Genomic DNA, 223,407 nt, shown 5'->3' with positions numbered 1-223,407 from the left:
GCCGGTTCGTCTCGTGCTCGTCGCGCAGCGTCTTGGCCAGGGTGAAGGCCGAGCTGAGCGACAGCAGCGCGGCCATGGCGAGGTAGCCCTTCGTCCAGGGATCGATGTTGGCGAAGAACACGCCGATGCCGAGCATGCCGACGGCGATGGCGAAGCTGACGAACGTGAACGCCTTCCAGGCGGGCGTATGGGGCATCTGGGGAACCATGGGCGTCGTCCTTCCGTGCGTGGGGGGGAATGGGTGGCGTCACGCGGCCTTGGCGCGGATGCGCCCGAGGATCGCGGCGGGATCGGTGCGGATCCGTCCGTAGCCGGCCGCATCGAGGCGCTGCTCGATGCCGGACGGGGTGCCGTCCAGCGCGGCGAGGGCGGCGTCGACATCCGCCTCGGCGGCGTGGCGTCCGCGCAGGCGGACCAGGGTCGCCTCCGCGTCCTGCAGGGCGCCCGAGGCGTGAGCGATGCCGCGCCGGCCATTGGCGCCGGCCCGGCGGACGGCCTCGGTGGCCCGGGCCGCCTGAAGGCCGCGATCGAGATCCCGCAGGCGGCGCTCGCCATCCTCCACGAGGCGGCGCAAGCGCGAGACCTCTTCCGAGAATTCTCCGAGCGCCGCGCGCCGGTCCGCCACCTCGTCCTCCAAGGCGGCGATGCGGATAGCGGCTTCGGTGGCGAGATCCTCCCGCCGGTCGGCGAGCGCCTTGCCGGCTGATGCCTCAAGAACGGCGGCGCGCTCCGTCAGGGCCTCGACCGCCTTGGTCTCCCCGGCCTGGTGCGCCATCGCGATCGCCAGTTCGCGCCGCGCCACCGCCAAGGCTCCGGCCGCATCCCGGATCTGCTGGCGCAGGAGCGCGACGGCATTCGCGTCGTGCAGGGCTTGGGCTTGGTCGGCGACCGTGCCGCGCAACAGGTCGCTCAGGGTCTTCAACATGCGACTACCCTTTCGTGGGAACGGCTTGCCCGCCTCGCGAGCTAACTTGAACGCCGTTCACGAAATGACGTATACCCCCATTCGGATCGAACGCAAGGACTTTCGTGAACGACGTTCCAAAAAAGTTGGGCCGACCCTCGAAATCCGACCGGACGCGGGCCGAGGAACGGTTCGCCCTCGCGCGGATCGCGCTCGAACTGATCGAGCAGGGCGGCCTGGAGGCGCTCACCGCGCGCGCCGTCGCGGAGCGCGCCGGCATGTCGGTGGGCGCCGTCTACAAGGTGTTCGGGGACCTGGAGGCGCTTCGCCTCGAAGCCAACGCGATCACGATGCGCGACCTGAAGCGCGTGCTCGAAGCGTCCCTGTCCCGGAGCGCGGGCGAGCCCGCCACGGAGCGGCTGCTGACACTCGCCGACGCCTATGCCGGCTTCGCGCGGCTGCGCCGCAACGCCTGGACCGCCATGCTCGCGCCCAGGGTCTCGGACGCGCCCCCCGAGATGGCCGGCGAGATCGCGGCGTTGTTCGGATTGATCGGCGGGGTGCTCAAGGAGACGGGCCGGGTTCCCGACGCCGAGATCGACATCGCGGTGAAGGCGCTCTGGGCCAGCGTCCACGGAATGGTGCATCTCGGAGAGACGAACGGGCTCGGCCCGATCTCTCCCGAGGATGTGCCGCGCATGACGCGCCTGCTCGTCACCGCCGCCGTGCGCGGGCTCGTGGGCGAGGATCGCGGCACGACATCGTGACCGGCAAGACGGGAATCGTGTCACGGCCAGGCCGTCCCGTCGCCGCATTCGGGCGGATGGATGCGCCGCGAAGACGGGCGCGCGTCAAGCCGCACCGTTCACATGGGATTCCGCGATGCGCCTCCGCAACGCCATCGGCCTCTTGCTCGCCGCACTGCTCCTCGCTGCGGCCTGGCCCGCCATGCCGGCCTCGGCCGCCGAGAAGCGCATCGCGCTCGTCGTCGGCAACGCCGCGTATCAGGCCGGCCCGATCGCCACCGCCGCCAACGATGCCGGGCTCGTCGCCCAGACGCTGCAGGCGGCGGGCTTCGACGTGATCGGCGCGCGGGATCTCGACGAGGACGCCCTGCGCAAATCGCTGCGCGACTTCGTCGACAAGGCCGCCGCCGCCGGACCCGACACGGTGACGTTCGTCTACCTCGCCGGTTACGGCCTTCAGCTGGAAGGCGAGAATTACTTCGCCCCCATCGACCTGCGGGTGGCGAGCGCCGCCGACATCTCGCTGCGCGCGCTGCGGATCTCGGACTACACGAAGAGCCTCGCCGCCCTGCCGCTGAAGGCGCGCTTCCTCGTCCTCGACGGGGCGCGGCGCACGCCCTTCACCGTGCCGGACAAGCCCCTGGCCGGCGGTCTCGCCCTGACCGAGGCCGAGCCCGGCAGCCTGATCGCCACCAACGCCGCCCCGGGGACGGTCGGACCGGACGAGAAGGGACCCTACGGTGCCTACGCCCAGGCGCTCGTCGAGATGATCCGCGAGGGCGGGCTCACACCCGGCCCGCTGTTCGACCGGGTGCGCCTGCGCGTCGATGCCGCCACGAAGGGCGCCGAGGTGCCGTGGGATGCCGACCGCACGGCCTCCGCCTTCGTGTTCTTCGACCGGGCCGCCGACGCCCCCGCCCTCGGCCGCGAGCGGGCCGCCGCCCTTCGCGACCGGCCCCTGCGCGATCTCGGCGTCCAGGATGCCTATGCCGTCTGCCTGGAGCGCGACGACCTTCCCCATTACCAGCAATTCGTGGCCGATTACCCCGGCGAGGCCCTGGCGAGGCGGGTACGGGCGCTGATCGCCGCCCGCCGCGAGGCGGTGGTCTGGCGGCGCACCTGGATCGTCGGCACGCCGGACGCCTACTGGTCCTACCTCGACCGCTATCCGCGTGGGCCCCATGCCTGGGACGCGCGCCGCCGCCTCGCCTCCCTCGCCGCCGCGCTGGAGCCGCCGCCGCGCTTCGCGACCCTCGTCTACGACGTGCCGCCGCCTCCGCCCGAGGAGATCGTGTACGTCGACCGGCCGGTGCTGTTCCTCGACGATCCGGTCTTCGCCCTGCCCCCGCCGCCGCCGCCGGCCCTCGTGTTCCTCCCGCCGCCGCCGGCCTATCTCGTGGCGCTGGCGCCGCCGCCGCCGGTCTACGGTCTGTTCGTCCTGCCGGCGCCGCCGGTCGTGCCGGTTCCGGTCTACGTGTCCGCGCCGGCCTATGTGGCGCCGCCGCCGAACAACGTGCTGTTCCAGAACATCCACAACACGACGATCATCGAGCAGATCAACCGCCAGAACGCGGCGGCTCCGGCGGTGCCGGGCGCCGCGATCGGTGCCGGCGCGGTGGCCGGAGCCGCCCTCGGCGCGGCGGCGACCCGGGTGGCGCTGCCCACGGCCCTGCAACAGCGGGCGGCGGTGGCGCCCGCGCCGCTTCCCGGTTCCGCGCCGGCGACGCCCTCCGCTCTCTCCGCGCGGCCGGACCCGGGGCACGCCCTGCCCGGCGCGAACGGCCAGGCGCTTCCGGCGAACGCAGCCAGCGTCGCGCCGGCTCAGCCGAGACCACCGGTCGGCGCGGCGCAGCCTCCCGCTCCCCGCCCCGCCGCCGCGATTCCCGCCCCTCGGCCGGGCGGACCGTCGTTCGATCCACGCGGGGCGCAAAGCCGGCAACAGGCAGTCCGCCAGCCGCTGGCGCAGCAGGCCGTCCAGCGACGGCAGGCCATGCAGGCGCAAATCGCGCAGCAGCGGGCGATCCAGAGGCCGCAAGCCCCCGCCCGTCAGGTGCAGGCCGTTCAGCGACCGCAACAGTTTGCCCCGCACCCGCAGATGATGCGGCGCCCGCCTCCGGCCCCTCACCCGGCGGCGCGGCCCGCGCCCCCGGCTCCTGCCCCGATGGCGCGGGCGGCGCCCCCGCCGCCGCGCGGCAATGCGCATCCCCCCTGTCCGCCCGGCCATCCCTGCCGGTAAAAACGTCGCGGGACGGTTTCGCGGGCATGGGGCTGTTTCCGAAAAGCACTGAAAGCCGGCAGTAACCCCTGCCGGCCATGATGCCGTCGCGCAGGTTGCCGCGTGGATTGCGACGGATCGGGACGGATGAGCTTTACCCAGGCTTCGCGCGCGTTTTTCGCGAGATGCTTCGACTATTCGGGGCGCTCCTCCCGGTCCGAGTATTGGTATGCAGTTCTGTTCCTGCTGCTCGCCTCGGCCGCTTGCACAATCGTCGATGCCGCGATCGGCTGGCCGGTGTTCTCGGCGTTGTTCAACCTGGTAACGTTCCTGCCGAACATCAGCCTCGGGGTCCGCCGATTGCACGATACCGGGCATTCCGGCTGGTGGCTCCTGGCGCCCGTCGTCCCGGCCTTCACGGTGGCCTTCGTCGCGGTGCTGGCGGGGACGCAGGCGGCGGCCCTCGTCGGGGCCGTCGGTGGCCTCGTGGGCTTGGGCGTGATCGTGACGATGCTGGTGTGGTTCTGTCGCGCGGGCACCCCCGGCGACAACCGTTACGGACCGAACCCGCTCGGGCTTCAATTACCGGCGATCTAGGCCCCACGCGGATCCGTCGGATCACGCCATCTCGCCGTCACTGTGCGCGAAAGTCCACCCGTGCCACCAGTCCCGGACCGTCGGCGCGGGCCGCGAGGGTGACGGCCCCGCCGATCCGATCCGCCAGGGCCCGGACGATGGCGAGCCCGAGGCCGCTGCCGTCCGGGCCGTTCCGCGACGCGACGCGATAGAAGCGCTCGAACACCCTCTCGCGCTCTGCGTCGGGAATGCCGGGTCCCTCGTCCTCCACGAACGCGCAGGCCCCGGCGTGCGTCCGCGCGACCCGGAGCGTGGTCACCCCACCGGCCCGGTTGTAGCGGATCGCGTTGTCGACGAGGTTCGTGAGGATCTCCCCGACGATGAAAGGGTCGCCCAGGATCGGCAGCGCCCCGTCCGGACGATCGAGCACGATCTCGGTGCCGCGCGAGAGGGCGTTGGTCACCTGCTCCGTGACGACGCGGGTGGCGATCTCGCCGAGGTCGGCGCTCGCGGCCGAGGCCGGCTCGCGACCCTGTCCCTGGTCGGCACGGGCCAGGGCGATCAGCTGGGACAGGAGCCGTTCCAGCCGCCGCGCCGCGCCGTCGATCTCGTCGATCGCCGCCTCGCGGGCGGGGTCGCCGGCAGGGCTGCGGCGGAGAAGCTCCACGTGCATCCTGAGCACCGCGAGGGGCGTCCGCAATTGGTGGGACGCATCGGAGGTGAAGCTGCGCTCCCCTTCGATCGCCCGGTCCAGGCGGTGGAGCAGCGTGTTGAGGGCCTGAACCGGCGCCATCGCCTCGCGCGGCACGCGGGCGACGTCGAGCGGCTGAAGGCTGACGGCGCCCGGCGCGGCCCGGCGGCCGATCTCGTCGCTCAACCGGGTGAGCGGCCGCAGGCCGCTGTCGATGCTGTACCAGGACAGCGTGCCGATCAGGGCCAGGAGCCCGAGTTCGGCGAGGGCGAGCCCGGCCAGCAGGCGCCGCTCCAGGCTCTGACGGGCCTCGCGGGTCTCGGCCACCTGGACGAGGACCGGGCTCGGCTTCCCGTAGACGCGGCGCGCCTGGGCGGCGATCCTGACGCTCGCCCCGCGGACCACCCCGTCGCGGTGGGCCGTCACGCCCGGTACGAGGGCGCCGACATCCACGTTCGGGAGGTCGCGGTAGCCGGTCACCAGCTCTCCGAGATAGGTGACGCTGTAGTAGATCCTGTCCTGGGCTTGGCTTTCGAGCATCCCGAGGGCGACGCGGGGAAGATCGACCGAGACCTCGCCGTCCTCCACCGTCAGCCGCTCGGCGATGGCGAGGACGGATCCATCGAGGAGGCGGTCATGCGTCGTCTCCACGACGTCGCGGATGACGAGGGCGCCCGCGAAGCCGAGCAGCAGCGCGAGCGCCAGCACCGGCAGCAGCATGCGCACCAGGAGACGCCGCCGGAGCGAGGGCGGGCGGGCGCTCGTCACACCGGCATCAGCAGGTAGCCGAGACCCCGGATGGTGCGGATCTCGGGGCCGTCCGGCTGCAATTTCTTGCGAAGCCGGGCGACGTAGAGTTCGAGGGCGTTCGGCGCGACCGGCTCGTCGAAGCCGAAGATCTCCGCGCTCAGCCGCTCCTTCGGGACGGGCTTGCCGGCCCGCGTCATCAGAACCGTCAGGACGGCGAGTTCCCGGCGGCGCAGGGGCACGGGCACGCCGCCGAGGGTGACGATCCCCGTCGTCCGGTCGAGTTCCAGGGTGCCGCAGCGCAGGACGGGGTTCGGCACGGCCTGCCCCCGCCTGACGAGGGCGCGCACCCGCGCCTCGAACTCGGCGAGGTCGAACGGCTTCGGCAGGTAATCGTCCGCGCCGAGATCGAGGCCGCGCACGCGGTCCGTGACGGAGTCCCGCGCCGTCAGCACCATGACCGGAACGGTCGAGCCCGCCGCGCGGACGGCCTTGAGCACGTCGAAGCCCGGCAGGCCCGGCAGGCCGAGATCCAGCACGACGAGGCTGTAGGGCTCACTGAGGGCGAGTTGCACCGCATCCGCCCCGTCGGCCTCATGGTCGACGGCGTATCCGCCCTGCCGGAGGGCGGCGACCAAGCCACGGGCCAGGGCGGCATCGTCCTCGACGACCAGAACGCGCATGCGCCTCCCACGGTGGATCGGCTTGGCCGGAGCGGCGCCTCGGGTTTAGCATCCCCGGCCGGCCCCTGCCCATCGGAGGCGGGTCGATCTCGCGGACACAAGGGAGGAGTGTGTTGCGGTTGCGCCTCGCCGTCGGCCTGCTGCTGCTCGCCTTGCGCTCCGTCCCGGCGCTGGCCGAACCGTCCGTGGCGGCCGGGGATGCGGGGGGCGCCGGGGTGACGGGCGACTCCGTCGTGGTCGTCCACGCGACCACCGACGAGGCCGAGGTGTCCGGGCTGATAGCGGGCTTCCGCAAGGCGCATCCCGGCGTGGCGGTGTCCTACACCAAGATGGACTCCGCCCGCCTCTACGACAGCTTCGTCGAGGAGGCCGCCGCAGGCGCCAGCACGGTCGACATCGTGTGGAGCTCGGCCATGGACCGCCAGATCAAGCTGGTGAACGACGGCTATGCCGCCCGCTACGTCTCGGCCGAGACCGCCGCCCTGCCCTCCTGGGCGGTATGGCGCAACGAGGCCTTCGGCGTGACGGCGGAGCCGATCGCCATGGCCTACAACAGGACGCTCCTGCCGCCGGAGCGCGTGCCGGCCTCCCGCGCCGCGTTGATCCAGGCCCTCACCGAGCATCCGGACGAGTGGAAGGGCAAGGTCGCCGCCTACGACCCCGAGCGGAGCGGCGTCGGTTCCCTCGTCCTCGCGCAGGACGCCGAGGTCACGCCGCGCACCTGGGATCTCGTCTCCGCCCTCGGGCAGGCGGGCGTGAAGCTCTACACCCGCACCGAGACGATGCTGGACCGGATCTCGGACGGGGAAGCCCTCCTCGCCTACGGGGTGTTCGGCGCCTACGCCCTCGAGCGGGCGAAGCAGGATCCGGCGATCGGGATCGTGCTGCCGAGCGACTACACGCTCCTCGTCTCCCGCATCGCCTTCATCGCGAGGGACGCGCCCCATCCCGCCGCCGCCCGCCTGTTCCTCGATTACATGCTCTCCCGCGAGGGGCAGGCGCAGCTCGCCGCGCGGGCGCTCACGCCCGCCCGTCTCGATGCGCGCCGGGCCGATGATCCCGTCGCCTCCGCCCCGACCCTGCGGCCGGTCGCCGTCGGGCCGGAATTGCTGGCCAATCTCGACCAGATCCGCCGGGCGCGGATGCTGCGGCGCTGGCGGCGGGCGATGGAGGGGCGCTGAGCCGCGACAGCTTCGTGACAGGTCTCGCCCCGTATAGGGGTGACAAGCGCCGCAGAGTCGGTGCGATTCCATGGGAGGATCGGTACACGGCTGCGGCCCGCCACGGGCGGCCCCGCCGGAGCCGCACCGACGCTTCCCTCATGCGGCCACGACCGCTCCTGCGCCCGAGGGAGGCAACCATGACACAGGCCAACCCGTCGAGTTCCAAAGTCGCCACGGTCCTGCGCGTGACCAGCGGCAACTTCCTGGAGATGTTCGACTTCTTCCTGTTCGGCTTCTACGCCACCTACATTTCCAAGACGTTCTTCCCGGTCGGCAACGAGTTCGCCTCGTTGATGCTGACCTTCATGACCTTCGGCGCGGGCTTCCTGATGCGGCCCCTCGGGGCGATCTTCCTCGGCGCCTATGTCGACAGCATCGGCCGCCGCAAGGGGCTGATCGTGACGCTCGGCATCATGGCGACGGGCACGATCCTGATCGCCTTCGTGCCGGGCTACGGCACGATCGGGCTGATGGCGCCCTTCCTCGTCCTGATCGGCCGGCTGCTCCAGGGCTTCTCGGCGGGCGTCGAACTCGGCGGCGTGTCGGTCTACCTGTCCGAGATGGCGACCCCCGGCAACAAGGGCTTCTACGTGTCCTGGCAGTCCGGCAGCCAGCAGGTCGCGGTGATGTTCGCGGCGGTGATCGGCTTTATCCTCAACCACGCCCTCTCCCCCGCCGACATGAACGAATGGGGCTGGCGCATCCCGTTCTTCATCGGCTGCGCGATCGTGCCGTTCCTGTTCTACATCCGGCGCTCGCTGGAGGAGACGGAGGAGTTCCTGAAGCGCAAGCACCGGCCGTCCATGGGCGAGGTGTTCGGCTCGCTCGCCCGGAACTGGCAGATCGTGCTTCTCGGGATGCTCCTCGTGGGCATGACCACGATCTCGTTCTACACGATCACCGTCTACACGCCGACCTTCGGCAAGACCGTCCTCAAGCTGTCCGACACGGACAGCCTGCTCGTCACCTTCTGCACCGCCCTGTCCAACCTGTTCTGGCTGCCGGTGATGGGGGCGCTGTCCGACCGCGTCGGGCGCAAGCCGATCCTGCTCGTCTTCTCGACCCTGACCCTGCTGACGGCCTATCCGGTGCTGGCCTGGCTCGTGGCCAACGCGAGCTTCGGGCACATGCTGATCGCGCTCCTGTGGCTCTCCTTTCTGTACGGCAGCTACAACGGCGCGATGGTGGTGGCCCTGACGGAGGTGATCCCGGCGAGCGTCCGCACGGCCGGCTTCTCCCTCGCCTATTCGCTGGCAACGGCCCTGCTCGGAGGGTTCACGCCGCTCGTCTCCACGTGGCTGATCGAGGCGACGGGCAACCGCGCGGCCCCCGGCCTGTGGATGGCGTTCGGCGGGGCGTGCGGCCTGATCGCCACGCTCCTGATCTACCGCCGGGCCACCCGGCCGGTCGCCCTGGGCGCCCCCGCCTGACCGCACGGCCGGGGACGACCCTCCCCGGCCCCCATGCATCGACCGGAGCCGCCCGGTTCGGACGATCTACGAGGAGGAGATAGCGACGGCCTCGGGGCTTCGGGGCCGGACGGCGCCGAGCCTGCGGGTCCGAGACTTCGCCGTGTTGGACGCGGTTCGCGGGATCCGCGTGCCGGAGAGGGCAAAGTACAACAGGAGCATTGAGGAGTTGAAAGTGCCGATGCCGCCGGACTCGAACGCGGCATGGCTGATCCAGTCCAGGAGGATGGCGGCGCCGAACGCGGCGGACGGATCGCCGGTCTCCAGCGTCAGCGAGATTTTCCGAACGATCGCGACGATGAACAGGATGCAAAGACCGATCGCGATCGGAATGCCGAAGGCGACGGCGAATTCCAGTGCCGTGTTGTGGAAGTTGAAGCCCGACTTGCTCTTGATGCCGGCATAATTCCAAAGGATCTCCGCATCCGGATTGCCGATCACCCAGAAACCGTTGAATCCCGTGCCGAGCCACGGACGGGCCTCGATGGCGGCGCGGGCGCGCTCCCACAAGAATACGCGTCCGGTGAGATCGGCGGATTTATTGAAGAACTGCAGAATGGCGGCCCAGATATCGGCGCCGAAGATGATGCACAGGACGATGATCGGTATCGCGACGATCAGGATCTTGGCGCGATACTCCGGCGCCATTCTGGAGAGCCATTGCAGCCCGAAGAACGTAATGCCGTTGACGACGATGCCGACCAGCGCTCCCGAGGCACGCGCGGCCAGGATGGCGAACAGGCCGGTGACGAAGCACAGAATGCCGGCATAGACCGGCACCAGCCGTCGCGTGGCCAAGCCGTACTGGATGACGAACAACGCGGCCAGCGCGCCTCCCGATGCGATGGCCCCGATGTAGCTCTTACCGCCGTTGATGCCCACTTCGACGGACGCGCCCTGATTGAGCCAAGCGACCTTGTTCTGCGCGTAGACCGATATCAGCAGATACAGGAGGCTCGCCGCCATCTGGCCCATGATCGTTCCCGGCCTGTGCCAGTACGCCATATGCACGCCGATCACCGCGACGATGGCGAATTGGGTGCCGTAATAGAGCGTCACGGACGGATACTCTGACCATAAGAACGAGACGACGCATATGAACGCCGGGCAGAGTATCAGGGCTTCGCGATACAAGATCGTCAGTGTCGATGTCGGGTAGATGAGCAGCATGACGAATGCCGCTGCCAGGACCATGACGATACTGATCGTGGGCAGCAGGCTTGCGATATGGAGGATGAAGAAGATAAAGAACGAAAACAACATGCTGAACGTGCCGGGCCAACCCCAGCCGGCCGTATAGGGCGATGCGTCAACTCGGCTTCTCGCGGTCGTCATGCATCATGCTCTTGGTGGGTGAGCGGATACGGCTCGAAATTTCGTACTGATCGACCGGCGGAATCGCGCACGCTTGACTGCATCGAGCCGCGCCTTCTCCAGTTCGGCATAGTGTTGGCGGTGTCTATAGTACACGCCATTGTGAATCTCAAAAGCCTGCCGGCTCGCCGATCATGCAGGGCGAACCTTCACGCGTACGGCCAGAATGCGGCGCCATGGCGGTGCGGCCTCCGGCGGGCCCGGCCGCTGCGGGACAGCGACCACCGGGCGCCCCCCGCTTCGTTGAGATCGCAGCCCCGGCGGCCTATGCAGGGACCCATGGACCTTCGCGCTTCCACCGGCCAACCCGTGGCCCCCCTCGCCTGCCCGGCGCCGCATGCCGGCAAGGCGGCCCCGTTCCTGCCCATGAGCCTCGCGGAAATGGCGGCGCTCGGGTGGGATGCCTGCGACATCGTGCTGGTGACGGGCGACGCCTATGTCGACCATCCGAGTTTCGGCATGGCTATCATCGGCCGGCTGCTCGAATCGCAGGGGTTCAGGGTCGGCATCATCGCCCAGCCGGATTGGCAGTCGGCGGAGCCGTTCAAGGCGCTGGGCAAGCCGAGGCTGTTCTTCGGCGTCACCGGCGGCAACCTCGATTCGATGGTGAACCGCTACACGGCGGACCGCCGCCTGCGGCATGACGACGCCTACACGGCCGGCGGGGAAGGCGGAAAGCGGCCGGATCGCTGCACCATCGTCTACACGCAGCGCTGCCGCGAGGCCTACAAGGACGTGCCGATCATCCTCGGCGGCATCGAGGCCTCGCTGCGCCGCATCGCCCATTACGATTACTGGTCCGACAAGGTGCGCCGCTCGATCCTGGCCGACGCGAAGGCGGATCTGCTGATCTACGGCAATGCCGAGCGCGCCGTGGTCGAGGTGGCGAACCGCCTCGCGGCCGGCGAGACGCCGAAGGACCTCGACGCGATCCGGGGCGTCGCCCTGTTCCGCCGCGTGCCCGAGCACGTCACCGAACTTCCTGCCGACGACCTCGATTCGACCGACGAGGCCGCGACCCGCCGGCCGGGCGACACCGTGATCCGGCTCCCGGCCTACGAGCAGGTGAAGGACGACAAGGAGGCCTATGCCCGCGCCTCGCGGGTGCTGCACCGGGAGGCCAACCCCGGCAACGCCCGCCCGCTGGTCCAGCGCCACGGCGACCGCGACCTGTGGCTGAACCCGCCGCCGATCCCGCTCACCAGCGACGAGATGGATGCGGTCTACGACCTGCCCTACGCCCGCGCCCCGCATCCGTCCTACGGCGACGCGAAGATCCCCGCCTGGGACATGATCAAGTTCTCGGTGACGATCATGCGCGGCTGCTTCGGCGGCTGCACCTTCTGCTCGATCACCGAGCACGAGGGCCGCGTCATCCAGAACCGCTCGGAGGGCTCGATCCTGCGCGAGATCGAGCGGATCCGCGACAAGACGCCGGGTTTCACCGGCGTCATCTCGGATGTCGGCGGGCCGACCGCGAACATGTACCGGATGGCCTGCAAGGATCCAAAGATCGAGGCGGCGTGCCGCCTGCCCTCCTGCGTCTTCCCGGACATCTGCCCGAACCTCAACACCTCGCACGACGACCTGATCCGGCTCTACCGGAAGGTCCGCGAGGTGGAGGGCGTCAAGAAGGTGATGGTCGCCTCCGGCGTGCGCTACGACCTCGCGGTCAGGAGCCCGGAATACGTCAAGGAACTCGTGACCCACCATGTCGGCGGTCGCCTGAAGATCGCGCCCGAGCACACCGAGCGCGGCCCCCTCGACAAGATGATGAAGCCGGGGATCGGCACCTACGACCGCTTCAAGGCGATGTTCGACGCCGCCGCGAAGGAGGCCGGCAAGAAATACTACCTGATCCCGTATTTCATCGCGGCGCATCCGGGCACGACCGACGAGGACATGATGCACCTCGCGCTCTGGCTCAAGAAGAACGACTATCGCGCCGATCAGGTGCAGACCTTCCTGCCCTCGCCCATGGCGACCGCGACGGCCATGTACCACACCGAGATCAACCCGCTGCGGGGCGTGCGGCGCGGCGGCAGCGAGCCGGTCGAGGCGATCAAGGGGATGCGGCAGCGCCGGCTGCACAAGGCGTTCCTGCGCTACCACGACCCCGAGAACTGGCCCCTGCTGCGCGAGGCGTTGCGCGAGATGGGCCGCGCCGATCTCATCGGGCCGCGACCGGACCAGCTCGTGCCGTTCTCGCAGCCGCCGGGGACCGGCTCTGGGGCGGCGAACGGGCGGGGCCAGCCGCGCCCGGTCTATCGCCCGAAAGGCGGGCAGAGCTTCACCACGAAGGGCGTGCCCCTGAGGAAGTGACGCGCCCGGCGCGTCGCGACGACAGGGCGAATGCCCCAGAAACATCCCGGACACCCGACCGTGCCAGTATCCGCGTGAGACGACGGGGTGCCCTCACCTTCCCTCCCGGGCGGGTCGGCGGCGGATATCCTCTGCGGCGCAAGGAACACGTCGCCCGCGGCGTGTCTCGCTGGCACGTTGTCTGCGGCTGGATACAAAATTACTCTGGCTCCCAAAGCAGGCGGATCGACGGGCGGAAACCGGCCTATGCTGAGCGAAGACGTGCATGACCGCGACGCCTCTCGATCCGACGAGGCGGGCGCGCCGCGACGGGAGGGGAGCGGCCCCCTCGGTGCGACCGGTCCCGCGCCGAAACGCTCCCGCGCGGCGTGGCTGATCCTGCTGCTGCTCATCGGGGCGGGCGGCGGCGCCTATGGCTACACGCGCTGGACCCAGCCCCCGGCGAAGCCCAAGACGAGTGCCGCGCTGCCCGTGCCCGTCACCCTCGGCATGGTCGAGCAGGGGCCGTTCGCCCTGGTGTCGAACGGGCTCGGCACCGTTCAGGCCTTCAACACCGTTCAGGTGCGCACCCGCGTCGACGGCGAGATCCAGCAGGTCGCGTTCCGCGAGGGCCAGACCGTCCACAAGGGCGACCTCCTGGTGCAGGTCGACCCGCGCCCCTATCAGGCGGCGCTGGATCAGGCGAAGGCCAAGAAGGACCAGGACACGGCCAATCTCGGCAACGCCAAGGCCGACCAGACGCGCTATGCCGGCCTTGGCGCCTACGCCTCCCGCCAGCAACTGGAGACGCAGACCGCCCTCGTCGCCCAGCTCACCGCGCAGGTGGCCTCCGATCAGGCGGCCATCGACAACGCCACGACGCAGGTCGGCTACGCCTCGATCCGCGCGCCCATCGAGGGCGTCACGGGCTTCCGGCAGGTCGATATCGGCAACATCGTCACGGCGGCGGGGCAGACCCCGATCGTGACGATCACGCAGGTGGAGCCGATCTTCGTCGTCTTCACGGCGCCGGAGGACCAATTGCCCGCGATCACGGCCGCGCTGAAGGCCGGCGACGTGCCGGTGGAGGCATGGTCGTCCGACGGGCTCACCAAACTCGCGGACGGCAAGCTCGCCCTGTTCAACAACCAAGTCGACACCGCCACTGGCACGATCCGTCTGAAGGCGGTGTACGAGAACAAGACCCACACGCTGTGGCCGGGCCTCTCGGTCTCGACCAAGATGCGCGTCGGCACGGTGGCCCAGGCCATCACGGTTCCCGACGACGCGGTTCAGCACGGGCCGGACGGGCTGTTCGCCTTCATCGTGGACGACGCGAACCGGGCGCACCAGCGTCCGCTGAAGGCGGGGCGCTCGGATTCGGGCCGGACGCGGATCCTCAGCGGGGACATCCAGCCCGGCGAGCGGGTGATCGTCGCCGGCCAGTACAAGGTGCAGGAGGGCAGCCTCGTGGCCGATCCGCACGGGGCCGCGCACACCGCGCAGGTGGAGCAGGTGGGGACGGTCCGGTGACGAAGGGCGGCATCTCGGCGCCGTTCATCCGGTTCCCGGTCGCGACCACGCTGATCATGGTCGGGATCCTGTTCCTCGGGGTGGTGGCCTATCCGCTGCTCGGCGTCGCGCCGCTGCCGCAGGTGGATTTCCCGACGATCCAGGTGACGGCGCAGCTCCCCGGCGCGAGCCCGGAGACGATGGCCTCCTCGGTCGCGCAGCCGCTGGAGCGGCAGTTCTCGCAGATCCCCGGCGTCTCGCAGATGACCTCGACGAGTTCGCTCGGCATCTCGACGGTCACGGTGCAGTTCGACCTGAACCGCAACATCGACGGCGCAGCGAGCGACATCCAGGCGGCGATCAACGCCGCCAGCGGCCAGTTGCCGAAGAACCTGCCGACCCCGCCGACCTACCGCAAGGTCAATCCGGCGGACTCGCCGATCCTGCTATTGTCGGCCACCTCCGACACCATGCCGCTGATCGACGTGGACGACGCGGTGGACGTGCAACTCGCCCAGCGCATCAGCCAGATCTCGGGCGTCGCGCAGGTGTTCATCGGCGGCCAGCAGAAGCCCGCCGTGCGCATCCAGATCGATCCGGCCAAGCTCGTGGCCAAGGGCCTGTCCCTGGAGGACGTGCGCGCGCAGCTCACGCTCACCACCGTCAACAACCCGAAGGGCAGCATCGACGGCGGCAGCCACAGCTACACGATCTACGCCAACGACCAGCTCACCGCCGCGCAGAACTGGAACGACGTCATCGTCGCCTATCGCGACGGCGCCCCCTTGCGCGTGCGCGACATCGGCCAGGCGGTCGCCGGCCCGGAGGACACCAAGCAGGCGGGCTGGACCAACGGGAAGCGCGGCGTCTTCCTCGTGGTGTTCAAGCAGCCCGGCGCCAACGTCATCGACACGGTGGACAGCATCAAGGAGCAGCTGCCGCGCCTGACCGCCACCCTGCCGGCCGCCATCAAGATCGGCATCCTCAGCGACCGGACCCAGACGATCCGCGCCTCGGTGGAGGACGTGCAGTTCACCCTGATCCTGACGATCGCGCTGGTGGTCGGCGTGATCTTCGTCTTCCTGCGCAGCTTCTGGGCAACGGTGATCCCGAGCGTGACCGTGCCGCTGGCGCTGCTCGGCGCCTGCGCGCTGATGTGGATGGCGGGCTACACCCTCGACAACCTCTCCCTGATGGCCCTGACCATCTCGGTGGGTTTCGTGGTGGACGACGCCATCGTCGTCTTGGAGAATATCAGCCGCTACATCGAGGAGGGGATGCGGCCGATGGAGGCCGCGTTCAAGGGCGCGGGCGAGATCGGCTTCACCATCGTCTCGATCTCGGTCTCGCTGATCGCGGTGCTGATCCCCCTCCTTCTGATGGGCGGGATCATCGGGCGGCTGTTCCGCGAATTCGCCGTCGTGCTGTCGATGACCATCGCGGTCTCGGCCTTCGTGTCGCTGACGCTCACGCCGATGATGGCCTCGCGGCTCCTCAAGCCGCATTCGGCCGAGCGCCATGGCCGCCTCTACCGGATGAGCGAAGCCGCGTTCGATGGGCTGCTGGCGGCCTATGCCGACGCGCTGGATGTCGCCCTGCGCTTCCGCCGCGTGACGCTCCTCGTCTTCTTCGCCACGCTGGGGCTGACCGGCTACCTGTTCGTGGCGATCCCGAAGGGCTTCTTCCCGCAGCAGGACACCGGCTTCATGATCGGCGTCACCGAGGCGAACCAGGACATCTCGTTCTCAGGCATGAAGGCGCTGCAGGAGAAGGTCGGCGCCATCGTCCAGGCCGATCCGGCGGTGGCCGGGCTCGGCATGTCGCTCGGCGGCAACGGGCAGGCCCTGAACTCCGGGCGCATGTACATCGCCCTCAAGCCCCGCGACGAGCGCGATGCCAACGCGTTCCAGGTGATCTCCCGGCTGCGGCCGAAGCTGGAGCGGCTGGAGGGAATCCGCACCTTCATCCAGGCCACGCAGGACGTGCGAACCGGCGGCCGCACCTCGCGGACGCAGTTCGAGTACACGTTGCAGGACCCGGACCTCGCCGAACTGAACACCTGGGCGCCGCGCATCCTCGATAAGCTCAAGACCCTGCCCGAATTGCGCGACGTCGCCACCGACCAGCAGACGCGGGGCACGACGCTGACGCTGTCCATCGACCGCGACGCCGCCTCGCGCTACGGCATCACGCCCCAACTCATCGACGACACGCTCTACGACGCGTTCGGCCAACGCCAGATCGCGCAGTATTTCACCCAGCTGAACAGCTACCACGTGGTGATGGAAGTGCTGCCGGCGTTGCAGGGCAGCGTCGAGAGCCTGGACCGGATCTACATCAAGGCGCCGATCGGCGGCGGGCAGGTTCCGCTCGCGGCCTTCGCCCATTGGACGACCGATCCGGTGGCGCCGCTCGCGGTGAACCACCAGGGCCAGTTCCCGGCGGTGACGATCAGCTTCAACCTCGCGCCCGACGTGGCCCTGGGTCGGGCCACGGATGCCATCGGCCAGGCGATGCGGGATTTGCAGGTGCCGTCCACCGTGACGACCGGCTTCCAGGGCACCGCGCAGGCGTTCCAGCAATCGCTCGCGACGGTGCCGCTGCTGATCCTGGCGGCCCTGTTCGTGGTCTACCTGATCCTCGGCATCCTCTATGAGAGCTTCATCCACCCGATCACCATCCTGTCGACCCTGCCCTCGGCGGGCGTCGGCGCGCTGGCGGTGCTGATGGCGGCGGGGTTCGATTTCAGCCTGATCGCGCTGATCGGCATCATCCTCCTCATCGGCATCGTGAAAAAGAACGGCATCATGCTGGTCGACTTCGCCATCGTGGCCGAGCGCGAGGACGGGCTGACGCCGGAGGCCGCCATCCGGCAGGCGGCGCTTCTGCGCTTCCGCCCCATCCTGATGACCACGATGGCCGCCCTGCTCGGCGGCATCCCGCTGATGCTGGCGACAGGCACCGGTTCGGAGATCCGTCAGCCGTTGGGCTACGCCATGGTCGGCGGCCTCGCCGTGAGCCAGGTGCTGACGCTGTTCACGACGCCGGTGATCTACATCTACCTCGACCGGCTGGCGCACCGCCTGTCCTTCCGGGACAAGCCGGAGAGCGCGGACGGGGCGTCGGAGGCCGTGGACGGTCGCGGGTCAGGGTCGCTGCACCCGGCGGAATGATCGCCAGCGGGCGCGAAGCCCGGCTCCGCCGTTTCGACGCATTCACGTTCTGAAACGTTCTTGCTCCATGATGCACGAAGACAGTCGAGATCTTCGCCCGTGCCCCATGAGACGCTGAACGAGAAGATCAAGCGGCACCTCGCACGGCGGGTCGTGACCTCCCGCGTGCCCCTCACCCTCGACCGCGCGAGCGTGAGCTTCACCTTCGACGACATCGCCGACTCGGCGGCACGGGAGGGGGCGCGCCTCCTGGAGGAGCGGGGCGTGCGCGGGACGTTCTACGTCTGCGGCGGTCTCGCCGGCACCGGGTGGGATCTCTATCCCCTGGCGAGCCTCGAGACCGTGGCGGGCCTCGCCCGGCGCGGGCACGAGATCGGCTGCCACACCGCGACGCATCCGAACGGCGCGACGACCGGCACCTCTGCCTATCTGCGCGACGTCGAGGCGAATGCCGGCATCCTGGAGCCGGTGATCGGGCGGCGCCTCTCGACCTTCGCCTATCCCTACGGCGCGATCGGATTGCCGCATAAGCTGGCGCTCCAACGCAGGTTCCTCGCCTGCCGGGGCATCCATGGCGGCCCGATTACCCGCCGGTTCGACCGTGGCCGCCTGGAGGCGGTGGCCCTGGAGGACGCGACCATCGGCGAGGCCGGGATCGACGCGGTGCTGGACGACGCCGTGGCGCGGGGCGCGTGGCTCGTCTTCTACGCGCACGACGTGGCGAGCCGCCCGACCCGGTTCGGGGTGACGCCGGAGCGCCTTGCCTACGCGGTGGAGGGAGCGCTCGCGCGCGGCTGCCGCGTCGACACCGTCGCCGGCCTTCTCGGGCGGGCGACGGTCCTCCCGGCCGCATCCGAGCCGAGGACGGACCAGCCTGAAACGCGGCGCGAGCCCCCCCGTGAGTGATTGCATCATGAACCCCCAGCGGGCGGACGCCGACAGCTACACGCTCGTCCATGACGGTCGGGGCCGTGAGGCATCCGTCCAGCCGGCGGTCGTCGTCTGCGTCCTGACCCTGCGCCGGCCCGATCACCTCGCCCTCACCCTGCGCTCGCTGAAGGAACAGGATTTCGGCCGGCCCTTCGCCTGCGTCGTCGCCGACAACGACCCGCAGGGCCGCGCGGGCGCCGCCCTGGCGCAGACCCTGATCGGCGCGGGCGAGATCGCGGGCGTCGCCGTGGTCGTGTCCCAGCCGGGCCATTGCTCGGCCTGCAACGGCGCCTTCGCCGCGGCGCGGGCGCTCTATCCCGAGACGCCCCTGGTCGCGATGATCGACGACGACGAACTCGCCGAGCCGGATTGGCTGCGGCGGATCGTGGACGCGCAGGAACGCTCCGGCGCCGATCTCGTGGGCGGTCCGGTCCTGCCCCGGTTCGAGAGGCCGGATGCCGCCCGCTTCTCCGATCACCCGGTGTTCAAGCCCTATTACAGCGCGTCCGGCCCCGTGCCGTTCCTCTACGGCAGCGGCAACTTCGTGATGCGCGCGACCGTGCTCGACCGTCTGGCTCAGCCCTATTTCGATCCGGTCTTCGACTTCGTCGGAGGCGGGGATCTCGATTTCTTCAAGCGGGCGCGGGATGCCGGCTTCTCGGCCTGGTTCGAGCCTGCGGCGCGGGCGGTCGAGACCGTCCCGGCGAGCCGGACCACCCTGCGCTGGGTGATCGCGCGCAGCCTGCGCTACGGGGCGATCAACTACATGATCGAGCGCAAGAACGCGCGGCGGCCGGGCGAGCGGCTGCGCATCGCGCTGAAGAGCGGGGCGTTGCTCGGGGTCGGGCTGGTCCGAGCCCTGTCCCGTCTCGCGAGGACGCGCGACCTCCTCATCGCCGCCCATCCGATGCTGGAGGCGATCGGCCGGGTGACGGCCCAGGCCGGATTGAGGCCCGAGCAGTATCGCCAGAGGGGGGCGCGTCCGTCGTGAAGAGCAGCGCCGCCATGAGGGCGCCGAGCCTGGACGTCGATCTCGCGACGCGGGCCGGCCTGTTCATCACCACGCTGCTGGTGTTCTGGATCACCCTCGATCCTTTGAAGGATCTGTCGAGCGGCGCGGTTCTGAAGACGACCGAATCGTCGGACCTGCTGAACCAGATCCTGTACCTGACCCTGTTCGGCCTCTGCGCGTGGAAGCTCGCGGAGATGGGCTGGCGCCGCATCCTGCCGCTCGCCCATCCGGCCTACGGGGCGGTGATGGGGTGGTTCCTGGTGGACAGCGCCTTCGCGATCAATCCCGGCATCTCGGTGCGCCGGCTGATCCTGACGGCCATCGTCATGGCGATCGTCGGGACGCTCCTGCTCCTGCCGCGCGACCGCCGGCAATTCGAGTCCTGGCTCGGCGGCGTCGCCCTCACCGTCGTCCTCCTCTGCTACCTCGCGGTCCTGCTCGTGCCGCATCTCGCCGTGCACCAGAGCGATGCCGCCATGGAGGTCAACCTCGCCGGATCATGGCGCGGCCTCTACGACCACAAGTCCCGAACCGGGCCGATGATGGTCGTCTTCCTGTTCATCGGGATCTTCCTGACCACCCAGCGACGCGTCGTCCTCGGCCCCGGCCTCGCGGTCCTGTCGGCGATCTTCCTGGCCTTCACCGGCGCCAAGCAACCGCAGGCCCTCATCCCCTTCGTGCTGGTCTGGTCGTCTCTCGCGATCCGCGTTCGGTCCCAGCGGGTTCTCGCCCTCCTGTGCTTGGTGCCGCTCGGCCTGTACCTGATCTTCACCGTGGGATCGGCCATGCTCCCGTGGGTCGCCGCGATCAACGACCGCATCATGAGCGATCCCACCTTCACGAACCGCACCGGGATCTGGGATTTCGCGATCGACGAGTTCAAGAAGCGCCCGCTCTTCGGCTACGGCTTCCTCGGGTTCTGGAACACCGACTACGCCCGATACTCGACCGACGAGGCCAGCAACCCCTGGGCGGCGACCGCCTCCCACTCCCACGATTCCTACCTCGATCTCGCCCTCACCACCGGCCTGCCCGGCCTCCTGATCGCCTGCTGGGGGCTGATCGTCCTGCCGCTCCAGGATTTCATGCGCTCGCGGGCGATCCCGGAAAACCGCGCGCTGGCGTTGCTGTTCTTCCAGATCTGGCTGTTCGCCGTCTTCCTCGGCTCGATGGAGACGCTGTTCTTCCAGCGCGACGAGGCGTTCTGGGTCGCCTTCCTGATCGCGACCTTCGGACTGCGCTTCCTCGCGGCCCATCGCGTCAGGCCCTGAGGCGGGCCACCGCCCATGCCATGGATGATGGAACGCGCGGGGCGCGCGGCGAGGCGATGCCATCGGCATCGCGCTTCGAATGCAATATAGGGTTAACTTGTTAATACTCAGAACTTGCTTGGTTTGTAGTACCTAGTCTTCGCTACTTGCCTGGGGACACTATCGATAATTTTCGGTGCCAGGATTGACGTTATGTCGTAGGATGCGTTTCGTAAACGCGTCTTGCCGGCCTGCATCGACTTTGCGCGATGCCGAAACCGCGAGGGTCCATCTCGATCGGAAACGCCCCGCACACACACGCCATGTCGACATCGGCGACGAGTGACAGGTCGAGGAACGCCAGTGCCGAATGAGAACACCTGCACGGAGTGGAGTTGCGAGACCGGGACCGGCGGGTATGAGGCGTCCGCTCCCGCGATCCTGATCCTCGGCTCCCGCGGCATTCCGGCGGCGTATGGCGGCTTCGAGACCTTCGCCGAGCGCCTCGCCCTCTATCTCGTGGCGCGCGGATGGCGGGTCGGCGTCTATTGCCAGAACGACGTGGACGCGGTGCGTCGGCGCTTTCGGACCGAGCGCTGGAAGGGCATCGACCTGATCCAGATCGAGGTCGCCGGCGGCGGGCCGGCCGCGACCCTCAAGTTCGACGCCTATTCCGTCCTCGACGCCGGGCAGCGGGACGCGGTGAACCTTGTGCTGGGCTACAATAGCGCCGTCCTGCTGCCCTATCTGCGGTTGCGGGGGCGACAGGTCCTCACGAACATGGACGGGATCGAGTGGCGCCGGCCGAAATGGTCGGGCGCGGTCCGCGCGTGGTTCTGGATCAACGAATGGATCGCCGCGTGGTCGTCGCAACGCCTCATCGCGGACCATCCCAAGATCGCCGACCATCTGGCGACGCGGCGACCGCGCCGGTCCATCGCCACGATCCCCTATGGCGGCGATCCGATCACGCACCGCGATCCCGCGCCGCTGGCGAGGCTCGGGCTGACGACGGATCGCTACCTCGTGTCGATCGCCCGGATCGAGCCGGACAACAACATCCTCGCCATCGTGGAGGCGTTCTCGCGCAAGCGCCGCGACTGCCGCCTGGTCGTCGTCGGCGGGCTCGATGCGGAGAATGCCTATCACGCCGCGATCCGCGCGGTGGCGAGCGACGAAGTGATCTTCCCCGGCGCGATCTACGATGCGGACATCGTGGCGGCGCTGCGCGGACATGCCCGCGCCTATCTCCACGGCCACACGGTCGGGGGCACGAACCCCTCGCTCGTCGAGGCGCTCTGGGCCGGCAACGCGGTGCTCGCCCACGACAATCCGTTCAACCGGCTCACGGCCGGCGAGGCCCAGATGTATTTCTCGGACGTGGAGAGTTGCGAGCGGGGAATCGAGACGATCCTGCGCGACGATGTCCTGGTGGCGCGGGCCCGCGCCGCCGCCCTCACGCAGGCCTCCGAGCATTTCGTATGGGAGGAGATCCTGCGGGCCTACGAGGTCGAGTGTCTCGCGGCGTGGACGAAGGCCCGGCGGAACGACGGCACCCCCGCCCGAGCCGGAGACGCGGCCCCCGGGGCATGACCGCCGGATCGAGGACCCGTTCGGTGACGAGGATGACCGGCATCGGGGGCCGCCATGCCGGCTGACCGCCGTTCACGGCCGAGCCGTCTCGGCCTGCTCGCCGAACGCTACGCCCTGCCCGTGCTGGATCTCGCGCGCCTCAGGACCGCCGGCCAGCGCCTGGGGCTGCCGTCGATCAGCGCGACGACCTTGCGCGACTACGCCCACCTCTTCAGCGGCTCGCTGGGGCGGCTCTGTCTGTCGCTGCTGTATTTCCTGTGCCTGACGCACGGGTTGAGCATCGTCGATTTCGGGTTCTTCGCCGGCGCGGTGGCGGTCGGGACCGTCCTGGCGCGCCTCGCGGCCTTCGGCTACGGCTCCAACCTCTTTCAGGTCGGCGCGATCCGGCCCCGGCTGCTCGGGCACTACTACGCCAATTACCTGATCTGGCTGCTCGCCAGCATCCTGCCCTGCGCGATCCTGGCCTTCGCGATCTACCGGCTGTTCTTCGACCAGCCGGACCGGATCCTGCCCTACTTCCTCATCGTCGCCTCGGAGGTCCTGCCGTGGCGGATGATCGACACGGCCTCGACGGTGAGCAGCGGCCTCGGCCGGTTCGACCATGCCTCGCTGGCGTTCAACCTCGGCGCGGTCTGCAAGGCGGCGATGGCGATCGTCTTCCTGTTCCTGCCGGGCTCGACCCTGCTGGAATGGGCGATGCTCTACCTCGTGAGCAACACCCTGGCGCTCGGGCTGATCCTCGTCTTCCTCCTGCCGCGCAGGCGCTTGCGCTGGCGCCGGAGCGCGACGCTCCTGCGCGCCCGCAACGCCCTGGCGCTCAGCGGATCGGGGCTCGCCTACACGCTGCAGGCCGAGATCGACAAGGTGCTGGTGCTGACCTTCGGCGGCGGGGTCGCGGCGGGCCTGTATGCCATCTGCATCCGCGTGATCGACCTTACGGCGGTGCCGATCCGGGCGTTCAATGTCCTGATGATCCAGCGGGTCCTGGTCAATCGCAGCAGCATGGCGGGCGGGCGGGCCAAGATCGTCGTGGAGATCCTGATCGCCGCCGTCTCGACGGCGGCCTATGGCGGCATCGTCGTCGCGCTCTGGTTCGCGCCGAACCTGCTGGGCCACGAGGTCGCCCAGGCGGTCGGCCTGCTCGGATTGCTCTGGCTGGTGCCGGCCCTGCGCAATCTCATCGAGTATCAGGTGGAACTGCTCTACGCGAACGGGCGCATGACGACGACCTTCCACGTGGCCCTGGCGGTGACGGTCGTGAAGTCGGCCCTGATGATCGCGGTGTTCTGGCGGTTCGGCGGCGACGACGAGTGGATCACGCCGGTCAACCTCGTCTTCCTCGCCTCCTATCTCGTCTCGACGGTCATGACGTACCGGGCGCTGCGCCAGCCGCCCGCCATCGTCCCGGACAGCCCGTGAGGCCGGTGCCCATGCGGATCGCCTTCCTCACGACCCTGGTTCCCAACACGCTGCGCACCGGCAGCGAGATCGCCACGCGGGCGATCCTGTCGGTGCTGGAGGATCTGGGGCACGACGTCACGCTCTTCGCCTATGGCCGCGCGCCGTTCCGGGTGGAATCGCCGGTCGAGACCGTCCTGCTGGCGACGATCCCGGTGGAATCCGCGACGGCGCCGCGCGCCGAACAGGCGGCCTGGGCGTGGCGCTCCCTCCGCTCCGGCCTGCCGATCTCGTCGGAGAAGTACAATTACTGCCCACCGGATCGTCTCGCAGCGGAGATCGCCCGCACGAACCCCGACCTTCTGATCGCCGATCACGTCAACCTCTATCCGTTCGTGACCGGGCTGGCGCCGCGCATCCCCATCGGCGTCATCTTCCACGACGTGCAGGCCCTCTCCTACGCGATGGTGGCGGAGAAGGCCGCGCGGCCATGGTGGCGGGCCATCTACGCGCGGGAGGCGCGGCTGAACGCCCGCCTGGAGCGCCGCGCCGGGGCGGAGGCGCGGTTCGCCCTCTTCCTGTCGGAGGCCGATGCCGACGCGGCGCGCGCGCGCCTCGGCATCGCCGCGCCGGGGGTGCTGCCCCTGTTCTTCCCCACCCCGCCCGAGCCGCCTCCCCCGCTGGCGCCGGAACATGACATCGGCCTGATCGGCACCTGGAGCTGGCCCCCGGTCCGCCAGGGGATGGCGTGGTTCCTCGATGAGGTCGTGCCGCGCCTGCCGCCCGAACTCAGCATCGCGATCGCCGGATCGGGCTCCGAGACGCTTCCTCCCGGCCGCGTCCGGCGCCTCGGCCTCGTGCCGTCCGCCCGCGCCTTCCTGGCGAGCGTCCGCGTCTCCGCCGTGCCGACGACCGCCGGAACCGGCATCCAGATCAAGACCCTCGAACTCGCCGCGACGGGCACCCCCGCCGTCTCCACGCCGCTCGGCGTGCGCGGCCTCGACGCCCTGCCCGGAACCATCACGGTGGCGGAGGGGCCGCAGGCCTTCGCCGACGCCCTCGCGGAGGCCGTGCGCAACCCCAGGCCCCGCGCCGCCGATGCGGGTCAGGCCTGGAACGAGGCCCGCCGCGCCGAAGCCCGGCGGGTGATGGAGACGGCCCTGGCGAGGCTTCGCTGACGCGGAGGGAGGACCGGAATGGTGTTTCGGGCGCGGATCGATCGTCGGACGGCCCTCCGGGGGGCGGCCCTCGGGGCCGGGCTCGCGATGGAGCCGGCCCTCGCGGCGGCGGCCACGCGGCCGAAGCCCGCCTCCATGCCGCTCGGCACGCCGCTCGGGTGCGCCGTGCAGGCGGACCTCCTCGCGACCGACAGCGCCTACCGGCAGGCGATCATCCGCGACTGCGACATGGTCGTGACCGAGGATGCGCTGAAGTGGGATCGCCTGCGCCCGAGCCGGGGCAAGTTCGATTTCACCGAGGGCGATGCCATCGTGAGCTTCGCGCAGGCCGCAGGCCTCGCCGTTCGCGGGCACGCGCTGGTCTTCCATGGCCAAGTGCCGCCCTGGCTCGACACGATGCGCAGCCGCGCCGAGGCCGAGGCCGAGATGCGCAAGCACATCACGACCGTCGTTGGCCATTATCGCGGCAGGATCGCCTCCTGGGACGTGGTCAACGAGTTCACGGACGACAGCCCCGAGCGGGGAACGGGCTTGCGCGATACGATCTGGCGCCGCCTGATCGGCGACGGCTACATCGAGATGGCCCTGCGGTTGGCCGCCCAGGCCGACCCCTCGGCGCAACTCGTGCTCAGCGACTACTTCCTCGAATTCGCCGGGGAGCACTACGATTCCCGCCGCGAGGTGATGCTTCGCACCGCCCAGTCGATGGTGACGAAGGGCGTGCCCCTGCACGGGATCGGGATGCAGGGACATCTCTATTCGGATCGCGTCGTGGACAGGGAGGCGGTCGGCCGCTTCGTCGCGGAGGTCCGGGCGCTGGGGCTCGTCGTGCTCGTGACCGAACTCGACGTCATCGATCAGACCTTCCCGGCCGATCTGCGCCAGCGCGACGAACTCGTGGCCCAGCAGGCGTTTCAGCTCCTCGACGCCATCTCGGTGGCCGGGGGCGCCGACGCGGTGCTGACCTGGGGCCTTCGCGACCGCGACAGCTGGACCCGCTGGCACAAGCCGCGCCCGGACGGCCTGCCCACCCGCTCGCTGCCGCTCGACGATGACCTGAAGCCCAAGCCCCTGCATCACGTCATGCAGCACTTCCGCCGCCGCGTCGTGGCGAGTGCCGCCCCGGCCGGAAGCGGCAAGCGGATGCCGTGACGGCCTCGACGGAGCCAATGCGGGGGCCGAGAACCGGACTTCAATCAGCATCCGGTCGGGATGGATTGAGAAAATATACACTGAATTCGGTACTCAGCCTCATTGCTGTCGCAGATGCAAATAGTTTAGAGCGGTTTCCAAGAACGCTGGATCGAGTAACTTCTTCGTCTTTGCGAGCGGAGCGAAGCAATTCAGGGACGGAGGGGTCGACACCCGCTCCCACCGGGCGGGTCCGCCGCGATGCCCTGCGACACGCGCATCCCGGCGGCGGCTGTCCCCATGGCCCTCCCGTTGCGGGGTAGCGAAATCGCTGTTCCTCTAGGACAATCTCCGTCCGACGGAGGGACAGAATCGGGACTGACCGGGCCTGCGAAGGACAGCATGTCCCGAGACGAGACAGGATTGCGGCGCGAGGTCATCATGGACGCGAAGAGCAGCGACCCGATTTTCACCGATTGGACCGACCAGCACAGCGCGCTCTGGGGCCATCAACCCCTGCGCCTGCAGCATCGCCTTCACACGATGCCACTGTTCTCCCGCGAGTCGCTGGCACAGCTCATCGATACCTATCCCCGCGACCAGTACAGCCTGATCCACATGGGCGCGCGCGGCGACCGGCGCTTCTGGCGCGAGGGCGATACCGGCGGTCTTCCGGGCGAAGCGGTGATCGATGCAATCTCCAAGGGCCGGATGTGGCTGAACCTGCGCAACGTCCTGAAGGTGGACAAGCGCTTCGCCGACGTGGCGGACGCGGTCTTCGACGAGATGGCGCGGCGCCTGCCCGGCTTCTCGACCCGCCATCGCAGCGCCGGCATCCTGATTTCGTCTCCCGGCGCCCAGGTCTATTATCACGCCGACCTGCCCGGCCAGCATCTCTGGCAGTTGATCGGCCGCAAGCGGGTCTACGTCTACCCGAACTCGCCCCCCTTCCTGACCGAACGCCAGCTCGAGGACATCGCCCTCTTCGAGATCGAGGTCGATCTGCCCTACGAGCCCTGGTACGACGAGCATGCCCGTGTGCTCGAACTGGAGCCGGGACAGATGTTGAGCTGGCCGCTCAACGCGCCGCACCGCGTCGAGAACCTGGACTGCCTGAACGTCTCGATGACCGTCTCCTTCACCAACGAGGAGATCCATCGCCTTCAGAACCTCAACCTCGCCAACGGCCTGCTGCGTCACCGGCTCGGCATCGCGCCGAAGAGCCGCTCGATCTCCGGGCCGTCCTATTGGTCGAAGGCCGTGCTCCAGAAGGCGCTGCGCAACAGCAGCTGGGTCAAGCGTGAGCGCCACGCGCGGCGGGTGGTCGATTTCCGCCTGGACGGCGCCAATCCCGGACAGATCATCGACGCCCAGGCGGCGGCGTGACCGTTCTGGATCGTGAACTCGGCCGGTCTCCCGTGGGCGGTCTCGCCGACCGGCCCGCGAGACCGGTCCGGTACCGGGTCGAGATCACCCGGCATGTGTCCGAGTCGGCCTTCCGCGGCGGCTTCGCGCCGACGAGCTTCCAGACCGCCGCGTGGCTCGACAGCTGGTACGAGGCCCTGGCGGGCCGGGACGACCTGACCCCCCTCGTCGTGACGGTGCGCGACGGGCAGACAGGCGAACTCGCCCTCGTCCTGCCCCTGGTGCTTCGGCGCCTCGGGCGCCTGCGGGTGATCGAGTTCGCCGACCTGAATCTGACCGATTACAACGCCCCGATCCTCGGGCCGGGCGCACCGCGCGGGCGGGCCGAGGCGGTGAGGCTGTGGCGGGCGGTGCGCCGCGCCCTGCCCCGCGCCGACCTGATCCGGCTCGCCAAGATGGAGGCCGACGGAGGCTCGCGGCCGAACCCGATCACCCTGCTGCCCGGCGCCATGCCCTGCGCCCTCAACGGCAACGTGATCCGGATCGACGGCGACTACGACGCGTGGCGGCGGGCGAGCCTGGAAAAGACCGTGCGCAAGGAGCTGGAGCGCAGCTGGCGGGTCTACTCCAAGCATCCCGGCGCGGCCTTCGTGCGGGAGACGGATCCCGGGCAAGCGCAGGCGCTCCTGGCGGCGATCGACCGGCGCCAGGAGGCGCGGATGGCCACACTCGGGGCGGAGTATGTCCTCAACGAGCCCGATATCGCCGCGTTCTACCGGCGTCTGGTCGACCGGGCGCTTGCCGACGGCAGCGCCGTGCTGACCGCGCTCACGGCCGATGACGGGGCTGATACTGAGATGGTGGCCGGTCTCCTGGGGCTGCGCCAGGGCGACCGCTACATCATGATCCGCATCGGCCAGACGGGGGGGCGCTGGGCGAATTGCTCGCCGGGCCGCCTGATCATCGAGCGGACCATGGCCGCCCTGCACGCGGAGGGCGTCCGCACCTTCGATTTCAGCATCGGCAATTACGACTACAAGCGCCGCTTCGGCTGCGCGCCGCTGCCGCTCGTCGATGTCGTGCAGCCCCTCGGGTGGCGCGGTCTCGCGCCCGCCGCCCGCGCCCGCCTCGTCGGCCATCTGCGGACCCGCCCCGAGCTCGATCGCCGGATGCGCGCCTGGCTCGGCCGCTTCGACGCGTTCAAGCTGTGACCCGCCTCTCCCGCGCCACCGCCTGAGCCTTTTGCTGATCACGATCTTTTGCATTGCAAAGACGAATTGTCGCGTCATGCGCTTGACGCTGATCAGGCATGCGGTATCGTTGGTATACCACATACACGGTGCGACGATTCTTTCGCCGCATTGCGTGGCCTCTGGTTCAATCGTTTCCGATCAGAGCGAAGTTTTGTGCAAACGTTCAATGCTGCCTCACGGCGGCAGTATTGATCTGTGTCTATGCTTATAATGCCCAAAACGTAGCGCCGCACACACTTAGCTATTCCGTAAAAACATAAAAATTCAGAATCAACGCTGCGGACTGTTTTTCCAGTCGCTCAGCAGGGAGGATGTCTTATGCCAAAATCGATCGAGGCACACCCGCGTCGGGTCAGCGACGGATACCGCTGGATGCAGCTCATCCTCGGCGTCGTCTGCATGGTGATGATCGCCAACCTGCAATACGGCTGGACGTTCTTCGTCCCCGAGATCCAGAAGACCTTCGGCTTCGACCGCGCCGCGATCCAATGGGCCTTCACCCTGTTCGTGCTGTTCGAGACGTGGCTCGTGCCGGTCGAGGGCTGGTTCGTGGACAAGTACGGCCCCAAGGTCGTGGTCCTGTTCGGCGGCGCCCTGTGCGGTATCGGCTGGGTGATCAATGCCTACGCCGATACGCTCGGGATGTTCTATCTGGGCCAGATCGTCGCCGGCATCGGCGCCGGTGCGGTCTATGGAACCTGCGTCGGCAACGCGCTGAAATGGTTTCCCGACAAGCGCGGTCTGGCATCGGGCATCACCGCCGCGGGCTTCGGCGCCGGCTCCGCGCTCACCGTCGCGCCGATCCAATGGATGATCGCCGATAAGGGCTTCCAGGCCGCGTTCCTGTATTTCGGCGTGGGCCAGGGCCTGATCGTGGCCGCCCTCGCCTTCTTCCTGGCCTCCCCGCGCAGCGGGCAGATCCCGGAGGTGTCGAACAACACCGCCGTCATCCAAACACGCCGCAACTACACGCCGAGCGAAGTGGTGCGCCAGCCGATCTTCTGGCTCATGTACGCCATGTTCGTCATGGTCGGGGCCGGCGGCCTGATGATCACCGCCAATCTGAAGCCGATTGCGGCCGATATCCATGTCGACAAGGTGCCGGTGACGCTGTTCGGCGTGACGATGGTGGCGATCACCTTCGCCGCCACGATCGACCGGGTGCTCAACGGCCTGACCCGCCCGTTCTTCGGCTGGGTCTCGGACCGCATCGGGCGCGAGAACACGATGTTCATCGCCTTCGCGATGGAAGGCTTCGGCATCTACATGCTCTACCTGTGGGGCAGCGATCCGGTGTGGTTCGTGCTCCTGTCGGGCTTCGTGTTCTTCGCCTGGGGCGAGATCTACTCGCTGTTCCCATCGACCTGCACGGATACGTTCGGCTCGAAGTTCGCCGCGACGAATGCCGGCCTGCTCTACACGGCCAAGGGGACGGCGGCGCTGCTCGTGCCCTTCGCCAACTACCTGCAGCAGAGCTCCGGCAACTGGGACGGCGTGTTCCTGGCCGCAGCGGGGGCCAACATCCTGGCCTCGATCCTGGCGATCGGCGTGCTCAAGCCCTGGCGCAAGCGCGTCGTGGCCAATGCGCAGCTCCCCGCCGCGATCTCTCCCGTCACCCAGATCGCCACGGCCTGATCGGCCCGCTTCAGACCTCACCCCAAAGCGCGAGGGGGCCCGGATTGCCGTCCGGGCCCCCCATCGCCATTCTCGAACGTCGCGGGCATGAAGCGGTCAGTCGCGGCGCGCGATTTAGGTGTTTCATGCCCGAAGAATGCCGCGTCCGGTGGAGGACCGACCCATGCTGCCGTCCGTTCAGAGCACCGACCTGCTCGGGCTCGGCTGTCTGATCATCGCCCTCGCCGGGGCCGCCATCGCGGGCGCGAGCAAGGGGAAGCGCCTTGCCGAGGAAACGGGCGAGTATCTGGCCGGCGGAGCGGTGCTGGTCGCGATCCTCGGCTTCGTCTTCGTGCTCGCCGAATAAGAGGCCGCCCGACGCCCTGTCCGCTCTTATTTCTTCATCGAATCCTTGGCCATGCTGTCCTTGGCCATGCTGTCCTTGGCCATGTGATCCTTCGCCATCGCATCCTTCTTGCCCATGGACTCCTTCGCCATCGGATCTTTGCCCATGGATTCGGCAGCGATCACGGGGCTTGCCGCAACCGAGGCCGCGAGGAAGACGGCCGAGGCGACGCGGAACAGATTGATCATGTCGTTGCTCCTGCAGTGCAGTGCCAAAGCGGTGCACTGAGCCGAATTCGACATGGTCTCCTCCGGGTTACACCGCTCCGTCGACAATTTCGGCGCCGCTCGATTTCCGACCTATGAGGCCTGTTCTTGCACCCGTCTCCGCCGGCCGACCCCGTTCCACAGGACGGCGGTTCGGGAAAGCGGTCCAGGCGGGCAGCGGCGGGACCGGTGTTCGACGGCCTCTCAGCAATCTTCGAAACGCCGTGCGTCGCGCGCCGTGAGGCGCTATCTAAACGTCCTGCCCTGGCACGGGCCCTATCGTGAGGCCCTTCATTGGCACGCGTCCGATTTTATCTGTTCGCTTCCTATTGGATGTGCTGGACAGCCCTGTTTCTCGCGCCGCTGGCCGTCTTCGCCGTGGCCGGGGCGCCGACGCGCCCCATTCGCGCGGCGACCCGCCTCTGGGCGCGCGGCATTCTCTTCGGCCTACGGCGCTTCATCGGGTTGGACTATGTCGAGGAGGGGCGCGAGCATATCCCCTCGACGCCGTGCCTCATCGTGGCCAATCACCAATCCGCCTGGGAGACCCTCGCCTTCCTGGTGCTCGTCCCGGATGTGGCGATCATCGCCAAGCGCGAGTTGCTGGCGATTCCGGTGGTCGGCTGGTTCCTGCGCCGGTCGCCGATGATCGTCATCGATCGCGCCAACGGCACGCAAGCCCTGCGCACGATGATCGACGGATGCCAGGAGGCCGTTGCGGCGGGGCGGTCGGTGTTGATCTTCCCGGAGGGAACGCGCGGCGAGATGGCCGACCCGGTGCGTTTCAAGCGCGGCGTCGAGCTGCTCTACAGCCGCCTCGGCCTGACGGTGGTACCGGTGGCCGTGAATTCCGGCCTGTTCTGGCCAGGAGGAGCCACGGCCCGGCCGGGCACCGTCGTCGTGAGCTACCTCTCCGCCATCGCGCCCGGACTGTCGAACGCCGAGTTCCTGCGCGGCACGGAGAACGCCATCGACAGGGAACTCGATCGCTGGCGCACGGCCGCGCCTGCCGCCGCGACGGTCGATGTCTAGAGCGGTTGCGGTTTGATCCGGATCACCTGCTTCGCTCGCAAAGACGGGAGGCGCGGCAGGGGCCGGGTTTCCTCGATACCGCGCTAAGCCGGATCGCCATCCCCGCAGGCGGGATGCAGCTGCGTCGCGTGTCGGCCGGCGACACGCCAAACCGGCAGCGAGCCTTCGCGGACGAACATCGCGAAGGCCTCCGCGATGGATCGCTTCTGCCCCTGCCCCTGTCGCCCCACGACGCGCCCCACGATGCACGCACCCGCGCGGCGTCCTGCCTCGGGCGCATGGCGGTCGAGCGAGAACAGCACGCCCGACAGGTCCGGCCGCAGCGCGTCAGGCAGGGCGGGGATCTTGAGCCACAGGCAATTCCACTGCGCGCAGGCGGGCGGGCGCGTGGGGTAGATCCCACACGCCGTGCCGGTGTTGTGCCGGCAGGGAATGCCGGCCGGCTTGGCGAGCGCCGCGATCTCCAAGACCCGGCAGCAGACCGTGCAGTCGCCGCACGTCCGGCCCGCATCGTGACGGGACCGGACTGCGGGTGAATCCAGGATCAGGATTCCTCGTCCTCATCGACATCGACAAGGCCGGTGGGGGTCTCCTCGTCCTCGTCGTCGACCACGAAGCGTTCGTCGTCGGAGGCGGTGTCGTCGTTGTCGTCTTCGATGACCAGGGCGTCGTCGCCCTCCACATCGGTGTCTTGATCCTTGCTGCCTTCCTCGGCCTCATCGAGGGAGACGAGTTCCGGGCCGTCCTGCTCGTCTTCCTCATCCGCCGGCTCCTCGCGGCGTGCCGCGACGGGAGCGGAATACCGGCCGGGGGCGGTCGAAGCCTTGAGCGGGACGATCTCGCCGCTGTAGGGCGACACGACCGGGCTCCTGCCGAGGTCGTAGAATTTCCGGCCCGTGGTCGGGCAGATCTGCTTGGTACCGAGTTCGGGACGAGCCACTTCATTCTCCTTGCCGGCGATCCCTCTCGGGAGCCCGGCGGGTCGTGTCGGTTGGGCGTGACGCTGCCGGCGCCTTTCGGATCGGAGCACCGGACGGGGTTCGTCGGACCCGTTCAGCGCTCTCGCAGGCTGAGCGAGCGCGGGATCAGGCTGTCGACCCGGATCTGCATTCGCCTGCTGCGGATCGCCTCCAGGGTGCGGGCGGGGGCGCTCGTCAGGATCGCCTCCGCCTCCAGCTCCGTGAACCTGTCGATGAGCTGCCCCTGTTCGAGGGGACCCGGACGCGACGACCCTTGGGCCACGAGGGCGATCAGCTTGCGCATGATCCGGCAGGCCGGCGGGCGATCCCAGGTCATGGTCTGTCGCCCCCGTTCGAAACCGGCCTCATCTCAGCTGCGGCCGGGCGGCTTCAGTGCCCCGGACACGGTGCCCTTCGTCGAGGGGGCCGCCGCATTGCTTTTCGGCACCGACTTCTTCGGCTTCTTGGTCTCGCGGTTGCCGCGTTTCTTCTCGGTGGCCATGATGTCTCTCCCGCCGTCGATGACGTGTAGGGGCAATCGGGAGCCGCGCTCAGGGTCGGATGCCTCCGATCCGCTCAGCAACCGGATCGACGCCGCGATCGGGTGGTCGCCGGATGCGAATTGGTCCGGAAGAGGTCCGCCGAAGCATGACTCGGCATCGGATGACGGGCTCTGCGGCTGACTCAGTTCCCTCGCGTCGGCATCACTGCCATCGGCGCCGAATCGGCGAAGCCGGTCGTCCGTGAGGCGGCGCCGGCGTCGGATCGGGAATGGGATGAGGTCGGCCATGGCGCCTGGCTGTTCACAGGCGGGGGCACGAGAACCCTCAGCCGCCGGGGCCTGAGGAGATCCCATCCAGCGGTGCGCTCATCTTGCGCTCAAGGGCCGGGCAAAGATAGTCCCCGTGGCCCGAAGCGTTTTCCATCAACGTTGGATTTCGCAACCTCTCCGTCATTGCTTCGCTTCGCTCGCGATGACGGTCGGGCGGGGTGATCCAAGTCTCTCGGAAAGCGCTCCGGCCCCGGGAAAACCGCTCCCGAGGGAGCGGTTTCGTGGGAAGAGCCGTAAGGCTCAGGCAGACTTCAGATTCGCGGCAGCTTCCTTGCCGCTGCGACGGTCGGCTTCGACGTCGTAGGAAATCTTCTGCCCTTCGATGAGGTTGCGCATCCCAGAGCGCTCGACGGCGGAGATGTGCACGAACACGTCCTTGCCGCCGTCATCGGGCTGGATGAAGCCGAAGCCCTTGGTTTCGTTAAACCACTTGACGGTACCGGTCGCCATTGCATTCTCCGTTTTCTAGCCGACGCTATGTCGTGCGCTTGGATGCGTCTGTCTACCTAACACATTCGGGAAAATCGGGTACGAACGTGCCAGCCGGCCGGCATAGGCGTGCCGGGCCGTGCGGTCCAACACGCCCCGTGGATGGAAAGATCCGCTTGCGGCCCCTCATTCGCAGGGTGCGGATGCCGGCTGCCCTCCTTCGCGCGATCCGTATCCGGCCCGGGACGGAACGGCGGCTTCGGCGAAGATCCCTGGCTGATGCCACTGCCGGCCGACTGCGGGGAGCAGACGGGCCAAGCGTCGCAGAGGGTGTCGCTGCGCCCGCGAACCGGATATCAGCGCGCATGGCTAAGCGCAGCAAATCCACTCCGAAGCTCCAGGGCTTCGTTCTCTTCGATGTTGTGTACGAGGATGGCAGCCGGGCGTCGAACCGGCGCGTGCCCATCGAACTCCTCGTGGGCCTGGACGGCGATGCGCCCGCCCGCGAACTCATCGCGAGCCAGGACAACGAGGTCGCCCAGAAGTCGGGGCGACCGGCTCGCGAAATCGCGACCCTGACGCGGTCGCCGATCCCGAGCACGAAAGCCGTCGTATCCTAGCCGACTCTGGAAGGCTGCCGCGAGCGGGCTTCCATCGCATCCCGAGTGCCCCGCCCGCCCTGTCCCGGCCGATAATCGCCGTCAGGGGGGCTGCGGGGTGAAGTCTGTTCTCGTTCGCGCCGAGACATCGTGTAAGCTCGGGCTATGATCGAACCCAATCAAACCGCCTTCATCGTGAAGGTCGCGCTACCGGATGAAGCCGCGCCGGACAGCTGGATCACCCTGTTCTACGCGGTGATCGCGGACAGCGCCGAGCGTGGGGTCGAGATCGTCAGGGGGGCCGTCAAGGAAGGCGCCGAGGTGACGTTGACCGAGGTGCGCCTGTCTCAAGCGACCGCCCAGGCCATCGAATTGCTGCCGGGATACGCGCGCGCTCTGTAGGCGGAGCGGGCCTAGCGGGCTTCAGGGGATATCGGCGGACCGTTCGAAGACGGCGGCATGGAGGCGTGCCTGCCGTCTTCTCGCGTCGTGGCGGGTCGGGTCGACCTCAGTTCTTCACAGGCGCCTTGCTGTTCTTGAAACCCTTGACCCGCACTTCGGCCTTCCGCGGATCCGGCTTGTCCGCAAGCAGACGCTTCACCCGTTCGTTGAAGTCTTTCGTGGAAACGCCCTGAGCGCGTCCGGTCGTCATTTCGCGTGCCATTCGAGTGTGTCCGATATCCGGCCCAGGCACGAGATTGCGCAACGGGTCTACGATATATCGGTTCGCAATGAACAATTACAATCGCTAAAATGACGGGCGCGTGTCCCGTATCGAATCGGCGAGGAAAATTCTTCGAAGACATAGCTGGCCGACGAGCGCTCTTTTCGAGAGCGTCGGATTGGCCAAATTCTTCGTCTTTGCGAGCGAATCGAGCCGATCCAGGAACGCGCCGAGTCTGGAAATGACCGGCAGCTTTTGATTGCTAGGCTGCGCTCGCAAAATCGGTCGAGCAGGCAATCCGGGGCGAACACAACCGTTGATGCCGGCTATCCGCTCTAAAGATGAGGCGACGCGGACACCAATACCGCGCGAGGCAACATCCCGTCGAGGATCGCGGCAGGACTCGCCGAAGCGCTACTTCAGCCCACCCGGCGCCGTTCGTGGCGCCAGAGCGCCACCGCGACCCGGCGCGCTTCATAGCTTCTCCGCAGCGCGGTCCCCAGGTCGCCTTGCCCCTCAGGCGTAAAGCCGTGGACGAGGACGCCATCCGGGCCGTAGCTGCGGCGCATCTCAGCACGCCAGAGCCGATCCGCCGAAGCGAGCGCGGCTTCCGTCAGGTCGAGCCGGCCAGGATCCGGAGCGCTGGATGAGGGGGTTGTCATCTCTGTCAACGTCCCGATTCGCCATCGGGTCCCGATGGCGCCCTCATTTGCCCGCGCGACCAGCCGCCAGCGATCAATGAGGAGGTGTCCCGCGCATCATTCGATGCCGACGATCCGCCAGACACGGTGCGGTGCGGCTTCAGATCTGCATCGAGACCGCGTCGCGTGCGCCGATCAGGAGACCGGAACCAGTTCGCCTTCGCGAGCGGCCCGTTCGATGCCGGAGGATCTGATTCGGTAAGTCGGCTCGCCGGAGCGATCATCCGGCGTCAGCCGAACGATTTCGAAAAGACCATCGACGATGCTCTTGCTGCCGACGTAGCTGGTTCCGATTTGCCGGACGTTCTGACCGACCTTGAATTTATGGGACATCCGTCATCCTCCTTCATCGAGCGCATCACGCCACGCGGTTGAGCTGCCGGATGCGAGGGTCCGTGTCGCAAGACACAGAGAAAGCCACTCCCGGGGGGAGCGGCTTCGAAGATCGTCTGCAGGAGACGAACGTGGCTCAGGCGGCCTGGAGGCTGCCGGCCGACTGTTTGCCGCTGCGACGGTCGGTTTCCATCTCGTAGGAGACCTTCTGGCCTTCGACCAGGTTGGCCATGCCGGCGCGCTCGACAGCGGAGATGTGAACGAACACGTCCTTGCCGCCGTCATCGGGCTGGATGAAGCCGAAGCCCTTGGTGTCGTTAAACCACTTAACGGTTCCGATGCTCATAGTTAATCCATAATACTTAGAAAGGAAAAATGCGAGCGCACGGCAAGCGCGCGCCCGGAAGCTGATTTTCGAAAATGGGAGAGATGCAGAGCGCTCGCCCTGTTGAGGCGATACGGCCGAATATCTGGCCAAAAGTCGATAAACGATACCTATGGCATCCGAGAAATAAAAGCAAGCACAGACCGAAGACGAGTGAATTTTGCTCGTCCGCTTTGAAAAATTCTCAGCCCGTAAAAAGAGGGCGGACGTTCTTCGGGCGATGTCCGGGAGCCCGCGCCCCCCCGGGGGTGGCCTTTACATCTGTGCCGAGCGCCGCTCTCATGTCGCGCGGTGATCGGACGGCCAGCAAGGCCCCCGGCGCTGCAGCGACGGGGGGGACGATGCGGGATTTCGGTCCGTCCGAACGCCGTTGGGGCGATGGTCCCCCCGGCGAAACCCATCGTGCCGCCGAAGCCCGTCGGCTCCATGCGCGGAAGCGCGAAGCCGAGGCTGCGCGCGAACGCTGCAAGGCCCTGGGGCGCGTCGTCCAGACCGAGATCGTACCCAAGCTCGTCCTCCGCCATCGCGGTTCGTTGGCCGGCACGACGGATTTCGAATCCAAGCCGCTCGAGGAAGAGGTCGCCACCTTCACCGATCTCACCCTGGCCTCGGACGATGGGCCGGTGATCGAGGCCTTCGAGGCCCTGATGGCGGCGGGCCACTCGGCCGAACGCTTGTTTCTCCAACTCCTGGCTCCCTCCGCCGCTCTTCTGGGCCGCCTGTGGGATGAGGATCTCTGCGACTTCCTCGAGGTGACGACGGGAGTGGCCCGGCTTCAACGCCTCGTCGCTCGGTTTCGCGGCGAGGAAGAGACCGCCTCGCTCGATGACCGGCGACGCTTGCTGCTGATGGGCGCCCCGGGGGAGCAACACACGCTCGGCGTGCGAGTGGTCGAGCGGTTCCTCCGCAAGGCGGGTTGGTCCGTGTCGATCGGCCTGTCCTCCACACCCGATGAGATCGCCGCTCTGGTCGCGTCCGAATGGTTCGGCGTCGTGGGGTTGACGCTGAGCAGCGAAACGCGCGTCGATCAATTGACGGCGGCCATTTGCTCCGTGCGCGAAGCGTCGCGCAACCGCGCCATCGGCGTCATGGTCGGAGGTCCGATGTTCCTGCGCGATCCCGAACTCGTTCAGCGGGTGGGCGCGGATGCATCGGCGGTCGACGCGCCGACCGCAGTCCTCCTCGCGCAACGTCTGCTCGATCTGAGCCGCGACACCCCCAAGGCGTTCGGTTCGATGGAGTGTTTGGACGCCGGCGGGCGCAGCGCCGACCGCGCGACGACATGACGGGCGGCATGGAAGCACGCCGTTGTTTCACGACGACCTCATCACACAGATTTGCAAGGACACGACTATAATGAATACCGAGGAAGTCGAAGATCTACGCCGCGCGCGCGGCGCATTGGCCCGTCAGCGCAATCACATCGCCAAGCGCATGGGTGCGATCGAGTTGGCCCCGGTCTCCATGGCGGAGGATTTCACCAAGATCCTGTCGGCGATCGAAGTGTTGGACCGCGCGCTCACGGATGCCGGGCATCCGCACATGGATGGGAACGATTGACGGACCGCCTACCCGTGGAGCGGCCCGGCTCGGACAGATCGCGTCTGAGCCGGGCGCCGGGCGACGCGGAGCCGCCGCCCTGCGAGGGGTGAAGACCCTCCAGCAGGCTCGCCCGGCATCCTGAAAACGATCATCGCCCTCGCGGGACTTTTTCGGCAGTCTGCTGGCCCCTTGTCGATCACGCCACCAATCTGATGGGCGGACTACGCGTCGATGGTCTCATCGCGGAGCAGCGTGTCGCGACGGGTCGCGTGGTCGCCCTCGTGAAGGGACTCGACGATCCGCGTGCTGAGCCATTCGTCCACGGCACACGGGTGCTCCGGCAGCGAATAAAGTTCGCTCAGGCCCGAGGCGATACTCATCAGCACCGCATGATCCGGCTCAAGACTGTCTGTGGCTGGTATAATCTTGAAAGCCATTCGGTCCCTCGGGCGCGGTCGCCAAGGTCAAACTACCGAATTGCTGTTGGTTCCCGATCGGTCGATCCGGTCGTCAAGTGCTGCGCGGTGCGACGTAGCGCCGATGCGTCCCGCCTCGGCCCGAAAGACCGGTCAGGTCACTGCGGCGTTCGAACGAACAATGGGAGGAACGAGGAAACGGCGCGGGTCGCGCAACGCGGCACCGTCTGGCCGCCGGAGTCTTACGGCCAGACTCAACGAACTGATGAAAAGTAATAAGAACAGCGCGTTAGAGGCTGTGTGGTGCCCAGGGGCGGAATCGAACCACCGACACTGCGATTTTCAGTCGCATGCTCTACCAACTGAGCTACCTGGGCGTCGTCGCAAGCCGTTTCGGCTGCGGACGGCGGGGGTATAGGGGGTGCCGGGGCTCCTGTCCAGCCTTGCTTTTCGCTTCTCGTCGCCGGACAGACTCGCGGTGGGCAACAGCCCCGCATCCTCCACCTCGCCCTCCCCTTTCCCAGGCTTTGCGCTAAGTCGGCTCGACCCCGGCGGTGGGCGCCGGCCATTGCCGCCCCTGAGCCGGACGGCCCGGAGCGTCACGGAATGGACCTGACACAGGACGCATCGAAGTCCGCCGCCCCGGAGCGGCCCGGTCTCGACCGCAAGTCGGTCGGCGCGGTCGTCCTCGGCAATGCCCTCGAATTCTACGATTTCACCGTCTACGCCTTCTTCGCGAAGCCGATTGGCGAAGCGTTCTTCCCCGCCACCGACGCCAGCCACAGCCTGCTCGCCTCCCTCGCCCTGTTCGGGGTCGGCTACGTCATGCGGCCGATCGGCGGGGCGGTGATCGGAGCGCTGGCCGACCGCGCCGGGCGGAAGCCGGCCATGCTCGTCACCATCGCCCTCATGGCGGTCGGCATGCTCATCCTCGCGGTGTGCCCGGGCTATGCGCAGATCGGCGGCTGGGCGCAGGCCATCGTCATCGTCGGGCGGCTCATCCAGGGGTTGGCCCTCGGCGGCGAGGTCGGTCCCTCCACCGCCTATCTCCTGGAGGCCGCACCTCCCGGCCATCGCGGCTTCGTGGCCAGCTGGCAGATCGCGAGCCAGGGCTGCGCCGCGCTGCTCGCCGGAATCGTGTCCACGATCCTGGCCCTCACCATCGGCGATGCCGCCATGGCGCAATGGGGCTGGCGGCTGATGTTCCTCCTCGGCCTCTCGGTGGTGCCGGTCGGCCTCGTCATCCGCAGCCACCTCCCCGAGACAGCGGGCGAGGGAGAGGATCCGGCGGCAGCGGGATCCGCCCGGGCGGTAATTGGACGGCTCCTGCGCGACCACGGCCGCCTCCTCGGCCTGACCTTCCTGGTGATCGCCGCCTCCACCGTGTCGAACGCAGTCGGAACGAACATGCCGGTCTATGCGGGGGCGACCCTCGGCCTCAGCGAGACCGCCGCCACGGCCGTGCCCATCGCGCTCGGCCTCGCCTCCGTGGGCTTCCCCCTGCTCGGCGGCTGGCTGGCCGACCGGTACGGGCGGCGCCCGGTCATGATCTGGCCCCGGGCGGCGATCCTCGTCCTGGCCGTGCCGGCCTTCCTGTGGCTGCTGCAGGCGCCCGGCCCGGCCGCCGTCTACGCGGTGACCTTCCTGCTCTCGGCCCTGTCGTCGATCAACGCCGCCGCGATCATCGTCGGCATTCCCGAGGCCCTGCCCCGCTCGGTGCGCAGCACCGGGCTAGCCCTCGTCTACGCCCTGTCGGTCTCGATCTTCGGCGGCAGCACGAACTTCATCATCAACTGGCTCGTGACGACCACGGGCGATCGCCTCGCGCCGGCCTATTACCTCGCCGCCTTCAGCCTCGTCGGCACCATCGCCGCGCTCCTGCTGCCGGAGACGAAGGACCGCAGCCTCGACGACGAGACTGCCCCGGCCACCGGCACGGCCTCCCGCGCCGCCGCCGAGTGAGAGGGCGTCGGAGGCGGTGGCCGCGCTCCCGCGCGCGGCGCTGGCGGAGCCGGAGGCCGGCTGGCGCCATGCCGTCGCCCTGCGCCATGGCGGGCCGGGCCGTCCTCATGGCACTCGGGCCGGATCGCGCGGCGATCCCGTGCGATCGCGGGCTCTCCCTGCGCGGGGTCGAGGCCTCGGGCGGGCCCGCCCCTATCGCCGCCAGGCGCGCGGCGGAAGCCGGTTCCGCGCCGCCCCCTGGACCCGTGCCGCCCCGCCGCTACCTTCGGGCGGCGCTTCGGGCCGCCGAGGTCCGGGCGCCCTACCTGCACGGCGACGCCCTCTCCCTCCGGCCCCACGGGTGACAGTGGAATCCTCCCCTCCCGAGACAACGCGCCTCAGCCGGCGGATCGGCCTACTCGCGGCGCTGTTGCTCGCCGGCAATGTCGGCGCGTGGCTCTGGGCCTGGAGCGCCTTCGCCGACAGCCCGGCCCTGCTTTCGACGGCGTTGCTCGCCTACGTGTTCGGATTGCGCCACGCCGTCGATCCGGACCACATCGCTGCCATCGACAACGTGACGCGCAAGCTGATGCAGGCCGGGCAGCGCCCGGTCTCGGTGGGCCTGTGGTTCGCCCTCGGCCATTCCACCGTCGTGGTCGCGGCGGCCGCCGCCGTCGCCCTGGCGACGACGAGCCTGCTCACCGCCTCGGAGGAGTTCCGGCAACTTGGGACCCTGATCGGCACCGGCGTCTCGGCCGGTTTCCTGATCGTGATCGGTCTCGTGAACCTCGTCATCCTGGCGGGCGTCTGGCGCAGCTTCCGGCAGGTGCGGCGCACCGGGCGCTACGAGGAGGCCGATCTCGACGGGCTCCTCGCCGGACAGGGCTTCCTCGCCCGGCTGCTGCGCCCGCTGTTCCGCCTCGTCACCCGCTCCTGGCACATGTACCCGCTGGGCTTCCTGTTCGCCCTGGGCTTCGACACCGCGACCGAGGTGAGCCTGTTCGGTCTCTCAGCGGCCGAGGCGAGCCGGGGCGCCGACCCGTGGTCGATCCTCGTCTTCCCCGCCCTGTTCACGGCCGGCATGGCGCTGGTCGATGCGGCGGACGGGGTGCTGATGCTCGGCGCCTATAGCTGGGCCATCGTCCGACCGATGCGCAGGCTGTTCTACAACCTGACCATCACGGCGATCTCGGTCGTCGTGGCCCTGGTCGTCGGCACCCTGGAGGCCCTGAACCTCATCGCCGACAAGCTCGGCCTCGAGGGCCGGTTCTGGGGCTGGGTCGGCGCGGTGAACGAGCACTTCGGCGTGCTCGGCTTCGGGATCGTCGGCCTCTTCGCGGCGGCGTGGCTCCTGTCCTACCTCGTCTATCGCCTCGGCGGGTTCGACCGCGTCGCCGTCGCCCCGGCCGACCCGCGTTGAGGCCGCGTCCGACCCGTGACGTCGGGCCGGGCCTGCTGTGCCTTCCGACGCGCGCGAGTGCAGCGACGCACCACTTCGTTCCAGCGTCTCTGGCCTAGCCTCTTGTTCTAGCCGCCCCGGCCGGGGCGACGGCGCTTGGCGGCATCCGCCGATTGCGACTGCGACTGCGGCGAGGCCTCGGGCACGGTGGTGGGTTTCGGCGCAGGCGCCGGAGGGGGGGCGGACGGCGCGACCTGCTTGGGGACGACGATCGGTTGGGCGGGCGCGTCACCTGAGATGAGGGAGGGCAACTCACCCCGGAAGTAGAACGGGCCGACATGGGTCGTGCGCACCCACGGGGCCGCGTAGATCTTGCCTCCGATCTCCCGCCAGCGCTTGCAGAAGGTCAGGTCCTCCGAGAGCAGCCGGCCATCGGGCTCACGGTCGAAGGCGAAGAACTCGACCAGGGTCTCGACGTTCGGCACGAGGTGGCGATAGGCGTCGGGGAAGCGACACCGCGCGTTCGGATAGCCGTTGTCGATCCGCGTGAGCGCCGAGCGTGAGAGCATCATCAGGCCCGCGCCGCCGCCATGGATCTCGTTGAGCCCATCGCCGGTGAAGGTGCTTTGGTTGCCCAGGCCGTAGAAGTTCATCGAGTAATCGGCCATCCGCAGGGCGACGTCCTGCGGCGTGAAGTCGGGCCGCCGCCGGGCCGTCTCCACGACGGCGTGCCAATTGATGTGCTTGCTGGGATAGGGGCCGAGCACGACGTCCTTCTGCTCGAGGAACATGCGCAGGATGTCCGGTCCCTCGAAGCCGATATCGGCATCGATGAACAGCATATGCGACAGGTTGCTGTGATGCATGAACGCGGCGGCGGCCACGTTGCGGTGTTCGTGCAGCAGAGCCGTTCCACTCACGTAGAAATAATCGAACCCGATCCCGGCTTCCTTGCAGATCTTCTGCAGCGAGAGCAGCCCCGTGACATAGGGCATGTAGCAGGCGGCCCCATAGACCGGCGTGGCGACGTAGATGCCTGGAAGAATGGGGGCCGGCTCGACCATCGCTGCGAATGCTCCTTGAGTGCGACGGCTCCCAACGGAGCCTATGGCGCTCTATCGCAGAGTTCATTCCGCGCCAAGACGTATTCCGGGCGGTAAACAGAGATCGATGACTGTAAAACGATTGTATGCGTCTCGATATATAGACTAGGAGTTGTATTGGCCGGGGAGGTGGACCGTGGTTCCCGGCAGGAGCCACGGTCCCGCGCGCCTCTTAGTGATGGTGGCCCGTGGCGTGGTCCGCCTCGGAGCCGGCGGCGCCCGGCGCCTTTGCGGCCAGGGCCTCGACGCTGAAGCTCACCGGCACGGAGCCCGCCTTGGCGAAGGTCAGGGTGCCTTTCACGGTCTCGCCCTTCTTCAGCGGATCCTTCAGGCCGAGGAACATCAGGTGGTAGCCGCCGGGCTTGAGCGTCACCGTCTCGCCCGGCTTCACGACGAGGCCGCTTTCCACGGGGGCCATCTTCATCACGCCGCCCTCCATGGACATGGAGTGGATCTCGACGCTGCCGGCCTCCGCGAAGGTCCCGCCGGTGAGGGTGTCGGGCTCCGAGCCGGTATTCGTCACGGTGAGGTAGCCTCCCGCGACCTTGGCGCCGTTCGGCGTGGCCCGCGACCAGGGCTGGCCGATCTTGAGCGAGCCGGCGGTGAAATCCTCGGCGGCGGCGGCGCCCGCCATGAGCGGTGAAAGCATGAGCGGCGAAAGGCAGAGCAGCGCGATTCGGGCGGTGGCACGCATGGTTGGGTCCTCCGTATGGGGCAGCCGCCGGATGGGTACAGGGCCGCTCGCGGGCCGGTCAACGGCGACGCCGGACGACGTTCCGCCCGTGACGGGCCCTCCCGCGCCACTGGGGCGCCATGCAACGTGAGCGTGCGACGGTGCAGCCGATGGCGTCACGATGCGCCGCCCGACGCAGAGCTGTTCGCCGGTCGGGCGTGGCGACGCCCCTCGCTTTCGAAGCCCGGTGCCCGAATCACGATCCGTCGCAATGGCGCATCAGCGTTTTCAGGTTGCGATCTATCCGCGTCTAGTCAAACAGAAGTTGTGAAACTCGACCATCCAGTGGTTAGATGGAAATTTCCTTCCATTTCACCTCGGGATAAATTGGCTATCTGCAGTTTTGCGAAGAAATATTTCCTTGAACGGATAGTCAGTAACTCGCGTTACGCTTTGCATTCCGCAATTTGCGTTTTTCGGCCGATCATGCTCATTTTATATTTTCAAGTCTGATTAGTTCCGCCGTATTCTGCATATTAGTATCTCAATACGACGAGTTTTTACTTTACTTTCGGATATCGCAAGCCTGCAACAGTCCGATTTTGCGTGCGATGACCCGCTCAATGCCTCTTACATTTCCGAAACAATCGCCGTATTGCGCGGACAATTCGCAATGACGGCACGTGCGCCCCAGCGCAGGCGAGCCGTCCCAAGGGGCTTGGCGAAATGCTGAACGGACAGAGCGTCACGGATCGTGCTGGGGCGGCGCGCGATGGGACGCTGCGGCGCTACAGCGGCTGGCCTCTGGCGCTTCTGGCTTCCACGGCGTTGGTCGCGGTGCCGGCGGCGATGGCCCCCCTCGGTTTTCCGACCGCGGCTTTCGCCAAGGGCGGTGACGGAAGTATGGGCGATACCTCCCCTCCGAGCGTTGGAAGCCCCGGCGCAGGTGGCACCTACAGCATAACCGGCCCCGGCGGCGCCGGAGGCAACGCCACCGGCAACAACGCGAGCGGCGGCGGCGGCGGCGGTGCCGGCACGATCGGTGGCGCTGGCGGCACCGCCACCAAAGCCGGTGCCGGCGGCACCGGCGGGGTCCACGGTAGCGTGGTGACCTCCGATCCGACGGCCGCCGCCACAGGCAGCGACGGCGGCGAGGGCGGCGGCTACCAGACGAACTCCGTCTACTTGTATGGCGCCGGCGGCGGCGGCGAGGGCGGCTACGGCATCGTCACCAATGGCGCGGGAACGTACACGATCTCGGTAAACGCCACCGGCGGAAAGGGCGGCACCGGCGGCAAAACGGTGAACACGCAGGGCGGCGCCGGCGGTGACGGCGGTGTCGGCCTGCTTGTGGGCACGGCCGGCTCGACCGTGACAGTCAATTCCAACGCGATCATGCAGGGTGGCGCCGGGGGACAGGGCGGCGGGGTCGGGCCCAACGCCGGCGGCGCTCAAGGCAATCCCGGGAAGGGCGGCTACGGCATCGCGGGCGCGAGCTTGACGCTCACGCTCGGGACGGACGCCACCGTCATTGGCGGTCTCAATGGCACCGGCACCACGCGCTCCGACGCGATCCATTTCCTGGGCGGCGCGGTCGCCGACAACACGCTGATCCTGACGAGCATGCCGACGCTCACGGGCGCCATCGGCTTCGAATCGGGTTCTGGCTATACCCTGCGCTTAGCGGGCAGTGGCGGTACCTTCGACCTGTCGAACATGGCTGCCACGAAGACCTTCGCGACGGCAGGGGCTTTCGACATCGACACGACCGGAACCTGGATCCTCACCGGGACCGAGGGAACGACGGCGACGTACAGCACGGCGACCCTAAGCGGCGGCACCCTCCGGCTGGGCGACGCGAGCACCGCCGGTCAGATGAACGGCGGAATCACCATCGGGCACGATTCCACCCTGACCAACGGGGCGGCCGGCGGGCTGGTCCAATCCATCGATTTCGGCAGTGCCACGGGTGCTCAGGCGACCGGCACGCTTCTGGTGAACCAGATCGCGGGCGGGACGGCGCTGACTGTCAATAACACGTTGATGCTCGCGAGCACGCAGCCGAAGGCCGGGCATCTGACCTTCAACCTCGGCGCGCCATCCGCCACGGCCGTGATCTCGGCCGGAACACTGGATACCGATTCAAGCACGAAGACATCCATCGCCATCACCGATGCCGGTAGCCTGGACGAGGGGACTTATCTCCTCATCTCGGCCTCGACGATGGGTCAGAATATCTCATCCTCGACGCTCGACCTCGGCAGCACTCCGGCGGGCCTCACCTATTCTCTCAGCATCGGAACGCATGAGGTGACGCTCGCCGTCACGGACGAGGGCCAGTACTGGAACGGCACCACCACGACCGGCACGGGTCCGATCGCCGGCGGTACCGGAACCTGGAAGCCGCGAAGCTCGAACGATCTGGTCTGGTCGGATGCGACCGGCGCCCCTCACGTCCTCAGGGACGAGACGCAGACGGTGGACTTCGCCGGAACCGCCGGAACCGTCACGATCGACGCGTCGAGCGGTGCGGTGAAAGCCAAGGGCCTGCGGTTCCTCACCTCTGGCTACGAGATCACCGGCAATACCCTGACCCTGGACAACATCAAGAACAATACGCCGAAGATCAAGGTCGTCGGCGTCGGCTCCCAGGCGACCATTTCCTCGGTCATCGCCGGCGTTCAGGGCATGACCAAGCTCGGCGAGGGGACGTTGATCCTCACCGGCACCAACACTTACACCGGCAATACCACGATCTCGGAAGGAACGCTGCAGCTCGGCAACGGCGGGACGACCGGCTCCATCCTGGGCAACATCCAAGTCGACGGCACGCTGGTCTTGAACCGGTCGGACGACTTCACCTACTCCGCCGACACGTCCGGCTCGGGTAGTGTTGTGAAGAAGGGCCAGAACACCGTCACCATCACCTCGAGAGGCTTCCGCGGGCCGCAAGAATTATTGATCTCTGCCGGAACGATACTATTAGATAATGCAAAAATCGGAGATAGCAACTCCCCCTTGATCTACACCAGAATTACCATCAACAATGGGGCAATACTAAGCTTAGACCCCAATAGGACATCAAGTCAATCCGAAGTAACGGGCAATTTATCGATCAAAGGCGGCGGCATATTTAGAGTTTACTCTGGATACAACGGTGTAGCGTTCATGGACGGCGGCACGACGATGACGCCGACGTCCATCATCGAGACCCATCTGGCTGCGCCCAGTTCGACGGGAATGTTCGATCTACACAGCAGTAGTTCAGAGACGTTACAGGGAAAGGTCAATATTGTTGAAGAAGCCGGTTTTTCGACCGGCAGTTACGCTCTGTTTTCTGGAGACATGTACGGTCTCGAGACATCGGGTCTGACCGTCGGAAGAGCGCCGGCCCGCTATGCCTACTCGGTCTCGAAAGGCGGAGGTCCCGGCGGCTGGACCGTCTCCATCATCGTCGCGGCCAAGCAGTGGTGGAACGGCTCGACGACATCCTCAGGCGGGACTGCCGTCGTGGGCAACACCGGCACCTGGGATGCCGCAGCCGGGGCGACCAACTGGACGGACTATACCGGCGGTGCAGCGACGGCTTACGCCCAGAACGTCTACGCGACTTTCGCGGGCGCTGCGGGCACGGTGACGTTGAGTGGATCGACCGATCCGCAAGTCCCCGGGATGGAGTTTTTGACGAGCGGCTACACCATCACCGGAGGTGGGATCACGCTGGCCGGCGTCAATGGAGAATCGATCGCCCGCCTCTTCGTCGAGGACTCCGCCGTCACCGGCGGCGGTACTGCGACCATCGCCTCGGCGCTCAGCGGATCGATGGGGATCGAAAAGGCCGGTCTCGGCACGCTCATTCTCACCGGCGCCAACACCTATACCGGCAATACCGCCGTTTCTGGAGGCACCCTGCAGGTCGGCAACGGCGGGACCAGCGGCGCGATCGGCGGCGATGCCTCCGTCAGCGGCGATCTGGTCTTCGACCGCTCGGATTCGGTGACGTATGCCGGCATCATCTCCGGTAACGGGACCCTGGAGCAGAAGGGCACCGGCACCCTCATCCTGACGGGTGTGAGCACCTTCACCGGCACCACGACCGTCTCTGCCGGCACGTTGCAGATCAGCGGCGGCGGCTCCCTGGCCGGGGCTCTCAACGTCGCGAGCGGCGCCACCTTGACGGGCGATTCCACGGCGGCGACCACCGGTTCCATCGGAGATGCCGTCTCCGTCGCCAGCGGCGCGACCCTCAAGCTCGTGTCCGGCACATCGACCCTCGCCTTCGGCGGGAACCTGACCCTCGCGAGTGGCTCCACCACGGCCCTGACACTGTTGGCCCCCTCCACCACGGCGGCAGCCACCGTGGCGGGCAATCTGACCCTCGCCGGCACCCTCAATCTCACGGCGGGGACGGGCTTCGCCAGCGGCACCTACCGGCTGTTCGACTACACCGGCACCCTCTCCGGCAGCCTGGCCCTGGGCACCACTCCGGCCCACAGCCTCTACGCGATCAGCACCGCCACGAACAACCAAGTGAACCTCTCCGTCGCGATCGGCCAGTGGTGGAACGGCGGCGGCTCGCTCGGCGGCAGCGGCACATGGAGCCCATCGGCCGGCACGACCAACTGGAGCGATGCCGCCGGCGCCAACCCCGCCGCCTGGGGGCAGAGCTCGCTCGCCATCTTCGGCGGCACCGCCGGCACCGTCACGGTAGGCGGCACGACCACCCCGCAGCCGGTCGGAATGGAGTTCGTGACCACGGGCTACACCGTCACCGGCAACGGGATCGAGCTCGCGAGCTTCAACGGCAGCTCGACCACCGCGATCAAGGTCGAGGACAGCGCCGCCACCGGCGGCGGCACCGCCACCATCGCTTCCGTCATCTCCGGCACCCAGGGTCTGAACAAGACCGGCACAGGCACCCTCGTGCTGACCGGCACCGATACCTATTCCGGCGGGACCACCATCTCCGCCGGCACCCTGCAGATCGGATCCGGCGGCACCGCCGGCTCCGTGGCCGGCAACATCGTCGACAATGGCGCCCTGGTGTTCAACCGCTCCGACGCGGTGACGTATGCCGGCGTCATCTCCGGCACCGGGACCCTCGACAAGCAGGGCGCGGGCACGCTGACCCTCACGGGGGTCAACACCTTCACCGGCGGGACGACCGTCACTGCGGGCACCCTGCAGTTGAACAGCGGCGCCGGCCTCGCCGGGGATGTCGACGTCCTGACCGGGGCCACCCTGGCGGGGGATGCCGCCGGTGCCGGCACCGGCAGCGTGGGCGGCAACGTCGCCGTGCACAGTGGCGGCACCCTCGCCGCCGTGTCCGGCGCGAGCGCCGTCAGCATCACCATCGGCGGCAACCTCACCATCGCCTCGGGTGCGACCACGGCCATCACCCTGGAGACGCCCTCGAACGGGAAGGCGGCCTTCGGCGTCGCCGGCAACCTCGGCCTCGACGGGACCGTCAACCTCACGGCGGGCTCGGCCTTCAACAGCGGCACCTACCGGCTGTTCGACTACACCGGCACGCTGTCGGGGGCGGGCCTGACGCTGGGCACGACGCCGTCGCACAGCCTGTTCGCCATCGATACCACGACGAACCATCAGGTGAACCTCGCCGTGGCGGCGGGCCTGTGGTGGAACGGCAGCACGACCGCGTCGGGCGGCACGGCGGTGCAGGGCGGCGCGGGCACATGGGACGGCGGGGGGAGCACGACGAACTGGACGAACGCGGCGGGCTCCAGCGCCAACGGCTGGGGCCAGGGTTCGCTGGGCATCTTCGGCGGCACGGCCGGCACGGTAACGGTGGGTAACACGACAGTCCCGCAGGCGGCGGGGCTCGAGTTCGTGACCACCGGTTACACGCTCAGCGGCGGCGAAGTCGCCTTGTCGAGCTTCCACGGCAGCACGACCACGCGGATCCTGGTGGAGGATACCCAGACCACCGGCGGGGGCACGGCGACCATCGCCTCGGTCCTCTCGGGCGCCCAGATGCTCGAGAAGACCGGCGCCGGGACGCTCGTTCTGACCGGAACCAACACCTATAGCGGCGGCACCAAGGTCACGGCGGGCACGCTGCAGGTCGGCGACGGCGGAACCGCCGGCGTGGTGGTCGGCGATATCACCGACAACGCCGCCCTCGTGTTCAAGCGCTCGGACAGCGTGACCTATGCCGGGGTGATCTCGGGCACCGGCTCGCTGGAGCAGAAGGGCTCCGGCACCCTTATCCTGACCGGCGCCAACACCCATAGCGGCGGCACCACGGTGAGCGCCGGTACCCTGCAGGTCGGAGCGGGCGGCACCATCGGCTCGATCACCGGGGCGATCACCAACAGCGGCGCCGTGATCTTCAACCGCTCGGATGCCGTGACCTATGCCGGCGCCATATCCGGCACGGGAACGCTGGAGCAGAAGGGCTCCGGCACGCTGACGCTGACCGGCACCAACACCTATTCCGGCACCACCACGATCTCGGCGGGTACGCTCCAGATCGGCACCGGCGGAACCAGCGGGACGGTGGGGAGCGGCGCCATCACGAACAATGCCGCCCTGACCTTCGACCGCTCGGATTCAGTGACGTATGCCGGCGTCATCTCCGGTAGCGGGACCCTGGAGCAGAAGGGCACCGGAACGCTGATCCTGACAGGTGCCAGCACCTTCACCGGCACCACGACCGTCTCTGCCGGCACCTTGCAGGTCAGCGGCGGCGGCTCCCTGGCCGGGGCTCTCGACGTCGCGAGCGGCGCCACCCTGACGGGCGATTCCACGGCGGCGACCACTGGCTCCATCGGAGATGCCGTCTCCGTCGCCAGCGGCGCGACCCTCAAGCTCGTGTCCGGCACATCGACCCTCGCCTTCGGCGGGAACCTGACCCTGGCGAGTGGCTCCACCACAGCCCTGACGCTGTTGGCCCCCTCCACCACGGCGGCAGCCACCGTGGCGGGCAATCTGACCCTCGCCGGCACCCTGTCACTCACAACCGGAACAGGGTTCAAAAGCGGCACCTTCCGGGTGTTCGACTACACCGGCACCCTCTCCGGCAGCTTGGCCCTGGGCACCACTCCGGCCCACAGCCTCTACGCGATCAGCACCGCCACGAGCGGCGCAGTGAACCTCGTGGTGGCGGCCGGGCAATGGTGGAACGGGGGCGGCGGATCCGGCAGCGCCATCGGCGGCAGCGGCACATGGAGCCCATCGGCCGGCACGACCAACTGGAGCGATGCCGCCGGCGCCAACGCTTCCGCCTGGGGGCAGAACTCGCTCGCCATCTTCGGCGGCACCGCCGGCACCGTCACGGTGGGCGGCACGACCACCCCGCAGGTGGCCGGAATGGAGTTCGTGACCACGGGCTACACCGTCACCGGCAACGGGATCGAGCTGGCGAGCTTCAACGGCAGTTCGACCACCGCGATCAAGGTCGAGGACAGCGCCGCCACCGGCGGCGGCACCGCCACCATCGCTTCCGTCCTCTCCGGCACCCAGGGTCTGAACAAGACCGGCACCGGCACCCTCGTGCTGACCGGCACCGACACCTATTCCGGCGGGACCACCATCTCCGCCGGCACCCTGCAGATCGGATCCGGCGGCACCGCCGGCTCCGTGGCCGGCAACATCGTCGACAATGGCGCCCTGGTGTTCAACCGCTCCGACGCGGTGACGTATGCCGGCATCATCTCCGGCACCGGCACCCTCGACAAGCCGGGCGCGGGCACGCTGACCCTCACGGGGGTCAACACCTTCACCGGCGGGACGACCGTCACTGCGGGCACCCTGCGGTTGAACAGCGGCGCCGGCCTCGCCGGGGATGTCGACGTCCTGACCGGGGCCACCCTGGCGGGGGATGCCGCCGGTGCCGGCACCAGCAGCGTGGGCGGCAACGTCGCCGTGCACAGTGGCGGCACCCTCGCCGCCGTGTCCGGCGCGAGCGCCGTCAGCATCACCATCGGCGGCAACCTCACCATCGCCTCGGGGGCGACGACGGCCATCACCCTGGAGACGCCCTCGAACGGGAAGGCGGCCTTCGGCGTCGCCGGCAACCTCAGCCTCGACGGGACCGTCAACCTCACGGCGGGCTCGGCCTTCAACAGCGGCACCTACCGGCTGTTCGACTACACCGGCACGCTGTCGGGGGCGGGCCTGACGCTGGGCACGACGCCGACGCACAGCCTGTTCGCCATCGATACCACGACGAACCATCAGGTGAACCTCGCCGTGGCGGCGGGCCTGTGGTGGAACGGCAGCACGACCACGTCGGGCGGCACGGCGGTGCAGGGCGGCGCCGGCACATGGGACGGCGGGGGGAGCACGACGAACTGGACGAACGCGGCGGGCTCCAGCGCCAACGGCTGGGGCCAGGGTTCGCTGGGCATCTTCGGCGGCACGGCCGGCACGGTGACGGTGGGCACCACGACAGTCCCGCAGGCGGCGGGGCTCGAGTTCGTGACCACCGGCTACACGCTCAGCGGCGGCGAACTCGCCCTGTCGAGCTTCCACGGCAACACGACCACGCGGATCCTGGTGGAGGATACCCAGACCACCGGCGGGGGCACGGCGACCATCGCCTCGGTCCTCTCGGGCGCCCAGATGCTCGAGAAAATCGGCGTCGGGACGCTCGTTCTGACCGGAACCAACACCTATAGCGGCGGCACCAAGGTTACGGCGGGCACGCTGCAGGTCGGCGACGGCGGAACCGCCGGCGCGGTGGTCGGCGATATCACCGACAACGCCGCCCTGGTGTTCAAGCGCTCGGACAGCGTGACCTATGCCGGGGTGATCTCGGGCACCGGCTCGCTGGAGCAGAAGGGCTCCGGCACCCTCATCCTGACCGGGGCCAACACCCATAGCGGCGGCACCACGGTGAGCGCCGGCACCCTGCAGATCGGCAACGGGGGCACCATCGGCTCGATCACCGGGGCCATCGCCAACAACGGCACCCTGGCGTTCGACCGGTCCGACAGCGTGACCATGGGCGGGGCCATCACCGGCACCGGCGCCCTGGTCCAGCGCGGAGCGGGCACCCTCGCTCTCACCGGCAGCAACAGCGCCGGGGCGGGCACCACCGTGGCCGCGGGCACCCTCGCCCTGGCCGACGGCGTCCAGTTCTCCAGCGATGTGATCGTGCAGTCCGGGGCGACGCTCGCCGCGACGGGGACCACGTCCGGGGCCAGCATCACGGGTATCGTCACGGTGCAGGGCGGCGGCACCCTCAGCACGTCTCCGACCGCAGGCGGCGCCGGCCTCTCGACGACGAGCCTCGTGCTCGCGCACACCGCGCACCTCGCCGTGACCCTCGGGGCGAATGCCGGGACCGCTGCGGTCAGTACCGGGACCCTGAGCCTCGACGGCGTGCTCGACGTGACCAACGGCGGCAACCTGATGCAGGGTGTCTACCGGATCATCGACTACACCACGCTGGCCTCGGACAACGGGCTGCAACTGGGCACGACCCCGGCCAATTTCACCTATCAGGTGCAGCGTCAGACCGGGCAGGTGAACCTTGCGGTCGCCACCACCGGCACCGGTGGCGGCAACACGGGAGGCGGCACCGGTGGCGGCAACACAGGCGGCGGCAACACAGGCGGCGGCAACACAGGCGGCGGCACCGGTGGCGGCAACACGGGCGGTGGCACCGGGACCGGTGGCGGCAACACGGGCGGCGCGACCCTCTCATTCTGGAACGGCTCCCAGGCCAATCCGAACGGTCTTGTCCAGGGCGGATCCGGCACGTGGCGGAACGACCCGACGCTGACCAACTGGACCAACGCGGCCGCGAACCAAGCTCTGCCTTGGTCCGGAGCCTACGCGGTGTTCACTGCCAGCGCCGGCACCGTAACGGTGGATGCCACCAACGGACCCGTCTCGATCACCGGAGCGCAGTTCGCCACCGACGGCTACCTCGTGACCGGCGGCGGCATCACCCTGGCGGGGGCCTCCGGCCAGACCCAGATCCGCATCGGAGACGGCACGGCGGCGGGCGCTGACATGGTGGCGCGGGTCTACTCGGCCATCGGCGGCCTCGCCGGGCTGGAGAAGGTCGACCTCGGCACATTGATCCTCGGTTCCGGCAATACCTATGCGGGCGGTACGACCATCGCCGCCGGCGTGATCCAGATCGAAGCGGCCAGCGCACTGGGAACCGGGGCGCTAGCCCTGGAGGGCGCTGGCACCCTCCGGGCCAGCACGGGCTTCACCGACGGCCGGGCCATCTCGCTGACCGCGGTCAACGGCCAGGGCGGCGGCGGCATCGCCGTCGATGCCAACCAGACCCTGGTGCTGACCGGCGTCATCGCCGGCAGCGGGGCACTGACCAAGTCGGGCGCCGGGACTTTGTCGCTGAAGGGCGCCAACAGCTTCACCGGGGCGACGACGGTCGCGGCCGGTATCCTGGCGATCGGAGGCGGTGCGTCGCTCTCCGACTCGGCGCGCCTGAGCGTCCTGACCGGGGCGGCCCTGCACCTCACGGATGCCGACGAAACGGTTGGCTCTCTGGGCGGCGGCGGTGACATCGCGCTGAACGGCTACTGCCTCATCACCGGCGGGGACGGCACCAGCAGCACCTTCTCGGGCTCGATCGGCGGCTCTGGCTGCCTGACCAAGACCGGTCCCGGGACCATGAACCTCACCGGTCGCAACACCTACAGCGGTCCGACCACGGTGTCGGACGGTAAGATCCAGGTCAACGACTCAAGCGCCCTCGGCACCGGGCCTCTGGCGTTGCAAGGGGCAGGCACCCTGCGGGCAAGCGGCACCTTCACCGACGGACGGGCGATCACGCTGACGCCGATCAACGGCCAGGGTGGTGGAACCTTCGAGGTCGATGGCGCCCAGACCCTGACCCTGACGGGGCAGATTGCCGGCCTCGGCAACCTTGCCAAGACCGGGGCGGGTACCCTCGTGCTCGGCGGCAGCAACACCTATGCCGGTGACACGGCGGTGAAGGCGGGTACGCTCGCCCTCAATGGCAGTGTCGGTGGCGATATCGCGGTGCACGACAAGGCGACGCTGCTGGGCTCGGGGACGGTCGGCAAGACCGTCAACGTGCTCGATGGCGGCACTCTGGCCGGCGCCCAGGGCAACGGACTGACCATGGGCGGGCTCACCGTCGCGGGCAAGGGCACGCTCGCCGTCACCATCGCCGCGCCGGGCGACAACGGGGTGTTCCAGGTCAACGGCAACGTCGCCCTCGACGGGACATTGGCGGTCAAGTCGGCGGCGCCCCTGGACCTCGGCGTCTACCGGGTCGCGAACTTCACCGGCACCGTGACCGACAACGGCATGAAGGTGACCGGTTTGGCCTCCGACCAGACCGGCGAGGTGCAGTCTGCCCAGGCCCGGAAGATCAACCTGGTGGTGGGCAGTGCGGCCGTCCCGGTGTCGTTCTGGAACGGCAGTTCCACAACGCCCGGCCAGGCGCCGCTGGGCGGAACCGGCACCTGGAGGGCGGATGCCACCGCCAACTGGGCCAACAGCAACGACAACTTCAACGATCGCTGGCCGAGCGCCTTCGCGGTGTTCGAGGGGACCGCGGGCACGGCGACCGTGGACAATTCCATCGGGCAGGTCACAGCGCGGGGTATGCAGTTCGTCGACAACGGCTTCGTGGTCCAGGGAGGCCCGATTGTCCTGACCACCACCAACAACACCCCGGCGACGATCCGCGTCGGCGATGGCACGTCCTCCGGCGTGAACACGGTGGCCACCATCGCCGCGCCGCTGACTGGCAACGTCGGGATCAACAAGACCGACCTCGGCACCCTCGTCCTGACGGGCACCAACACCTACACCGGCGACACCGTCATCAAGGAGGGCACGCTGCAACTCGGTAACGGAGGCACCACCGGCTCGGTGGCCGGGGCCATCGTCGACAACGCCCGCCTCGTCGTCGCCCGCTCGGACACCACCACGTTCCGCGATGAGGTCTCGGGTCACGGACAGGTGGAGTTCCGCGGCGGCAAGGTGCTGTACGGCAGCAGCACGTTCACCGGGGCAGTCACCGCGAAGGGCGCCTTCGTCCGGCTCGACCCGGGCGCGGTGTCGGCTTCGGCCTTCACCCTGGAGAACGGATCGGTGCTGGGCGGCACCGCCACCATCGGCACACTGACCGCCAATGCCGGGGCGACGGTCGCTCCGGGCTACTCGCCGGGCACGATCGGGGTCACCGGCGCGGTGGGCTTCAACGGCGGCTCGACCTACGCGGTGGACGTGACGCCGGACGGGCGGCACGACCTCATCACCGCCACCGGCCCGGTGACGATCTCGTCCCGGGCGCAGGTGGAGGTCCACGCCACGCCGGGCCGCTACGCCCCGCACAGCACCTATGCCATCCTCACCACCACCGCGACGGTGACGGGGCAGTTCGCCGGCGTGACGAGCGACTACGCCTTCCTCAAGCCGACGCTGAGCTACGACGCGCAGAACGTCTATCTCGGCCTGTTCTACAACGGGCGGCGGTTCACCGACTTCGCCCGCACCCGCAACCAGTTCGCCCTGGCGGGCGCGGCGCAGGACCTCGGTCTCGGCAACCGGGTGTTCGACACCCTGCTGAACCTGCCCGAGGGCGAGGTGGCGCGGGCGTTCGACCGGCTGGACGGCGAGGGTCACGCCTCGCTGAACACGGTGATCCAGCAGCAATCGGCCTTCCTGCGGGATGCGGTGGGCTCACGGCTGCGCCAGTCGGGCTCGGGGAACGATGCCCTGGGCCAGGCGGCGCAGGCGGCGGGTCCGGCAACGCAGAGCGTGGACGGCGATCCCGGGCGGACGCTGTGGGCGCAGGCCTATGGCGGGTTCGGACGGCGGCAGGGCGACGGCAACGCCGGGGCGGTCGCGAGCTCGGCTGGCGGGATGCTGGCGGGCCTCGACGTGGCGCTGGGGGATGCGATCCAGGTGGGTGTTCTCGGCGGCCTCGACCGGTCGAGCGCCGACGTGACCTCGCGGGGCACCTCGGCGACCTTCGCCACCTACGATGTCGGCGTGTACGGCAGCGGCCAGTTCGGGGCGCTGGCGGTGCGCGGGGGCTTCGCCCAGAGCTGGCACGACGTGAGCGCCCGGCGCAGCGTGGTGATCCCGGGCTACACCGCCTCGGAGACGGCGCGCTACACGGTGGCGGGCTCGCAGGTCTTCGGCGAGGTGTCGACGGACGTGCGGGTGGGGGCGACGACGCTCCAGCCGTTCGCGGGCCTGTCGTATGTGAGCCTGGACGGACACCGGGTGACCGAGCGCGGCTCGGCGGACGCGGCGCTGTCGGGGACGGTGAGGGCCCAGGGCGTGGCCTACACGAGCGTGGGGGTGCGGGCGGCGACGCAGATCACCCTGGGCGACGTGGTGCTGACGCCGAGCGTGACGCTGGGCTGGCAGCACGCGTTCGGGGATCTGGCGCCGCGGGCGAGCCTCCGGTTTGCCGGTGGGAGCGTGTTCGGGGTGAGCGGCGTGCCGGTGGCGCAGGAGACGGCCCTGGTGGGGGCGGGCCTGTCCTACGACCTGTCCGAGGTGTCGGCGATCCGGGTGAACTACACCGGGCAGCTGGCTCCGAGGGCCACGCAGAGCGCCTTCACCGCGGAGTACTCGCACCGGTTCTGAGGACGTGAGGCCGGCGACGGAAGCTCGTCGCCGGTCTTTCCAGAGCGGTTCCCGGGGAACGCAGTCAGGCCGGGTCTCCCCTATTCGCAAGCGAAGCAGGGCAATGCAGGTATCCGTCCCATTTGGGCGGGGTCCGGTGTCCTGGCGTTCTTCTCTGCACTTGTGAGAGCGGTGATGCTGGCGGCGTGAAAACTGATCGACGAAGTCGAATCCCGGTCCGGATTCAGGGATACGCCAGCAGCTTCGGATTTGAAGTTCGCGTTGCATCTTGAATGGAAGACAATTCAAGATTGTATAGTTTCTCTGAATATCGGGATAAACCTGCGGCGGTATACCGATTTCGACGAAATTTCTGCAGCGGGGGGTTTCCATTACCCAGGCAATTGGGGAAATGCTCTTGTTATGCGGTCGGGCGAACCCTGTGAGGTGTCGATCCTTGGGTGCCGACCCACTGCAGGTCGCGAGCGGTCGCCAGTATTCCAAGGTGGAAGACGTTCGATATGATGGTTTGGACGATGAAGCGCGCAATGCGTGCGACGGCGCGGGGAATGGCTGTCGGGGTGAGCCTTTCAGCCGCGATCGGGGCTGGCCCGTCGCTGGCGGCTCCTGATGCGCCTGCGGCCGCGAAGGCCAATCAGGGCGCCGTTCCGAACCTCGGCGGGACCGGGGAGGCTGGCGATCCGCAGGTGACCACGGCCACCTATCAGGATTGGCTGGTGCGCTGCGTGACCCCGCCCAACGCGGCCAAGATCTGCGAAGCGACCCAGACGATCCAGGTGCAGGGGCAGAACGGTCAACCGGGAGGCCTGATCGCGATCATGGCCATCGGCCGCCTCGCGGCCGATGGCCCTCTCCGCGTGGCCGTCCAATTGCCGGCCGGGGTCTGGCTGCCCGCTGGTGCGAAGGTCCAGGCGGGAGAGAAAGCGAAGGCCGTTCCCCTCGAGTTCAAGCGGTGCGGCTCGGGCTGTTTCGCGGAGGTCGAGGCTGACAAGGATTTCGAGCTCGCCCTGCGGACCGCGACCGGAACCGGCACCCTGAGCTTCGAGGATGGCGCCCGCCGCACCGTGAACGTGCCTTTCTCCTTCCGGGGATTTTCGGCCGCCCTCGACGCAGCCATCAAGCCCCGCTGACGCCAGCGACGACGGGTTCGGCCCCCAGCCCGCTCGTTCCGTTCAGGGCCAGGACGCCCCCGATCCTGAGCCGAGAGGCGGGGGGCTGAAGACCGCGCGCCTCCTCCCGCTGCCGGATTGCGGCTTCTGGAAGCTCTCCATCCAGGTCCGGCGGGATGCTGGACTGACGTCCTTCACATCTGAGAACGAACCGATGGCCAACTCCGCAACCACCAATTCGCCCGCGTCTCAGGTGCCGCCGCTGTTCTACGGCAAGCCGGACGTGGTCCGATTCCCGGAGCATCGTACGCTCGGGGTTCGGCGCGAAGGGCATTTCGGCTTCGCGGCCGAAGCCGTTGCGATTCCCCTCACCGTGGCAGAATTCGCCGCGGCGGGGCGCGTCATGCCGATCGTCTTCGCCCAAGCCGAGGATGCTCTGCCCCTGGCCTTGAGCGGGCTGTCAGCGGGGCGCAACCTGCTCATCGACAAGGCGGGCGTGTGGCGTCCCGGCCTCTACATCCCGGCCTATCTGCGGCGCTATCCGTTCATCGCCGTGCAGGCGGGTGACGGGCCGGCGATGCTCGGCGTCGATACGACCAGTTCGCTGATCGTCCCGGAGGCCGATGGCGAGACGACGGACCGGCTGTTCGACGAGGCCGGCGCGCCGACGCCCCGGGCTCAGGCGGCGATGGCATTGAGCAAGGCCTATGCAGCCGAGTACGAAGCCACCCGCAGTTTCTCGGCCGCCTTGCTGGAACACCGCCTGCTGGTGCCCCGTTCGGCCGAACTGCGGCTGACGACATCCGCCGTCACGGCGACCGGTGAGATCCCCCCGGTGAGTTCCACGCTGACGGGCTTCCAGCTGGTCGATGAAGCGGCGTTCCGCGCCCTTCCGGCCGACGTGGTGGCCGAATTCCACGCTCGCGGTTGGTTGGGGGCGATCGTGCTCCACCTCGCCTCGCAACTCAGCTGGCAGACGCTCCTCGATGCGCAAGCCGAGGAACAGCCCCCGGCGGAGGCCACTGCCGCCTAAGACCAGGCGTCGCGCCGGTGCCGGTCCGGTGCGTGTGTCGTCGCTCCCTGGCGGCGGCGATGCGAACTTGGCGCGGCTTGCGCGGGGTCGAGCTCGTCGTCTCGGCCCCCATCGCCACCGCATTGGCCCAGGACGACGCGGAGGCGGCCCGCCAGCCATGGCGACGGGCGGCCGATCAAACTCCGGCCCGAGATGCCAAGGCTCGCGACCCTGATGGACACGGCCGAGCCCGCCGTGCTGGCCTGCCTGGGCGTCCCGGCCAAAGCCGGTGATCGTGGTGGCTCTCGGCGAGCGACACCACGCTAGTGGACACGACCCGCTCAAGCTCCTGCCGTGACCTATGAGAGCGGCTCGGACGGTCCGATAGCGTTCGGGTGAGCCGGCATCGCCCTACGAACCGACGCAAGGCCAAGCTTGTCTCTTGCGGAACACTTGCGGAACGCTTAACGTGTTCGCGATTTGTTTCCGTGCGACCGCCGCCACTTTGCGAGACCCGAACGATGCTCACGCGCAAGCAGCTGGACCTCCTGCGCTTCATCCAGCAGCGGATGCAGGAATGCGGCGTGCCGCCGTCCTTCGATGAGATGAAGGATGCCCTCGATCTGAAGTCGAAATCCGGCATTCACCGCCTCATCACCGCCCTGGAAGAGCGCGGCTTCCTGCGCCGCCTGCCGAACCGGGCGCGGGCCATCGAGGTGATTCGCCTGCCCGACGCTCTGGGGCGCGGGCCGGAGGCGGCCGAGGCGGCGGCGGCTGCGGCGCCCGAGCCCCGGCGCTTCACCCCGAGCGTCGTCGAGGGCGGGCTCGCCAAGCTGCCGCCGGCCGCGACGCCTCAGCCTCGGGCCTATGAGGAGTTCCGGGGCGTCGCGATCCCGGTCATGGGGCGCATCGCGGCGGGCACGCCCATCGCGGCGATCCAGAGCCAGAGCCACACCGTCACCATGTCGCCGGACTTCCTGGCCGGCGGCGAGCATTACGCTCTTGAGGTGCGCGGCGACTCGATGGTCGATGCCGGCATCCTCGATGGCGACCTCGTCGTCATCCGCAAGCAGGAAACCGCCAATACCGGCGACATCATCGTCGCCCTGATCGACGACGAGGAGGCGACCCTCAAGCGCCTGCGTCGGCGCGGCTCCTCCATCGCCCTCGAAGCGGCGAACCCGGCCTACGAGACCCGCGTCCTCGGCCCCGACCGGGTGCGGATCCAGGGTCGCCTCGTGAGCCTCGTCCGCCGCTACTGATCCGAAGGGGGCTCCGGCTCCCGGCCCGAACGCCATGGCGGCGCACGGCTCGCCGCGTGGGCATAGGTTGGAACCAGGGCGTCGCCGTCCAGCCTCACCGAGACGGCGCCCCCCTCCGCGAGGCGTCGCCGGTCGATGACCAGCGGCGCCGCGCAGTCCGGCGGTGCCCGCAGCGCGGTGACGATGAGGGCGGCGCGGGCGCAATCCTCCGGGAAGGCGCGCCTGTCCTTCACCAGGGCGACGGCCCGGCCATCCGGCAGGCGGGCGGTGCAGCCGAGACGGTCGCAGCGGCCCGGCGGGGGCGCGGCCAGGAGGTCGCCGGCCCGCCGGCCGTCGCCATCGGCCTTCAGCCATTGTTCCAGCACGAAGGCGGGCGGCTTGCCGAGCACCACGAGGCGCCCGTCGGCCCCGCGCAGGGCCGCGCCCGCGCCTTGGCGGTCGATGTAGAGATCCTGCCGGTGCGGCAGGGCCGCGAAGGCCAGGCCCGCCAGGGCCGGCAGCAGGGCGAGGCGGCGCAGGTTCGAGATGGGAAGCGTCGCGATGAGGAGCGCCGCCGCGAGCAGGAGCAGGGCTCCCGTGCCGAAGGCCGGCACCACGAGGACGGAGCGGCCGAACCCGGCGATCCATTCCGAGACGGCGAGCATCCCGGCCACCGCCTGCCCCATCACCCACCAGACCGGCCGGTCGAGGGCGAACGGATAGGTGAGCGTGCCGAGGACGGCGCAGGGCATCACCACCAGGGAAACGAGGGGCAGGGTCAGCGCGTTGCCGAGCACGCCGAAGGGCTGCACCGTCTGGAAATGGTAGGTCGCGAACGGGGCGGTCGCGACCTGGGCGACGAGGGTCGTGGCGAGGGTGCCGACGATGCCTCTGGCGACGAGGCCCAGGGTCCGCCCGAGGCGTCCCGCGCCGGGCGTGAGGAACAGCCGCCCATCGATGAGCCGGGCGCAGGCGACGAGGCCCGCCACTGCGCCGAAGGACATCTGGAAGCTGGGTCCGAGCAGGGCCTCGGGCTCCCGCGCGAGGCCGACGAGGGCGGCGAGGGCGAGATTGCGCATCGAGAGCGCCGGCCGGTCCACGAGGATCGCACCGAGCATGATCAGCGTCATCAGCAGGCTGCGCTCCGCGGCGATGTCCCAGCCGGAGAAGGCGCAATAGGCGGTGGCGCCCGCCATGGCCGCCCCCGCCGCGATCTTCTTGATCGGCCAGAACAGGGCGCAATGGGGCACGAGGGCGAGGACCGCCCGGATCAGCCAGAAGACGACCCCCGCCGCCAGCACCATGTGCAGGCCGGAGATCGAGACGACGTGGTAGATGCCGGCCGCGCGCAGGGCATCGTTGGCTTGCGGACCGATCAGCCCCCGCTTGCCGGTGACGAGCGCGGCGGCGACGGCGCCGGGCTGGCCGCCGAAGCTGCCGGCGATCCGGCGGGTCAGGGCGTTGCGGGCCTCGTCGAGGGCGGCGGCGAAGCGGAGCGAGGGAGGCAGGTCCGGCGTCGGCGCGACCGTGATCGGCCCGACCAGGGAGCCCACCGCGCCGATCCCCTGGAAGTAGGCGTCGCGGGCGAAATCGTAGCCCCCCGGCCGGGCCGCCTCCGGTGGGGGCAGGAGCCGCGCCGTGGCGCTCACGGTGTCGCCCGGCCTGAGCGGCGGCGCCTTGCGGAACGACACCCGCACCCGGCGCGGGCGCGCCTCGGGCGGCAGGGCGCCGAAGCTCTCGACGCGCACGATGAGCCGCGCGCCCTCCTCGCGCTCGTCCAAGCCCTCAATCACCCCGGTGAGCGGCGCGACCATGGTCCGCGTGAGGATCGGCGCGGCCACGCTCTCGACCCGCCATGCGGCAGCGGCGAAGCCGAGGCAGGCGAACCCGAGGGCGAGCGCCAGGGCCATCGCCCCGGGCCGCGCTCCGAGCCGGGCGGCGAGGAGGAGGCAGGCCGCCCCGGCCAGGAGAGGCGCGGGCAGAAAGGGCCGCCCATCGGCGGCGGCGAAGAAGACGAGGATGCCGATGCCGAACGCGACGGCGAGCCAGGGAAACAGCCGCCGCTGCCCGGCCTCGAGGGCGAGGGCGTGCAGGAAGCGCCCGCGCAGGGCGCCGAGCGCAAGGTCGGGGATGCGGAGGCGAGTGGTCGCCCCCGCCGCCATCCCCGCCCCGATCCGCTGCATCCATTCCGCCCGCGACTCGCGCCCACGATGCCGCAGGCGCCCGCCCGTTGCTTAGCGCGCGCGGTGGGCCGGGCGACAGTCTCGGGGTGGGATTGGGGTGATCTCACCCCCAGGCACTTGACCCGGCGGGCGGAGCAATGCCCTGTCGCCGTCAGCGGAACGCGCCGACGCGACGACGGGCAGGGATCGAACTTGCGTCGCCGCGCTTTCCACCGCAATCCGGTCCCGGCCGCCGCCGGCCGCCCCCGCCAGTCCGAAAACCAAAGATGTCGTCTCCCGTCGTCACGCGCTTCGCCCCCTCGCCCACCGGCTTCCTCCATATCGGCGGGGCGCGCACAGCCCTGTTCAACTGGCTCTATGCCCGCCACCACGGCGGGCGGATGCTGCTGCGCATCGAGGATACCGACCGGGAACGCTCCACCAAGGCGGCCATCGACGCGATCCTCGAAGGGCTGAGGTGGCTCGGCCTGGAGTGGGACGGCGACGTCGTGTTCCAGTTCGCCCGCGCCGAGCGCCATCGGCAGGTGGTGGACGGGCTGCTCGCCGCCGGCCGCGCCTATCGCTGCTACGCCTCGCAGGACGAGCTGACCCAGATGCGCGAGCAGGCCCGCGCCGAGGGCAAGCCGCTGCGCTACGATGGGCGCTGGCGCGACCGCGATCCCTCCGAGGCGCCGGAGGGCGTGAAGCCGGTGATCCGCCTGCGGGCTCCGCTGGAGGGCGAGACCGTGGTGGACGATGCGGTGCAGGGCCGCGTCACCTGGGCGAACCGCGACCTCGACGACCTCGTGCTCCTGCGCTCGGACGGAACGCCGACCTACATGCTCGCCGTGGTGGTGGACGACCACGACATGGGCGTCACGCAGATCATCCGCGGCGACGACCACCTCACCAACGCCGCCCGCCAGAGCCAGATCTTCTCGGCGCTGGGCTGGGAGGTGCCGAGGATGGCGCATATCCCGCTGATCCACGGGGCGGACGGGGCGAAGCTCTCGAAGCGCCACGGGGCGCTCGGCGTCGAGGCCTATCGCGACCTCGGCTACCTGCCCTCCGCCCTGCGCAACTATCTGGTCCGGCTCGGCTGGAGCCACGGCGACCAGGAAGTCTTCTCGACGCAGGAGATGATCCAGGCCTTCGATCTCGGCGCGGTCGGCCGCTCGGCCTCGCGGTTCGATTTCGTGAAGCTCGCGAATCTCAACGGCCTCTACATCCGCACCAGCACCGACGCCGACCTCGTGGCGGCGATCGAGGCGATCCTGCCCCAGGTCGGCCCGGAGCGCGGCATCCCCGTGCCCCTGCCCGACGACCTGCGGGACAAGCTCACCCTCGCCATGCCCGGCCTGAAGGAGCGCGCCAAGACGCTGATCGAACTCCTCGACAGCGCCTATTACCTCACCGCCGCCCGGCCGCTGGTGCCCGACGACAAGGCCAAGGCCCTGCTCTCGGACGAGGGCCGCGCCCGCATCGCGGCGGTGCTGCCGGCGCTGGAGGCCCTGCCCGATTGGAGCGCGGCGGCGACCGAGGGTGCGGTGCGCCAGCATGCCGAGGCGACCGGCTGCAAGCTCGGGCAGGTGGCGCAACCTCTGCGTGCGGCGCTCACCGGTCGCACCACATCCCCTCCCCTGTTCGACGTGATGGCCGTGCTGGGCCGGACCGAGTGCCTGGCCCGCCTGGGGGACCAGATTCCGCAGGGCTGAATCGGCCCGGTTTTCGCATTGCGGGCGGCAGGCTTTGTCACCCGGCCCGTTGCCGCTGCACTGCCGTTCGGCTAACCGAGGGTTCTGTGAGCAACCGCAACAAAAGCGGTGCGCTCTCGGGTCCGGGGGCGCCTCGGGGGAGCAGAACCGGTCTCGTCACGTCCCATCAGAAGGGTCCACGTCCCATGAGCGGCACCAGCACCATCACCGTGGACGGAAAGCAGATCGACTTGCCGGTGAAATCCGGCACGATCGGGCCGGATGTCGTCGATATCAGCAAGCTCTACGCGCAGACGGGGGCCTTCACCTTCGATCCGGGCTTCACCTCCACCGCCTCCTGCGAATCGAAGATCACCTACATCGACGGCGACGAGGGCGTGCTGCTCTATCGCGGCTACCCGATCGAGCAATTGGCCGAACAGGGCGATTTCCTCGAGACCTGCTACCTGATGCTGTTCGGCGCCCTGCCGACCGAGGCGCAGAAGGCCGATTTCGATTACCGCGTCACGCGCCACACGATGGTGCACGACCAGATGAACCGGTTCTTCACCGGCTTCCGCCGCGACGCACACCCGATGGCGGTGATGGTCGCCTCGGTCGGTGCCCTCTCGGCCTTCTACCACGACTCGACCGACATCACCGACGAAAACCAGCGGATGATCGCGTCGATCCGCATGATCGCCAAGATGCCGACCCTCGCGGCGATGGCCTACAAGTATTCGATCGGCCAGCCCTTCGTTTATCCCAAGAACGACCTCGATTACACCTCGAACTTCCTGCGTATGTGCTACGCCGTGCCGTGCGAGGAGTATCAGGTCAATCCGATCTTCGCCAAGGCGCTGGACAAGATCTTCATCCTGCACGCCGATCACGAGCAGAACGCCTCGACCTCGACGGTGCGTCTGGCGGGCTCCTCGGGCGCCAACCCCTTCGCCTGCATCGCGGCCGGCATCGCCTGCCTGTGGGGTCCCGCCCATGGCGGCGCCAACGAGGCGGCGCTGAAGATGCTGATGGAGATCGGCAAGCCGGAGAACGTCGGCAAGTACGTCGCCAAGGCCAAGGACAAGAACGATCCGTTCCGCCTGATGGGCTTCGGCCACCGCGTCTACAAGAATTACGACCCGCGCGCCCGCCTGATGCAGAAGGTGACGCACGAGGTCCTGAAGGAACTCGGCCACCAGGACGATCCGCTGCTCGAAGTCGCCATGCAGCTCGAGCAGATCGCCCTCAAGGACGAGTACTTCATCGAGAAGAAGCTCTACCCGAACATCGATTTCTACTCGGGCATCACCCTGAAGGCGATGGGCTTCCCGACCGACATGTTCACGGTGCTGTTCGCCGTGGCGCGCACGGTGGGCTGGATCGCCCAGTGGGCCGAGATGATCGAGGACCCGCAGCAGAAGATCGGCCGTCCGCGCCAGCTCTATGTCGGCCCGGACAAGCGCGACTACGTGCCGATCAACTCGCGCGGCTGAGGCCGGCGTGATCGTCTGACGGAAGGCGGCCTTCGGGCCGCCTTTCTCGTTTCGGAGGCCTCCCTCCCGTGATCGTCACCCTCCCCGTCCGGCAGCCCTACGATTGGGCGGGCCTGCGCGCCTTCCTCGCGGCGCGGGCGATTCCCGGCGTCGAGCGCGCCGACGTGGGCGGTCCCTATGCCCGCACGGTTCGCCTCGGCGGTCGGGCCGGCACCGTGACGGTGGCGCCCGGTGGGGACGGGCTCGTGGCGACCCTCACCGGCCTCGACCCGTCCGCCGGTTCGGACGTCGCGGCACGGCTGCGCCGCCTGTTCGATTGCGAGGCCGACCCCGCTGCCATCGGCGCCTGCCTCTCGCGCGATTCGCGTCTCGCGCCCCTCGTCGCCGCGCGGCCGGGGCTGCGCCTGCCGGGCGCCTGGGACCCGTTCGAAACCGGATGCCGGGCGATCCTCGGCCAGCAGGTGTCGGTGGCCGCCGCGCGACGCCTCGCCGGGCGCCTCGCGGAGGCGTTCGGGACGCCCGTGCCGGCCATCGGCACACTCAACCGGCTGTTCCCGGCCCCGGAGGATCTGGTGGAGGCGGATGTCGCCCTGGTCCTCAACATGCCCCGCGCCCGGGGCGCGGCGATCCGGGCGCTCGCGGCGGCCGTTCTGGCCGATCCCGCCCTGTTCGCCCCGGCCTCGAGCCTGGAGGACGCGGTGGCGCGCTTCACCGCCATCCGGGGCATCGGCCCCTGGACGGCGCAGTACATCGCCATGCGCGCGCTCAAGCTGCCGGATGCCCTGCCGGTGGGCGATGTCGGGCTGTTGCGGGCCCTCGACCGGGGCACCGGCCGCCCGAGCCCGGCCGAACTCGTCGCCCATGCCGAGGCCTGGCGACCCTACCGGGGCTATGCCGCGCAACACCTCTGGGCGGCCGACGAAGCACCCCGCCACGACTGAATTGGTGGGGCATCCTGCCTGTCCCGGCCGAATAATGTTTGGCCGTTCGAGAAACGGATTTTGAATGCGCGAAGGCTCTGCTCTGCGGAGCGGCGTCGTTCCTGTGAGAAGCCGGCTTTCTCAGACTTTCGGCCCACTTGGAGGCTCTTCGCAACGCAGCTATAGCCGGAAGCCGAAGAACCGCGGCACTGCATAAGACCGCGTGTGAGCGAGGAGATCGACATGGCGGCGAGCGCTGCGGTCCAGGAAGCGGGTCGCGAGGTCAAGGACCTGTACGAGATGGGGGAAATCCCCCCGCTCGGTCACGTGCCGGCCAAGATGTACGCCTGGGCGATCCGGCGCGAGCGCCACGGGCCGCCGGAGCAGTCGCACCAGCTCGAAGTCCTGCCGGTGTGGGACATCGGCGACGACGAAGTGCTGGTCTATGTCATGGCCGCCGGCGTCAACTACAACGGCGTCTGGGCCGGTCTCGGCGAGCCGATCTCGCCCTTCGACGTGCACAAGGGCGAGTACCACATCGCCGGCTCCGACGCCTCGGGCATCGTCTGGAAGGTCGGCGCCAAGGTGAAGCGCTGGAAGGTCGGCGACGAGGTCATCGTCCACTGCAACCAGGACGACGGTGACGACGAGGAGTGCAACGGCGGCGACCCGATGTTCTCGCCGACCCAGCGCATCTGGGGTTACGAGACGGGCGACGGCTCCTTCGCGCAGTTCTGCCGGGTGCAGTCGCGCCAGCTGATGCACCGGCCGAAGCACCTCACCTGGGAAGAGGCCGCCTGCTACACGCTGACCCTCGCCACCGCCTACCGGATGCTGTTCGGCCACGCCCCGCACACCGTGCGGCCGGGCCAGAACGTGCTGATCTGGGGCGCTTCCGGCGGCCTCGGCGTGTTCGGCGTGCAGCTCTGCGCGGCCTCCGGCGCCAACGCCATCGCCGTGATCTCGGACGAGTCGAAGCGCGACTACGTGATGAGCCTCGGCGCCAAGGGCGTCATCAACCGCAAGGACTTCGATTGCTGGGGCCAGCTCCCGAAGGTGAACTCCCCTGAATTCCATGCCTGGACCAAGGAAGCCCGCAAGTTCGGCAAGGCGATCTGGGACATCACCGGCAAGGGCAACGACGTCGACATCGTGTTCGAGCACCCCGGCGAGGCGACCTTCCCGGTCTCGGCGCTGGTGGTGAAGCGCGGCGGCATGGTGGTGTTCTGCGCCGGCACGACCGGCTTCAACATCACCTTCGACGCCCGCTACGTGTGGATGCGCCAGAAGCGCATCCAGGGCTCGCATTTCGCCCATCTCAAGCAGGCCTCGGCCGCGAACCAGTTCGTGCTGGACCGCCGGATCGACCCGTGCATGAGCGAGGTCTTCCCCTGGGACAAGATCCCCCAGGCGCACACCAAGATGTGGAAGAACCAGCACCCGCCGGGCAACATGGCCTGCCTTGTGAACTCCCCCCGCGCCGGCCTTCGGACCGTCGAGGACGTGATCGAGGCCGGTCCGCTCAAGCGGTAAGGCGTTCGCGGGGCGGTGCCGCCTTGGAGCGGTGCTGCCCTGCGCGTCCTGCCCTTGCCCGTCGCCGGGCGAGGCGCGACAACGGCGACGCTTGACAGGTCGTTCCCCGTGGGAGGGGACGCTGCGGCGGGAGCCCCAAGACGTGACCGGCGACGACGAATCCTACGTGTACGATGAAGCCACCGGCGAGTGGCTGCCCCCCGGCGCGGCCTCCGCACCTGCCGCTATCGTGGTCCGCGACGCGGCCGGCAATGCGCTTGCCGACGGTGATTCGGTGACGCTGATCAAGGACCTCAAGGTCAAGGGCACGAGCACGACCCTGAAGCAGGGCACGGTGATCCGCTCGATCCGCCTGACGGACGACCCCGACGAGATCGACTGTCGCCACGACACGATCAAGGGTTTGGTCCTGCGCACGGAGTTCGTGCGCAAGCGGTGAAGGGGATCGCTCGGCGAGCTTTTCCATACCGATCCTCCTTTCCCCTCTCCCCGCCTGCGGGGAGAGGCCCGCTGACACCTCGTCGTGTCGGCGGGAAGCGGAGGCGCAGCCGGAGCGGCGGTGAGGGGGATCACCGGAAGAGTCTCGTTCGGCACACCCCCTCACCCTCGGCTGCCGCCTCGCCGCGCCGACGACAGGGTCGTCGCGGCCCTCTCCCCGCAAGCGGGGCGAGGGGAATGCACATCGTCTCGGCCAAGCTCTCAGGATGAGGGCGTGGGCGGGACGGGTGCGGGTCTCTCAAAAACTCGGCGGCGTGCAGGCGCTCACCACCTCGCAAGGCTGCGGGCCGACGCAGCGGAAGCGGTGCGGGCGGCGGCTGTCGAAGCTGTAGGCGTCGCCGGGGCCGAGGATGCGGCGCTCCTCGCCGACCGTGACCTCCAATCGGCCGCTGAGCACGATCCCGCCCTCCTCCCCGTCATGGCTGAGGAGCACCCGGCCGGTATCCGCGCCGGGCTCGTAGCGCTCCTTCAGGATCTGCAGGCGGCGGCCGAACAGGTTGTCGCCTACCTGCCGGAAGGAGATGCCGCCCCGCGCCGAGCGGCGGCCGATCTCGGTCAGCTCCTCGGCGGCGAAGAACGCCTTGCGCTCCGGCTCCGGCTCGACGGCGAAGAACTCGGCCATGCCGATGGGGATGCCGTCGAGGATGCGCTTCAGCGCGCCGACGGAGGGATTCACCCGGTTCGCCTCGATCAGCGAGATCGCCGAGTTGGTCACGCCCGCGCGCTTGGCGAGCGTGCGCTGCGACAGGCCGTGGCGCACCCGCACGAAGCGCAGGCGCTCGCCGACATCGACGTCCATGGGCGGGCTCCGTTGCAGGTGTTGCGGATCCCGCAACAGTGCAGCCTCCGCACACGCTCCCGCAAGGGGTTGGCGCGCACCAGAAAAGGACTTGTTGCTACAGGCGATTGGGTATCCCCTGGCCGGGACAGAGCCGGAGCCCGTCCATGACCGACCATCGCTCGCGCAACACCCCCTCCCTCGATGCCTTCTGGATGCCGTTCACGGCGAACCGCCAGTTCAAGGCGGCGCCGCGCATGCTCGTCTCGGCCGAGGGGATGCACTACACGGCGGATGACGGGCGCACGGTCCTCGATGGCACCGCCGGCCTGTGGTGCGTGAATGCCGGCCACGGGCGACGGCAGATCGCGGCGGCGGTGGAGCGCCAGCTCTCGACCCTCGATTTCGCGCCGACCTTCCAGATGGGCCACCCCATCGCCTTCGCATTCGCCGAACGCCTCGCGGAGATCGCGCCGGGCGGCCTCGACCGGGTGTTCTTCACCAATTCCGGCTCAGAATCGGTCGACACCGCCCTCAAGATCGCGCTGGCCTACCAGCGCTCCATCGGCCAGGGCACCCGCACCCGGCTGATCGGGCGCGAGCGCGGCTATCACGGCGTCGGGTTCGGCGGCATCTCGGTGGGCGGCATCGTCTCGAACCGCCGGGTCTTCCCGCAGCTCCCCGGCGCGGACCACCTGCGCCACACGCACGATCCGGCCCGCAACGCCTTCTCGAAGGGCCAGCCGGAGCACGGCGCCGAACTCGCCGAGGATCTCGAGCGCCTCGTCGCCCTGCACGGCGCCGAGACCATCGCCGCCTGCATCGTGGAGCCGCTTTCGGGCTCGACCGGCGTCCTCGTGCCGCCGAAGGGCTACCTGGAGCGCCTGCGCGAGATCTGCACGAAGCACGGCATCCTGCTGATCTTCGATGAGGTCATCACCGGCTTCGGACGCCTCGGCGCTCCCTTCGCCACCGATTATTTCGGCGTGACGCCGGACCTCGTGGCCGCCGCCAAGGGCCTCACCAACGGCACCGTGCCGATGGGCGCGGTCTTCGCGAGCCGGCAGGTGCATGACGGGCTGATGCAGGGGCCGGACGGGATCGAACTGTTCCACGGCTACACCTATTCCGGGCATCCGGTCGCCTGCGCGGCGGGTATCGCGACGCTCGACATCTACCGGGAGGAAGGGCTTCTCACCCGCGCTGCCGACCTCAGCGGGGATTGGTCCTCCGCGATGCACGACCTGCGCGGGCGCAAGCACGTCATCGACATCCGCACGCTGGGCCTCGTCGCGGGCATCGAACTGGAATCGCGCCCCGACGCGCCGGGCAAGCGCGCCTATGAGGTATTCGTGGATTGCTTCCAGCGCGGGCTCCTCGTCCGCGTCACGGGGGACATCGTCGCCCTGTCGCCGCCGCTGATCGTCGAGCCGGGGCAGATCGGCGAGATGGCCGAGGTGCTGGGCGCGGCCATCGACCGGGTGGCCTGAACCCTCCCCCGCCTCACGGGTTGCAGCCGGACAGGTTGCCCCGTCGAAGGGGCGGAACGAGGCTGACCCATGACCGATACCGTCCTGATCGTCGGCGCGAGCGGCATCGTCGGCAGCGCGGCGGCGTCCCGCTTCGCCGCCGAGGGCTGGCGCGTCGCGGGGCTCGCCCGGCGCCCGGTGGCGCAGGAGGGCGTGGAGCCCGTCGCCGCCGATTTGCAGGACCGCGCCTCCCTGGAGGCCGCCCTGAAGGATCTCGCCCCGACCCATCTGGTGCTGGCGACATGGCAGCGCCGGGACACGGAAGCGGAGATGATCCGCGTGAACGGGGCGATGGTCGCGGGCGTGTTCGACGTGTTGCGTCCGCAGAAGAGCCTGCGCCACGCCGCCCTCGTCACCGGGCTGAAGCACTATCTCGGCCCGTTCGAGGCCTACGGGAAGGGCACCCTGCCGCAGACCCCGTTCCGCGAGGAGCAGGGGCGCCTGCCCATCGAGAACTTCTACTACGCGCAGGAGGACGCCCTGTTCGCGGCGGCCGAGCGCGACGGGTTTGCGTGGAGCGTCCACCGCCCGCACACGATCATCGGCAAGGCGGTCGGCAACGCCATGAACATGGGCACGACGCTCGCCTGCTACGCCACCCTGTGCCGCGAGAAGGGGGAGCCCTTCGTGTTCCCCGGCTCGGCGGCACAGTGGAACGGCCTGACCGACATGACCGATGCGCGCTTGCTCGCCCGGCACCTGCTCTGGGCCTCCACCGAGCCCAAGGCCGAGAACCTCGCCTTCAACGTCGTGAACGGCGACGTCTTCCGCTGGAGCTGGATGTGGGGCCGCCTCGCGGACTGGTTCGGGATCGAGGCCGCGCCCTTCGACGGCACGCATCGTCCGCTCGAGCCGCGCATGGCCGGCGACGGCCCCCTCTGGGCCGAGATCGCCAAGCGCCACAACCTCGCGGAGCCGGACCTGACCAAGCTCGCTTCCGCGTGGCACACGGATGCCGATCTCGGGCGGCCCGTCGAGGTCGTCACCGACATGAGCCGGAGCCGCCGCCTCGGCTTTACCGCCTACGAGCCGACCGACGACGCCTTCTTCGACCTGTTCGCGCAGCTGCGGGCCGACCGGCTCATCCCGTAGAGACCCACATCGTCATTGCGAGCGCAGCGAAGCAATCCACCCGGCACTGCCCTTTTCGGATAGGTCGCGCCTTGGATTGCTTCGGCTCCGCCTCGCAATGACGTCGCGTCAGGGCTTCCGCTCCACCCCGCACCATTCGGCCACGAACAGGGCCATGGCGGTGGTTGAGCGCTTCACCGAGGCGAGGCTGACGCGCTCGTCGAAGCCGTGGATGTTCTCCGCGTGGGGGCCGTAGCAGAGGGCCGGCACCTTCTCGTAGAGGGCGTGGACGCGGGTATCGAGATAGCTCGGCGACATGAAGCTGGTGAGCGCCTTGCTCGTCGCCCGCTGGTGGGCGCGGCCGAGCACGGCCTCGGCCTCCGAGCCTTCCTCCAGCACGTAGCCCTCGGCCATGAAGCCGTTGAACCGCACGAGGGGCGGGTTCAGCGCCAGGAACGCATCGCCCGAAGCGAAGCGGGCGACGGCCTCTTCGATCTCGGCGGCGGCATCGGCCGCCCGAGTGCCGGGATAGAGGGCGATGCGGCAATCGGCCCGCGCCCAGGCCGGCACCGAAGAAGCCCAGTCGCCCCCGGCGATGCGGCCGATGTTGAGGTTGATCGGGTGAGCCTCGGTCTCGAAATGGCGATGCCGGCCGCGCTCGTCGTTCCAGCGCGCCTCGACTTCGCGCAGCGCCCCCACCACCCGCCACAGGGCGTCGATGGCGTTGGCGCCCGCGCCCATCTCGCGGACATGGACGGGACGGCCACGCACCTCCACCGTGAACCAGATCACCCCCGTATTGGCCCGCACCAGGGCCTCGTCCTCCGGCTCGGGGATGAACACCGCGTCCGCGCGGTAGCCGCGCAGATGCGCCGCCAGCGCGCCGTTGCCGGTGGATTCCTCTTCCACCACCGATTGGATCGTCACGGCGGAGGCCGGCTGGAGGCCGAGCCGGCCGAGGGCGTCGAGGGCGAAGAGGTTGGCCGCATGGCCCGCCTTCATGTCGCCGGCGCCCCGGCCATAGAGCCAGTCGCCCTCGATCACCGGGTCGAAGGGCGGGTGGCGCCACAGGTCGAGGGGGCCGGTCGGCACCACGTCGACATGCGCCTGCAGGATCAACGAGCGGCCCGCCTGCCCCGCCGGCCGGTGATGGCAGACCACGATCGGTGCGTCCGAATGGCGCTCGTCGATCCGGCCGCCGCCGGGATGGGCGTCGAGTGCCGCCCGGTCCATGGCGAAGCGCTCGGCAGCATAGCCCCGCGCGCGGAAGGTCTCGAACACGTAATCCTGGCAGGCCTGCTCCTGCCCGCGCAGCGACGCGAACCGGACGAGGTTGCGCGTGTGCTCCACCTGGGCGTCGAACCCCTCCGCGACGGCGGCTTCGATCTCGGCGGCGAGCGTCGGGTCCAGCGGCATGGGCACTCCTTGCAAGTTGCGGAAGGGGAAGCCGGCCGGGCGATCCTGTCAACGGCGGATCGCGGCCTTCCCGTGTGTCGCAGCCCTATGCCCTTGCCGAATCGCGCCTTTGCTGCGTTGGCTGCGGCCCGCGCAGGCGGGGGCCGCGATCCCCGCCCGGACCGGAGGGCATCGCATGAGCGAGACGGCGGACACCTTCAAGAAGGCGCCGAGGCGCAAGCCGACCAAGGGCAAGAGCATCTCCGTGTCCCCGGAGATGCGCGAAGCCTATGCCGAGATACTCCGCCAGCGGGCGGAGAAGGAGGAGGTCTACGGCCGCCACCTGCCGCAGGACGAGCCCCGCCGCCGCTAGAACAGTCTCGGGGAAACTCGGCTCATGCCGTGTCTCCCGTCTTTGCGAGCGGCGCGAAGCAATCCAGGGATCCGCCACGTCCGAAAGCGGCCCGCCACCCTGGATTGCTTCGCTGCCGCTCGCAAAGACGGTTGAGCCGCTGATCCCGATCAAACCGGAACCGCACTAGAATCCGTAGAGCCGCTTCGGGTTGTCGACGAACAGCATCCGGCGGCGTTCCGCGTCGGGCACCCACTCTGCCATCAGGTCGAGGAGCGCCGGAAGCTTCGGCGGCCCGTCCCAGGCGGCGACATGCGGCCAATCCGAGCCCCAGAGGCAGCGCTCCGGCGCCGCGTCGTTGAGGGCGCGGGCCAGGGGGATCGTGTCCGCGTAGGGCGGTCCGGTGTCCGACACGCGGAAGGCGCCGGAGAGCTTCACGTAATTCCCATCCCGGACGAGGCCGAGGAGCGCCTGGAAGCCCGGATGGTCCACTCCGGCCGAGGCCGGCATGTGGCCCATATGGTCGAAGACCAGGGGCACCGGCAGGCGGGCCATCAGGCCGGCCATCTCGGGCAGGTGCCGCGCGTCGAGCAGGAATTGCAGGTGCCAGCCCATCTCACGGGCGAGCGCGCCGTAGCGCTCGAGCTGATCGAGGCCGACCCCGCCGCCGAACAGCACGTTGAGGCGCAGGCCCCTCACCCCCGCCTCCTTGAGGTCGGCGAGGTCGCGCTCCGGCAGGCCCAGCGGAATGACCGCGATGCCGCGCAGGCGCTGGCGGTTCGCCTTGAGGGTCTCGACCATCAGCCGGTTGTCCGTGCCGTGGACGCTCACCTGCACGAGGACGCCGTGCGCCATGCCCGTGGCATCGAGCATGGCGAGGTAGCGCGCCGCCGGCGCCTCGGGCGGGGTGTAGCTGCGCTCGGCCACGAACGGATAGGCCGGCGGCAGGCCGATCACGTGGGCGTGGGTGTCGACGGCGCCCGGCGGCACCGCGTAGCGCGTCGGGCCGCCGGGATGCGGATCGGGGGCCGGGCAGTCGCGGATGTCGCTCATGGTCAGGTGTCCGCGTGGAGGACGCGCCCGCGCGTCTCAGGCAGGGCGAAGGCGGCGAGGAAGAACATGCCGTAGGCGATGGCCGCGAACAGGGCGATGGCCGAGGCGAGCCCGACCCGCTCCGACAGGTAGCCGACGAGGGCCGGGAACAGGGCGCCGAGGCCGCGCCCGAAATTGTAGCAGAAGCCCTGCCCCGAGCCGCGCAGGCGCGTCGGGTAGAGTTCGGTGAGGAAGGCGCCCATGCCGGAGAAGTAGCCGGAGGCGAAGAAGCCGAGCGGGAAGCCGAGCAGCCAGAGCACGCCGTTCGAGAGCGGCAATTGCGTGTAGGCGACGATCACCGCGATGGCGCCGAGCGAGAAGATCAGGAAGAGCGGCCGCCGCCCGAGCTTGTCGGCGAGCCACGCGCCGACGAGGTAGCCCGTGAACGAGCCGACGATCAGCGCGGCGAGGTAGCCGGTGGAGGAGACGATGGAGAGGTGCCGCTCCGTCGTCAGGAAGCGCGGCACCCAGGTGGTGATGGCGTAGTAGCCGCCCTGGCAGCCCGCCGCCGCCAGCGAGGCGAGGATGGTGGTGCCGAGGATCGGGCCGGAGAAGATCTCCCACAGCTTCGGCCGGTCGCCGCTCGCGGCGGCGGCGGCGCGGGTGCGGACGGCGACCTCCGGCTCCTTCACGTGGCGGCGCAGGTAGAAGACCAGCAGCGCCGGCAGGGCGCCCACGGCGAACATCCAGCGCCACGCGCTCTCGGGCGGCAGCGCCGAGAACAGGATCGCCTGCGACAGCACGGCGAGGCCCCAGCCGATGGCCCAGCCCGACTGCACCGAGCCCACCGCCCGGCCCCGGAACTCGGCGCGGATCGTCTCGCCGATCAGCACCGCGCCGGCCGCCCATTCGCCACCGAAGCCGAGGCCGAGGAGGGCGCGGGCCACGAGTAGTTGCTCGAAGCTCTGCACGAAGGCGCAGACCAGGGAGAAGAACGAGAACCAGAGGATGGTGATCTGCAGGGTGAGCACCCGGCCGATCCGGTCGGCCATGAAGCCGGCGATCCAGCCGCCCAGCGCCGAGGCCAGCAGCGTCACCGTAGCGGCGAGCCCCGCCGTGCCGGGATCGACCTTCCACAGCGCGATGATCGTGCCGATCACCAGCGGGTAGATCATGAAGTCCATGCCGTCGAGGCACCAGCCGGCGGCGCAGGCCCAGAAGGTGTTCCGCTCGGGCTTCGTCATGGAGCGGTAGAAGGCCGTGAGACTCGCGTCCCGGATCTCGACCGCCTCGGCGCCCGGCGCCGTCCCCTGTCCGCCGACCGTATCCATGATTCACTCCCGCTTTGGCGGGAGTATCGGCCGGGTGCCGGAGACTGTCCAACGGCGTTTGCGGCAAGTCCAAAGAAAAGGGCCGCCCTCGCGGGCGGCCCCTTCGGTTCGTGCGTCTGCCGGACTTAGTAGCAGCGCTCGACCAGCACGCGGCGGTAGCCGTAAGGCGTCCACCGCACGCGCGGGACGGTGTAGCAGCCGCCGCCGTAGCCGTAGCCGTAATCGCCACCGTAATAGCCGACCGGGGCGTAGCCGCCGCCGTAGCCGTAGCCATAGCCCGGGTAGCCATACCCGCCGTAGCCGCCATAGAGGCCGCCCGCCGCGAGGCCCAGGCCGAAGCCCGCCAGGCCGAAGCCGATGCCGCGACCGTAGCCGCCGCGATAGCCGTAACCGCGATAGCCGCCGTAGCCGCCACGGAAGCCGCCGTAACCGCCGCGGAAGCCCGCGCCACGGAAGCCGCCGAAGCCGCCGCCATGGAACCCGCCGCCGAAGCCGCCGCCGTGGAACCCGCCACCGCCGAACCCGCGGGCGTCGGCGCTCACCGGCGCAAGCGCCAGGGCGCCGGCCGCCAGAAGCGCAGAACCGAGCACTGCACCCTTCATCTTACGTCTCCAAGAATTCAGAACCCCTTCGATGCTGAAACGTGCAGCCTGGCAAAACGGTTCGCGCGGCATGCGCGGCAGGCGGTCACGGTCCCGTGCACACCGGGCGACGGCCCTGCGCGAAAACCGCCGTTTTCGGACGGCAGAGGGACGGCGCGATCCACCTGATGATGCGTTCCATGCTCCTTCGTTCGGCTTTCCTCGCCCTCGTCGCCGGCCTTGCCCTGTCTCACCCGGTTCGCGCAGCCCCCGAGGCGGGCGAGCCCTGCCGGGCGATCCAGGCCCAGGGCGAGAGCTTCACGATCTGCACCGTCGATCTGCGCAAGCGCCGCCTGCGGGTGTTCTGGCGCCGGCCGGACGGGCAGGCCTATTCCTCTCTCCAGGCGCTGGCCGAGGCGCAGGGTCCGAAGCTCGCCTTCGCCATGAACGGCGGCATGTACGACAAGGATCAGGCGCCGGTCGGTCTCTATGTCGAGGATGGGCACGAGCTGCACGGCGTCTCGACGGCGGACGGGCCGGGCAATTTCCACCTGAAGCCCAACGGCGTGTTCTACGTGAAGGGCGAGAAGGCCGGCGTGCTCGACACGCCGCGCTATCTGCGCGCCCATCTGAAACCGGATTTCGCCACGCAATCCGGGCCGATGCTGGTGATCGAGGGGCAGATCCACCCGAAGATCACGGCGGACGGGCCGTCGCAGAAGATCCGCAACGGCGTCGGCACCCGCGATGGGGGCCATGTGGCGGTCTTCGCCATTTCCGAGCGTCCGGTGAGCTTCGGCGCCTTCGCCCGGCTGTTCCGCGACGACCTCGGCTGCCGCAACGCCCTGTTCCTCGACGGCTCGGTGTCGAGCCTCTACGCGCCGAACCTCGGGCGCTCCGATCTCGGGCGGCCACTGGGGCCGATGATCGGAGCGGTGGCGAAGTAAGACGCCGGATCGCGTGCGCCGCGCTTGTCATCCCGGGGCGCCGAAGGCGAGCCCGGGATCCAGACGCGCCCAGGGGCGCCGGGTCCGGCACGATCGGCGGCTCTGGATCCCGGGCTCCGCTGCGCGGCCCCGGGATGACGGGGGGGTGGGAGCTTGCCGCCGGCCCGGCGGCGCCGTCGCTCGATACGATGGGTCGGATCGTGTAGAGGCGGGCGGGTGCCCCTCGGGGGCCCCGGTGCCCGCGTGATGAAGACCAGCCTCGATCACCTCCCCCGCCTGCGGCAGCGGCAACTCGCGGACGTCGTGCGCGTCCTGCTGGAGGAGTTCGAGAAGAAGACCGAGCGGGGCACCCAAGCCTGGACCCGGGGCGGACGCATCCTCAAGATCGTTCTGTTCGGGTCCTTCGCCCGGGGCGACTTCGTGGATTCTCCTCAGACCAACTACCTGTCGGACTTCGACATCCTCGTCGTGGTCAACTATCCGCAACTGACGGACAAGGCCGAGTATTGGGAGGACGCCGACGACCGGCTGCTGCGCCGGCGCATGGTCGATGAGCGCTTTCCCGAGGTCGGCTTGATCCTCCACACCTACGCCGACGTAAACGACCAGATCGCCCGGGGGCGTCCGTTTTTCCTCAACATCGAGCGCGAGGGGATTGCCCTCTATGAGGCGAAGGGCTTTCCCCTGGCCTCGCCGGGTGAGATGCCGCCGGAGATCGTCCGCGAGGAGACGATCGGCAATTTCCAGGGCTGGCTGCCCTACGCTGAGGGCGGACTGGAAGTCGGCAAGGCCGCGATGAAGCTCGGCAATTGGAGGGATGCCGCGTTCATGGCGCATCAGACCGCCGAGCGTGCCTATACCTGCGTGCTGCTCACGCTGACGCTCTATGCCGCGCCCTCGCACAACATCCGCAACCTGCGCAAGAAGGCAGAGGCCCTGGTGCCGGAACTACGGGCCGTCTGGCCGCCGAACCACGGCCTCACCCGCCGTTGCTTCGAACTGATCTACCAAGCCTACATCAAGGCGCGCTACTCGAAGCACTACAAGATCACCTACGAGGAACTGACCTACGGCTTCGCCCGCTTGGATGAGCTTGTCGCCCTGGTGCGGACGGCCTGCGAGCGACACCTCACCGGGATGGGCATCGACCCCGCCACGCTGCCGCCGCCGGTCGAGCTGCCCTTCCCGTCCGCGCACGACCCGGAGTGAGCCGCGCGATGACGGCGGCGATCCAAGACGCCGCCGCCCCGCCGCGCTTGTCATCCCGGGGCGCCGAAGGCGAGCCCGGGATCCAGACGCGCCGGGGGCGCTGGGTCCGGCACGGTCGGCGGCTCTGGATCCCGGGCTCCGCTGCGCGGCCCCGGGATGACGGGGGGTGGGTGTTTACCGCTGGCCGAAGGCCGTGTCCTTGAACAGGTCCTTCAGGTGGTGCGGCTGCGAGCGCCAATATTGCTTCGGCGCGTGCACCCGCGCGCCGAGTTCGGCCGCCGCGTGCCAGGGCCAGCGCGGGTCGTAGAGCATGGCGCGGGCCAGCGAGATCGCGTCCGCCTTGCCCTCGGCCAGGATGTCCTCGGCCTGCTTCGGCTCGGTGATGAGGCCCACCGCGATGGTGGTGAGGCCGGTCTCGGCCTTGATCCGCTCGGCATAGGGCACCTGATAGCCCGGCCCGACCTTGATCGCCTGCTTGGGCGAGACGCCCCCGCTCGAGACGTGGATCGCGGGGGAGCCCGCCTTCTTCAGGGCCTGGGCCAGTTCCACCGTCTCGTCGAGGTCCCAACCGTCCTCGACCCAATCCGTCGCGGAGACCCTGAACCAGACCGGCGAACCGGCGGGCACGACCTGCCGCACCGCGTCGTAGATCTCCAGCGGGTAGCGCATCCGGTTGGCGAGGCTGCCGCCGTATTCGTCCGTGCGCTTGTTGGCGATGGGCGAGAGGAATTGGTGCAGCAGGTAGCCGTGGGCGCCGTGCAACTCCACGGCCTCGATCCCGAGGCGCACGGCGCGCTTGGCGGTGGCCACGAACTGCTCGCGCACCCGCTTCAGGTCGGCGGCGTCGAGGGCGTGCGGCGGCACCTCCCCCTCGCCATGCGCCACCGGGGACGGCGCCTCGGTCCGCCAGCCGTAGGGGTGATCCGGCGCGATCTGCTTGCCGCCGGACCAGGGGGTGTCGCTCGACGCCTTGCGGCCGGCATGGGCGATCTGGATGCAGACCGGGATCGGCGCGTATTCGCGCACCGCGCCGAGGACGCGGGCCAGCGCCCGCTCGCAGCCGTCGTTGTAGAGGCCGAGATCCCAGGCGGTGATGCGCGCCTCGGGGGAGATGGCGGTGGCTTCCAGCGTCAGCAGGCCGGCGCCCGACATGGCCAGGTGCCCGAGATGCATCATGTGCCAGTCGGTCGCCTCCCCGTCGCGGGCCGAGTACTGGCACATCGGCGCGATGAGGATCCGGTTCTCCAGGGTGAGGGAGTCGAGGGTCAGGGGCTCGAACAGGCGTACGGTCATGGGGTCCTCCGGCATGGGGTCAATCTGGGGCGGTGCTGCGGTGCGGCCAAGCGGCTCCATCGTCCCGAACCGGGAACCCGCCGATTGGAAGGCCTGTTTTGTGTGCGTCGCCGCGCTGCGGCGGCCCAAGCGAGCCGCCTGAGGGGGCGAGATCGCCCAGGATTCCGATCATGATGCTTCCGAGATTCACCGCCCCGTTCGTGTTCGCCGCCGGTTGCGTCGCCCTCGCGGGTGCCTCCCAGGCCCAGCCTGCCGCCTTCGGTGGGCCGAAGATGCTGATCCACGGCAATTATTGCGGGCCGGGCAACAACGCCCCCCTGCCCCCCATCGATGCCCTCGACGCGGCCTGCGCCCGTCACGATGCCTGCACCCCGCAGGGCGGGCTTCCCTCCCGCGCCTGCAACATGCGCCTCCAGCGCGAGGCCGAGATGATCTCCCGCGATCCGCGCATCCCCGAGAAGGAGCGCGCCATGGCCGGGATGATCGCCATGGGTGCCGGCGCCATCCCGACGAGCCCCGACAGCGGACCCACCGCGACCGGCTCGCTTACGAATCCGGCCGCCGGCATCGGCCTGCCGGGCGATGACGACGACGCGGAGTAAGCCCTAGCCGCCGATCCCGCGGGTCCTGAGACTGTCGCCGATCTCCTCGAGGACGCTCGCGTCGTCGATGGTGGCCGGCATGGTCCAGGGCTCGTCGTCGGCGATGCGCTTCATCGTGGCGCGCAGGATCTTGCCCGAGCGGGTCTTGGGCAGGCGCGGCACGGTGAGCGCCAGCTTGAACGCCGCCACCGGCCCGATCTCCTCCCGCACCTTGGCCACAAGTTCCCGCTCGATCTCGGCGGGGTCCCGGGTGACGCGGGCCTTCAGCACGACGAAGCCGCAGGGCACCTCGCCCTTCAGCGCGTCGCGGATGCCGATCACCGCGCATTCCGCCACGTCCGGGTGGGCGGAGAGCACCGCCTCCATCCCGCCCGTCGAAAGCCGGTGCCCGGCGACGTTGATGATGTCGTCGGTGCGGCCGAGCACGGTGATGTAGCCATCCTCATCGATGATCCCGGCATCCGACGTGTCGTAATAGCCGGGGAAGGTGGTGAGGTAGCTCTCGCGCATCCGCTCGTCCGAGCCCCACAGGGTCGGGAGGCAGCCGGGCGGCAGGGGCAGGCGGATCGCGATGGTGCCCATCGTGCCCGCCGGCACCTCCTTGCCGCCCTCGTCGAGGACGCGCACGTCGTAGCCCGGCATCGGCACGCAGGTGCTGCCGCGCTTCACCGGCAGGAGGCCGAGCCCCACCGGGTTGCCGGCGATGGGCCAGCCGGTTTCCGTCTGCCACCAATGGTCGATGACCGGCCGGTCGAGCACCCGCTCGGCCCAGGCGACGGAATCCGGGTCCGCCCGCTCGCCCGCCAGGAACAGGGAGCGGAAGGCCGACAGGTCGTGCCGGCCGACGAGTTCGCCCTGCGGGTCCTCCTTCTTGATGGCGCGCAAAGCCGTCGGCGCCGTGAACAGGCACACGACCTTGTGCTCTTCCAGCACCCGCCAGAACGCGCCGGCATCCGGCGTGCCCACCGGCTTGCCCTCGTAGAGCACCGTGGTGCAGCCGTGCAGGAGCGGCGCGTAGACGATGTAGCAATGGCCGACGACCCAGCCGATGTCCGAGGCGCAGAAATAGGTCTCGCCGGGGGCGACGCCGTAGAGGTTCGGCATCGACCACGCGAGCGCCACGAGGTAGCCGCCGGTGTCGCGCACCACGCCCTTCGGCTTGCCCGTCGTGCCCGAGGTGTAGAGGACGTAGAGCGGGTCCGTGGCCGCCATGCTCACGCAACCGGCATGCTTCCCCGCCGCCCGCGCGGCCTCCATCGTCTCGGCCCAGTCGTGGTCGCGGGCGGGGTCGAGGTCGGCCCGGCATTGCGGGCGCTGGAAGATCAAGCAGGCCGAGGGCTTGTGCGCGGAGGCCGCGATGGCCGCGTCGAGGAGCGGCTTGTAGGCGACGACCCGGTTCGGCTCGATGCCGCAGGAGGCGGCGAGCACCACCGTCGGCTGCGCGTCCTCGATGCGCTTGGCGAGCTCGTTGGCCGCGAAGCCGCCGAACACCACCGAATGCACCGCGCCGAGCCGGGCGCAGGCGAGCATCCCGACCATCGCCTCGGGCACCATCGGCATGTAGATCACCACCCGGTCGCCCTTGCCGACGCCGAGGTCGGCGAGCACGGCGGCGAGCGTCGCCACCTCGTCGCGCAATGCGCCGTAGGTGATCGTCCGCTTGGTGCCGGTGACGGGCGAATCGTGGATGATCGCGACTTGGTCGCGGCGCTCGGATTCCGCGTGCCGGTCGACGGCATTGTAGCAGGCGTTGAGCCGGCCATCCGGGAACCAGCGCCCGTAGGGGCCCTGGGCTCCGTCGAAGGCCCGTTCCGGCATCCGGTCCCAGGCGATGGCGCGGGCGGCGTCCAGCCAGAACGATTCGGGGTCGCGCGCGGCGGCGGCGTGGGTTTCGGCGTAGCGGCTCGCGGGCATGGCGTGTCCTCGGGGTCGTGCGACGGTCTTCCGCCGTCTCGCGCCGAGCTTACCAGATCGCCGGCCGCACCGTCATCGGTGGGCCGCCCGGACCTTCGGGCATCAAAAAGCCGCGCCGTCCTGTGGGGAGCGGCGCGGCCTGCCTTGGCCTATCTGAGGTGGGTCAGTGCAAGGTGCCGTTGGCTTGGAGCCTGTTCATCTCATCCTTGAGGTGAAGTTTTCGGCGCTTGAGTTCCGCTATCTGCTGGTCGCTTGCCGAGGGCCTGTGGATGGCCTCCTGAATCTCGCGCTCGAGGGCTTCGTGCTTGCGGGCGAGTTGGCTCAGATGCGTCTGCAGCGACATGAGGCGAATCTCCTGTCATTGTTCTGACACGGGCAGACTGACACAGGTTCGCGGGCCTGTCGAAGCGTTTTCGCTGGGCAACCTTTCGCAAGGGTTGCTCCGGCGCTTGCCCACCGCCGAGGCGTGACGCATGCTTCTGACCTTCGAAGGGGTTTCGGTTTTCCAGGGTGCGATGGCGGCTGAGTCGGGTGAGAACGGGCAGTCCGATCTCGAAGCGGAACTGGTCCGGCTGCGCGAGGAGCATCGCGACCTCGACGGCGCCATCGAGGCGCTGGAGCAGAACGTGGCGGGCGATCAGTTGCAGATCCAGCGGCTGAAGAAGCGCAAGCTGACCCTGCGGGACCGGATCTCCCATATCGAGGACGTGCTGACGCCGGACATCATCGCCTGAGAGCGGTGGGTCGGCAGCCGTCCCGCCTTGCGGACCGCCGCCTACGCGGTTAAGCGCCCTCTTTTGCTGGGACCACGCATGTCGGCGCCACCCGTCGCGATCATCATGGGCAGCCAGTCGGACTGGGCGACCATGTGCCATGCCGCGCAGACCCTGGATGCGCTGGCGATCCCCTACGATGCCCGCATCGTTTCCGCTCACCGCACGCCGGACCGGCTCGTCGCCTTCGCCAAGGGCGCGCGCGCGGCCGGGTTCAAGGTGGTGATCGCGGGGGCCGGCGGCGCGGCGCACCTGCCGGGTATGGCCGCTGCGATGACCAGCCTGCCGGTCTTCGGCGTCCCCGTCGAATCGAAGGCCCTCTCGGGGCAGGACAGCCTGCTCTCCATCGTGCAGATGCCGGCGGGTGTGCCGGTGGGCACCCTGGCCATCGGCCGGGCCGGGGCGGTGAACGCCGCGCTGCTCGCCGCCGCCGTGCTGGCGCTCTCGGACGAGGCGCTGGCGGACCGCCTCGACGCGTGGCGCGCGGCGCAGAGCGCATCCGTGGCCGAACGGCCGGAGACTCAAGGACAGTGACGCAGAACGCGATTGCCCCCGGCGCGGTGCTCGGGATCGTCGGCGGCGGCCAGCTCGGCCGCATGATCGCCCTCGCGGCGGCGAACCATGGGCTGAAGGTCCATGTCTACGCCCCCGATGCCGACAGCCCGGCCTTCGACGTGGCCGCCCGCACCACCTGCGCCGCCTATGACGACGAGGCGGCGCTCGCGGCCTTCGCGGCGTCGGTGGATGTCGTGACCTACGAGTTCGAAAACATCCCCCGCGCCACCGCCGAGGTGCTGGCCCGCCACGCTCCGCTCCACCCGAACGCCGAGGCCCTGGCGACGACGCAGGACCGGCTCTCGGAGAAGGAATTCATCAATCGCCTCGGCATCCCCACGGCGCCGTTCCGCCCGGTGGACACGCCGGACGACCTCGCCCGCGCCCTGGAGACGATCGGCCTGCCGGCGGTGCTGAAGACCCGCCGCTTCGGCTACGACGGCAAGGGCCAGCGCATCATCCGCGAGCCCGGCGAGGGCGACCGCAACGCGATCTTCGCCGAGTTCGGCGGCGCGCCGCTGATCCTCGAAGGCTTCGTGCCCTTCGAGCGCGAGGTCTCGGTGGTGGCCGCGCGCGGCGCCGACGGGAGCTTCGCCGCTTTCGACCTCTGCGAGAACGAGCACCGCAACCACATCCTGGCCTTCACGCGGGTGCCGGCCGAGGGCGTCTCCCCCGAGACGGCGCAGGAGGCCTACCGCATCGCCCGCGCCATCGCCGACGCCCTCGACTATGTCGGGGTGCTGGCGGTGGAGATGTTCCTGGTGCGCGAGGGCGGCGAGCGGCTCGTGGTCAACGAGATCGCGCCGCGCGTCCACAATTCCGGGCACTGGACCATCGAGGGCGCGCTGTCCTCGCAGTTCGAGCAGCATGTCCGCGCCGTCTGCGGCTGGCCGCTTGGCAGCGCGGCCCGCGTCGGCGGCCTGCCCTGCGAGATGGAGAACCTGATCGGCGATCAGGTCGAGGCGTGGCGGCAGATCCTCGCGGAGCCCGGCGCGCATCTGCACCTCTACGGCAAGGGCGAGGCCCGCCCCGGCCGCAAGATGGGGCACGTCACCCGCTTGAAGGCCGGCTGACGGTCCGCGCCGTGATTGCCCCCCTCCCCGTCATTGCGAGCGAAGCGAAGCAATCCAGGGAAGCGGGACGTCTCGGAATGTGGCGCCGCCCTGGGTTGCTTCGCTGCGCTCGCAATGACGGAGTGCGTGTGATGGCGGCCTATGACGGGCCTGGTTGCGTCCCCCGGGCCACACCGGCACACGCGCTTGGCCGCCCGGCGGGGTGATTGCGCGCCCCGGCGGCGGGGGGTCATACCTTCGCCACATCCCGCCGCTTCCAACCGTTCCAGGGTTCGCCCGGCCGTGCGACTCGGCCCGGCTTTAAGGGGGCATTCACCGCGCTGCGCGAGGTTGCACGCGGATTGCCGGAGCCGGGCGCCATGCGCCGGAGCGGACAGGATCAGGGGCGGGGCACCGTGCAGGGCATGGCGGCTCCCGGGAGAATGGGGCGATGACGCAAGGCAACGGGCTCGTGAAGGCCGCGCTGGTCGGCGCGGCTTTGGTCGCGGCCGGGGGGCTGGCGGGCTGCGAGACCGTGGGTTCGGCCGCGGGCGCGCGCCAGTACGCGGTGCTGGAAACGGATACGACGGGGGCGACGACGAGCAACATCGCCTCGCTCAGCGAGGTGGTGCAGCGGAACCCGAACGACGCCGCCGCCTACACGACCCGCGGCGCGGCCTATGCCCGCGCGGGCCAGTTCAGCGAGGCGATCGGCGACTTCACGAAGGCGATCCAGCTCGATCCGAATTCGGCCTCGGCCTACAACAACCGGGCGCTGGCCCTGCGCCAGACCGGCCGCAACGACGCCGCCCTGCAGGATTTCTCGAAGGCGATCAGCGCCGATCCGAATTACGGCCCGGCCTATATCGGCCGCGCCAACGTGGAGCGGGCGCAGGGCAACCTCGACGCCGCCCTCAACGATCTCAACGTCGCGATCCGCCTGAGCCCCGAATCGGCCGAGGCGTATCATGCGCGCGGTCTGGTGAAGCAGAAGCAGGGTCTCGACACCCAGGCCATCGCCGATTTCGACGCGGCCATCGACCGGAACCCCTTCGTCTCGGCGCCCTACGCCGCGCGCGGCCAGAGCCTGATCGCCACGAACCAGTATCCGAAGGCGATCGAGGACTACAACGCGGCGCTCAACGTGAACAACAAGGACGCCACGTCCTGGGCCTATCGCGGCCTGGCCTACGAGAAGTCCGGCCAGCGCAAGGAAGCGCTCGACAATTACCAGCGCGCCGCGACCATCGACCCGAACAACGGCGTCGCGAAGTCGGGCCTCGCCCGCGTGCAGGGCGGCCTGAGCTCGGTGTTCAACTGACGCCCCGGAGGGCGTGAGGGGGCAGCCCCCTCACGCCGCCAGCAGCCCGTCCTCCGCGTCGGTGATGGTCCGCATGTGGTGCGGGGTGTCGCCGAGCTGCGTCGCGATCATCGCGAGGCGCTTGAAGTGGCGGGCGCCGAGATATTCCATCGTCATGCCGATGCCGCCGTGCAGCTGCACCGCCTCCTGGCCGAGGGTACGGCAGGCGGTGTTGATGCGGATCTTCACCGCCGCCAGCGCCGCCGCGCGGGCCACCGGATCGTCCGACTCCACCATCATCGCGGCGTAAAGCGCCATGGAGCGGGCCTGCTCCAGCTCGATCAGCATGTCGACGGCCCGGTGCTGCAGCGCCTGGAAGGCGCCGATCGTCGTGCCGAACTGCGTGCGCGTCTTCAGGTACTCGACGGTGAGCCGGTGCAGGGTCTCCATCGAGCCCACCGCCTCGGCGGCCAGCGCCGCGATGCCGTGCTCGATCACCCGTTCGAGCAGGGGCAGGCCGCCCTCGGCATCGCCCAGCACCGCGTCGGCCGGCACGCTCACATTGGAGAACGAGACCTCCGCCGCTCGGCCACCATCCTGCGTCGGATAGGGCGCGATGCTCACGCCGGGGGCGTCGGCGGGCACGAGGAACAGGCCGATCCCCGCCCGGTCCCGGCGCTCGCCGGACACCCGCGCCGAGACCACGATCAGACCGGCCGAGTCGGCGTTCGGGACGATGGACTTCGCCCCGTTGAGCACGAAGCCGTCGCCGTCGCGCCGCGCGGTGGTCGCCACGTCGAACAGATCGTAGCGCGATTGCCGCTCGGTATGGGCCAGCGTCAGCCGGAGGGAGCCCTCGATCAGGCCGGGGGCGAGGCGGGCCAACTGGTCGGGGCTCCCCCCGAGGCGCAGGGCCGTGCCGCCGAGCACCAGGGTCGGGAACAGGGGCTCGACCACGAGGTGGCGGCCCACCGCCTCCATCACCAGCATCGTCTCGACGGGACCGCCGCCGAAGCCGCCGGCCTCCTCGGGGAACGGCAAGCCGGAGATGCCGAGTTCGGCGAACTTCTGCCAGTTCGCATCGGGGAAGCCGAGGGGCGCCTTGGCATGGGCCTGCCGGGCTTCGAGCGAGGGATAGAGGTCGGCGCAAAGCCGCTCGACGCTGTCGCGCAGGAGCGACTGATCCTCGTTCAGGTCGAAATCCATTCTGCTCTCCCTTCGGCGCCACCCGTCATTGCGAGCGGAGCGAAGCAATCCAGGGAAGCGTTTCGCTTCCCGAAGTCCCGCTGCCCTGGATTGCTTCGCTGTGCTCGCAATGACGGCGCGGGTGGGTAAGGCTCACAGCCCCAAGATGCCCTTGGCGATCACGTTGTGCTGGATCTCGTTCGACCCGCCGTAGATCGAGACCTTGCGGTTGTTGAAGTAGCTCGGCGCGGCGGCATCGACCCAGTCGAACCCGCCCGGCAGATCGTTGGCGCCCTGCCCCCGCGCCGGGGCGGCGAGCGCGAAGGGGCCGGCGAGTTCGAGGAGCAGTTCGGTCGCCGCCTGCTGCAATTGCGAGCCCCGGATCTTCAGGAGCGAGGAGGCCGGGTCCGGCTCGACGGAATCCGCCCTGCCCTGCTTGGCGGCCACCCGCATCTGCGTGATCTCGAGCGCCTTCAGCTCCACCTCGACGCCGGCGACGCGGGCGCGGAAATCGCGGTCGTCCCACATCGTACCCTCCCCCGCCGGCATCTCGCGGGCGAGGCGCTTGATGCGGGTGATGCGCTCCTTGGTGAGGCCGATCCGGGCGATGCCGGTGCGCTCGTTGGCGAGCAGGAACTTGGCGTAGTCCCAGCCCTTGTTCTCCTCGCCGACGAGGTTCTCCACGGGCACCCGCACCGCGTCGAAGAACACCTCGTTGACCTCGTGCCGGCCCTCCAGGGTGATGATCGGGCGCACGGTGATGCCGGGCGTCTTCATGTCGATGAGCAGGAAGGAGATGCCCCGCTGCTTCTTCGCCTCGAAATCGGTGCGGACGAGGCAGAAGATCCAGTCCGCGTGCTGGCCCAGCGTCGTCCAGGTCTTCTGGCCGTCCACGATGTAATGGTCGCCGTCGCGCACGGCCCTGGTCTTGAGGGAGGCGAGGTCGGACCCCGCGCCGGGCTCGGAAAAGCCCTGGCACCACCAATCGTCGAGGTTGGCGGCGCGGGGGAGGAAGCGCTCCTTCTGGTCCTGCCGGCCGAAGGTCGCGAGCACGGGGCCGAACATGTAGCAGTTGAACTGCTGCGGCAGGGGCACCGCCGCCTGGAACAGCTCTTCCGTGTAGATGTAGCGCTGGACCGTGGTCCAATCCCGGCCACCCCATTCCTTGGGCCAATGCGGCACCGCCCAGCCCTTGGCGTTGAGGATGCGCTGGCTGGTGACGATGTCCTCTTTCGAGAGGCCGCGCCCCTCGGAGACCTTGCGCCGGATCTCGGCGGGAATCTTCTCCCGGCAGAAGCTGCGAACCTCGTCGCGGAAGGCGACTTCCTCGGGGGTGAAGCGGAGATCCATGGATCAGCCTCCGATCTCGAACAGGCCGGCACAGCCCTGGCCGCCGGCGACGCACATGGTGACGATGGCGTAGCGCGCGCCCCGGCGGCGGCCTTCCAGCAGGGCGTGGCCGACGAGGCGGGCGCCGGACATGCCGAAGGGATGGCCGATGGCGATGGCGCCGCCGTTGACGTTGACCCGTTCCGGGTCGATCCTGAGCCGGTCGCGGCAATAGACGGATTGCGAGGCGAAGGCCTCGTTCAGTTCCCACAGGTCGATATCGGAGACCCTGAGTCCGTGCCGTTCGAGCAGGCGCGGCACCGCGAAGACCGGGCCGATGCCCATCTCCTCCGGCGAGCAGCCCGCCGAGGCGAAGCCCCGGAAGGTGCCGAGCGGGGTCAGGCCGCGCCGGGTGGCCTCCTCGGCGGACATCAGCACGGAGGCCGACGCCCCGTCCGAGAGCTGGCTCGCATTGCCGGCGGTGATGAAGGCGCCCTCCCCGCGCACGGGCTTCAGCTTGGCGAGGCCATCCAAGGTCGTGTCGGGGCGGTTGCCCTCGTCCTTGGCGAGCCGCGTCTCGACCTGCCGCGTCTCGCCGGTCGCCTTGTCGGTGACGGCCATCACCGCGCTCATCGGCACGATCTCGTCATCGAACAGACCGGCCTCCTGCGCCGCCGCCGTGCGGCGCTGGCTTTCCAGGGCGAAGGCGTCCTGCGCCTCCCGCGAGACGCCGTAGCGCGCGGCGACGATGTCGGCGGTCTCGATCATCGGCATGGCGATGGCGGGGAGATGCGCGTCGAGCCACGCGTTGCGGGTGAGTTCGCGCTGCACATGCGGCTGGACGAGACTGATCGATTCGACCCCGCCCGCCACGGCGACCGGCACGCCGTCGAGGACGATGCGCCGCGCGGCCGAGGCGACGGCCTCCAGCCCCGAGGCGCAGAAGCGCGAGACCGTGACCCCCGCCGAGGTGACGGGCACCCCCGCGATGAGCGAGGCGCGGCGGGCGACGTTGCCGCCGGTCGAGGCTTCCGGGTAGCCGCAGCCGAGCACGACTTCCTCCACCGCCTCCGGTTCGAGCCGGGCGCGGTCGAGGGCGGCGCGGATCGCGTGGGCGGCCAGGTCGGCGCCGTGGGTCTGGTTGAACGCGCCGCGCTGGGCCTTGCCGATCGGCGTGCGCGCGGTGGAGACGATGACGGCGTGGGTCATGCGATCCTCTCCGGGCGACGAGCCGCCCCTGTTGTTGCCACCCCCGCCGTCATTGCGAGCGGAGCGAAGCAATCCAGCGGCGCCACGTTCGGAAAGGTCCCGCTGCCCTGGGTTGCTTCACTGCGTTCGCAATGACGGAGTGGGTGATGGGAGGGGCGGTGGACGGGCGCCGTCATGCCTTGTCCCCGAACCGGCCGCCCTCGGCGGCGAGGCGCTTCAGGAGGGGGGCGGGCTCCAGGCTCTCATCGCCGGTCTCGGCGGCGAAGCGGGTGAGGTCGGCGGCGATCCGGTCGAGGCCGATCCCGTCGGCCCAGTGCATCGGGCCGCCGCGCCACGCGGGCCAATTGTAGCCGTTGATCCAGATCGTATCGATGTCGCCGGGCCGCGCCGCGATGCCCTCTTCGAGGATGCGGGCGCCCTCGTTGACCATCGGGTACATCAGCCGGGCGATGATCTCGTCGGCGGTGAAGGGGCGGCGGGTGATGCCGTGCTCGGCGGAGGTGCGCTCGATCAGTGCCTCCACCTCCGGGTCGCGGGTGCCGGCGCGGGCGCCCTCGGGATAGAGGTAGAAGCCGCGCCCGGTCTTCTGGCCGTAGCGACCGGTCTCGGCGAGGGAATCCGCGATCGGAGCCCGGCCGCCGAAATCCTTGCGCGAGCGCCAGCCGATATCGAGTCCGGCGAGGTCGCTCATGGCGTAGGGACCCATGCGGAAGCCGAACTCCGTCACGGCGGCGTCGATCTCGTGCGGAAGCGCGCCTTCGAGCAGCAGCCGTTCGCCGGCCTTGCTGCGCTTCTCCAGGATGCGGTTGCCGACGAAGCCGAAGCACACACCCACCGCCACCGGCAGCTTGTTCAGGCGCCGGCCGAGATCGAGGGCGGTGGCGAGCGCGTCCGGTGCGGTCTTCTCCGCGCGGACCACCTCCACGAGGCGCATGACGTTGGCCGGGCTGAAGAAGTGCATCCCGAGCACGTCCTGCGGCCGGCTCGTCACGGCGGCGATGGCGTTCACGTCGAGATAGGAGGTGTTGGTGGCCAGGATCGCGCCGGGCTTGGCGATGTGGTCGAGCTCGGAGAAGATGGCGCGCTTGACGCCCATCTCCTCGAACGCCGCCTCGATCACGATGTCGGCGTCTGCCGCATGGGCGAGGCCCACCGCCCCCGTGATGCGGCTGATGCGGGCATCGCGCTCCTCCTCCGAGATCGAGCCGCGCTTGGCCGAGCCGGCATAGAGGCCGCGCACCCGGTCGAGCCCCTGGCCCAGCGCGCCCTGCTCGGTCTCGATCACCGTGACGGGGATGCCGGCATTGGCGAAGCACATGGCGATGCCGCCGCCCATCGTGCCGGCGCCGATCACGGCGGCGCGGGCGATCTCCCGGCGGGGCGTGTCCTTCGGCAGGCCCGGCACCCTCGCCGCCTCGCGCTCGGCGAAGAAGGCATGGCGCAGGGCCTTCGAGCGGGGATCGTCCACGAGGGCGCGGAATTCCTCGCGCTCGGCGGCCAAAGCCGCGTCGAACGGCTTCTCGAAGGCGCCGCGCACGGCCCGCACGAGGGCGGCGACGTTGGTGGCGTTCGCGTCGCGCTTCAGCGCCTCCTCGGCCTTGGCTTCGAAGGTCTCGCGGGCCGCCTGCGTCAGGTGCGCGTCACGGTCTCTGGCGCGGGGCAACTGGCCGGCATCGGCCATCTCGCGGGCATGGGTCCGCGCGGCCTCCAGAAGGTCGCCGAGTTCCACCTCGTCCACGAAGCCCAGTTCGGCGGCCTTGCCGGCGCTCACCGGCTCGCCGGTCAGCATCATCGCGAAGGCGGGGGCCGGGCCGATCAGGCGCGGCAGGCGCTGCGTGCCGCCTGCGCCGGGGATGAGCCCGAGCTTGATCTCCGGCAGGCCGAGCTTCGCCCCCGGCGCGGCGAGGCGCGCGTGGCAGGCGAGCGCGAGTTCGAGCCCCCCACCCAGGGCCGCGCCGTTGATGGCGGCGACCACGGGCTTCGGGGCATCGTCCAGCCGGGCCAGGATGTCGGGCAGGATCGGCGGCTGCGGCGGCTTGCCGAACTCGGTGATGTCGGCCCCGCCGACGAACAGCTTGCCCTCGGCCGTGAGCACCACGGCCCGCACGGATTCGTCCGCGAAGGCCTCGGCCAGGGCGGCGTCGAGACGGGCGCGGAGTTCGGCGCCCAGCGCGTTGACCGGCGGATTCGAGAGGGTGAGCACGGCAATGCCGCCGTGGTCGTCACGCTTGATCAACGGGCCCTCCCTGTTCCGCTGTGCGGAATGTCGTTCTGCATTTGCGCCAGGGTGGCCGCTCCGGGACCGGCCTGTCAAGGCGCATGCGGTATTCGACGCAACACCGTCTCGGCTGGCGGAACGCGGCACCGACCCGGTTTGACAGGCTCGGCGGGGCTATGCGAACCCTTCCACCGCCGCGAGACGGGGTTCAACCCGTGGCGGTCCGTTGCGGTTGCGCGGCCTCGCGAAGGCCCGCCAGGGAGGAGACCCGCGTGGAGTGCCGGAAGCCCGTTTCGCGCCGTCCGATGCCGGGAGTCCGGCCGTGAGCGATGCGCTCGTCCCCTCCGCCGCTGAGGCGCGGCTCCCGCCGGTCCTGCGTGGGCGGCTCGCCCTGCCGGTCATCGCCTCGCCGATGTTCATCGTCTCGGGGCCGGACCTCGTGATCGCGCAATGCCTCGCGGGGGTGGTCGGCTCGTTCCCGGCGCTGAACGCGCGGCCCCAACCCGTCCTCGACGAGTGGCTGACGCGGATCACCACCACGCTCCGCGAGGCCCAGGAAGCCGACCCCTCGCGCAAGGTCGCGCCCTTCGCGGTGAACCAGATCGTCCACGCCTCGAACGACCGGCTGGCGCAGGATGTCGAGGCCTGCGTGCGCCACGAGGTGCCGATCATCATCACCAGCCTGCGGGCGCCGGATGCGGTGATCAAGCCGGTCCACGCCTATGGCGGGGTGGTGTTCCACGATGTGATCTCCGTCCGCCACGCCGAGAAGGCGCTGGAGGCCGGCGTCGACGGGCTGATCCTCGTCTGCGCCGGGGCCGGCGGGCATGCGGGCACGCTCTCGCCCTTCGCCCTGGTCTCGGAGGTGCGCCGCTTCTACGACGGGCCGATCATCCTGTCGGGGGCCATCGCCACGGGTTCCGCGATCCTCGCCGCGCAGGCGATGGGGGCCGACCTCGCCTATATGGGCACGCGCTTCATCGCCACGCAGGAGGCGAACGCCGCGCCCGGCTACCGGGAGATGATTGCCGGCTCCTCGGCCAACGACATTCTCTACACGCCGTATTTCACAGGCGTGCCGGGCAATTACCTGACACCGAGCATCGTCAAGTCCGGGCTCGACCCGAACGCCCTGCCCGAGCGCGACAAGACCGCGATGAACTTCGGCAGTGCCCAGGTGAAGGCGTGGCGGGATGTCTGGGGTGCCGGCCAGGGCGTCGGCAGCATCGATGACGCCCCCCCCACCGCCGACCTCGTCGCCCGCCTCACGCGGGAATACGCGCAGGCCCGGGCGCGGCTGACGGGCGCGCCGGCATGAGCGTCACCGTCGCGGATGTCGAGCCGGGGCTGCGTCTCGTCACCATGGACCGGCCGGAGCGGCGCAACGCCCTCGACCGGGCGGCCTATGCCGCGCTGACCGAGGCCTTCGCGGCGGCGCATGGCGACGCGTCGGTGCGCGCCGTGGTGCTCACGGGGGCCGGCGGCTGCTTCACCGCCGGCAACGACCTGCGCGATTTCCAGGACACGCAGACCACGGGCGAGAGCCCCGGCATGATCTTCCTCGCGGCGTTGCGCGATTGCGCGAAGCCCGTCGTCGCGGCGGTGGAGGGCCACGCGGTCGGCATCGGCGCGACGCTGCTGCTCCATTGCGACCTCGCCTATGCCGGCGACGGCGCCAAGTTCCGCCTGCCCTTCGCAGCCCTGGGCCTCAGCCCCGAGGGCGGATCGAGCTACCTGCTGCCGCGCATCGCCGGCGCGAAGCGGGCCGCCGAACTGCTGATGCTCGCGGAGCCCTTCGGCGCGCAAGCCGCGAAGGAGGCGGGCTTCGTCAACGCGGTGGTGCCGGCGGGGCAGGCCCTTCCTACGGCCCTCGACCGCGCGCGGGCGCTCGCCGCCCTCCCCGCGCAGGGGATCGCCGCGACGAAGCAGGCCTTGCGGCGCGGGCAGGAGGAGATCGTCCGCACGGCGTTGCGCGAGGAATCCGAGGTGTTCCACGCCCTGCGCAAGACCCCCGAGGCGCAGGCCATCTTCGCGGCCTTCCTGCGCCGATGAGCGAGGGGGCGGATATCATGCCGGAAGAGGCCGGAGAGGACCGCCACTTCGTGACGGCGCTGGCCCGGGGCCTCTCCGTGCTCGCCTGTTTCGGGCCGGGGCGGACGAGCCTCGCCAACCACGACATCGCCGAGGCCTGCGGCCTGCCGCGCTCCACCGTCTCGCGGCTGACCCACACCCTGACCCGCCTCAACTACCTGCAGCACCTGCCGGAATCCGGCCGCTACCGGCTGGGCACGGCGACCATCGCCCTGTCCTCGGCGGCGCTGGGCGGGCTCGACGTGCGTGCCATCGCCCGGCCGGCCCTGCGGGCGGTGGCCGAGGCGGCGAACGCCTCCGTGGGGCTCGGCGTCCGCGACGGGTTGAGCATGCGCTACGTCGATTGCCACCGCGGCCCGGCGGCCATCGCGCTGAACCTCGACACCGGCTCGCGGATTTCGCTCGCCCGCAGCGCCATGGGCCGGGCTTATGTCGCGATCTGCCCCGAGCGGGAGCGCGAGCGGATCTACGAGGACCTGAAATCCCTCGATCCGGTGGCGTGGCCGAAGCTGCGCGCCGGGCTCGACCGGGCGGTGCAGGAGCACCGGGAGATCGGCTGCTGCACCTCCTTCGGCGAGTGGCAGGAGACCGTCTCCGCCATCGCCGTGGGGTTCGACCCCGGCGGGGGCCTGCCGGCGATGTCGGTGAATTGCGGCGCCCCCTCGGTGATCACCGACGGGCGCTTCCTGATGGAGGTGGCCCGTCCGCTGCTGATCGAGGCCGTGCGCGGCCTCGACGGCGTGATGGGCGCTTGAGGATGACGCGATGCTGTTCGACCCCGACGACCTGCCGCTGACCGGCATCCGCGTCCTCGACCTGTCGCGGGTGCTCGCCGGGCCGTGGTGCGCGCAGGTGCTCGGCGATTTCGGCGCCGACGTGATCAAGGTGGAGCACCCGGAGCGGGGGGACGACACCCGCGACTGGGGCGTGCGCACGACGCCGGGTAACACCTCGTATTTCGACAGCGTGAACCGCAACAAGCGCTCCATCGGAGTCGATCTCGCCGCCCCGGAGGGCCTCGCCCTGGTGAAGGCGATGGCCCGCGACAGCGACGTGCTGGTGCAGAACTTCAAGACCGGCGGCGCCGACCGGCTCGGCCTCGGCTACGACGCGCTCAGCGCCGAGAATCCGGGCCTGATCTACTGCTCGGTGGCGGGCTACGCCTCGGACGGGTCCGAGGCGACGCGGCCGGGCTACGATCTCGTCGTGCAGGGCGAATCGGGGGTCATGGCGCTGAACGGCGATCAGGGCGGGCCGCCCCTCAAGTTCGGCGTGGCGGCGGTGGACCTGTTCACAGGCCAATACGCGGCGCAGGCGGTGATCGCGGCGCTCTACCAGCGGGAGCGCACCGGCAAGGGCCGCAAGATCGACCTCGCCCTGTTCGACAGCGGCGTCTCGCTGACCTCCTATTACGGGCTCGAATCCCTGGCTCAGGGCTTCGATTCGCCCCGCTACGGCAACGCCCATCCCTCCATCGTGCCCTACGGCGTGTTCGAGGCGGGCGACGGGCCGCTGGTCATCACGGTGGGCAACAACGGACAGTACCGGCGCTTCTGCGAGCAGGTGCTGAACCGGCCCGATCTCTGCGCCGACCCGCGCTTCGCGACCAATCTCGACCGCTCGAAGAACCGCGCCGCCTTCGTGCCGGTGCTGGATGCCGAGCTCGCCAAATGGACCCGGCGCGACCTCATCGCCCGGCTGCGGGAATGCGGCATCCCCTGCGGCGAGGTGACGGGCCTGCGCGAGGCGCTGCTCGGCGACCGGGCGAAGGAGGCCGGGCTGATCGTCTCCGGCGAGGCCGGCGGCAATGTCATCGCCCCGACCTACCGCCTCGACGGCCAGCGCCTGCCGGTCCGCCGTATGCCGCCCGATCTCGGCGGCTCCACCGCCGAGATCTTGGAGGAGCGCCTGGGCCTCGGAGCGGCCGAGTGCGAGGCGCTGAAGGCGAAGGGCGTGGTGCGGTAGGCTCGTCCACCGCCGTCATTGCGAGGAACGAAGCAATCCAGGGACGCGCCACGGTCGTCAGCGGCCCTCCCGCCCCTGGATTGCTTCACTGCGTTCGCAATGACGGAGGAAGCCGGAGGACCCTACTTCCGCGTCCCCCAGCGGGAGCCCATGGGGCTGCTGCCCGCGTCGGCGCCGATGGCCGGGCCGGCGGCGCGCTCGGGGCGGTGGGTCGAGGGCGCGGCCATCGGCTCCGGGGCCAGCAGGTCCGGCACGCCGGCCTGGGCCTCGCTGCCGCGCCCCTCCGCGAACTGGCCCGCCTTGCGGAAGGTCCAGAGGTAGCCCGGCACCACGGCCTCGGCGGCGGTCGGCACGATGCCGAACGCCTCGATGCTGCGGCCTTCCGCCTTCGCCGCGTCGGAGACGACATTGTCGGTCTGGAGCAGGATCACCTGATCGCGGGTGAGCTTCAGTTCGTCCGGCAGCATCCCGAGCGTCAGGGTGTTCACGATTTCCAGCGCCCGCGCCTGGATCTTGGCGATGGGCAGCGGCAGGTCGAGGACGAGGCGGCTGCGCTGGATGGTCTTCAGCATGTAGCGGACGAGATGGTCGAGGGTCGCGACCTCGGGCCCGCCGAGTTCGTAGACCTTGCCCCCGGCGACATGCCCGTCCACCGCCTTGGCGACGGCCTCGGCGACATCACCGACGAAGACCGGCTGGAAGCGGGTCTGCGCGCCGGCCAGCGGCAGCACCGGCAGGGCGCGGGCGAGGCCGGCGAAGCGGTTGAAGAAGCTGTCGCCCGGTCCGAAGATCAGCGACGGGCGCAGGATGATCGCGTCCGGGCAGGCGGCGAGCACCTTGGCCTCGCCCTCCGCCTTGGTGCGGGCATAGGCCGAGGGCGAGTTCGCATCGGCGCCGATGGCCGAGACCTGGATCATCCGCGCGCCGTTGGCGGCGGCGGCGCGGGCGATGGCACCCGCCCCGTCCGCCTGAAGCCGCGCGAAGCGCTGCGGCCCGCTCTCCTGCAGGATGCCGACGAGGTTGATGACCACGTCCGACCGCTCGACGGCGCGGGTGATCGAATCCGGGTAGCGCAGGTTCGCCTGCACGGCGACGATCTGGCCGACCTTGCCGAGGGGCTGGAGGAACAGGGCGAGGTCCGGCCGCCGTACCGCGACGCGGATCCGGTAGCCGCGCTTCGCGAGCGCCCGGACGACGTGGCGGCCGAGGAAGCCGGAACCGCCGAAGATCGTCACGAGCTGCGTGTCGGGGCGCCGCGCCGGCCCGGCGGGCGTCTCGTGCTGCGGGTCGAGATGCGTTTCCTGGCCGGTCATCACCGTCGTCTCGGGCTCCTTGCAGTGCGGAAGGAACACTGCCGGGGCCTCCTTAGCCCAACCTTGCGCCGCAGGGGAGAGGCGAGCGCCGCGCGCGGTGATGTGATGGACGCATCCGTCGCCCCCGCGGAACGACCGTGCCCCGCGGGCATTCCCCCGCTCTCAAGCCAATCGCGTAAGGGGATGTGATGATTCTCGGGATGCTCGCCTCGGCGCTCCTCGCCGTGTTCGGCCTTCTCGTGGCGCTGGGCCGCATCGGTCATCCGATCGACGACCAGGCGGTGTCGCCCTTCGGATGGAGCATCCTGACGGTCGGGGCCGCCCTGTTCGTCCTGTTCGCCTACCGGCGCTTCAGCGCCTCGCGCGGAAACCGCCCGGCCTGATTCGGATGGGCGCCTCAGGCCGCGCGGACGCGGGGGCGGACCTCGCCGGGCACTTCGTGGACGTCGGCCGACTGCGCGCCAACAACCACCGATTGGTACTCGCGGGCGATGAAGGCGCTCGGCATCGCGGCCTGCAGGTCGGCCTCCATCGCGTGCAGGGTCGTGTCGGAATGGGCCGGGTGCAGGTGGATGATCGCGACCGATTTCACCCCGGCGGCGCGGGCGAGTTCGACGCCCTTTTGCCACGTGGAATGACCCCAGCCCCGGCAGGTCGGATATTCGCAATCCGTGAACATGCCGTCGTAGACCATCAGGTCCGCGCCCGCGACGAACTCCGCCAGGGCCGGATCCGGCCACGGGTCGCGGTGCTCGATGTCGCTGATGATGCAGAGGCGCCGGCCGTTATGGTCGAACCGATAGCCCACCGACCCCTGCGGGTGGTTGAGCAGGATCGTGTCCACGCGGGTCCCGTCCTCGAAGACCAGCGGCTCGCCGGCCTTGAACCCGTGATGGCTGAACGTGCAGCACAGGTTGTCGAGTGTAATCGGGAACAGCGGCGGCGCGAACAGCCTGTCGAGGGCGTCGCTCGCCGACTGCCCGTCGAGGTTGCCGCACCACGTGCGGATGGTGCGGTCGCAGTCGAGCACCGCCGGCTTGAAGAAGGGCAGGCCCGCCGTGTGGTCGAGGTGCAGGTGGCTGAACAGCAGGTCCACCCGCTGCGGCAGGTCGGTCCGGTGATTCTGGCCGAGGTTGTACAGGCCCGAGCCGGCATCGATCACGAACAGGCGTTCGCCGCAGCGGACCTCCAGGCACGGAGTACTGCCGCCGAACTCGGCGTATTGCGGCCCGCTGACCGGGGTCGAGCCACGGACGCCCCAGAACCTGAGGACGAGGTCGTCGTTCGCTGTGCCCGGAAGGGGCACGGGATCCTGGGACATGGTGATCACTTCGGACGGACCTTCCCGACCGCAACAAGGATCGGATCTCCGTCGTCGTTCCAGAGAAATTGGGCGAAGTCCGGCAGAAGTCCGTTACAGGACTACCGTTTCGTCCCTGATGGACAATGAATTGGGGAACGCAACCGCGCCGCGATGTGCGGGCGCACACATGGGGCCGGCTCCGAGCCCGGCCTTCCCACAGGTCAGCCATGAATTTGGGGCCGAGCGCTAAAGCTTTGCCGGGACATCATTTCCGCCGCCCGGCCGCGCGTCAGAGCGGGGCCGCCGAGGCGACGAGGCCGGGCCGGTGGAGGCGCGGCTCGCCATCCTGGCCGAGGGTGTCGCGCAAAAGACGCGGCAGGCTGTCGGCGTAGCGGGCCTGGAACGGGTCGGCGAGGCGGGCAAGGGAATCGCGCCGGCTCGCATAGGCGGGCACGAAGGGCGTCTCGCCCGGACGGGGCGCGGCGGCGATCCATCCGGTCCAGACCGATTCCGGCACCGGAGCCGCCCGGCGGCGGGCCGGCGTCAGGATGACCTCCTGCGCGGCAAAGGCCAGGGCCTCCGGCCGGCTGATGTCGCCGACCGCCCCGCCGCGCGACACGTAGGCCGCCCAGAAGGCGTTCTGGCCGCCATCGGAATAGGTGGTGCGGACGGCAGGCGCCTCGGTGGCGAGGGCGGCGATCCGCGCCTCCTCCATGGCATGCCGGGTGACGTAGGCCGCCTCGCGCTTCGGATCCTTGGAGGGGGCGAAGGCGTAGCGCCCGCCCACCACCGAGACCTGCGGCTCCTCCCCCGTCGCCTCGAACCGGTCGGCGCCCTCCTTCAGGTTCTGCCAGAAGGCGAAGTTCGGGTCGGTCCGGTGGCGGGCCATGTTCTCGGCCGTCATCCGGAACGGGTAGGCCTGGAACTGGAAGGCCGCCTGCCCGCCGGCCAGGGCCTCGCGGGCGATGGCGTAGATCTCTTCCACCGTCCCGTTCGTCATGGCGAAGCAGCCCATCGACGAGCAGATGCCGTGCACCATGATCGCCGAGCCGCTGCTGCCATGGGCGCGGTCGTACTCGTTCGGGTACCCGACGTCGAAGGACAGGTGGTAATGCGAGTTCGGGTTCATCTGCCGCTTCGCGACCGAATAGAACCCCTCCGGCACCTGCCGGTCGCCGTTACGGTGCTTGGGGCCGAGCTGGCCCGACCAGCGGCAGATCGGGAAGGACTTGATGAAGACGTAGCCCTTGGCGGCCTTCTTCCAGACCTCGAGTTCCGATTCGCGCTTGTAGGCGCGGAACACGACCGGCGCCGAGGCGCTGGTGCCCTTCGACGCCATGATCGCCAGCGTGCCCGCCGGGATCGGAGCCGTCGCCTTGTCCTGCGCCGTCGCGGCCGAGCCGAGGGCGAGGAGGACGAGGCCGGCGGCGAGGCTTGTCCGGAGGGGCATGAACCGGGGGCGGGATCCAGGGGCGCGATGCGACCCGAGGGGTGCCGCATCATGCTTAACCGACTGTTAAGCCAGCGATCTTCGCCCGCCTTTGCGGCGCCGGTGAGGCCGCCTAGTGCAGTGACGCACTCACTCCGTTCATGCGTCTCTGCCCTAGCTCCTTGTTTTTGCATCAATTTTTCCAGACACGGCTGACGCCTTCGTCTGGATCGATGCACTAGGCGGGTTCGAGGACGGCATCCGCCTGTGGCACCACCGCGCTGTTCTCCACGGCGATCACCGCGTCGAACGGATCGAGCCCCTCCGGCACGGTGGGGCCGTGCAGGCAGACGATGAGGCCGCGCCCGGCGCGCAGGCGCCGCAGCCCGGCGAGGCGCGCGGCAAAATCGTCGGGCTGGCGGGCTTCGAGCACGGCCATGACGAGGATGTCCGGCTCGCGGGCGAGGCAGCGGACGAGTTCGATGGCGATGCGGTCCCGCGCGGTGAGCGCCCCGTCCGACAGGGCGCCGCCGCCGGTGGAATCGACCTCGCTGTCGAGCCCCCGGCGGTAGACGGCGGCTTCCAGCCCCTCGTCGGCGAGGAAGCGCCGGAGCAGCGCCCGCACACGCTTCTCGGCATTGGCCTCACCGAGGCTCACCCGGCCGAAGAGCAGGTTCTCCTCCAGGCTCGCCGCCGGGTTGATCCGCGCCGGATCGTGGAACTCGACCGCCCCGGAGAGGTGGGCCGGCAGCATCCGCGCGAAGGAGCGCCGGGCCTGGAGCAGCCTCTCCTCGAAGGCGGGGTCGATGAGTCCGAAGCGGTGGCGCGTCTCGCTGTAGCGCAGGGCGAGGCCGATCAGCCGCTTCCGGTCACGCTGGCCCGCCGGCCCCCGCCGCAGGCCCGTGGCGGAGGGCAGGCGCACCACCAGATCCTCGAAATAGCCCCGCTCGGCGGCCGGGAAGAGGGAGTAGGCGTCGAAGAGCGGGTGGTCGTTCGGCAGTTCCGAGAAGATCTCGACGGTCATCCGCGCCACCGTCAGGCCGATCTCGGTGAGCGGGCGCACGAGGTCTTCCGCCTCCAGCACGGCGCGCATGTAGGGGTTGCGGGCGAGCCGGGCCGGGGCGAAGGCGCCCCCGACCGGCGTGCCGAACAGGATGTTCTCGCCGACGCTGGCTTGGTGGTTGTAGCGCTCCGGGTCGAACGGCTCGATCAGCCGGCCCGCCCCCTCGGAGGCCAGCGCCGCCTGCATCCCCCGCCGCGCCGCCACGATGGCGGCGGCCAGGTCGGGATCGGTCTTCCCGTCGAGCCGGCCGTCGAGGCCCCGGCTGTAGACAATCCCGTCGAGGCCGGTGAGGCGGCAGAGGCCGATGAGCGCGATGTCGTCCGGGGCTTGGCCGGGTTTCGTGCCGTAGAGCAGGTTCTGGCGCAGGCTCCCCTCCACGAGGATCGCCTCGCCCCCCGCGAAGGCGATGCGCCGCGCCCGCTGCACGGGATCGAGGGACGACAGGTCGAGCCCGGCATAGGTCACGGAGCCGGCGGTGGGCTCGATCTGCCCGGCGAGCACCGCCGCGAGCACCCGCGCGCCGCTGCCGCGCCCCCCGGTGATCGCCACATGGCCCGGCATCGTCACCGCGACCGTGGAGCGAGCCAGCCGCTCGCCCGTGGCCGGATCGAAGGCGCCGACATCCTGCGCCGCGAGCGTCCCCGCCTCCGGCAGGCGCCGCGTCACCGGGGGCGCCGGGCGGGTGCCGGTGCGCCCATCGAGGGCGGTGATCGTGCGGGCGAGGTCCCGCAGGCGCGGCCGTACGGTCTGCCGCGTCAGCCAGAGCCGCACGCAGGCGCCGACGAGCCACGCGGCCACGCCGAAGGCGCCCGCCGCCGCCGCGAGGTCGGCGGGCTCCACCGGCGGCGAGGCGGCTTCGCCCTTCATACCGGTGCGCCACAGGGCCGTGCCGATGGCGAGCGCGGGCAGGATCGCCGCCAGGGCCACGGCGGGGCCGCGCGCATAGGCGAGGCGCGCCTCGGCGCGGGCGATCTTGGCGCGGTTGACCGCGACGCGGGAGGTGATCCGCGCCATCTCCAGGGCGCCCGCCCCGTGGTTGCGCACGGCGGGCAGGCGCCGCACGAGGTCGCCGAGACCGGCCTCCACCCGCGTGGCGGTGCGCACGCGCAGATCCTGCCGCTCGTGGCCCCGGCGCAGCATCAGCGCATCCGCGAGGGCCGCCGCCGCGAGGCCCACCGCCGCCGCCGGCACGAGGCGCGGCGCGGCGAGGGCGGCGAAGGCGAGCGCCAGGGCGACCGCCACGAGGGTCATGGCCGGCACGACGATGCCCGCCGCCAGCAGGCGCTCGGTGCGGCTCAAGACCTCACCGACCAGCCGGGCGACGCCCCGGAGATCGTCCCGGGCGGTGGTCGGCGAGGCGATGATCGCCCGGATCGCCCGGTCGCGGACGGCGTCGGCCGCGCGGTTCTGGGCGCGGAAGCACAGCACCGCGACCAGCCAGCCGATGGCGGCGAGCGCCAGGGCACAGCCGGCGATGCCGAGGAAGCCCGCGAGTTCCAGCTCCGCCGGCCGCATCGGCCAGCCCTTCGCCAGCACCCACTCGCCCTGCGGCAAAGCCACCGTGAGGCGCAGGAACGGCACGCTCTGCGCCTCGTCGCGGGGCATCACGCCGATGAGGTCGCGCATGCACAGGAGCGCCAGGGTGCAGAGCGGCGCCCCGAGGCCCACCGCCAGCGCCGTCGCCGCGGCATGGAGGCGCCGCGCGTTCCGCCAGGTGATGCGCAGGGGATCGGTATCCATGCCGTCCCTTATACAGCCGACGCGGCGCAGCACGATTGGCCGCAGCCGCAGGGCTGGCGCGCTATCCCGAGGGCGCTACCTTCGCGGCAGCGCACCGGAGGGCTGGCTTTTTGAACGGGAACGCCGACGACCGGCCAGAGGGCCCCGGAACGGCGCAGCTCTTCTCCCCCGGCGCCGACGCGATCTATCGCCTCGTCCTGATGACGCTGGTCGCCTGCCTCGTGGCCTTGCCGGTTCTGGGCGCGGGGATCGTGCGGTCGAACTACGTCACGGGGGTGGGCGTCGCCCCGAGCCAACCTGTGCCGTTCAGCCACAAGCACCATGCGGGCGAACTCGGGGTCGATTGCCGCTATTGCCATACGGGCGTCGAGAAGACGGCCAGCGCCGGGCTCCCGCCGACCCATACCTGCATGACCTGCCACTCACAGATCTGGACCGGCTCGGACATGCTGAAGCCCGTGCGTGACAGCTACACGCAGGACAAGCCCCTCGTCTGGCAGCGGCTGAACAAGCTGCCGGGCTACGTCTACTTCAACCACTCGGTCCACGTGACCAAGGGCGTCGGCTGCTCGACCTGCCACGGCGACGTGACCTCGATGCAGATGACCTACCGCGCCAACGCCTTCGAGATGCAGTTCTGCCTCGATTGTCACCGGGCGCCCGAGAAGTACCTGCGCACGCCGGACGAAGTCTGGAACATGAACTGGAAGCCCGCCGCCGACCAGGCGAGCCTCGGGCCGAAGCTCGCCGCGCAGTACCACGTGCGCGGCGGCGAGCGGCTCACCGAATGCGGAATCTGCCACCGATGACAGGCGTGCCCGACCTCACGGCCCTGCGCGCCCGGCTGGAGGGCGGCGACGGCCCGCGCTTCTGGCGCAGCCTCGACGCGGTGGCCGATTCGGAGGAGTTCCGCACCTATCTCGCGGCCGAGTTCCCGGCGGCGACGCGGCTGGCCATGCAGCCGGGGCGACGCGGCTTCCTCAAGCTCATGGCCGCGTCCTTCGCGCTGGGTGGTCTCGCCGCCTGCGGGGGACCGGACGGGCGCGACTACGAAGTGCCCTACGTGAAGGAGCCGGAGCGGATCGTGCCCGGCACGTCCCTCTCATACGCGTCGAGCGCCGTCTTCGACGGGTTCGGCAACGGCATCCTCGTCACCACCCGTAACGGGCGGCCCCTGAAGATCGAGGGCAACCCGGACCATCCCTGGAGCCGGGGCGGCACCGACGTGCTCGCCCAGGCCTCGATCCTCGGCCTCTACGACCCGTTCCGCAGTCAGGCGGTGCAGCATCTCGGACGCCCCGCCTCCTGGGCGTCCTTCGAGGCCGCGATGCTGGGGGAAACGGAGCGCTGGCGCGCCGCGCGCGGCAAGGGCGTCGCCCTGCTCACCGGCCCGGTCACCTCTCCGACGCTCGCGGCCGAACTCGACAAGCTCCGCGCGGCCTACCCGGAGATGCGCTGGTACGCCGGCTCGACCCGCGATGGGATCCACGAAGGCGCCCGCCGGGCCTTCGGCCGCCCGGTGGAGACCCTGCCCGATTTCGCCAAGGCGAAGACCATCGTCGCCCTCGACGGCGACTTCCTCGATCTCGGGCCGGGGCAGGTCGGCCTGTCACGGCGCTGGGCCGACGCCCGCCGGGCCGCCCTGGCGCAGGGGCGACTGCTGCCGCTCTTCTCCGCCGCGCCGACGCCCGGCCTCACCAGTTCCAAGGCGGACGATGCCCTGCCCGTCTCAGCCGGGCGCCTGGAGGAGATCGCGCGGGCGATGCTGGCCGCCGCCTCCGGCGGGGCCGTGCCCGAGGGCACCGACCCGGCCGCGCGCTGGGCCCGCCGGGCCTGGGATTCCCTGAACGCCGCGCGGGGCGCGGGCATCGTGACGGCGGGACTGACCGCGAGCCCCGACCTGCACGACCTCGTCCACCGCCTCAACGGGGCGCTCGGCAACGAGGGCGCGACTTTGCGCCATGTCTCGCCGGCCGTGGCCGACGGGGCGGGTTCGCTTGCCGACCTCGCCAAGGCGATGGACGGGGGCGAGGTGCAGGCCCTGATCGTGCTCGGCACGAACCCGGTCTACGACGCGCCGGGCGCCCTCGATTTCGCCGCGCGGATGGAGCGGGTGCCGCTCAAGATCCATGCCGGGCTGTATTTCGACGAGACCGGCGCCCATGCCGACTGGCACCTGCCGCTCGCCCATCCCCTCGAATCCTGGGGCGACGTGCGCTCCCTCGACGGGACGGTGGGGCTGATCCAGCCGACCGTCTCGCCCTTCTACAACGGCCACACGCCGCAGGAGATCGTCGCCTTCCTCGCCCGCGCGGATGCGGCGGCCGATCCCCTGGCCCTGCTCAAGGCGCGCTGGCGCGGGCAAGGCGAGGACGAGGCCGCCTTCGAGGCGCGCTTCGCCGAGGCCCTGCGTACCGGCTTCCTGCCCGACAGCGCCGCGCCCGCCGAGACGGTCACGCTCACCGGCGCCGCCGCGACGCCCGCCGCCCCGGCGGGCGGCCTCGAGGTGGTGTTCCGGCCGGACGGCACCCTCTACGACGGCACCCATGCCGACCTCGCGTGGCTTCAGGAATTGCCCAAGCCCCTGACCAAGGTGGTGTGGGAGAACGTCGTCGCGGTGAGCCCGGCGCTCGCCGCCCGCGAGAACCTCGCCGACGGCGACCTCGTGCGGATCGAGGCGGGCGGGCGCTCCGTCACCGGCCCGGCCTGGATCCTGCCCGGCCAGGCCGCCGATACCGTGACGCTCAGCCTCGGCTATGGCCGCGATGTGCCCGACCATCTCTCGCAGGGCCTCGGCTACGATGCCGGCACCCTGCGCTCCCCCGAGACGCCCTGGCGCCTGTCGGGCGCGCGCCTCGTGCGCACGGGCGAGCGGCGGATGCCCGCCACGACCCAGCATCTCGGCGCCCTGCCAGACGACGAGGAGGGCCGGCAGATCATCCGCACCCAGGTGCCCGGCGGCGCCCCGGCGGGCGATCCGAAGGACGCGAGCCCGCCCTCCTTCTACCCCCCGCCCGAGTCGCAGGATCGCTGGACCGCCGCGCAATGGGGCATGGCGATCGACCTCGACGCCTGCACCGGCTGCAACGCCTGCGTCACCGCCTGTCAGGCCGAGAACAACATCCCCGTGGTCGGCCGCGAGGAGGTGGCGCGCGGGCGCTGGCTCGGCTGGATCCGCATCGACCGCTACTACGAGGGCGACCCGGAGGCCCCGGCGACGCATTTCCAGCCCGTGAACTGCATGCATTGCGAGTCCGCGCCCTGCGAACTCGGCTGCCCGGTGGAGGCGACGCTCCACGACAGCGAGGGGCTGAACCTGCAGGTCTACAACCGCTGCGTCGGAACGCGGACCTGCCAGAGCTACTGCCCGTACAAGGTCCGGCGCTTTAACTACCTCGACTATTCCGGCGGGATGCCCCCGGTGACGCAGCAGCAGCGCAACCCGGAGGTGACGGTGCGGGCGCGCGGCGTGATGGAGAAGTGCACCTACTGCATCCAGCGCATCGCGGCGGCGCGGATCGACTCCGCCAAGGACGCCCACGCCCCGATCCCCGACGGGACGGTCGAGACCGCCTGCCAGGGCGCCTGCCCGACACGGGCGATCACCTTCGGCAACGTGGCCGACCCGGACAGCCAGGTCTCCGTCGCCAAGCGCGACCCGCGCAACTATTCGCTGCTGGGGCACCTCAACACCAAACCGCGCACCACCTACCTCGCCGGGCTCGTCCCCGGCGGGCGGGAGGGGAAGCGCACATGAGCACGCGTTGCTACCCTCGGCTGGCCGGCCCGGCTGCAACGCCGGCCATCTCTCAGTCTCGACCTCATCCTGAGGTGCCGCGCAGCGGCCTCGAAGGAGGGCTCCAGACACCGCTGCGATCCCTGGAGCCCTCCTTCGAGGCCTCCGCTGCGCTCCGGCACCTCAGGATGAGGGGTAGGGTGGGAGACGTGTCCATGATTGCCGCCCGGCCCCCGGCGGGCGGGAGGGCTGAGGCATGATCCGCGAGCCCGCCCCCGCGATCCGCCCCGGCGAGGACATGCGCTCCGTCGGCGAGGCGGTGACGGCGATCACCCTCGCCCATCCCGCCGGCCGGGCATGGTGGATCGCCTTCGCGGGCGCCGCCGCCCTGCTCGGGCTGTTCGCCTTCACCCTCTGCTACCTCGTCTACGAGGGCGTCGGGATCTGGGACAACAACAACGCCGTCGTCTGGGCGCTCGACATCGCGAGCTACGATTGGTGGATCGGCGTCGCCTGCGGCAGCCTGCTCGTCTCCGGCATCCTGCTGCTGCTCGGCGTCGAGTGGCGGGGGCCGGTGAGCCGCGTCGCGGAGACGGTGGGGCTGCTCGCCACCGCCGCCGCCGGGCTCTACCCGATCATCCATCTCGGGCGGCCCTGGTACTTCTACTGGAACCTGCCCTACCCGAACACCTTCGGCCTCTGGCCGCAATTCCGCTCGCCGCTCCTGTGGGACGCCATCGACATCGTGTCGTTCCTCGTGGTGGCCTTGAGCCTCTGGTACATCGGCCTCCTGCCCGACATCGCGTGCCTGCGCGATCGCGCCTACGCGGAGGCCGCGCGGCAGATCGAGGCCGTGGCCCCGACCCGGAAGACCGCCCTCCTGCGGGCGCGCGCCTACGGCATCCTCGCCTCGGGCTGGCGCGGTTCGGCCGCCCATTGGCAGATCCGGGGGCAGGCCTACCGAATCGTCGCCCTGCTCGGGGTGCTCCTCGTCGTCTCGGTGCAGACCGGCGCCTCGGTGATGCTGGCGGGCTCGGTGATGCCCGGCTGGCACGGCACGCTGATGCCGGTGAGCTTCCTGGTCCACGCCGTGCTCTCCGGCGTCGGCGTCACGGCGGCGCTCATGATGCTGGTGCGCGGGGTCTACGGACTGTCGAGCCTCATCACCGACCGCCACCTCGACGTGCTCGCGCGGCTGATGCTCTGCCTCGGCTGCGCCAGCGCCTATTGCTACGGCGCCGAGTTCTTCGACACGTTCCTGGCGGGCGATGGCGCCGGCCGCGCCGTGCTGCTGCGCCGGATGGAGGGGGGCCACGCCCTCGCCTTCTGGGCGGCGGTGATCGGCCTCACCCTGCCGCCGCAGGCGTTCTGGTCCGCCCGCGCCCGGCGCTCGCCGCTGATCCTCGCCGTGGTCGGGCTCCTCGTGGCGGCGGGCGCCTATGCCGACCACGTGATGATCCTCGTCGTCACCCTGACGCAGGATTTCCTGCCCTCCTCCCGCCTGCCCTATTCGGTCGATCGCTGGGGCGTGGCCACCTTCGTCGGCTCCATCGGGCTGTTCCTCGCCCTGATCCTGCTGTTCGTGCGCTACCTGCCCTCGGTCTCGATCACCGAGATCCGCCGCCTCGTGCCGACCGGCGCGCAGGCGGCCGCCTCGCCGCCGCCGCGGCGGCCGGAGGCGGTGCAGGACGCGCCCCTCTGGGGCGTCGCCGCCTCCTTCCCGAGCGAGGCCGAACTCGCCGCCGCGCTGCAGGCGCTGTCCACCCTGCGGGACCGGATCCGTCTCGACGGCTACGGCCCCGTGCCGATGCCCCGCACCCTGCGGGCGCTCGGCCTCGAGGGCCGCTCGATCCTGCCCTACGCGCTCGCCGGGGCACTCGCGGGCGGCGCGGCCTTCTACGGGATGTGCATCTACGCCACTGCCTACGATTACGTGTTCCTGATCGGCGGGCGGCCGCGCTTCTCCTGGCCCTCCTTCGTGGTGCCGAGCGTGTCCTTCGCGATGCTCACCGGGTGTCTGGCCGTCCATGCCGCGCTGCTCTGGCTGAACCGCCTGCCGCGCCTGAATCACCCGGCCTTCAACATCCCCGGCTTCCTGAACGCCTCGCAGGACCGGTTCTTCCTCGCCGCCGAGTTGCGGGACGACGGCCCGGAGGCCGCGCGCATCGAGCGCCGCCTCGCCGCCCTGCCCCAGGGCGGCGGGCGCCCCCTCGCCATCGCGAGGATCCCGCGATGAGCCGTCGCCTGCTCCTGCCCCTTCTGGCCGTGCTGCCGCTCGCCGCCTGCGGCGAGGCCAACATGGACGACCAGGCCAAGGCCCGGACCTGGGACAAGAACCCGTTCTTCCCCAAGGAGACGACCATGCGCCACCCGGTCGCCGGGACGGTGCCCCGCCTCGATCCGGCCCGCGAGGCGCCCCAGCCCGCGACCATCACCGCCGCCCTCGTGGAGCGCGGGCGCCAGCGCTACGCCGTGTTCTGCACCCCCTGCCACGGGCAGGACGGCAAGGGCGCGGGCATGATCGTGGATCGCGGCCTCGCCCCGGCGGGCGATCTCGGTTCGGAGCGCCTGCGCGCGGCCGGGGCGCCCGCGATCTACGGAGCCATCTCGAACGGCTATCGCAGCATGTTCGGCATGGCGGAGATGATCCCCTCGGCGGATCGGTGGGCCATCGTCGCCTATGTCCGCGCCTTGCAGATCAGCCGGGACGTGCCCGTCGCGGCCCTGCCCGAGGCCGACCGCGCGGCCCTGGAGGCGGCGCGATGAGGCTGCCCCTCTTCGCCCTCCTCGGCGCCGGGGCGCTCGCCCTGGCGCTCTATGCCGGCGGAAGCCGGGGCGCGGCGGCGTCCTGCCTCGCGGCGTGGCTCGTGCTCCTCGCCCTGCCCGTCGGCGCCCTGCCGATCACGGTGGTGGCCGAGCGCTTCGGCAAGAAGGTGCGCGAGCGCGGCGGCGTCGAGATGCTCGCCGGCCTGCGGCGCCTCATGGCGCTGATGCCGGCCGCCGCGCTCCTCGGCGTGCCGGTGCTGGTCGCGAGCCTCCTCCTCTACCCGTGGATGCACGAGCCGCCGCGCACGCCGCTCGCCGCCCTGTGGTTCACCGCGCCGTTCTTCCTCGTGCGGGCGGCGCTCTATCTCGGACTCTGGACGTGGCTGTGCCTGCGCTTCGCCCGGCCTTTTGACGCCCCCGGCGAGGGCCGCACCGTGCCGGCGGTCGCCCTGCACGCGCTCATCGGCACGCTCTTCGCCATCGACGTGGTCGCCGCCCTCGATCCGAGGCTCGATTCCGCTCTCCTCGGCCTCTTGCTGATGACCGCGTGGAGCGGGCTCGCCTTCGCCGCCGCGATCCTGCTGGCCTGGGAGGAGCCGGAACCCATCGGCCGGGGCCGCGCCGTGCCGGGGCGGGGGCGGCTCATCCCCCTCGTCGTGCTCCTCGGCCTCTGGGCCTACATGCACTTCCTGCAAGCGCTGATCGTCTGGTCCGCGAACCTCCCCGCCGAAGTGGCGTGGTACTCGGCGCGCGGCGGCTGGACCGGCCGCAGCCTCGCCATCGCCTCCGGCGTGGTGGCGGGCCTCGCCGGGCTCGCGACCCTGCGGCCGGGCCGGGTCATCACCCGCGCGCTGGCCGCCGCCGCCATCGCGGTCCACGCCCTGGAGATGTTCTGGCTGGTCACGCCCTCCGTGCGCGACCGGTTCGCGATCCGCCCGGCGGACGTGCTCGCCTGCGTCGCCGTCGCCTGCCTCGCCGGGCTGCTGCATCCGCTCCTCGCGCGGCGCTGGGCGCCGCCCCGCCGGAGGAAGGCCCGATGAGCGGCGAGGGACAACGCCCGGCCGGGCTCGTGCCGGCCATGCTCGCCGCCCTGGCGCTGAAGGCCACCGGCCTCGTGCGCCACCGGGCGGAGGCGGGCAAGCCCGGCCGCCGGCCGGACGGGCCGGGCCACGAGACCAGCGACGTCAACGTCCGCAACACCGTGCTCGTGATGGGCGGCCTCGCCCTGTCGGCCGCCGCCGTCATCGGCGGCATGGTGCTGTTCATCCGCGTCACGGAATCGCGCCAGCGCGCGGCCCTGCCGACGCTCACCCCGCAGCAGACGACCCGCCTCGTGCCGCCGCCGCCGAACCTTCAGCCCGACCCCTATGCCGATCTCGACCGGCAGCGGGATGCCGCCCGCGCCGCCATCGACGGCTACGGCTACCTCGACCCCGCCCATACCCGCGCCCGCATCCCCATCGACCGGGCGATGACCCTCGCGGTCGGGCGATCCCTCGACGGCGGAGGGAACGCGCCATGACCCCCGATCACGCCGCTTTGCAACTCTGGCCCGTCGCCGCCTCGGCCAACGCCGCCGAGGCCGACGAGCTGATCCTCGCCTTCACGGTGCTGACGCTCGTGCTCACCGTGCCGGTGTTCCTCGCCATCACGTGGTTTGCGCTCCGCTACCGGGAGGGCTCGGAGGCCGACCGCTCGCCCTCGGGCATCCGCTCGAACCTCATCGAGATCAGCTGGATGCTGATCCCGTTCCTGCTCACCCTGGTGTTCTTCGTGTGGGGCGCGCGGCTCTTCGTGGAATCGCGCAATCCGCCGCCGGACGCGATGGTGGTCGAGGTGATCGGCCGGCAATGGATGTGGAAGTTCCAGCATCCCACCGGCCAGTCCGAGATCAACAACCTGCACCTGCCCATCGGCCAGCCGATCAAGTTGCGGATCATCAGCCAGGACGTGATCCACGCCCTCTACCTGCCCGCCGTGCGGATGCAGGTCGCCGCCCTGCCCGACCGCTACACCGAGATGTGGTTCAAGGCCGACAAGGTCGGCACCTTCCACCTCTACTGCTCGGAATATTGCGGCACCGACCATTCGGTGATGGGCGGCAAGCTGACCCTGATGAACCCCGGCGACTATCAGGACTGGCTGGTCCATGCCGGGGCGCAGCAGGGCGTCGTCGCCGCCGGCCGCGCCCTCTACGAGGCCTATGGCTGCGCCTCCTGCCACGAGCCGGGCTCACCGGTGAAGGCGCCGAGCCTCGCCGGCCTCTCCGGCAGCAAGGTCGCCCTCGCGGACGGGCGCAGTGTCGTCGCGGACGACGAATGGCTGCGCCAGAAGATCCTGAACCCCAACGGCGACAAGCTCGCCGGCGGGGGCAAGCAGGTGATGCCGAGCTTCGCCGGGCGGATCCCGGAGGACGAGCTGAACAGAATCGTCGACTTCATCAAGGCCTATCCGAGGCCCGGTCAATCCGCGGAGGCGACGCGATGAGCGCATCGGGCACCATCGAGGGCGCGGCCCACCGCGAGCCGCACGCGCCGGAGGCCACGATCGGGCGCAAGCCCGATTACCTCCACGCGGAATCGACCCTGCGCTCGTGGTTCCTCACCACCGACCACAAGCGCATCGCCATCCTCTACCTCACCTCGATCACCGGCTTCTTCGTGATCGGCGCCCTGGCGGCGGGGGTGGTGCGGCTGGCTTTGGTCGTGCCGAACGGCGCGATCATGAGTAACGACACCTACAACAAGGCCTTCACTATCCATGGGGTGGTGATGGTGTGGTTCTTCCTGATCCCCTCCATCCCCGCGACCTTCGGCAACTTCCTGATCCCGCTGATGATCGGGGCCAAGGACCTCGCCTTCCCCAAGCTCAACCTGACGAGCTGGTACGTCTTCATGACCGGGGCGCTCTTCACCCTGGTCTCGGTGGTGCTCGGCGGCGTCGACACCGGCTGGACCTTCTACGCCCCCCTCTCCACCGCCTTCTCGAACACCTGGGTGCTGCCGGCGCTGATCGGCGTGACCATCGTCGGTTTCTCCTCGATCCTGACGGGGCTCAACTTCGTCGTCACGATCCACACCATGCGCGCGCCCGGCATGACGTGGTTCAAATTGCCGATCTTCGTCTGGACGCATTACGCGACGAGCCTGATCTTCCTCCTCGCGACGCCCGTCATTACCACGGCGCTGATCCTGCTCATCGCCGAGCGGGCCTTCCATGTCGGGGTGTTCGATCCGGCCTATGGCGGCGATCCGGTGCTGTTCCAGCACCTGTTCTGGTTCTACTCGCACCCGGCCGTGTACATCATGGTGCTGCCGGGCATGGGCGTGATCTCGGAGATCGTCCCGGCCTTCGCCCGCAAGAAGCTGTTCGGCTATCGCTTCGTGGCCTACGCCTCGATCGGGCTCGCCTCGGTGACGTTCTTCGTGTGGGGCCACCACATGTTCGTCAACGGCCAGAGCGATCTGGCGAGCCTCGTCTTCTCCGCGCTCTCCTTCGCGGTGGCGGTGCCATCGGCGGTGAAGGTCTACAACTGGACCGCGACGATCCATAAGGGCAGCCTACGGCTCGACACGCCGATGCTCTACGCGATGGGCTATATCGGCCTGTTCGTGCTGGGCGGGTTGACCGGGCTCTACCTCGCGACCCTCGCGATCAACCAGCACATCCACGCGACCTACTTCGTGGTTGCGCATTTTCATTACATCATGGTCGGCGGCACGGTGCTGGCGTTCCTCGGCGGCCTGCACTTCTGGTGGCCGAAATTCACGGGCCGCATGTACAGCGAGCCGTGGGGCCGGGTCTCGGCGATCCTGATCTTCCTCGGCTTCAACGTCACCTTCTTCCCGCAATTCATCCTGGGGTATCTCGGGATGCCCCGGCGCTACGCGACCTACCCGCCGGAATTCCAGCTCCTCAACGTGCTGTCCTCGGCCGGCGCGACGATCCTGGCGGCGGGCTACATCTTTCCGATGCTCTACCTCGTCTATTCCCTGTGGTTCGGCCGCAAGGCGCCGGCCAACCCGTGGGACGCGAAGGGGCTGGAATGGGAGACTTCCTCTCCGCCGCCGACGCTGAACTTCGTCAGCCCGCCGGAGGTGCCGCGCATCCCCTACGATTATCCGATCCAGGCCACCGAATCCAAAGACCAGCACCGATGAGCGAGGGGCTCGCCAAAGGGGTCGGGATCGCCCGCGCCCATCATTTCGAGAGTGTGGCCCAGCAGCGCGAGGCCACGAATCTGGGCATCTGGGCGTGGCTCATCACCGAGCTGCTGCTCTTCTCGGCGCTGTTCCTCGTGGCGCTGATCCTGCGCATCCAGCACCCCGAGGCGACGGTCGCGGCGGCGCGGCACCTGAAGTTCTGGATCGGCGCCACCAACACCGTGGTGCTGATCTGTTCGAGCCTCACCATGTCGATGGCGATCGAGTTCTCGCGGATGGGCTGGCAGCGGGCGATGGTCCGCGCCATGCTGGCCACCGCCGCCCTCGGGGCCCTGTTCCTCGTGCTCAAGGGCTACGAGTACTATGCCGACTGGGACGAGCACATGATGCCGTTCCTGTCCTCGCGGCCCTTCGCGCTGGAGGAGACGCCGGCCGCGCGGCTCTTCGTGAACCTCTACTATGTCGCGACCATGCTGCACGCGGTCCACCTGTTCACCGGCATCGCGCTGCTCCTCGGCATGACGTGGATGGCGGCCAAGGCCGGGTTCCTGGCGCGGCACCAGAACTGGATCGAGATCTACGGCCTCTACTGGCACTTCATCGATCTCGTGTGGATCCTCGCGTTCCCGATCCTCTACGTCGTCAACCGGGGGACCTGACGATGCGCACCCCCCTCTCCTCCCTTACCCCGGACGACCGCGCCGAGCTGAAGCGGCGGATGCGCAAGCCGGTGCTGACCTTCCTGGCGCTGCTGGCGCTGCTCGCCGTCAACGTCACCCTCGGCGCCACCCTGCCCTTCGATCATGTCTGGGCCATCGAACTCGGCGTGGTGGCGCTGATGGTCGCCACCATCCTCCTCGTCTCCATGGAGGTCATCGAGGAGCCGCCGCTGATCCGGCTGTTCTCGGGGCTCGGCTTCTTCTGGGTGTGCATCATGGTCGGCATGACCCTCACCGATTACCTCGGACGCTGATTCTCTATTGTTCGGGAAGGCCCGGGCGCTTACACGGCTGCCTTCCCTTCCCCTCCCTCACCTCCGCCCGTCCGATGTGCGAACTGCTCGGCATGAGCGCCAACGTGCCGACCGACATCCGCTTCTCCTTCGCCGGCCTCGCCCGGCGCGGCGGCGAGACCGGGCCGCACGCGGACGGCTGGGGCATCAGCTTCTACGAGGGGCGCACCACCCGCAGCTTCCACGAGCCGGAGCCGAGTTCGCGCTCGCAGCTCGCGCGGCTGTTGCGCGACATGCCGATCAAGAGCTGCATCGTCCTCGGCCATGTCCGCCGGGCGAATCGCGGCCGGGTCAGCCTGGAGAACACCCACCCGTTCTCCCGCGAATTGTGGGGCCGCCGCTGGACCTTCGCCCATAACGGACAACTGAAGGGCGTGAAGCGCCTCGAATTGGGCGCCTTCACCCCCATCGGCACCACCGACAGCGAGCACGCCTTCTGCTGGATGCTCGGGCGCCTGCATGCCCGCTTCAAGACCCTGCCCCGGCCCGCGACCCTCGACCGGATGGTCGCCGACCTCTGCGCCGAATTGCACGCCCTCGGCGTGTTCAACATGCTGATGTCCGACAGCCGCACCCTCTACGCCCATTGCGGCAAGCGGCTCTGCTACCTCACGCGGCGCTCGCCCTTCGGCAAGGCGACCCTGATCGACGAGGATTGGACCATCGATTTCGCCCGCGAGACCACCGCCAACGACGTCGTGACCGTGGTCGCCACCCAGGCCCTGACCCGCGACGAAAGCTGGACTGTGGTGGAGCGCGGCGACATGCTCACCCTGCGCGAGGGTGAGGTCCGGGTGTTGAGGGGACGCAACGGTTGCCCACATGCGACCTGAGTGAGGGTGCATGCGCGGCTTCAATGCGCTACAACCCAGGTAACAGGCGCGCAGAGGTCGGGCGTTTACCCAGTCACCGGCCCTCAAGCGCGCTCCTCGGCCGCTTTGGACCGGCGGCCGGGTCACGACAAGCTGACGAGTGCGACGAGCATGACCCGCGAAGACACCGCCGTCCTGCACGCGCAGGACGGTTCCTCGGACGATCGTCCGAACCTGTCGTCCTCGATCCGGACCCATCTCGGCGAGCATCTGCGCACCGCCTATGACCGGCTCAACGAAGACACGTTGCCGGCCCGCTTCGCCGAACTCATCGATCAGCTCGAAGCCGCCCTGCGCGCGCGCGGCGAGGCGATCGAGCCCGAGTTCCGCGACGGCCTGCTCGCGGCGGTGCCCAGCTTGCGCGCCTTCGCGCTCTCGCTGACCTCCAATCCCGCCCGTTCGGACGACCTCGTGCAGGACACCCTGCTCAAGGGCTGGCAGCACCGCGCCCGCTTCCAGCCGGGCACGAACCTCAATGCGTGGCTGTTCACGATCCTGCGCAACATCTTCTACTCGGATCACCGCAAGCGCGTGCGCGAGGTCGAGGATCAGGACGGCTCCTACGCCGCCCGCCTCGCCACCGCCCCGCACCAGGGCGACCGGCTCGACGTCGAGGATCTGCAATCGGCGCTAGCCAAGCTTCCGCCGGACCAGCGCGAGGCGCTGGTTCTCGTCGGCGCCGAGGGTGTCTCCTACGAGGAGGCGGCGACGATCATGGGCTGCAAGGTCGGCACGGTGAAGAGCCGCGTGAGCCGCGCCCGGGGCCGTCTGGCCGAACTTCTCGGCTACGACGAGGAGGATCTGGGCTCCGACCGGTTCATCCAATCGGCCATGCCCGACGCCTGAGCGATGCCGTCCGAGCGGTGAACCGTTCGGCAACCATGGCGGCGGCGGCCCGGGAGAGGGCCGCAAAAATCGATGCATCCGAATCCGGGGATCGGGCGTTGTTGGCCCGAGCTTCGCTGCATCCATGCGGCGGAACGACACGGAAACGGAGCATCCGTATGACCTTCAAGACCCTCCTGGCCGCCTCGGCCCTCGCCCTCTCGCTGCCCCTCGCCGCCCAGGCGCAGGGCCTCGTCCCCGGTGCCGAGCGCGGCGCTGCCGCTGGCGCGGATGCGGCCGGCCCGATCGGCGGGATCGTCGGCGGTGCTGTCGGCGCGGCCACGGGCACGGTGGGCGGCATCCTCGGCGTCGACATGGCGCCGCGCTTCCGCAGCTATGTCCGCGAGCGCAATGTCCGCTCCTACGATTACGACGGTCGCGTCGCCGTGGGCTCCACCCTGCCGTCCTCGGGCGTGACCTATTACGACGTCCCGTCCGAGTACCGCGTGCAGCCCGGCTACCGCTACACCGTCGTGAACGACCGTCCGGTGCTCGTCGACCGCGGCCACCGCATCGTCGAGGTGATCGACTAAGCGTTCGGGGTTCGCCTGAGGGCAGCATCCGCCGGAACGGCCACCGCTCCGGCGGGATGAGATCGGCCCAGGGCCCCGAAGCGCGCGAGCTTCGGGGCCCTTTCGCGTGCGGCATCCATCGATGAAGGAGGCAACGACAATGAGCGACGACGTGGCCGAAGGCAGGCCGGTCCTGCCCGAGCCGGTGCGTGATCACCTCGGCCAGCAATTGCGGGGCACGATCCCCGTGGCCGACAAGCCGCGCTTCCTCGGCGACGCGCCGGAGATTCCCGGCGAGTTCGAGCCGCATCTGCGCCGCTTGGACACCCGCCTCAAGACCCATGAGGAGGGCACCGAGGCGGTGGGCGAGGCCCTCGACCGTATCCTCGATGCGTTCGGCGTGAAGCCGGAGACGCCGAAGGACGCGTGAGGCCTCAGACCCTGGGCTTCGTGGCGAGGATGTCGCGGATCTCGCCCAGCAGCTTCACGTCGGCCGGGACCTCGGCCACGGCCTCGGGCTTCTTGTCCTCGGCATGCTGCAGCTTGTTCATGGCGCGGATGACCATGAACAGCACAAACGCGACGATGATGAAGTTCAGCGAGACGGTGAGGAACTGTCCGTAACCCAGCACTGCGCCTTGCTTCTTGGCTTCGGCATAGGCGAGCCCGGTCTGCACCTTCGATGAGAGGGGCAGGTAGTAGTTCGAGAAATCGAGCCCGCCCGTGACCGCGCCGATCGCCGGCATGAACAGGTCCTGCACCGCCGACGTGACGATGGCGCCGAAGGCCGCGCCGATGATGACGCCCACCGCGAGATCGACGACGTTGCCCCGCAGGGCGAATTTCTTGAATTCCTCGAGCATCCCCACCTCCGCTCCAGCGACGACGTGAGACCGTGCCTCATGCCGCGGGTGGGTGGGAACCGGGTCTCACACGCTATCCACCGTCGGTTGCAGCGACCCTCTCGTCGCTCAGGGTGGCCTGCTCGGCCTTGAGCCGGCGGCGATACTGGGCGGCTCCCACGGGGATGGTGATGAGATAGGCGCCGCTGACCGCCACCAGCGCCTCGAACGGGTAGCTGATGAGGATGCCGAAGGCCGCCACGCCGCACAGGAAGATCGGCAGGACGAGGCCGCGCGGCACCCGCTTGCCCATGGTCTTGCCGGAGAAGGTCGGCACCGTGGAGACGACCATCAGCGCGATGCACAGCACATAGACGAGCACCGCAGGTGCCGCCCAGGCATCGAAGGTGAGGCCGAGGAAGTGCAGGTAGAGCGGCAGCATCGCCGTCAGCGCCCCGGCGGGGGCCGGCATGCCGACGAAGAAATCCTTCTTCCATTCGGGCCGCGAGGGATCGTCCAGCATGGCGTTGAACCGCGCGAGGCGCAGGCCCATGGCGATGGCGAAGATCAGGGCGATGATCCAGCCCAGCGACTTCAGGTGGAACAGCACGAAGCCGTAGAGGATCAGCGCCGGGGCGCAGCCGAAATTCACGAAATCGGCCAGCGAATCGAGCTCCGCCCCGAAGCGGGAGGTGCCTTTCAGCAGGCGCGCCACCCGCCCGTCGATCCCGTCGAGCACGCCCGCCGCCACCACGGAGATGACGGCCGGCTCGAACTTGCCCTCGAAGGCGAGGCGGATCGCCGTCAACCCGAGGCAGAGCGCCATCAGGGTGATCATGTTCGGGGCGATCATGCGGAACGGCACCGGCTTGAACCGGCGCGGGCGGGGCTCGTTCGGATCCGGCTCGAAGGGCGGGAAGAGATCGTCCACGACAGGCATCCCTCAGATCCGGCGGAAGCTGCGCTCGGGGCCGCCGCCGAGATCGGCGAGCACGGTTTCCCCCGCCACCGCCTTCTGGCCGAGGCCGACGAGGACGCGGGTGCCGGCCGGCAGGTAGACATCGACGCGCGAGCCGAACCGGATCAGCCCGAACCGGTCGCCCGCCGCCAGCGTGTCTCCCGCCGAGACGAAGCCGACGATCCGCCGCGCCACCAGCCCGGCGATCTGCACCACGCCGATCCGCGTCGGCGTGCCGCGATGGCTCGCCTCGATCACGAGCCCGTTGCGCTCGTTGTCGTCGCTGGCCTTGTCGAGTTCGGCGTTGAGGAACAGGCCGGGCGTGTAGTGGATCTGCCCGATCCGGCCCGCGACCGGCATCCGGTTCACGTGGCAATCGAACACGTTCATGAACACGGAGACGCGCAGCGTCGGCACCTGCGGCAGGTCGAGCTCCGGCGGCGGCAGGACGGTGGCGATGAGGTTCACCCGCCCATCGGCCGGCGACACGACGAGGCCGTCGCCCGTGGGCACGACGCGCTCGGGATCGCGGAAGAAGTAGCAGACCCAGAGGGTGAGGATCAGGAAGATCCACCCGAAGAACTGCGAGAAGTAGCCCGCCAGCACGGTGAGCACGATGCCGATCAGGATGAAGGGGTATCCCTCCTTGTGGATCGGCACCAGCGTCCGCCGGATCGTCTCGATGAGGTCGGTCATTCTGAAAGGGCTCGGGGCGTCGGATCTCTGCCGGGCGGATGGCAGTCCGTTAGGCCGGCGTCAACTTTTGGGGTCGGTATCGGGTTGGTCGCCGGGCATCGAAAACGGATCCCGGGCAGCATGCCGCACGGCGATCACGATGACCGCGTCGTCCCTCGGTTCGTAGAAGATCAGATAGGGGTAAGGCCGGACCAGGATACGGCGCAGCGGCGGCGAACTGGTGCGGGCGCCGCAAAGGGGGTGATCGATCAGCCGGTCCAGAGTGGCTTCGATTCGTCGTCGGACATTCGAAGCCCCTATCGGCGACTTATCGGCAATGCCGCCGAGGACGGCATCGATCTCGGCAAGAGCGTCCGGTGTGAAACGGAGCTTCACGCGCCATACTTCGCCCAAAGCGCCCGAACCTGCTCGTCCGAAGCGAACTCCCCGCGCGCGGCTTGGGCGCGCGACTTCGCCAGCGACGCCTCTTCTTCGGGAGACAGGTGATACACCGGTTCGCCCTCGCCGCTGGCGAACACCAGCAGCATCCGCGCAGCATCGTCCTGCATGGCTTCCGGGAGCGCGCGGACGCGCGCGATGGCTCGTTCCAGTAGCTCGGTCATGGCGGCATGATACACGCCATCGCTAGGAAAAGAAGCGATTCCCTTTGGAGTTCAGGCGCCCATGAGCCAGCACATCGCCTTCCTCGGCCTCGGCGCCATGGGCGCGCCCATCGCCCGGCATCTCGCGGCCAAGGGGCACGAGACTGTCACGGCTTTCGATGCCGATCCAGCCCGCCTTGCCGGCCTCGACGGCCCACGGCTCGTCGCCTCCACCGACCGGGGCCGGATCGCGGGGGCCGACGTGCTGTTCCTGTGCCTGCCGGATGGGGCAGTGGTGGAGGCGGCCCTGTTCGGGCCGGACGGCGTGGCTGAGCACCTCGCGCCGGGCGCTGTCGTGGTCGATCTCAGCACCACGACCCATGCCGACGCCCTGCGCATCGGCGGGGCGCTGGAGGCGGGCGGGCGGCGCTTCCTCGACGCACCGGTCTCGGGCGCGCCGGCCGGGGCCGAAGCGGGGACGCTCACCGTAATGTGCGGCGGCGCGTCGGAGGTGTTCGCGCGGGTGCGCCCGCTCCTCGACCGGTTCGGCGCGACGGTGCTGCACATGGGGCCGGCGGGGGCGGGGCAGCTCACCAAGACGGTCAACAACGTGCTCTACGACATCAACATCGCGGCGCTGGCCGAGGTGCTGCCGATGGCCGTGGCGATGGGGCTCGATCCGGCCCAACTGGCCCAAGTCGTCACCACCGGCACCAGCCGGAGCTACGCCTCGCAATACTTCGTGCCGCGCATCCTCAGGGGCGAGTTCGACGAGGGCTATCCGATGGGCAAGGCGTACAAGGACCTCGTCAGCGCGGCTGCCGTGGCGGCCGAGAACGGCTTCCCCCTCCCCGTCACGGCGGCCGCGACCGCCACCTACCAGACCGCCCTGCGCCAGGGCCACGGCGACCGGGACAAGGGCGCGATGGTCCTGCCGTTCGAGGCCCTGCTGGGGGTGAAGGTGCGCGGGTGAGGCCTGAGCCTTCCCTTCAATCCACCGCCGGCGCGTGCAACTCCGCGTCGGTGAAACGGGCCTGCTCCTCCATGACCAGTTGGCCGAGCTCCCGCTTGATCGCGTTGAACTCGGCGCTCGCCGGGTCGCGCGGGCGGGGCATCGGCACGCTCACATCGCGTTTGATGCGGCCGGGCCGGTAGGTCATCACCAGAATGCGGTCGGCGAGGTAGATCGCCTCCTCGATGGAGTGCGTCACGAAGACGATGGTCTTGCGGTACTCGGACCAGATCCGCAGCAACTCGTCCTGAAGGGTCCGCCGGGTCAGCGCATCGAGGGCGCCGAAGGGTTCGTCCATCAGCATGACGGGCGGGTCGAGGGCGAGGATGCGGGCAATGGCCACGCGCTGGCGCATGCCGCCGGAGAGGTCCTTCGGATAGCGCTTCAGGAAGTCGGACAGGCCGAGCTTCTCCGTGATCCGCGCCACCGTCGCGTCGGCTTGCGCCCTCGGCACGCCCTTCACGTCGAGACCGAAGCGGACATTGTCCTCGACGCTCATCCACGGGAACAGGGCGTATTCCTGGAACACCATGCCCCGGTCCGGCCCCGGCTCCAGCACGGGCTTGCCGCCGATGGTGATCGCGCCGGAGGTGAGCGGGGTGAAGCCCGCCATGGCGTTGAGCAGGGTGGACTTGCCGCAGCCGGAGGGGCCGAGCAGGCACAGGAACTGTCCCTCCGGCACCGTGGCGGTGATGTCCTGCAACGCGGGCACGCCCGCGCTGCCGCTGCCGAACACCTTGACGGCGTTCGAGACGACGATCTCTGCCGACATGATGTCCTACCGTTCGAGGCCGCGGTGCCAGCGCAGCAGGTGGTCGTTCAGGCGGCTCATGGCGCCGTCGATGATCAGGCCAAGCACGCCGATCGTCAGCATGCCGCCGATGATCTTGTCCGACCACATGTACTCGCGGGCTTCGAGGATGCGGTAGCCGAGCCCGTCCGACACCGCGATCATCTCGGCGACGATCACCACGATGAAGGCGGTGCCGATGCCGATCCGCATCCCCGCCAGCACGAAGGGGCTGGCGGCGGGCAGGATGACCCGGCGGAACATCGTCCAGCGCCCCGCCCCGAGGTTGCGAGCGGCGCGGATATAGATCGAATCGACCTGCCGTACCCCGGCGATGGTGTTCACCAGCACCGGGAAGAACGTCCCCAGCGCGATCAGGAACAGGGCCGGCGGGTTGCCGAGCCCGAACCAGACGATGGCCAGCGGGATATAGGCTATGGGCGGGATCGGCCGCAGCACCTGCAACAGCGGGTTGAACAGGCCGTAGAGCCTGTCGCTGGTGCCGAGGAGCAGCCCGGTCGGTACGGCGAGCCCGGCGCCGATGGCGAAGCCCGCCAGCACCCGACCGAGGCTCGACACCGCGTCGTGCGGCATCTCGCCGGAGAACAGCCAGGAGAGATAGCTCTCCTGGCCAGGATCGTAGGGCAGCGCCGGCTGGAGCCCCGCCCACCACTTCACCGCCACCATGGAGGGCGGGGGCAGCACCACGGGGGAGACCACGCCGGTCCGGCTCATGACCTCCCACAGGAGGAGCAGCGTCACCGGGACCAGGACACCACGGAAGGACGAGAGCGCCATCGGCTCAGTTGACCTTCAGGTTGGCCTTGGCCTTCTCGAGCAGGTCGAGCTTGACCCACTCGGCGTCGGATTTCGGCGGGTTCTGCATCTTCCCGAGGCCGTACTTCACCATGTAATCGGCCGTGGTTTGCATGTGCCCGGCCGGCATCACGTAGGTGTAGCTGGCATTGGCCATGCCGTCGCGAAAATCCTGGGCGGACAGCTGGCCCTTGAACACCTGCTCGCGCACGTATTTCTCGGCCAGCGCCGGATCGTCGATGAAGGCCTTGGTCGCGGCCACGAAGAGGTTCAGCACCTTCTGCGCGACTTCCGGGCGCTCGGTGTACATCTTCTCTGTCATGACGAGGGGGCGCACCGGCTTGCCGATGGGCGTGTCGTAGGGCTTCACCAACTCGACGCCCCAGCCGGCGCTGATCGCCTGCGTCGATTGCGGCTCCGACTGGCAGATCACGTCGACGTATTTCTGCGCCAGCGCCTGGTTCAGGTCGGCGTAGTTGTTGAAGTAGGTGAGTTGCACGTCCTTGCCGGGCCGCTCGGACCACGTCATCCCGTGCTTGTCGAGCTCGGCGAGCAGCATCAGATCCTGCGTGCCGCCGCGGACGGTGGCGACCTTGAGGCCCTTCAGGTCGGCCGCGGTCTTTGCGGGTAGGTCCGGCCGCTTGAGGATGCGCACGCCGCCATCGGCGAAGCCCGCCACCACGAGGAGCTTCACGCCGTTGCCCCGCGCCGCGACCGCGCCGTCGCCGCCGGAGGCCGCGATGTCGATTTGGTCCACCGCCATCGCGGGGTAGATGTCGGCGCCCTTGGCGAACTGGCGCTCGTCGATCTTCAGGCCGTATTTCGGGGCGATCTCCTTCATGTAGGAGATGGCGCCGTAATGGGCGAACTTGAGGTTGCCGAGGCGCACGACGTCCTCGGCGCGGGCCGGCGCGGCGAGCACGACGGCGGCGGCGCAGGCCGCCAGCAGATGTCTGATCACGATACTCTCCCCAGGACAGAACGACGTCCGACCGGCCTTCTTGCTGGGCCGTGTTGCGTCAGGGGTATATCGCTTCAGGACCGGTGTTAATCCCGGCCGGGACGGGCGGGCCGGATTTTGTATGCATAGGTCCGGTGGCCGTGGTGAAACGGCTCTCCTCTCCCCACAGGCGGGGAGAGGAGAACCCGCTGTTCGCCTCACTCCGCCGGTACGGCCTCGGCGCGGACGGGCGGGAGCAAGGCGCCGTCGGCATCCCGGGCGAGCACCTGACGGGCGGCATCGACCTCCCGCTGGCGGTTCCACAGGGCGGCGTAGATCCCGCCGCGTTCCAGCAACTCCCCGTGGGTGCCGCGCTCGGCGATCACCCCCCGGTCGAGGACGAGGATCGCGTCGGCGTTGACCACGGTGGAGAGCCGGTGGGCGATCACCAGGGTCGTGCGCCCCTGCGCCACCCGGTCGAGGGCGCCCTGGATCTCCGATTCGGTGAAGGAATCGAGCGCCGAGGTCGCCTCGTCGAGGACGAGGATCGGCGGCCCCTTCAGGATCGTGCGGGCGATGGCCACCCGCTGCTTCTCGCCGCCCGACAGCTTCAGGCCGCGCTCGCCGACCGGCGTCTCGTAGCCCTCCGGCAGGCCGGAGATGAAGCGGTCGATCTGGGCGAGCTGCGCCGCCTCCTGCACCTCGGCATCGCTCGCCTCGGGGCGGCCGTAGCGGATGTTGTAGCCGATCGTATCGTTGAACAGCACCGTGTCCTGCGGGACCATGCCGATGGCGGCACGCAGGGATTCCTGCGTGACGGCGGCGATGTCCTGCCCATCGATGCTGATCCGGCCGGATTGCGGCTCGTAGAACCGGAACAGCAGACGGGAGAGGGTCGACTTGCCCGCCCCCGAGGGACCGACGATGGCCACCGTCTGGCCCGGCTTCACCTCGAAGGAGACGCCCCGCAGGATCGGCCGCTCCGGCGTATAGGCGAAGCGCACGTCCTCGAACCGCACCGTGCCGCCCGTCACGGCCAGGGGCTTCGCCCCCGGCCTGTCGGCGATCTCGGGGTTCTGCCCGAGGATGCGGAACATGTCGTCGATGTCGATGAGGGCCTGTTTGATCTCCCGGTAGATCATGCCCATGAAGTTGAGCGGCATCGAGAGCTGCACCAGCATGGTGTTGGCCAGCACGAAGCCGCCGATCGTGGTGCGCCCGGCCAGAATGTCCCGCGCCGCGAGCCACATCACCACGGTCATGCCGGCGGTGAAGATCGCCGCCTGCCCGGCATTGAGCACCGCGAGCGAGACGTAGGTCTGCGTCGAGGCTTTTTCGTATTTGGCCATCGACAGGTCGTAGCGGGCGGTCTCGCGGGCCTCCGCGCCGAAAAACTTCACCGTCTCGTAGTTGAGCAGCGAATCGACGGCCTTGGTGTTGGCGTCGGTATCGGACGCGTTCATCCGGCGGCGGATCGCGATCCGCCATTCCGTCGCCTTGTAGGTGTAGGCGAGGTAGGCGGCGACCGTGAGGAAGGCGGTGAGTGCGTAGAGCCAGTCGAACTCGTAGGCGAGGATGCCGAGCACCAGCGCGAACTCGACGATGGTCGGCACCAGCGTCAGCACCATCAGGCGCGACAATTCCTCGATGCCGGAGCGCCCCCGCTCCAGCACGCGGGTGAGACCGCCGGTCTTGCGCTCCAGGTGGAAGCGCAGGGACAGGGCGTGCATGTGGGTGAAGGTGAGCAGGGCGAGGCGCCGCACCGCGTGCATCGCCACCTTGGCGAACAGCCCGTCGCGGACCTGGGTGAGCAGCGCCATCGCCACGCGCGACAGGCCGTAGAGGCCGATCAGCAGCATCGGCGCGGCGATCAGCCCGGCGGGCACGACCTTTTCCTGTCCGCCCACCGCCGCCACCAGGGCGTCGGTGGCCCATTTGAAGGTGAAGGGCGTCACCATCGTCGCGACCTTCGCGACGAGGAGCAATCCGAAGGCGACGAACACCCGCCGCTGCAGGTCCGGCCGCCCATGCGGCCAGAGATGCGGCCACAGGCGGCGGTAGGTCGCGATCAGGCCGGGACGAGCGGGTGGATTCGTCCCGGATGGGGACGGGATGGCATCGGACATGGGCGGGGTTCTGGCGCGGGATTAAGGCGCATATAGGCACGTGCGGGCGCTCCCGCACCCCGCCCGGCGGGGCGCCCTACCCGCGCCGGTCGTCCGGCAGCACGAAGATCTGGCCGGGATAGATCAGGTCCGGGTCGCGGATCTGCGCTTGGTTGGCGTCGTAGATCACGGTGTAGCGCTCGCCGCGGCCGTAGATCCGCTTGCTGATCTGCCAGAGGTTGTCGCCTCGGGTGATCCGGGCGGTGGCGATGGCGGGCACGAACACCGCACCCGGCGTCGACGGGGGCTCGATGCCGCCCATCGCGCTCTGCGAGGGTGGGGTCGTGGCAACCATGGGCTCGCTGCGTTGCGCGGACGCGGCGACGCCCGCCCCCGGCTTGGCGGGGGCGGTCCCGGGGGCCTGGGCCTTCTGGTCGGGCTTCTGCTCCGGCTTGGCGAGCGCGCCCCTTCCGCGATCGCCCATTCCATGGTCGCTCTTGCCCGGATCGGCCCTGGGCGCCTCCGCGACCTGCTGGGGCATGGCGAAAGGCACCTCGGCCCGGCGCAGGACGCGTCCGGTCCTGGGATCGAACTCATCGATCCGCACTTGATACTGCCCCTGCGCGACTCCCTTGCCGATGGTGAAGGTCACGCGGCCGTCCGCGCCGATCCGCGCCGGGGCGATGAGCGTGTCGTTGAGGTAAAGCCGCACGTCGGTGCCTGGCTTGCCGGTGCCCGTCACGAACAGGCGCCCGCCGGGCTCGGCATCGACGCTGACAATGCGGGTCGGCGCATCCGGGGCCGGCTTCCCGGCCTGACCCACTTCCCTCTGGCCCGTCGTCACGCCGGGGTTCGTTCCCCCTTCGCCGGCGGGCTTGTCCACCCGGCCGGCGGCGGGTGTTTCGGGTGTCCCCGGCTGGGACAGCACCACGGTCGGCGCGTCGGGGGCCGTGAGGGCGACCAGGGGCCGGCTCTTGCCCTCGGGCGAGACCGAAACGGCGACGCTCTGCGGCGAGCGGGATTCCTGGCCGTCCGCCGTCCTGGAGCGCAGCACGATCTCGCTCGACCCCTTCGGCAGGGCCGGCGGGACGATGGCGAACTGGCCATTCGGATCGGCCAGCGCCTTGGCGACGGGTTTGCCGTCGACCAGCATCTCCACGACCGTGTTCGGCCGGCCCCGGCCCGCCACCACCGCGTCGCCGTTCGGCTCGACGCGGACGATGTCGAAGCTCGGCGCCCCGCTGACCTCGGCTGCCTTGCCCGCATCCGCGCCGAGAGGCTTCTCCTCGCCGGGGGGCGAGGCCTTGGCGGACTCTGGGGCGGCCTTGTCGTCCGGCTTGTCCGGCGCGGAGGGATTCGGGACCTTGTCCGGCATCGTCGCATCGGGGGACAGGGCCGACAGCTTGTCCTGCGGCGGCGCTTCGTCCCGCGACAACCCGCCGGCCCAATAAAGGGCCAGCACGATCCCGAAACCCGCCAGCAGGCCGGCGAGCGCCAGGACGATTCCGTGCCGTAGCCGACCCGTCGTCACCACGTTCGCCTCCCCCGCCGCCCCGCCGTGAAGGGACGAAAACTCGAAACTTCGCGGACCTCCTCGTGGAAACCCGTCGACTGTACGGCCTATAATAACGTACACGGGCCGGGCACCAAGCCGCCCCACCCTTGTGGTTGGTGAATCCTGCGGGAATTCAGCACTTTGCTGCAATCTCACCCGGAAGCGGGACCTCCGGGGCGGCCCCCAGAATGCGCGAAGGAGGGCGCCGGATGGCCCTGGTGAGGACGGTCTGTGTCTATTGCGGTTCCGGGTTCGGCAAGAATCCGGCCTTCCGGGAGGCGGCGCAGCAGCTCGGCACCGCGCTCGCGCAAGCCGGGATGTCCCTCGTCTACGGCGGCGGCGATGTCGGGCTGATGGGCACCGTCGCCCGCGCCGTCCTCGAAGCGGGCGGCCACGTCACCGGCATCATTCCCGACTTCCTCCAGGCCCGCGAGAACATGCTGGACGCCGTCGACGAGACCATCGTCGTGCCGGACATGCACACCCGCAAGCGCCTGATGTTCGAGCGCTCGGACGCCTTCGTCACCCTCCCCGGCGGAATCGGCACGCTGGAGGAACTGGTGGAGCAACTGACCTGGGCGCAGCTCGGGCGGCACAAGAAGCCGGTCGTGCTGGTTTCGGTGGACGAGTTCTGGGCGCCATTACTTGGCCTGTTCGACCACATGCGTGCCCACGGGTTTATTCGCGACGGGCTAGACCTCAGCTATCTCGTGGCGAAGGATGCGGCTGGAGTCATCCCCCTCCTCAAGGCGGCCGGGCGCGAGCCGGACGACCGGGCCGAAGAACTCGTTAGCAAGAGAATGTAGTATTGGGTGATTAGCCGACTTAAATTGTAATTTGTTGCAACACGGCAACTCTTTGAGCGATTTTGACTTATGACGGGATTATGACGAAATCCACAAGCTAATCTTTGGTTAAACAGCCCGCATCCGGGGACCAGCCGGTCGGGGACTACCATGGACTTCAAACAGAGTGTATCGCTCGCCGCGCTCGCCTTGGCGGCGTTCGGCACGTCGGCCGCACAGGCTCAGACGGTCAACACCACACCGTCCAACGTCAACGTTCTGAACCTGCTCAGCCCGTTCCTCGGGCTGAACGGCACCCAAATCGGCCAGCAGACGCTGCAGCTGAACCTGTCGCAGGCCATCGCCCAGAATCAGGGTGCCTCCGTCGCGGACCAGCAGAAGGCGATCAGCGACAAGGCCCTGCCGGGCAGCGCCGCCTTCGCCACCACGATCACGCTGGCCAACGGCACGCGGGTGAATCTCGGCCCGGCGGACAACCTCGCGGGCGGGCTTCCGGCGCAGGCGCCGCAGAGCGCGGGCGGCCTCACCCCGCTTCAGCCGGTGGGCGGCCTCGGACCCCAGCTCGGCGCGATCTACCAGACCGGCATCCGCGCCAGCACCGCCAATAGCGGCCCCCTGACGGCGACGTTCAACCTGCTGAACCAGGCCTACAGTGTGTTCAGCGCCGATCTCGGCGTGGCGAAGAACTACTTCGCCAACGGTGCGGCCACGAACCCGAGCACGACGCCCGCGGGCTATGTCCCGGTCCCGGCCGTGGCGCCCGCCGGCTACACCCTGCCGACCGGCCCCTACACGATCCCCGCCGGCTCGCCGGCCGGCGCCGCGGGCACGCCCGGCACCCTGCCGAACCGCTACGACAGCGTGCTCGACCTCGCCTACGGCGTGCGCAATACGCAAGCGGGGCAGGATGTCTACGGCTCGTCGCGGCCGATCCAGGTGTCGCAGAGCCAGTACAACGTGTTCGATCCGACCGCGCTGAACGGCATCGCCACCAACCCGTCCTTCCCGAGCGGGCACACGCAATACGCCTATACCGACGGCTACCTGCTCGCGATGCTGGTGCCGCAGGAATACCAGAACATGCTGCTGCGGGCGTCCGACTACGCCAACAGCCGCATCGTGCTGGGCGTGCACTACCCGCTGGACATCATCGCCTCGCGGGCCTTCTCGGCCTACGACCTCGCCCAGGCCTTCACGAACCCGGCCTACATCAACAACGCCGCGACGACCGGCACGGCGATCAACATGCCGAGCCTGTTCACGGCGGCGCAGGCCGAGTTGCAGAGCTACCTCTCGGCCCAGTGCGGCAACACCGTCGCCGCCTGTGCCAACAGCGCGGCGAACACCACCAACAACCCCTACCTGCCCAACGCGGCCAACCAGGCGCTCTACCAGTCCCGCCTGACCTACGGCCTGCCGACCCTGACCTTCGCCCAGGCGCCCCGCGAGCAGGCCCCGGCCGGCGGACCCGACGCCTCGATTCTGCTGGCTCCGCTCTACGGCGGCAGCACGAGCGCGGCGAAGACCCTCGCGCCGAACGGCGGCCTCTACGGCCAGCTCTCCACGGGGACGATCAACCAGATCATCGTCAACACCGAGGGCAACGCGCTCACCGCCTTCTACGGCACGGCGCTGAGCTACTGGGCACGCCTCGACCTCTACTCGGCCGCCGGCTATTTCGGGAACGTCACCGGCACCCTGGCGATGGACCCGACCGACCGGCTCAACACCGGCGTGAGCATCGGCAACGGCGGCGCCCTCTACGCCAACGGCACGATCGGCGGCACGGTGATCGTCAACAGCGGCGGCCTCCTCGGCGGCTCCGGCACGGTGGGCGGGTTCGCCGCGCTCTCCGGCGGCACGGTGGCGCCGGGCAATTCCATCGGCACGCTGAACGTGGCCGGCAACGCCACTTTCGCGCCGGGCTCGGTCTATCAGGTCGAGGCCAACGCGGCGGGGCAGTCCGACCGGCTCATCGTCTCCGGGACCGCCACGCTCGCGGGTGGCACGGTTCAGGTGCTGGCGCAGAACGGCACCTACAACCCGCGCACGCAGTACGCGATCCTCAACGCGTCCGGCGGTGTCACGGGCCAGTTCGCGGGCGTCACCTCGAACTTCGCCTTCCTGACCCCGACCCTGCGCTACCAGCCCACCGAGGTCGACCTGACGCTCGCGCGCAACGACGTCGCCTTCGCCTCCATCGCCACGACCCGCAACGGCGCTTCCGTCGCCAATGCGATCCAGGCGGGCGGGCCGGGCAGCGCCATCTACGGCGCGACCGTGGGCCTGACCACGCCGGAGGCGCAGAGCGCCTTCCGCGTGCTGGCGGGCGACATCCACGGCTCGACGGTCTCCTCGTCCTACGAGACGGCGTTCTTCGTCCGTGAGGCGATCCTCGACCGGCTGCGCTGGGGCACCACCCCCGGCTCGGCGGACAGCCTGAGCTTCGGCAGCCTGCCGGCCACCTACACCGCCGACCTGCCCGGTCGCCGGCCGCTGGTGGCCAACGTGCCGATGCAGACCCTCGACCCGACCGTGGTCGGGATCTGGGGCCAGGGCTTCGGCGCCTTCGGCAGCGCGAGCGGCGGTAACGCCTTCGGCCTCGACCGGACGCTGGCCGGCTTCGCGGCGGGCCTCGACGTCCGCCTGCCGAGCGGGATCAAGCTCGGCGTGGTCGGCGGCTACACCGAGAACACCCTCGACACGACCGGCCGCTTCCAGTCGGCGGGCATCACGAGCGGGTTCGGTGGCGTCTACGGCGGCTACGAGACGGGTCCGGTGTCGGTGCGCCTCGGCGCGGTCTACGCGGACGAGTCGCTGCGCACCCGCCGTGCCGTGATCTTCCCGGGCGTGGCGGACACCCCCACCGGCCGCTACGGCGGCTACACGGTGCAGGGCTTCGGCGAGATCGGGTACAAGTTCTTCATGGGCCAGCCCGCCCCGGTGGCGCTGGTGTCGAAGGGCGAGGCCCTCCAGCCGGTCCAGCCGACCGCGACCTACATCGAGCCCTTCGTCGGCGGCGCCTATGTCGGCATCCACCGCGACGGCTTCGCCGAGACCGGCGGCGTGGCGGCCCTGCGCGGCCTCGCCCGCGACTACGACCTCGGCGCCCTGACGGTGGGCGTGCGCGGCCAGACGGCCTTCGACTTCGGCACCGGCCTGCCACTCTCGGCGCACGCCCTGCTGGGCTACCGCCGGGCCTTCGGCGACGTGGTGCCGAAGGCGCTGCTGTCCTTCGGGACCGGCCCGTCCTTCCTGTCGGCGGGCGTGCCGATCGACCGGGACGCGGTGGTGGCGGAAGTCGGCCTCGACCTGCGGGTCGCGCCGAACGCGACGCTCGGCGTGGCCTACACGGGCCAGACCGGCTCGCGCGCCCAGGACCAGGCGGTCAAGGGCAATTTCACCTACCGGTTCTGAGCCTCACACCACGAACGATGACAGGGCGGCGCTCCGAGAGGGGCGCCGCCCTTTCCGTCAGCGGGCAGCCTTGCCCTTGACCTTGGCACCCTTCGCCTCGCCGTCCTCGATCCCGGCCACGTTGATGGTCTGGGCGATCTTCGACAGGAGCGCGTCGGTCTTCTTCTCCTCCTGCAGGGTCTCGTCGAGGAGGCTCGCCGCGTCGTCGTAGCCGAGCTGGCTCGCCCAGGTCTTCAGCGTGCCGTAGCGGGCGATCTCGTAATGCTCGACCGCCTGGGCGCAGGCGGCCAGGACGGCATCGGCCGCCGGGCTGTCGCCGAAATCCTCCAGATCCTCCTCCATCTCCGAGGTGATGCCCTGCATCGCCTCGCAGGTCTTGGACCGGGCAGGCTTGCCGATGATCTCGAAGACCTGTGTCAGGCGCTCGACCTGATGGGCGCTCTCCTCGGCGTGGGTCTCGAAGGCCTGCCGGAGCTCGTCGTGCTCCGCCGCCTTGGCGGATTTCTTGAGCGCCTTCACCGATTGCTTCTCGGCGTAATAGACATCCTTGAGCGTCTCGTAGAACGCGTCGTGAAGCGTCTTCTGCTTGGTCGCCATGGCGATCGGATCTCCTGCGGACGGTCGAATGGCCAGGGTAGGAAGGGCGGCCATACCGAGCAAACCCCGGCCACGCTCCGCGGGTCCCGGCTTTATTCTCGCCGTTCACGGGAACCTTTCCCCGTGGGCTTCGTGCCTTGCAGAGGGCGGAAGTATTTGCCGGAGGACATTATCATCGCGCCCCCGGCAAGACTTGCGCGCTACTTCGCGATCATTGGGCAGCCGCCTTCGCTCATCGGGCGGAAGGCCTGATCGGCGGGGATCGTCTCCAGCACCTTGTAGAGGTCCCACTCGCCCTTCGACTCGGCGGGCGCCTTCGCCTCGAACAGGTACATCGGGTGGATCTTGCGCCCGTCCGGGCGGATCGTCCCCTTGCCGAAGAGCGGGTCGTCGGTGGGGATCTCCTTCATCTTGGCGACGACCGCCGCGCCGTCCTTGGCCGAGTGCAGGGCCTCCACGGCCTTCAGGTAATGGAGCGTGCTGGCATAGACGCCCGCCTGGTAGGAGGTCGGCTTCTTGCCCGGCATCTTCTGCGCGAAGCGGTCGGCGAAGGCGCGGGTGGCGTCGTTCAGGTCCCAGTAGAACGAGGCGGTGAACTGAAGCCCCTGGGCCACGTCGAGGCCCAGCGAGTGGATGTCGGTGATGGCGATGAGCAGGGCCGCGAGCTGCTGCCCGCCCTGGCGGATGCCGAATTCGTGCGCCTGCTTGATGGCGTTGGCCGCGTCGAGGCCGGCATCGGCCAGCCCTATCACCTGCGCCCCGGAGGCCTGGGCCTGGAGCAGGAAGGACGAGAAATCCGGGTTCGGGAAGGGCGTGCGCACGCCGCCGACGACCTTGCCGCCGTTCTTCTCCACCACCGCCTTGGTGTCGCGTTCGAGCGCGAGGCCGAAGGCGTAATCGGCGGTGATGAAGTACCAGGATTTGCCGCCGCGCTTCAGCAGCGCCTTGCCGGTGCCGTTGGCGAGCGCCGCCGTGTCGTAGGTCCAGTGGACGGTGTTCGGCGTGCAGGCCGGGCCGGTGAGGTCGGCGGTGCCGCCGCCCGAATTCACGAAGGCCTTGTTCTTTTCCTTGGTGATCTGCGCGATGGCGAGCGCCACCGAGGAGGTCGGCACGTCGAAGATCGCATCGACCCCGTCGCGGTCGTACCATTGCCGCGCGATGGAGGCGCCGACATCGGGCTTGTTCTGGTGGTCGGCGGCGATCACCTCGACCTTGAGCCCGTGCTGCTCGGGCTTGAAATCCTCCACCGCCATGCGCGCGGCCACCGCCGCGCCCTCGCCGGTCGAGTCGAAATAGACGCCGGAGCGGTCGTTCAACACGCCGATCTTCACCGGCACGAGGTCGGCGGCATGGGCTTCGAGATGGGCGGCGGCGAGCGTGCAGAACGCTGCGAGCGCCCCCGCCGCGAGGGTACGGGTCGGCATCGGTCTCTCTCCCATCGGGCATGACGATCCCGCCGCGTTCGGTGCGGCGGGTTTGCATGACGGATGCAGCTTAGACGGCGTGTTCGGGCGTTGCCTATGCCGTTGCTTGAGAAAGCGCGCCCGGAGTCAGGCCCAGGATCGCCCGCGCCTCGGCCGGCGTCGCGGGCGTGCGATCGATATGCGCGAGCAGGCTCACCGCCTTCTCGACGAGGGCGGCGTTGCTCGGGGCGAGCTGCCCCCGCCCGAGATAGAGGTTGTCCTCCAGCCCGACGCGGACATGGCCGCCCATCCCCGCCGCCACCGCGAGCATCGGGAACTCGGCCCGGCCGATGCCGAAGGCCGACCAGACCGCGTCCTCCGGCAGGCGGGCGCGCAGGGCGACGAGGGTCTCGGGCGTGGCCGGCGCCCCCCAGGGGATGCCGAGACAGAGCTGGAACAGCGGCGGCCGGGCGAGGTGCCCCTCCGTGATGAGGTGCCGGGCGAGCTCGATATGGCCGAGGTCGAACACCTCGATCTCGGGCTTCACCCCGGCCTCGCGGATCGCCTGCGCCATCGCCCGCAGGTGCGAGGGCGTGTTGAGGAATAGGTGCTCGCCGAAATTCATCGTGGCGATGTCGAGGGTGCAGATCTCGGGCTTCAGCGCGCCGACATGCCGGGTCCGCGCCTCGGGCGTGACGAAGGTGGTGCCCGGCCCTGCGACGGCCGGATCCGGCTCGCCCGGCACGAAGCGTCCGCCCGCGCCCGTGGTGAGGTTGAGGATGACGTCTCCGTTGCGCTCGCGGATGCGCTCCACGACCTCGCGATAGAGGGCGAGCTCCATGCTCGGCGCCCCGGTCTCGGGATCGCGAACGTGGATGTGGACGATGGCCGCCCCCGCCGAGGCGGCGTCGAGGGCGGATCGGGCGATCTGCTCGGGCGTCACCGGCACGGCCGGGTTCTTCTTCGGCGTGTCGAAGGAGCCCGTCAGCGCGCAGGTGACGATCGTCCTGTCGGTCATGTTCACTCCTCCCGCTTTTGCGCCAGAGTGGCACGGCGGCGGGAGGCTGGCGAGGCGTCGCGCCCTAGCCACCGACGCCTGTGGCGACACCGGCGAGCATGGCCGCGCCCAGCACCAGCACGAAGGCGGCGGCCAGCAATTCGAGGCCACCGATCGCCATCGCCCCGGCCTGCCCGCGCCCTCCAGCGAGCGCCAGGGCGGCGCGCTTGGCGAAGACGGCGAGCGCCGCGAGCGCCGTGGTGGTGAGAGCGGTGCCCACCGCCATGGCGAGGACGGCGAGGATGCCGGCGAGCGGCACGCCCTGCGCCAGGGCGAAGACCAGCACCAGCACCGCCCCGGCACAGGGCCGCGAACCCGCCGCGACGACGATTCCCGCCCGCGCCCGCCAGGATCGCGCCGCCTCGATGCGCTCGGCATCCGGCATGTGGGCGCAATCCGGCCCGCAGGCGGATTGCGCCGGCTCACCCGCCGCGAGCTGTCCGGCCTTGCGCCATGTCAGGGCGAGACCGGCGGCGGCGACCAGGGCGAAGCTTGCTGTCTCGATGAAGGTGCCGGCCCGCGTCATGGTCGCGGCGGTGGCGTGGAGCACGAGGCTGCCGACCCCCACCAGCGCCATCGCCACGGCGGCCTGCAGCAGGGCGGCGCAGGCGCTGAGCGCGCAGCCGAGGCGGAAGGCGCGCTCCCCCGCCAGGATGTAGCCGGCGATGACGGCCTTGCCGTGCCCCGGGCCGGCGGCGTGGAAGACGCCGTAGGCGAAGGCGAGCCCGATCAGCGGCGTCCAGTCGCCGCCGCCCTTGAGGGCGGTGACGGCGGCGTTCATCGCCCGCGAAAAGCTCGCTTGCAGCGAGAGGATGAGCCCGCCGAGCCCGGTGGCGGCGGGGGCCGCCTCGCGGAAGCCGATGCCGAAGGGCGAGCGCGGCGGCGGGGCGGCGAGGCCGGGGGCGATGAGCCACGCCAGCAGGGCGACGAGCAGGGTCGCCAGGACGATGGCCCCGGCCATCAGCGCGAGGCGACGCGGCAGGCGCGAGACGGGCGCCGCGGGGGCGAGGCCGAGCCCTACGGACATGCGACGATCACCCTGTTGGCGAATTGCTCGCCGTAATTCGAGGCGGCGGTGAGAGCTTCGAAGAACGCTTCGCTCATGCCCGTCTTGGCGTCGGCGACCTTCGCCTGATCGTTCTTCGGCCGTGTGACCGAGGCGGTGCAGCCCGGCGGCGCCCCCGTCAGCGTCACCGCATCCTGCCCCTCCGCGAAGCCGAAGGAGACGAAGAAGGTCGGGTCGTAGACCTCGAGCGCCGCCACGCCCCGTCCCGGCGCCGCCGGGCTCTTGAGCGGCAGGAGGAAGCTGAGCGTAAGGGCGTTGCCGTCCATGTGCATCGCCGCCTCGCGGGGCTCGGCGAAGGCCTGTTCCTTGCCGGCGACCTTGAGCTTCGTGAAATAGCCGAACTCGGCGAGGTTCTCGGTGTTCGTGGCCGCGAGGGAGGCCAACTCGTCGGGGGTGAGCTTGCCGTCCTTGTTGGCGTCGAGTCCTTGCGTGACGAAGGCCGAGTATTCCGGATCGAACGTCCAGGCGTGGCGGATGCCCGCGACCTTGCCGTCGGCGTAGGCGACCTGCGCCTTGGCGGTGACCCAGACGTGGGGATGGGCCTGCGCGACCGTGGCGGCACAGCAGGCGGCGCCGATGAGGAGGCTGCGAAGGGCGGCGGTCGACATGGGCGGCACGCTCGCGGCGATGGGTCAACGAAGGGTGAACCCGCGCTTGTTCGCCCGTCCGTTGGGCGAAAGCGAGGCGCCCTATTGCCCCGCGTCCAGCCCCATCAGCTGGAAGCTCACCCGCAGGTCGTCCGACATCGGCACGTCGAGGCGCTCGCCGTTCGGCAGGCGCTTGAGGAACCAGCGCTCGTAGGTCCAGCGCAGCTCGCGGCTTTCCGCCAGCCGGGTGAATGTGTCCGAGACGAGGGCGGCGAATTCCGGGTCGTCCTTGCGGAACATGATGCCGTAGGGCTCGAAGGACAGCTTGTCCGGCAGCACCGTGTAGGAGGCGCCGTCCGCCGGATCGGTGGCGATGAGGCCGTAGAGGAGGATGTCGTCCAGGGCGAAGGCATCGGCCTTGCCCGCCTTCACCAGGGCGAAGGAGGCGGCGTGGTCCGGGGCGGTGATCACCTGCGCATCGATCTTCAGGCGGGCGAGCAGATCGCGCAGGATGCGCTCGTTGGTGGTGCCGGCGGTGACGACCACCGTCCGTCCGGCCAGATCCCGGTAGGAGCGGAGCGGGGAATCCTTGCGCACGAGAAGCTTCGTGGCGCTGATGAAATCCACCGGCGAGAAAGCGACCTGCTTGCGCCGCTCGGCATTGGCGGTGGTGGAGCCGCATTCGAGATCGATCGTGCCGGAGGTGATCGCGGCGATGCGGGTCTCGGAGGTGACAGGCTCGTAGCGCACCTTGAGGGGGCGGCCGACCGCCTTCTGCACGTCGTCCACGATCTCGCCGCACAGGTCGATGGCGTAGCCCACCACCCGTGGCGTGCCGTCCGCCCGCTTGCCCTCCACGAAGGAGAAGGGGATCGAGCTCTCCCGGTAGCCGATCACGATCTCACCCCGCTCGGCGGCGGTCTTGAGGGCGCCGGTCAAAACCTCCACCGCCACCGCGGGGCGGGCGGCCAGCGTCAACGCGAGCGCGAGGGCGAGGACCCTGTTCCGCGTACCCATGTCGGCCATCCCCTTCCCTGCCCTACTCCGCCGGCGCGGCCGCGCCGGGGACGTGATCGAGGCGCTGGTCCTCCAGGGTGAGCTGGCCCTCCCACTTCGCCACCGCGACGGTGGCGATGCTGTTGCCGAGCACGTTGGTCGCCGACCGGCCCATGTCGAGGAACTGGTCGATGCCGATGATCAGCAGCAGCCCCGCCTCGGGGATGTTGAACTGCGACAGGGTCGCCGAGATCACCACCAGGGAGGCGCGGGGCACGCCGGCCATGCCTTTCGATGTAACCATCAGGAGGAGCAGCATCGTGAATTGCTGCGTCCAGCTCAGCGGGATGTTGTAGGCCTGCGCGATGAACATCACCGCGAAGGTGCAGTACATCATCGAGCCGTCCAGGTTGAAGGAGTACCCCATCGGCAGCACGAACGAGGTGATCTTGTTCGGCACGCCGAATTGTTCGAGGTTCGAGAGCAGCTTCGGATAGGCCGCTTCGCTCGACGCGGTGGAGAAGGCGAGCACGAACGGCTCCTTGATGAGATTCACCAGCCGGCTGATCCCGCCCCCGCCGACGAGCAGGGCGCCGACCCCCATCAGCAGCACCCACAGGCAGAACAGCCCGAAGTAGAACATCAGCATGAACTTGCCGTAGGTGATGAGAACACCGATGCCCTGGGTGGTGATGGTCGCCGCGATGGCCGCGAAGACCGCCACGGGGGCGAACATCATCACGTAGCCCGTGACCTTGAGCATCACGTCGGCGACGCCCTCGATCCCCTTGGCGAGGAACTGCCCCTTCTCCCCGAGGGCGGCGAGCGCCACGCCGAAGAAGATCGAGAAGACCACGATCTGCAGGATCTCGTTGTTGGCCATCGCCTCCACCGCGCTCTTGGGCACGAGGTGGGTGACGAACTCCTTCAGGGAGAGCGAGGCGGCCTTCAGGCCGGTGCCCGCTCCGGCGTCAGGCAGAGGCAAGTTCAGGTTGTGACCGGGCTGGAGCAGGTTCACCAGCATGAGGCCGAGGAGGAGCGAGCAGAACGAGGCGCCCACGAACCACAGCAGCGCCTTGCCGCCGACGCGGCCGACGGCGGCAGTATCGCCCATATGCGCGATGCCCACGACCAGCGTCGAAAACACCAGCGGCGCGATGATCATCTTGATCAGCCGCAGGAAGATGTCGGACACCAGCGCGATGTAACCGGCGATCTCCTTGGCGGTGTTGGGATCGGGCCACGTGATACTGCAAGCGTACCCGACCGCGATGCCGAGAACCATGCCGATAAAGATGAGTGTCGTCAGTCTCGATCCGGCCATTGCTGAACCCTCCCCGCACCCGCCCGGGTCGATTTGTTACAACTTCTCGTAACGGTCGAGCAGAGACCGTGCCATCCGCAAGCCCGGATGCTGAAATTTATGCGGCAAATGCCCGGTTTTGTGTCGATGACCCTCCCGGGGGGGCGGTGGCGTCGAGGCTACGCTTGCGGTACGGGTCTTGCGGACCTGCACCGGACGATGACCAATCGCCGGGGCATCACACGGACGGGTGCATGGACGTCTTCCTGCAGCAGCTCATCAACGGCCTGACGCTCGGCTCGATCTACGGGTTGATCGCCATCGGCTATACGATGGTCTTCGGCATCATCGGCATGGTGAACTTCGCCCATGGCGACGTCTTCATGGTTTCCTGCTTCATCGCGCTGATCGTCTTCCTGCTGCTGACGACGTGGCTCGGCATCTCCTCGATCGTGCTGGCCTTCCTGATCGTCCTCGTGGTGGCCATGGTGCTCACCGCCCTCTGGGGGTGGGCCATCGAGCGGGTCGCCTACCGGCCGCTGCGCGGCTCCTTCCGCCTCGCCCCGCTGATCTCGGCCATCGGCGTCTCGATCTTCCTGTCGAACTTCGTGCAGGTGGTGCAGGGCGCCCGCAACAAGTCGATGCCGCCGGTCTTCTCGGGGGGCATCACCGTGCTGGAGCGCGACGGGTACACGGTGTTCCTGTCCTACAAGCAATGCCTCATCATGGCGGTGACGGCGGTGCTGCTGACGGGCTTCTGGTACCTCGTCCAGCGGACGCCGTTCGGGCGCGCCCAGCGGGCCTGCGAGCAGGACCGGAAGATGGCCGCGCTGCTCGGCATCGACGTGGACCGGACGATCTCGCTGACCTTCGTCCTCGGCGCCGCCCTCGCGGCGGTCGCGGGGGTGCTCTACGTGATGTATTACGGCGTGGTATCGTTCTCGGACGGGTTCGTGCCCGGCGTGAAGGCCTTCACGGCGGCGGTGCTGGGGGGCATCGGCTCCCTGCCCGGCGCGGTGCTCGGGGGGCTGATCATCGGCCTGATCGAGACCTTCTGGTCGGCCTATTTCTCCATCGAATACAAGGACGTGGCCGCTTTCTCGATCCTGGCGATCACGCTCATCTTCATGCCCTCGGGGATCCTCGGGCGGCCTGAGGTCGAGAAGGTCTGATGACCCGCCCCGCCACCGCCGCCCTGCCGGACAGCGCGATGGGCGCGATCCTGCGCGATGCCGCCCTCTGCGCCCTCGTCGCCTTCGGCCTCTGCGTCCCGCTCATCGCCTACCGGATGGATCCGGGGCCGGGGAGCGACCTCGTCCTCGTGCCCCGCTGGGGGCTGGTGGCGATCCTTTGCGCGATCACCTTCGGCGTCCGCCTCGGCCAGCGCCTGCTCCTGTTGCGCCGGGACGCGCGGCGGGCGCTCACCCCCTCCCCCGCCCAGGCCACCGAGGCCGTGGGGGGCGAGCCCGATGCCGGGCAGAAGGTGTCGAAATTCGGCCTCATGGCCTTCGTGGCGGTGGCGGTCTCGCTGCCGGTGCTGGCGACGCTCGCCACCGGCGATCTCGGCTCGGCCCGCTACTGGATCGACCTCGGCATCCTCATCCTCACCTACGTGATGCTCGGCTGGGGGCTGAACATCGTCGTCGGCCTCGCGGGGCTCCTCGACCTCGGCTACGTCGCCTTCTACGCGGTCGGCGCCTATTCCTACGCGCTGCTCTCCACCACCTTCGGCCTATCCTTCTGGATCTGCCTGCCGCTGGCCGGGCTGTTCGCCGGCCTGTGGGGGATGCTGCTGGGCTTCCCCGTCCTGCGCCTGCGGGGCGATTACCTCGCCATCGTGACGCTGGCCTTCGGCGAGATCATCCGCCTCGTCCTGATCAACTGGACGGACGTGACCGGCGGCGCGGCGGGGGTGTCCTCGATTCCGCGCGCGACCTTCTTCGGCATTCCCTTCTCGGCGGACGAGGACGGGTTCGCCGCGAAGCTGGGGCTCGAATACGATTCGATGCACCGGGTCGTGTTCCTCTACTACCTGATCCTCGCGCTGGCGCTGATCACCAACCTGGTGACCCTGCGCCTGCGCCGCCTGCCCATCGGCCGCGCCTGGGAGGCCCTGCGCGAGGACGAGATCGCCTGCCGCTCCCTCGGCATCGACACCACGGCGACGAAGCTCACGGCCTTCGCGCTGGGCGCGGCCTTCGGCGGCATCGCCGGCTCGTTCTTCGCCGTGCGGCAGGGCTTCATCTCGCCGGAGAGCTTCACCTTCCTGGAAAGCGCGATCATCCTGGCGATCGTGGTGCTCGGCGGCATGGGCAGCCAGTTCGGCGTCGCCATCGCGGCCGTGGCGATGGTCGCCGGCCCCGAAATGCTGCGCAACCTCGGCGGCCTGAAGGCGGTGTTCGGCGAGGGGTTCGACCCCAACGAGTACCGGCTCCTCCTGTTCGGCCTCGCCATGGTGGCGATGATGGTCTGGCGCCCGCGCGGGCTCATCTCGGTGCGGATGCCCTCGGTGACATTGGGTGAGCGGCGCGCGATCTCCGGCGCCCATGTGAGCGAGGGGCACGGCTGATGGCGGCCCCCGTCCTCACGGTCGATCACCTGACCATGCGCTTCGGCGGGCTGACCGCCATCGCCGACCTGTCCTTCGAGGCGCGCCGGGGCGACATCACCGCGCTGATCGGCCCGAACGGGGCCGGCAAGACGACGGTCTTCAACTGCATCACCGGCTTCTACAAGCCGACCGAGGGGATGCTGACCCTCACCCACGAGGACGGCAGCGCGCACCTTCTGGAGCGCCTGCCGAATCATGAGGTGAACCGAACGGCGCGGGTGGCGCGGACCTTCCAGAACATCCGCCTGTTCCCCGGCATGACGGTGCTGGAAAACCTGCTGGTGGCCCAGCACAAGACGCTGATGCGCGCCTCCGGCTACACGGTGCTGGGGCTCCTCGGCTTCAAGGGGTTTCGCGACGCGCAGGCGGCGGCGGTCGAGAAGGCCAAGGGCTGGCTCACGCGGATCGACCTGCTCGCGCGGGCCGACGAGCCGGCGGGGAGCCTGCCCTACGGCGCGCAGCGGCGGCTGGAGATCGCGCGGGCGATGTGCACCGATCCGGTGCTGCTCTGCCTCGACGAGCCCGCCGCCGGCCTGAATCCGCGCGAGTCGCTGGAACTGAACGCCCTGCTCCGGCACATCCGCGACCACGAGGGCACCTCGGTCCTGCTCATCGAGCACGACATGTCGGTGGTGATGGAGATCTCCGACCACATCGTGGTGCTCGACTACGGCAAGAAGATCGCCGACGGTACGCCGGAGGAGATCCGCACCAACCCGAGCGTCATCGCCGCCTATCTCGGCGTCGAGGACGAGGAGGTCGAGGCGGTGGAGGCCGAGGTGGGCCTGTCCCTGCCGCACGAAGGGCATCCGGCATGAGGGCCGACCGTTGAGCGTCGCCGGCATCAACGTGCTCGTGGAGGAGACCCGCGCGATCCAGGCGGGGGGCACGCCGCCGCTCCTCGCGGTGCGCGGGGTCTCGACCTATTACGGCAGCGTCGCCGCCCTGAGGGGCGTCGATCTCGATGTCGGCGAGGGCGAGATCGTCACGCTGATCGGCGCCAACGGTGCCGGCAAGTCGACCCTGATGATGACCGTGTTCGGCTCGCCCCAGGCGCGTTCGGGCACCATCACCTACGAGGGCCGGGACATCACCCGCGTGCCGACCCACGAGATTGCCCGCCTCGGGATCGCCCAGTCGCCGGAGGGCCGCCGGGTCTTCCCGCGCATGAGCGTGCACGAGAACCTGCAGATGGGCGCCGCCCTCCATGGCGGGCGGTTCTTCGCGGAGGACCTGGAGAAGGTCGTCACCCTGTTTCCCCGCGTCGGCGAGCGGCTGCACCAGCGCGCCGGCACCATGTCCGGCGGCGAGCAGCAGATGCTCGCCATCGCCCGCGCGCTGATGAGCCGGCCGAAGCTGCTGCTGCTGGACGAGCCGTCGCTCGGCCTCGCGCCGCTGGTGGTGAAGGGCATCTTCGACGCGATCCGCCGCCTCAACCGGGAGGACGGGATGACCATCTTCCTCGTGGAGCAGAACGCCTACCACGCCCTCAAGCTCGCCCATCGCGGCTACGTGCTGGTGAACGGGCGCATCACCATGAGCGGCACCGGCCGGCAATTGCTGGACGACCCCTCGGTGAAGGCGGCCTATCTCGAAGGCGGCCACGCCGCGCCTGCGGGGGGCGACCATGCTTGACGGCCTGCTGTTCGAGGAAGGCTCGGTCTGGCTGTTCCTCCTCGTCACGGTGGTGATGGGCGGCTGGGCCGGCTGGATGGCGGCGCGGGGCATCGCCAAGGGCTGGCGGCCCTACTGGCATTGCGTGCCGGCCCTGCTCCTCGTGGCGGCGGCGGTGCGCTTCATCCACTTCGCCCTGTTCGGCGGGACGCTGCTCTCGGCCCATTACTACGCCGTGGACGCGCTGGTGGTGCTGCTGATCGGCTCGGCGGGCTTCCGCACCACGCGGACCCGCCAGATGACGAGCCAGTACCGCTGGCTCTTCGAGAAGACCTCACCGCTGACATGGCGTCCGCGTTGAGTCCTTGAGCTTTCGGCAACTCGTTCCACCCGGCCTTTCCGGGTGCAGACAGGGGAGTGTGGCGATGCGATCGATACTTCTGGCGGGCCTTGCGCTCGGCGTGCTGAGTTCCGGCCCTGCCCTGGCGCAGGTCAAGATGGGGGTGGGCGCGCCGATCACCGGCAACAGCGCGGCCTTCGGCGCGCAGCTCAAGAACGGCACCACCCAGGCCGTGGAGGACTTCAACAAGGCCGGCGGCATCAACGGCCAGAAGGTCGAGCTGAGCGTGGGCGACGACGCGTCCGATCCGAAGCAGGGCGTCTCGGTGGCCAACAAGTTCGCCTCCGACAAGGTGAAGTTCGTGGTCGGCCACTTCAATTCCGGCGTCTCGATCCCGGCCTCGGACGTCTACGCCGATGCCGGCGTCGTCGCGATCAGCCCCGGCTCCACCAACGTGAAGTACACGGAGCGCGGCCTGTGGAACACGTTCCGCGATTGCGGCCGCGACGACCAGCAGGGGACCGTGGCCGGCGACTACCTCGCCGACAAGTACAAGGGGAAGAAGGTCGCCTTCGTCCACGACAAGACCCCCTACGGCAAGGGTCTGGCCGATGAGACCCTGAAGGCGTTCAAGGCCAAGGGCGGCAAGGAAACCCTCATGGAGGGTATCAACCCCGGCGAGAAGGATTATTCCGCCCTCGTCTCCAAGCTGAAGCAGAACGGCATCGATATCGTCTATTTCGGCGGCTACTACACCGAGGCGGGGTTGATCCTGCGCCAGATGCGCGACCAGGGCCTGAAGGCGCCGATGATGGGCGGCGACGGCATGGTGGACCGCGAACTCGTCGCCATCGCCGGCCCGGCCGCCGAGGGCACGCTCACCACCTTCCCGCCGGACGCGCGCAAGAAGCCCGCCGCCAAGGACGTGGTCGCCGCGTTCAAGGCGAAGGGCATCGATCCGGAGGGCTACACCCTCTACGCCTACGCCGCCGCGCAGATCTTCAAGCAGGCCATCGAAGGCGCGAAGTCCACCGATGGCAAGAAGGTCGCCGCCTACATGCGCGAGGGCAAGCCGTTCCAGACGGTGATCGGCCCGATCTCCTTCGACAAGAAGGGCGATATCACCAAGCCCGACTACGTGATCTACGAGTGGAAGAAGGGTGCCGACGGCCAGATCGGCTATGCCGGTAATGAATTGACCCAGTAACCTTTCGCGAACCTAGCTTGGAAGCCGTCCCGTCCAGCCACGGGGCGGCTTTTGCATTGCGAAACCGGCCGGATCGTCAGTCGGAGGCTGTGGGCTCCGGCGTGCGCCCCGATGCACCCGCCCGAAAAACATGCAACATGCCGCTCGCGCGGGCGCTCGGCCCGGCTCCGAGTGTCGGAGAGGCGGCGATTGTGGCTCTGGATGGAGCGATGCGGTTCAGGACGGCCCGGTCCCCGGTCCAGGGATCGCTCGCTCGCCGGTATTCCTTATTTTCCTTCGCCTATCCGGCATCAACGTTGCAAAGGCCCCGCTCGAGCGGGCGGGCCTGCACCCGACACCGCCTGCCGACCGCGTTCGGCCAGACCCAGGAGTTCCGTACCGATGCAGTTCGTTAACGCACGCCGTGGCCTCGCCGCGGCGCTCGGCCTGAGCCTCGCCGTCGCCCCCCTCGCCGCCCAGGCCGAAGACCTGACGGGCACCCTCAAGAAGGTCAAGGATTCCGGGGCCATCACCATCGGCTACCGCGACTCCTCCGTGCCGTTCTCCTATCTCGGCGGCGACGAGAAGCCCGTCGGCTACGCCATGGACATCTGCTACAAGATCGCCGACGCGGTGAAGGCCAAGCTCGGCCTGCCGAAGCTCGACGTGCGGCTCAACCCGGTCACGTCGGCGACCCGCATCCCGCTGATGGCCAACGGCACGATCGACCTCGAATGCGGGTCGACCACCAACAATGCCGACCGGCAGAAGCAGGTGGGCTTCACCAACAGCCACTTCCTCACCGCGACGCGCTTCGTCTCGAAGAAGTCGAACAACCTGCACACGCTCGAGGACCTGAAGGGCAAGACCGTCGTCTCGACCTCCGGCACCACGAACATCCGGCAGATCAACGAGGCCAACACCGAGAAGAAGCTCGGACTGACCATCCTGCCCGCCAAGGACCACGCCGAGGCGTTCCTGATGGTCGAGACCGGCCGCGCCGTCGCCTTCGTGATGGACGACGTGCTCCTCGCCTCCCTCGTCGCCTCCTCCAAGGATCCGGGCGCTTACGAGATCTCCAAGGAAGCGCTCTCGAAGCCGGAGCCCTACGGCATCATGCTCCGCAAGGACGACGCGCCGTTCAAGGCCGTCGCGGACGAGGCGACCGCCAAGCTCTACACCAGCCCCGAGGGCAAGGCGCTCTACGACAAGTGGTTCACGCAGCCGATCCCGCCGCGCAACATCAACCTGAACCTGCCGATGAGCGACGAGATGAAGAAGCAGTTCACCAAGCCGATCGACAGCGCCGATCCGGCTGCCTACTGAGCCTTCGCGTCTGAACAAGCGCCCCGCGGCACGACCCGCGGGGCGCCTCCACGGTGCCGAGACTGGTTCGGGGTTCCAAGCCCCTTCCTCATCCTGAGGTGCCCGCGCGAGCGGGCCTCGAAGGAGGGCTCCAGGGATCGCGGCGCCCACTGGAACCCTCCTTCGAGGCTGCTGCGCAGCACCTCAGGATGAGGGTGAGGGTGGGACATCATCAGTAAGACGCCCTCTCTTGGTAGACATGTCGCGATGAACTACAATTGGAACTGGAGCATCTTCTTCGACCAGTCCCCCGAAGGGACCGGCACCTACGCGGACATGCTCCTGTCCGGCCTGTACTGGACCATCGTGACCGCGCTCTGCGCCTGGGTGATCGCCTTCACCCTCGGCTCGCTCATCGGCGTGCTGCGCACCCTGCCGAGCAAGGCGGCGAACGCCATCGGCACGACCTATGTCGAGATCTTCCGCAACGTGCCGCTGCTGGTGCAGATGTTCCTCTGGTACTTCGTGCTGCCGGAGGTGCTGCCCCGCCAGCTCGGGGATTCCATCAAGCAGCTGCCCGACGCGCCGTTCTACACGGCGGTGGTGTGCCTGGGCTTCTTCACCGCCTCCCGCGTCGCCGAGCAGGTCCGCGCCGGCATCCAGGCCCTGCCGCGCGGCCAGCGGATGGCGGGCACGGCCATGGGCTTCACCACCTGGCAGACCTACCGCTACGTGCTGCTGCCAAACGCCTACCGCATCATCCTGCCGCCGCTGACCTCCGAGTTCCTGAACAACCTCAAGAACACGTCGGTGGCGCTGACCATCGGCCTGCTCGAACTCACCGGCCGGGCGCGCTCGATGCAGGAATTCTCCTTCCAGGTGTTCGAGGCCTTCACCGCCGCGACGCTCCTCTACGTGGCGATCAACCTCGTGGTCGTCGTCTGCGCAAGCCTCCTCGAACGCGCCGTCACCATCCCCGGGCAGCGCTGACCGCCCGAACCCCGCTGCAACCGGCCGCCGACGAGGCGGCGATGATGCGCAGGCCGCGATGCTCTCGAACTTCGATTTCTCCGTCATCCTGACCGCCCTGCCCTACCTGTTCGGGACGGGCATGGTCTTCACCCTGTCGCTCACCGCCATGGCGGCGGCGGGGGGCGTGGTGCTCGGCACCCTGCTCGCGATGGCCCGCCTCTCGGGGATCCCCGGCCTCTGGCACCTCGCCAAGGGCTATGTCGAGCTGTGCCGCTCGCTGCCCCTCGTGCTGGTGATCTTCTGGTTCTACTTCCTCGTGCCGTATATCGGCGCCTACGTGGTCGGCGCCTCGACGCCGATCCAGGTCGGCGCCTTCCCCTCGGCGCTCATCACCTTCACGGCGTTCGAGGCGGCCTACTTCGCCGAGATCATGCGCGCGGGCATCCAGTCGATCCCGAAGGGGCAGACCGGTGCCGCGCAGGCGCTCGGCATGAATTACTGGCAGACGATGGGCAATGTCGTCCTGCCCCAGGCCTTCCGCAACATGCTGCCGCTGCTGCTGACCCAGACCATCGTGCTCTTCCAGGATACGTCGCTGGTCTACGTGCTCTCGCTCACCGATTTCATGGGCGCGGCCTCGAAGGTGGCCCAGCGCGACGGGCGTCTGGTGGAGATGTATATCTTCGCGGCGATCGTCTACTTTGCGATCTGCTTCGCCGCCTCGTTCCTCGTGCGTCGCCTGCAGCGCCGCGTCGCCATCATCCGCTGATCAGGGGACTTTCACCATGACCTCTTCCCCGATGCCGGCCCCGACCGCCTCGCAGCCCGCCGTCGACGCCGACCACGCCCCGAAGGACGCGGGCCTGCAGTCGGGCGGCCTCGTCTCCGGCCTGCCGAAGGGCGCGCCGGGCGAGACGATGATCGCCATCGACGCCATCAGCAAATGGTATGGCGACTTCAAGGTACTGACCGATTGCACCACCAAGGTCGCCAAGGGCGAGGTGGTGGTGGTCTGCGGCCCCTCGGGCTCGGGCAAGTCGACGCTCATCAAGTGCGTGAACGCCCTGGAGCCCTTCCAGAAGGGTCAGATCACGGTGGCGGGCACCAAGGTGCTCGACAAGTCCACCAACCTGCCGAAGCTGCGCTCGCGGGTCGGCATGGTGTTCCAGCATTTCGAGCTGTTCCCGCACCTGACGATCACCGACAACCTCACCATCGCCCAGCGCAAGGTGCTCGGCCGCAGCGCCGAGGATGCCAAGAAGCGCGGCCTCGATCTGCTCGCCCGCGTCGGCCTCGGCGCCCACGCGCACAAGTTCCCCGGCCAGCTCTCCGGCGGCCAGCAGCAGCGCGTGGCCATCGCCCGCGCGCTCGCCATGAACCCGGTGGTGATGCTGTTCGACGAGCCGACCTCGGCTCTCGACCCGGAGATGGTGGGCGAGGTGCTCGACGTGATGGTGGAGCTCGCCAAGGAGGGCATGACCATGATGGTCGTGACCCACGAGATGGGTTTCGCCCGCAAGGTCGCCGACCGGGTGATCTTCATGGACCGAGGCGAAATCGTCGAGGACGCCACGAAGGACGAGTTCTTCGGCAGCCCCCGCTCCGAGCGCGCGCAGACCTTCCTGTCGAAGATCCTGCAGCACTGAGGGGCGCTTCCCCTCTCGCCGTCATTGCGAGGCACGAAGCAATCCAGGGTGGCGGGCCGTATCCGGACGTGGCGCGGCCCTGGATTGCTTCGCTTCGCTCGCAATGACGGCGGGCGCGGTCGCTACCCCGCCATCGCCTCCTGCGCCGCCCGGTACTCGCGACCGTGGCGGCAATAGCTCTCCACGATGCGCAGCATCATCGAGCGCCGCTCGGCGTCGAGGGGGCCGAGGATCCGCGCGGGGCGGCCGCCCCAGAGATGGCCGGATTCGAGGATCTGGCCGGGATCGGTGGTGGACCCCGCCGCCAGCATCACGTCGTCCGCGATCAGCGTGCCCGGTGCCACGACCGCACCAATGCCGATGAGGCTGCGGGCGCCGATGCGGGAATCGGCGATGCGGACATTGTGCGCGATGGTGGTGTCGCGCCCGATCACCACGCCCTCGCCCCGCGAGCGGATCACCGTGTTGTCCTGAATGTTGGTGTCGGCGCCGACCACGATGGGTCCGGCCTCGGCCTCCAGCGCGCAGCAGAACAGCACGCTCGCCCCCGCCCCCAGCCCGACGCGCCCGCGCAGGCGCGCGGTGCGGGCCACGAACACGTCCGGGTCGAGCTCCTGCGGCGGCTCGGGATCGGCGCCGAGCCCCTCGGCGCTGCGCTCGCGGACCCGTTCGGCGCGCTCGGCCGCCTCCCCCGGCGCGATCGGGCGCACCGCCTTGGCGGGGCTGCCGGCATAGGCGAAGCCCCCCGCGAGGTCCGAGCGGGGGAACACCGTGGCCCCCGCCTCGATCACCGCGCCGTCGCCGATGCTCGACCCGTCGAGGATCACCACGTCGTCCTCGACCACCACGTCCGAGCCGATCGTGCAGGCATGGAGCACGCTGTTGCGCCCCACCGTCACCCGGTCGCCGCAGGTCGTGCCGTGGGTGAAGGTGGCGATGTGGACGGTCGAGCGGTGGCCGAGCCAGAACCGGTCCCCCAGGGTCACGCGCTGCCCGTCGGCGCGGATCACCGCCGCGTCCCCGAGCCAGGCCTGATCGCCGATCCGCGCCGCGCCGATCACGGTGCTGCCGCTCCCGCACCAGACCGGACGGCTGGCGAAGGACGGCGTCTCGCCCTCGTATGGCAGCGTCAGCTCTGGGTTCATGATGCCTCGTGCCTCCCGCGGCCCCGGTTCGGCCTCCGGCTCCTCCGTGCCATATAGGGCGCAGCGCAAACAGTCAGGCGCCCCATGGGGCGGCCCCCGAAAGTCCGCCATGGAATCTCCGCTGCCCCCCGCGAAGGTCTCGATCCAGGCCGAGCCTTTCGACCTCGCGCGGGAGGTCGCCCGCGTCGAGGCGGAGCTTGCGGGGAAGGCCGGGGCGGTCGTCACCTTCTCGGGGCTGTGCCGCGACGAGGCGGGGCGCCTCGCCGCCCTCGAACTGGAGCATTACCCCGGCATGGCCGAGGCCGAGATCGGCCGGGTGGTCGAGGAGGCGGAAACGCGCTGGCCGCTCCAGGCGGTGCGCGTCATCCACCGGCACGGGCTCGTCCGGCCGGGCGAGGGCATCGTCTTCGTGCTGACGGCCTCGGGCCATCGCATCGCGGCCTTCGAGGCGGCGAGCTTCCTGATGGATTACCTGAAGACGCGGGCGCCGTTCTGGAAGCGCGAGCATCTGGCCGACGGGACGGTCGGCGGCTGGGTGGAGGCCACCGCCGCCGACGACGCGGCGGCGGGGCGCTGGTAGCGTCCTAGCCGCCGATCAGCGACAGGAGCACCAGCGCAACGGCGCCGCCCGCGATGGCGAGGCCCATCAGCACCACGCTGCTCAACTGATCCCGCTTGTCGATGTTGTCGCCGGGGGCGAGGTGGTTGAACCGGGTGCTGCCGTAATTGTCCATGCGGAGGTGCTCCTGAGCGTGATGGGTCCGGGCATCAACGCGCATCCCCCGCATTCGTCGCCCAGGGGTTGACCGGCGGGCCTGCGACGCGTTCGACGTGGGGCTCAGTGGCCGCCAGGGATCGTGATGACCGAATCGAAGCTCGAGGCCCTGAACGGGCCGGTCGGCCCATGGCGGGGGGCAGCCCCCCTCGCCGGCTCCGGCATCGCCGTGGTCTGCTTCACCGCCGCCCTGGCCCTGGCCTGGATGTCGGCGGGCACGCTGCTCCTGATCTTCGCCGGCGTGCTGCTGGGCGTGTTCCTCGATGGGCTGACGCGGGCGCTCGCCTATGTCCTGCCGCTGCCGCGCAGCCTGCGGCTGACGCTGGCGAGCGTCACCGTCGCGCTCCTGGCGCTCGGCTTCGCCACCTATGGCGGCACCACCGTCGCGCAACAGGGGCGTGACCTCGGCAGCACCATCAAGACGCAGGCCGATTCCGTGAACACCTGGCTCGCCGACCACGGGATCGACGTGCCCCTCCTCGGCCCGGCGAAGGATGACGGCCGGTCCGCGCGGGAGCCCGGCCAGCAGGAAAGCGGCCTCGGCGGCCTCGCCTCCGGGCTGCTCAAGAGTTCCGGCTCGGTCCTGTCGAGCGCGGGCAGCGTGCTCGGCCCGGCGACGGCGGTGGTGCTCGGCCTCGTGGACGCCGTGGGCAACCTCCTCGTCATCGTCTTCCTCGGTGCCGCCTTCGCCGCCGACCCGCACAGCTACCGCGACGGCGTGCTGCGCTTCATACCCCCCACGAAGCGCCGCCGGGGGGCGAAGGTGCTCGACGGGGCGGGCGAGACCCTGCGCCACTGGCTGTTCGGCCAGTTGCTGACCATGACGGCGATCTTCCTGTTCACCTGGGCGGGCCTCGCCTTCCTCGGCATCGGCGGCGCGCTGATCCTCGGCCTGCAGGCGGGGCTCCTCGCCTTCGTGCCCACGGTGGGGCCGCTGGTGGCCGGCCTCGTCATCCTGCTCGCCGCGCTGGCGTCAGGGCCGAAGGCGCTGCTCGGGGCGCTCGGCGTCTACCTCGCGGTGCAGTGCCTGGAGAGCTACGGGCTCACGCCCTTCATCCAGAAGCGGGCGCTCGACATCCCCCCGGCGACGATCTTCGCCGGGCAGCTGGTGCTCGGCGTGATCTTCGGCCTATGGGGCATCGCGCTTGCCCTGCCGCTGCTCGCGGTGATCAAGGTGCTGCTCGAACAGCTCTACGTCGAGGACACGCTCGGCGAGCATCCGGGGCATTGAGGGGGGCTCACCCCCGCATTGCCCCCTCGATCAACTTGGCGACGGCGAGCACTTGCCCGTCGCCGCCGAACCGGCCGATGACCTGCACGCCCACCGGCAGGCCGTCGCCGGGCACCGGCACGTTCACGCAGGGCACGCCCATCAGCGTCCAGAGCCGGTTGAAGCGCGGATCGCCCGTGGAGGCGAGGCTCACCGGCGCCGGGCCGGGGGCCGAGAAGGTGAGGATGGCGTCGAACTCGCCGAACAGCCCCTTCAGCACCCGCCTCGCCCGGTGGGCGTGGCGGCGGGCGTCGTCGTAGGTCGCGGGGGCGGTCGCGTCGCCCGCTTCGAGGTTGCGCCTCACCTCGGGCGGGAGGCTATCGCGATGGGCGGTGAACTCCCAGCCCAGCGCCTGCCGCGCCTCGTAATCCTGGATGGCGCCGTGGCGCTCCCAGGCCTGCGCCAGTTCCTGCGGCAGCGCCAGGTCGAAGACGCGGGCGCCCGCCCGCTCGGCGGCGGCGCGGGCCGTGGCGAGCGCCGCCTCGGCCGCGGGCTCGGGCGCCTCCGCGAAATCCTGCCGCACGAGGGCGATGCGGGGGCTGGACGCGGATTCCCCGTCGATCCCGTCCCGGCCGGTGATGGCGGCGAGCGCATAGGCGAGATCGCCCACGCCCGCCGCGAACAGGCCGACCGTGTCGAGGGCCCAGGACCACGTCTTCACACCGACCGTCGGGATCAGCCGGAAGGAGGGCTTGATCGCCGCGCAGCCGCAGAAGCTCGCCGGGCGGATCACCGAGCCCGCCGTCTGGGTGCCCAAAGCCAGCGGCAGCATGCCGGCGCCCACCGCCGCCGCCGAGCCCGCCGACGACCCGCCCGGCGTGTGGCCGGGATCGTGCGGATTGCGCGTTTCGGTGGGGTCTGAGCTGGCGTAGGCGGTGGTGGTGGTCTTGGCGAGCGCCACCGCGCCGCGCTCCTTCAGCCGCGCCACGACGGCCGCGTCCGCCTTCGGGCGCCACCCCTCGTAGAGCGCGGTGCCGAGCTGCGTCGGCAGGGTGGCGGTGTCGATGATGTCCTTGATGCCGACCGCGATGCCCGCGAGCGGCCCGTCCTGCGGGATGGCCGGATCGGGATCGATCGCGACGAAGGCGCCAATGGCCGGATCGCGCGCGGCGATGGCCTCCCGGCAGAGGTCGACGGCGCCGGCCGGGGTCAGGGCGCCGGCGGCGATACGGGCGCGGAGATCGAGGATCGAAAGCATCGCCTATCTGGTCGACCAGGGCGGGGGCCTGTCAACCGCGAAGGCGTGGATCGTCCCATGCCACACTGGCCAGGAAAGCGAATTCGCGCTTGACGAAGCGTTTACGGGATCGTGCGCAACGTCCGGTTCATGCGGCGTAGCGTTCTCGCGTTCTCAGGCCTTGCCCTGTTCGGGGCGGCCCTCACGGCCTGCTCGGTCAACCGGTTCGAGCGGCGCGAGCCGTGGCGTGACCAGGCGGAGCAGGTGTGCCTCGCCAAGAAGCTGGTGACGCAGACCGAATTCATCACCCCGGCGGCCGCCATCGACGGCCCCGGCCCTTGCGGGATGCAGCAGCCCTTCCGGGTCACGCGGCTCGGCAACGGCTCCGTACTGCTCAAGCAGCGGATGACCCTGGGCTGCCCGGCGCTCGCCGAGGCCGAGGCATGGCTCGCGGATACGATTCAGCCGGCGGCCGAACTCTATTTCGGCGTGCCCGTGGCCGAGATCAACGCCGGCTCCTATTCCTGCCGTGGCCGCAACAACCAGGCCGGCGCCAAGCTGTCCGAACACGGCTTCGGCAATGCCATCGACGTGATGTCGCTCAAGCTCGCGGACGGCCATGTCATCACCGTGAAGGGCGGATGGCGCGGCACCGAGGCGGAGCAGGGCTTCCTCCGGGAGATCTTCCTGGGCGCGTGCCAGCGCTTCACGACGGTGCTGGCGCCGGGCTCGAACGTGTTCCACTACGACCACATCCACGTCGATCTCGCCCGGCACGACCCGCGCGGCCTGCGCCGGATCTGCCAGCCGCTCATCAAGTTCACGCCGCAGCTCGGCGGCGACGGCCCGCGCCCGCTCGCGAAGCCCGTCCCGCCGCCGCGCCAGCCCGCGCCGCCGCAGGCCCCGGTGGATATCGAGGAAGACGATCCCTACGGCGTCGCGCCGATGTCGAAGGCCGCGAGCCCGACGCAGGTGGCCCGCGCCCCCGTCCGCGTGCCGGCGCAGGTTCCCTCGGCCTATACCTCGGTGCAGCCGCGTCCGAGCTTCGCCCCCCGCCCGGCGCCGCGCGTCGCCGCCGTGCCGGAGGAGCCGGGCGAAGAATACGGCGAGCCGCTGCAACTCGGCGCACCGCCGCCCTCCGTCGACGGGCCGATCTACTGATCCGGCGGGTCCGCCCTATACCGGACCCATGCGACGCCTCATGCTCGGCGGCTTCATCGCCGCGATCTTCGTGGGAATTCTCCTGATCGGCCTGTGGTGGACGAAGGCGACCCCCGTCGTCCCCGCCACCCCACCGGACCCGGCCTCGTCGTCGGCGCCGAAGTAGGGCGCAGGGACCGCCCTACTCGAACAGCGTCGCCATCCGCGCCAGGACTTCGTCCAGGATGGGCGCCGGCAGGCTTTCGACCCGGCGGCCGTTGCGGGCGGTGAGGTCGAGGACGCGGGGCTGGTCGCAGCGCACGACGCCACTGGTCTGCGTGCCGGTGAGGGGCACGGCGAAGCCGATGCGGCGGGCGAAGTCGCCGCCCGTCGTGATCGGCGCGATCACCGGAAGGCCGGTGGTCCGGTTGAATGCGTCCGGCGAGACGATCACCACCGGGCGGTGCCCGCGCTGCTCGTGGCCACGGGTCGGTTCGAGGTCGACCATGTAGACGTCGCCCCGTTTCACAGGGGCTCGTCCCCGATGGACGGCGCATCGACCCATTCGCGCTCCTCGGGCGGCTGGGGCTCGGAATAGTCCGACGCGGCCAGCAATTCGGCCATCGTGTAGCGCGGCCGTGTCTGCGGTTCGACCACGAGGCGCCCGTTATCGACGGCCAATGCCACCCGCGATCCGGCGCCGAGACTCAGGAGATCAAGCAGGGCCGGCGGCACCGTCAGCATTACAGAGCCGCCGACCTTGCGCAGGTTCGTCGTATGCATGGACAACCTCCGGTGTTATATCTAAGTATAATCCATTGCGTGGGATCGGGCAACGCGCCACCGTGGCCTGTGGGCCTCACCGGGCGGGCAATCCGCCCGCGCGGCGTGGGGGCGGCTTGACTGATGGCGCGCCCCGGCCATCGTCCGATCATGCCGGTTCGGACCCTTGTCATGCGCCCCTTTCTCGTCCGCCTCACCCTCGGGCTCGCGCTCGGCCTGACAGCCGCCTGCGCCGCCGAGGCCCGCTCCGCCCGCGAGGACGTGGAGCCCGCCGAGGAGCGGGTCTTCCCCTACGACGCGCAGATTCCGGGCTGCCAGGATCCGGACGTGCTGGAGAAGGTGGCCACGAACTTCGCCGAGAAGGAAGCGAAGTTCTGGAACTCGTCCATGACCATCGTCTCCTTCGACAGGATCGAGCGGACGGCGTGGCGCCCCTGGGGCCTCGATGCCATCCCGCGCCGGTTCTGCAGCGCGGTCGCCACCACCTCGGACGGCCTGCGCCGCAAGGTCGATTATTCCGTGCGCGAGAGCCTCGGCATCATCGGCATGACCTGGGGCGTCGAGTTCTGCGTCCACGGCCTCGACCGCGATCTCTCCTACGCCTACGCCACCGCCTGCCGGATGGCGCGGCCCTGAGCGGACCGTCCGCGATGCGCCTGTCTACGATCCGCGCGGGCCTCGGAGCGCTGGCCGCTTTGGCGTCGCTGCCCGCCGCCGCGCAGGATTACGGTGGGTTCGGCCGCCAGGGCGCGCCGGGCGATTTCGATTTCTATGTCCTCGCCCTGTCCTGGTCGCCGACCTATTGCGAGGGCGAAGGCGCGCGCCGGGACGAGCCGCAATGCGCCCCCGGACGGGGCCTCGGCTTCGTCGCGCACGGGCTCTGGCCGCAATACACGCGCGGCTACCCGCAGAATTGCTCCGCCGTGCAGCGCCCCATCACCCGGCAGGCGATGGAAGTGGCGGGGCAGGTCTACCCGAGCGAGGGTCTCGCCCGGTACGAGTGGCGCAAGCACGGCACCTGCTCGGGCCTCGATCCGGCCTCCTATTTCTCGGCCGTCAAGCAGGCGCGGTTGGCGGTGACGATCCCCGATGGGCTGAAGGCCGGCGGGCAGAGGCTCGCGCCGGTGGAGATCGCCCGGCAATTCGTGGCCGCCAACAGCGGCCTGCGGCCCGACATGATGTCGGTCAACTGCGCGCGGGGTCAATTGACCGAGGTGCGGATCTGCTTCGCGAAGGATCTGCGCGGCTACACCTCCTGCCCCGAACTCGCCCGCAGCAATTGCCGGTCGCCGGACATCGCCCTCGATCCGGCCCGCTGAGGCGAAATGTCGGGGCTCGGCCCTGGACGGGCGGCGCCGGATCGGCTTGAGCCAAGCCCATGAATTACCGGCACGCCTTCCACGCGGGAAATCACGCCGACGTCCTCAAGCACCTCGTGCTCGCCCGCGTCCTCGCCCATCTTTGCCTTAAGGACAAACCGTTCCGGGCGCTCGATGCCTTCGCCGGCCTCGGGATCTACGACCTCGGGGCGGACGAGGCCCGCCGCACGGGGGAGTGGACCGAGGGCTGGGGGCGGCTGGCCGAGCCGTTTCCCGAGCCGGTGGAGGCGCTGCTCGCGCCCTATCGAGCGGTGGTGGCGGCCACGCAGGAGCGCTACGGCGCCCAAGCCTATCCCGGCTCCCCGGCGGTGATCCGGGAATTCCTGCGGCCGGGCGACCGGGGCGTGTTCGTGGAACTGCATCCGCAGGACGCCGCCCTGCTGAAGGAGCGCTACAACAGCGATTCGCGCACCAAGGTGCTCCATCTCGACGGCTGGACGGCGGTGAACGCGCAGATCCCGCCCCCCGAGCGGCGCGGCCTCGTGTTGATCGACCCGCCCTACGAGGTGCCCGGCGAGGTGGAGCGGCTCGGCGCGCATCTCCTCAAGGCGGTGGCCAAATGGCCGACCGGGATCTTCCTCGCGTGGTACCCGGTGAAGGACGCGGCGGCGATCGACCGGATGGCCGCCGAGCTCGATGCCGGCCTCGCCCGCCCGGCGCTGCGCCTCGACCTGCTGATCGAGCGACCCGACGATCCGACGCGCCTCTCCGGCAGCGGTCTCATCGTGGTGAACCCCCCGTGGCGACTCGCCGACGAGGCGCTGGTCTTCCTGCCGGCCCTGGCGGAGCGACTCGCCCAGTCGGGATATGGCGGATTTCGGTGCGATCCGCTCGGCGCCAAAGGTATCGATTGAATTAATACGTACCTCTCAGATGGTTCCAAGCATTCGCGCGCCGAGCCGTAGATGTGGCGCGCATGCAACATGGCTTAGGCGAACGCGACTGCGATGCGGAATTTGCCCAAAAAGTGGGCAAGTGCCAATTCTTTGCTTTTGTGCCGAAAAGCACCTGATGGCAGCTTGGCTATAGATTTTTCGAACCGAGCTGCAAGACGATGCCGAAGCGTTTCACCCTGGCCGGTCTGGCCGCCGCGCTGCTCTCCTCCACGGCCGCCTTCGCCGCGGACATGCCGGCCCCGGCGCCCGCCCCGGCCCCGGCCGAGCCGTGCAAGGCGACGCTGATCGGCCCGGCCTATGGCGGCGTGATCAAGGCCAACCCGAACCCGACCTGCTTCGCGGCGGGCAGCCTCGGCGACATCTATGTCGGCGGCGCGCTGACCGGCTACGGCTACGTCCAGAGCAACCCCTTCTCGAACTTCGCCACCCCCGCCGCGCCGGGCGAGCGCGACCGGGCCGGCCGGTTCGACTTCTCGAACCTGCAGGGCTGGGTGCAGAAGCCCGAGGGCATGTTCCAGTTCTACGTTCAGGGCGGCGGCTACGCGATCCCGCAGCTCGGCGTCGCGAACGTGGGGTCGATCGCGCAGACCGACCTGCTCTTCACCCCCCTGCCGGTGGCCTTCGGCAAGATCCAGATCAACGACGCCTGGTCGATCCAGGGCGGTCGCATGCCGACCATCATCGGCTCCGAGGCGCCGTTCACCTTCCAGAACCTCAACATCAACCGCGGCCTGCTGTTCGTGCAGGAGAACGTCATCAACCAGGGCGTTCAGCTGAACTGGGCCGATGGGCCCTGGTCGGTCTCGGTCGCCGGCACCGACGGGTTCTTCTCGGGTGAGATCACGTGGTTCACCGGGAACGTGGCCTACAAGATCGACGATTCCAACACGATCGGCATCAACGGCGGCGTGAATCTCGGACGCCAGAACGTCGCCCTGCGGAGCCCGCGCTACCAGTTCGCGACGCCGCTCTTCCAGCAAAACAGCGGTATCTTCAACATCAACTACACGTACTCGAACGGTCCGTGGATCATCACGCCGTACTTCCAGTACACGAATGTCGAGGCGGATCAGCGCCTGGGCATCCTGCAGGGCGCCTCGACCTACGGCGGCGCGCTGCTGGCGGCGTACTCCTTCACCGACAACTTCTCGCTCGCCGGCCGCGTCGAGTACGAGGAGCAGTCCGGGCCGCGCAACTCGGTGCTCACGCCGAACCTGCTGGGCTTCGGTCCGGGCAGCAACGCCTTCTCCGTCACCGTGACGCCGACCTACACCTGGGACCGCTACTTCTTCCGGGTCGAGTACGCCCACGTCGAGCTCGGGGGCATCACCCGCGGCAGCCTCGCCGCCGGCACGCTGGGCACCGGCTTCGGCCGCACCGGCAACCGGACCTCGCAGGACCGCTACATGGTCGAGACCGGCATCACCTTCTGATCGCCGCATCACCGATGCCGAAGCGCCCCGGACCCTGGTCCGGGGCGTTTTCGTTTGCACTCAGGGCCGCGCGAGGGTGAGGAGGCGGCGGCCGGGCCGGTGGCCCTCCTCGCCGGTATCCTCGAAGCCGAGCTTGCGCAGGAGTCCCCAGGACGCGGTGTTGGCCGGGCGGCACTCCGCCACCAGGGTTCGGGCGGGAAAGCGCCGGGCGAGATGGCCCGCCAGCGCCGAGACCGCCTCGAAGGCGAAGCCCCGGCCCCGGGCGGCGCCGCCGATCCAGTAGCCGATCTCGATGAAGCCGGGGCCGCGCAGGTGCGCACCCACCACGCCGACGAGGGAGGCGGCCCCGCCCTCCCCCCGGATCCAGGCGCCGAGGAAGCGGTCGCGCTCGCGGTTGCCGCCGTGGATCAGGCCCTTCGCATCATCGAGGGTGAAGGGCTCGGGCAGGAAGTCGATGGCCCCGGTGATGGCCGGATCGTCCGTGAGCCGGGCGAGCGCGGCGGCATCCTCCGGCACCAGCCCGCCGAGGATCAGCCGCGCGGTTTCGAGGCGCGGCAGATCGGCGAGGCTGTCTCGCAAAGAAGACGGATTGAACATGGCGCAGATGTGGGGTGCCGGGCCGTCCGGGGAAGTCGGACCCCACACGCCCTGCTTGTCGCTGCACTGCACATCCCGCCGTTTCCAAGGCCATCACATGGTGAACGGGAACGGTTGCTTAACCTGAATCCGGCTTCATGACGGCATCGGGTGGCGTTGTGCTGGCGGGTGCGTCGATGCGGGTGCGTGGAGCAGTCAGGGGGTTTCGGACGCTGTCGCGCGTCGCCCTCGTGGGGATCATCGGTGGCGGCGCTGCGGCCTGTTCCTCCGATGCGTCGCGGCTGAGCAGCCCCTTCACCAATCCGTTCTCGGAGCCTGCCGCGACGGGCAGCCTGCCGGACGACGACATCAAGCCCGTGGCGCCCCTGCGCACCGGCCGCATCCAGTCGGAGGCGCTCGGCGCCCCCGGCGCGTCGCGGCCCGCCCCGGTGGCGAGCACCCTGCCGCCGCCGGCCGCCGCGAGCCCGACGCGGGTCGCCTCCGTGGGCTCCACCGGCTGGAGCGCCCAGGGCGGCACGCGCATCACCGTCTCGAAGAACGACAGCCTCAACCAGATGGCGACCCGCTACGGCGTGCCGGCCTCGGCGATCCTCCAGGCCAATGGCCTGACGAGCGCCAGCCAGGTCACTCCCGGCCGCGAGATCGTCATTCCCGCCTACAACGCCGTGTCCGGCCTCAACCCCTCCGCCGCCGCCATGACCGCCCGCCCCGCGCGGGCCGTCGAGGAGAAGCGCGAGGACGCCAAGGTTCTCGAGGCGAAGGAAGCCCGCGAGCGGGATTCCAGGGCGCAGGACGCCAAGCGCGTCGCCGCCCGCGAGAAGGATGCCAAGGAGGCCCGCGAGAAGGAAGCCCGCGAGGCCCGCGAGAAGGAGGCCCGGGAGGCCAAGGAACTCGCCGCCCACAAGGCGGCCGAAGCCAAGGCCGCCGAGGAGAAGGCGCGCAAGCTCGCCTCTGTGAAGGACAGCGACAAGAAGCACGTCCGCCCCGGCCAGACCAATACGGCGGACGCGAAGGCCGCCGACAAGGCCAAGGTCGCGGCGAAGGACGCGAAGGACGCGGCGAAGGAAGCTGCCAAGGACGCCGCCAAGAGCGCGGCCAAGGCGGAAGCCGCTCAGAAGCTCGCCGAAGCCAAGGCGGCGCGCGAGGCCGCGAAGGAGAGCGCCAAGGAGACGGCGAAGCAGGCCGCCGCCGAGAAGGCCGCTAAGGCCCCGAAGGTCGAGGTCGCCAAGGCCGAGCCCGCCCCCGCGAAGGCCGAGCCCGCCACCACGGCCTCTGTGCCCGCCCAGGCGGCCAGCGACAACTTCCGCTGGCCCGCCAAGGGCCGGGTGATCGCCGGCTACGGCTCGTCGGGCAACGAGGGCATCAACATCGCCCTGCCCGAGGGCACGCCGGTGAAGGCCGCCGAGGACGGCACCGTCGCCTATGCCGGCTCGGACGTGAAGGGCTACGGCAAGCTGGTGCTGGTGCGCCACGCCAACGGCTTCGTGTCCGCCTACGCCCATAACGGCGAGCTGGACGTGAAGCCCGGCGACAAGGTCAAGCGCGGCCAGACCATCGCCAAGTCCGGCGCCTCCGGCAACGTGACCTCGCCGCAGCTGCACTTCGAAATCCGCAAGAGCGGCGCGCCGGTCGATCCGATGTCGCAACTCGCCAGCAACTGAGGCCAACGCCTCGCAGGCAAGCGGCGGTCCCCCCGGGGCCGCCGCTTTGCGTTTCAGGCCTTCGGCGGCTGCAATTCGCCGTTCGGGCTGTGCTGGTCCACCGTCTCCGGCAGGGCCTTGGCCAGGGTCGGGAACAGCTGTTCCACGGGGATGCCGAGCTTCGTCGCCATGGCGCGGACCTGCTCGTTCCCAATGACCTTCTGCAGGTCCTCGGCGGTGATCGGCTCGTTGGGGCCGCGCCCGAGCCAGGAATTCACCTGCGATTCGTAGCCGTGCCGCCGCAACTGGTCGAGCAGGGCGTTGAGGCCGCCGGGCAGCACCTGCTGGATGATGCCGGGCAGCGCTTTCATCGCCATCTGCTGCAACGAGCCGCCGAGCGAATCGAATACACTCATATGCCAATCTCCGCCGGGGCCGGATGACCCACGGCGGCGACATTAGTGTCCTTCCGCGACCGCGTCGTCACGGAGACCGGCCGAAAGCTCAGCCGGCGGGCTTGTCCACCACTTGCGTGCTGGAAAAGACCGGCTGCGGCTTCAGCCGCCCGTTCTCGCTGAGCCCCGCCACCGCAGCGGGCAGGAACTCCGCCAGGGCCGTGGGCAGGCGCTCGCGCGAGAGGGAAAGGTCGGTGGCGAGGCTGTCGGCCACGCGATCCGGCAGCGCGTGCGCGATGGCGGCGGCGGGCACGGGACGCAGGTCGGTGCCGTTCAGCCAGGACTCGACCTGCGTGCCGTAGCCGTCCTGCCGCAGCCGGTCGAGGAAGCCCGCCAGACCGCCGGGATAGAACTTCGCGAAGGCCATCGGCATGTCGCGACCGCCGACCTCCGCGATGGTCCGCTCGGTCGCCGCCGCGAGGTCCCCGATCACTTCCTTTACCCCGTCCAAGAGCCCCATCGCCGCCCGTCCTTCCATCGAAAAAGATCATCCGAGCCATGAAGTTCGGGCGCTGGACAGGGGCGGCAAGCCTGTGCGACGCCGGTTGCGTGCGGCACCTCACGCTGGCCGCCGCGAGGGAGCGACAGGCCATGGCCGCAGCCGGTTCCGTGAAGCACATCCGCGCGGGCATCCTCGACATCGCCTATATCGAGACGGGGCCGGCGGATGGCCCCCCGGCGGTCCTGCTCCACGGCTTTCCCTACGACGTCCATGCCTGCCTGCCGGCGGCGGATCTTCTTGCGGGCCAGGGCGTGCGCTGCCTCGTGCCGTATCTGCGAGGCTACGGGCCGACGCGCTTCCTCGACGCCGCCACGCCGCGCTCCGGGGAGCAGGCGGCCCTGGGGGCCGACCTCCTCGCCTTCCTCGATGCTGTGGGCATCGAGCGGGCGGTGCTGGCGGGCTACGATTGGGGCGGGCGCGCGGCCTGCGTCGTCTCGGCCCTGTGGCCGGAGCGGGTGCGCGGGCTGGTCTCGGGCGGCAGCGGCTACAACATCCACGATGTGGCCCGTTCCGGGCGTCCGGTCTCGGCCGAGTCCGAGAGCCGGCTCTGGTACCAGTACTATTTCCACACCGAGCGCGGCCGGGCGGGCCTGACCGAGAACCGCGCCGGCATCGCGGAACTGCTGTGGCGGCAATGGTCGCCGCACTGGGACTTCGATGCGGCGACGCTCGCCCGCACGGTCGAGGCCTTCGACAACCCGGACTTCGTGGAGGTGGTGATCCATTCCTACCGCGTCCGCTACGGCGTGGTGCCGGGCGATCCCGCCTATGCGGGGATCGAGGCGCGGCTCGCGCCCCAACCCCGGATCGGCGTGCCGACGATCGTGCTGGAGGGCAGCGACGGCGGCGTCTTCCCGCCGCAATCCGACGACGGCGACGCGGCCCGCTTCAGCGGCCCCTACCGCTACCGCCGCCTGCCGCGCATCGGCCACAACGTCCCGCAGGAGGCGCCGGAGGCCTTCGCGCAGGCGGTGCGGGAGTTGCTGTAAGGGGCGTTCTCGCCCTCACACCCCCGCGCGCGGCAATGTCAGCATGAAGCACGCCCCGCCGAGTCGGCCGGCACAGACGGCGATGGTGCCGCCATGGGCCTCGGCGATCTGGCGGGCGATGGCGAGGCCCAGTCCGCTGCCGCCGGTGCGGCGGTTGCGGGAGCCCTCGATCCGGTAGAACGGGCTGAAGATCGCGGCGGCCTCGGCGCTTCCGACGCCGGGTCCGTCATCCTCGACCCGCAGGCTGCACTGCTCCGGCCCGGCCTCGACGGCGATCTCGACCTTGCTGCGCCCGAACTTCACCGCGTTGTCCACGAGGTTCGCGATCACCCGGCGCAGGGCGACCGCATCGCCCGGCACGGTGGCCTCGGCCACCTCCTCGCCGACGAGGGCGACCGGCTGACCGAGGGCCGAGCGTTCCGCCGCCTCCACCGCCGCGAGGTCGGCGAGATCGACCCGCCCCCGGATCTGCGAGACGGTGGTGCCCCGGGCGAAGGCGAGCGAGGTCTCGATGAGGTCGGTCATGCCGTCGATGTCGGCGGCCATGCGCTCGCGGCCCTGCGCGTCCGGCCAGGATTCGGCGCGCAGGCGCAGGCGGGTCAGGTAGGTCTTCAGGTCGTGCGAGATCGCGCCGATCAGGAACGAGCGCTCCTGCAACAGGGCCGCCACCCGCTCCTGCATCGCGTGGACCGACCGGGCGAGGCGCTGCACGTCCGGCGCGCCGGACACCGGGACGGGGCCGGCGGGGGGCGAGCCGTCGAAGGCCTCCGCCGCCGCGCTCAACCGGCGCAGGGGCCGCATCTCCCGCTGCGCCCCGAGCAGCGCCAGCCCCGCCACGGCGATGCCGAGGATGCCGATCCACAGCCCCGGCGCGAGACCGAACAGCTTGAGGGAAATCGCGCGTTGCGGCTCGATCTCGTCGAGGACGAGGATCGACCCGTCTTCCAGACGGGCGACGATGCGGGTCACGCGACCGCCCTCGCCGTCGGCATAGGCGCGAAGCCCGTCGTCCTTGCCGGGGCCGGGCCGTTGCAGCGCCTCGGAGAAGGCCCGCAGCATCGCCTCCGAGCGGGGGAGCCGCCGCATCCCCTCGCCGGGCGGGGCCGCGTCCGCCAGGGCGGCGTGCAGGCGGATGCCGCTCACCGCGCGCAGGATGGTGGGCCGCAGCGACGGGTCGGCGCGGGAGAGGAGGTCGATCACCCCCGCCGCCTGTTCCAGGCGCGGATAGGGCGCGACCTGCGCGCCGCGCGGGCTGGCGGGCTCCAGGCGCCCCACGAGGATCGCGCCGACGATCACCGCCCCGAGGGCGGCCATCAGGATCAGCATGATCCGGCCGAGCAGGCCGATGCGGCTCAACATGCGGTCAGGCCGGGCGGACGGGGGCGGCGAGGATGTAGCCGGCGTTGCGCACCGTCTTGATCAGGGCCGGCAGGCCGCTGCCCGCCTCGTCCAGCCGCTTGCGCAGGCGGCTGACCTGCACGTCGATGGTCCGGTCGAACACGTCCGCGACGCGGCCCCGCGTCCAATCGAGCAACTGGTCGCGGGAGAGCACCCGCTGCGGCCGCGTGACGAAGCACATCAGCAGGTCGAACTCGGCGCTGGTGAGCGTCACCTCACGCGGCGCCCCGCCCTCCCCGTCCGCATGGACCGAGCGCGCGGCGGGATCGATCACGAGGTCGGCGGCCCGCAGCCGTTCCGCACTCGGAGCCTCCGCGACGGCGCCTCCCCGCGTCCGCCGGAGCACCGCGCGGATGCGGGCGAGCAGCACGCGCGGGTTGAACGGCTTCGCGACGTAGTCGTCCGCCCCCATTTCCAGGCCGAGCACCTTGTCGATGTCCTCGTCCTTGGCGGTGAGCATCACCACCGGCGGCCCGCCGCCCTCGCGCAGGCGCCGGCAGATGGACAGGCCGTCCTCGCCGGGCAGCATCCAGTCGAGCACGATCAGGTCCGGCGCCGGCCCCTGGGCGAGGCGCCGGTCGAGGGCGGCGCCCCCGTCGAGGCTCTCGACGCGGAAACCTTCTCCCTCAAGGAAGCCGCCGAGCAGCGCCCGGATTTCGGGATCGTCCTCGACGATGGCGAGCGTGGTGCCCTCGTTCATGGAGGGGAGAATAGGCGCCCCGGCCCTGCCCGCAACGGCGGAAGCGCCGTCGTCACAAAACGTTACAGGACGAAAGCACGTCTTTACCTCGGCCGTTGCCGTGCCATAACCCCGTCACGAGGAACGCCAGAGCCGAAGGCCGCACGCGATGAAACTGCCCCGCCGCTTCTTCCAGCCCCTCGCGACCGGCGCGCCGGCTCCCTTCCGGGACCTGCCCGTGAAGCTGGAGCGGATGATCCACTTCGTGCCGCCCCACAACGACAAGGTGCGCGCCCGCGTGCCGGACCTCGCGCCGACGGTCGACGTGGTGCTCGGCAACCTGGAAGACGCGGTGCCGGCGGACCAGAAGGAGGCCGCGCGCAAGGGCTTCGTCGCCATGGCGCAGGCGACCGACTTCGCCGCCACCCAGACGGGCCTCTGGACGCGCATCAACGCCCTGAACTCCCCGTGGATTTTGGACGACCTGTTCACCATCGTCGCCGAGGTCGGCGACAAGCTCGACGTGGTGATGGTGCCCAAGGTCGAGGGCCCGTGGGACATCCACTACATCGACCAGTTGCTGGCGCAGCTCGAAGCCCGCCATGGCGTGAAGAAGCCGATCCTCGTCCACGCCATCCTCGAGACCGCCGAGGGCGTCGCCAACGTCGATGCCATCGCCTGCGCCTCGCCGCGGATGCACGGCATGAGCCTGGGACCGGCCGACCTCGCTGCCTCGCGCGGCATGAAGACCACCCGCGTCGGCGGCGGCCACCCCGATTACCGGGTCATCGCCGATCCGGCGGGCGACGCCCCCCGCGCCAGCGCGCAGCAGGACCTCTGGCACTACACCATCGCCCGGATGGTCGATGCCTGCATGGCGAACGGCATCAAGGCCTTCTACGGCCCGTTCGGCGACTTCTCGGATCTGGCCGCCTGCGAGGTCCAGTTCCGCAACGCGTTCCTCATGGGCTGCGCCGGGGCCTGGACGCTCCATCCGAGCCAGGTGGCGCTGGCCAAGACGGTCTTCGCGCCGGACCCGGCCGAGGTCGCCTTCGCCGCCCGCATCGTCGCCGCCATGCCCGACGGGACCGGCGCCGTGATGCTCGACGGCAAGATGCAGGACGACGCCACGTGGAAGCAGGCCAAGGTCATCGTCGACCTCGCCAAGCTCGTGGCGGCCAAGGACCCGGATTTGGCGAAGGTCTACGACCTGGGCTGACGCTAGGCGGCCAGCATCCCCTCTCCCTGCTTGCGGGGAGAGGGCTGCGACGATCCGTCGTCGTCGCAGCGAGGCGGCAGCCGATGGTGAGGGGGGCCGCCGGATGAGCCTCGTGCGGTGAGCCCCCTCACCGTCGCTGCGGCTTCGCCTCCGCTTCCCGTTTGCACGACGAGGTGCAAACGAGCCCCTCCCCGCAGGCGGGGAGAGGGGAGCCCCCACGTCTCACACCGTCTTGCTGCCCCACAGCCACGCGGCCCCGCGCACGCCGGAATCGTCGCCGTGCAGGCTCGCGCGGACGGGGGTGTCGAACGTGTCGGAGAAGATGTGCGGGCGCATGGCGTCCGGCAGGCCGGCGATCAGCTCCGGGATGCGCGACAGCCCGCCGCCGACCACGATCACGTCCGGGTCGAGGACGTTCACGACCTGCGCCGCCGCCCGGCCGAGGCGGTCGAGATGGAGCGCCAGGGTCTCCCGCGCCGCCGCGTCGCCGCCGCGCGCGGCCTCCACCACCGCCTCGGCTTTCGGCGTGCCGCCGTGGCGCCGGGCGTGGTCGGCGGCGAGCGCGGGACCCGAGACCCAGGTCTCGACGCAGCCGCGCCGGCCGCAATAGCAGGGCGGTCCCGGCCGCTCGTCGTCTCGGGGGCCGGGGAGCGGGCCGTGGCCCCATTCCCCGGCGATGCCGTTGCGCCCCGCATGCAGCCGCCCCTCGATGCCGAGGCCGGAGCCGACGCCGGTGCCGAGGATGATCGCCCAGACCACGCGGGCGCCCGCCCCCGCCCCGTCCGTCGCCTCCGAGACGGCGAGGCAATCGGCGTCGTTGGCGACCCGCACCGGGCGGTCGAGCCGGGCGGCGAGGTCCGCGCCGAAGGGATGGCCGTTCAGCCAGTGGGAATTGGCGTTGCGGACGAGGCCCGTGGCCGGCGACAGGCTGCCGGGCATGCCGATCCCGACGCTGCACGGGCGCCCCGCCTCACGCTCCAGCCGCAGGACGAGATCGGCCAGAGCCGTGAGGGTGGCCTCGTAGTTACCCCGAGGCGCCGGGACGCGTGCCTGCGCGAGGCGGCTCCCGTCATGATCGAGGACGACCCCCGCGATCTTGGTGCCGCCGAGGTCGATCCCGAGCCTTGCAGGTCCCTTGGCCTTGGCGGTCGTCACTCGGCGGCGGCGACCTTGGTCTTCGTCGCGACCGGGGCGGGCGTGTTGTCCGTCACCGCCGTGCCGATCCCGACCGGGTTGGCCATCACCTCGTTGAGCTTGGTCCGGTCGAGCTCGCCCTCCCAGCGCGCGACGACCACGCAGGCCACGCCGTTGCCGACGAGGTTCGTGAGCGCGCGGCACTCCGACATGAACTTGTCGATGCCGAGCACGAGGGTCATCGCGGCCACGGGCACCGGGTTGTTCGGGATCGCCGAGAGGGTGGCGGCCAGGGTGATGAAGCCCGCGCCCGTCACGCCAGAGGCGCCCTTCGAGGTCAGCATCGCCACGAGGATGATCGTCGCGTACTGGCCGAACGACAGGTCGGCCCCCACCGCCTGCGCCAGGAACAGCGTGGTGAGCGTCATGTAGATGTTGGTGCCGTCGAGGTTGAACGAGTAGCCGGTCGGCACCACGAGGCCGACGACCGAATCGGACGCGCCGAGGCGGCGCATCTTGGTCATCATGTGCGGCAGCACCGTCTCGGAGGACGACGTGCCGAGCACGATCAGCAACTCGTCCTTGATGTAGATGAGGAACTTCAGGATCGAGAAGCCCGAGATCCGCGCGATGGTGCCGAGCACCAGCAGAACGAAGAGCAGCGAGGTGAGGTAGAAGGTGCCCACCAGCGCCCCGAGGTCGTAGACCTTCTGGATGCCGTATTCGCCGATGGTGAAGGCCATCGCCCCGAAGGCGCCGAGGGGCGCGAGCTTCACGATGATGCCGATGATGCGGAAGAAGATCTGCCCGGCCGTGTCGATGGCGCTGCTGACGGCGGCGGCCTTCTCGCCCAGGCCGGTGACGACGCAGCCGGTGAGGATCGAGACCAGCAGCACCTGAAGCAGGTCGCCCGTGGCGAAGGCGTCGAAGAAGCTCTTCGGGATCAGCGCCATGATGTGCGCCACCGTGGAATCGGCGGCGGCCTTGCTGGCGTAGGTCGCGACCTTGCTGGCATCGAGCTTCGACGGGTCGGCGTGGAAGCCGGCGCCGGGCTGGATCACCTCGCCGACCACGATGCCGATGAGGAGCGCGAGGGTCGAGACGACCTCGAAGTAGACGAGCGCTTTCAGGCCGACGCGGCCGACCTTCTTCAAGTCGCCGATGGACGCAATGCCGTGAACGATGGTGCAGAAGATGATCGGCGCGATCATCATCTTGATGAGGGCGATGAACGCGTCGCCGAGCCACTTCAGCGACTTGCCGGTGGCCGGATCGTACCACCCGAGCAGGATGCCGAGCGCGATCGCGATCAGCACCTGGATGTAGAGCACCTTGTACCAGGGCTCCTTGGGAGCGGTGGCCGTGCCCCCCGCCGCGTGGATCGCCTGTGCCATTGTTTGATCCTCTCGCGCGATCCGCGCGTCTCCCTTTTCCGGACGCTAGCCGGCTTCGGCGCCCTTCTCAACGCCGTCTCCGTAGTCCGCCTCAAGTCCTTCGTGACAAAAACCTGTCGATTGCCGCGTCCGCCCGGTCTCCACCGGCCCGGCAATGCGTCACCTTGGCTGTAGCCGTGCGCGATACTGCGACCAAGAGGGTTCGGGTCGGCGCTCGCTCCGCATCAGCCTTCGGTGACACCCATGTCGAGGACTTCAGGTTTGCGTACCGTCCTCATCGGCGCGGCTCTGGCCTGCGTTCTGCCCACCCTCCCCGCAGCGGCGGGCGTCGTGGCGCGGATCGATCAGGGGCAGCAGCGGATGAGGGTCTATGTCGATGGGACACCGGCCTACGAATGGCCGGTTTCCACCGCGCGTCGCGGCTTCGTCACCCCGAACGGCGCCTACCGGGTCGGGCGGATGGCCACGATGTGGCGCTCGCACAAGTATCACGGGTCGCCGATGCCGCACGCGATGTTCTTCCGCGGCGGCTACGCCATCCACGGCACCTATTCGACCGGCGCGCTGGGCCGGCGGGCGAGCCATGGATGCATCCGCCTCTCGCCCGGCCATGCGGCGACCCTGTTCCACCTCGCCAGGAGCTATGGCGGGGCGGCGGTGATCATCCGCAACTGAGGCCTGTTCCCGCGCGCATTCGTCAGGACACGGACCGGACAAGTCGCCCGCTCCGCTCGCGATGACGGCGTGAGCGGGCGGGCGCCTCAGGGTGGGGGCTTGGTCGAGGCGGCGCCTCAGCCCTGGTTCTGGGTGCGGCGGGGGCGGACGGTCCAGCGCTCGAACACGGCGCCCGGATCCTCCGGCTTCTCCGGCTGGGCCGGGTTCTGGTGGATCGCCGCGCCCAAAGCCGCCGACAGGCTCTCGATCACGTCGTCGATGCGGGCATCGCCGTGCACGGCCTCGGCCGGGGTGGCGGCCGGCTGGTTGTGATCCTCAGCGCGCGGCGCCTCGTGATGCGGCTCTTGCGCCGGCTCGTGATGCGGCTCGGGCTCAGGGGTGGTCAGCTCGGCGAGCGCCGGGGCCGGCTCGGGAGCCGGGACGGCAGCGGGGGTCTCCGGCTCGGGGGCCGGACGGAAGGGCTCCGGCGCCGACGGGGCGGCCGAGGTCGGGCGGCGGAGGGTGCCGGCGAGGTTGTCCAGATTCTCGGTGGTGCGCGAGGACGCGCCGTAGCGGCCGAAGCCGAAGCGCGGCTCGATGATGTCGAGCACGGCATCGAGGGCGGCGTTGCTGAGCGACAATTCGCTCGTCGCCGGCACGCCCTGGATCGCCAGCGCGGAGCGCTCGAAGGTCGGCTCGGTGGTCACCTCGCGGCCGAACCACACCGGCGGCTGGAAGGACGAGGCCTGAGAGGCGTCGTCGAACACCACGGTCACGAGATCGATGCTGCCGGGGGAGACGTAGCGGTCGATCATGATCTCACGGCCGCCGGAGGCCAGCGTCGTGCGGTCGTAGGCGGCCTTGCCGGGGCAGACGTCGAGCAGGGCGTCGCCGTGGGCGCGGGGCACCTCGGTGCGCTCCTCGACCCCGTTGTTGACGAGGATGAGCTGGCAGGCCTGCCCGTCCACCCGGACGAAGGAGTTGCGACCGCCCTGCGGGGCGAAATGGCCTTCGGTGATCCGGCTGCTGCCGCGCTCCTTGCGGAGGAGCCTCACGAGGGCCGGGGCGACGAGGAACCTGCGATGTGTGCTCATGGACTGTTTCACTCCTCACGCCCGGCCCGGCGTAGCGCTCGGGAACGACCGATTGGTCCAGTCGACTTCGACGCACCGAGTCGAGTGCAAGTCGAGCGAACGGTTCGGTGGGTTTCGACCTTTTGCTCCATCGCGAAAAACCCAAGCCTGACTGTAGCTTTCCGCAACAGGCGCGCGACCGAGCCCGTAGTCTTTAGAGCGACTACGCAAAAAGTCGCCGAAATCAAGGCGGCGGATGCGACGCGAGCGGGGTCCGGGGGGGTGTTTCCCCACGATCCCCGCTCGCCGTCCACGGGATTCGTCAGACCGGCTCGAAGGACAGGGCCGCGCCGTTCATGCAGTAGCGCAGGCCGGTCGGAGCCGGGCCATCCTCGAAGACATGGCCGAGATGGCCCTTGCAGCGGGCGCAATGGACCTCGGTGCGGGTCATGCCGTAGCTGCGGTCGGTGGTGGTCTCCACCGCGCCTTCGAGGGGTGCGAAGAAGCTCGGCCAGCCGGTGCCGGATTCATACTTGGTGCCCTGCTCGAACAGGGGCTGGCCGCAGCCGGCGCAGGCGAAGGTGCCCGCGCGCTTCTCGGCGAGCAGGCAGGACGTGCCGGCCCGTTCCGTGCCGTGCTCGCGCAGCACGCGGTACTGGTCCGGGCTGAGGCGGGCGCGCCACTCGTCGTCGCTCATCGTCTCGGCGGGGGCGTTGATGCTGTCGGACATGGGTGTCTCCTTCCCCCGGAATATAGGAAGCCTCCACCGCCCCGTCATGCCGCCGCGCCGACCGTGTCGGCCATCCGCGCCCGGCGCGCCCCCAGCGGCAGGGGCTTGCCCGTGGTGGTGTCGCGCCCGGTCTGGTGCTCGATCTCGGCGTTGATCTCCCCTCCGAGCAGCACGATCGTGGACGAGATCCAGATCCAGGTCATGAAGCCGATGACGGCGCCGAGCGACCCGTAGGTCTCGTTGTAGGTGCCGAAGCTCGACACGTACCAGGAGAAGAGCAGCGAGGCGACGAGCCAGAGCAGCCCCGCCACGAGGCTCCCGACGCCGACCCAGCGCCAGCGGGCGTGCTCCCGGCTCGGCCCGAACCGGTAGAGCACTGAGAGCGCGCCGAGGATCACCAGCAGCAGGGCGGGCCAGCGGAGCGCCGCGATCAGCCACGCCTCGGAGCCGAGGCCGAGGAAGTTGAACACCACCGGCACCACGACGATGGCGTTCAGGGCAATGATCGCGAAGATCAGCCCGCCCACCGTGAAGGTGAGGGAGCGCAGGTTCAGCATGATGAAATTGCGCTTCTCCTCCTCCTCGTAGACGACGTTCAGGGCATCGAACATCGCCTTCATCGCGGCGTTCGCGCTCCAGATCGACACGAGCAGGCCGGTGAAGAAGGTGAGCCCCAGCGTGCCGCTGGGCTTCGAGGCGATGCGCTTCACCTGATCGCCGATGATCTCCACGGCGCCCGAGGGCAGCACCGCGTGGAGCTGCGCGAGGTGATCGTTGATGACGCTGGCATCCGCGAACAGCCCGTAGAGCGTCACCAGGGCAATGATGCCGGGGAACAGGGCGAGCAGGGTGTAGAAGGTCACGCCCGCCGCGACGGCGAGCACCCGGTCCTTGATGAACTCGAGGTAGACGCGGATCAGGATGTCCTTCCAGCCGGAGGCGGGGATATCCGTGGGGTTCTCCGCGTGGCGCCCGCGCTCGGGCTGGGTCGCGGTGATGAGCCGCGCCGCGTGGCCCTCGATGGAGCGCGCCCCGAGGGTCGAGGCCGGCTTGCGCTTGGCCTCCGGCTCCGGCTCCGGCGCGGGGGCCGCCACGGCGACGCGGCGAGGCTGGGACACGGCCAGGGCGACGAGCGCCGTGCCGAGCATCAGGATCCAGAGGGTCGAGGCTTGGTCGGGCGGGCCGCCCAGGCGGGGGGAAGGCGTCGTCATCGCGGTTCGGCCGGGGCGAGGTGGGCGGTATTGCCACGCTCCGCTGTTTCGCAAACGTCGGCCTCGCCCGCCCGTTCCGCGTGACGGAACGGCACTTCGCGCGTTGTGCCCCCATGCCAAACCGCGCCCCCCCGCCCGCACGCCTCGGATTCTGCTGCACCTTCGTCCTCGACGAGCCGCCGGGCACCCATGCCACCCTCAAGGCGGCGCGGGAGGCCACCCGCGCCATGAACCTGACGACGGTGACGATGGCGCACCTCGCCAAGCTCGACCCCGCCGCCCGGCGGGAAAAGCTCGTGGGCGTCGTGACGCACAACCTGACGGCCCTGTCCCGGCAGATCGCCTGGGTCGGCGCCCGCCCGCCCCTGGAGCGGCTGCTGCGCATGGGCAGCAACGTCCTGCCCGGCTACACGCACCTGTCCGTGCAAGCGCTCTATGCCGAACCGGAGATGCGCAAGATCGTCGAGACGGGCCTCGCCGAGGCTGGGGCCCTGGCGCGCAAGCTCGGGGTGCGATTAAGCTTCCACCCCGGCCCGTTCTGCCTGATCGCGAGCCGCAATCCGGCTGCGATCGAGAACGGCCTTTCCGAACTCGACTACCACGCCGAGCTGTTCGGCCTGATGGGCTACGGCGACGGCTGGCATCCGCACGGCGCGCACATCAACATCCATGTCGGCGCGGGCGACCCCGGCGTCGCGGGCTTTCGCGAGACCCTGCCGCGGGCGAGCCGCCTCGCCCGTGACCTCGTGACGGTGGAGAACGACGAGAACCTGTTCGGCCTCGACGAGGTGCTGCGGCTGGCCGACCTCGTGCCCGTCGTCCTCGACCTGCACCATCACTGGGTGCAGAGCGGCGGCGAGTATCTCGAGCCGGACGATGCCCGGATCGGCCGGGTGATCGAATCCTGGCGCGGGGTGCGGCCGGTGGCGCATATCAGCGTCTCGCGGGAGGCCGTCATCACCGACGGCGCGGAGAGCCGCCTCCCCGACTTCCCCGCGCTGCGCGAGGCGGGCCATTCGGTGCGCGACCTCGCGGCCCATTCGGACCTGATGTGGAACCGGGCGGTGAACGATCTCGTCGCCCGCCATCTCGCCTGGGCGGATTTCGAGATCGAGGCCAAGCACAAGAACCTCGCCTCCATGCAGATCGCCGCGCACATCCTCGCGCGGGAGCAGGCGGCGGCGGCCTGAGCGCCGAGGCTTGCGCGGCGGCGTGGGCCTGCTCTAGGCATCGCGGCATGAAGACTGCCGATTGCGACATCCTGATCGTGCCCGGGCTCGGGGGCTCCGAGGAGGGCCACTGGCAGGCGCGCTGGGCCGGGCGCCTCCCGACGGCCCGGATCGTCGCGCAGGACGATTGGCACGTCCCCACCCCCGAGGAATGGTGCGGGCGGGTGGCCGAGGCCGTCGCGCAGGCGACGCGGCCCGTCATCCTCATCGCCCATAGCCTCGGCGTCGTGGCCTGCGTCGAGGCGGTGCCGCGCTTTCCCGAGGGCGTGGTGCGCGGCGCCCTGTTCGTGGCGTTTCCCGATGTGGAGGAGGCGCCCAACCTCCCCGACACGGTGCGCGCCTTCGCTCCCGTGCCCCGCGACCCCCTGCCCTTCCCGTCCCTGCTGGTGGCGAGCCGCACCGACCCGCATTGCTCCTACGAGCGCGCCGACGACTTCGCCCATTCCTGGGGGGCGCTCACCGTCGATGCGGGCGAATCGGGCCACATCAACGTCGCCAGCGGCCACGGGCCCTGGCCGGAGGGGTTGATGCGGCTGGCGGGGTTCATGAGGGGGTTGTGAAGGCGCTCCGGGTTCACGACGCACGGGCATCCCTCGCCGCCGGGCAGCCGTCGCTGTGCGCGGCGACCGCCTGCGAGGGTGGCGTCCCACTGGCGTGAATGCTCAGGCGATGGTTAGATTGCGCGTTGCGTGAACGAGGAGTCGATCATGGCCTCGCGGGCCGTCAGAATCGCCGATGGCGGTGAATTGGTGATCCCCGCAAGCTTTCGTCGCGAACTCGGCGTCGAGATCGGCGACATCGTGACTGTCGAGATCGCCGATGGGGAGCTGCGTGTTCGTTCTCGAAGCGCCGCCATCGCCAATGCGCAGAGGCTGATGGGCCTGCTCGTTCCGGACGACGTCAGTCTCGTCGATGAACTCATCGCCGACCGGCGCGCGGAAGCCGCCGAGGACTAGGCCCATGGCCGGCGGCTATGCCCTCGATGCCTCCGCCCTGATGTGTCTCTTGCGCGGAGAGTCGGGCGCGGACAGGGTAGAGGCCGTGCTCAGCGAGGCCGTTATCTCGGCCGTGAACTACTCCGAAATCGTCGCAAAGATTGTCGAACGGGGTGGCACGGCCGAAATGGCGGCGGCTATCCTCGATCCGCTCCACCTCGATGTGGTGGAGTTCGACCGGCCGCAGGCCGTCGAGGCGGGGCGGCTGCGGGCCTCGACACGGCAGGCCGGTCTGTCCCTCGGAGACCGCGCCTGCCTCGCACTCGCCGCGACGCGTGGGCTGACGGCACTGACCTCCGACCGCGCCTGGGCGATGCTGGCCCCGTCGGAATTACGCATCGAACTGCTACGCTGAGCCAGCTCCGTTAACCCCGCGTTTACCCTCGGGGCGTCGAGTGGCGGCCTGGGGTGGCGTGCTGCCGTCCCGCCCCCGGAGAAACCCGTGACGCGCAAAGAGCTCCTCGCCCGCCTCGACGCGGTCCAGGCCGCCCTCGGCCCCCGTGCCCACAAGACGTTCAACTCGTCGCTGTTCAACGATGCCGCCCTGCTGAAGCGGATCGAGGCGTTCGAGGCTCAGGTCGGCGAGCCTGAGAAGCCCAAGGTCGCCGATTACACCGGCAACATGTTCTCGCGGATCGCGAACAAGCGGGCCGCCGCAGGCCGTTAAGTCGGGGTTCCCAAAGGGCGAGCCCTTTGGCGGGTGCGGGGCGGAGCCCCGCAGTCCAGGGGCTTCGCCCCCGGACCCCTACCAAAGGGCGTGACGCCCTTTGGAATCCCCGGGCTCAGAGCGCCTCGGCCTCGCCGCCGAGGTCGCCCTCGCCCTCGTCCTCACCTTCGATGTGCTCCACCGAGACGACCTTCTCGGTCTTATCGGTGTTGAACACGGTCACGCCCTGCGAGGCGCGGCCGACGATGCGGATGTCGTCCACCGGCACGCGGATGAGCTGACCGCCATTCGTGACCAGCATGATCTGGTCCGACGCCTCCACCGGGAACGACGCCACGAGGTGGCCGTTGCGAGCGTTGACCCGCATCGCGGTGATGCCCTTCCCGCCCCGGCCCGAGGTCCGGTACTCGAAGGACGAGGACCGCTTGCCATAGCCGCGCTCGGAAATCGTCAGCACGTATTGCTCGTGCGCGCTCATCTCGGTGTAGCGCTCGGACGAGATCGCGGTCGCTTCGGCGCCCTCCTCCGGCTCCTCGATGGTCTCCTCGGTCTCGCCCGTCACGGCCCGGCGCATCTTCAGGTAGCCCGCCCGCTCCTCGGCCGTGGCATCGAAGGCGTTCAGGATCGTCATCGAGATCACCCGGTCGCCCTGGGCGAGGTTGATGCCGCGCACGCCGGTCGAGTCGCGGCCCTTGAACACGCGCACGTCCTCGACGGGGAAGCGGATGCACTGGCCGAGCGCCGTGGTCAGCAGCACGTTCTGGTCCGGACGGCAGATCTCGACATGGACGATGTGATCGCCCTCATCGAGCTTCATGGCGATCTTGCCGTTGCGGTTCACGGTGGTGAAGTCCGATAGCTTGTTGCGCCGGACGTTGCCGCTCGCGGTGGCGAACATCACGTCCAGCGTCTCCCAGGAGGCCTCGTCCTCCGGCAGCGGCATGATCGTGGTGATGCGCTCCGACGTATCCTGCAATTGCAGGATGTTCACCAGCGCCTTGCCTCGGGCGTTCGGTGCGGCCATCGGCAGGCGCCACACCTTCTCCTTGTAGGCCTGGCCCTGGCTGGAGAAGAACAGCACCGGCGTGTGGGTGTTGGCCACGAACAGCCGCGTGACGAAATCCTCGTCGCGGGTCGCCATGCCGGAGCGGCCCTTGCCGCCCCGCCGCTGCGACCGATAGGTCGAGAGCGGCACGCGCTTCACGTAGCCGGCATGGGACACGGTAACGACCATGTCCTCCTTCTGGATCAGGTCCTCGTCGTCCACGCTCGAATCGTAGTCGACGATCTCTGTGAGGCGCGGCGTGGCGAACTGCTCGCGCACCTCCGTCAATTCGCCCTTCACGATGGCCTGGATCCGCGCCCGCGAGCGCAGGATGTCGAGGTAGTCGGCGATCTCCGCGGCGAGCTTCTTCAACTCGTCCCCGACCTCGTCGCGGCCCAGCGCCGTGAGGCGCTGCAGGCGCAGGTCGAGGATGGCGCGGGCCTGGGTCTCGGACAGGCGATAGGTGCCGTCCTCGGCGACCCGGTGGCGGGGATCGTCCACCAGGGCGATCAGTGGGGCGATGTCGTGGGCGGGCCAGTCCCGCGCCATCAGCGCCTCGCGGGCGGTGTTCGGGTCCGGCGAGGTGCGGATCAGGCGGATCACCTCATCGATGTTGGCGACCGCGATGGCGAGGCCGCACAACACGTGGGCGCGCTCGCGGGCCTTGCCGAGGAGGAACTTGGTCCGGCGGGAGACGACCTCCTCGCGGAAATCCACGAAGGCCTGGAGCAGGTCCTTCAGGTTCATCAGTTCGGGGCGGCCGCCGTTGAGGGCGACCATGTTGCAGCCGAAGGAGCTTTGCAGCGGCGTGAAGCGGTAGAGCTGGTTCAGCACCACCTCGGCCATCGCGTCGCGCTTGATCTCGACCACGATGCGCATGCCGCTGCGGTCGGATTCGTCGCGCAGGTCCGAGATGCCCTCGATCCGCTTCTCCTTGACGAGTTCCGCGATCTTCTCGACCAGCGTCGCCTTGTTCACCTGATACGGGATCTCGGTGAAGATCAGCGCCTCGCGCTCCTTGCGCAATTCCTCCACATGCGACTTCGCCCGCATGATCACCGAGCCGCGCCCGGTCGTGTAGGCCAGCCGCGTGCCGGCCCGGCCGAGGATCATGCCGCCGGTTGGGAAGTCCGGCCCGGGGACGATCTCGTTCAATTGCTCGATGGTCAGGCCCGGATCGTCGATCAGCCCGATGCAGGCGTCGATCAGCTCGCCGAGGTTGTGCGGCGGGATGTTGGTCGCCATGCCGACCGCGATGCCGCCCGCCCCGTTGACGAGGAGGTTCGGGAACCGCGCCGGCAGGACGAGGGGCTCCTCGCGGGACTCGTCGTAGTTCGGTCCGAAATCGACGGTATTCTTGTCGATGTCGCTGAGCAGCGCGATGGCGGGCTTCGCGAGGCGCGACTCGGTGTAGCGCATGGCGGCGGGCGGATCGCCGTCCACCGAGCCGAAATTGCCCTGCCCGTCGATGAGCATCAGGCGCATCGAGAAGTCCTGGGCCATGCGGACCAGGGCGTCGTAGATCGATTGGTCGCCGTGCGGGTGGTAGAGACCGATCACGTCACCGACGATGCGCGCCGACTTGACGTATTTGCGCTCCGGCAGGTGCCCGGATTCGAACGCCGAGTAGAGGATGCGGCGATGCACCGGCTTCAGCCCGTCGCGGGCGTCCGGCAGCGCGCGGCTCACGATCACGCTCATCGCGTAATCGAGGTAGGAGCGGCGCATCTCGTCGGTGATGGAAACGGGGCGGATGTCGCTGGCGGGCGGCGGTGCGCCCGTCGGATCGGTCTCGGCCAAGTTGTCTGTCCGTCTGTGTCCGGGCCTCTGGCAGCGTCCTGCCGGGGCCATGCGGGGCGCTATGGAAGCGCAAAGATATCAGACGGTTGGTTAAGGGCTTTCGCGTGCGCGCGCAAGGCGCGCCCCGGCGTTTCGGCCGGGACGCGACGGTGTCACTCAGTAGAAGAAGGCCGGGCCGCGGCGGTAGTAGCGCGGGCCGAAATGGCGACGGTAGCCGTAGTGGCGACGGTAGCCATAGGGGCGGTAGCCGTAATGGCGGCGGTAGCCGTAGGGGCGGTAGCCGTAATGCCGGCGGTAGCCATAGTACTGGGTCTTCTCCACGGCGGCGGCCGGGGCGGTCTCGGCGGCGGCCATCGGCACGGGGAGCGGAGCGGCGCTCACCGGGGCGGCGGTCGGGCCGAAGAAGAAGGCGGCCAGCAGAAGCAGGATCGGCCAGCGCGGCAGTTTCAAGGAGCGCATCGTGTCGTCATCCTCCCGGTCATCGCAACGGCCCGCACGATTGTCGGTCCGTCCGCGAGAAACGGCGCGAGACGCGAAACGGTTCGATTGTTCCCGCACAGCTTGTGCCGCAGACTGCGCAGACGGCTAACCGCTGGTGACTCGCCCCTGCCGCGACGACGCACCCGCACTTGCGGCGGCGGACTGAAATCCCATTATGCTGGGCATCCATCCGGGATCCGTCGAGTCGAGCCTTCATGACCGCGCTGTCCGAACGTCTCCGCGCCCTGTTGCCGGGCCGCCTGCGGAACCGGCGCCCCCGCGTGGCGGTGGTGCGCCTCTCGGGCACGATCGGCGCGGTCTCTCCCCTGCGGCCTGGCCTCTCCATCGCCTCGGTGGCGGGAAGCCTGGAGCGGGCCTTCACCCTGCCGGGGGTGAAGGCGGTGGCGCTGGTCATCAACTCGCCCGGCGGGTCGCCCGCGCAGTCGCACCTGATCCATCGGCGCATCCGGGCGCTGGCGGAAGAGAAGGCGCTGCCCGTCATCGCCTTCGTGGAGGATGTCGCGGCCTCCGGCGGCTACATGATCGCCTGCGCCGCCGACGAGATCGTCGCGGACCCGACCTCGATCGTCGGCTCCATCGGCGTGGTCTCGGCGGGGTTCGGTTTCCCCGGCCTGCTGGAGAAGCTCGGCATCGAGCGCCGGGTGCACACGATCGGAGAGGCGAAGGCGATGCTGGACCCGTTCCGGCCGGAGGACCCCGCCGATATCGAGCGGCTCAAGCGCATCCAAGCCGATGTGCAGGGTCTGTTCACCGAACTCGTCTCCTCCCGGCGCAAGGGCCTGCCTGTCGGCGAAAACCTGTTCACGGGGGCCGTCTGGACCGGGCGACAGGCCCTGCCCCTTGGGCTCGTGGATTCCATCGGTGATCTGCGCGGCACGATGCGCGCCCGCTTCGGCGAGAAGGTCGATCTCGTGGTGGTCGCGGAGGCCAAGGGCGGCCTGCTGAGCCGCATCCTGCGCCGAGGGGCGCCGGGCAAGATCGGCGAGGCGGTGGCCTCCCTCCCCGTCGAGACGCTGGCCGCCCTGGAAGAGCGGGCGGCCTACGCGCGGTTCGGCCTCTAGGCCGCGTTCGGCGGAACGGCGACCGGTTCAGCGCCGTCCGCCGCGCCGCCGTGAGACTTCCGCCAGGGCGGACAGGTCCTTCTCGGCGTCGCCATGGCTCATCGCCTCGATCAGCCCGTCGCGGAGCACGCTCGCGAAGGGCATCGGCACGCCCGCCGCCTCGCCGGCCTGAAGCGCGAGGCGCACGTCCTTGGCGCCGAGGCGCAGGCCGAAGCCCGGCGGCTCGTAGCGCCGGGCGGCGATGGCCGCGCCGTAATTCTTGTAGACCGGCGAGGCGAAGATCGTGTTCGTCATCAGGTCGAGGAACTCGGCGCCGGTGACGCCGTGGCCCTCGGTGAAGGCGCAGGCCTCGCCCATGGCCTCGATGGCTGAGATGAGCAGGAAGTTGCCCGCGAGCTTCACGGCGTTGGCCCGCTTCGGCTCCTCGCCGTAGCGCCAGGTCTTCGCGCCCATCGCGTCCAGCAGCGGCGCGGCGGCGGTGATGGCGGCCTCCGGCCCGGCGGCGACGATGTTGAGCTTGCCCGCCTCGGCGACATCGGGCCGGCCGAAGACCGGCGCGGAGACGTAGGGGATGCCGGCCCGGCCGTGAATCGCGGTCAGCCGTTCGGCGAGCGCCACCGAGATCGTGCTCATGCCGAGATGGACGCCCGGCCGCCCGGCGCCATCGAGCAGGCCGCCCTGGACGAGCACCGATTCCAGCGCCGCGTCGTCGGCGAGCATGGTGATCACCGCGTCGCCGCGAAACGCCTCGGCCGCGCTGGCGACGGCGGTCACGCCCGGGATGCCCTGCGCCGCCTCCGGCGAGCGATTCCAGGCGCGCACGGCGTGGCCGTGCTCCGCGAGGCGGGCGGCCATGCCGCGCCCCATGCGTCCCATTCCGATGAACCCGACATCCATGATTGTCTCCCTGGAATATGGTGGGCAAGATGGAAACCATCGGCCGCGCGGAAAGTGCGCCTGCGCATCGCGAGCCCGTTTCGGCTCGCTTGGGCGCATGGCACAGTCGGGCCATGAGCGATTCCCACCGGAGCGGCCGTCTCACCGACATCCCCGGCATCCGGGTCGGCCACGCCCAGGACCTGAGGGTGCGCAGCGGCGTCACCGCGATCCTGTTCGACAGGCCGGCGGTGGCCTCCGTGGATGTGCGCGGCGGCGGGCCGGGCACCCGCGAGACCGACCTGCTCGATCCCGAGCGCACGGTGGAGGCCATCGACGCGCTGGTCCTCTCGGGCGGCTCGGCCTTCGGCCTCGACGCCGCCGCTGGGGTGACGGGCTGGCTCGCGAGCCACGGACGGGGCTTTCCCGTGGGCGGGATGCGCGTGCCGATTGTCCCGGCGGCGATCCTGTTCGACCTCCTCAACGGCGGCGACAAGGATTGGGGCGCCGAGCCGCCCTACCGCGCCCTCGGCCGGCAAGCCGCCGACGCGGCGGGGCGGGATTTCGCCCTCGGTTCGGTCGGGGCCGGGACGGGGGCACGCACCGCCACCCTGAAGGGCGGCCTCGGCTCGGCCTCCTCGCCCGTGCCGGGGACGCCGTTCCAGGTCGGCGCGCTGGTGGCGGTGAACGCCTTCGGCAGCGCGGTGGTGGGGAACGGACCGCATTTCTGGGCGGCGCCCTTCGAGGTGGGCAACGAGTTCGGCGGCCTCGGCCTGCCCGTGCCGGTGCTGGAGGAGGCCCATGCCTTCCCATCCCGCGTCGCCGCTGGATCCGCGACGACGCTCGCCGTGGTGGCGACGGACGCGATCCTCACCAAGGCGCAGTGCCGCCGCCTCGCCGTGGCCGCGCAGGACGGGCTCGCCCGCGCCCTGGTGCCGGCCCATACGCCGCTCGACGGCGACCTCGTCTTCGCCGCCGCGACGGGAGAGCGGCCCCTCGCCGACCCCATCGCCGACACGGCCCGCCTCGGCCACGCGGCGGCGCGGGTGCTGGCGCGGGCTATCGCCCTCGGCATCCATGCGGCGACGAGCCTGCCCGGCGTGCTGCCGACGCCGCCGGGCGAGCGCCGCTTTGAGGGCCTGCCGCCCGCGTGGCGCGACCTGTTCGCGCGCTCCTGACCCGCGGAACGAAAGCCGAGCTTGGCGGTTCAACCCCGCTGCCCGGACCAGAGGGGCAGCCACGGGCGGACCCGCGCCACGGGTTTCCGCCCCACAAGGGAGACAAGATCCATGCGACTGACCGGGATGATCCTGGCCGCTTCCGTGGCCCTGTTCGCGGGCGGTGCCGCCCAGGCCGCGCCCTTCGCCCCCGCTCCGCTCTCCAACGGCGAGGCCTCGGTGGTGCTCGTGCGCGGCGGCTGCGGCTTCGGCGAACATCGTGGACCGATGGGCGGTTGCCGCCTGAACCGCGGCCCGCGCGGCGCGATCCGCCGGGCGATCTCCGGCGCCCCGCGCGGCTGCCCGCCCGACCTCCACCGCACCCCGCGCGGCTTCTGCCACCGCTAGCCGATCCGCCGGGCGCCCTGCACCGGGGCGCCCGGAATTCTTCAGACCCAGTTCTCGGTTCGGACGCAGGGCATCCGCTCGAATTCCCGCAGGTTGTTGGTCACGACGATGAGACCCTCGCTGCGAGCATGCCCGCCGATCTGCATGTCGTGCGGGCCGCAGGGTGTCCCGGCCCGTGCCAGTTCCGCCCTCACCTGTCCGTAATGGGCAGCGGCCTTCTCGCCGAAAGGCAGGACCTCGAGGCGTGCCACGAACCGCTCGATCTTCGCGAGGTTGTCCGCACGTCGCGCCGATTTCTCCGCGCCGTAACACAGCTCACCCAGTGTGATGCTCGAAATGCAGAGTCGTTCGGCGTTGAGATTGAACATTTCGCGCAACTCTGGCGGATGAGCTTTCATCACGTAGATGCAGATGTTCGTATCGAGCATGTACGTCAGCATCAAAGCGCCTCGCGCTCCTCAGCTGGCGGCTGTTCACGCTCGGCCAGGACATCCTCGCTGAGACGGCTTTCCTCCGCGAAGAAATCATCCCAGCGCGCCCCGCGGGGAACGATCACGCGGCTCCGACCTATCCTCAGGATGTCGACCTGATGCACGTTGTCGGGGAACGCAACCGCTTTGGGCAGGCGAACCGCTTGGCTGCGATTGCTCGTAAACACCGTTGAACTCGTCACGGCCGGCATCTCCGCATATCCCAATGGGATATACAATTGGAGGCGGCGATTCCGCAAGGGCGACCGGAACCGTTCAGACCGCGTCCTTGGCATCCGCCAGCAACTCGGCGAGACCCTTATCGACCTCGGCGCCGAGCAGGGCGCGCTCGGCGTCGGTCAGGTCCCGCGCCCAGGCCGTGCCGCCGAACCCTTCCGCGCAGCGCGCGCGCTCGGAGGCGATGAAGGCCTCCGTCTCCTCGGGGCGGGTGCGCATGGCGTGGACGAGGCCGAACCACGCGGCCCGCTCCACCACCGCAAGGCGCGCGCGCAGGCGGATCGCCACCGCCTTCTCGGGATCGACCGTCTCGCTCATCAATCCTTCTCCGCCAGTTGCTCGATCAAGCCTTGGATCCGGCCCGGTACGGCTTCGTTGCTCGAACGGGAATAGAGCACCCGCAATTGCCGGCCGATCTCCGCGAGGCTCAGCGAACCCTTCGGAATCACCCGGTCGGCCTGGGCGCCGAGGCTCGCCTTCTCGGCGTCGGTGATGTCCTTCGCCGTCAGCACCACCACCGGCGCGTCGCCGTCCGGCCGCGAGCGCAGGGCGCGCAGGAAGCCGAACCCGTCCATCTCCGGCATCATCAGGTCGAGGAGGATCAGGTTCGGCCGCGCCCGGTCGTAATGCTCCAGGGCGAGGCGCCCGTTCTCGGCCTCGTCCACCGTCCACCCCTCGCGGGTGAGGGAGCGGCGCAGGCGCTCGCGCGCATCCGAATCGTCATCGACCACCAGCACCCGCGCCTCGTCCGGGGCCTTCGGCCGGTAGCGCTCCATCATCCCCTTCAGCCGGTCCCAATCGATCGGCTTGACGAAGTAATCCGTGGCGCCGAGCGCCTGCCCGATGCCCTGCTCGGCCACCACCGAGGTCATGATGACGGGGGTGCCGGCGAGGTCGGGATCGTTGCGCACGGCGTGCAGCACCGCCCAGCCGTCCATGCGCGGCATCTCCACGTCGAGGAGGATCGCCCTCGGCTTCAGGGCGCGCGCCAGGGTGAGGCCGGCGCGCCCGTCGGTGGCGGTGCGGACGTGGAACCCCTCGCGTTCCAGGAAGCGCTGGAGCAACTCCCGCGCGGCGGGATCGTCGTCCACGAGGAGCACGGTGTCGTGCTGCTCGTGCGCCTCCACCGGGGGCAACTCGTCCGCCGGCTCGTCCTCCGTGACGAGCACCGAGGGCAGGCGCATGGTGAAGACCGCGCCCTTGCCCGGCTCGCTCGTGACGCCGATGTCGCCGCCCATGGTGCGGCAGAAGGCGCGGGTGATGGCGAGCCCGAGCCCGGTGCCGCCGAATTGCCGCGTGGTCGAATCGTCGGCCTGCACGAAGCGCTGGAACAGGCGCCCGATCTGCTCCTGCGTGAGGCCGATGCCGGTATCGGACACCGCGAAGGACAGCCAGTCGGCCCCGTCCTCGATGTGGCGGCGCGCGGTGAGGGTGATCGTCCCGTTCTCGGTGAACTTCGCGGCGTTGCTCACGAGGTTCAAAAGGCACTGGCGGATCTTGGTCTGGTCCTGGTGCATGGCGCCGAGGTCGCCCTCGACATCGAGGACGAAGCGGTTCGCCTTCTTCTCCACGAGGGAGCCCGTGGCGTCGGTCACGTCCTGCAGCAGGTCGGCGACCGTGAAGGTCTCGGCCGAGGCGGTGACGCGCCCGGCCTCGATCTTCGAGATGTCGAGCACGTCGTTGATGAGCGAGAGCAGGTGGCGCGCGGCCGACTCGATCTTGCGCAGGTCCGGCAGCAGGGCCGCCTGGCCGATATCCTCCAGTTCCTCGCCCAGCATCTCCGAATAGCCGATCACCGCCGAGAGCGGCGTGCGCAATTCGTGGCTCATGTTGGCGATGAACTGGCTCTTCGCCCGGTTCGCCGCCTCGGCGGCCTGCCGCGCCCGTTCGGCCTCGGCCTCGGCCTCCTTGCGGGCGGTGATGTCGGTATGGGTGCCGACCCATTCCCGCAGCGACCCGTCCGTGGCGAAGACGGGCACGCCCCGCGCCTCCATGTCCCGCCAGACGCCGTCGTGCCGGCGCAGGCGGTGGGTCACGGCATAGGGGATGCGCTCCTCGACGGAGCGCGCCCAGGCCTCGGCGATCTCGCCCCGGTCGTCGGGATGGACAGCGTCGATCCAGCCCCAGCCCTGGTAGCCTTCCTCGGTCTGGCCGGTATAGGCGCCCCAGCGCGGCTGCGGCGGCAGCAATTCACCCTCCGCGTTGGTGTTCCAGATCACTGCCGCCGAGGCGTCGACCAGCGCCCGGAACCGTTCCTCGGAATGGCGCAGCCGCTCCTCGGTGACGCGGCGGCGGGAGATGTCGGTGTTGGTGCCGTACCAGCGCAGGATCGTCCCGTCCGGCGCCCGGTGCGGCATCGCCTGGGACAGGAACCAGCGATACTCGCCATCCGCGCCCTTCAGGGGGAACGTGTCTTCCCACGGCACGCCGCCCTCGATGGCGAGGCGGTAGCGCACCTCCACGGCGGCGATGTGGTCCGGGTGGTGGATGTCGCGCCAGCCCCAGCCCTGCATCTCGTCGAAGGTCGTGCCCGTGTAATCGTACCAGCGGGCATTGTACCAGACGATGTGCCCGTCGGCCCTGGCGATCCAGGCGAGCTGCGGCAGGGCATCCGCGAGGTTGCGGAAATCGTCGTCGGTGACGGCATCGCCGCCCACTGTGTCACTCATCGGTCCCGCCGGTGCTGGATCGGTCGAAAGGTAGGGCACGCGCCGGCGAAAGGTATCCGCGCCGGCCTACACGCGGAGCACCGCCGCCTTCACCTCGGCGCGCCGGCCGCGCAGGGCATCGACGGTGTAGAGGGCGAGCCCGAGCCAGATCAGCCCGAACATCGCGGCCCGGTGCGGCTCCACGTGCTCGCCGAAGACCATCACGCTCAGGATCAGCAGGCAGGTCGGGGCGACGTATTGCAGGAGGCCGAGCGTCGTCAGGCGCAGGCGCACGGCGGCGGCGGCGAACCAGATCAGCGGCAGTGCCGTGGTGAGGCCGGTGAGCAGCAGAAGCCCGAGCATGTGCGGATCGGGCTGCAGGAACGGCTCCGGCGTGATGATGAGCCAGCCGATGGCGATCGGCAGGAGGAGCAGCGTCTCCGCCAGGAACCCGACGAGGGAATCGACCGCGACGATCTTCCGCACGAGTCCGTAGAGGGCAAAGGAGGTGGCGAGCGCCAGGGACATGAGCGGCAGGTCGCCCGCCCAGACCACGGCCACCAGCACGCCGGCCGCCGCGATGCCGATGGCGACCGCCTGCACCGGCCGCAGCCGCTCGCCGAGGATGATCCGGCCGAGCGCCACGTTCATCAGCGGGTTGATGTAATAGCCGAGGCTCGCATCGAGCAGGTGCCCCCGGTCGATGGCGATGAGGTAGAGCAGCCAGTTCACGCCGATGAACAGGGCCGAGAGCACGAGGAGCGCGTGCTTGCGCGTCAGCGGAATCGGCATCCGCAGGCGGTTGCGCCAGGCCAGCGCCAGGAAGCCCGCGAAGATCGTCGACCACACGATGCGCTCGGCCAGGATGTACCAGGGGCTGAGCCCGCCGAGCAGCCGGAAGTGCAGCGGGACCACGAGGCCCCAGCTCAGATAGGCGGCGAGCGCGTAGACGAGGCCCACGGCGGTTCCCTCAACCCGGTTCGCGTTCGAGGAACCGGCTCGTGCGTCTCTAGCCGAGACGGGGCCGCGTCGTCAGGCGCCTGGATGCAAAGCTGCCATCGCGCCTCGGCGACGTTCCGCGGCCCAGGGGTGAGGTCTCCGGCCCGCCGTTCCTTGGCCGCGCCGCGCCGATGAGTGTCGCGGCCGGGGATGTGCTTGGACGGCGAGCACGGAGATTTCGGCGGTTGTCAAAGGCCGCGGCGGAGCCAACAGTACCAGCGCAGGCTGCGCAGACGGCCGCGTCGCCATTCGCTGGAGAGGAACGCCATGCTCGACGAACACGACCATCACGACAGCGTCGCCATCGATCTCCCGAATGACGATGCCGGCCGCAAGCGGACCTCGATCTACCAGCCCGAGCAATCGGGCCTGATCTTCCCGGAGATCCCGGACTTCGCGAACCACGCCGAGGCGCGCGAGTACCGCAAGAAGCACCTCGTGGCCGCCTGCCGTTCCTTCGCGATGCACGGCTTCGATTACGGCTTCGCCGGGCACCTGACGATCCGCGACCCGGAGCGTCCGGAGTTGTACTGGACCAACCCGATGTGCGTTCACTTCTCGCAGGTGAACATGTCGAACCTCATCCTTGCCGACCATAACGGCCGGGTGGTCGAGGGCCGCTACGCGATCAACCGGGCCGGCTTCGTGCTGCACGCCGCCGTGCACGAGGAGTATCCCGAGGTGATGGCGATGTGCCACGCGCACACCACCTACGGCACCGCATGGTGCGCCACGGGTCGTCCGCTCGACATGATCAGCCAGGACGCCGCCGCCTTCTACAACAGCCACGCGGTGATCGGCGCTTCCGCCGGCGCGGTGGCAGTGGAGAAGGGCAGCGGGATGTCGGTGGCCCAGCAGATCGGCCGCAACCGCGGCGTGCTGCACCAGAACCACGGCCTGCTGACCTGCTCGCAGCACAGCATCGACGACGCGGCCTTCTGGTTCATCGCCCTGGAGCGCGCCTGTAAACAACAGCTGATGGTCGAGGCCACCGGCATCAAGCCGCAGCTGATCTCCGAGAAGACCGCCCGCTACAGCCGCGAGCATGTCGGCAGCGACTATATCGGCTGGCTCCACTTCCAGACGATCTACAACCACATCGCGGCGACCCAGCCGGATATGTTTGCCTGATCGCTCCTTCGTCGGCCCGCTCCCTCAGGACAGCGGGCCGACTCTGGCGAGAGCGGCCTCGAGCAGAGGATGGCGCGGGGACGCGAACGGGTTGGCGACGGTGACGCCACCCCAGCGGAAGCCGTCCTGAAGATCCTCCGTGAGGAGGAGGCGGCAGCCCGCCTGCGAGGCAGCGGCGAGGATCACCGCGTCCCAGATCGCGAGGCGATGCTCGGTGGCGATATCCGTCGCCGCCGCCAAGATCTCAGGCGTCGTCGGCACGGTGGTGTAGAGATCGAGCCAGCCGAGAACCGTGGCGCGGGCTTGATCTCGCGTCCGTCTTCCCTTTCGGACCAGGACGTTGAAGGATTCTCCGAGGGCCTGAAGGGGAATGATCGTTTTATCCCTGGGGATCTCGTTGATCATTCCGACCGCGATGTCACGCTTCTCCGCCGTGTCGATGCCTTCCGCATACATCAGGACATTGGTGTCGAAGGCGACCTTCACGGTTCATCCTCGTACAATTCCTCCCTCGTCCAACGTCCAGCATTCATGAGGGGCTGATTTCTCAGGCGTTCAAGCAAAGCTTCCTTCTTCATGTCGAGCGCGGCGTCTTCCAGTTCGGCGGGGACGATGCGCGCGACGGGGCGGCCGTGATTCGTCACGACGTAGCTGTGACCGTCGCGGACGCCACGCAGGATTTCGGAGAACCCACGGTTGGCTTCCGCCGCCGAGATGGTCTTCTCCATGGGAATCCCCAATCTAGTGAGATTGCCTACTTTAGGAGACGAGCTGCACCCCGGCAAGGCTCACGGCGCCACCCAGCCCCCCTCCCAATCGGACCCGTCCCCGCACCACGCCGCGCGGCGGTGGCCCCTTCGGTCGAGGTAGAGGAAGTCGAGGCGCTGCGCCCGCACCACCACCGCGCAGAAGTTCCGCCGCCCCATCGTGGCCGCCATCGCCTCGTCGGGGAGGGAATAGGCATCAGCGGTGGGAAGCGCCGTTCCGGGGGCCGGCTCGGCGCCGTAGCAGACCCGACTCATCGCCCGCGAGCCGGTCCAGGCCGCCTCGGCCACCGCGTCGTCCGTGTGGAGGCTCGCCCGGCCCTCGATGCGGATCTGGATCTTGGCTTGCCCGTCATAGGCGGCGAGCGCGCAAGCCGGGTTCTCGGCCAGCTCGAACGCCTTGTCCGAGCGGCGGTCGCAGTGGAACCGGAAGGTGCCCGTTGCGGCATCCGCCTCGCGCAGCACCACCGTGCGCAGGCGCGGCCCCTCCCCCGCCACGGTCGCGAGGGTCGGCAGGTGGAAGCCGCTCCGGCCGTGCGCGGCCCCGTCCGCCAGGAGCCGCCAGAGTTCCGAGAGGCTCGCGTCGAGGTCGTCGTAGAAGGCCGGCAGCGGGGTCATGCCGCCGCGCCGCGCTTGCGCTGCCGCTCCCGGAAGATCAGCGCGAGGTTGCGGACATAGATGCCCGTCGAGAGGCCCTGGCCGATGATGATCACCGGCTCCTTGCGCACGAAGCCGTAGACAAGGGTCATCAAGCCCCCGGCGATGGAGAGGAACCAGAAGGAGAGCGGCATCACGCTCTTCCCCGCCCGCTCGCTGGCGATCCATTGCAGGATGAAGCGGGAGCCGAAGATCAGCTGCGCCAGGATGCCGAACACGAGCCAGAAATCGAAGCGCGTGACGAACACGTCGTAGAAGTAGTCCGGCAGGTCGTGCGCGAGTTGGATCAGCATCCGACGTCTTCGTCCCTCGTGGCATCCGCCTCCCGCGCCGCCTCGACGGCGCGCGGCGTGGCGCGCTTGCGCCGGATCAGCCACCACACCCCGGCGAGATCGAGGAGCCCGACCCAGAGCCGGTCGAACAGCCCGTAATTCGAGGTGCCGGTGAGGCGCGGCCGGTCGACCACGTCCCGGTGGACGACCGCGTAGCCCTCGCGGGCGACGAGGGCCGGCATGAAGCGGTGGAGCGCGTCGAAATACGGCAGGCGCAGGTAGACGTGCCGCCGGAACAGCTTCAGCCCGCAGCCGGTGTCGCGAGTGGAATCCTTGAGGATCCGCCCGCGCACCCCGTTGGCGATGCGCGACTGGATCATCTTGAAGCGCCCGTCCTTGCGGCCGCGCCGCTGGCCCTGCGCGAGGCCGGCGCCCTCCCCGGCCTGTTCCAGGGCCTCCAGCAGCGCCGGGATGAAGGCCGGATCGTTCTGGCCGTCGCCGTCGAGGGTGGCGACGATGGCGCCGCGCGCGGCCAGCACGCCGCTGCGCACCGCCGCCGACTGGCCGGCGCTGGACTGGTGCCGCAGCACACGCAGCCAGGGACGGCCGGCGCGGGCGGCCTCCAGGGCGGCGGGGGTGGCGTCGGTCGAGCCGTCATCGACGTAGATCACCTCGAAGGGAAGGCCGGCGCAGGCCTGCTCGATCTCCGCGACCAGCGGGGCGATGTTGCCGGCCTCGTTCTTGACGGGGACGACGACGGTCAGGCGGGGGGCGTCCGGGGACATCATGGGGTTGCCGCATAGGCCGTTACGAACACGCGACGGCCGGTGTTGAGGTTGAAGCCCTCGACCACGCCGACCGGCGGCGGGGCGGGGCGGCCTACGGGCCAGGCGAAGTTGAACGCGTCGCGCTCCTTGCCCTCCACGAAGAGCAGCCGGCAGCCGCCCCCCTGCAGGAAGGCCTTGGCCGCGTCGGCGTCGGGCAGGAGGTCGAGATTGGTGCCGGTGAGGAAGACGAGGCTCGGCTCACGGTAGCCGAGGCTCGCGATCAGCGGGTCGCGGCAGGGCAGCGTGTCCTTCAGGGCGGCGAGGCGCGGCGAGACCTTCAGCGCCGGCAATTGCCGCTGCGCGAGGCCGAGCACCCCCGGCCCGAGCAGGCAGGAGGCGAGGATCGCGAGTCCGAAGGCCCGCTCCGGTAGGGCGCGGGCGAAGGCGAGCCAGCTCGCCCCGGCCACGAGGCAGGCGGCGCCGAGCACCGGCAGGGCCAGCCAGGGGATCGCGTGGTTGTCGAGCTTCCAGCCGGTGAGGCAGAGGCCGAGGGTCAGGCCGAGGGGAATCGCAGGCACCAGCAGGGCCACCGCCCGCGCGCCGCGACGGCGGGGCGTGATTTCGCCGCGGACCAGGGCGATCACCGTCAGCACGGCGATCCAGGGCATCAGCGGCAGGACGTAATGCGGCAGCTTCGTCGGCACCGCCTCGAAGACGAGCCAGGCCGGCAGCACCGTGGCGATCAGGAAGGCGATGGCGTCGTCCCGGCGCTCGCGCCACGCCAGCGGCAGGCTCATGGCGGCGAAGGCGGCGCCCGGCCAGAAGGTGGCGAAGAAGGCGAGGCTGTAGGCGCCGGGCGGGCCCCAATGGCGCTCGGCCGCGCCGCCGACCTTGCCGAGCATGTCCTTGCCGACCGCCTCGGCATAGAAGGCGCCGCCGCTCTTGAGGGTGATTGCCACGAACCACGGGGCGACGATCAGCGCCGTCAGCCCGAGCCCCGCCCAGGGGCGAAGGGGCTTCAGCCAAGCGCCGGATCGCGCCTTCCACGACAGGAAGAGGGCGGGCAGCGCCACGAACAGGGGCACCATCGGCCCCTTCACGAGGATGCCGACGGCGAGGCCGAGCCAGAAGGCGAGGAAGACAACCCTCCCTCCCCCCTCTGCGGGGGAGGGTGGCCCCCGCGTCAGCGGGGGTCGGGAGAGGGGAGCGACGGTGCCGGATGTGACATCGTGCGTGACAACTCCGGAACCGTCGTTCCCCTCTCCCCCCCTGCTGCGCAGGGTTCCCTCCCCCGCATAGGGGGGAGGGAGTTTCCGGCGCCCCAGCCACACCCGCGCCAGCGCCCCGAGGCTCGCGGTGGCGCAGGCGGCGAGCAGAGCGTCGGTTTTGGCGAGATGTGCTTCGGCGTTCAGCATCAGGCAGGCGCCGTAGAGGGCGGCGGCGAGGAGCGCGCTCCGGCGGGGCAGGAAGGCCAGCGCCCCCCAATAGGCGAGCAGCACCGAGCCCAGCGCCCCGAGGAGCGAGGGCAGGCGGTAGAGGGCGATCTGCGTGCGGGCGTGCGGCACGCCGAGCGCCTCGCCCGCCGCCACGGCGGCGGCCTGCGCCCAGTAGATGCCGACCGGCTTCTTGTTGCGCGCCTCATCCTGGAAGCGGATCGACACGAAGTCGCCGGTCTCCAGCATCTGCTTGGAGGCCTGGGCGAAGCGCGGCTCGTCCCGGTCCATGGGCTGCAACGAGATCTGCCCCGGCAGGAACAGGAGCAGGCACAGCAGGGCGAGGCCAGCGCAGGCGCGGGCATGGCTGGCGGACAGCCGGTCGAGCAGGGCGATGCGGCCTTCGCGCAGGCCGCCGGACGGGGCGTCGCCGTCGCGCGCGAGCGCGCCGGCTGAGAGACGTGTGGTCATAAGCTCCGGGTCGCGGCTCTCCGATCCCGGTTCCTCAATCGGGATCGGGCGGGGAAAGTCAAATCCCGCCGGCCGTCGCCCGCAGCCGCGCGAAGCCGGCATCGAGGTCCGATTTGAGGTCCGCGAGGTCTTCCAGGCCGATGTGGAAGCGCAGCGTCGGCCCGCCCGGTTGCCAGCGCGTGGCGGTGCGGAAGCTCGTGCAGTCGAAGGGGATGCACAGGCTCTCGAAGCCGCCCCAGGAGAAGCCCATCCCGAAGAGTTCGAGCCCGTCGAGCATCGCGGCCACGGCCGCCTCCGGCACCGGCTTCAGCACCACGCCGAACAGGCCCGACGCGCCGGAGAAGTCGCGCTTCCACAGGGCGTGGCCGGGATCCTCCGGCAGGGCCGGGTGCAGCACGCGCAGCACCTCCGGCCGGGCCTGGAGCCAGCGGGCGATGTCGAGGGCCTGCCGCTCGTGCTCGCGCAGGCGCAGGCCCATGGTGCGCATCCCGCGCAGGGCGAGGAACATGTCCTCCGGCCCGGCGCAGACCGAGAACTGATGGTAGGTGCGGTTCAGCGCCGGCCAGTACTGGGCGTTGGCCGAGGTGAGGCCGAGCAGCAGGTCCGAGCCGCCGCTGAGATACTTGGTGCCCGCCTCCACCGCGATGTCGACGCCGCGCTCGTGCGGCGGGAACAGGAGCGGCGTCGCCCAGGTGTTGTCCATGATCACGCAGGCGCCGCGCGCATGGACCGCCTCGGCGATGGCGGGGATGTCCTGCATCTCGAAGGTCAGCGAGCCTGGCGCCTCGACCAGCACGGCCTTCGTGTTCTCGCGCATCAGGTCGGTGATGCCGGCGCCGACCAGCGGGTCGTAATAGGTGGTCTCGACGCCGAAGCGGGCCAGCACTTCGTCGCAGAAGATGCGGGTCGGGCGGTAGGCCGAGTCGGTGACGAGGAGATGGTCCCCCGCCGAGACGGCGGCCATCAGCGCCATGGAGAGGGCGGCGAGGCCCGAGGGTGTCGCGACCGTGCCGGCGGCGCCGGCGATGTCGCTCCAGGCGTCGCAGAGCGCGTCGGAGGTCGGCGTGCCGTGGGTGCCGTAGGTGTAGCGCCCGCGTCGATGCTGGAGATCGTCGTAGGTCGGGAACAGGACGGTGGAGCCGCGATAGATCGGCGTGTTGACGAAGCCGTGCTGCTCGGACGGATCGCGGCCCGCATGGACGAGGCGCGTGGCGGGGCCAAACCGCTTCTTCGAATCGGGCTTCGGCGTCAGGGACATCGGGACCAGGAGTTGGGTGACGGGTTCCGGGCACGAAGCCGAGGCCGCCCTCCCCCGTCAAGACGTACCCTCAGTTGAACGTCACCCCGATCTCGCCGAGGCTGCGCCAGACGACCCGGCATGCCCAAGGATCGCCGCCGGGATCGAGGGAGAGGGTGAAGGTCTCCGGCATATGGTCGGCCTCGGGGAGAAGCAGGCGCGCGCCCGCCGCCGAGATGTCGCGGACGATGCAGGCATGCTGGCCGCCCTCGCCCGCCATGACGCGACCGGGGCGGTCGAGGGACACCCGCTTTGCCTGCCTCGCGCTCATCGGACCCGCTCCACCACAATTCACGTGCGAATAATGGCGGAAGCGCTCCTTAACAGGTCGTCCGATCGATCGGTGAAATCATGCCGTATCGGCGTAAAAGCGCGAAGTCCGGTGGGTTTGCCTTAGCGGATAGTTTGCGGCGGGTCGGATTGCTGCGCCTCGTCGTAGGCCTGCATCCAGGCCTTGTAGTCCTCGGTGCCCTCGGCATAGGGGCACTCGCTCTTCGGCTTACCGTAGAGGCGGGCGTTGCGGCCCTGAATGAAGGGGCTGTCGCTGGCGGTGGCCTGCACGTTCGACATGGGCTCTCGGGGGCGTCGGAGGTGGGGCTTCGTTAACGGGCCTGGGCCTATTCTGTTGCGGTCCCAGTCAGTGTTCCCGAGTCCTGCGGCGTGCGTATCCTGCGTCCCTTCCTCGGCGGCCTTGTCGTCATGCTGTCGACCGCCACCGTGGTCTTCGTTTGTGCCGACAGGCTCACCCATCTCGCGCCCCCCGCCCCGGTGGCGCGCGCCGTCGCGTTCGAACCGTCCGCGACGGGCTCGATCCCGGCGCCGATGCCCGCTCCCGTGGCCGCGCCCAAGAAGGCCGCCCCGGCGATCCCGAACGGCTACGACACCGAGCGGCTGCGTGCCCTGATGGCGGGCGATCCGATCATGCGGAGCCGATAGGCCCTCCGAACCCCATCCCACCCAGACCCTCATCCTGAGGTGCGGCGAAGCCGCCTCGAAGGAGGGCTCAAGGAATCGCGGAGGGCTCTGGATCCCTCCTTCGAGGCCCGCCGAGGCGGCCACTTCAGGATGAGGTCGAGGGCGGGATCGGGCGGGACATCGGACTCTCCCGCCCCTCTCGTCATCGTGCCGTGCGGAACACCTGCAAGTCGAGGTCGCGCACTTTCTTGCGCAAGGTGTTCCGGTTCACGCCGAGCAGTTCGGCCGCCCGGATCTGGTTGCCCCGCGTCGCCGCGAGGGCCGCGCCGATCAGCGGGCCTTCGATCTCGCGCAGGATGCGGTGATACAGGCCGGGCGGCGGCAGAGTGTCGCGGTAGCCCGAGAAATAGTCGGACAGGTGCCGCTCGACGGCGCTCGACAGGCTCTCCGATTCCCCGCCAGCCTTGCGCCCGGCTCCATTCGTGCCCCCCGCTGACGCCGGCTGCGCGAGCGGCAGCGTATCGAGCTCGGCCTCGATCACCGGCCCGGTGATCGTCTCCTGCGGATAGAGGGCGGCGAGCCGGCGGACGAGGTTCTCCAACTCGCGGACGTTGCCCGGCCAGCGGTAGCGCTTGAGCTTCTCCATCGCCTCGCCGTCGAGGGTCTTGCGGGTGAGGCCCTCGCGCTCGACCAGCACGAAGAAGTGGCGGACGAGATCGGGCACGTCCTCCGAGCGCTCCCGCAAGGCCGGGAGCCGCAGCGGCACCACGTTCAGCCGGAAGAACAGATCCTCGCGGAAGATGCCCTGCTGGATCGAGACCCGCAGGTCCTTGTTGGTCGCCGCGATGATGCGCACGTTGGTGCGGATCGGGACCCGGCCGCCGACGGTGGTGTACTCACCCTGTTGCAGGACGCGGAGCAGACGGGTCTGCGCCTCCATCGGCATGTCGCCAATCTCGTCGAGGAACAGCGTGCCGCCCTCGGCCTGTTCGAAGCGGCCGGCGGAGCGTTGGAGCGCCCCGGTGAAGGCGCCCTTCTCGTGGCCGAACAATTCGGATTCGATGAGATCGCGCGGGATCGCGGCCATGTTGACCGGCACGAACGGGCCGGTGCGGCGTCGGCCGTAATCGTGGAGCGCGCGGGCGACCAGCTCCTTGCCGGTGCCCGACTCGCCGGTGATCATCACGGTGAGGTCGGTGGGCATCAGCCGGGCAAGCGCCCGGTAGATCTCCTGCATGGCGGGCGAGCGGCCGACCAGCGGGATGTCCTCGTTCTCCGGCCCGGCGCCGGGTGCGGGCGCCCCGCGAGGCCGGGAGAGCGCGCGGCCGACGATGGCGATCAGTTCCTTCAGGTCGAAGGGCTTGGGCAGGTATTCGTAGGCCCCGCGCTCCGAGGCACGGATCGCAGTCATGAACGTGTTCTGCGCGCTCATCACGATGATCGGCAGTTCCGGCCGCACGCGCTTGATGCGCGGCAGCAGGTCGAACACGTTCTCATCCGGCATCACCACGTCGGTGATGACGAGGTCGCCCTCGCCCTGCGCGACCCAGCGCCAGAGGGTGGCGCAGTTGCCCGTGGAGCGGACTTCGTAGCCCGCCCGTGACAGCGCCTGGTTCAGGACGGTGCGGATGGCGGCGTCGTCGTCCGCGACGATGATGTGGCCGTTCGGCATGACTGTTACTCAGAACCTCCGGCAGGCATCTCGATCATGGCTCGACATTGGGCTCGCGCCCGTCACGCGCACTCGACATCGGAAGAAGGATGCGGAACGTCGTCCGGCGTGGGGCGGGATCGCACTCGACGATCCCTCCATGGTCGCCGACGATCTTGGCGACCAAAGCAAGACCGAGGCCGGAACCCTGTGCCTTCGTCGTCACGAACGGATCGAACATGTCGCTCAGCATCTCGCTGGTGATGCCGGGGCCGTTGTCCCGGATCGCCACCTCGATGGGCAGGCTCACCCGCTCCCGCGAACCGGGGATCTGCAACCGCAGGCCGGTGCGGAAGGCGGTCGCCAGGGTGATCTCGCCCTCCACCGCGTCCGGGCCGATGGCTTCGGCGGCGTTCTTCACGAGGTTGAGGATCACCTGGACCAGCTGGTCGCGGTTGCCGAGGACCGGCGGCAGCGAAGGGTCGTAGGTCTCGATGAAGCGGATGTGACGGGCGAAACCCGATTGCGCCGAGCGCTTCACCTGATCGAGCACCCCGTGGACGTTCACCGGGCCGCGCTCGGCCGGGCGCTCGTCCCCGAACAATTCCATCCGCTCCACGATGCGCACGATCCGGTCGGATTCGTCACAGATCAGGCGGGTGAGCAGCCGGTCCTCCTCGGCGCCGGTGCTCTCCAGCAATTGCGCGGCGCCGCGGATGCCGGCGAGCGGGTTCTTGATCTCGTGGGCGAGCATCGCGCCGAGCGCCACCATCGAGCGGGCCGCGCCGCGATGGGTGAGCTGGCGGTTCATCTTGTCGGCGATGGTGCGCTCTTGCAGCATCATCACCACGGCGTCGCCCTCGTCGAGGGGCGTGGCGAACACGTCGACGCTGCGCTCCGTGCCGAGGCGCGGCTGGGTGAGGTCGACCCGGTACTCGCTGACGCTCGCCCGGCGGCGGCGCACCTCGTTCACCAGGGAGATGATCGGCGAGCCGAAGGGGATGATGTCGCGCAGGCGCCGCCGCTGCATCAGCCGCGCCGAGTATTCGAAGAACGCCTCCGCCGCGTGGTTGCATTGAAGGATGCGCTCGTCCCCGGCGATGGTCAGCACCGGCAGCGGCAGGGCGTTGAGCACGGCCTCGCTGCCCGAGAGCTTGTAGCCGGGAGGGGGGAATTCGTCGCCGCTCACGCCGCCACCCTCATCACAGGCGCCGTCCCCGCGAAGGCGCGGGTCAGAAGGGCCAGCGCCGCCTGCGGATCGGTGGTGGTCAGGAGCGCGGTGCGCTCCCGGTCGCTCAGGGCCCCGCCGGTCTCGGCATAGGCCGCGAGGTGCTTGCGCGCGTGGCGCACGCCCATCTGCGCGCCATAGAGAGACAGAAGCCCCTCATAATGCTCGGCGGCCAGGGCGGCCTGTTCCGCGCGGGTCGGTGACGGCACCGCGCGGCCTGCCAGCGCCGCCGCCACCTGCCCGACGAGCCAGGGCCGTCCGGTCGCCGCCCGGCCGATCATCACCCCCGCCGCGTCGGAGGCGGACAGGCAGGCGCGGGCCTCGTCGAGGCCGGTGACGTCGCCGTTGGCGATGACGGGAATCGACACCGCCTTCACCACGGCGCGGATCGCCGGCCAATCGGCGCGGCCTTTGTAGAATTGCTGGCGGGTGCGGCCGTGGACCGTCACCGCGTTGAGCCCCAGCCGCTCGGCGCGAGACGCGAGATCGGCGGCGTTGCGGCTCGCATCGTCCCAGCCAAGGCGCATCTTCACCGTCACCGGAATGGCCACCGCACCGCGCACGGCGGCGAGCAGGCGCTCGGCATGGTCGAGATCGCGCATCAGCGCCGAGCCGGAGGCGATGCCGGTCACGATCTTGGCCGGGCAGCCCATGTTCACGTCGATGGCGTCGGCGCCGTTCGCCTCCGCGAGGCGGGCGGCCTCCGCCATCGGCGCGGCCTCGCAGCCCGCGAGCTGGACGATGTGGGTGTCGATGCCCGCCCCCTCGGCCCGAAGCGTCGCCTCGGCCGAACCCTTCGCGAATTCCCGCGCGGCGACCATTTCGGAAACGACCGCGCTCGCCCCGCAGCGCAGGGCGATGCGGCGCATGTGCAGGTCCGTCACGCCGGACAGCGGCGCCAGCAGGCAGAGGGGCGGGTCCCCTGCCGAACGTCCGCGGCGCAGGGCGCCCAAATAATGGTCAGTCTTCATTCTGCTCAACAATGAGGCAAAGCGGGGCCGGACGCAAGCGCGGCCTTCGCGTTGATTTCGCCCCCTCCCCCGCTTAAACGCAGGGCACGTTTCACAGGTATGGCGCCGGCCGCGCGGCAGGTCTGCCGCCGTTCGCGCCGGGATTCCCACCGCCCCATGTCCGCCCCCGCAGAGAGTGAGAGCGTCGCCGCCATCGTCGTGGCGGCCGGGCGCGGCATCCGCATCGGCGGCGGGGTGCCCAAGCAATACCGGCGCGTCGGGGGGCAGGCCGTGCTCACGCGGACCTTCGCCGCGCTCGCCGCCCATCCGGCCATCGCGACGATCCAGCCGGTGATCGCCGCCGACGCGGCGGAGTTCTTCCGCGAATGCCTCGAAGACCTCGACCCGGCGATTCGCGCCCGCATCGCGGAGCCCGTCGAGGGCGGCGCGACGCGGCAGATGTCGGTGCGCGCCGGGCTCGAGGCCCTGGCCGGGGGCGAGGCGCCGTCCATCGTCCTCGTCCACGACGCGGCGCGGCCGTTCATCCGGCCGGAGCTGATCGCGCGCGCCATCCGCGCCGGGCGCGATTACGGCGCCGCCGTCCCGGGCGTGGCCGTGACCGACACGGTCAAGCGCGTGGAGGAGATCGAGCCCGGCATCGGCCGCGTGGTCGAGACTCCGGCGCGGGAGACGCTGCGTGCGGTGCAGACGCCGCAATCCTTCGCCTTCGGCCCGCTGCTCGACGCCCACCGGGCGGCGGCGGCGCAGGACCTCCACGCCTTCACCGACGACGGGGCGCTCGCCGAATGGGCGGGCCTGCCGGTCGTGGTGTTCGCGGGCGACCTCGACAACCGCAAGATCACCCAGGCCGCCGACCTCATCGAGGCCGAGCGGGCCTTCTCAGCCGCCGCGCCGGAGCGCCAGCCATGACCCAGTATGTGACCCGCCTCGGCACGGGCTTCGACGTCCACGCCTTCACCGAGGGCGATCATGTCTGGCTCGGCGGCGTCCGCATCCCGGCCGACCGGGGCGTGCTCGCCCATTCGGACGGGGACGTGGCCCTGCACGCCCTCACCGACGCGCTGCTCGGCGCCATCGCCGATGGCGACATCGGCACCCACTTCCCGCCCTCCGACGAGAAATGGCGCGGCGCCTCGTCCGACCAGTTCCTGGCCCATGCCTGCGAACTGGTGCGGGCGCGGGGCGGCCGGATCGACCACCTCGACATCACCGTGCTCGCGGAGGCCCCGCGCATCGGCAAGCACCGTGAGGAGATCCGCGCCCGCATCGCCGCCATCGCCGGGGTGCCGCTGACGTCGGTGTCGATCAAGGCGACGACGACCGAGAAGCTCGGCTTCGTCGGCCGCGCCGAGGGTCTGGCCGCCCAGGCCGCCGCGACCATCCGCCTGCCGGACGAGGAGGTCGCCTGAGCGGCCCTCGTCCTGTCGCGTCTCGCAAGCCCCAAGTTGTGTCGCGACGCCCCGGATGACGGAGCGTCTCACACGAGCAGGAGCAGCGCCGCGACCGCGATGATTCCCATCGTGGCGATGATGCCCCCGCCCCGGCAGGCGAATTGGCGCGGGGAGTTCGGCGGCGCGAACATGCCGACCGGATGCAGGATGCGGGCGATCAGGAGGATGACGAGGAGCGTCAGCACGGTCCCGTGCCCGCCACCCCGCGCCTCCAGCAGCGCGATCAGGATGAGTGCCAGCGGCACGTATTCGCCGAAATTCGCCTGGCTGCGGATGCGCTTCTGCAGGTCGGCATCGCCGCCGTCGCCGTGAAGCACATTCCCCGTCAGGCGTCCGGCGATCACCCATCCCGACAGTCCGAGGTAGACCAGCGCGAGGATCGCCGCGAACGTAGCCGTGGTTGCCGGGAAGATCATGGTGTCGCCGTCTCCGTGGTTGAGCAGCCCTGCAACGCGGGGCTACAGTCAAAGCTTCCGCGACATAGGGCGCGTGCGGCCCAGGAAAGTCTCTGCCCGTGATCGACGATCCTGAACTCCTGGCCCGCGCGGAAGCCCTCGTGGCGGCCTATACGAGCGCCGGCCGTACCCTCGCCACGGCGGAATCCTGCACCGGCGGCCTCGTCGCCGCCCTGCTGACGGCGGTGCCGGGCTCCTCGGCGGCCGTGGAGCGCGGCTACGTCACCTATTCCAACGCCGCCAAGGCCGAGGCCATCGGCGTCGATCCGGCCGTGATCGAGCGCCACGGCGCGGTGAGCGAGCCGGTGGCCCGTGCCATGGCCGAGGGCGCGCGGGCGGCCTCCCGCGCCGACGTCGCGGTCGCCATCACCGGCATCGCCGGGCCGGGCGGCGGCAGCGCGGAGAAGCCGGTGGGCCTCGTCCACCTCGCCGTCGCCGGCCCGAATGGGACGCGCCACCTCGCGCGCCGCTACGGCGATCTCGGCCGGGCCGGCATCCGCTGCGCCGCCGTCGCCGATGCGCTGGGTCTCCTCGAAGGCGCGCTCGCACCGGCCGAGTAGAGGGCGGCTGCGAGACTTTCGAGCGAAAGCAAACAAGCAGCTTTAACCACGATCGAACGCGCCAGCCGTGCAGTAAGAGATTTTTCGATCTCGGCGGTGATACTGCCGATGCATCTCGCTGTGACCACGATGCAGATCGATCTTCACACTCTCTACTTCCTGCTCGTCGGCACGCTGCTCACCGGGGCGGCGATGATGCTGTGGGAGCGGATGGCGCAGCCGTTCCGCGCGACGGAACTCGGGCTCTGGGCCTCCGGCTCCGTGATCTTCGCGGCCGGCGCCATCATGGCGATGAACCGCTCCAGCCTGCCCGGCATCACTGGGCTCGCGGCGGCCAACATCCTGTTCGTGTCGGGCTACCTGGCCTGGCTGCACGGCGTGCGCCGGCTCACCGGACCCGTCGGCGGCGTGCGCTGGTACGCGGCCCTGCTCCTCGGCCTCGCCCTGCTCTGGGCCGTGGCGGGGGTGCATTTCCCGGCGGCCTTCTGGAACCATGTGGCGGCGCTGCCCATCGCGGCGATCTGCGGCCTGACGGCCCTCGTCACCTATCGCTGCCGGGTCCTGCGGCGTCTGCGCTCCCGGCCCCTCGCCGTGGCGATACCCGCCGGGCATGCCGTGTTCTACTGCGCCCGCGCCTTCGTCGTGCCGCCGCTCGCCGCCGCCTACGGCCCCGAGATCCTCTCGGCGGTCGCCAAGATCACCATGTACGAGGCGGTGCTGTACTCCATCGCGGTGCCGATGACCTTCGTGTCCCTGGTCCGCGAGGAGGCGCAGGACCGCCTGCGCGCCGCCGCGCGGACGGATTACCTCACCGGCCTCTCGAACCGGCACGGCTTCTTCGAGCAGGGCGAGTTCATGTTGGCCGCGCGCGGCGGAGACGCCCCGGTCTCGCTGCTCGCCTTCGACCTCGACCACTTCAAGGCGATCAACGACCGCCACGGCCACGCGGCCGGCGACGCGGTGATCCGCCACTTCGCCATTGTGGTGCGCGACCTCGTCCGCGATGTGGAGGCGCCCGATCCCATCGTCGCCCGGCTCGGCGGCGAGGAATTCGCCGCGCTCCTGCCCGGTCGCGGCCTCGCGGAGGCGCGCACGATCGGCGAGGCGGTGGCCGCGCGCTTCGCGGAAGCCTCCACCGAGGGCATCCGCGCGACGGTCAGCATCGGCCTCGCGGAGGCGCGGCAGGGCCGGAGCGATCTCGGCCAGCTCCTCGCCAGCGCCGACAGGGCGCTCTACCGGGCCAAGGCGCTGGGGCGGAACCGCGTCGAGGTGGCGGGTCCGGCGGCGGCCTGAGCGGTCAGGCGGTGCCGTAGATCCGCGCCGCCCGCCCCTCGAAGGCGTCGGTGAACTTGCGGAAGGCGCGGTCGAACATCGAACCCATCAGCAGGCCGAGCGCCCGGCTCTTGAACTCGTAGGTGATGAAGAAGTCGATGTCGCAGGCGCCGCCCTCGGCGTCCTTGAACAGCCAGCGGTTCTCCAGGTGCCGGAACGGGCCGTCGATGTACTCGGCCACGATCCGGTGCCCCCCGGGATCGAGGGTGACGCGGGTGGTGAACCGCTCGCGGATCGCCTTGTAGCCGACGCCCATCTCCGCGATCAGCACCTCGGTGCCCTCCGGCCTGTCCTGGCGCCGGATGACGCGCAGCGACTCGCAGAGCGGCAGGAATTCGGGGTAGCGTTCGACGTCGGCGACGAGGTCGTACATCTGCTGGGCAGTGTGCCGCACCCGGCGCGTGACCCGGAAGGATGGCATTCCGAACGGACTTTCCTCAGGCGGACAGCGCGGGCGACAGCTTGGCGAGCCGCGCCGCCTGAAGCCGCGCGAAATCCTCGCCGGCATGGTGGGACGAGCGCGTCAGCGGCGTCGCCGACACCAGCAGGAAACCCTTGGCATAGGCCGTGGTTTCGTAAGCCTTGAACTCGTCCGGCGGGACAAAACGCATCACCGCGTGGTGCTTCTTCGACGGCTGCAGATACTGGCCGATGGTGAGGAAATCGACCTCGGCCGAGCGCAGGTCGTCCATCAGCTGGAGCACCTCGTTCCGCTCCTCCCCGAGGCCGACCATGATGCCGGACTTGGTGAAGATCGTCGGGTCCAGCTCCTTAACCCGCTGCAACAGGCGCACCGAGTGGAAGTAGCGGGCGCCGGGGCGCACCGTCAGATACTTCGAAGGCACCGTTTCCAGGTTGTGGTTGAACACGTCGGGCCGGGCCGCGACGACCGTTTCCAGGGCGCCGTCCTTGCGCAGGAAATCGGGGGTCAGGATCTCGACGGTGGTGCCGGGGCTCGCCCGGCGGATCGCCGCGATGGTGCGGGCGAAATGCTCGGCGCCGCCATCCTTCAGGTCGTCGCGGTCGACGGAGGTGATGACGACGTGGTGCAGGCCGAGCTTGGCGACGGAATCGCCGATCTTCTCCGGCTCGGCGGCGTCCAGCCCCTCCGGCAGGCCGGTGCGCACGTTGCAGAAGGCGCAGGCCCGCGTGCAGGTGTCGCCCATGATCATGAAGGTGGCGTGCCGCTTCTCCCAGCACTCGCCGATGTTCGGGCAGCCCGCCTCCTCGCAGACGGTGACGAGGCCGTGCTCGCGGACGATCCTCTGCGTCTCGCCCCAGGCCTTGGAGCCCGGCGCCTTCACGCGGATCCAGTCCGGCTTCTTCAGCGCCACCTGCTGGTCGGGCCGGTGGGCCTTCTCCGGGTGGCGCGGCGGCCGCGGGTCATTCTTGAGGATGTCGAGGACGACGGCCATAGGAAACCGGATCGCGCCCAGGGCGCGCATTCAGAGAGGATGCCGCTGATCTAGGCCCTTCGCGCCTCTGCCGCAAACGGGCGCGACCACGGATCGCGACGGGATCCCGCGCCTGTCTCAGGAATCGTCGGGCGACCGGCTCACCGTCAGACCGGCGCGCCGGTCGCCGCCAGCCGGCGGATCGGCAGGTTCGGAAGATCATCGGCCTACAGCCACTGATATTATAAAATAACGATGCAATTTCTGGATGATTGACCGCGCGTCCCGCTGATGAATGATGATAGTCGGGCCGGTCGGATGACAGTCGAGACGATGGACAGTGTTGAAGATGTTGCGGCCAGGTCCATCGCCGCCGGAGAGTTCGAGGCGGCGGAAGCAGCTTTGGAAGCCGCGCTCGCCGACGCGCCCGATGCCCTGCCCCTGCGTTCGAAACTCGCCGAGTGCCTGTCGAAGCAATTGCGCTTCGGCGAGGCGATCCGGCACTGGCGTCACATCCTCGAAACGCCGTCCGCCCCCATCGGCGATCAGGTGTCGGCCGGCTACGGTCTCGCGATCTGCGCCGCACAGAGCGGCGAGCCGGATTTGATCCGCCCCTACCTCGATCGTTTGGACCTCCGGGACAGGACCCATCCGAGCGACTGGTGCTGGCGGCCGCGGATTCTGGAGGCGGCGGGCTTCATCGACGAAGCCGTGTCGGAATTGTGGGCGCTGCTGGCCGAGCGGCCCGGCGAACCGTTCATCTCGCTGATCCTCGGCGCGGCGATGCTCAAACGCGGCGACCCGGAGGGCCACCGCTACCTCATGGCCATGTCGAGCCGGGCTTTCTACCGCTCCTATCTGGCCCCCACGCCCCTGTTGGAGCGGCTGTGGGAGGGCGAGCCGCTCGAAGGCCGGTCCATCGCCATTTTCCCCCATGGCGGTTTCGGAGACTTCTTCCAGTTCATCCGCTACGTGCCGCAACTCCGGCGGCTCGGCGCCACCCGCATCGTCGCGGTCGTCAACCCGCGCTGCCATGGGCTGATCCTGAGCGCGGGCGTCGATGCCGTCGTCGGCCTGGACGAGGGCGAGGCGATCCGCAGCCAAAGCGATGTCTGGGTCGGGACCTACGGACTCGCCCGGGTCGGCGGGGAATGTCCCGGAGCGTATCTCCGGGCGCCGCCGAGCGAGCGGGTCGAAGCGATGCTGCACGGGATCAGGGCGCGGGCTGCGGGCCGCCCCTGCATCGGCCTCTACTGGCACAGCGACATGCATCACGGCGAGTCCAAGAGCATCCCGCTCTCAGCCCTCGCCCCCCTTTTCGCCCGCAGCGACGTCCACTGGGTCATTCTCCAGCGCGGCTTCGGATTGCGTCGCATGCTCAAGGCGGGACTCGGCCACGATGCCACCGTGATGGGGGAGGAACTGCCCTTCGATGAGACCGGCACGCTGATCGCCGGGCTCGACGGTGTCGCCACGATCTGCGCATGGCCCTTTCACCTCTCCGGCGCCCTCGGCAAACGGACATGGCTGCTGGCGGGCCGGGTGATGGATGGGCGGCACATGAACCGGGAGCGGGACTCGGTACTCTATCCCGAATGCGCGTCCCTCGTGCGTCAGCCGACGCTGGGCGATTGGCCCGGCGCCGTCGCTTTGCTGATGACGGAACTGGACGGCCTCAGCCGTGGGCGGGGGGGCGCTGCGCCTCCCGTACCAGCGCCATGTTGAGGCTGGGGTCGTTGTACATCTTGAACTGGCGGTAGGTGCGGAACCTCGCCCTTCCCTGGCGGCACTCGCCGAGCAGGGCATCGAGGCAACCGGACAGGTCCGTCCGCTGCAGGCGCAGCCGGGCGAGTTTGCCCGCGCAGCTCTCCCGGTGGGCGGCGTCGACATCGGTTCGCGCGACCTGCGCCGCCATGTGGAAGATCTTCAGGCTGGCGATCGAGAGACGGTCGATGATCGAGCCCGGCGTCTCGCTGTTGAGCCGCACCCCCGCGGCATCGGGCGCCGTCATCAGCGCCTCAAGCACCTCGTCCATGCGCTCGACCGCATCGTTCCGTGCCTGATTGAACCGGTCGATCGCCCGCTTGTTGGCGGCGATCTCCGCGTCGCTCACGTGAACCCGGCGGGCGAGATCCTCCTCGGCCCAGAGCCGCATGTTGTTCCGGTGATTGTCCGACAGGGCCAGCCAGAGCGGCGTGGTCTCGCCCGGTGCCACGAGGGCGCCCTCCGTGAAGAAGGCCCGAGTCCCCTCGGCGTGGAAGGCGGTGACGGCGTCTCCGGTGATGGGCAATGGAACGCGTCCGCTCATGCGTTTCGCATCCCCGCCGTGGACAGGGTGAAGAGGCTGTCGCGGGCCGCCTCGAATGCGATCTCCGGCAGGTTCGTGGTGCGTACCGACCGGGGCGAGGCGCGCCGGAGGTCGGCGGGCTGGTGGGTGTCCTCCGGCCCGGACGGGCGGACGATTTGCGGGTTCGAGCTATGTGTCGACACATAGGACATGACCCGATCGCCGCCCGTCTGATCAGTTCTTCTGCAATTCAGACGTCTATATGAGTTTCAAATTTGAGCTTCCACTAAGTTGAGATTGCATTTTATGAAGAAAAACCATTCAGAATTGCATAACCGCACCGTCAGATCGCGAGCATCCGCACGAACAGGCCGGCGAGGATCGCGCCGATGGCCGGACCCGCCACCGGGATCAGGGCGTAGCCCCAATCGGACGGCCCCTTGCCGGCGATGGGGAGCACTGCGTGGGCGATCCTCGGGCCGAGGTCGCGGGCGGGGTTGATGGCGTAGCCCGTGGTTCCACCAAGCGACAGGCCGATGCCCCAGACCAGCATCGCCACGAGGTAGGGCGCGACGCCGCGCGGGAAGGCGCCGGCAGTACCGGAGGTGCTCGCCACCAGGGCGGCGATGGTGAAGACGAGGAAGAAGGTGCCCACGATTTCCGAGATCATGTTGGCCGGCGCGCTGCGGATGGCCGGGCCGGTGCAGAACACGGCGAGCTTCAGGTCCTTGTCCGGCGTCTCCGCCCAATGCGGCAGGTAGTGCAGCCACACCACCACCGCGCCGAGGAAAGCCCCGAGGAACTGCGCCGGCAGGTAGACCGCGAGCTTCGCGTAATCGCCCGTGCTGATCGCCCCGCCGAGGGTCACCGCCGGGTTGATATGCGCATCGGCGCTGCCGGTGGCATTCGCCACGAACACCCCGGCGAGCACGGCGAAGGCCCAGCCGGCGGTGATGCCGATCCAGCCCATCGCCTCACCCTTGGAGCGCTTCAGCAGCGCCCCCGCCACCACACCGTCGCCGAGCACGATGAGCGTCATCGTGCCCAGCATTTCGCCCAGGAACGGCGATGCCATGACGTATTCTCCCCGTAGTTGCAGTCTTGTTCTGGTTCGGCGGCCGATCAGTCTTCGTCGGCCTTCCAGTCGAACGAGCGCTCCACCGCGCGGCTCCACATGGCTGCGATGGTCTCGCGGCGGGCGGCGTCCATCTGCGGCGTCCAGCGCTTGTCGACGCCCCAGTTGCGCTTGAGGTCGTCGAGCCCCTTCCAGTAGCCCACCGCGAGGCCGGCGACGTAGGCGGCGCCCAGCGCCGTCGTTTCCGAGACCTTCGGCCGGACCACCGGCACGTCGAGGATGTCGGCCTGGAACTGCATCAGCGTCCCGTTGGCGACCATGCCCCCATCGGCCCGCAGCTCCTTCACCGGGATGCCGGAATCCTTGGCCATGGCGGCCAGCACTTCGCGGGTCTGGAAGGCGGTCGCCTCCAGCACCGAGCGGGCGATGTGGCCCCGATTGGCGTAGCGGGTGAGGCCGATGATCAGCCCGCGCGCGCCCTCGTTCCAGTGCGGCGCGTAAAGACCCGAGAAGGCCGGCACGAAATAGACGCCGCCATTGTCCTCGACGGTGGCGGCCAGGGTTTCGACCTCGGCCGAATCCTTGATCATGTGCAGGTTGTCGCGCAGCCACTGCACCAGGGCGCCGGTGATGGCGATGGAGCCTTCGAGCGCGTAGACCGGCTTCTGCCCGTCGAGGCGGTAGCCCAGCGTGGTGACGAGACCAGCCTTGGAGGGCACCGCCTCCTCGCCCGTGTTCATCAGCGCGAAGCAGCCGGTGCCGTAGGTGTTCTTGGCCTCGCCGGGGGTGAAGCAGGTCTGCCCGAACAGGGCCGCCTGCTGGTCGCCGAGGATGCCGGCGATGGGCACGCCCGCGAAATCGCCCTTCGCCTCGCCGTAGACCTCGCTGGAGGAGACGATCCTCGGCAGCATCGCCCGGGGAATGCCGAATTCCTTCAGCATCCCCTCGTCCCAGTCGAGGGTCTTGAGGGACATCAGCTGCGTGCGGCTGGCATTGGTCACGTCGGTGGCGTGAAGGCCGCCCTCCGGGCCGCCGGTCAGGTTCCAGAGCAGCCACGTGTCGACGTTGCCGAACAGCACGTCGCCGGCCTCCGCCTTCTCGCGGGCGCCGTCCACGTGGTCGAGGAGCCAGCGCAGCTTCAGGCCGGAGAAGTAGCTCGCCAGCGGCAGGCCGGTGAGGTCGCGAAACCGGTCGCGCCCGCCCTGATGGGCGAATTCCGAGACGAGCCGATCGTTTCGTGTGTCCTGCCAGACGAGCGCGTTGTGCAGGGGTTGACCGGTATTGCGGTCCCAGATGACCGTCGTCTCGCGCTGATTGGTGATGCCGATCGCCGCGAGGTCCTTCGGCGTGAGGTTGCCCTTGGCCAGGGCCTCCCGCATCACCTTCTGCGTCTTCGCCCAGATCTCGGCGGCGTCATGCTCGACATGGCCCGGCGCCGGATAGATCTGCGCGTGTTCCTCCTGCGCGACCGTGATCACCGTGCCTTCACGGTCGAAGACCATGAAGCGGGTGCTGGTCGTGCCCTGGTCGATGGCCCCGACGTAACGGCTCATCGTTTCCTCCTTGGTCGGTCCCCTCCGGTCTGAGGCCGGTTCGGGGTCGTGGGATGTGGTGCAGTCAGGCCGCCACGGCGTGGCGGTCAAGATAGGTGGAAAGCCGTGCGGCGCTCTCGGGGCTCGTGCGCAGGCCGAGCTTCGAGCGGCGCCACAGGATGTCCTCGGCGCTCACCGCCCATTCGTGGTCGCGCAGGTAATCGACTTCCGCCGCCGTGAGGCCACCGTCGAATTCCTCGCCGAGATCGGCCATCGTGGTCGCGTTGCCGAGCAGGATCTCCACCTTCGTGCCGTAGGCGCGGGCGAGGCGCCGGGCCAGCTCGTCCGGCAGGAAGGAATGGCGCCGCTTCAGGTCCGCGAGGAAGGTGTCGAAATCGGCATCCGGCATGTCGCCGCCGGGAAGGACGCCCTCCCCCGTCCAGGCCGGCTTCAGGCCGGGGAAATACGGCGCCAGCTTCTCCAGCGCGTGCTCCGCGAGGCGGCGATAGGTCGTGATCTTGCCGCCGAACACCGAGAGCACCGGCAGGCGCCCGCCCGCATCCTCGACATCGAGCACGTAGTCCCGCGTGACGGCCGACGCGTTCTCCGCCGCGTCGTCGTAGAGGGGGCGCACGCCGGAATAGCTCCACACCACGTCCGACGGGCCGATCGCCGTCTTGAACGAGCGGTTGATGCAGGAGCAGAGGTAGTCCGTCTCCTCCCCCGAGATCGAGACCGGGCCGGGCTCGCCGTCATAGGGCACGTCGGTGGTGCCGATGAGCGTGAAGTCGCGCTCGTAGGGGATCGCGAAGATGATGCGCTTGTCGGGCTGCTGCAGGATGTAGGCCTGATCGCCCTCGAACAGCTTGCGCACCACGATGTGGCTGCCCTTGATGAGCCGCACGGCGGCGCGGGAGTTGATGCCCAGCGTACCACCCAAGGTCTTGCTCACCCAGGGGCCGGCGGCGTTCACCACCGCCTTCGCGCGCACGGTGCGGTCTGTCCCGCTGCGCTCGTCGTGCAGCCGCGCCACCCAGAGGTCGCCCTCGCGCCGCGCCGAGGCGACGCCGGTGCGGGTGAGAATCGTGGCGCCGCGCGTCTGCGCGTCCATGGCGTTCAGCACGACGAGGCGGCTGTCCTCGACCCAGCAATCCGAATAGAGGAAGCCCTTGGTCAGCCGGTCCTGGAGGGGGCGCCCGACGGGGGAGCGGTGCAGATCCACCGATTCCGAACCGGGCAGCGTTCGCAGCCGCGCCAGGTGATCGTAGAGGAACAGGCCCATCCGCAGCAGCCAGGCGGGGCGCAGGCCCTTGTCGTGCGGCAGCACGAAGCGCAGCGGCCAGATGACGTGGGGCGCGAGGCGCAGCAGGCGCTCCCGCTCGGCCAGGGCCTCGCGGACGAGGCGGAACTCGTAATATTCGAGGTAGCGCAGGCCGCCGTGGATCAGCTTCGTCGAGGACGATGAGGTGGACCCGGCCAGATCCCCCCGCTCCGCGAGCAGGACCGACAGGCCGCGACCGGCCGCATCCCGGGCGATGCCGGTGCCGTTGATCCCACCGCCGACGACGAGGAGATCGTAGACGTCGGGCTCTCCGCGTGCGGGCGAGGCGGTCGCCATGGGTTCCTCCGCGTGTTCGTTGCCGGCGATCCTAATCCCGATTCGTATTTTCGCAAGCGAAAATTGAATGTTCGCTATGGCTCATCGGCGACGGCCAGGGTCACGCCCTCCCGCTCCATCAGGGCGGCGATGCCGGGCGGCGGCGGCCTGTCGGTGAAGAACGTGTCGATCTGCGAGAGGTGGCCCGCCTGCACCATCGGGCGGCGGGTGAACTTGGTGTGGTCGGCCACGAGGAAGGTGCGCTTGGCATGGGCCAGGATCGCCTGCGTGGCCCGGACCTCCTCGTAATCGTAATCGAGCAGCGCCCCGTCCGCGTCGATGCCGCTGATGCCGATCACGGCGACGTCCACCCGGAACTGTCCCAGCGTGTCGCTTGTGAGCTGCCCCAGCACGGCGCCGTCGCGGTTGCGCACGGTTCCCCCGGCCACGACGATGCGGAACGCGGTGGCGTCGGCGAGCGACAGCGCCACGTGCAGGTTGTTGGTGATGACGCTGAGGTCGTCGTGGCGGGTCAGCTCGCGGGCGACCGCCTCCGGCGTGGTGCCGATATTGACGAAGACCGAGCAGTGCGACGGGATCCGGCTCGCGGCGAGGCGGCCGATGCGCGTCTTCTCCGCGAGCAGCGTCACCCGCCGGTCGGCGTAGTCGATGTTCTCGACGCTGGAAGGCAGGCCGCCGCCGCCCCGGTAGCGTTCCAGGCGGCCTTCGGCGCTGAGTTCGTTGAGATCGCGGCGGATCGTCTGGACGGTGACGCCGAACTGACCGGCCAGGGCCTCGATGGTCATGAAGCCGCGCTGGCGCACGGCGGTGACGATGGCTTCGCGCCGCGCCTCGACGCCGCCCTCGCCCCGGTGCTCCACCGGCTGCGCCATCCGTTCCTCCCGCCCCGCTCGTTTTCGCTTCGCAACATACCGTTGTCGCGGGGGCGCGCAAACGAGCGGATCGGGGCCGTCCTCGAAAAAAAAGGCCCGCCGGAGGGGCGGGCCTGATCGGCTTACATGCCGTGACGCATCATCTTGCGGTGATGCATCTTGCGGTGGTGCATGCGCTTGTGCATCCGATGACGCTTCATCATCGGGCGGCCTTCCGCCATCGGGGCACCCGCCATCGGCGCACCCGTCATCGGAGCATCGCCCATGCGGCGCTCCATGCCGCCGCGGGGGCCGCCAGCCTGCGAGCCGGAATTGTTGTAGGGCGAGCCGCCCTGGGCAAAGGCCGAGCCGGCGATCAGCGTGAGCGCCGCAGCGCCGAGCAGAATGCTCCTCATGGGTGTAGTCCTTCCATTTGCGAACGGTCGCCACGGTCGTGAACGGCGTTGTCGCGTCCCGCCTAAACCGCCAGGAAGGACATGGTTCCGCAGTTAAGACATTTTCGGCGGGCAATTGCCGATTGCATAACCTCGGCTAGCTATGAGCCGTTTCGGGAGGCTGGCGTGGCGGGCGATTCGACGGCCTATCTGATCCTCGACGTCGCCGGCACGGCCTGTGCCCTGCCGCGCGAGGCGGTCGCGGAGGTGTTGCCCCTGCCCGATCTGCAGGCCGCGCCGGCCTCCGGCGGCTGGCTGCTCGGCCTCGCGAATCTCGGGGGGCGCCCCGTCCCGGTGCTCGACCTCGCCGCCCTGCTCGGCCTGCGGGAGAACGCCACCGCAGGACTCTATGCCCATCTCGTGCTGGCGAGGGACCGCTCGCTCGCGTGGCTCGTGGACCGGGTGGCCGATCTCAAGACCGTGTCGCCGGAGGCCCATCGCCCGGCGGATCCGGAGACCAGCCTGAACGGCTGCGTCGTATCCGGGCTCGCGCTCGAGAACCGCCTCGTGCCCGCCCTCGACCCCGAGCGTCTGCTCACGCAGGCCGAGCGCGCGCGCGTCGAGGGGCTGGCCCGTGCCGCCGCCGCGCGCCTGTCCGCCCTGCCCGATCCCGCGACGGTCTGATCCCCGATGCGCCGGCCGGGCACGCCCCGACCCGATCCCGCCGCCGAGCCCGCCTATGCCGGGCTCAAGGCGCGGATCATCGCGCGCACCGGCCACGCCTATTACAGCGACAAGGACGATCTGCTGCTGGAGCGCCTGTACCGCCGGATGCGGGCCACGGGTGCGCCCAACCTCGAAGGCTATGGCGCGCTGCTCGGCGAGCCGAGCCAAGGCGAGGCGGAATGGGCGCGGCTCGAAGCCGAGATCACCATCGGGGAGACGTTCTTCTTCCGCTACGGCGAGCAATTCGCCGCCCTGCGCAACACGATCCTGCCCGATCTCGTCGCCTCCCGCCGGTCGGAGAAGCGGCTGCGGATCTGGAGCGCGGGCTGCTCCACGGGGGCGGAGCCCTATTCCCTGGCGATCCTCGTGCGCGAGATCCTGGGAGAGGCCCTGCCCGAGTGGCGGGTGACGATCCTCGGCACCGACATCAGCGCGGAGGCCATCGCCACGGCGCGGGCGGCGGAATACGGCCGCTGGGCCCTGCGGACGATGCCGCCGGAGGAGCGCCTGCGCTACTTCACCCACCTGCCGCCGGAGCCGGGCGTGCGCCGCGAGGGCGGCTTCGCCCTGCGGCCCGAGTTCCGGGCGATGGTCCGCTTCGCGCAAGGCAACCTCCTCAAGGTCGCCGAGCCTCCCGGCGGCGGCGAGGAGGGCTACGACCTCATCCTGTGCCGCAACGTGCTCATCTATTTCGACGCTGCCACCGTCACCCGCGTGGTCCACGGCCTCGGGCGTCGCCTGCGGCCGGAGGGCTGGCTGCTGCTGGGCCATGCCGAGCCGAACCCGACCTTCTCGGCCTTCCTCGATCCCGTCAGCCTGCCGGGCACCGTCGCCTTCCGGCCCGGCGGGAGTTCTTCCGTCGAGCCGGTGCCGTTCACGGCGTCGCCCCAGCCTCATCCCGAGACGCCCGACGGAAACGTCATCGCCGGCCCCGTCATTGCGAGCACAGCGAAGCAATCCAGGGAAGCACCCCATCCTGAGGCGGCCCGCTCCCCTCGATTGCTTCGCGAGGCTCGGCATGACGACGGAGTTTCCGAAGCTCTCCGGCCGGACTCCCGGGACGAGGCCGAGGAGAAGCCAGATGACGCCGCCCCCCTCGACCGCGTGCGGATGCTGGCCGATGCCGGCGAGACCGGGGCGGCGTGGCGGGTCCTGCGAGAGGCCCTCGACGCGAACCCCACCCATGCGGGCCTGCGCTTCTACGAGGGGCTCGTCGCCGCGAGCCTCGGGCGGGAGGCGGAAGCCGAGCGGGCCCTGCGGGCGGCGCTCTACCTCGACCGCCATTTCGTGATGGCCCATTACCATCTCGGCCTGCTGCTCCTCGGCCTCGGCCGCAGGGTCGAGGCGGTCAGGGCCCTCGACAATGCCTTCGCCCTCAGCCAATCCCTTCCCCCCGACACGATGCTGCCGGAAGGCGACGGGGCGCTGGCGAGCGATGTCGCGGCCGGCGTCTCCGCCGCGCTGGGCCGGAGCTTTGGAACGATGCGGGGGCGGGCCTGACCATGCGCGACGCGACGGAGCGCGACTCCACCCGCATCCGGGACATCAAGGCCGCGCGTACCCTCGCCCTGGCCCGCCGCGCGGAGGGCGCCGCCGCGCCGGAGCGGGCGACCTTCCCGTATCTCGTCTGCGCCTGCGGCGACGACCGGATCGGCCTGCCCCTCGCCAGCGTGGCGCAGGTCCTGCCCGGCCGCCCCTGCACCCCCGTGCCGGGGACGGCCCCCGCCCTGTCGGGCTACGTCGCCCTCTCGGGGCGGATCGTGCCGGTGATCGGCCTCGCCCGCGCGCTGGGGTGGCCCGACGCGTCGGACGGCACCCGCGACCACCTCGTGGTCCTGCGCCGGGAGCCGCCCGTGGCCCTCAGCGTCGGGCGGGCGCTCGCCATCGTGCGCGCCGTGCAGGACGGCGCCCAGCCCGAGGGCGAGGACGGCCCCCATGGAAACGGCTCCGCGTCCGCCTATGTCCCGGCCGCCGAGGGCAGCCCGGACTTCACCATCATCGACCCGGCGCAGGTGCTGCGACGGGTGATCGCCTGACCCTCTGACCCTCCGGAGCCCGGCCCTGACCATCTCGATCGGACGACGCATCCTCCTCGGCTTCTTCGCCGTCACCGCCGTGCTGGTGGCGCTGGGCCTCTATGCCATCGGGCAGGTCGGCGCCGTGCGCGAGACGACGGACCGCATCGTCGCGCGCGATCTGCTGATCATGCGCCAGCTCGACGAGCTCGGGAACCAGACCCGCGACCTCGGCGTGCTCCGGCGGGACGCGGTGATCGCCTCGCTCCTGAAGGCGCAGGGGCGGCAGGCCCGCGAGGCGGATATCCTCGCCCAATGGCGCAAGAACAGCGCGGCTTCCGACACGCTGTTCGGCGCGTTGTCGCGCGAGGCCTTGGAGTTCCGGACAGCCGCCATCTCGTCCGACCGGGCGGCCACGTTCGAGAAGCTGCAAGCCTCCCTGGCCCTGGCGAACGACACGTTCCGCCGCTACCGCGACAGCGGCGAGCGGCAGATCCAGGCGGCGGTCGACGGCAACATCCAGGCGGTCGAGGACGGCAACGACGAACTCGGCCGGCAATACGCGGCGACCACGGCGGCGGTGGAGCGCGCCCGCGCCTCCCTCGACGAGAGCGTCACGGTCGGCCAGCGGGTGGCGACGGAGATCTACGAGCGCTCGCGCCTGTCGATCACCCTCACGCTGCTGGCGGCGGTGCTGCTCGCCTTCCTCGTGACCTACCTCGTCACCCGCGCCGTGGTGCGGCCGCTGAACACCGTGATGGCGTTCGTGGGCAAGGTCGGCGACGGCGATCTCACCGGGCGCCTACGCCTCGGCGGGCAGGACGAGATCGCCCGCCTCGGGCGCACCCTCGACGGCATGGTCGAGAGCCTGTCGGACCTCGCCCGCACGAACCGGGCGGCGACCGCCGACCTCAACGCGGCGGCGGCCGAGATCCGCGCCTCGGCGCAGCAGCAGGCGGCCTCCGTCGAGGAGCAGTTCGCCGCCGTGCAGGAGACCGCCGCAACGGTGGATGAGATCACCCATTCCGGGGCGCAGATCTCCAAGCGCGCCAGCGAGGTCATCGCCACCGCGCAGGCGACCGCCAAGACCTCGCGGCAGGGCCTGCGCGCGGTGTCGGACACCGCCCAGGCCATGGACGCGATCCGCGAGCAGGCCGAGGCGGTGGCCGGCAACATCGTCGGCGTCTCGGAGAAGACCCAGGCGATCGGCGAGATCATCGAGAGCGTCAACGACATCTCGGAGCGCACGCACCTGCTGGCGCTGAACGCGGCCATCGAGGCGGCGGCGGCGGGCGAGAGCGGGCGCAGCTTCGCGGTGGTGGCCTCGGAGATGAAGCTGCTCGCCGATCAGGCGAAGGCGGCCACGGGCCAGGTGCGGGCGATCCTCGGGGAGATCCAGCGCGGCATCAACACCTCGGTGATGCTGACGGAGGAGGCGGTGAAGCGCTCGGCGGTGGGCAAGACGCGCTCGGACACGACGCAGCGGACCATCGAGGAGATCACGGCGCGGTTCGAGGAGAACGTGCAGACGTTCCAGCAGATCGTGGCCTCGACGAACCAGCAGCAGCTCGGGATCGAGCAGGTGATGGGGGCGCTGCAGAACATCCGTCAGGCGAGCCAGCAGACGGCGGCGGGGACGCGGCAGGTCGAGACCGCCTCGGCCAACATGACCGAGCTCGCGCAAGCGCTGATGGCGCTCGCGGAGCGGTACCGCACCTGAAGGCGCGACCCATGGCGACGGATATCCGCCAGCTGCTCCTCGCGGCCTTCGACGTCGAGCACCGGGAGCACATCACGGCGATCCGGGCGGCGCTCCGCGCCGACGCGCCCGACTGGAACGACGTGTTCCGCCGGGCGCACAGCCTGAAGGGCGCCTCCCGCGCCGTCGACCTGCCCCCGGTGGAGGCGGTCTCGCACCGGCTGGAGACGCTGTTCGAGCGGGTCCGCACCGGCGGCATGGCGCTGGACCGCGAGGCCGCCTCGGCGGTGGAACTCGCCCTCGACCGGATCGAGGCCTACGTCGCGGGCCTCGACGGCGGCACCGGCCCGGACATGCCGGGTGACGGGCTCGACGCGCTGGGCCGGCTCCTCGGCCTGACCCCGAGCGCGGCCCCGCCCCCCGCCGCGCCGGCGTCGCCGCCTCCCCCGCCTGCGCCCACGCCCCAGCCCGCTCCTGCCCCCGCCCCGAAGAAGCCCGCGCCGGAGCGTCCGGCCGAGCCGCAGGAGCCCGCCGCCGCCTTCCTGCGGGTGCCGGCGGAGACGGTGGCCGCGCTCCTGCGGGCCAGCGCCGACCTTTCCACGACCCTCTCCGCCAAGGCCTCGGTGGCCGAGGGGATGGGCCGGATCGCCGCCGCCCTGCGCGACCTTCAGGCCAAGGCCGACGCCCTCGACCAGGCTGGGCCGGGGCAGCGGGCGGTGGCCGCCGGCCTCGCGACCCTGGCGCGGGAGGCCGCCGAGCACGCGCGGCGGCAATCGGCCTCCCTCGGCGCCGTCGAGGGCGCGGCGGCGCGGGTGCGCGCCGAGACGGAACGCCTCGCCCTGGTTCCGGCCGAGACGGTGCTCGGCCCACTCGCCCGCACGATCCGCGACACGGCACGCGAGCAGGGCCGCGAGGTCGATCTCGCCGTCACCGGCCTCGACATCCCGGTGGAGCGCGCGACCCTTCAGGCGCTGAAGGATCCCCTGCTCCACGCGCTGCGCAACGCCCTGAGCCATGCGTGGCAGCCGCCGGAGATTCGTCGCTCGGCGGGCAAGCCGGACACGCTCGGCCTCGTGCTGGAAGTCGCCCTGCGCGGCGGGCGGCTGCGGGTGGCGGTCCACGACGACGGGCCGGGGCCGGACCTCGGCCGGATCGAGGCGGTGGCGCGGGAACGCGGGCTCCTCGCCCCCGAATCCACCCCCGACGCGGAGACGCTGCTGCGCCTCGTCTTCGAGCCGGGCTTCTCCACGGCGGACGCCATCGACACCCTGTCGGGCCGGGGCTACGGCCTCTCCGTCGCCGCCGACGCCGCGCGCTCGCTCCAGGGCAGCGCCCGGCTGGAGCCGCGCTCCCCCGCCGGCACGAGCCTCGTCTTCAGCCTGCCCCTGTCGGCGGCGCGGCGCAGCCTGCTCCTCGTGGAGGCCGGCGGGCATACCTGCGCCCTGCCCTCGGCGGCGGTGGAGCGGCTGGTGCGCCTGCCCCGCGCCGACCTGCCCCTCTCCATGGGCCGCACCGTCCTGCCCGCCGAAGGCGACGGCGAGGCCCTGCCCATCGCCGACCTCGCCGCGATGCTCGGCGCCGCGCCCGATCCCGACGCCGCCCGGCTGACCGCCATCGTCCTGCGCTCGGAGCACGGACGGGCGGCGATCGCGGTCGACCGCCTGAGCGACGTGCGCTCCCTCCTCGTCCTGCCCGCGCCCGAGGTCGGGGGCGATTCCGGGCTGATCGGCGGCACCGCGATCCTGCCGGGCGACCGGCCGGTCCTCGTCCTCGACCCGGACGGCCTCGCCGCGCGTGCGGGAGCGGCCGGAACCCAGGGGCAGGCGCCACGTTCGGACCCGCACACCACGCCGAAACCCGGCGGGCGTGCCACCGGGCGCACGACGATCCTCGTCGTGGACGATTCGATCACCACCCGCACCTTGGAGAAGGGCATCTTGGAGGCGGCAGGCTACCGTGTCGTCGTCTGCGTGGACGGACAGGACGCCCTCGACCGGCTGCGCGCCGAGGTCGAGCCGGTGGACCTCGTGCTCGCCGACGTGGAGATGCCCCGCCTCGACGGGTTCGGCCTGCTCAAGGCCCTGCGCGCCGACGAGCGCTTCGCCCGCCTGCCGACGGTGCTGATGACCTCGCGCGGCGACGCCGAGGACGTGGCGCGCGGCCTCGACCTCGGGGCCGACGCCTACCTGACCAAGCAGAGCTTCGACCAGCGCAAGCTCCTCGACACGATCGGACAATTGCTGTGACCCGGCCCGCTTTCGCCCGAGAAGCTCCCGAAGGAGACCTGCCGTGAGTCCCGTCCGGGTGATGATCGTCGAGGACAGCCTCGTGGTGCGGGAGCTGCTGCGCTACATCGTTTCGCGCGATCCCCGGCTCGAACTCGTCGCGGCGGTCGCCTCCGGGGAGGAGGCCCTGGCGTCGATCGCCAGCAATCGCCCCGACGTGATCTCGATGGACATCCGCCTGCCCGGCATCGACGGGCTGGAGACCACGCGGCGGATCATGGCCGAGCGGCCGACCCCCATCGTCGTCATCGCCGACGCGGTGGAGGATTCCTCGCTCCACATCTCGATGAACGCGCTCCGGGCCGGCGCCCTCTCCGTGGTGGAGAAGCCCGTCGCCACGACCCATGCGGGCTATGAATCGGTCGCGGGCGAAATCTGCACGCAATTGCGCATCATGGCCCAGGTGCCGGTGATCCGGCGCCGGCCGATCGGCGCGGAATGGGCCGGGCGCACGGCACCCGCCGCCGCCGCCCCGTCACCGATGCCCGTCGTGCCGGGCCAGTCGCCGAGCGTCTTCGGCATCGCCGCCTCGACGGGCGGGCCGCCGGCGCTCGCCAAGGTGATCGGCGCGCTGCCCGAGACCTTCCCCCTGCCGATCCTGCTGGTGCAGCACATGGGTCCGGCCTTCATGGAAGGCTTCGCCGCGTGGCTCGATAGCGTGGTCGCCCTGCCCGTGGGCCTCGCCCGCGACGGCGAGCGCGCGGAGCCCGGCCGGGTCTACGTCGCCCCCGGCGACCGCCACCTCGAACTCGGTTCCAACCGGGTGCTGCGGGTGGTCGAGACCCCCGCCGTTTCGGGCCAGCGCCCGGCGGCGACGGTGCTGTTCCGCTCCATCGCCCGGCAGGCGGGGGCCTCGGCCATCGGCGCCCTCCTGACCGGCATGGGCGAGGACGGCGCGGCGGGCCTCCTCGACATGCAAGCGGCCGGCGCCCAGACGGTGGCCGAGCACGAGAGCACGGCGGTGGTCTACGGGATGCCGGCGGCGGCCGTGCGCCTCGGCGCGGCGCGCGCGGTGTTGCCCCTCGACCGGATCGCCGCGCATGTCCAGCGCATCGCCATGCCGGGGACGCTGCCGTGACGGCTGCCGCCGCAGGCGAGCCGGCGCGGATCCTCCTCGTCGAGGATTCCGAGACCCAGGCCCTCGAATTGCGGCTGTTCCTCGAAGCCAATGGCTTCGGTGTGTCGCGCTGCGCCAGCGCCGAGACCGCGCTCGACGCCCTCAACGAGGCGCAGCCCGACCTCGTGGTGGCCGATTACCACCTGCCCGGCATGAACGGCGACGAGCTGATCCGGCAGATGCGCCTGTCGCTGCGCACCCGGGCCCTGCCGGTGCTGATGCTGACGGGCGGCAGCGGCGGCGAGCGCCAGGGACTGGAGAGCGGCGCCGACGCCTACCTGCCGAAATCCGCCGACCGCGACCTGATGATCCTGCGCATCCGTGCCCTGCTGCGCGAGCGCCGGGCCGGGGGCGACGACAACCCCGGCGCGGCGGCCTTCCGCCGGGGCCGCGTCCTCGTCATCGACGGCAGCGCCACCTACCGCACCTTCCTCGCCGGCCTCTTGGGCCAAGACGGGCATCAGGTCACGGTCGCCGAGAGCGCCGGGGCGGCCCTGGCCGCCCTCGACGGCGACGGCAACGCCTTCGATTGCGTGACCCTCGACCTGCTGGGTCACGATTACGACGGGCTGACCCTCTGCGCGGAGATCGGCCGGCGGCGGGAGGGCGCGGCCGGGGCGGGCTTCCACCTCGTCGCCATCTCCGGCAGCGACCCGGCCAAGGATTTCCTCGTCCAGGCCTTCGCGGCGGGCGCTGACGACGTCATCTCGAAGACCGACGCGGAGGTGCTGGCGCTACGGGTGCGCGGCTACGTCCGCCGCCGCCTGCTGGAGGAGGACGACCGCCGCATCGCGGGGGAGTTCGGGCAGCGGGAGCGCGCCGTTGAGCGGGCGCTGGCCGAGGCCGAGGCCGCCGAGGCGCGGGCGAGCCTCGCCGACGCCCTGGAACGGGCGAACCAGGACCTCGCCGACGCCAACCGCCGCCTCACCGACGCCCAGGCGAAGCTGGTCCAGGCCGCGAAGATGGCCTCCCTCGGCGAGCTGGTCGCGGGCATCGCGCACGAGATCAACAACCCGCTGGCCTTCATCCTGGCGCACCAGGGCACGGTCGAGCGCGTGCTGGGCGAACTCCCCACCACCGGGGATCCCACTGCCGCCCGCGCCATCGAGAAGGCGCGCAGCCGCGTCGGCGCCATGCGGCTCGGGCTGACGCGGATCCAGGACCTCGTCCTGAACCTGCGCAAGTTCTCACGCCTCGACGAGGGCGAGCGTTCCCTGGTGAACGTGCCCGAGGCGATCGAGACTGTGCTTGCCCTGTTGCAGCACAAGCTCGGGGACCGGATCGCAGTGGAGCGCACCTTCTCCGGGCGGCCGGAGATCCACTGCACCCCGGCGCTGCTCAATCAGGTGGTGATGAACATCCTCGGCAACGCCGCCGACGCGATGCCGGAGGGCGGCACGATCCGCGTGACCACCCGCTCGGACAACGCCTGCGACGAAATCCGCATCAGCGACACCGGCCCCGGTATTCCCGAGGATCTGCGCGAGAAGATCTTCGAGCCGTTCTTTACCACGAAGCCGGTCGGGGCTGGTACGGGCCTCGGTCTGGCGATTGCATACAGCGTCGTTCAGGCGCATAGCGGCTCGCTGACTGTGGAGACGGCCCCAGGGGGAGGTGCCTGCTTCGTGATCGGGATTCCGCGGCAGGCGGCGCGCGCACATGAGTGACATCGGGGGAGGTCTTTCGGCTCGCACGGGCACGATTCTGGCTGTCGATGACGAGCCCGACATCCTCATCGCCCTCGAGGACCTGTTCGAGGATTCCTACCGCGTCCTGACCGCGAGCCGGCCCGCCGACGCCCTGGACATCCTCCGCGCCGAACCGGACATCGCCGTCATCGTCTCCGACCAGCGGATGCCCGGCCTGACCGGCGACGCCCTGCTCGCCGAAGCCCGCGCGTTCCACGACGCGCAGGCGATCCTCCTCACCGGATATGCCGACATCACCGCCGTGATCGCGGCCCTCAACCGGGGCGGCATCGTCGGCTACGTGACCAAGCCGTGGGACCCCGGCATCCTGCGCGGCACCGTCGCCCAGGCCTACCAGCGCCACCAGCTCGGGCGCGACCTCGCCACCGAGCGCGCCCTGCTGCGCGGCCTCCTCGACCACGCCGCCGACGCGATCAGCTTCAAGGATGCAGGCGGGCGCTTCGTGCGCCTCAACGCGCGCAAGGCCACCCTCCTCAAGCGCGACCTGCCCGATTGCCTCGGCCTGCGCGAGGCCGACCTGCCCGAACCCAAGGCCCAGGCCGAGGCCTCCGCCGACGACGAGGCGATGCGCCTCGGCACGGTGGCGGAGACCCTCGTCAGCGAGGGGCCGCCCGGCGCTGAGACGTGGAGCCACTTCACCCGCGTGCCGATCCGCGACGCCAGCGGCGCGGTCTCGCATCTCGCGGTGATCGAGCGGGACGTCACCGAGCAGAAGAGCCTGGAGGCGCGGCTGCGCCAATCGGACAAGATGCAGGCCCTCGGTACGCTCGCCGGCGGCATCGCCCACGACTTCAACAACCTGCTCACCGCGATCCTCGGCAGCCTCGAACTCGCGGCGCCGAAGGTCGCCGACCTGCCGCGCGTCCAGCGCCTGATCGAGAACGCCCGGGGGGCGGCCGAGCGCGGCGCGTCCCTCACCAAGCGTCTCCTCAGCTTCAGCCGCGCCCACGACCTTCAGGCGCGGGCCACCGACGTGAACGCCCTGATCGAGGGCATGAGCGAGCTGTTCAAGAGCAGCCTCGGCGGGCTCGTCGCCGTCAGCACCGACCTCGCCCCCGACCTCCCCGCCGCGCAGGTCGACCCCGACCAGCTCGAACTGGCGGTGCTCAACCTCTGCATCAACGCCCGCGACGCGATGCCGGACGGCGGCCGGATCACCATCGCCACGCGGCAGATGGCGATCAACGGCGATCCCGAGATCGGGGACGGGGCCTACCTCGCCATCCGCGTGAGCGACGAGGGCACCGGCATCCCGGAGGAGATCCTGCGCCGGGTCTGCGAGCCGTTCTTCACCACCAAGGCTGTGGGACAGGGCACGGGCCTCGGCCTCGCCATGGTGTTCGGCCTCGCCCAGCAATCGAAGGGGCGGCTCGTCATCGAGAGCGAGGTCGGCAAGGGCACGCGGGTGGAACTCGCCCTGCCCTTCGCGGCCTCGGCGCCGGAGGTGGACGAGGCCAGGGAGCCAGCCGCGCCCGCCGCCGCCCGCCCGGCCCGGATCCTCGTGGTCGATGACGACCCGGAGGTCCGCCACGTCACCGCCTCGTTCCTGTCGGGCTTCGGCTACGACGAGACCGAAGCCGGCAACGGCCTCACCGCCCTCGACCTGCTGAACCGGGAGCGGTTCGACCTCGTGGTCGCCGACCTCGCCATGCCGGGCATGAGCGGGGTGGAGCTCGCCTCCGAGGTGAAGGCCCGCCTGCCCGGCATGCCGGTGCTGATCCTCACCGGCCATGCCGAGGCGATGCAGATCCCGGCGGACCTGCCGGTGCTGGCCAAGCCGTTCCGCTCGGCCGACCTCGCCACCCGCGTCTCGGCCCTGCTCGATCCCGGCCGGGCGGCCTGACGCCCGGTCTCGGCGCGCCCCGCATGTCCGACGAGTCCCCCCCGGCTGTCCCCGATCAGCGCCTCAGCCGCCTGATCGTGCGCGACTTCCGCAACCATGCCGACCTCGACCTGAAGCCGGGGGCGCGCCTCGTCGCCCTGGTGGGGGAGAACGGGGCGGGCAAGACCAACATTCTGGAAGCAATCTCCCTCTTCGCCCCCGGGCGGGGCCTGCGCCGGGCCGAATTCTCGGCCATGGCGCGCAACGGCGGGCCGGGGGGCTTCGCCGTCTCCCTCACCCTCGACCGGGACGGGGCCGAGCACCGCCTCGGCACGGGCATGGAGCCGCCGGGCTTCGACGGGCGGGCGAGCCGCCTGTGCCGGGTCGATGGCGCCGCCGCCTCCTCGCCCGTGGCGTTCAGCGAGTTCTTCCGGGTGGTGTGGCTCACCCCCGATTTCGATGCCCTGTTCCGGGGGCCGGCGGGCGACCGACGCCGCTTCCTCGACCGGCTGGTGCTGGCCGTCGATGCCGGCCACGGCACGCGGGTCTCGGCCCTGGAACGGGCGCTCCGCTCCCGCAATCGCCTGCTGGAGGAGCCGGGCCAGGATGCCCGCTGGCTCGACGCCATCGAGCGGGAGATCGCCGAACTCGGCGTCGCGGTGGCGCTGGCCCGCCGGGAGACGGTGGAACGCCTGGATCGCCTCATCGCCCAGAGCCGCGACGACGCGCAGCCCTTCCCCTGGGCCTCGGTGCGCCTCGAAGGCGACCTCGACGATCTCGTCGCCGTCTGGCCCGCCATCGAGGCCGAGGACCGCTTCCGGCAGGCCCTGCGCCAGGGCCGCCCCCGCGACCGG

The 223,407-nt window shown here is 69.9% G+C and carries 208 protein-coding genes, 1 tRNA gene and 2 pseudogenes (2 of these 211 only partly in view); 114 read left to right on the top strand and 97 right to left on the bottom strand.

The window, feature by feature from the left end:
* On the bottom strand, positions 1 to 208 hold the 5' portion of the coding sequence (locus ACS5Q7_RS01885) for a YiaA/YiaB family inner membrane protein (protein ID WP_478337723.1). Its footprint begins 68 nt before the window's first position; 208 of the gene's 276 nt are visible here — the first part of the coding sequence; the start codon lies at positions 206 to 208; its stop codon lies beyond the left edge, outside the window.
* Positions 209 to 247: 39 nt separating this feature from the next.
* Positions 248 to 925 (bottom strand): PspA/IM30 family protein, encoded by a 678-nt coding sequence (locus ACS5Q7_RS01880; RefSeq protein ID WP_478337722.1) that lies wholly within the window; start codon positions 923 to 925, stop codon positions 248 to 250.
* Between the two features lie 104 nt (positions 926 to 1,029).
* On the opposite strand from ACS5Q7_RS01880, the gene ACS5Q7_RS01875 reads away from it, so the two are divergent.
* The 3 genes from ACS5Q7_RS01875 to ACS5Q7_RS01865 all read left to right on the top strand — a co-directional run bounded on the left by ACS5Q7_RS01875 (position 1,030) and on the right by ACS5Q7_RS01865 (position 4,462).
* Positions 1,030 to 1,671 (top strand): TetR/AcrR family transcriptional regulator, encoded by a 642-nt coding sequence (locus ACS5Q7_RS01875; RefSeq protein WP_478337721.1) that lies wholly within the window; start codon positions 1,030 to 1,032, stop codon positions 1,669 to 1,671.
* Positions 1,672 to 1,786: 115 nt separating this feature from the next.
* Positions 1,787 to 3,886: a caspase family protein gene (locus ACS5Q7_RS01870; protein ID WP_478337720.1), complete on the top strand. Its 2,100-nt coding sequence runs from the start codon at positions 1,787 to 1,789 to the stop codon at positions 3,884 to 3,886.
* Positions 3,887 to 4,012: 126 nt separating this feature from the next.
* Positions 4,013 to 4,462, top strand: coding sequence for a DUF805 domain-containing protein (locus ACS5Q7_RS01865; RefSeq protein WP_478337719.1), 450 nt, complete (start codon positions 4,013 to 4,015; stop codon positions 4,460 to 4,462).
* A gap of 37 nt (positions 4,463 to 4,499) precedes the next feature.
* Here the strand turns inward: ACS5Q7_RS01865 and ACS5Q7_RS01860 are convergent, their stop codons facing one another.
* Entirely contained in the window at positions 4,500 to 5,900 is a 1,401-nt protein-coding gene (locus ACS5Q7_RS01860; RefSeq protein WP_478337718.1) for a sensor histidine kinase, read from the bottom strand.
* Positions 5,897 to 6,562, bottom strand: a complete 666-nt coding sequence (locus tag ACS5Q7_RS01855) for a response regulator (protein WP_478337717.1) — start codon at positions 6,560 to 6,562, stop codon at positions 5,897 to 5,899. Before ACS5Q7_RS01855 ends, ACS5Q7_RS01860 begins: the two co-directional genes overlap by 4 nt.
* Before the next feature lie 113 nt (positions 6,563 to 6,675).
* Between ACS5Q7_RS01855 and ACS5Q7_RS01850 the strand changes: the two genes are divergently transcribed.
* Both ACS5Q7_RS01850 and tcuC read left to right on the top strand, forming a co-directional pair.
* Positions 6,676 to 7,743 (top strand): ABC transporter substrate-binding protein, encoded by a 1,068-nt coding sequence (locus tag ACS5Q7_RS01850; protein WP_478337716.1) that lies wholly within the window; start codon positions 6,676 to 6,678, stop codon positions 7,741 to 7,743.
* A 179-nt stretch (positions 7,744 to 7,922) separates the two neighbouring features.
* Positions 7,923 to 9,215, top strand: a complete 1,293-nt coding sequence (tcuC, locus tag ACS5Q7_RS01845; RefSeq protein WP_478337715.1) for a tricarballylate/proton symporter TcuC — start codon at positions 7,923 to 7,925, stop codon at positions 9,213 to 9,215.
* A gap of 66 nt (positions 9,216 to 9,281) precedes the next feature.
* Here tcuC and ACS5Q7_RS01840 read toward each other — a convergent pair whose 3' ends face one another.
* Entirely contained in the window at positions 9,282 to 10,589 is a 1,308-nt protein-coding gene (locus tag ACS5Q7_RS01840) for an O-antigen ligase family protein (protein ID WP_478337714.1), read from the bottom strand.
* Positions 10,590 to 10,907: 318 nt separating this feature from the next.
* Between ACS5Q7_RS01840 and ACS5Q7_RS01835 the strand changes: the two genes are divergently transcribed.
* The 14 genes from ACS5Q7_RS01835 (at position 10,908) to ACS5Q7_RS01770 (ending at position 30,705) form a co-directional block, all read left to right on the top strand.
* Entirely contained in the window at positions 10,908 to 12,950 is a 2,043-nt protein-coding gene (locus ACS5Q7_RS01835) for a YgiQ family radical SAM protein (protein WP_478337713.1), read from the top strand.
* Between the two features lie 246 nt (positions 12,951 to 13,196).
* A complete protein-coding gene (locus tag ACS5Q7_RS01830) occupies positions 13,197 to 14,462 on the top strand; it encodes an efflux RND transporter periplasmic adaptor subunit (protein ID WP_478337712.1) in 1,266 nt (421 codons plus the stop codon).
* Between the two features lie 56 nt (positions 14,463 to 14,518).
* On the top strand, positions 14,519 to 17,614 hold the full coding sequence (locus ACS5Q7_RS01825) for an efflux RND transporter permease subunit (RefSeq protein ID WP_478338013.1): 3,096 nt from the start codon (positions 14,519 to 14,521) through the stop codon (positions 17,612 to 17,614).
* Positions 17,615 to 17,713: 99 nt separating this feature from the next.
* Positions 17,714 to 18,520, top strand: a complete 807-nt coding sequence (locus tag ACS5Q7_RS01820) for a polysaccharide deacetylase family protein (RefSeq protein WP_478337711.1) — start codon at positions 17,714 to 17,716, stop codon at positions 18,518 to 18,520.
* Complete coding sequence (locus tag ACS5Q7_RS01815) at positions 18,513 to 19,535, top strand: glycosyltransferase family 2 protein (protein WP_478337710.1); 1,023 nt, start codon at positions 18,513 to 18,515, stop codon at positions 19,533 to 19,535. Before ACS5Q7_RS01820 ends, ACS5Q7_RS01815 begins: the two co-directional genes overlap by 8 nt.
* A 14-nt stretch (positions 19,536 to 19,549) precedes the next feature.
* Positions 19,550 to 20,827, top strand: coding sequence for an O-antigen ligase family protein (locus tag ACS5Q7_RS01810; RefSeq protein WP_478337709.1), 1,278 nt, complete (start codon positions 19,550 to 19,552; stop codon positions 20,825 to 20,827).
* A 417-nt stretch (positions 20,828 to 21,244) separates the two neighbouring features.
* Complete coding sequence (locus ACS5Q7_RS01805; RefSeq protein WP_478338012.1) at positions 21,245 to 22,399, top strand: DUF1972 domain-containing protein; 1,155 nt, start codon at positions 21,245 to 21,247, stop codon at positions 22,397 to 22,399.
* Between the two features lie 54 nt (positions 22,400 to 22,453).
* Entirely contained in the window at positions 22,454 to 23,818 is a 1,365-nt protein-coding gene (locus ACS5Q7_RS01800) for a lipopolysaccharide biosynthesis protein (protein ID WP_478337708.1), read from the top strand.
* Positions 23,815 to 24,975 (top strand): glycosyltransferase, encoded by a 1,161-nt coding sequence (locus tag ACS5Q7_RS01795; protein WP_478337707.1) that lies wholly within the window; start codon positions 23,815 to 23,817, stop codon positions 24,973 to 24,975. Before ACS5Q7_RS01800 ends, ACS5Q7_RS01795 begins: the two co-directional genes overlap by 4 nt.
* An 18-nt stretch (positions 24,976 to 24,993) precedes the next feature.
* Positions 24,994 to 26,127, top strand: a complete 1,134-nt coding sequence (locus ACS5Q7_RS01790; protein WP_478337706.1) for an endo-1,4-beta-xylanase — start codon at positions 24,994 to 24,996, stop codon at positions 26,125 to 26,127.
* Positions 26,128 to 26,547: 420 nt separating this feature from the next.
* Positions 26,548 to 27,492, top strand: coding sequence for a hypothetical protein (locus ACS5Q7_RS01785; RefSeq protein WP_478337705.1), 945 nt, complete (start codon positions 26,548 to 26,550; stop codon positions 27,490 to 27,492).
* The gene (locus tag ACS5Q7_RS01780; RefSeq protein ID WP_478337704.1) at positions 27,489 to 28,682 is read left to right on the top strand and encodes a GNAT family N-acetyltransferase; all 1,194 of its coding nucleotides are present in this window, start codon (positions 27,489 to 27,491) and stop codon (positions 28,680 to 28,682) included. Before ACS5Q7_RS01785 ends, ACS5Q7_RS01780 begins: the two co-directional genes overlap by 4 nt.
* A gap of 360 nt (positions 28,683 to 29,042) precedes the next feature.
* Positions 29,043 to 30,359: an oxalate/formate MFS antiporter gene (gene oxlT, locus ACS5Q7_RS01775; RefSeq protein ID WP_478337703.1), complete on the top strand. Its 1,317-nt coding sequence runs from the start codon at positions 29,043 to 29,045 to the stop codon at positions 30,357 to 30,359.
* Between the two features lie 163 nt (positions 30,360 to 30,522).
* Entirely contained in the window at positions 30,523 to 30,705 is a 183-nt protein-coding gene (locus ACS5Q7_RS01770; protein ID WP_478337702.1) for a hypothetical protein, read from the top strand.
* Between the two features lie 26 nt (positions 30,706 to 30,731).
* Here the strand turns inward: ACS5Q7_RS01770 and ACS5Q7_RS01765 are convergent, their stop codons facing one another.
* Positions 30,732 to 30,932 (bottom strand): pentapeptide MXKDX repeat protein, encoded by a 201-nt coding sequence (locus tag ACS5Q7_RS01765; protein WP_478337701.1) that lies wholly within the window; start codon positions 30,930 to 30,932, stop codon positions 30,732 to 30,734.
* Positions 30,933 to 31,283: 351 nt separating this feature from the next.
* Here ACS5Q7_RS01765 and ACS5Q7_RS01760 point away from each other — a divergent pair, with 351 nt between their 5' ends.
* On the top strand, positions 31,284 to 31,982 hold the full coding sequence (locus tag ACS5Q7_RS01760) for a lysophospholipid acyltransferase family protein (RefSeq protein ID WP_478337700.1): 699 nt from the start codon (positions 31,284 to 31,286) through the stop codon (positions 31,980 to 31,982).
* An 83-nt stretch (positions 31,983 to 32,065) separates the two neighbouring features.
* Here the strand turns inward: ACS5Q7_RS01760 and ACS5Q7_RS01755 are convergent, their stop codons facing one another.
* The 5 genes from ACS5Q7_RS01755 to ACS5Q7_RS01735 form a co-directional block, all read right to left on the bottom strand.
* Positions 32,066 to 32,449, bottom strand: a complete 384-nt coding sequence (locus ACS5Q7_RS01755) for a hypothetical protein (RefSeq protein ID WP_478337699.1) — start codon at positions 32,447 to 32,449, stop codon at positions 32,066 to 32,068.
* 77 nt (positions 32,450 to 32,526) lie between these two features.
* Positions 32,527 to 32,922: a TIGR02300 family protein gene (locus ACS5Q7_RS01750; protein ID WP_478337698.1), complete on the bottom strand. Its 396-nt coding sequence runs from the start codon at positions 32,920 to 32,922 to the stop codon at positions 32,527 to 32,529.
* Positions 32,923 to 33,035: 113 nt separating this feature from the next.
* Complete coding sequence (locus ACS5Q7_RS01745; RefSeq protein ID WP_478337697.1) at positions 33,036 to 33,278, bottom strand: hypothetical protein; 243 nt, start codon at positions 33,276 to 33,278, stop codon at positions 33,036 to 33,038.
* Positions 33,279 to 33,311: 33 nt separating this feature from the next.
* Positions 33,312 to 33,731: a hypothetical protein gene (locus ACS5Q7_RS01740; RefSeq protein WP_478338025.1), complete on the bottom strand. Its 420-nt coding sequence runs from the start codon at positions 33,729 to 33,731 to the stop codon at positions 33,312 to 33,314.
* 282 nt (positions 33,732 to 34,013) lie between these two features.
* Positions 34,014 to 34,223, bottom strand: coding sequence for a cold-shock protein (locus ACS5Q7_RS01735; protein WP_478337696.1), 210 nt, complete (start codon positions 34,221 to 34,223; stop codon positions 34,014 to 34,016).
* Between the two features lie 344 nt (positions 34,224 to 34,567).
* Between ACS5Q7_RS01735 and ACS5Q7_RS01730 the strand changes: the two genes are divergently transcribed.
* Positions 34,568 to 34,822 (top strand): hypothetical protein, encoded by a 255-nt coding sequence (locus ACS5Q7_RS01730; protein WP_478337695.1) that lies wholly within the window; start codon positions 34,568 to 34,570, stop codon positions 34,820 to 34,822.
* 144 nt (positions 34,823 to 34,966) lie between these two features.
* Entirely contained in the window at positions 34,967 to 35,203 is a 237-nt protein-coding gene (locus ACS5Q7_RS01725; protein ID WP_478337694.1) for a hypothetical protein, read from the top strand.
* Positions 35,204 to 35,309: 106 nt separating this feature from the next.
* Here ACS5Q7_RS01725 and ACS5Q7_RS01720 read toward each other — a convergent pair whose 3' ends face one another.
* From ACS5Q7_RS01720 to ACS5Q7_RS01710, 3 genes are all read right to left on the bottom strand, one after another.
* Positions 35,310 to 35,465: a hypothetical protein gene (locus ACS5Q7_RS01720; protein WP_478337693.1), complete on the bottom strand. Its 156-nt coding sequence runs from the start codon at positions 35,463 to 35,465 to the stop codon at positions 35,310 to 35,312.
* Between the two features lie 836 nt (positions 35,466 to 36,301).
* Positions 36,302 to 36,499, bottom strand: a complete 198-nt coding sequence (locus ACS5Q7_RS01715) for a hypothetical protein (protein WP_478337692.1) — start codon at positions 36,497 to 36,499, stop codon at positions 36,302 to 36,304.
* 136 nt (positions 36,500 to 36,635) lie between these two features.
* Positions 36,636 to 36,845 (bottom strand): cold-shock protein, encoded by a 210-nt coding sequence (locus ACS5Q7_RS01710; RefSeq protein ID WP_210032484.1) that lies wholly within the window; start codon positions 36,843 to 36,845, stop codon positions 36,636 to 36,638.
* Positions 36,846 to 37,225: 380 nt separating this feature from the next.
* On the opposite strand from ACS5Q7_RS01710, the gene ACS5Q7_RS01705 reads away from it, so the two are divergent.
* Positions 37,226 to 38,170: a cobalamin B12-binding domain-containing protein gene (locus ACS5Q7_RS01705; RefSeq protein WP_478337691.1), complete on the top strand. Its 945-nt coding sequence runs from the start codon at positions 37,226 to 37,228 to the stop codon at positions 38,168 to 38,170.
* A gap of 70 nt (positions 38,171 to 38,240) precedes the next feature.
* Positions 38,241 to 38,444 (top strand): hypothetical protein, encoded by a 204-nt coding sequence (locus ACS5Q7_RS01700; protein ID WP_478337690.1) that lies wholly within the window; start codon positions 38,241 to 38,243, stop codon positions 38,442 to 38,444.
* Between the two features lie 203 nt (positions 38,445 to 38,647).
* Here the strand turns inward: ACS5Q7_RS01700 and ACS5Q7_RS01695 are convergent, their stop codons facing one another.
* Together ACS5Q7_RS01695 and ACS5Q7_RS01690 are read right to left on the bottom strand one after the other, a co-directional pair.
* Positions 38,648 to 38,812 carry a hypothetical protein gene (locus tag ACS5Q7_RS01695; RefSeq protein WP_478337689.1) on the bottom strand — a complete coding sequence of 55 codons (165 nt, stop codon included), beginning with the start codon at positions 38,810 to 38,812 and terminating at the stop codon, positions 38,648 to 38,650.
* A 331-nt stretch (positions 38,813 to 39,143) separates the two neighbouring features.
* A tRNA-Phe gene (locus ACS5Q7_RS01690) sits at positions 39,144 to 39,219 on the bottom strand.
* 229 nt (positions 39,220 to 39,448) lie between these two features.
* Between ACS5Q7_RS01690 and ACS5Q7_RS01685 the strand changes: the two genes are divergently transcribed.
* From ACS5Q7_RS01685 to ACS5Q7_RS01675, 3 genes are all read left to right on the top strand, one after another.
* Positions 39,449 to 40,804: an MFS transporter gene (locus ACS5Q7_RS01685; protein WP_478337688.1), complete on the top strand. Its 1,356-nt coding sequence runs from the start codon at positions 39,449 to 39,451 to the stop codon at positions 40,802 to 40,804.
* Positions 40,805 to 40,872: 68 nt separating this feature from the next.
* Complete coding sequence (locus ACS5Q7_RS01680; RefSeq protein ID WP_478337687.1) at positions 40,873 to 41,148, top strand: hypothetical protein; 276 nt, start codon at positions 40,873 to 40,875, stop codon at positions 41,146 to 41,148.
* A 2-nt stretch (positions 41,149 to 41,150) separates the two neighbouring features.
* Positions 41,151 to 42,203 (top strand): HoxN/HupN/NixA family nickel/cobalt transporter, encoded by a 1,053-nt coding sequence (locus tag ACS5Q7_RS01675; RefSeq protein ID WP_478337686.1) that lies wholly within the window; start codon positions 41,151 to 41,153, stop codon positions 42,201 to 42,203.
* Between the two features lie 107 nt (positions 42,204 to 42,310).
* Here the strand turns inward: ACS5Q7_RS01675 and ACS5Q7_RS01670 are convergent, their stop codons facing one another.
* Positions 42,311 to 43,246 (bottom strand): hypothetical protein, encoded by a 936-nt coding sequence (locus ACS5Q7_RS01670; RefSeq protein ID WP_478337685.1) that lies wholly within the window; start codon positions 43,244 to 43,246, stop codon positions 42,311 to 42,313.
* 211 nt (positions 43,247 to 43,457) lie between these two features.
* Positions 43,458 to 43,979 carry a copper chaperone PCu(A)C gene (locus tag ACS5Q7_RS01665; protein WP_478337684.1) on the bottom strand — a complete coding sequence of 174 codons (522 nt, stop codon included), beginning with the start codon at positions 43,977 to 43,979 and terminating at the stop codon, positions 43,458 to 43,460.
* 882 nt (positions 43,980 to 44,861) lie between these two features.
* On the opposite strand from ACS5Q7_RS01665, the gene ACS5Q7_RS01660 reads away from it, so the two are divergent.
* From ACS5Q7_RS01660 to lexA, 5 genes and pseudogenes are all read left to right on the top strand, one after another.
* Positions 44,862 to 57,536: an autotransporter-associated beta strand repeat-containing protein gene (locus ACS5Q7_RS01660; protein WP_478337683.1), complete on the top strand. Its 12,675-nt coding sequence runs from the start codon at positions 44,862 to 44,864 to the stop codon at positions 57,534 to 57,536.
* Between the two features lie 440 nt (positions 57,537 to 57,976).
* Entirely contained in the window at positions 57,977 to 58,666 is a 690-nt protein-coding gene (locus ACS5Q7_RS01655; protein WP_478337682.1) for an invasion associated locus B family protein, read from the top strand.
* Between the two features lie 193 nt (positions 58,667 to 58,859).
* A complete protein-coding gene (locus ACS5Q7_RS01650) occupies positions 58,860 to 59,678 on the top strand; it encodes a SapC family protein (RefSeq protein ID WP_478337681.1) in 819 nt (272 codons plus the stop codon).
* A 95-nt stretch (positions 59,679 to 59,773) separates the two neighbouring features.
* Positions 59,774 to 59,936, top strand: a pseudogene (locus ACS5Q7_RS01645) (IS256 family transposase); the annotation flags it as partial.
* A 242-nt stretch (positions 59,937 to 60,178) separates the two neighbouring features.
* Positions 60,179 to 60,919: a transcriptional repressor LexA gene (lexA, locus tag ACS5Q7_RS01640; RefSeq protein ID WP_478337680.1), complete on the top strand. Its 741-nt coding sequence runs from the start codon at positions 60,179 to 60,181 to the stop codon at positions 60,917 to 60,919.
* Here lexA and ACS5Q7_RS01635 read toward each other — a convergent pair.
* Complete coding sequence (locus tag ACS5Q7_RS01635; RefSeq protein ID WP_478337679.1) at positions 60,913 to 63,081, bottom strand: ComEC/Rec2 family competence protein; 2,169 nt, start codon at positions 63,079 to 63,081, stop codon at positions 60,913 to 60,915. The genes lexA and ACS5Q7_RS01635 overlap by 7 nt on opposite strands.
* A 266-nt stretch (positions 63,082 to 63,347) precedes the next feature.
* Here ACS5Q7_RS01635 and gltX point away from each other — a divergent pair, with 266 nt between their 5' ends.
* The 5 genes from gltX (at position 63,348) to ACS5Q7_RS01610 (ending at position 69,142) form a co-directional block, all read left to right on the top strand.
* A complete protein-coding gene (gltX, locus tag ACS5Q7_RS01630) occupies positions 63,348 to 64,775 on the top strand; it encodes a glutamate--tRNA ligase (protein WP_478337678.1) in 1,428 nt (475 codons plus the stop codon).
* Positions 64,776 to 64,960: 185 nt separating this feature from the next.
* Positions 64,961 to 66,250: a citrate synthase gene (gene gltA / locus ACS5Q7_RS01625; RefSeq protein ID WP_478337677.1), complete on the top strand. Its 1,290-nt coding sequence runs from the start codon at positions 64,961 to 64,963 to the stop codon at positions 66,248 to 66,250.
* A 68-nt stretch (positions 66,251 to 66,318) separates the two neighbouring features.
* Entirely contained in the window at positions 66,319 to 67,191 is an 873-nt protein-coding gene (locus tag ACS5Q7_RS01620) for a DNA-3-methyladenine glycosylase family protein (protein WP_478337676.1), read from the top strand.
* Between the two features lie 222 nt (positions 67,192 to 67,413).
* Positions 67,414 to 68,703 carry a crotonyl-CoA carboxylase/reductase gene (gene ccrA, locus ACS5Q7_RS01615; protein ID WP_478338011.1) on the top strand — a complete coding sequence of 430 codons (1,290 nt, stop codon included), beginning with the start codon at positions 67,414 to 67,416 and terminating at the stop codon, positions 68,701 to 68,703.
* 142 nt (positions 68,704 to 68,845) lie between these two features.
* Positions 68,846 to 69,142: an alkylphosphonate utilization protein gene (locus ACS5Q7_RS01610; protein WP_478337675.1), complete on the top strand. Its 297-nt coding sequence runs from the start codon at positions 68,846 to 68,848 to the stop codon at positions 69,140 to 69,142.
* Positions 69,143 to 69,439: 297 nt separating this feature from the next.
* Here the strand turns inward: ACS5Q7_RS01610 and ACS5Q7_RS01605 are convergent, their stop codons facing one another.
* On the bottom strand, positions 69,440 to 70,000 hold the full coding sequence (locus ACS5Q7_RS01605; RefSeq protein ID WP_478337674.1) for a cupin domain-containing protein: 561 nt from the start codon (positions 69,998 to 70,000) through the stop codon (positions 69,440 to 69,442).
* 146 nt (positions 70,001 to 70,146) lie between these two features.
* Between ACS5Q7_RS01605 and aptA the strand changes: the two genes are divergently transcribed.
* Together aptA and ACS5Q7_RS01595 are read left to right on the top strand one after the other, a co-directional pair.
* Positions 70,147 to 71,469 carry an omega-aminotransferase AptA gene (aptA, locus tag ACS5Q7_RS01600; RefSeq protein WP_478337673.1) on the top strand — a complete coding sequence of 441 codons (1,323 nt, stop codon included), beginning with the start codon at positions 70,147 to 70,149 and terminating at the stop codon, positions 71,467 to 71,469.
* A gap of 69 nt (positions 71,470 to 71,538) precedes the next feature.
* Entirely contained in the window at positions 71,539 to 72,600 is a 1,062-nt protein-coding gene (locus ACS5Q7_RS01595; RefSeq protein WP_478337672.1) for an SDR family oxidoreductase, read from the top strand.
* Between the two features lie 108 nt (positions 72,601 to 72,708).
* Here the strand turns inward: ACS5Q7_RS01595 and ACS5Q7_RS01590 are convergent, their stop codons facing one another.
* Positions 72,709 to 73,995 (bottom strand): ArgE/DapE family deacylase, encoded by a 1,287-nt coding sequence (locus ACS5Q7_RS01590; RefSeq protein WP_478337671.1) that lies wholly within the window; start codon positions 73,993 to 73,995, stop codon positions 72,709 to 72,711.
* Positions 73,996 to 74,170: 175 nt separating this feature from the next.
* Between ACS5Q7_RS01590 and ACS5Q7_RS01585 the strand changes: the two genes are divergently transcribed.
* Positions 74,171 to 74,347 (top strand): hypothetical protein, encoded by a 177-nt coding sequence (locus ACS5Q7_RS01585; protein WP_478337670.1) that lies wholly within the window; start codon positions 74,171 to 74,173, stop codon positions 74,345 to 74,347.
* A gap of 165 nt (positions 74,348 to 74,512) precedes the next feature.
* Here the strand turns inward: ACS5Q7_RS01585 and ACS5Q7_RS01580 are convergent, their stop codons facing one another.
* The 3 genes from ACS5Q7_RS01580 to ACS5Q7_RS01570 form a co-directional block, all read right to left on the bottom strand.
* Complete coding sequence (locus ACS5Q7_RS01580) at positions 74,513 to 75,379, bottom strand: amidohydrolase family protein (RefSeq protein ID WP_478337669.1); 867 nt, start codon at positions 75,377 to 75,379, stop codon at positions 74,513 to 74,515.
* Positions 75,380 to 75,381: 2 nt separating this feature from the next.
* A complete protein-coding gene (locus ACS5Q7_RS01575) occupies positions 75,382 to 76,689 on the bottom strand; it encodes an MFS transporter (RefSeq protein ID WP_478337668.1) in 1,308 nt (435 codons plus the stop codon).
* A 125-nt stretch (positions 76,690 to 76,814) separates the two neighbouring features.
* A complete protein-coding gene (locus ACS5Q7_RS01570; protein ID WP_478337667.1) occupies positions 76,815 to 77,291 on the bottom strand; it encodes a hypothetical protein in 477 nt (158 codons plus the stop codon).
* A gap of 179 nt (positions 77,292 to 77,470) precedes the next feature.
* Between ACS5Q7_RS01570 and ACS5Q7_RS01565 the strand changes: the two genes are divergently transcribed.
* On the top strand, positions 77,471 to 78,217 hold the full coding sequence (locus tag ACS5Q7_RS01565; protein WP_478337666.1) for a phosphodiester glycosidase family protein: 747 nt from the start codon (positions 77,471 to 77,473) through the stop codon (positions 78,215 to 78,217).
* 246 nt (positions 78,218 to 78,463) lie between these two features.
* Positions 78,464 to 79,426, top strand: a complete 963-nt coding sequence (locus tag ACS5Q7_RS01560; protein ID WP_478337665.1) for a HEPN domain-containing protein — start codon at positions 78,464 to 78,466, stop codon at positions 79,424 to 79,426.
* Between the two features lie 174 nt (positions 79,427 to 79,600).
* Here the strand turns inward: ACS5Q7_RS01560 and ACS5Q7_RS01555 are convergent, their stop codons facing one another.
* Positions 79,601 to 80,719 (bottom strand): NADH:flavin oxidoreductase/NADH oxidase, encoded by a 1,119-nt coding sequence (locus ACS5Q7_RS01555; RefSeq protein WP_478337664.1) that lies wholly within the window; start codon positions 80,717 to 80,719, stop codon positions 79,601 to 79,603.
* Positions 80,720 to 80,892: 173 nt separating this feature from the next.
* Between ACS5Q7_RS01555 and ACS5Q7_RS01550 the strand changes: the two genes are divergently transcribed.
* Entirely contained in the window at positions 80,893 to 81,321 is a 429-nt protein-coding gene (locus ACS5Q7_RS01550; protein ID WP_409564699.1) for a phospholipase A2 family protein, read from the top strand.
* 3 nt (positions 81,322 to 81,324) lie between these two features.
* Here ACS5Q7_RS01550 and ACS5Q7_RS01545 read toward each other — a convergent pair whose 3' ends face one another.
* Entirely contained in the window at positions 81,325 to 83,235 is a 1,911-nt protein-coding gene (locus tag ACS5Q7_RS01545) for a propionyl-CoA synthetase (RefSeq protein ID WP_478337663.1), read from the bottom strand.
* Positions 83,236 to 83,398: 163 nt separating this feature from the next.
* On the bottom strand, positions 83,399 to 83,578 hold the full coding sequence (locus ACS5Q7_RS01540) for a YdcH family protein (protein ID WP_342163593.1): 180 nt from the start codon (positions 83,576 to 83,578) through the stop codon (positions 83,399 to 83,401).
* Positions 83,579 to 83,750: 172 nt separating this feature from the next.
* Here ACS5Q7_RS01540 and ACS5Q7_RS01535 point away from each other — a divergent pair, with 172 nt between their 5' ends.
* The 4 genes from ACS5Q7_RS01535 to ACS5Q7_RS01520 all read left to right on the top strand — a co-directional run bounded on the left by ACS5Q7_RS01535 (position 83,751) and on the right by ACS5Q7_RS01520 (position 86,936).
* The gene (locus tag ACS5Q7_RS01535; protein WP_478338010.1) at positions 83,751 to 83,969 is read left to right on the top strand and encodes a YdcH family protein; all 219 of its coding nucleotides are present in this window, start codon (positions 83,751 to 83,753) and stop codon (positions 83,967 to 83,969) included.
* A 78-nt stretch (positions 83,970 to 84,047) separates the two neighbouring features.
* Positions 84,048 to 84,542, top strand: coding sequence for a 5-(carboxyamino)imidazole ribonucleotide mutase (purE, locus tag ACS5Q7_RS01530; RefSeq protein WP_478337662.1), 495 nt, complete (start codon positions 84,048 to 84,050; stop codon positions 84,540 to 84,542).
* Entirely contained in the window at positions 84,539 to 85,636 is a 1,098-nt protein-coding gene (locus tag ACS5Q7_RS01525; protein WP_478337661.1) for a 5-(carboxyamino)imidazole ribonucleotide synthase, read from the top strand. Before purE ends, ACS5Q7_RS01525 begins: the two co-directional genes overlap by 4 nt.
* A gap of 430 nt (positions 85,637 to 86,066) precedes the next feature.
* Entirely contained in the window at positions 86,067 to 86,936 is an 870-nt protein-coding gene (locus ACS5Q7_RS01520) for a tetratricopeptide repeat protein (protein ID WP_478337660.1), read from the top strand.
* A 30-nt stretch (positions 86,937 to 86,966) separates the two neighbouring features.
* Here the strand turns inward: ACS5Q7_RS01520 and ACS5Q7_RS01515 are convergent, their stop codons facing one another.
* From ACS5Q7_RS01515 to ACS5Q7_RS01500, 4 genes are all read right to left on the bottom strand, one after another.
* Entirely contained in the window at positions 86,967 to 88,121 is a 1,155-nt protein-coding gene (locus ACS5Q7_RS01515) for an acyl-CoA dehydrogenase family protein (protein ID WP_478337659.1), read from the bottom strand.
* A gap of 132 nt (positions 88,122 to 88,253) precedes the next feature.
* Positions 88,254 to 89,450 (bottom strand): acyl-CoA dehydrogenase family protein, encoded by a 1,197-nt coding sequence (locus ACS5Q7_RS01510; protein WP_478337658.1) that lies wholly within the window; start codon positions 89,448 to 89,450, stop codon positions 88,254 to 88,256.
* Between the two features lie 3 nt (positions 89,451 to 89,453).
* Positions 89,454 to 90,638 (bottom strand): acetyl-CoA C-acyltransferase, encoded by a 1,185-nt coding sequence (locus tag ACS5Q7_RS01505; protein ID WP_478337657.1) that lies wholly within the window; start codon positions 90,636 to 90,638, stop codon positions 89,454 to 89,456.
* A 172-nt stretch (positions 90,639 to 90,810) separates the two neighbouring features.
* On the bottom strand, positions 90,811 to 92,874 hold the full coding sequence (locus ACS5Q7_RS01500; protein ID WP_478337656.1) for a 3-hydroxyacyl-CoA dehydrogenase NAD-binding domain-containing protein: 2,064 nt from the start codon (positions 92,872 to 92,874) through the stop codon (positions 90,811 to 90,813).
* A 394-nt stretch (positions 92,875 to 93,268) separates the two neighbouring features.
* Here ACS5Q7_RS01500 and ACS5Q7_RS01495 point away from each other — a divergent pair, with 394 nt between their 5' ends.
* From ACS5Q7_RS01495 to ACS5Q7_RS01480, 4 genes are read left to right on the top strand one after another with little or no spacing between them, the layout of a single operon-like run.
* On the top strand, positions 93,269 to 94,174 hold the full coding sequence (locus ACS5Q7_RS01495) for an NAD(P)H-dependent flavin oxidoreductase (protein ID WP_478338009.1): 906 nt from the start codon (positions 93,269 to 93,271) through the stop codon (positions 94,172 to 94,174).
* Entirely contained in the window at positions 94,171 to 94,908 is a 738-nt protein-coding gene (locus ACS5Q7_RS01490; protein WP_478337655.1) for an enoyl-CoA hydratase/isomerase family protein, read from the top strand. Before ACS5Q7_RS01495 ends, ACS5Q7_RS01490 begins: the two co-directional genes overlap by 4 nt.
* A 17-nt stretch (positions 94,909 to 94,925) precedes the next feature.
* On the top strand, positions 94,926 to 95,702 hold the full coding sequence (locus tag ACS5Q7_RS01485; RefSeq protein WP_478337654.1) for an IclR family transcriptional regulator: 777 nt from the start codon (positions 94,926 to 94,928) through the stop codon (positions 95,700 to 95,702).
* A 10-nt stretch (positions 95,703 to 95,712) separates the two neighbouring features.
* A complete protein-coding gene (locus tag ACS5Q7_RS01480) occupies positions 95,713 to 96,912 on the top strand; it encodes a CaiB/BaiF CoA transferase family protein (protein ID WP_478337653.1) in 1,200 nt (399 codons plus the stop codon).
* A 122-nt stretch (positions 96,913 to 97,034) separates the two neighbouring features.
* Here the strand turns inward: ACS5Q7_RS01480 and ACS5Q7_RS01475 are convergent, their stop codons facing one another.
* Positions 97,035 to 98,225, bottom strand: coding sequence for a complex I NDUFA9 subunit family protein (locus ACS5Q7_RS01475; protein ID WP_478338008.1), 1,191 nt, complete (start codon positions 98,223 to 98,225; stop codon positions 97,035 to 97,037).
* A 188-nt stretch (positions 98,226 to 98,413) separates the two neighbouring features.
* On the opposite strand from ACS5Q7_RS01475, the gene ACS5Q7_RS01470 reads away from it, so the two are divergent.
* The gene (locus ACS5Q7_RS01470) at positions 98,414 to 98,608 is read left to right on the top strand and encodes a hypothetical protein (RefSeq protein WP_478337652.1); all 195 of its coding nucleotides are present in this window, start codon (positions 98,414 to 98,416) and stop codon (positions 98,606 to 98,608) included.
* Positions 98,609 to 98,622: 14 nt separating this feature from the next.
* Here the strand turns inward: ACS5Q7_RS01470 and ACS5Q7_RS01465 are convergent, their stop codons facing one another.
* The 3 genes from ACS5Q7_RS01465 to ACS5Q7_RS01455 form a co-directional block, all read right to left on the bottom strand.
* Positions 98,623 to 99,546 (bottom strand): MBL fold metallo-hydrolase, encoded by a 924-nt coding sequence (locus tag ACS5Q7_RS01465; RefSeq protein WP_478337651.1) that lies wholly within the window; start codon positions 99,544 to 99,546, stop codon positions 98,623 to 98,625.
* A gap of 271 nt (positions 99,547 to 99,817) precedes the next feature.
* Positions 99,818 to 100,978, bottom strand: a complete 1,161-nt coding sequence (locus ACS5Q7_RS01460) for a L,D-transpeptidase family protein (protein ID WP_478337650.1) — start codon at positions 100,976 to 100,978, stop codon at positions 99,818 to 99,820.
* A 217-nt stretch (positions 100,979 to 101,195) separates the two neighbouring features.
* Positions 101,196 to 103,760: a P-loop NTPase family protein gene (locus ACS5Q7_RS01455; protein WP_478337649.1), complete on the bottom strand. Its 2,565-nt coding sequence runs from the start codon at positions 103,758 to 103,760 to the stop codon at positions 101,196 to 101,198.
* Between the two features lie 200 nt (positions 103,761 to 103,960).
* Between ACS5Q7_RS01455 and ACS5Q7_RS01450 the strand changes: the two genes are divergently transcribed.
* The 14 genes from ACS5Q7_RS01450 to ACS5Q7_RS01385 all read left to right on the top strand — a co-directional run bounded on the left by ACS5Q7_RS01450 (position 103,961) and on the right by ACS5Q7_RS01385 (position 118,136).
* The gene (locus ACS5Q7_RS01450; protein WP_478338007.1) at positions 103,961 to 104,569 is read left to right on the top strand and encodes a cytochrome c3 family protein; all 609 of its coding nucleotides are present in this window, start codon (positions 103,961 to 103,963) and stop codon (positions 104,567 to 104,569) included.
* Positions 104,566 to 107,517 (top strand): TAT-variant-translocated molybdopterin oxidoreductase, encoded by a 2,952-nt coding sequence (locus ACS5Q7_RS01445; protein ID WP_478337648.1) that lies wholly within the window; start codon positions 104,566 to 104,568, stop codon positions 107,515 to 107,517. Before ACS5Q7_RS01450 ends, ACS5Q7_RS01445 begins: the two co-directional genes overlap by 4 nt.
* A 235-nt stretch (positions 107,518 to 107,752) precedes the next feature.
* Positions 107,753 to 109,732 (top strand): quinol:electron acceptor oxidoreductase subunit ActD, encoded by a 1,980-nt coding sequence (locus ACS5Q7_RS01440; RefSeq protein ID WP_478337647.1) that lies wholly within the window; start codon positions 107,753 to 107,755, stop codon positions 109,730 to 109,732.
* Positions 109,729 to 110,262 carry a c-type cytochrome gene (locus ACS5Q7_RS01435; RefSeq protein ID WP_478337646.1) on the top strand — a complete coding sequence of 178 codons (534 nt, stop codon included), beginning with the start codon at positions 109,729 to 109,731 and terminating at the stop codon, positions 110,260 to 110,262. Before ACS5Q7_RS01440 ends, ACS5Q7_RS01435 begins: the two co-directional genes overlap by 4 nt.
* Entirely contained in the window at positions 110,259 to 111,302 is a 1,044-nt protein-coding gene (locus ACS5Q7_RS01430; RefSeq protein ID WP_478337645.1) for a hypothetical protein, read from the top strand. The genes ACS5Q7_RS01435 and ACS5Q7_RS01430 overlap by 4 nt, the downstream gene beginning before the upstream one ends.
* Positions 111,299 to 111,784, top strand: coding sequence for a hypothetical protein (locus ACS5Q7_RS01425; RefSeq protein ID WP_478337644.1), 486 nt, complete (start codon positions 111,299 to 111,301; stop codon positions 111,782 to 111,784). Before ACS5Q7_RS01430 ends, ACS5Q7_RS01425 begins: the two co-directional genes overlap by 4 nt.
* Complete coding sequence (coxB, locus tag ACS5Q7_RS01420) at positions 111,781 to 112,749, top strand: cytochrome c oxidase subunit II (protein WP_478337643.1); 969 nt, start codon at positions 111,781 to 111,783, stop codon at positions 112,747 to 112,749. The genes ACS5Q7_RS01425 and coxB overlap by 4 nt, the downstream gene beginning before the upstream one ends.
* Entirely contained in the window at positions 112,746 to 114,422 is a 1,677-nt protein-coding gene (locus ACS5Q7_RS01415; RefSeq protein WP_478337642.1) for a cytochrome c oxidase subunit I, read from the top strand. The genes coxB and ACS5Q7_RS01415 overlap by 4 nt, the downstream gene beginning before the upstream one ends.
* Complete coding sequence (locus ACS5Q7_RS01410) at positions 114,419 to 115,084, top strand: cytochrome c oxidase subunit 3 (RefSeq protein ID WP_478337641.1); 666 nt, start codon at positions 114,419 to 114,421, stop codon at positions 115,082 to 115,084. The genes ACS5Q7_RS01415 and ACS5Q7_RS01410 overlap by 4 nt, the downstream gene beginning before the upstream one ends.
* Positions 115,085 to 115,086: 2 nt before the next feature.
* The gene (locus ACS5Q7_RS01405) at positions 115,087 to 115,398 is read left to right on the top strand and encodes an oxidase (RefSeq protein WP_478337640.1); all 312 of its coding nucleotides are present in this window, start codon (positions 115,087 to 115,089) and stop codon (positions 115,396 to 115,398) included.
* Positions 115,399 to 115,472: 74 nt separating this feature from the next.
* A complete protein-coding gene (locus tag ACS5Q7_RS01400) occupies positions 115,473 to 116,270 on the top strand; it encodes a class II glutamine amidotransferase (protein ID WP_478337639.1) in 798 nt (265 codons plus the stop codon).
* Between the two features lie 150 nt (positions 116,271 to 116,420).
* On the top strand, positions 116,421 to 117,155 hold the full coding sequence (locus tag ACS5Q7_RS01395; protein WP_478337638.1) for a NepR family anti-sigma factor: 735 nt from the start codon (positions 116,421 to 116,423) through the stop codon (positions 117,153 to 117,155).
* A 158-nt stretch (positions 117,156 to 117,313) separates the two neighbouring features.
* The gene (locus tag ACS5Q7_RS01390) at positions 117,314 to 117,727 is read left to right on the top strand and encodes a DUF1236 domain-containing protein (RefSeq protein WP_243956319.1); all 414 of its coding nucleotides are present in this window, start codon (positions 117,314 to 117,316) and stop codon (positions 117,725 to 117,727) included.
* Between the two features lie 139 nt (positions 117,728 to 117,866).
* The gene (locus ACS5Q7_RS01385) at positions 117,867 to 118,136 is read left to right on the top strand and encodes a hypothetical protein (protein WP_478337637.1); all 270 of its coding nucleotides are present in this window, start codon (positions 117,867 to 117,869) and stop codon (positions 118,134 to 118,136) included.
* A gap of 4 nt (positions 118,137 to 118,140) precedes the next feature.
* Here the strand turns inward: ACS5Q7_RS01385 and mscL are convergent, their stop codons facing one another.
* The 5 genes from mscL to ACS5Q7_RS01360 all read right to left on the bottom strand — a co-directional run bounded on the left by mscL (position 118,141) and on the right by ACS5Q7_RS01360 (position 120,804).
* On the bottom strand, positions 118,141 to 118,569 hold the full coding sequence (gene mscL / locus ACS5Q7_RS01380; RefSeq protein WP_478337636.1) for a large conductance mechanosensitive channel protein MscL: 429 nt from the start codon (positions 118,567 to 118,569) through the stop codon (positions 118,141 to 118,143).
* A 73-nt stretch (positions 118,570 to 118,642) separates the two neighbouring features.
* A complete protein-coding gene (locus ACS5Q7_RS01375; RefSeq protein WP_478337635.1) occupies positions 118,643 to 119,479 on the bottom strand; it encodes a CDP-alcohol phosphatidyltransferase family protein in 837 nt (278 codons plus the stop codon).
* A 12-nt stretch (positions 119,480 to 119,491) separates the two neighbouring features.
* A complete protein-coding gene (locus ACS5Q7_RS01370) occupies positions 119,492 to 120,202 on the bottom strand; it encodes a phosphatidylserine decarboxylase (RefSeq protein ID WP_478337634.1) in 711 nt (236 codons plus the stop codon).
* 60 nt (positions 120,203 to 120,262) lie between these two features.
* Complete coding sequence (locus ACS5Q7_RS01365) at positions 120,263 to 120,577, bottom strand: type II toxin-antitoxin system RelE/ParE family toxin (RefSeq protein ID WP_478337633.1); 315 nt, start codon at positions 120,575 to 120,577, stop codon at positions 120,263 to 120,265.
* Positions 120,574 to 120,804, bottom strand: a complete 231-nt coding sequence (locus ACS5Q7_RS01360) for a hypothetical protein (protein ID WP_478337632.1) — start codon at positions 120,802 to 120,804, stop codon at positions 120,574 to 120,576. The genes ACS5Q7_RS01365 and ACS5Q7_RS01360 overlap by 4 nt, the downstream gene beginning before the upstream one ends.
* Before the next feature lie 61 nt (positions 120,805 to 120,865).
* Here ACS5Q7_RS01360 and ACS5Q7_RS01355 point away from each other — a divergent pair, with 61 nt between their 5' ends.
* On the top strand, positions 120,866 to 121,756 hold the full coding sequence (locus tag ACS5Q7_RS01355; protein WP_478337631.1) for an NAD(P)-dependent oxidoreductase: 891 nt from the start codon (positions 120,866 to 120,868) through the stop codon (positions 121,754 to 121,756).
* A gap of 16 nt (positions 121,757 to 121,772) precedes the next feature.
* On the opposite strand, the gene ACS5Q7_RS01350 is transcribed toward ACS5Q7_RS01355, so the two are convergent.
* From ACS5Q7_RS01350 to ACS5Q7_RS01330, 5 genes are all read right to left on the bottom strand, one after another.
* Positions 121,773 to 122,567, bottom strand: a complete 795-nt coding sequence (locus ACS5Q7_RS01350; protein WP_478337630.1) for an ABC transporter ATP-binding protein — start codon at positions 122,565 to 122,567, stop codon at positions 121,773 to 121,775.
* 6 nt (positions 122,568 to 122,573) lie between these two features.
* Positions 122,574 to 123,383, bottom strand: a complete 810-nt coding sequence (locus ACS5Q7_RS01345) for an ABC transporter permease (protein WP_478337629.1) — start codon at positions 123,381 to 123,383, stop codon at positions 122,574 to 122,576.
* 4 nt (positions 123,384 to 123,387) lie between these two features.
* Positions 123,388 to 124,359, bottom strand: a complete 972-nt coding sequence (locus ACS5Q7_RS01340) for an ABC transporter substrate-binding protein (protein ID WP_478338006.1) — start codon at positions 124,357 to 124,359, stop codon at positions 123,388 to 123,390.
* A 200-nt stretch (positions 124,360 to 124,559) separates the two neighbouring features.
* Positions 124,560 to 126,467, bottom strand: a complete 1,908-nt coding sequence (locus ACS5Q7_RS01335; protein ID WP_478337628.1) for an ABCB family ABC transporter ATP-binding protein/permease — start codon at positions 126,465 to 126,467, stop codon at positions 124,560 to 124,562.
* 76 nt (positions 126,468 to 126,543) lie between these two features.
* Positions 126,544 to 127,977, bottom strand: a complete 1,434-nt coding sequence (locus ACS5Q7_RS01330) for a LysM peptidoglycan-binding domain-containing protein (RefSeq protein WP_478337627.1) — start codon at positions 127,975 to 127,977, stop codon at positions 126,544 to 126,546.
* A gap of 233 nt (positions 127,978 to 128,210) precedes the next feature.
* Here ACS5Q7_RS01330 and ACS5Q7_RS01325 point away from each other — a divergent pair, with 233 nt between their 5' ends.
* Both ACS5Q7_RS01325 and ACS5Q7_RS01320 read left to right on the top strand, forming a co-directional pair.
* Positions 128,211 to 128,807: an LOG family protein gene (locus ACS5Q7_RS01325; protein ID WP_478337626.1), complete on the top strand. Its 597-nt coding sequence runs from the start codon at positions 128,211 to 128,213 to the stop codon at positions 128,805 to 128,807.
* Between the two features lie 150 nt (positions 128,808 to 128,957).
* Complete coding sequence (locus ACS5Q7_RS01320; protein WP_478337625.1) at positions 128,958 to 132,224, top strand: autotransporter family protein; 3,267 nt, start codon at positions 128,958 to 128,960, stop codon at positions 132,222 to 132,224.
* A gap of 57 nt (positions 132,225 to 132,281) precedes the next feature.
* On the opposite strand, the gene ACS5Q7_RS01315 is transcribed toward ACS5Q7_RS01320, so the two are convergent.
* From ACS5Q7_RS01315 to ACS5Q7_RS01285, 7 genes are all read right to left on the bottom strand, one after another.
* Positions 132,282 to 132,821 carry a YciE/YciF ferroxidase family protein gene (locus ACS5Q7_RS01315; RefSeq protein WP_478337624.1) on the bottom strand — a complete coding sequence of 180 codons (540 nt, stop codon included), beginning with the start codon at positions 132,819 to 132,821 and terminating at the stop codon, positions 132,282 to 132,284.
* 200 nt (positions 132,822 to 133,021) lie between these two features.
* Positions 133,022 to 134,245, bottom strand: a complete 1,224-nt coding sequence (locus ACS5Q7_RS01310) for an ABC transporter substrate-binding protein (protein WP_478337623.1) — start codon at positions 134,243 to 134,245, stop codon at positions 133,022 to 133,024.
* A gap of 94 nt (positions 134,246 to 134,339) precedes the next feature.
* Entirely contained in the window at positions 134,340 to 135,242 is a 903-nt protein-coding gene (locus ACS5Q7_RS01305) for a beta-keto acid cleavage family enzyme (RefSeq protein ID WP_478337622.1), read from the bottom strand.
* Positions 135,243 to 135,306: 64 nt separating this feature from the next.
* On the bottom strand, positions 135,307 to 136,308 hold the full coding sequence (locus tag ACS5Q7_RS01300; RefSeq protein WP_478337621.1) for a nickel/cobalt transporter: 1,002 nt from the start codon (positions 136,306 to 136,308) through the stop codon (positions 135,307 to 135,309).
* Positions 136,299 to 136,955, bottom strand: a complete 657-nt coding sequence (locus tag ACS5Q7_RS01295; protein WP_478337620.1) for a DUF1007 family protein — start codon at positions 136,953 to 136,955, stop codon at positions 136,299 to 136,301. Before ACS5Q7_RS01295 ends, ACS5Q7_RS01300 begins: the two co-directional genes overlap by 10 nt.
* A gap of 81 nt (positions 136,956 to 137,036) precedes the next feature.
* The gene (locus ACS5Q7_RS01290; protein ID WP_478337619.1) at positions 137,037 to 137,951 is read right to left on the bottom strand and encodes an amino acid ABC transporter substrate-binding protein; all 915 of its coding nucleotides are present in this window, start codon (positions 137,949 to 137,951) and stop codon (positions 137,037 to 137,039) included.
* 22 nt (positions 137,952 to 137,973) lie between these two features.
* Positions 137,974 to 139,254 (bottom strand): dicarboxylate/amino acid:cation symporter, encoded by a 1,281-nt coding sequence (locus ACS5Q7_RS01285; RefSeq protein WP_478337618.1) that lies wholly within the window; start codon positions 139,252 to 139,254, stop codon positions 137,974 to 137,976.
* A gap of 233 nt (positions 139,255 to 139,487) precedes the next feature.
* Here ACS5Q7_RS01285 and ACS5Q7_RS01280 point away from each other — a divergent pair, with 233 nt between their 5' ends.
* From ACS5Q7_RS01280 to ACS5Q7_RS01235, 10 genes are all read left to right on the top strand, one after another.
* Positions 139,488 to 140,405: a branched-chain amino acid ABC transporter permease gene (locus ACS5Q7_RS01280; protein WP_478337617.1), complete on the top strand. Its 918-nt coding sequence runs from the start codon at positions 139,488 to 139,490 to the stop codon at positions 140,403 to 140,405.
* Positions 140,405 to 141,802, top strand: coding sequence for a high-affinity branched-chain amino acid ABC transporter permease LivM (gene livM / locus ACS5Q7_RS01275; RefSeq protein WP_478337616.1), 1,398 nt, complete (start codon positions 140,405 to 140,407; stop codon positions 141,800 to 141,802). The genes ACS5Q7_RS01280 and livM overlap by 1 nt, the downstream gene beginning before the upstream one ends.
* A complete protein-coding gene (locus tag ACS5Q7_RS01270; protein ID WP_478337615.1) occupies positions 141,802 to 142,662 on the top strand; it encodes an ABC transporter ATP-binding protein in 861 nt (286 codons plus the stop codon). Before livM ends, ACS5Q7_RS01270 begins: the two co-directional genes overlap by 1 nt.
* Before the next feature lie 10 nt (positions 142,663 to 142,672).
* Entirely contained in the window at positions 142,673 to 143,479 is an 807-nt protein-coding gene (locus ACS5Q7_RS01265; RefSeq protein ID WP_478337614.1) for an ABC transporter ATP-binding protein, read from the top strand.
* Complete coding sequence (locus ACS5Q7_RS01260) at positions 143,472 to 143,819, top strand: DUF6867 family protein (protein WP_478337613.1); 348 nt, start codon at positions 143,472 to 143,474, stop codon at positions 143,817 to 143,819. Before ACS5Q7_RS01265 ends, ACS5Q7_RS01260 begins: the two co-directional genes overlap by 8 nt.
* A gap of 64 nt (positions 143,820 to 143,883) precedes the next feature.
* Positions 143,884 to 145,005 (top strand): branched-chain amino acid ABC transporter substrate-binding protein, encoded by a 1,122-nt coding sequence (locus tag ACS5Q7_RS01255; protein ID WP_478337612.1) that lies wholly within the window; start codon positions 143,884 to 143,886, stop codon positions 145,003 to 145,005.
* A 381-nt stretch (positions 145,006 to 145,386) separates the two neighbouring features.
* On the top strand, positions 145,387 to 146,310 hold the full coding sequence (locus ACS5Q7_RS01250; RefSeq protein WP_478337611.1) for an amino acid ABC transporter substrate-binding protein: 924 nt from the start codon (positions 145,387 to 145,389) through the stop codon (positions 146,308 to 146,310).
* A 246-nt stretch (positions 146,311 to 146,556) separates the two neighbouring features.
* On the top strand, positions 146,557 to 147,279 hold the full coding sequence (locus ACS5Q7_RS01245; RefSeq protein ID WP_478337610.1) for an amino acid ABC transporter permease: 723 nt from the start codon (positions 146,557 to 146,559) through the stop codon (positions 147,277 to 147,279).
* A gap of 58 nt (positions 147,280 to 147,337) precedes the next feature.
* Positions 147,338 to 148,030 (top strand): amino acid ABC transporter permease, encoded by a 693-nt coding sequence (locus tag ACS5Q7_RS01240; RefSeq protein ID WP_478337609.1) that lies wholly within the window; start codon positions 147,338 to 147,340, stop codon positions 148,028 to 148,030.
* A 148-nt stretch (positions 148,031 to 148,178) separates the two neighbouring features.
* The gene (locus ACS5Q7_RS01235) at positions 148,179 to 148,907 is read left to right on the top strand and encodes an amino acid ABC transporter ATP-binding protein (RefSeq protein WP_478338005.1); all 729 of its coding nucleotides are present in this window, start codon (positions 148,179 to 148,181) and stop codon (positions 148,905 to 148,907) included.
* Between the two features lie 122 nt (positions 148,908 to 149,029).
* Here ACS5Q7_RS01235 and ACS5Q7_RS01230 read toward each other — a convergent pair whose 3' ends face one another.
* Complete coding sequence (locus ACS5Q7_RS01230; protein ID WP_478337608.1) at positions 149,030 to 150,052, bottom strand: gamma carbonic anhydrase family protein; 1,023 nt, start codon at positions 150,050 to 150,052, stop codon at positions 149,030 to 149,032.
* A gap of 109 nt (positions 150,053 to 150,161) precedes the next feature.
* On the opposite strand from ACS5Q7_RS01230, the gene ACS5Q7_RS01225 reads away from it, so the two are divergent.
* The gene (locus tag ACS5Q7_RS01225; RefSeq protein ID WP_243956255.1) at positions 150,162 to 150,632 is read left to right on the top strand and encodes a molybdenum cofactor biosynthesis protein MoaE; all 471 of its coding nucleotides are present in this window, start codon (positions 150,162 to 150,164) and stop codon (positions 150,630 to 150,632) included.
* A 4-nt stretch (positions 150,633 to 150,636) separates the two neighbouring features.
* On the opposite strand, the gene ACS5Q7_RS01220 is transcribed toward ACS5Q7_RS01225, so the two are convergent.
* Entirely contained in the window at positions 150,637 to 150,786 is a 150-nt protein-coding gene (locus ACS5Q7_RS01220; protein WP_478337607.1) for a hypothetical protein, read from the bottom strand.
* Between the two features lie 126 nt (positions 150,787 to 150,912).
* On the opposite strand from ACS5Q7_RS01220, the gene ACS5Q7_RS01215 reads away from it, so the two are divergent.
* Positions 150,913 to 152,058 carry an AI-2E family transporter gene (locus ACS5Q7_RS01215; protein ID WP_478337606.1) on the top strand — a complete coding sequence of 382 codons (1,146 nt, stop codon included), beginning with the start codon at positions 150,913 to 150,915 and terminating at the stop codon, positions 152,056 to 152,058.
* Positions 152,059 to 152,065: 7 nt separating this feature from the next.
* Here the strand turns inward: ACS5Q7_RS01215 and ACS5Q7_RS01210 are convergent, their stop codons facing one another.
* The gene (locus tag ACS5Q7_RS01210; RefSeq protein ID WP_478337605.1) at positions 152,066 to 153,295 is read right to left on the bottom strand and encodes an amidase; all 1,230 of its coding nucleotides are present in this window, start codon (positions 153,293 to 153,295) and stop codon (positions 152,066 to 152,068) included.
* Between the two features lie 129 nt (positions 153,296 to 153,424).
* Here ACS5Q7_RS01210 and ACS5Q7_RS01205 point away from each other — a divergent pair, with 129 nt between their 5' ends.
* Positions 153,425 to 154,435 (top strand): extensin-like domain-containing protein, encoded by a 1,011-nt coding sequence (locus ACS5Q7_RS01205; protein ID WP_478337604.1) that lies wholly within the window; start codon positions 153,425 to 153,427, stop codon positions 154,433 to 154,435.
* A 28-nt stretch (positions 154,436 to 154,463) separates the two neighbouring features.
* Entirely contained in the window at positions 154,464 to 154,601 is a 138-nt protein-coding gene (locus ACS5Q7_RS01200; RefSeq protein ID WP_478337603.1) for a hypothetical protein, read from the top strand.
* Between the two features lie 15 nt (positions 154,602 to 154,616).
* Here ACS5Q7_RS01200 and ACS5Q7_RS01195 read toward each other — a convergent pair whose 3' ends face one another.
* Positions 154,617 to 154,943, bottom strand: coding sequence for a type II toxin-antitoxin system PemK/MazF family toxin (locus tag ACS5Q7_RS01195; protein WP_478337602.1), 327 nt, complete (start codon positions 154,941 to 154,943; stop codon positions 154,617 to 154,619).
* The gene (locus ACS5Q7_RS01190) at positions 154,940 to 155,197 is read right to left on the bottom strand and encodes an AbrB/MazE/SpoVT family DNA-binding domain-containing protein (RefSeq protein WP_478337601.1); all 258 of its coding nucleotides are present in this window, start codon (positions 155,195 to 155,197) and stop codon (positions 154,940 to 154,942) included. The genes ACS5Q7_RS01195 and ACS5Q7_RS01190 overlap by 4 nt, the downstream gene beginning before the upstream one ends.
* A gap of 171 nt (positions 155,198 to 155,368) precedes the next feature.
* Between ACS5Q7_RS01190 and ACS5Q7_RS01185 the strand changes: the two genes are divergently transcribed.
* From ACS5Q7_RS01185 to ACS5Q7_RS01170, 4 genes are all read left to right on the top strand, one after another.
* Complete coding sequence (locus ACS5Q7_RS01185) at positions 155,369 to 155,833, top strand: hypothetical protein (protein ID WP_478337600.1); 465 nt, start codon at positions 155,369 to 155,371, stop codon at positions 155,831 to 155,833.
* 14 nt (positions 155,834 to 155,847) lie between these two features.
* The gene (locus tag ACS5Q7_RS01180; protein ID WP_478337599.1) at positions 155,848 to 156,516 is read left to right on the top strand and encodes a ribonuclease T2 family protein; all 669 of its coding nucleotides are present in this window, start codon (positions 155,848 to 155,850) and stop codon (positions 156,514 to 156,516) included.
* A gap of 59 nt (positions 156,517 to 156,575) precedes the next feature.
* Positions 156,576 to 157,430: a 23S rRNA (adenine(2030)-N(6))-methyltransferase RlmJ gene (locus tag ACS5Q7_RS01175; protein ID WP_478337598.1), complete on the top strand. Its 855-nt coding sequence runs from the start codon at positions 156,576 to 156,578 to the stop codon at positions 157,428 to 157,430.
* A 200-nt stretch (positions 157,431 to 157,630) separates the two neighbouring features.
* Entirely contained in the window at positions 157,631 to 158,905 is a 1,275-nt protein-coding gene (locus ACS5Q7_RS01170; RefSeq protein ID WP_478337597.1) for an outer membrane beta-barrel protein, read from the top strand.
* A 60-nt stretch (positions 158,906 to 158,965) separates the two neighbouring features.
* On the opposite strand, the gene ACS5Q7_RS01165 is transcribed toward ACS5Q7_RS01170, so the two are convergent.
* Complete coding sequence (locus ACS5Q7_RS01165; RefSeq protein WP_478337596.1) at positions 158,966 to 159,502, bottom strand: GNAT family N-acetyltransferase; 537 nt, start codon at positions 159,500 to 159,502, stop codon at positions 158,966 to 158,968.
* 176 nt (positions 159,503 to 159,678) lie between these two features.
* Here ACS5Q7_RS01165 and ACS5Q7_RS01160 point away from each other — a divergent pair, with 176 nt between their 5' ends.
* The gene (locus ACS5Q7_RS01160) at positions 159,679 to 161,163 is read left to right on the top strand and encodes a peptidoglycan DD-metalloendopeptidase family protein (protein ID WP_478338004.1); all 1,485 of its coding nucleotides are present in this window, start codon (positions 159,679 to 159,681) and stop codon (positions 161,161 to 161,163) included.
* Positions 161,164 to 161,216: 53 nt separating this feature from the next.
* Here ACS5Q7_RS01160 and ACS5Q7_RS01155 read toward each other — a convergent pair whose 3' ends face one another.
* Positions 161,217 to 161,558: a YidB family protein gene (locus ACS5Q7_RS01155; RefSeq protein ID WP_478337595.1), complete on the bottom strand. Its 342-nt coding sequence runs from the start codon at positions 161,556 to 161,558 to the stop codon at positions 161,217 to 161,219.
* An 88-nt stretch (positions 161,559 to 161,646) separates the two neighbouring features.
* Positions 161,647 to 162,057, bottom strand: coding sequence for a YidB family protein (locus tag ACS5Q7_RS01150; protein ID WP_478337594.1), 411 nt, complete (start codon positions 162,055 to 162,057; stop codon positions 161,647 to 161,649).
* Positions 162,058 to 162,206: 149 nt separating this feature from the next.
* Between ACS5Q7_RS01150 and ACS5Q7_RS01145 the strand changes: the two genes are divergently transcribed.
* On the top strand, positions 162,207 to 163,088 hold the full coding sequence (locus ACS5Q7_RS01145; protein WP_478338003.1) for an alpha/beta fold hydrolase: 882 nt from the start codon (positions 162,207 to 162,209) through the stop codon (positions 163,086 to 163,088).
* A 15-nt stretch (positions 163,089 to 163,103) separates the two neighbouring features.
* Here ACS5Q7_RS01145 and ACS5Q7_RS01140 read toward each other — a convergent pair whose 3' ends face one another.
* Together ACS5Q7_RS01140 and ACS5Q7_RS01135 are read right to left on the bottom strand one after the other, a co-directional pair.
* Positions 163,104 to 164,447: a sensor histidine kinase gene (locus ACS5Q7_RS01140; protein ID WP_478337593.1), complete on the bottom strand. Its 1,344-nt coding sequence runs from the start codon at positions 164,445 to 164,447 to the stop codon at positions 163,104 to 163,106.
* Between the two features lie 4 nt (positions 164,448 to 164,451).
* Positions 164,452 to 165,186 carry a response regulator gene (locus ACS5Q7_RS01135; protein ID WP_478337592.1) on the bottom strand — a complete coding sequence of 245 codons (735 nt, stop codon included), beginning with the start codon at positions 165,184 to 165,186 and terminating at the stop codon, positions 164,452 to 164,454.
* A 148-nt stretch (positions 165,187 to 165,334) separates the two neighbouring features.
* Here ACS5Q7_RS01135 and ACS5Q7_RS01130 point away from each other — a divergent pair, with 148 nt between their 5' ends.
* On the top strand, positions 165,335 to 166,384 hold the full coding sequence (locus tag ACS5Q7_RS01130; protein WP_243956229.1) for an HpcH/HpaI aldolase/citrate lyase family protein: 1,050 nt from the start codon (positions 165,335 to 165,337) through the stop codon (positions 166,382 to 166,384).
* Between the two features lie 222 nt (positions 166,385 to 166,606).
* On the opposite strand, the gene ACS5Q7_RS01125 is transcribed toward ACS5Q7_RS01130, so the two are convergent.
* Together ACS5Q7_RS01125 and ACS5Q7_RS01120 are read right to left on the bottom strand one after the other, a co-directional pair.
* Positions 166,607 to 167,539, bottom strand: coding sequence for an ROK family protein (locus tag ACS5Q7_RS01125; RefSeq protein WP_478337591.1), 933 nt, complete (start codon positions 167,537 to 167,539; stop codon positions 166,607 to 166,609).
* Positions 167,536 to 168,912 carry a dicarboxylate/amino acid:cation symporter gene (locus tag ACS5Q7_RS01120; RefSeq protein WP_478337590.1) on the bottom strand — a complete coding sequence of 459 codons (1,377 nt, stop codon included), beginning with the start codon at positions 168,910 to 168,912 and terminating at the stop codon, positions 167,536 to 167,538. The genes ACS5Q7_RS01125 and ACS5Q7_RS01120 overlap by 4 nt, the downstream gene beginning before the upstream one ends.
* A gap of 261 nt (positions 168,913 to 169,173) precedes the next feature.
* Between ACS5Q7_RS01120 and ACS5Q7_RS01115 the strand changes: the two genes are divergently transcribed.
* Positions 169,174 to 169,587 (top strand): L,D-transpeptidase, encoded by a 414-nt coding sequence (locus tag ACS5Q7_RS01115; protein ID WP_478337589.1) that lies wholly within the window; start codon positions 169,174 to 169,176, stop codon positions 169,585 to 169,587.
* A gap of 116 nt (positions 169,588 to 169,703) precedes the next feature.
* Here the strand turns inward: ACS5Q7_RS01115 and ACS5Q7_RS01110 are convergent, their stop codons facing one another.
* The 3 genes from ACS5Q7_RS01110 to ACS5Q7_RS01100 all read right to left on the bottom strand — a co-directional run bounded on the left by ACS5Q7_RS01110 (position 169,704) and on the right by ACS5Q7_RS01100 (position 172,580).
* Positions 169,704 to 170,660 (bottom strand): hypothetical protein, encoded by a 957-nt coding sequence (locus ACS5Q7_RS01110; RefSeq protein ID WP_478337588.1) that lies wholly within the window; start codon positions 170,658 to 170,660, stop codon positions 169,704 to 169,706.
* Positions 170,661 to 170,961: 301 nt separating this feature from the next.
* Positions 170,962 to 171,369: a peptide-methionine (R)-S-oxide reductase MsrB gene (msrB, locus tag ACS5Q7_RS01105; protein WP_478337587.1), complete on the bottom strand. Its 408-nt coding sequence runs from the start codon at positions 171,367 to 171,369 to the stop codon at positions 170,962 to 170,964.
* A 44-nt stretch (positions 171,370 to 171,413) separates the two neighbouring features.
* Complete coding sequence (locus ACS5Q7_RS01100) at positions 171,414 to 172,580, bottom strand: YihY/virulence factor BrkB family protein (RefSeq protein WP_478337586.1); 1,167 nt, start codon at positions 172,578 to 172,580, stop codon at positions 171,414 to 171,416.
* Between the two features lie 113 nt (positions 172,581 to 172,693).
* Here ACS5Q7_RS01100 and ACS5Q7_RS01095 point away from each other — a divergent pair, with 113 nt between their 5' ends.
* From ACS5Q7_RS01095 to ACS5Q7_RS01075, 5 genes are all read left to right on the top strand, one after another.
* Positions 172,694 to 173,770 (top strand): apurinic/apyrimidinic endonuclease family protein, encoded by a 1,077-nt coding sequence (locus ACS5Q7_RS01095; RefSeq protein ID WP_478337585.1) that lies wholly within the window; start codon positions 172,694 to 172,696, stop codon positions 173,768 to 173,770.
* A gap of 47 nt (positions 173,771 to 173,817) precedes the next feature.
* The gene (locus tag ACS5Q7_RS01090) at positions 173,818 to 174,369 is read left to right on the top strand and encodes an RBBP9/YdeN family alpha/beta hydrolase (protein ID WP_478337584.1); all 552 of its coding nucleotides are present in this window, start codon (positions 173,818 to 173,820) and stop codon (positions 174,367 to 174,369) included.
* Between the two features lie 147 nt (positions 174,370 to 174,516).
* Positions 174,517 to 174,765, top strand: a complete 249-nt coding sequence (locus tag ACS5Q7_RS01085; protein ID WP_478337583.1) for an AbrB/MazE/SpoVT family DNA-binding domain-containing protein — start codon at positions 174,517 to 174,519, stop codon at positions 174,763 to 174,765.
* A gap of 4 nt (positions 174,766 to 174,769) precedes the next feature.
* Positions 174,770 to 175,159 (top strand): type II toxin-antitoxin system VapC family toxin, encoded by a 390-nt coding sequence (locus ACS5Q7_RS01080; protein ID WP_478337582.1) that lies wholly within the window; start codon positions 174,770 to 174,772, stop codon positions 175,157 to 175,159.
* Positions 175,160 to 175,246: 87 nt separating this feature from the next.
* Positions 175,247 to 175,471 carry a hypothetical protein gene (locus ACS5Q7_RS01075; protein WP_478337581.1) on the top strand — a complete coding sequence of 75 codons (225 nt, stop codon included), beginning with the start codon at positions 175,247 to 175,249 and terminating at the stop codon, positions 175,469 to 175,471.
* Between the two features lie 115 nt (positions 175,472 to 175,586).
* On the opposite strand, the gene gyrA is transcribed toward ACS5Q7_RS01075, so the two are convergent.
* Together gyrA and ACS5Q7_RS01065 are read right to left on the bottom strand one after the other, a co-directional pair.
* Positions 175,587 to 178,316, bottom strand: coding sequence for a DNA gyrase subunit A (gyrA, locus tag ACS5Q7_RS01070; protein ID WP_478337580.1), 2,730 nt, complete (start codon positions 178,314 to 178,316; stop codon positions 175,587 to 175,589).
* Positions 178,317 to 178,472: 156 nt separating this feature from the next.
* The gene (locus ACS5Q7_RS01065; RefSeq protein ID WP_478337579.1) at positions 178,473 to 178,775 is read right to left on the bottom strand and encodes a hypothetical protein; all 303 of its coding nucleotides are present in this window, start codon (positions 178,773 to 178,775) and stop codon (positions 178,473 to 178,475) included.
* A 236-nt stretch (positions 178,776 to 179,011) separates the two neighbouring features.
* Between ACS5Q7_RS01065 and ACS5Q7_RS01060 the strand changes: the two genes are divergently transcribed.
* The gene (locus ACS5Q7_RS01060; RefSeq protein ID WP_478337578.1) at positions 179,012 to 179,878 is read left to right on the top strand and encodes a S49 family peptidase; all 867 of its coding nucleotides are present in this window, start codon (positions 179,012 to 179,014) and stop codon (positions 179,876 to 179,878) included.
* Positions 179,879 to 179,905: 27 nt separating this feature from the next.
* On the opposite strand, the gene ACS5Q7_RS01055 is transcribed toward ACS5Q7_RS01060, so the two are convergent.
* Positions 179,906 to 180,775, bottom strand: coding sequence for an NAD(P)-dependent oxidoreductase (locus ACS5Q7_RS01055; protein WP_478337577.1), 870 nt, complete (start codon positions 180,773 to 180,775; stop codon positions 179,906 to 179,908).
* 113 nt (positions 180,776 to 180,888) lie between these two features.
* On the opposite strand from ACS5Q7_RS01055, the gene ACS5Q7_RS01050 reads away from it, so the two are divergent.
* Together ACS5Q7_RS01050 and ACS5Q7_RS01045 are read left to right on the top strand one after the other, a co-directional pair.
* The gene (locus tag ACS5Q7_RS01050; RefSeq protein WP_478337576.1) at positions 180,889 to 181,932 is read left to right on the top strand and encodes a P1 family peptidase; all 1,044 of its coding nucleotides are present in this window, start codon (positions 180,889 to 180,891) and stop codon (positions 181,930 to 181,932) included.
* Positions 181,933 to 182,043: 111 nt separating this feature from the next.
* Positions 182,044 to 182,319 (top strand): GCG_CRPN prefix-to-repeats domain-containing protein, encoded by a 276-nt coding sequence (locus tag ACS5Q7_RS01045; RefSeq protein WP_478337575.1) that lies wholly within the window; start codon positions 182,044 to 182,046, stop codon positions 182,317 to 182,319.
* A gap of 41 nt (positions 182,320 to 182,360) precedes the next feature.
* Here ACS5Q7_RS01045 and vapC read toward each other — a convergent pair whose 3' ends face one another.
* From vapC to rarD, 5 genes are all read right to left on the bottom strand, one after another.
* On the bottom strand, positions 182,361 to 182,759 hold the full coding sequence (vapC, locus tag ACS5Q7_RS01040; protein WP_478337574.1) for a type II toxin-antitoxin system tRNA(fMet)-specific endonuclease VapC: 399 nt from the start codon (positions 182,757 to 182,759) through the stop codon (positions 182,361 to 182,363).
* Complete coding sequence (gene vapB, locus ACS5Q7_RS01035; protein WP_478338002.1) at positions 182,759 to 182,992, bottom strand: type II toxin-antitoxin system VapB family antitoxin; 234 nt, start codon at positions 182,990 to 182,992, stop codon at positions 182,759 to 182,761. Before vapB ends, vapC begins: the two co-directional genes overlap by 1 nt.
* Before the next feature lie 73 nt (positions 182,993 to 183,065).
* Positions 183,066 to 183,344: a hypothetical protein gene (locus tag ACS5Q7_RS01030; RefSeq protein ID WP_478337573.1), complete on the bottom strand. Its 279-nt coding sequence runs from the start codon at positions 183,342 to 183,344 to the stop codon at positions 183,066 to 183,068.
* Positions 183,344 to 185,695, bottom strand: a complete 2,352-nt coding sequence (locus ACS5Q7_RS01025) for a hybrid sensor histidine kinase/response regulator (RefSeq protein ID WP_478337572.1) — start codon at positions 185,693 to 185,695, stop codon at positions 183,344 to 183,346. The genes ACS5Q7_RS01030 and ACS5Q7_RS01025 overlap by 1 nt, the downstream gene beginning before the upstream one ends.
* 66 nt (positions 185,696 to 185,761) lie before the next feature.
* A complete protein-coding gene (rarD, locus tag ACS5Q7_RS01020) occupies positions 185,762 to 186,634 on the bottom strand; it encodes an EamA family transporter RarD (RefSeq protein ID WP_478337571.1) in 873 nt (290 codons plus the stop codon).
* A 306-nt stretch (positions 186,635 to 186,940) separates the two neighbouring features.
* Here rarD and ACS5Q7_RS01015 point away from each other — a divergent pair, with 306 nt between their 5' ends.
* The gene (locus ACS5Q7_RS01015; protein WP_478337570.1) at positions 186,941 to 187,804 is read left to right on the top strand and encodes a class II aldolase/adducin family protein; all 864 of its coding nucleotides are present in this window, start codon (positions 186,941 to 186,943) and stop codon (positions 187,802 to 187,804) included.
* A 24-nt stretch (positions 187,805 to 187,828) separates the two neighbouring features.
* On the opposite strand, the gene ACS5Q7_RS01010 is transcribed toward ACS5Q7_RS01015, so the two are convergent.
* The 9 genes from ACS5Q7_RS01010 to ACS5Q7_RS00970 form a co-directional block, all read right to left on the bottom strand.
* Complete coding sequence (locus ACS5Q7_RS01010) at positions 187,829 to 188,290, bottom strand: PIN domain-containing protein (protein ID WP_478337569.1); 462 nt, start codon at positions 188,288 to 188,290, stop codon at positions 187,829 to 187,831.
* The gene (locus ACS5Q7_RS01005; RefSeq protein ID WP_478337568.1) at positions 188,287 to 188,532 is read right to left on the bottom strand and encodes a type II toxin-antitoxin system Phd/YefM family antitoxin; all 246 of its coding nucleotides are present in this window, start codon (positions 188,530 to 188,532) and stop codon (positions 188,287 to 188,289) included. Before ACS5Q7_RS01005 ends, ACS5Q7_RS01010 begins: the two co-directional genes overlap by 4 nt.
* Positions 188,533 to 188,592: 60 nt before the next feature.
* Positions 188,593 to 189,186 carry a pyridoxamine 5'-phosphate oxidase family protein gene (locus ACS5Q7_RS01000; RefSeq protein WP_478337567.1) on the bottom strand — a complete coding sequence of 198 codons (594 nt, stop codon included), beginning with the start codon at positions 189,184 to 189,186 and terminating at the stop codon, positions 188,593 to 188,595.
* Positions 189,183 to 189,518 (bottom strand): lipid-A-disaccharide synthase N-terminal domain-containing protein, encoded by a 336-nt coding sequence (locus ACS5Q7_RS00995; RefSeq protein ID WP_342163725.1) that lies wholly within the window; start codon positions 189,516 to 189,518, stop codon positions 189,183 to 189,185. Before ACS5Q7_RS00995 ends, ACS5Q7_RS01000 begins: the two co-directional genes overlap by 4 nt.
* Positions 189,512 to 190,285, bottom strand: coding sequence for a glycosyltransferase family 2 protein (locus ACS5Q7_RS00990; protein ID WP_478337566.1), 774 nt, complete (start codon positions 190,283 to 190,285; stop codon positions 189,512 to 189,514). Before ACS5Q7_RS00990 ends, ACS5Q7_RS00995 begins: the two co-directional genes overlap by 7 nt.
* Positions 190,282 to 192,168 (bottom strand): ArnT family glycosyltransferase, encoded by a 1,887-nt coding sequence (locus tag ACS5Q7_RS00985; protein WP_478337565.1) that lies wholly within the window; start codon positions 192,166 to 192,168, stop codon positions 190,282 to 190,284. The genes ACS5Q7_RS00990 and ACS5Q7_RS00985 overlap by 4 nt, the downstream gene beginning before the upstream one ends.
* A 58-nt stretch (positions 192,169 to 192,226) precedes the next feature.
* Entirely contained in the window at positions 192,227 to 193,426 is a 1,200-nt protein-coding gene (gene metC / locus ACS5Q7_RS00980) for a cystathionine beta-lyase (RefSeq protein WP_478337564.1), read from the bottom strand.
* 70 nt (positions 193,427 to 193,496) lie between these two features.
* Entirely contained in the window at positions 193,497 to 193,736 is a 240-nt protein-coding gene (locus ACS5Q7_RS00975; RefSeq protein WP_478337563.1) for a PilZ domain-containing protein, read from the bottom strand.
* Between the two features lie 122 nt (positions 193,737 to 193,858).
* Positions 193,859 to 194,035, bottom strand: coding sequence for a ribosome modulation factor (locus tag ACS5Q7_RS00970; RefSeq protein ID WP_478337562.1), 177 nt, complete (start codon positions 194,033 to 194,035; stop codon positions 193,859 to 193,861).
* A 90-nt stretch (positions 194,036 to 194,125) separates the two neighbouring features.
* Here ACS5Q7_RS00970 and ACS5Q7_RS00965 point away from each other — a divergent pair, with 90 nt between their 5' ends.
* Positions 194,126 to 194,401 carry a hypothetical protein gene (locus ACS5Q7_RS00965; RefSeq protein WP_478337561.1) on the top strand — a complete coding sequence of 92 codons (276 nt, stop codon included), beginning with the start codon at positions 194,126 to 194,128 and terminating at the stop codon, positions 194,399 to 194,401.
* A 181-nt stretch (positions 194,402 to 194,582) separates the two neighbouring features.
* Here the strand turns inward: ACS5Q7_RS00965 and ntrC are convergent, their stop codons facing one another.
* From ntrC to dusB, 3 genes are read right to left on the bottom strand one after another with little or no spacing between them, the layout of a single operon-like run.
* Positions 194,583 to 196,052, bottom strand: coding sequence for a nitrogen regulation protein NR(I) (ntrC, locus tag ACS5Q7_RS00960; RefSeq protein ID WP_478337560.1), 1,470 nt, complete (start codon positions 196,050 to 196,052; stop codon positions 194,583 to 194,585).
* Positions 196,053 to 196,086: 34 nt separating this feature from the next.
* Positions 196,087 to 197,220, bottom strand: a complete 1,134-nt coding sequence (locus ACS5Q7_RS00955) for a two-component system sensor histidine kinase NtrB (protein ID WP_478337559.1) — start codon at positions 197,218 to 197,220, stop codon at positions 196,087 to 196,089.
* Positions 197,217 to 198,230 carry a tRNA dihydrouridine synthase DusB gene (dusB, locus tag ACS5Q7_RS00950; protein WP_478337558.1) on the bottom strand — a complete coding sequence of 338 codons (1,014 nt, stop codon included), beginning with the start codon at positions 198,228 to 198,230 and terminating at the stop codon, positions 197,217 to 197,219. Before dusB ends, ACS5Q7_RS00955 begins: the two co-directional genes overlap by 4 nt.
* 156 nt (positions 198,231 to 198,386) lie before the next feature.
* Between dusB and ACS5Q7_RS00945 the strand changes: the two are divergent.
* Positions 198,387 to 199,639 (top strand): annotated as a pseudogene (locus tag ACS5Q7_RS00945) (bifunctional 2-C-methyl-D-erythritol 4-phosphate cytidylyltransferase/2-C-methyl-D-erythritol 2,4-cyclodiphosphate synthase).
* A 68-nt stretch (positions 199,640 to 199,707) separates the two neighbouring features.
* Here ACS5Q7_RS00945 and ACS5Q7_RS00940 read toward each other — a convergent pair.
* Complete coding sequence (locus ACS5Q7_RS00940; protein WP_478337557.1) at positions 199,708 to 200,097, bottom strand: MAPEG family protein; 390 nt, start codon at positions 200,095 to 200,097, stop codon at positions 199,708 to 199,710.
* Positions 200,098 to 200,195: 98 nt separating this feature from the next.
* Between ACS5Q7_RS00940 and ACS5Q7_RS00935 the strand changes: the two genes are divergently transcribed.
* Entirely contained in the window at positions 200,196 to 200,696 is a 501-nt protein-coding gene (locus ACS5Q7_RS00935; protein WP_478337556.1) for a CinA family protein, read from the top strand.
* Between the two features lie 108 nt (positions 200,697 to 200,804).
* Positions 200,805 to 201,989, top strand: a complete 1,185-nt coding sequence (locus tag ACS5Q7_RS00930; RefSeq protein WP_478337555.1) for a GGDEF domain-containing protein — start codon at positions 200,805 to 200,807, stop codon at positions 201,987 to 201,989.
* Between the two features lie 4 nt (positions 201,990 to 201,993).
* On the opposite strand, the gene ACS5Q7_RS00925 is transcribed toward ACS5Q7_RS00930, so the two are convergent.
* Positions 201,994 to 202,449 carry a type II toxin-antitoxin system RatA family toxin gene (locus tag ACS5Q7_RS00925; RefSeq protein WP_478337554.1) on the bottom strand — a complete coding sequence of 152 codons (456 nt, stop codon included), beginning with the start codon at positions 202,447 to 202,449 and terminating at the stop codon, positions 201,994 to 201,996.
* 16 nt (positions 202,450 to 202,465) lie between these two features.
* Complete coding sequence (lipA, locus tag ACS5Q7_RS00920) at positions 202,466 to 203,443, bottom strand: lipoyl synthase (protein ID WP_478337553.1); 978 nt, start codon at positions 203,441 to 203,443, stop codon at positions 202,466 to 202,468.
* A 312-nt stretch (positions 203,444 to 203,755) separates the two neighbouring features.
* Between lipA and ACS5Q7_RS00915 the strand changes: the two genes are divergently transcribed.
* Positions 203,756 to 205,147 (top strand): tetratricopeptide repeat protein, encoded by a 1,392-nt coding sequence (locus ACS5Q7_RS00915; RefSeq protein ID WP_478337552.1) that lies wholly within the window; start codon positions 203,756 to 203,758, stop codon positions 205,145 to 205,147.
* On the opposite strand, the gene ACS5Q7_RS00910 is transcribed toward ACS5Q7_RS00915, so the two are convergent.
* The 7 genes from ACS5Q7_RS00910 to ACS5Q7_RS00880 all read right to left on the bottom strand — a co-directional run bounded on the left by ACS5Q7_RS00910 (position 205,098) and on the right by ACS5Q7_RS00880 (position 211,201).
* Positions 205,098 to 205,730, bottom strand: coding sequence for a DUF4254 domain-containing protein (locus ACS5Q7_RS00910; protein WP_478337551.1), 633 nt, complete (start codon positions 205,728 to 205,730; stop codon positions 205,098 to 205,100). The genes ACS5Q7_RS00915 and ACS5Q7_RS00910 overlap by 50 nt on opposite strands.
* Positions 205,727 to 205,921 (bottom strand): hypothetical protein, encoded by a 195-nt coding sequence (locus ACS5Q7_RS00905; RefSeq protein WP_478337550.1) that lies wholly within the window; start codon positions 205,919 to 205,921, stop codon positions 205,727 to 205,729. Before ACS5Q7_RS00905 ends, ACS5Q7_RS00910 begins: the two co-directional genes overlap by 4 nt.
* Before the next feature lie 131 nt (positions 205,922 to 206,052).
* Positions 206,053 to 206,784, bottom strand: coding sequence for an MIP/aquaporin family protein (locus ACS5Q7_RS00900; protein WP_478337549.1), 732 nt, complete (start codon positions 206,782 to 206,784; stop codon positions 206,053 to 206,055).
* A 47-nt stretch (positions 206,785 to 206,831) separates the two neighbouring features.
* On the bottom strand, positions 206,832 to 208,337 hold the full coding sequence (gene glpK, locus ACS5Q7_RS00895) for a glycerol kinase GlpK (protein WP_478337548.1): 1,506 nt from the start codon (positions 208,335 to 208,337) through the stop codon (positions 206,832 to 206,834).
* A gap of 64 nt (positions 208,338 to 208,401) precedes the next feature.
* On the bottom strand, positions 208,402 to 209,934 hold the full coding sequence (gene glpD / locus ACS5Q7_RS00890) for a glycerol-3-phosphate dehydrogenase (protein ID WP_478337547.1): 1,533 nt from the start codon (positions 209,932 to 209,934) through the stop codon (positions 208,402 to 208,404).
* Positions 209,935 to 210,008: 74 nt separating this feature from the next.
* On the bottom strand, positions 210,009 to 210,806 hold the full coding sequence (locus ACS5Q7_RS00885) for a DeoR/GlpR family DNA-binding transcription regulator (RefSeq protein WP_478337546.1): 798 nt from the start codon (positions 210,804 to 210,806) through the stop codon (positions 210,009 to 210,011).
* 122 nt (positions 210,807 to 210,928) lie between these two features.
* Positions 210,929 to 211,201 (bottom strand): hypothetical protein, encoded by a 273-nt coding sequence (locus ACS5Q7_RS00880; protein WP_478337545.1) that lies wholly within the window; start codon positions 211,199 to 211,201, stop codon positions 210,929 to 210,931.
* 165 nt (positions 211,202 to 211,366) lie between these two features.
* Here ACS5Q7_RS00880 and ACS5Q7_RS00875 point away from each other — a divergent pair, with 165 nt between their 5' ends.
* The 9 genes from ACS5Q7_RS00875 to recF all read left to right on the top strand — a co-directional run.
* Positions 211,367 to 211,864 (top strand): chemotaxis protein CheW, encoded by a 498-nt coding sequence (locus ACS5Q7_RS00875; protein ID WP_478337544.1) that lies wholly within the window; start codon positions 211,367 to 211,369, stop codon positions 211,862 to 211,864.
* Positions 211,865 to 211,870: 6 nt separating this feature from the next.
* Entirely contained in the window at positions 211,871 to 213,406 is a 1,536-nt protein-coding gene (locus ACS5Q7_RS00870; RefSeq protein WP_478337543.1) for a CheR family methyltransferase, read from the top strand.
* Between the two features lie 2 nt (positions 213,407 to 213,408).
* The gene (locus ACS5Q7_RS00865) at positions 213,409 to 213,942 is read left to right on the top strand and encodes a chemotaxis protein CheW (RefSeq protein WP_478337542.1); all 534 of its coding nucleotides are present in this window, start codon (positions 213,409 to 213,411) and stop codon (positions 213,940 to 213,942) included.
* A gap of 25 nt (positions 213,943 to 213,967) precedes the next feature.
* Positions 213,968 to 215,641 carry a methyl-accepting chemotaxis protein gene (locus tag ACS5Q7_RS00860; RefSeq protein WP_478338001.1) on the top strand — a complete coding sequence of 558 codons (1,674 nt, stop codon included), beginning with the start codon at positions 213,968 to 213,970 and terminating at the stop codon, positions 215,639 to 215,641.
* An 11-nt stretch (positions 215,642 to 215,652) separates the two neighbouring features.
* Positions 215,653 to 217,866, top strand: coding sequence for a hybrid sensor histidine kinase/response regulator (locus ACS5Q7_RS00855; RefSeq protein ID WP_478337541.1), 2,214 nt, complete (start codon positions 215,653 to 215,655; stop codon positions 217,864 to 217,866).
* Positions 217,867 to 217,927: 61 nt separating this feature from the next.
* On the top strand, positions 217,928 to 218,983 hold the full coding sequence (gene cheB, locus ACS5Q7_RS00850) for a chemotaxis-specific protein-glutamate methyltransferase CheB (RefSeq protein WP_478338000.1): 1,056 nt from the start codon (positions 217,928 to 217,930) through the stop codon (positions 218,981 to 218,983).
* Positions 218,980 to 220,689: a response regulator gene (locus tag ACS5Q7_RS00845; RefSeq protein ID WP_478337540.1), complete on the top strand. Its 1,710-nt coding sequence runs from the start codon at positions 218,980 to 218,982 to the stop codon at positions 220,687 to 220,689. The genes cheB and ACS5Q7_RS00845 overlap by 4 nt, the downstream gene beginning before the upstream one ends.
* Positions 220,682 to 222,574 carry a response regulator gene (locus ACS5Q7_RS00840; RefSeq protein ID WP_478337539.1) on the top strand — a complete coding sequence of 631 codons (1,893 nt, stop codon included), beginning with the start codon at positions 220,682 to 220,684 and terminating at the stop codon, positions 222,572 to 222,574. Before ACS5Q7_RS00845 ends, ACS5Q7_RS00840 begins: the two co-directional genes overlap by 8 nt.
* Positions 222,575 to 222,597: 23 nt before the next feature.
* A protein-coding gene (gene recF / locus ACS5Q7_RS00835; RefSeq protein ID WP_478337538.1) for a DNA replication/repair protein RecF crosses the window boundary here: on the top strand, positions 222,598 to 223,407 show its 5' portion. 333 nt of this gene lie beyond the right edge of the window; the window shows 810 of its 1,143 coding nt (coding positions 1-810); the start codon lies at positions 222,598 to 222,600; the stop codon falls past the right edge of the window.

Source organism: Methylobacterium sp. Gmos3, assembly GCF_056430985.1.
The sequence above is the reverse complement of the archived record's forward strand: the minus strand, read 5'-3'. Positions and strand labels throughout refer to the sequence as shown.

Bases quoted from the DNA above. Each gene is read 5' to 3' on its own strand.
- ACS5Q7_RS01880 (WP_478337722.1), bottom strand. From the start codon at position 925: ATGTTGAAGACCCTGAGCGACCTGTTGCGCGGCACGGTCGCCGACCAA.
- ACS5Q7_RS01870 (WP_478337720.1), top strand. From the start codon at position 1,787: ATGCGCCTCCGCAACGCCATCGGCCTCTTGCTCGCCGCACTGCTCCTC.
- ACS5Q7_RS01865 (WP_478337719.1), top strand. From the start codon at position 4,013: ATGAGCTTTACCCAGGCTTCGCGCGCGTTTTTCGCGAGATGCTTCGAC.
- ACS5Q7_RS01855 (WP_478337717.1), bottom strand. From the start codon at position 6,562: ATGCGCGTTCTGGTCGTCGAGGACGATGCCGCCCTGGCCCGTGGCTTG.
- tcuC (WP_478337715.1), top strand. From the start codon at position 7,923: ATGACACAGGCCAACCCGTCGAGTTCCAAAGTCGCCACGGTCCTGCGC.
- ACS5Q7_RS01840 (WP_478337714.1), bottom strand. From the start codon at position 10,589: ATGACGACCGCGAGAAGCCGAGTTGACGCATCGCCCTATACGGCCGGC.
- ACS5Q7_RS01835 (WP_478337713.1), top strand. From the start codon at position 10,908: ATGGACCTTCGCGCTTCCACCGGCCAACCCGTGGCCCCCCTCGCCTGC.
- ACS5Q7_RS01830 (WP_478337712.1), top strand. From the start codon at position 13,197: ATGCTGAGCGAAGACGTGCATGACCGCGACGCCTCTCGATCCGACGAG.
- ACS5Q7_RS01825 (WP_478338013.1), top strand. From the start codon at position 14,519: ATGGTCGGGATCCTGTTCCTCGGGGTGGTGGCCTATCCGCTGCTCGGC.
- ACS5Q7_RS01810 (WP_478337709.1), top strand. From the start codon at position 19,550: ATGAGGGCGCCGAGCCTGGACGTCGATCTCGCGACGCGGGCCGGCCTG.
- ACS5Q7_RS01800 (WP_478337708.1), top strand. From the start codon at position 22,454: ATGCCGGCTGACCGCCGTTCACGGCCGAGCCGTCTCGGCCTGCTCGCC.
- ACS5Q7_RS01790 (WP_478337706.1), top strand. From the start codon at position 24,994: ATGGTGTTTCGGGCGCGGATCGATCGTCGGACGGCCCTCCGGGGGGCG.
- ACS5Q7_RS01785 (WP_478337705.1), top strand. From the start codon at position 26,548: ATGGACGCGAAGAGCAGCGACCCGATTTTCACCGATTGGACCGACCAG.
- oxlT (WP_478337703.1), top strand. From the start codon at position 29,043: ATGCCAAAATCGATCGAGGCACACCCGCGTCGGGTCAGCGACGGATAC.
- ACS5Q7_RS01770 (WP_478337702.1), top strand. From the start codon at position 30,523: ATGCTGCCGTCCGTTCAGAGCACCGACCTGCTCGGGCTCGGCTGTCTG.
- ACS5Q7_RS01765 (WP_478337701.1), bottom strand. From the start codon at position 30,932: ATGATCAATCTGTTCCGCGTCGCCTCGGCCGTCTTCCTCGCGGCCTCG.
- ACS5Q7_RS01760 (WP_478337700.1), top strand. From the start codon at position 31,284: ATGTGCTGGACAGCCCTGTTTCTCGCGCCGCTGGCCGTCTTCGCCGTG.
- ACS5Q7_RS01745 (WP_478337697.1), bottom strand. From the start codon at position 33,278: ATGACCTGGGATCGCCCGCCGGCCTGCCGGATCATGCGCAAGCTGATC.
- ACS5Q7_RS01740 (WP_478338025.1), bottom strand. From the start codon at position 33,731: ATGGCCGACCTCATCCCATTCCCGATCCGACGCCGGCGCCGCCTCACG.
- ACS5Q7_RS01735 (WP_478337696.1), bottom strand. From the start codon at position 34,223: ATGGCGACCGGTACCGTCAAGTGGTTTAACGAAACCAAGGGCTTCGGC.
- ACS5Q7_RS01730 (WP_478337695.1), top strand. From the start codon at position 34,568: ATGGCTAAGCGCAGCAAATCCACTCCGAAGCTCCAGGGCTTCGTTCTC.
- ACS5Q7_RS01725 (WP_478337694.1), top strand. From the start codon at position 34,967: ATGATCGAACCCAATCAAACCGCCTTCATCGTGAAGGTCGCGCTACCG.
- ACS5Q7_RS01720 (WP_478337693.1), bottom strand. From the start codon at position 35,465: ATGGCACGCGAAATGACGACCGGACGCGCTCAGGGCGTTTCCACGAAA.
- ACS5Q7_RS01715 (WP_478337692.1), bottom strand. From the start codon at position 36,499: ATGTCCCATAAATTCAAGGTCGGTCAGAACGTCCGGCAAATCGGAACC.
- ACS5Q7_RS01710 (WP_210032484.1), bottom strand. From the start codon at position 36,845: ATGAGCATCGGAACCGTTAAGTGGTTTAACGACACCAAGGGCTTCGGC.
- ACS5Q7_RS01705 (WP_478337691.1), top strand. From the start codon at position 37,226: ATGCGGGATTTCGGTCCGTCCGAACGCCGTTGGGGCGATGGTCCCCCC.
- ACS5Q7_RS01700 (WP_478337690.1), top strand. From the start codon at position 38,241: ATGAATACCGAGGAAGTCGAAGATCTACGCCGCGCGCGCGGCGCATTG.
- ACS5Q7_RS01685 (WP_478337688.1), top strand. From the start codon at position 39,449: ATGGACCTGACACAGGACGCATCGAAGTCCGCCGCCCCGGAGCGGCCC.
- ACS5Q7_RS01680 (WP_478337687.1), top strand. From the start codon at position 40,873: ATGCCGTCGCCCTGCGCCATGGCGGGCCGGGCCGTCCTCATGGCACTC.
- ACS5Q7_RS01670 (WP_478337685.1), bottom strand. From the start codon at position 43,246: ATGGTCGAGCCGGCCCCCATTCTTCCAGGCATCTACGTCGCCACGCCG.
- ACS5Q7_RS01665 (WP_478337684.1), bottom strand. From the start codon at position 43,979: ATGCGTGCCACCGCCCGAATCGCGCTGCTCTGCCTTTCGCCGCTCATG.
- ACS5Q7_RS01660 (WP_478337683.1), top strand. From the start codon at position 44,862: ATGGGCGATACCTCCCCTCCGAGCGTTGGAAGCCCCGGCGCAGGTGGC.
- ACS5Q7_RS01650 (WP_478337681.1), top strand. From the start codon at position 58,860: ATGGCCAACTCCGCAACCACCAATTCGCCCGCGTCTCAGGTGCCGCCG.
- lexA (WP_478337680.1), top strand. From the start codon at position 60,179: ATGCTCACGCGCAAGCAGCTGGACCTCCTGCGCTTCATCCAGCAGCGG.
- ACS5Q7_RS01635 (WP_478337679.1), bottom strand. From the start codon at position 63,081: ATGCAGCGGATCGGGGCGGGGATGGCGGCGGGGGCGACCACTCGCCTC.
- gltX (WP_478337678.1), top strand. From the start codon at position 63,348: ATGTCGTCTCCCGTCGTCACGCGCTTCGCCCCCTCGCCCACCGGCTTC.
- gltA (WP_478337677.1), top strand. From the start codon at position 64,961: ATGAGCGGCACCAGCACCATCACCGTGGACGGAAAGCAGATCGACTTG.
- ccrA (WP_478338011.1), top strand. From the start codon at position 67,414: ATGGCGGCGAGCGCTGCGGTCCAGGAAGCGGGTCGCGAGGTCAAGGAC.
- ACS5Q7_RS01605 (WP_478337674.1), bottom strand. From the start codon at position 70,000: ATGGACGTCGATGTCGGCGAGCGCCTGCGCTTCGTGCGGGTGCGCCAC.
- aptA (WP_478337673.1), top strand. From the start codon at position 70,147: ATGACCGACCATCGCTCGCGCAACACCCCCTCCCTCGATGCCTTCTGG.
- ACS5Q7_RS01595 (WP_478337672.1), top strand. From the start codon at position 71,539: ATGACCGATACCGTCCTGATCGTCGGCGCGAGCGGCATCGTCGGCAGC.
- ACS5Q7_RS01590 (WP_478337671.1), bottom strand. From the start codon at position 73,995: ATGCCGCTGGACCCGACGCTCGCCGCCGAGATCGAAGCCGCCGTCGCG.
- ACS5Q7_RS01585 (WP_478337670.1), top strand. From the start codon at position 74,171: ATGAGCGAGACGGCGGACACCTTCAAGAAGGCGCCGAGGCGCAAGCCG.
- ACS5Q7_RS01580 (WP_478337669.1), bottom strand. From the start codon at position 75,379: ATGAGCGACATCCGCGACTGCCCGGCCCCCGATCCGCATCCCGGCGGC.
- ACS5Q7_RS01575 (WP_478337668.1), bottom strand. From the start codon at position 76,689: ATGGATACGGTCGGCGGACAGGGGACGGCGCCGGGCGCCGAGGCGGTC.
- ACS5Q7_RS01570 (WP_478337667.1), bottom strand. From the start codon at position 77,291: ATGAAGGGTGCAGTGCTCGGTTCTGCGCTTCTGGCGGCCGGCGCCCTG.
- ACS5Q7_RS01565 (WP_478337666.1), top strand. From the start codon at position 77,471: ATGCTCCTTCGTTCGGCTTTCCTCGCCCTCGTCGCCGGCCTTGCCCTG.
- ACS5Q7_RS01560 (WP_478337665.1), top strand. From the start codon at position 78,464: ATGAAGACCAGCCTCGATCACCTCCCCCGCCTGCGGCAGCGGCAACTC.
- ACS5Q7_RS01555 (WP_478337664.1), bottom strand. From the start codon at position 80,719: ATGACCGTACGCCTGTTCGAGCCCCTGACCCTCGACTCCCTCACCCTG.
- ACS5Q7_RS01550 (WP_409564699.1), top strand. From the start codon at position 80,893: ATGCTTCCGAGATTCACCGCCCCGTTCGTGTTCGCCGCCGGTTGCGTC.
- ACS5Q7_RS01545 (WP_478337663.1), bottom strand. From the start codon at position 83,235: ATGCCCGCGAGCCGCTACGCCGAAACCCACGCCGCCGCCGCGCGCGAC.
- ACS5Q7_RS01540 (WP_342163593.1), bottom strand. From the start codon at position 83,578: ATGTCGCTGCAGACGCATCTGAGCCAACTCGCCCGCAAGCACGAAGCC.
- ACS5Q7_RS01535 (WP_478338010.1), top strand. From the start codon at position 83,751: ATGGCGGCTGAGTCGGGTGAGAACGGGCAGTCCGATCTCGAAGCGGAA.
- purE (WP_478337662.1), top strand. From the start codon at position 84,048: ATGTCGGCGCCACCCGTCGCGATCATCATGGGCAGCCAGTCGGACTGG.
- ACS5Q7_RS01520 (WP_478337660.1), top strand. From the start codon at position 86,067: ATGACGCAAGGCAACGGGCTCGTGAAGGCCGCGCTGGTCGGCGCGGCT.
- ACS5Q7_RS01515 (WP_478337659.1), bottom strand. From the start codon at position 88,121: ATGGATTTCGACCTGAACGAGGATCAGTCGCTCCTGCGCGACAGCGTC.
- ACS5Q7_RS01510 (WP_478337658.1), bottom strand. From the start codon at position 89,450: ATGGATCTCCGCTTCACCCCCGAGGAAGTCGCCTTCCGCGACGAGGTT.
- ACS5Q7_RS01505 (WP_478337657.1), bottom strand. From the start codon at position 90,638: ATGACCCACGCCGTCATCGTCTCCACCGCGCGCACGCCGATCGGCAAG.
- ACS5Q7_RS01495 (WP_478338009.1), top strand. From the start codon at position 93,269: ATGTTCATCGTCTCGGGGCCGGACCTCGTGATCGCGCAATGCCTCGCG.
- ACS5Q7_RS01490 (WP_478337655.1), top strand. From the start codon at position 94,171: ATGAGCGTCACCGTCGCGGATGTCGAGCCGGGGCTGCGTCTCGTCACC.
- ACS5Q7_RS01485 (WP_478337654.1), top strand. From the start codon at position 94,926: ATGCCGGAAGAGGCCGGAGAGGACCGCCACTTCGTGACGGCGCTGGCC.
- ACS5Q7_RS01480 (WP_478337653.1), top strand. From the start codon at position 95,713: ATGCTGTTCGACCCCGACGACCTGCCGCTGACCGGCATCCGCGTCCTC.
- ACS5Q7_RS01475 (WP_478338008.1), bottom strand. From the start codon at position 98,225: ATGACCGGCCAGGAAACGCATCTCGACCCGCAGCACGAGACGCCCGCC.
- ACS5Q7_RS01470 (WP_478337652.1), top strand. From the start codon at position 98,414: ATGATTCTCGGGATGCTCGCCTCGGCGCTCCTCGCCGTGTTCGGCCTT.
- ACS5Q7_RS01465 (WP_478337651.1), bottom strand. From the start codon at position 99,546: ATGTCCCAGGATCCCGTGCCCCTTCCGGGCACAGCGAACGACGACCTC.
- ACS5Q7_RS01460 (WP_478337650.1), bottom strand. From the start codon at position 100,978: ATGCCCCTCCGGACAAGCCTCGCCGCCGGCCTCGTCCTCCTCGCCCTC.
- ACS5Q7_RS01455 (WP_478337649.1), bottom strand. From the start codon at position 103,760: ATGGATACCGATCCCCTGCGCATCACCTGGCGGAACGCGCGGCGCCTC.
- ACS5Q7_RS01450 (WP_478338007.1), top strand. From the start codon at position 103,961: ATGACGCTGGTCGCCTGCCTCGTGGCCTTGCCGGTTCTGGGCGCGGGG.
- ACS5Q7_RS01445 (WP_478337648.1), top strand. From the start codon at position 104,566: ATGACAGGCGTGCCCGACCTCACGGCCCTGCGCGCCCGGCTGGAGGGC.
- ACS5Q7_RS01440 (WP_478337647.1), top strand. From the start codon at position 107,753: ATGATCCGCGAGCCCGCCCCCGCGATCCGCCCCGGCGAGGACATGCGC.
- ACS5Q7_RS01435 (WP_478337646.1), top strand. From the start codon at position 109,729: ATGAGCCGTCGCCTGCTCCTGCCCCTTCTGGCCGTGCTGCCGCTCGCC.
- ACS5Q7_RS01430 (WP_478337645.1), top strand. From the start codon at position 110,259: ATGAGGCTGCCCCTCTTCGCCCTCCTCGGCGCCGGGGCGCTCGCCCTG.
- ACS5Q7_RS01425 (WP_478337644.1), top strand. From the start codon at position 111,299: ATGAGCGGCGAGGGACAACGCCCGGCCGGGCTCGTGCCGGCCATGCTC.
- coxB (WP_478337643.1), top strand. From the start codon at position 111,781: ATGACCCCCGATCACGCCGCTTTGCAACTCTGGCCCGTCGCCGCCTCG.
- ACS5Q7_RS01415 (WP_478337642.1), top strand. From the start codon at position 112,746: ATGAGCGCATCGGGCACCATCGAGGGCGCGGCCCACCGCGAGCCGCAC.
- ACS5Q7_RS01410 (WP_478337641.1), top strand. From the start codon at position 114,419: ATGAGCGAGGGGCTCGCCAAAGGGGTCGGGATCGCCCGCGCCCATCAT.
- ACS5Q7_RS01405 (WP_478337640.1), top strand. From the start codon at position 115,087: ATGCGCACCCCCCTCTCCTCCCTTACCCCGGACGACCGCGCCGAGCTG.
- ACS5Q7_RS01400 (WP_478337639.1), top strand. From the start codon at position 115,473: ATGTGCGAACTGCTCGGCATGAGCGCCAACGTGCCGACCGACATCCGC.
- ACS5Q7_RS01395 (WP_478337638.1), top strand. From the start codon at position 116,421: ATGACCCGCGAAGACACCGCCGTCCTGCACGCGCAGGACGGTTCCTCG.
- ACS5Q7_RS01390 (WP_243956319.1), top strand. From the start codon at position 117,314: ATGACCTTCAAGACCCTCCTGGCCGCCTCGGCCCTCGCCCTCTCGCTG.
- ACS5Q7_RS01385 (WP_478337637.1), top strand. From the start codon at position 117,867: ATGAGCGACGACGTGGCCGAAGGCAGGCCGGTCCTGCCCGAGCCGGTG.
- mscL (WP_478337636.1), bottom strand. From the start codon at position 118,569: ATGCTCGAGGAATTCAAGAAATTCGCCCTGCGGGGCAACGTCGTCGAT.
- ACS5Q7_RS01370 (WP_478337634.1), bottom strand. From the start codon at position 120,202: ATGACCGACCTCATCGAGACGATCCGGCGGACGCTGGTGCCGATCCAC.
- ACS5Q7_RS01360 (WP_478337632.1), bottom strand. From the start codon at position 120,804: ATGACCGAGCTACTGGAACGAGCCATCGCGCGCGTCCGCGCGCTCCCG.
- ACS5Q7_RS01355 (WP_478337631.1), top strand. From the start codon at position 120,866: ATGAGCCAGCACATCGCCTTCCTCGGCCTCGGCGCCATGGGCGCGCCC.
- ACS5Q7_RS01350 (WP_478337630.1), bottom strand. From the start codon at position 122,567: ATGTCGGCAGAGATCGTCGTCTCGAACGCCGTCAAGGTGTTCGGCAGC.
- ACS5Q7_RS01345 (WP_478337629.1), bottom strand. From the start codon at position 123,383: ATGGCGCTCTCGTCCTTCCGTGGTGTCCTGGTCCCGGTGACGCTGCTC.
- ACS5Q7_RS01335 (WP_478337628.1), bottom strand. From the start codon at position 126,467: ATGTCCGATGCCATCCCGTCCCCATCCGGGACGAATCCACCCGCTCGT.
- ACS5Q7_RS01325 (WP_478337626.1), top strand. From the start codon at position 128,211: ATGGCCCTGGTGAGGACGGTCTGTGTCTATTGCGGTTCCGGGTTCGGC.
- ACS5Q7_RS01320 (WP_478337625.1), top strand. From the start codon at position 128,958: ATGGACTTCAAACAGAGTGTATCGCTCGCCGCGCTCGCCTTGGCGGCG.
- ACS5Q7_RS01315 (WP_478337624.1), bottom strand. From the start codon at position 132,821: ATGGCGACCAAGCAGAAGACGCTTCACGACGCGTTCTACGAGACGCTC.
- ACS5Q7_RS01310 (WP_478337623.1), bottom strand. From the start codon at position 134,245: ATGCCGACCCGTACCCTCGCGGCGGGGGCGCTCGCAGCGTTCTGCACG.
- ACS5Q7_RS01305 (WP_478337622.1), bottom strand. From the start codon at position 135,242: ATGACCGACAGGACGATCGTCACCTGCGCGCTGACGGGCTCCTTCGAC.
- ACS5Q7_RS01300 (WP_478337621.1), bottom strand. From the start codon at position 136,308: ATGTCCGTAGGGCTCGGCCTCGCCCCCGCGGCGCCCGTCTCGCGCCTG.
- ACS5Q7_RS01295 (WP_478337620.1), bottom strand. From the start codon at position 136,955: ATGTCGACCGCCGCCCTTCGCAGCCTCCTCATCGGCGCCGCCTGCTGT.
- ACS5Q7_RS01290 (WP_478337619.1), bottom strand. From the start codon at position 137,951: ATGGGTACGCGGAACAGGGTCCTCGCCCTCGCGCTCGCGTTGACGCTG.
- ACS5Q7_RS01285 (WP_478337618.1), bottom strand. From the start codon at position 139,254: ATGGCCGGATCGAGACTGACGACACTCATCTTTATCGGCATGGTTCTC.
- ACS5Q7_RS01280 (WP_478337617.1), top strand. From the start codon at position 139,488: ATGGACGTCTTCCTGCAGCAGCTCATCAACGGCCTGACGCTCGGCTCG.
- livM (WP_478337616.1), top strand. From the start codon at position 140,405: ATGACCCGCCCCGCCACCGCCGCCCTGCCGGACAGCGCGATGGGCGCG.
- ACS5Q7_RS01270 (WP_478337615.1), top strand. From the start codon at position 141,802: ATGGCGGCCCCCGTCCTCACGGTCGATCACCTGACCATGCGCTTCGGC.
- ACS5Q7_RS01260 (WP_478337613.1), top strand. From the start codon at position 143,472: ATGCTTGACGGCCTGCTGTTCGAGGAAGGCTCGGTCTGGCTGTTCCTC.
- ACS5Q7_RS01255 (WP_478337612.1), top strand. From the start codon at position 143,884: ATGCGATCGATACTTCTGGCGGGCCTTGCGCTCGGCGTGCTGAGTTCC.
- ACS5Q7_RS01250 (WP_478337611.1), top strand. From the start codon at position 145,387: ATGCAGTTCGTTAACGCACGCCGTGGCCTCGCCGCGGCGCTCGGCCTG.
- ACS5Q7_RS01245 (WP_478337610.1), top strand. From the start codon at position 146,557: ATGAACTACAATTGGAACTGGAGCATCTTCTTCGACCAGTCCCCCGAA.
- ACS5Q7_RS01240 (WP_478337609.1), top strand. From the start codon at position 147,338: ATGCTCTCGAACTTCGATTTCTCCGTCATCCTGACCGCCCTGCCCTAC.
- ACS5Q7_RS01235 (WP_478338005.1), top strand. From the start codon at position 148,179: ATGATCGCCATCGACGCCATCAGCAAATGGTATGGCGACTTCAAGGTA.
- ACS5Q7_RS01230 (WP_478337608.1), bottom strand. From the start codon at position 150,052: ATGAACCCAGAGCTGACGCTGCCATACGAGGGCGAGACGCCGTCCTTC.
- ACS5Q7_RS01225 (WP_243956255.1), top strand. From the start codon at position 150,162: ATGGAATCTCCGCTGCCCCCCGCGAAGGTCTCGATCCAGGCCGAGCCT.
- ACS5Q7_RS01220 (WP_478337607.1), bottom strand. From the start codon at position 150,786: ATGGACAATTACGGCAGCACCCGGTTCAACCACCTCGCCCCCGGCGAC.
- ACS5Q7_RS01215 (WP_478337606.1), top strand. From the start codon at position 150,913: ATGACCGAATCGAAGCTCGAGGCCCTGAACGGGCCGGTCGGCCCATGG.
- ACS5Q7_RS01210 (WP_478337605.1), bottom strand. From the start codon at position 153,295: ATGCTTTCGATCCTCGATCTCCGCGCCCGTATCGCCGCCGGCGCCCTG.
- ACS5Q7_RS01205 (WP_478337604.1), top strand. From the start codon at position 153,425: ATGCGGCGTAGCGTTCTCGCGTTCTCAGGCCTTGCCCTGTTCGGGGCG.
- ACS5Q7_RS01200 (WP_478337603.1), top strand. From the start codon at position 154,464: ATGCGACGCCTCATGCTCGGCGGCTTCATCGCCGCGATCTTCGTGGGA.
- ACS5Q7_RS01190 (WP_478337601.1), bottom strand. From the start codon at position 155,197: ATGCATACGACGAACCTGCGCAAGGTCGGCGGCTCTGTAATGCTGACG.
- ACS5Q7_RS01185 (WP_478337600.1), top strand. From the start codon at position 155,369: ATGCGCCCCTTTCTCGTCCGCCTCACCCTCGGGCTCGCGCTCGGCCTG.
- ACS5Q7_RS01180 (WP_478337599.1), top strand. From the start codon at position 155,848: ATGCGCCTGTCTACGATCCGCGCGGGCCTCGGAGCGCTGGCCGCTTTG.
- ACS5Q7_RS01175 (WP_478337598.1), top strand. From the start codon at position 156,576: ATGAATTACCGGCACGCCTTCCACGCGGGAAATCACGCCGACGTCCTC.
- ACS5Q7_RS01170 (WP_478337597.1), top strand. From the start codon at position 157,631: ATGCCGAAGCGTTTCACCCTGGCCGGTCTGGCCGCCGCGCTGCTCTCC.
- ACS5Q7_RS01165 (WP_478337596.1), bottom strand. From the start codon at position 159,502: ATGTTCAATCCGTCTTCTTTGCGAGACAGCCTCGCCGATCTGCCGCGC.
- ACS5Q7_RS01160 (WP_478338004.1), top strand. From the start codon at position 159,679: ATGCGGGTGCGTGGAGCAGTCAGGGGGTTTCGGACGCTGTCGCGCGTC.
- ACS5Q7_RS01155 (WP_478337595.1), bottom strand. From the start codon at position 161,558: ATGAGTGTATTCGATTCGCTCGGCGGCTCGTTGCAGCAGATGGCGATG.
- ACS5Q7_RS01150 (WP_478337594.1), bottom strand. From the start codon at position 162,057: ATGGGGCTCTTGGACGGGGTAAAGGAAGTGATCGGGGACCTCGCGGCG.
- ACS5Q7_RS01140 (WP_478337593.1), bottom strand. From the start codon at position 164,447: ATGTTGAGCCGCATCGGCCTGCTCGGCCGGATCATGCTGATCCTGATG.
- ACS5Q7_RS01135 (WP_478337592.1), bottom strand. From the start codon at position 165,186: ATGAACGAGGGCACCACGCTCGCCATCGTCGAGGACGATCCCGAAATC.
- ACS5Q7_RS01130 (WP_243956229.1), top strand. From the start codon at position 165,335: ATGAAACTGCCCCGCCGCTTCTTCCAGCCCCTCGCGACCGGCGCGCCG.
- ACS5Q7_RS01120 (WP_478337590.1), bottom strand. From the start codon at position 168,912: ATGGCACAGGCGATCCACGCGGCGGGGGGCACGGCCACCGCTCCCAAG.
- ACS5Q7_RS01110 (WP_478337588.1), bottom strand. From the start codon at position 170,660: ATGAGCACACATCGCAGGTTCCTCGTCGCCCCGGCCCTCGTGAGGCTC.
- msrB (WP_478337587.1), bottom strand. From the start codon at position 171,369: ATGTCCGACAGCATCAACGCCCCCGCCGAGACGATGAGCGACGACGAG.
- ACS5Q7_RS01100 (WP_478337586.1), bottom strand. From the start codon at position 172,580: ATGACGACGCCTTCCCCCCGCCTGGGCGGCCCGCCCGACCAAGCCTCG.
- ACS5Q7_RS01095 (WP_478337585.1), top strand. From the start codon at position 172,694: ATGCCAAACCGCGCCCCCCCGCCCGCACGCCTCGGATTCTGCTGCACC.
- ACS5Q7_RS01090 (WP_478337584.1), top strand. From the start codon at position 173,818: ATGAAGACTGCCGATTGCGACATCCTGATCGTGCCCGGGCTCGGGGGC.
- ACS5Q7_RS01085 (WP_478337583.1), top strand. From the start codon at position 174,517: ATGGCCTCGCGGGCCGTCAGAATCGCCGATGGCGGTGAATTGGTGATC.
- ACS5Q7_RS01080 (WP_478337582.1), top strand. From the start codon at position 174,770: ATGGCCGGCGGCTATGCCCTCGATGCCTCCGCCCTGATGTGTCTCTTG.
- ACS5Q7_RS01065 (WP_478337579.1), bottom strand. From the start codon at position 178,775: ATGCGCTCCTTGAAACTGCCGCGCTGGCCGATCCTGCTTCTGCTGGCC.
- ACS5Q7_RS01060 (WP_478337578.1), top strand. From the start codon at position 179,012: ATGACCGCGCTGTCCGAACGTCTCCGCGCCCTGTTGCCGGGCCGCCTG.
- ACS5Q7_RS01055 (WP_478337577.1), bottom strand. From the start codon at position 180,775: ATGGATGTCGGGTTCATCGGAATGGGACGCATGGGGCGCGGCATGGCC.
- ACS5Q7_RS01050 (WP_478337576.1), top strand. From the start codon at position 180,889: ATGAGCGATTCCCACCGGAGCGGCCGTCTCACCGACATCCCCGGCATC.
- ACS5Q7_RS01045 (WP_478337575.1), top strand. From the start codon at position 182,044: ATGCGACTGACCGGGATGATCCTGGCCGCTTCCGTGGCCCTGTTCGCG.
- vapC (WP_478337574.1), bottom strand. From the start codon at position 182,759: ATGCTGACGTACATGCTCGATACGAACATCTGCATCTACGTGATGAAA.
- ACS5Q7_RS01030 (WP_478337573.1), bottom strand. From the start codon at position 183,344: ATGAGCGAGACGGTCGATCCCGAGAAGGCGGTGGCGATCCGCCTGCGC.
- ACS5Q7_RS01025 (WP_478337572.1), bottom strand. From the start codon at position 185,695: ATGAGTGACACAGTGGGCGGCGATGCCGTCACCGACGACGATTTCCGC.
- ACS5Q7_RS01015 (WP_478337570.1), top strand. From the start codon at position 186,941: ATGCTCGACGAACACGACCATCACGACAGCGTCGCCATCGATCTCCCG.
- ACS5Q7_RS01005 (WP_478337568.1), bottom strand. From the start codon at position 188,532: ATGGAGAAGACCATCTCGGCGGCGGAAGCCAACCGTGGGTTCTCCGAA.
- ACS5Q7_RS01000 (WP_478337567.1), bottom strand. From the start codon at position 189,186: ATGACCCCGCTGCCGGCCTTCTACGACGACCTCGACGCGAGCCTCTCG.
- ACS5Q7_RS00995 (WP_342163725.1), bottom strand. From the start codon at position 189,518: ATGCTGATCCAACTCGCGCACGACCTGCCGGACTACTTCTACGACGTG.
- ACS5Q7_RS00990 (WP_478337566.1), bottom strand. From the start codon at position 190,285: ATGATGTCCCCGGACGCCCCCCGCCTGACCGTCGTCGTCCCCGTCAAG.
- ACS5Q7_RS00985 (WP_478337565.1), bottom strand. From the start codon at position 192,168: ATGACCACACGTCTCTCAGCCGGCGCGCTCGCGCGCGACGGCGACGCC.
- metC (WP_478337564.1), bottom strand. From the start codon at position 193,426: ATGTCCCTGACGCCGAAGCCCGATTCGAAGAAGCGGTTTGGCCCCGCC.
- ACS5Q7_RS00975 (WP_478337563.1), bottom strand. From the start codon at position 193,736: ATGAGCGCGAGGCAGGCAAAGCGGGTGTCCCTCGACCGCCCCGGTCGC.
- ACS5Q7_RS00970 (WP_478337562.1), bottom strand. From the start codon at position 194,035: ATGTCGAACGTGCAGGCCACCGCCAGCGACAGCCCCTTCATTCAGGGC.
- ntrC (WP_478337560.1), bottom strand. From the start codon at position 196,052: ATGCCGAACGGCCACATCATCGTCGCGGACGACGACGCCGCCATCCGC.
- dusB (WP_478337558.1), bottom strand. From the start codon at position 198,230: ATGAAGACTGACCATTATTTGGGCGCCCTGCGCCGCGGACGTTCGGCA.
- ACS5Q7_RS00940 (WP_478337557.1), bottom strand. From the start codon at position 200,097: ATGATCTTCCCGGCAACCACGGCTACGTTCGCGGCGATCCTCGCGCTG.
- ACS5Q7_RS00930 (WP_478337555.1), top strand. From the start codon at position 200,805: ATGCATCTCGCTGTGACCACGATGCAGATCGATCTTCACACTCTCTAC.
- ACS5Q7_RS00925 (WP_478337554.1), bottom strand. From the start codon at position 202,449: ATGCCATCCTTCCGGGTCACGCGCCGGGTGCGGCACACTGCCCAGCAG.
- lipA (WP_478337553.1), bottom strand. From the start codon at position 203,443: ATGGCCGTCGTCCTCGACATCCTCAAGAATGACCCGCGGCCGCCGCGC.
- ACS5Q7_RS00915 (WP_478337552.1), top strand. From the start codon at position 203,756: ATGGACAGTGTTGAAGATGTTGCGGCCAGGTCCATCGCCGCCGGAGAG.
- ACS5Q7_RS00910 (WP_478337551.1), bottom strand. From the start codon at position 205,730: ATGAGCGGACGCGTTCCATTGCCCATCACCGGAGACGCCGTCACCGCC.
- ACS5Q7_RS00905 (WP_478337550.1), bottom strand. From the start codon at position 205,921: ATGTCCTATGTGTCGACACATAGCTCGAACCCGCAAATCGTCCGCCCG.
- ACS5Q7_RS00900 (WP_478337549.1), bottom strand. From the start codon at position 206,784: ATGGCATCGCCGTTCCTGGGCGAAATGCTGGGCACGATGACGCTCATC.
- glpK (WP_478337548.1), bottom strand. From the start codon at position 208,337: ATGAGCCGTTACGTCGGGGCCATCGACCAGGGCACGACCAGCACCCGC.
- glpD (WP_478337547.1), bottom strand. From the start codon at position 209,934: ATGGCGACCGCCTCGCCCGCACGCGGAGAGCCCGACGTCTACGATCTC.
- ACS5Q7_RS00885 (WP_478337546.1), bottom strand. From the start codon at position 210,806: ATGGCGCAGCCGGTGGAGCACCGGGGCGAGGGCGGCGTCGAGGCGCGG.
- ACS5Q7_RS00880 (WP_478337545.1), bottom strand. From the start codon at position 211,201: ATGAGGAGCATTCTGCTCGGCGCTGCGGCGCTCACGCTGATCGCCGGC.
- ACS5Q7_RS00870 (WP_478337543.1), top strand. From the start codon at position 211,871: ATGCGCCGGCCGGGCACGCCCCGACCCGATCCCGCCGCCGAGCCCGCC.
- ACS5Q7_RS00865 (WP_478337542.1), top strand. From the start codon at position 213,409: ATGCGCGACGCGACGGAGCGCGACTCCACCCGCATCCGGGACATCAAG.
- ACS5Q7_RS00855 (WP_478337541.1), top strand. From the start codon at position 215,653: ATGGCGACGGATATCCGCCAGCTGCTCCTCGCGGCCTTCGACGTCGAG.
- cheB (WP_478338000.1), top strand. From the start codon at position 217,928: ATGATCGTCGAGGACAGCCTCGTGGTGCGGGAGCTGCTGCGCTACATC.
- ACS5Q7_RS00840 (WP_478337539.1), top strand. From the start codon at position 220,682: ATGAGTGACATCGGGGGAGGTCTTTCGGCTCGCACGGGCACGATTCTG.